Origin of the sequence: Undibacterium sp. TC9W (genome assembly GCF_049339865.1) — a bacterium.
Classification (GTDB): Bacteria; Pseudomonadota; Gammaproteobacteria; order Burkholderiales; family Burkholderiaceae_D; genus Undibacterium.
In genome coordinates this window covers 1-165,154 of the sequence record NZ_JBMPPJ010000015.1, presented here as the reverse complement: position 1 = coordinate 165,154, position 165,154 = coordinate 1, and the positions used below count along the sequence as shown (strand labels likewise).

The 165,154-nt window shown below is 51.6% G+C and carries 150 protein-coding genes, 2 tRNA genes and 1 riboswitch; of the genes, 107 read left to right on the top strand and 45 right to left on the bottom strand.

Annotated elements, in window-relative coordinates; all coding sequences use genetic code 11:
• The first annotated feature begins 277 nt into the window (after window positions 1-277).
• Window positions 278-353 (top strand) — tRNA-Val (locus tag ACO0LN_RS20690).
• Between the two features lie 32 nt (window positions 354-385).
• Window positions 386-462: transfer RNA gene (locus ACO0LN_RS20685), tRNA-Asp, on the top strand.
• Between the two features lie 602 nt (window positions 463-1,064).
• On the opposite strand, the gene ACO0LN_RS20680 is transcribed toward ACO0LN_RS20685, so the two are convergent.
• Window positions 1,065-1,973: a recombination-associated protein RdgC gene (locus tag ACO0LN_RS20680; protein ID WP_162061312.1), complete on the bottom strand. Its 909-nt coding sequence runs from the start codon at window positions 1,971-1,973 to the stop codon at window positions 1,065-1,067.
• A gap of 207 nt (window positions 1,974-2,180) precedes the next feature.
• Here ACO0LN_RS20680 and ACO0LN_RS20675 point away from each other — a divergent pair, with 207 nt between their 5' ends.
• The 7 genes from ACO0LN_RS20675 to ACO0LN_RS20645 all read left to right on the top strand — a co-directional run bounded on the left by ACO0LN_RS20675 (window position 2,181) and on the right by ACO0LN_RS20645 (window position 10,311).
• The gene (locus tag ACO0LN_RS20675) at window positions 2,181-2,711 is read left to right on the top strand and encodes a DUF6622 family protein (protein WP_422977012.1); all 531 of its coding nucleotides are present in this window, start codon (window positions 2,181-2,183) and stop codon (window positions 2,709-2,711) included.
• Between the two features lie 158 nt (window positions 2,712-2,869).
• The gene (gene argS, locus ACO0LN_RS20670; RefSeq protein WP_422977010.1) at window positions 2,870-4,582 is read left to right on the top strand and encodes an arginine--tRNA ligase; all 1,713 of its coding nucleotides are present in this window, start codon (window positions 2,870-2,872) and stop codon (window positions 4,580-4,582) included.
• 41 nt (window positions 4,583-4,623) lie between these two features.
• Window positions 4,624-5,262, top strand: a complete 639-nt coding sequence (locus tag ACO0LN_RS20665) for an SPOR domain-containing protein (protein ID WP_422952044.1) — start codon at window positions 4,624-4,626, stop codon at window positions 5,260-5,262.
• A gap of 72 nt (window positions 5,263-5,334) precedes the next feature.
• On the top strand, window positions 5,335-6,105 hold the full coding sequence (locus tag ACO0LN_RS20660) for a thiol:disulfide interchange protein DsbA/DsbL (protein ID WP_422977008.1): 771 nt from the start codon (window positions 5,335-5,337) through the stop codon (window positions 6,103-6,105).
• A 56-nt stretch (window positions 6,106-6,161) separates the two neighbouring features.
• The gene (locus ACO0LN_RS20655) at window positions 6,162-6,941 is read left to right on the top strand and encodes an SDR family oxidoreductase (RefSeq protein WP_422977006.1); all 780 of its coding nucleotides are present in this window, start codon (window positions 6,162-6,164) and stop codon (window positions 6,939-6,941) included.
• A 2-nt stretch (window positions 6,942-6,943) separates the two neighbouring features.
• Complete coding sequence (locus ACO0LN_RS20650) at window positions 6,944-7,744, top strand: helical backbone metal receptor (RefSeq protein ID WP_422977004.1); 801 nt, start codon at window positions 6,944-6,946, stop codon at window positions 7,742-7,744.
• A 164-nt stretch (window positions 7,745-7,908) separates the two neighbouring features.
• Complete coding sequence (locus ACO0LN_RS20645; RefSeq protein ID WP_422977002.1) at window positions 7,909-10,311, top strand: TonB-dependent receptor plug domain-containing protein; 2,403 nt, start codon at window positions 7,909-7,911, stop codon at window positions 10,309-10,311.
• A gap of 91 nt (window positions 10,312-10,402) precedes the next feature.
• Here ACO0LN_RS20645 and ACO0LN_RS20640 read toward each other — a convergent pair whose 3' ends face one another.
• From ACO0LN_RS20640 to ACO0LN_RS20630, 3 genes are all read right to left on the bottom strand, one after another.
• Window positions 10,403-11,296, bottom strand: coding sequence for a DMT family transporter (locus tag ACO0LN_RS20640; protein ID WP_422977000.1), 894 nt, complete (start codon window positions 11,294-11,296; stop codon window positions 10,403-10,405).
• 57 nt (window positions 11,297-11,353) lie between these two features.
• The gene (locus ACO0LN_RS20635) at window positions 11,354-12,487 is read right to left on the bottom strand and encodes an aspartate-semialdehyde dehydrogenase (RefSeq protein ID WP_422976998.1); all 1,134 of its coding nucleotides are present in this window, start codon (window positions 12,485-12,487) and stop codon (window positions 11,354-11,356) included.
• A 207-nt stretch (window positions 12,488-12,694) separates the two neighbouring features.
• Complete coding sequence (locus ACO0LN_RS20630; RefSeq protein ID WP_422976996.1) at window positions 12,695-14,551, bottom strand: glycoside hydrolase family 13 protein; 1,857 nt, start codon at window positions 14,549-14,551, stop codon at window positions 12,695-12,697.
• Window positions 14,552-14,858: 307 nt separating this feature from the next.
• On the opposite strand from ACO0LN_RS20630, the gene ACO0LN_RS20625 reads away from it, so the two are divergent.
• The 9 genes from ACO0LN_RS20625 to ACO0LN_RS20585 all read left to right on the top strand — a co-directional run bounded on the left by ACO0LN_RS20625 (window position 14,859) and on the right by ACO0LN_RS20585 (window position 20,599).
• Window positions 14,859-15,698, top strand: coding sequence for a hypothetical protein (locus tag ACO0LN_RS20625; RefSeq protein ID WP_422976994.1), 840 nt, complete (start codon window positions 14,859-14,861; stop codon window positions 15,696-15,698).
• A 215-nt stretch (window positions 15,699-15,913) separates the two neighbouring features.
• A complete protein-coding gene (locus ACO0LN_RS20620; RefSeq protein ID WP_422976992.1) occupies window positions 15,914-16,288 on the top strand; it encodes a hypothetical protein in 375 nt (124 codons plus the stop codon).
• Window positions 16,289-16,331: 43 nt separating this feature from the next.
• Complete coding sequence (locus tag ACO0LN_RS20615) at window positions 16,332-16,847, top strand: RNA polymerase sigma factor (RefSeq protein WP_422976990.1); 516 nt, start codon at window positions 16,332-16,334, stop codon at window positions 16,845-16,847.
• 13 nt (window positions 16,848-16,860) lie between these two features.
• Window positions 16,861-17,679, top strand: a complete 819-nt coding sequence (locus ACO0LN_RS20610; RefSeq protein ID WP_422976988.1) for an anti-sigma factor family protein — start codon at window positions 16,861-16,863, stop codon at window positions 17,677-17,679.
• A gap of 172 nt (window positions 17,680-17,851) precedes the next feature.
• Window positions 17,852-18,667 carry a glutaminyl-peptide cyclotransferase gene (locus tag ACO0LN_RS20605; protein ID WP_422976986.1) on the top strand — a complete coding sequence of 272 codons (816 nt, stop codon included), beginning with the start codon at window positions 17,852-17,854 and terminating at the stop codon, window positions 18,665-18,667.
• 8 nt (window positions 18,668-18,675) lie between these two features.
• On the top strand, window positions 18,676-19,185 hold the full coding sequence (locus tag ACO0LN_RS20600; protein ID WP_422976984.1) for a hypothetical protein: 510 nt from the start codon (window positions 18,676-18,678) through the stop codon (window positions 19,183-19,185).
• Window positions 19,186-19,295: 110 nt separating this feature from the next.
• On the top strand, window positions 19,296-19,727 hold the full coding sequence (locus ACO0LN_RS20595; RefSeq protein WP_422976982.1) for a VOC family protein: 432 nt from the start codon (window positions 19,296-19,298) through the stop codon (window positions 19,725-19,727).
• Window positions 19,728-19,768: 41 nt separating this feature from the next.
• Complete coding sequence (locus ACO0LN_RS20590; protein ID WP_162061295.1) at window positions 19,769-20,113, top strand: GFA family protein; 345 nt, start codon at window positions 19,769-19,771, stop codon at window positions 20,111-20,113.
• A 12-nt stretch (window positions 20,114-20,125) separates the two neighbouring features.
• Window positions 20,126-20,599, top strand: a complete 474-nt coding sequence (locus tag ACO0LN_RS20585) for a nuclear transport factor 2 family protein (RefSeq protein ID WP_422976980.1) — start codon at window positions 20,126-20,128, stop codon at window positions 20,597-20,599.
• A gap of 66 nt (window positions 20,600-20,665) precedes the next feature.
• Here the strand turns inward: ACO0LN_RS20585 and ACO0LN_RS20580 are convergent, their stop codons facing one another.
• Window positions 20,666-21,739: an MBL fold metallo-hydrolase gene (locus ACO0LN_RS20580; RefSeq protein WP_422976978.1), complete on the bottom strand. Its 1,074-nt coding sequence runs from the start codon at window positions 21,737-21,739 to the stop codon at window positions 20,666-20,668.
• Window positions 21,740-21,929: 190 nt separating this feature from the next.
• Between ACO0LN_RS20580 and ACO0LN_RS20575 the strand changes: the two genes are divergently transcribed.
• From ACO0LN_RS20575 to ACO0LN_RS20445, 27 genes are all read left to right on the top strand, one after another.
• Window positions 21,930-22,325, top strand: a complete 396-nt coding sequence (locus ACO0LN_RS20575; RefSeq protein WP_186955959.1) for a MerR family transcriptional regulator — start codon at window positions 21,930-21,932, stop codon at window positions 22,323-22,325.
• Between the two features lie 169 nt (window positions 22,326-22,494).
• Window positions 22,495-22,965, top strand: coding sequence for a PaaI family thioesterase (locus tag ACO0LN_RS20570; RefSeq protein WP_422976976.1), 471 nt, complete (start codon window positions 22,495-22,497; stop codon window positions 22,963-22,965).
• An 85-nt stretch (window positions 22,966-23,050) separates the two neighbouring features.
• Window positions 23,051-24,235 carry an isovaleryl-CoA dehydrogenase gene (locus ACO0LN_RS20565; RefSeq protein WP_110257510.1) on the top strand — a complete coding sequence of 395 codons (1,185 nt, stop codon included), beginning with the start codon at window positions 23,051-23,053 and terminating at the stop codon, window positions 24,233-24,235.
• A gap of 32 nt (window positions 24,236-24,267) precedes the next feature.
• The gene (locus ACO0LN_RS20560; RefSeq protein WP_422976974.1) at window positions 24,268-25,209 is read left to right on the top strand and encodes a pyridoxal-phosphate dependent enzyme; all 942 of its coding nucleotides are present in this window, start codon (window positions 24,268-24,270) and stop codon (window positions 25,207-25,209) included.
• Window positions 25,210-25,218: 9 nt separating this feature from the next.
• Entirely contained in the window at window positions 25,219-27,000 is a 1,782-nt protein-coding gene (gene aceK / locus ACO0LN_RS20555; RefSeq protein ID WP_422976972.1) for a bifunctional isocitrate dehydrogenase kinase/phosphatase, read from the top strand.
• A gap of 79 nt (window positions 27,001-27,079) precedes the next feature.
• A complete protein-coding gene (locus tag ACO0LN_RS20550) occupies window positions 27,080-28,261 on the top strand; it encodes an acetyl-CoA C-acetyltransferase (RefSeq protein WP_422976970.1) in 1,182 nt (393 codons plus the stop codon).
• A gap of 74 nt (window positions 28,262-28,335) precedes the next feature.
• A complete protein-coding gene (locus tag ACO0LN_RS20545) occupies window positions 28,336-29,004 on the top strand; it encodes an SDR family oxidoreductase (RefSeq protein WP_422976968.1) in 669 nt (222 codons plus the stop codon).
• Window positions 29,005-29,047: 43 nt separating this feature from the next.
• A complete protein-coding gene (locus ACO0LN_RS20540) occupies window positions 29,048-30,181 on the top strand; it encodes an acyl-CoA dehydrogenase family protein (RefSeq protein WP_422976966.1) in 1,134 nt (377 codons plus the stop codon).
• A gap of 291 nt (window positions 30,182-30,472) precedes the next feature.
• Window positions 30,473-30,868 (top strand): rhodanese-like domain-containing protein, encoded by a 396-nt coding sequence (locus ACO0LN_RS20535; protein ID WP_422976964.1) that lies wholly within the window; start codon window positions 30,473-30,475, stop codon window positions 30,866-30,868.
• 2 nt (window positions 30,869-30,870) lie between these two features.
• Window positions 30,871-31,254 carry a YchJ family protein gene (locus ACO0LN_RS20530; protein WP_422976962.1) on the top strand — a complete coding sequence of 128 codons (384 nt, stop codon included), beginning with the start codon at window positions 30,871-30,873 and terminating at the stop codon, window positions 31,252-31,254.
• An 8-nt stretch (window positions 31,255-31,262) separates the two neighbouring features.
• A complete protein-coding gene (locus ACO0LN_RS20525) occupies window positions 31,263-32,885 on the top strand; it encodes a carboxyl transferase domain-containing protein (RefSeq protein ID WP_422976960.1) in 1,623 nt (540 codons plus the stop codon).
• Window positions 32,886-32,894: 9 nt separating this feature from the next.
• Window positions 32,895-33,836, top strand: a complete 942-nt coding sequence (locus tag ACO0LN_RS20520) for an alpha/beta hydrolase family protein (protein WP_422976958.1) — start codon at window positions 32,895-32,897, stop codon at window positions 33,834-33,836.
• Between the two features lie 31 nt (window positions 33,837-33,867).
• Window positions 33,868-34,647: an enoyl-CoA hydratase/isomerase family protein gene (locus ACO0LN_RS20515; RefSeq protein WP_422976956.1), complete on the top strand. Its 780-nt coding sequence runs from the start codon at window positions 33,868-33,870 to the stop codon at window positions 34,645-34,647.
• Window positions 34,648-34,708: 61 nt separating this feature from the next.
• Entirely contained in the window at window positions 34,709-35,245 is a 537-nt protein-coding gene (locus ACO0LN_RS20510; RefSeq protein ID WP_422976954.1) for a DUF1569 domain-containing protein, read from the top strand.
• Window positions 35,246-35,288: 43 nt separating this feature from the next.
• Window positions 35,289-36,626, top strand: coding sequence for an adenosylmethionine--8-amino-7-oxononanoate transaminase (bioA, locus tag ACO0LN_RS20505; RefSeq protein ID WP_422976952.1), 1,338 nt, complete (start codon window positions 35,289-35,291; stop codon window positions 36,624-36,626).
• Window positions 36,623-37,888 (top strand): 8-amino-7-oxononanoate synthase, encoded by a 1,266-nt coding sequence (bioF, locus tag ACO0LN_RS20500; RefSeq protein WP_422976950.1) that lies wholly within the window; start codon window positions 36,623-36,625, stop codon window positions 37,886-37,888. The genes bioA and bioF overlap by 4 nt, the downstream gene beginning before the upstream one ends.
• Window positions 37,888-38,583 carry a dethiobiotin synthase gene (gene bioD / locus ACO0LN_RS20495; protein ID WP_422976948.1) on the top strand — a complete coding sequence of 232 codons (696 nt, stop codon included), beginning with the start codon at window positions 37,888-37,890 and terminating at the stop codon, window positions 38,581-38,583. The genes bioF and bioD overlap by 1 nt, the downstream gene beginning before the upstream one ends.
• A gap of 12 nt (window positions 38,584-38,595) precedes the next feature.
• Window positions 38,596-39,624 carry a biotin synthase BioB gene (bioB, locus tag ACO0LN_RS20490; protein ID WP_370529059.1) on the top strand — a complete coding sequence of 343 codons (1,029 nt, stop codon included), beginning with the start codon at window positions 38,596-38,598 and terminating at the stop codon, window positions 39,622-39,624.
• 130 nt (window positions 39,625-39,754) lie between these two features.
• Window positions 39,755-41,755: an acetyl/propionyl/methylcrotonyl-CoA carboxylase subunit alpha gene (locus tag ACO0LN_RS20485; RefSeq protein WP_422976946.1), complete on the top strand. Its 2,001-nt coding sequence runs from the start codon at window positions 39,755-39,757 to the stop codon at window positions 41,753-41,755.
• Window positions 41,756-41,949: 194 nt separating this feature from the next.
• Window positions 41,950-42,678, top strand: a complete 729-nt coding sequence (locus ACO0LN_RS20480) for a pyridoxine 5'-phosphate synthase (protein ID WP_422976944.1) — start codon at window positions 41,950-41,952, stop codon at window positions 42,676-42,678.
• A gap of 201 nt (window positions 42,679-42,879) precedes the next feature.
• A riboswitch (cyclic di-GMP riboswitch) is annotated at window positions 42,880-42,964 on the top strand.
• Between the two features lie 38 nt (window positions 42,965-43,002).
• Window positions 43,003-43,911, top strand: coding sequence for a response regulator (locus ACO0LN_RS20475; RefSeq protein ID WP_422976942.1), 909 nt, complete (start codon window positions 43,003-43,005; stop codon window positions 43,909-43,911).
• A 75-nt stretch (window positions 43,912-43,986) separates the two neighbouring features.
• The gene (locus ACO0LN_RS20470; protein ID WP_422952007.1) at window positions 43,987-44,352 is read left to right on the top strand and encodes a response regulator; all 366 of its coding nucleotides are present in this window, start codon (window positions 43,987-43,989) and stop codon (window positions 44,350-44,352) included.
• Window positions 44,353-44,393: 41 nt separating this feature from the next.
• Window positions 44,394-44,939, top strand: coding sequence for a chemotaxis protein CheW (locus tag ACO0LN_RS20465; RefSeq protein WP_422976940.1), 546 nt, complete (start codon window positions 44,394-44,396; stop codon window positions 44,937-44,939).
• 101 nt (window positions 44,940-45,040) lie between these two features.
• Window positions 45,041-46,846 (top strand): methyl-accepting chemotaxis protein, encoded by a 1,806-nt coding sequence (locus ACO0LN_RS20460; protein ID WP_422976938.1) that lies wholly within the window; start codon window positions 45,041-45,043, stop codon window positions 46,844-46,846.
• A gap of 70 nt (window positions 46,847-46,916) precedes the next feature.
• The gene (locus ACO0LN_RS20455) at window positions 46,917-50,897 is read left to right on the top strand and encodes a hybrid sensor histidine kinase/response regulator (protein WP_422976936.1); all 3,981 of its coding nucleotides are present in this window, start codon (window positions 46,917-46,919) and stop codon (window positions 50,895-50,897) included.
• Window positions 50,898-50,899: 2 nt separating this feature from the next.
• Window positions 50,900-51,370 (top strand): hypothetical protein, encoded by a 471-nt coding sequence (locus ACO0LN_RS20450; RefSeq protein WP_422976934.1) that lies wholly within the window; start codon window positions 50,900-50,902, stop codon window positions 51,368-51,370.
• A gap of 12 nt (window positions 51,371-51,382) precedes the next feature.
• The gene (locus ACO0LN_RS20445) at window positions 51,383-51,814 is read left to right on the top strand and encodes a chemotaxis protein CheW (RefSeq protein ID WP_422976932.1); all 432 of its coding nucleotides are present in this window, start codon (window positions 51,383-51,385) and stop codon (window positions 51,812-51,814) included.
• 148 nt (window positions 51,815-51,962) lie between these two features.
• Here the strand turns inward: ACO0LN_RS20445 and ACO0LN_RS20440 are convergent, their stop codons facing one another.
• Window positions 51,963-53,303: a sigma-54-dependent transcriptional regulator gene (locus tag ACO0LN_RS20440; protein ID WP_422976930.1), complete on the bottom strand. Its 1,341-nt coding sequence runs from the start codon at window positions 53,301-53,303 to the stop codon at window positions 51,963-51,965.
• Between the two features lie 10 nt (window positions 53,304-53,313).
• Window positions 53,314-55,194 (bottom strand): ATP-binding protein, encoded by a 1,881-nt coding sequence (locus ACO0LN_RS20435; RefSeq protein WP_422976928.1) that lies wholly within the window; start codon window positions 55,192-55,194, stop codon window positions 53,314-53,316.
• Window positions 55,195-55,404: 210 nt separating this feature from the next.
• Between ACO0LN_RS20435 and ACO0LN_RS20430 the strand changes: the two genes are divergently transcribed.
• The 3 genes from ACO0LN_RS20430 to ACO0LN_RS20420 all read left to right on the top strand — a co-directional run bounded on the left by ACO0LN_RS20430 (window position 55,405) and on the right by ACO0LN_RS20420 (window position 57,859).
• Window positions 55,405-55,935, top strand: a complete 531-nt coding sequence (locus tag ACO0LN_RS20430) for a hypothetical protein (protein ID WP_422976926.1) — start codon at window positions 55,405-55,407, stop codon at window positions 55,933-55,935.
• Window positions 55,936-55,949: 14 nt separating this feature from the next.
• The gene (locus ACO0LN_RS20425) at window positions 55,950-56,849 is read left to right on the top strand and encodes a fatty acid desaturase family protein (RefSeq protein ID WP_422976924.1); all 900 of its coding nucleotides are present in this window, start codon (window positions 55,950-55,952) and stop codon (window positions 56,847-56,849) included.
• Window positions 56,850-56,944: 95 nt separating this feature from the next.
• Window positions 56,945-57,859: a hydroxymethylglutaryl-CoA lyase gene (locus tag ACO0LN_RS20420; RefSeq protein WP_422976922.1), complete on the top strand. Its 915-nt coding sequence runs from the start codon at window positions 56,945-56,947 to the stop codon at window positions 57,857-57,859.
• A gap of 51 nt (window positions 57,860-57,910) precedes the next feature.
• Here ACO0LN_RS20420 and ACO0LN_RS20415 read toward each other — a convergent pair whose 3' ends face one another.
• From ACO0LN_RS20415 to gstA, 5 genes are all read right to left on the bottom strand, one after another.
• On the bottom strand, window positions 57,911-58,201 hold the full coding sequence (locus ACO0LN_RS20415) for a DUF427 domain-containing protein (protein WP_162061265.1): 291 nt from the start codon (window positions 58,199-58,201) through the stop codon (window positions 57,911-57,913).
• Window positions 58,202-58,205: 4 nt separating this feature from the next.
• Window positions 58,206-59,396: an ergothioneine biosynthesis protein EgtB gene (egtB, locus tag ACO0LN_RS20410; RefSeq protein WP_422977017.1), complete on the bottom strand. Its 1,191-nt coding sequence runs from the start codon at window positions 59,394-59,396 to the stop codon at window positions 58,206-58,208.
• Between the two features lie 40 nt (window positions 59,397-59,436).
• Window positions 59,437-60,414 carry an L-histidine N(alpha)-methyltransferase gene (gene egtD / locus ACO0LN_RS20405; protein ID WP_422976920.1) on the bottom strand — a complete coding sequence of 326 codons (978 nt, stop codon included), beginning with the start codon at window positions 60,412-60,414 and terminating at the stop codon, window positions 59,437-59,439.
• 839 nt (window positions 60,415-61,253) lie between these two features.
• Window positions 61,254-61,631, bottom strand: a complete 378-nt coding sequence (locus ACO0LN_RS20400) for a nuclear transport factor 2 family protein (protein ID WP_422976918.1) — start codon at window positions 61,629-61,631, stop codon at window positions 61,254-61,256.
• Between the two features lie 98 nt (window positions 61,632-61,729).
• Complete coding sequence (gstA, locus tag ACO0LN_RS20395) at window positions 61,730-62,335, bottom strand: glutathione transferase GstA (RefSeq protein ID WP_422976916.1); 606 nt, start codon at window positions 62,333-62,335, stop codon at window positions 61,730-61,732.
• 128 nt (window positions 62,336-62,463) lie between these two features.
• Here gstA and ACO0LN_RS20390 point away from each other — a divergent pair, with 128 nt between their 5' ends.
• Window positions 62,464-63,378, top strand: a complete 915-nt coding sequence (locus tag ACO0LN_RS20390) for a LysR family transcriptional regulator (RefSeq protein ID WP_422976914.1) — start codon at window positions 62,464-62,466, stop codon at window positions 63,376-63,378.
• Here the strand turns inward: ACO0LN_RS20390 and ACO0LN_RS20385 are convergent.
• The 3 genes from ACO0LN_RS20385 to ACO0LN_RS20375 all read right to left on the bottom strand — a co-directional run bounded on the left by ACO0LN_RS20385 (window position 63,341) and on the right by ACO0LN_RS20375 (window position 66,667).
• The gene (locus ACO0LN_RS20385; protein WP_422976912.1) at window positions 63,341-64,129 is read right to left on the bottom strand and encodes an alpha/beta fold hydrolase; all 789 of its coding nucleotides are present in this window, start codon (window positions 64,127-64,129) and stop codon (window positions 63,341-63,343) included. The two genes, ACO0LN_RS20390 and ACO0LN_RS20385, sit on opposite strands and share 38 nt — an antisense overlap.
• Window positions 64,126-65,136 (bottom strand): M14 family zinc carboxypeptidase, encoded by a 1,011-nt coding sequence (locus tag ACO0LN_RS20380; RefSeq protein ID WP_422976910.1) that lies wholly within the window; start codon window positions 65,134-65,136, stop codon window positions 64,126-64,128. Before ACO0LN_RS20380 ends, ACO0LN_RS20385 begins: the two co-directional genes overlap by 4 nt.
• Before the next feature lie 124 nt (window positions 65,137-65,260).
• Complete coding sequence (locus tag ACO0LN_RS20375) at window positions 65,261-66,667, bottom strand: ankyrin repeat domain-containing protein (protein WP_422976908.1); 1,407 nt, start codon at window positions 66,665-66,667, stop codon at window positions 65,261-65,263.
• A 170-nt stretch (window positions 66,668-66,837) separates the two neighbouring features.
• Between ACO0LN_RS20375 and ACO0LN_RS20370 the strand changes: the two genes are divergently transcribed.
• From ACO0LN_RS20370 to ACO0LN_RS20340, 7 genes are all read left to right on the top strand, one after another.
• On the top strand, window positions 66,838-68,013 hold the full coding sequence (locus tag ACO0LN_RS20370) for an aminotransferase class V-fold PLP-dependent enzyme (protein ID WP_422976906.1): 1,176 nt from the start codon (window positions 66,838-66,840) through the stop codon (window positions 68,011-68,013).
• 80 nt (window positions 68,014-68,093) lie between these two features.
• Window positions 68,094-68,651, top strand: coding sequence for a helix-turn-helix domain-containing protein (locus tag ACO0LN_RS20365; protein WP_422976904.1), 558 nt, complete (start codon window positions 68,094-68,096; stop codon window positions 68,649-68,651).
• A gap of 35 nt (window positions 68,652-68,686) precedes the next feature.
• Entirely contained in the window at window positions 68,687-69,214 is a 528-nt protein-coding gene (locus ACO0LN_RS20360) for a GNAT family N-acetyltransferase (protein ID WP_422976902.1), read from the top strand.
• Window positions 69,215-69,245: 31 nt separating this feature from the next.
• The gene (locus tag ACO0LN_RS20355) at window positions 69,246-69,974 is read left to right on the top strand and encodes a metallophosphoesterase family protein (RefSeq protein WP_422976900.1); all 729 of its coding nucleotides are present in this window, start codon (window positions 69,246-69,248) and stop codon (window positions 69,972-69,974) included.
• A gap of 2 nt (window positions 69,975-69,976) precedes the next feature.
• Window positions 69,977-70,525, top strand: a complete 549-nt coding sequence (locus ACO0LN_RS20350; protein ID WP_422976898.1) for a cysteine hydrolase family protein — start codon at window positions 69,977-69,979, stop codon at window positions 70,523-70,525.
• A 138-nt stretch (window positions 70,526-70,663) separates the two neighbouring features.
• Window positions 70,664-71,455, top strand: a complete 792-nt coding sequence (locus ACO0LN_RS20345) for a TIGR00266 family protein (protein WP_162061251.1) — start codon at window positions 70,664-70,666, stop codon at window positions 71,453-71,455.
• Between the two features lie 165 nt (window positions 71,456-71,620).
• Complete coding sequence (locus ACO0LN_RS20340; protein WP_422976896.1) at window positions 71,621-71,845, top strand: hypothetical protein; 225 nt, start codon at window positions 71,621-71,623, stop codon at window positions 71,843-71,845.
• A 76-nt stretch (window positions 71,846-71,921) separates the two neighbouring features.
• Here ACO0LN_RS20340 and gshA (ACO0LN_RS20335) read toward each other — a convergent pair whose 3' ends face one another.
• Window positions 71,922-73,568, bottom strand: a complete 1,647-nt coding sequence (gene gshA / locus ACO0LN_RS20335; protein WP_422976894.1) for a glutamate--cysteine ligase — start codon at window positions 73,566-73,568, stop codon at window positions 71,922-71,924.
• 264 nt (window positions 73,569-73,832) lie between these two features.
• Between gshA (ACO0LN_RS20335) and ACO0LN_RS20330 the strand changes: the two genes are divergently transcribed.
• Window positions 73,833-75,980: a S9 family peptidase gene (locus ACO0LN_RS20330; protein WP_422976892.1), complete on the top strand. Its 2,148-nt coding sequence runs from the start codon at window positions 73,833-73,835 to the stop codon at window positions 75,978-75,980.
• A gap of 76 nt (window positions 75,981-76,056) precedes the next feature.
• A complete protein-coding gene (locus ACO0LN_RS20325; RefSeq protein WP_422976890.1) occupies window positions 76,057-76,449 on the top strand; it encodes a VOC family protein in 393 nt (130 codons plus the stop codon).
• A 53-nt stretch (window positions 76,450-76,502) separates the two neighbouring features.
• Here ACO0LN_RS20325 and ACO0LN_RS20320 read toward each other — a convergent pair whose 3' ends face one another.
• On the bottom strand, window positions 76,503-77,267 hold the full coding sequence (locus ACO0LN_RS20320; RefSeq protein ID WP_422976888.1) for a substrate-binding periplasmic protein: 765 nt from the start codon (window positions 77,265-77,267) through the stop codon (window positions 76,503-76,505).
• 443 nt (window positions 77,268-77,710) lie between these two features.
• Here ACO0LN_RS20320 and ACO0LN_RS20315 point away from each other — a divergent pair, with 443 nt between their 5' ends.
• From ACO0LN_RS20315 to ACO0LN_RS20285, 7 genes are all read left to right on the top strand, one after another.
• Window positions 77,711-78,223, top strand: a complete 513-nt coding sequence (locus tag ACO0LN_RS20315) for a DUF1269 domain-containing protein (RefSeq protein WP_422976887.1) — start codon at window positions 77,711-77,713, stop codon at window positions 78,221-78,223.
• A 165-nt stretch (window positions 78,224-78,388) separates the two neighbouring features.
• Window positions 78,389-79,123 carry an ABC transporter ATP-binding protein gene (locus ACO0LN_RS20310; protein ID WP_422976885.1) on the top strand — a complete coding sequence of 245 codons (735 nt, stop codon included), beginning with the start codon at window positions 78,389-78,391 and terminating at the stop codon, window positions 79,121-79,123.
• Window positions 79,123-80,679 (top strand): putative ABC transporter permease subunit, encoded by a 1,557-nt coding sequence (locus ACO0LN_RS20305; protein WP_422976883.1) that lies wholly within the window; start codon window positions 79,123-79,125, stop codon window positions 80,677-80,679. The genes ACO0LN_RS20310 and ACO0LN_RS20305 overlap by 1 nt, the downstream gene beginning before the upstream one ends.
• Before the next feature lie 92 nt (window positions 80,680-80,771).
• Window positions 80,772-82,013, top strand: a complete 1,242-nt coding sequence (locus ACO0LN_RS20300; protein ID WP_422976881.1) for an efflux RND transporter periplasmic adaptor subunit — start codon at window positions 80,772-80,774, stop codon at window positions 82,011-82,013.
• Window positions 82,013-82,768 carry an ABC transporter ATP-binding protein gene (locus tag ACO0LN_RS20295; RefSeq protein WP_422976879.1) on the top strand — a complete coding sequence of 252 codons (756 nt, stop codon included), beginning with the start codon at window positions 82,013-82,015 and terminating at the stop codon, window positions 82,766-82,768. The genes ACO0LN_RS20300 and ACO0LN_RS20295 overlap by 1 nt, the downstream gene beginning before the upstream one ends.
• The gene (locus tag ACO0LN_RS20290; protein WP_232063136.1) at window positions 82,765-83,988 is read left to right on the top strand and encodes an ABC transporter permease; all 1,224 of its coding nucleotides are present in this window, start codon (window positions 82,765-82,767) and stop codon (window positions 83,986-83,988) included. Before ACO0LN_RS20295 ends, ACO0LN_RS20290 begins: the two co-directional genes overlap by 4 nt.
• A 47-nt stretch (window positions 83,989-84,035) precedes the next feature.
• Window positions 84,036-84,431 carry a YccF domain-containing protein gene (locus ACO0LN_RS20285; RefSeq protein WP_422976876.1) on the top strand — a complete coding sequence of 132 codons (396 nt, stop codon included), beginning with the start codon at window positions 84,036-84,038 and terminating at the stop codon, window positions 84,429-84,431.
• Between the two features lie 69 nt (window positions 84,432-84,500).
• Here the strand turns inward: ACO0LN_RS20285 and ACO0LN_RS20280 are convergent, their stop codons facing one another.
• Window positions 84,501-85,157, bottom strand: coding sequence for a thiol:disulfide interchange protein DsbA/DsbL (locus ACO0LN_RS20280; protein WP_422976874.1), 657 nt, complete (start codon window positions 85,155-85,157; stop codon window positions 84,501-84,503).
• 367 nt (window positions 85,158-85,524) lie between these two features.
• On the opposite strand from ACO0LN_RS20280, the gene ACO0LN_RS20275 reads away from it, so the two are divergent.
• From ACO0LN_RS20275 to ACO0LN_RS20250, 6 genes are all read left to right on the top strand, one after another.
• The gene (locus ACO0LN_RS20275) at window positions 85,525-86,028 is read left to right on the top strand and encodes a hypothetical protein (RefSeq protein ID WP_422951971.1); all 504 of its coding nucleotides are present in this window, start codon (window positions 85,525-85,527) and stop codon (window positions 86,026-86,028) included.
• Window positions 86,029-86,172: 144 nt separating this feature from the next.
• Window positions 86,173-87,306, top strand: coding sequence for an SMP-30/gluconolactonase/LRE family protein (locus ACO0LN_RS20270; RefSeq protein ID WP_422976872.1), 1,134 nt, complete (start codon window positions 86,173-86,175; stop codon window positions 87,304-87,306).
• The gene (gene glpD, locus ACO0LN_RS20265; protein ID WP_422976870.1) at window positions 87,303-88,865 is read left to right on the top strand and encodes a glycerol-3-phosphate dehydrogenase; all 1,563 of its coding nucleotides are present in this window, start codon (window positions 87,303-87,305) and stop codon (window positions 88,863-88,865) included. Before ACO0LN_RS20270 ends, glpD begins: the two co-directional genes overlap by 4 nt.
• Before the next feature lie 192 nt (window positions 88,866-89,057).
• On the top strand, window positions 89,058-89,912 hold the full coding sequence (locus ACO0LN_RS20260; RefSeq protein ID WP_422976868.1) for a DUF1700 domain-containing protein: 855 nt from the start codon (window positions 89,058-89,060) through the stop codon (window positions 89,910-89,912).
• 68 nt (window positions 89,913-89,980) lie between these two features.
• Window positions 89,981-90,784, top strand: coding sequence for a head GIN domain-containing protein (locus ACO0LN_RS20255; protein ID WP_422976866.1), 804 nt, complete (start codon window positions 89,981-89,983; stop codon window positions 90,782-90,784).
• A gap of 354 nt (window positions 90,785-91,138) precedes the next feature.
• Window positions 91,139-92,245 carry a substrate-binding domain-containing protein gene (locus ACO0LN_RS20250; RefSeq protein WP_422976864.1) on the top strand — a complete coding sequence of 369 codons (1,107 nt, stop codon included), beginning with the start codon at window positions 91,139-91,141 and terminating at the stop codon, window positions 92,243-92,245.
• A 183-nt stretch (window positions 92,246-92,428) separates the two neighbouring features.
• Here ACO0LN_RS20250 and ACO0LN_RS20245 read toward each other — a convergent pair whose 3' ends face one another.
• Window positions 92,429-93,595 (bottom strand): diguanylate cyclase domain-containing protein, encoded by a 1,167-nt coding sequence (locus ACO0LN_RS20245; RefSeq protein ID WP_422976862.1) that lies wholly within the window; start codon window positions 93,593-93,595, stop codon window positions 92,429-92,431.
• A gap of 124 nt (window positions 93,596-93,719) precedes the next feature.
• Between ACO0LN_RS20245 and ACO0LN_RS20240 the strand changes: the two genes are divergently transcribed.
• From ACO0LN_RS20240 to ACO0LN_RS20210, 7 genes are all read left to right on the top strand, one after another.
• The gene (locus tag ACO0LN_RS20240; protein ID WP_422976860.1) at window positions 93,720-94,967 is read left to right on the top strand and encodes a TIGR03862 family flavoprotein; all 1,248 of its coding nucleotides are present in this window, start codon (window positions 93,720-93,722) and stop codon (window positions 94,965-94,967) included.
• 615 nt (window positions 94,968-95,582) lie between these two features.
• On the top strand, window positions 95,583-96,074 hold the full coding sequence (locus ACO0LN_RS20235; protein ID WP_422976858.1) for a YbaK/EbsC family protein: 492 nt from the start codon (window positions 95,583-95,585) through the stop codon (window positions 96,072-96,074).
• Window positions 96,071-96,286, top strand: a complete 216-nt coding sequence (locus ACO0LN_RS20230) for a DUF1289 domain-containing protein (protein ID WP_422976856.1) — start codon at window positions 96,071-96,073, stop codon at window positions 96,284-96,286. The genes ACO0LN_RS20235 and ACO0LN_RS20230 overlap by 4 nt, the downstream gene beginning before the upstream one ends.
• A 55-nt stretch (window positions 96,287-96,341) precedes the next feature.
• Window positions 96,342-96,980, top strand: a complete 639-nt coding sequence (locus ACO0LN_RS20225) for a 2-hydroxychromene-2-carboxylate isomerase (RefSeq protein ID WP_422976854.1) — start codon at window positions 96,342-96,344, stop codon at window positions 96,978-96,980.
• A complete protein-coding gene (locus ACO0LN_RS20220; protein WP_422976852.1) occupies window positions 96,977-97,885 on the top strand; it encodes an MBL fold metallo-hydrolase in 909 nt (302 codons plus the stop codon). Before ACO0LN_RS20225 ends, ACO0LN_RS20220 begins: the two co-directional genes overlap by 4 nt.
• A gap of 31 nt (window positions 97,886-97,916) precedes the next feature.
• On the top strand, window positions 97,917-98,294 hold the full coding sequence (locus tag ACO0LN_RS20215) for a VOC family protein (RefSeq protein ID WP_422976850.1): 378 nt from the start codon (window positions 97,917-97,919) through the stop codon (window positions 98,292-98,294).
• A gap of 3 nt (window positions 98,295-98,297) precedes the next feature.
• On the top strand, window positions 98,298-98,510 hold the full coding sequence (locus tag ACO0LN_RS20210; protein WP_422976848.1) for a hypothetical protein: 213 nt from the start codon (window positions 98,298-98,300) through the stop codon (window positions 98,508-98,510).
• 132 nt (window positions 98,511-98,642) lie between these two features.
• Here the strand turns inward: ACO0LN_RS20210 and ACO0LN_RS20205 are convergent, their stop codons facing one another.
• Together ACO0LN_RS20205 and ACO0LN_RS20200 are read right to left on the bottom strand one after the other, a co-directional pair.
• Entirely contained in the window at window positions 98,643-99,029 is a 387-nt protein-coding gene (locus ACO0LN_RS20205) for a DUF488 domain-containing protein (RefSeq protein ID WP_422976846.1), read from the bottom strand.
• An 80-nt stretch (window positions 99,030-99,109) separates the two neighbouring features.
• Window positions 99,110-99,415, bottom strand: coding sequence for a putative quinol monooxygenase (locus ACO0LN_RS20200; protein ID WP_422976844.1), 306 nt, complete (start codon window positions 99,413-99,415; stop codon window positions 99,110-99,112).
• Window positions 99,416-99,535: 120 nt separating this feature from the next.
• Here ACO0LN_RS20200 and ACO0LN_RS20195 point away from each other — a divergent pair, with 120 nt between their 5' ends.
• Complete coding sequence (locus ACO0LN_RS20195) at window positions 99,536-100,495, top strand: GlxA family transcriptional regulator (RefSeq protein WP_422976841.1); 960 nt, start codon at window positions 99,536-99,538, stop codon at window positions 100,493-100,495.
• A 584-nt stretch (window positions 100,496-101,079) separates the two neighbouring features.
• Here the strand turns inward: ACO0LN_RS20195 and ACO0LN_RS20190 are convergent.
• On the bottom strand, window positions 101,080-101,934 hold the full coding sequence (locus ACO0LN_RS20190; RefSeq protein WP_422976839.1) for an enoyl-CoA hydratase-related protein: 855 nt from the start codon (window positions 101,932-101,934) through the stop codon (window positions 101,080-101,082).
• 94 nt (window positions 101,935-102,028) lie between these two features.
• Between ACO0LN_RS20190 and ACO0LN_RS20185 the strand changes: the two genes are divergently transcribed.
• From ACO0LN_RS20185 to ACO0LN_RS20175, 3 genes are all read left to right on the top strand, one after another.
• Window positions 102,029-103,027 carry an NAD(P)H-dependent flavin oxidoreductase gene (locus ACO0LN_RS20185; RefSeq protein ID WP_422976837.1) on the top strand — a complete coding sequence of 333 codons (999 nt, stop codon included), beginning with the start codon at window positions 102,029-102,031 and terminating at the stop codon, window positions 103,025-103,027.
• 22 nt (window positions 103,028-103,049) lie between these two features.
• Window positions 103,050-103,352, top strand: coding sequence for a DUF1330 domain-containing protein (locus ACO0LN_RS20180; RefSeq protein WP_162061220.1), 303 nt, complete (start codon window positions 103,050-103,052; stop codon window positions 103,350-103,352).
• A 123-nt stretch (window positions 103,353-103,475) separates the two neighbouring features.
• Window positions 103,476-104,576, top strand: coding sequence for a carbonic anhydrase (locus ACO0LN_RS20175; protein WP_422976834.1), 1,101 nt, complete (start codon window positions 103,476-103,478; stop codon window positions 104,574-104,576).
• Between the two features lie 25 nt (window positions 104,577-104,601).
• Here the strand turns inward: ACO0LN_RS20175 and ACO0LN_RS20170 are convergent, their stop codons facing one another.
• From ACO0LN_RS20170 to ACO0LN_RS20120, 11 genes are all read right to left on the bottom strand, one after another.
• Complete coding sequence (locus tag ACO0LN_RS20170; RefSeq protein ID WP_422976832.1) at window positions 104,602-105,036, bottom strand: DUF3052 family protein; 435 nt, start codon at window positions 105,034-105,036, stop codon at window positions 104,602-104,604.
• A 73-nt stretch (window positions 105,037-105,109) separates the two neighbouring features.
• Window positions 105,110-105,568: a cache domain-containing protein gene (locus tag ACO0LN_RS20165; RefSeq protein WP_422976830.1), complete on the bottom strand. Its 459-nt coding sequence runs from the start codon at window positions 105,566-105,568 to the stop codon at window positions 105,110-105,112.
• Between the two features lie 139 nt (window positions 105,569-105,707).
• A complete protein-coding gene (locus ACO0LN_RS20160) occupies window positions 105,708-107,954 on the bottom strand; it encodes a molybdopterin cofactor-binding domain-containing protein (protein ID WP_422976828.1) in 2,247 nt (748 codons plus the stop codon).
• An 11-nt stretch (window positions 107,955-107,965) separates the two neighbouring features.
• Window positions 107,966-108,424 (bottom strand): (2Fe-2S)-binding protein, encoded by a 459-nt coding sequence (locus ACO0LN_RS20155; protein WP_422976826.1) that lies wholly within the window; start codon window positions 108,422-108,424, stop codon window positions 107,966-107,968.
• Between the two features lie 215 nt (window positions 108,425-108,639).
• Window positions 108,640-109,896, bottom strand: a complete 1,257-nt coding sequence (locus ACO0LN_RS20150; protein ID WP_422976824.1) for a phenylacetate--CoA ligase family protein — start codon at window positions 109,894-109,896, stop codon at window positions 108,640-108,642.
• A gap of 65 nt (window positions 109,897-109,961) precedes the next feature.
• A complete protein-coding gene (locus ACO0LN_RS20145) occupies window positions 109,962-110,825 on the bottom strand; it encodes an ABC transporter ATP-binding protein (RefSeq protein ID WP_162061214.1) in 864 nt (287 codons plus the stop codon).
• A 71-nt stretch (window positions 110,826-110,896) separates the two neighbouring features.
• On the bottom strand, window positions 110,897-112,198 hold the full coding sequence (locus ACO0LN_RS20140; RefSeq protein WP_162043829.1) for an ABC transporter substrate-binding protein: 1,302 nt from the start codon (window positions 112,196-112,198) through the stop codon (window positions 110,897-110,899).
• 120 nt (window positions 112,199-112,318) lie between these two features.
• Window positions 112,319-113,377 carry a branched-chain amino acid ABC transporter permease gene (locus tag ACO0LN_RS20135; RefSeq protein ID WP_422976821.1) on the bottom strand — a complete coding sequence of 353 codons (1,059 nt, stop codon included), beginning with the start codon at window positions 113,375-113,377 and terminating at the stop codon, window positions 112,319-112,321.
• A gap of 47 nt (window positions 113,378-113,424) precedes the next feature.
• Window positions 113,425-114,321 (bottom strand): branched-chain amino acid ABC transporter permease, encoded by an 897-nt coding sequence (locus ACO0LN_RS20130; RefSeq protein ID WP_174247650.1) that lies wholly within the window; start codon window positions 114,319-114,321, stop codon window positions 113,425-113,427.
• A 231-nt stretch (window positions 114,322-114,552) separates the two neighbouring features.
• Window positions 114,553-115,341 carry an ABC transporter ATP-binding protein gene (locus ACO0LN_RS20125; protein ID WP_422976819.1) on the bottom strand — a complete coding sequence of 263 codons (789 nt, stop codon included), beginning with the start codon at window positions 115,339-115,341 and terminating at the stop codon, window positions 114,553-114,555.
• A gap of 11 nt (window positions 115,342-115,352) precedes the next feature.
• The gene (locus tag ACO0LN_RS20120; protein WP_422976817.1) at window positions 115,353-117,305 is read right to left on the bottom strand and encodes an AMP-dependent synthetase/ligase; all 1,953 of its coding nucleotides are present in this window, start codon (window positions 117,303-117,305) and stop codon (window positions 115,353-115,355) included.
• A gap of 304 nt (window positions 117,306-117,609) precedes the next feature.
• Between ACO0LN_RS20120 and ACO0LN_RS20115 the strand changes: the two genes are divergently transcribed.
• Window positions 117,610-118,311, top strand: coding sequence for a Crp/Fnr family transcriptional regulator (locus ACO0LN_RS20115; RefSeq protein ID WP_422976815.1), 702 nt, complete (start codon window positions 117,610-117,612; stop codon window positions 118,309-118,311).
• Between the two features lie 3 nt (window positions 118,312-118,314).
• Window positions 118,315-119,151 carry a Rossmann-like and DUF2520 domain-containing protein gene (locus ACO0LN_RS20110; RefSeq protein ID WP_422976813.1) on the top strand — a complete coding sequence of 279 codons (837 nt, stop codon included), beginning with the start codon at window positions 118,315-118,317 and terminating at the stop codon, window positions 119,149-119,151.
• Here the strand turns inward: ACO0LN_RS20110 and ACO0LN_RS20105 are convergent.
• Both ACO0LN_RS20105 and ACO0LN_RS20100 read right to left on the bottom strand, forming a co-directional pair.
• Window positions 119,136-120,596: a sensor domain-containing diguanylate cyclase gene (locus ACO0LN_RS20105; RefSeq protein ID WP_422976811.1), complete on the bottom strand. Its 1,461-nt coding sequence runs from the start codon at window positions 120,594-120,596 to the stop codon at window positions 119,136-119,138. The two genes, ACO0LN_RS20110 and ACO0LN_RS20105, sit on opposite strands and share 16 nt — an antisense overlap.
• Window positions 120,597-120,869: 273 nt before the next feature.
• Window positions 120,870-121,424 (bottom strand): glycine zipper 2TM domain-containing protein, encoded by a 555-nt coding sequence (locus ACO0LN_RS20100; RefSeq protein WP_232063604.1) that lies wholly within the window; start codon window positions 121,422-121,424, stop codon window positions 120,870-120,872.
• A gap of 282 nt (window positions 121,425-121,706) precedes the next feature.
• Between ACO0LN_RS20100 and ACO0LN_RS20095 the strand changes: the two genes are divergently transcribed.
• From ACO0LN_RS20095 to metW, 10 genes are all read left to right on the top strand, one after another.
• Window positions 121,707-122,096: an MAPEG family protein gene (locus tag ACO0LN_RS20095; protein ID WP_422976809.1), complete on the top strand. Its 390-nt coding sequence runs from the start codon at window positions 121,707-121,709 to the stop codon at window positions 122,094-122,096.
• On the top strand, window positions 122,093-123,154 hold the full coding sequence (locus ACO0LN_RS20090) for an AI-2E family transporter (protein WP_422976807.1): 1,062 nt from the start codon (window positions 122,093-122,095) through the stop codon (window positions 123,152-123,154). Before ACO0LN_RS20095 ends, ACO0LN_RS20090 begins: the two co-directional genes overlap by 4 nt.
• Before the next feature lie 49 nt (window positions 123,155-123,203).
• Window positions 123,204-123,506, top strand: a complete 303-nt coding sequence (locus ACO0LN_RS20085) for an antibiotic biosynthesis monooxygenase family protein (RefSeq protein ID WP_422951938.1) — start codon at window positions 123,204-123,206, stop codon at window positions 123,504-123,506.
• Between the two features lie 133 nt (window positions 123,507-123,639).
• Window positions 123,640-124,938: a glutamate--cysteine ligase gene (gene gshA, locus ACO0LN_RS20080; RefSeq protein ID WP_162043818.1), complete on the top strand. Its 1,299-nt coding sequence runs from the start codon at window positions 123,640-123,642 to the stop codon at window positions 124,936-124,938.
• Between the two features lie 52 nt (window positions 124,939-124,990).
• The gene (gene gshB / locus ACO0LN_RS20075) at window positions 124,991-125,935 is read left to right on the top strand and encodes a glutathione synthase (protein ID WP_422976804.1); all 945 of its coding nucleotides are present in this window, start codon (window positions 124,991-124,993) and stop codon (window positions 125,933-125,935) included.
• A 65-nt stretch (window positions 125,936-126,000) separates the two neighbouring features.
• Window positions 126,001-126,408 carry a PTS sugar transporter subunit IIA gene (locus ACO0LN_RS20070; protein ID WP_422976802.1) on the top strand — a complete coding sequence of 136 codons (408 nt, stop codon included), beginning with the start codon at window positions 126,001-126,003 and terminating at the stop codon, window positions 126,406-126,408.
• A gap of 19 nt (window positions 126,409-126,427) precedes the next feature.
• Window positions 126,428-126,697 (top strand): HPr family phosphocarrier protein, encoded by a 270-nt coding sequence (locus tag ACO0LN_RS20065; protein ID WP_110257606.1) that lies wholly within the window; start codon window positions 126,428-126,430, stop codon window positions 126,695-126,697.
• Between the two features lie 324 nt (window positions 126,698-127,021).
• Complete coding sequence (gene ptsP, locus ACO0LN_RS20060; protein ID WP_422976800.1) at window positions 127,022-128,788, top strand: phosphoenolpyruvate--protein phosphotransferase; 1,767 nt, start codon at window positions 127,022-127,024, stop codon at window positions 128,786-128,788.
• Window positions 128,789-129,028: 240 nt separating this feature from the next.
• Window positions 129,029-130,216 carry a homoserine O-succinyltransferase MetX gene (gene metX / locus ACO0LN_RS20055; RefSeq protein ID WP_422976798.1) on the top strand — a complete coding sequence of 396 codons (1,188 nt, stop codon included), beginning with the start codon at window positions 129,029-129,031 and terminating at the stop codon, window positions 130,214-130,216.
• A complete protein-coding gene (gene metW, locus ACO0LN_RS20050; RefSeq protein ID WP_422976796.1) occupies window positions 130,213-130,815 on the top strand; it encodes a methionine biosynthesis protein MetW in 603 nt (200 codons plus the stop codon). Before metX ends, metW begins: the two co-directional genes overlap by 4 nt.
• A gap of 29 nt (window positions 130,816-130,844) precedes the next feature.
• Here the strand turns inward: metW and ACO0LN_RS20045 are convergent, their stop codons facing one another.
• On the bottom strand, window positions 130,845-131,996 hold the full coding sequence (locus ACO0LN_RS20045; RefSeq protein ID WP_422976794.1) for an acyltransferase family protein: 1,152 nt from the start codon (window positions 131,994-131,996) through the stop codon (window positions 130,845-130,847).
• Between the two features lie 316 nt (window positions 131,997-132,312).
• On the opposite strand from ACO0LN_RS20045, the gene ACO0LN_RS20040 reads away from it, so the two are divergent.
• From ACO0LN_RS20040 to ACO0LN_RS20030, 3 genes are all read left to right on the top strand, one after another.
• A complete protein-coding gene (locus tag ACO0LN_RS20040; RefSeq protein ID WP_422976792.1) occupies window positions 132,313-133,215 on the top strand; it encodes a M48 family metallopeptidase in 903 nt (300 codons plus the stop codon).
• 529 nt (window positions 133,216-133,744) lie between these two features.
• Window positions 133,745-136,129, top strand: coding sequence for a TonB-dependent receptor (locus tag ACO0LN_RS20035; RefSeq protein WP_422976790.1), 2,385 nt, complete (start codon window positions 133,745-133,747; stop codon window positions 136,127-136,129).
• A 110-nt stretch (window positions 136,130-136,239) separates the two neighbouring features.
• Window positions 136,240-137,946, top strand: coding sequence for a bifunctional metallophosphatase/5'-nucleotidase (locus ACO0LN_RS20030; RefSeq protein ID WP_422976788.1), 1,707 nt, complete (start codon window positions 136,240-136,242; stop codon window positions 137,944-137,946).
• 84 nt (window positions 137,947-138,030) lie between these two features.
• Here ACO0LN_RS20030 and ACO0LN_RS20025 read toward each other — a convergent pair whose 3' ends face one another.
• Window positions 138,031-138,804, bottom strand: a complete 774-nt coding sequence (locus ACO0LN_RS20025; protein ID WP_422976786.1) for an exodeoxyribonuclease III — start codon at window positions 138,802-138,804, stop codon at window positions 138,031-138,033.
• 137 nt (window positions 138,805-138,941) lie between these two features.
• On the opposite strand from ACO0LN_RS20025, the gene ACO0LN_RS20020 reads away from it, so the two are divergent.
• The 7 genes from ACO0LN_RS20020 (at window position 138,942) to ACO0LN_RS19990 (ending at window position 147,508) form a co-directional block, all read left to right on the top strand.
• Window positions 138,942-139,226, top strand: a complete 285-nt coding sequence (locus tag ACO0LN_RS20020; protein ID WP_422976784.1) for a hypothetical protein — start codon at window positions 138,942-138,944, stop codon at window positions 139,224-139,226.
• 15 nt (window positions 139,227-139,241) lie between these two features.
• Complete coding sequence (locus ACO0LN_RS20015) at window positions 139,242-142,247, top strand: glycosyltransferase (protein ID WP_422976782.1); 3,006 nt, start codon at window positions 139,242-139,244, stop codon at window positions 142,245-142,247.
• 82 nt (window positions 142,248-142,329) lie between these two features.
• Window positions 142,330-143,001, top strand: coding sequence for an orotate phosphoribosyltransferase (gene pyrE, locus ACO0LN_RS20010; RefSeq protein WP_422976780.1), 672 nt, complete (start codon window positions 142,330-142,332; stop codon window positions 142,999-143,001).
• Window positions 143,002-143,237: 236 nt separating this feature from the next.
• Window positions 143,238-144,275 (top strand): GDP-mannose 4,6-dehydratase, encoded by a 1,038-nt coding sequence (gene gmd / locus ACO0LN_RS20005; RefSeq protein ID WP_422976778.1) that lies wholly within the window; start codon window positions 143,238-143,240, stop codon window positions 144,273-144,275.
• Window positions 144,276-144,283: 8 nt separating this feature from the next.
• Window positions 144,284-145,180 (top strand): GDP-mannose 4,6-dehydratase, encoded by an 897-nt coding sequence (locus tag ACO0LN_RS20000; RefSeq protein ID WP_422977014.1) that lies wholly within the window; start codon window positions 144,284-144,286, stop codon window positions 145,178-145,180.
• Window positions 145,177-146,373 carry a glycosyltransferase family 4 protein gene (locus ACO0LN_RS19995; protein WP_422976776.1) on the top strand — a complete coding sequence of 399 codons (1,197 nt, stop codon included), beginning with the start codon at window positions 145,177-145,179 and terminating at the stop codon, window positions 146,371-146,373. The genes ACO0LN_RS20000 and ACO0LN_RS19995 overlap by 4 nt, the downstream gene beginning before the upstream one ends.
• Before the next feature lie 10 nt (window positions 146,374-146,383).
• The gene (locus ACO0LN_RS19990) at window positions 146,384-147,508 is read left to right on the top strand and encodes a glycosyltransferase family 4 protein (protein WP_422976774.1); all 1,125 of its coding nucleotides are present in this window, start codon (window positions 146,384-146,386) and stop codon (window positions 147,506-147,508) included.
• Between the two features lie 28 nt (window positions 147,509-147,536).
• On the opposite strand, the gene ACO0LN_RS19985 is transcribed toward ACO0LN_RS19990, so the two are convergent.
• From ACO0LN_RS19985 to ACO0LN_RS19975, 3 genes are read right to left on the bottom strand one after another with little or no spacing between them, the layout of a single operon-like run.
• Window positions 147,537-148,781, bottom strand: coding sequence for an ABC transporter ATP-binding protein (locus ACO0LN_RS19985; RefSeq protein ID WP_422976772.1), 1,245 nt, complete (start codon window positions 148,779-148,781; stop codon window positions 147,537-147,539).
• Window positions 148,778-149,572: an ABC transporter permease gene (locus ACO0LN_RS19980; RefSeq protein ID WP_422976770.1), complete on the bottom strand. Its 795-nt coding sequence runs from the start codon at window positions 149,570-149,572 to the stop codon at window positions 148,778-148,780. Before ACO0LN_RS19980 ends, ACO0LN_RS19985 begins: the two co-directional genes overlap by 4 nt.
• 23 nt (window positions 149,573-149,595) lie before the next feature.
• Window positions 149,596-151,050 carry a mannose-1-phosphate guanylyltransferase/mannose-6-phosphate isomerase gene (locus ACO0LN_RS19975; RefSeq protein ID WP_422976767.1) on the bottom strand — a complete coding sequence of 485 codons (1,455 nt, stop codon included), beginning with the start codon at window positions 151,048-151,050 and terminating at the stop codon, window positions 149,596-149,598.
• 334 nt (window positions 151,051-151,384) lie between these two features.
• Here ACO0LN_RS19975 and ACO0LN_RS19970 point away from each other — a divergent pair, with 334 nt between their 5' ends.
• Together ACO0LN_RS19970 and ACO0LN_RS19965 are read left to right on the top strand one after the other, a co-directional pair.
• On the top strand, window positions 151,385-152,674 hold the full coding sequence (locus ACO0LN_RS19970; RefSeq protein ID WP_422976765.1) for a class I SAM-dependent methyltransferase: 1,290 nt from the start codon (window positions 151,385-151,387) through the stop codon (window positions 152,672-152,674).
• 1 nt (window position 152,675) lies between these two features.
• Entirely contained in the window at window positions 152,676-156,035 is a 3,360-nt protein-coding gene (locus ACO0LN_RS19965) for a glycosyltransferase (RefSeq protein ID WP_422976763.1), read from the top strand.
• A gap of 34 nt (window positions 156,036-156,069) precedes the next feature.
• Here the strand turns inward: ACO0LN_RS19965 and ACO0LN_RS19960 are convergent, their stop codons facing one another.
• The 5 genes from ACO0LN_RS19960 to ACO0LN_RS19940 form a co-directional block, all read right to left on the bottom strand.
• On the bottom strand, window positions 156,070-157,047 hold the full coding sequence (locus ACO0LN_RS19960) for a hypothetical protein (protein ID WP_422976761.1): 978 nt from the start codon (window positions 157,045-157,047) through the stop codon (window positions 156,070-156,072).
• A gap of 12 nt (window positions 157,048-157,059) precedes the next feature.
• On the bottom strand, window positions 157,060-158,583 hold the full coding sequence (locus tag ACO0LN_RS19955) for an MBOAT family O-acyltransferase (RefSeq protein WP_422976759.1): 1,524 nt from the start codon (window positions 158,581-158,583) through the stop codon (window positions 157,060-157,062).
• A 38-nt stretch (window positions 158,584-158,621) separates the two neighbouring features.
• Window positions 158,622-159,431, bottom strand: coding sequence for a Crp/Fnr family transcriptional regulator (locus ACO0LN_RS19950; protein WP_422951914.1), 810 nt, complete (start codon window positions 159,429-159,431; stop codon window positions 158,622-158,624).
• 116 nt (window positions 159,432-159,547) lie between these two features.
• On the bottom strand, window positions 159,548-160,789 hold the full coding sequence (locus ACO0LN_RS19945) for a tetratricopeptide repeat protein (protein WP_422976757.1): 1,242 nt from the start codon (window positions 160,787-160,789) through the stop codon (window positions 159,548-159,550).
• Window positions 160,786-162,675 (bottom strand): CHASE2 domain-containing protein, encoded by a 1,890-nt coding sequence (locus ACO0LN_RS19940; RefSeq protein WP_422976755.1) that lies wholly within the window; start codon window positions 162,673-162,675, stop codon window positions 160,786-160,788. The genes ACO0LN_RS19945 and ACO0LN_RS19940 overlap by 4 nt, the downstream gene beginning before the upstream one ends.
• 407 nt (window positions 162,676-163,082) lie before the next feature.
• Between ACO0LN_RS19940 and ACO0LN_RS19935 the strand changes: the two genes are divergently transcribed.
• Complete coding sequence (locus tag ACO0LN_RS19935) at window positions 163,083-164,450, top strand: FecR family protein (protein WP_422976753.1); 1,368 nt, start codon at window positions 163,083-163,085, stop codon at window positions 164,448-164,450.
• Window positions 164,451-165,154 lie beyond the last annotated feature (704 nt).

Sequence of the window (165,154 nt, the reverse complement as noted above, 5' to 3'; positions counted from 1 at the left end):
ATCCCGAACAGGACCGTGAAACGATTACGCGCCAATGATAGTGCTGCAACCAGTGTGAAAGTAGGTTATCGTCAGGCTTTTATTCCGCAGACCCCCGCTCATTTATTTGAGTGGGGGTTTTGCTTTTAAGTGAGAATAGTCGATTTTGTAAGCGGTTTCGCAGATTTTAGTGAAATAGCCAGGAAAAAGACTAGACAAGAAGCATAAAGATGAAGTATAATTTTGCTTCTGTTGATGTGGTGACACACATCAAGTTTATCTGACTAGGCAAGAATATGGGTGCTTAGCTCAGTTGGTAGAGCGGCGCCCTTACAAGGCGTAGGTCGGGAGTTCGAGCCTCTCAGCACCCACCACAGATAAACAGCAAGAACGGTTAAGTAGTTTCGGAGTGGTAGTTCAGTTGGTTAGAATACCGGCCTGTCACGCCGGGGGTCGCGGGTTCGAGCCCCGTCCGCTCCGCCAGTTATAAAGAAAAAAGACAAGCGATGCTTGTCTTTTTTTTCGTCCGCGTTTTCCTGTAATCCAGGCTAGCATCTACCTTGATCCACGAATGCCACTGTAAACACCAGCCCGCTAGCCTCCTGCCTGCGCAGGAGCGACGACATTAAATTTACGGTTGAAATACCTGCATGCGAATACAAGGGCTTGAATTTCCCCAACAATTCATCGATAGCCCTGAGAAGGCTGGCAGCCCGAGGCCCAGGTTATAAGAAAGCTAGCCTCAACCCCGTCGCTTCAGCGCAGGCTGTTGCCCACCGTCGTTGCTTGATATGCCGTGCGGTGAGTAAGCTAGTGGTTCAGCAATGAAGAAACGGTGTACCAGGCACACTTTACTATGGCAAGGAAGCACTGCGACCTGGAAATAAAATAGATCTAAACAACAGAGTAGAGGCTAGAGCATATATCGTTCAATTTCCGTTCACTTGTGTAACGAAGGCTGCTCGTCCTTCCTATCTGCCTCTGCGTTGAGAACTCTTAAAGTGCGTCATTAATGCTGCGCACAAAACAAAACCCCCGCCCAATTACCTGAGCGGGGGTTTTGTAGGGCAAGAAGCGTCAACTCATCAAGCAGCTTGCGCGCTATCCATCTCACCATCCAGCGCAAACACCACATCGCTGAGCAAACTGGCCAGCTCGGCAGTCATCAGCACAAAGTCTGCATCAAAGCGTTCTTCTTCATTACTACCCTTGTCCTTGCTTTCATCAAGCACATCGAGCGGTTTGATGCGCTTGATTGTCAATGTGTCGGTCAGGACAAAGCTGACTTTGTCATCCCAGGTCAGGGCCAGCTTGGTGCATTGTTTGCCAGCGGTAATATGTTTTTGGATATCATCCGGTTCCAGTGTGTAGCGTACATAGCGTACGGTGGCCTTGTCTTCGGTAGAAGACTTCAGTTCAGTATCCTGGTCTATGGTGAAGCCCTTCGGGGCTTCATTGCCGGCCAACCAGCCTGTCATGGCTGCCTGTGGAGAAGTCTTGGTACGCAAACCTTCCAGTGGCAGCTTGTCGCAGCACTTCAGCAAGAGCTTGATGACCTCGTCGGCCTTGGATGGGCTGGAAGCGTCGATGACTAGCCAGCGGTTCACAGGGTCTATCCACACATTGGTATTGCGCTTGACGCCAAAGGCGCGTGGCAGCAATTCTTCAGTGATGCGTTCTTTCAGGTCTTTCATGGCCTTGCGGCCAGGTGCAAAGCCTTGTTCTTCTTCTATTTCCAGCGCTCGGGCCTTGGTGACCTGGTTAATGACACTGGATGGCAGCAGTTTTTTTTCTGTTGCCAGCGAAATCAGGAATTGTTGATTGACGCTATGTACCAGTTGGTCATTATTGCGAGGCGATGCCCAGCCCTGGCTTTGCATCTCGTTCGAGGCGCATTGTGAAAACGCAATGCGTGACAATTGGGCATGCAACTCCTCGGCAGTGATCTTCCAGGGAGTTGTCAGACGAAAAACTTGCAGATTCTTGAACCACATAGCGTATCCAGACGAAGAAAACCTAGCATTCTACACGTCTGCGCTGGGCCACTCACGACCAAAAACACCTCTTTCGCGGCAAGAACCAACGCTTCGTCGCTTTCTGGCATACATAGCAGATCAGCTTTGCAATACTTCTTACATCGCAGCAAAACAAACCGGCGAAATAACGCTAAACCCTACTAAACAGTATTCAAGGAGATCATCATGTTGAACCAAATCATCAGCGGCACACCAATGTATGTATGGGCAATTCTGGGCTTTCTGGCATTTCGCGGCATCAAGGCAAGCGTCGATCGCGAACTGACAGTCAGGGCAGTGGTCATCATTCCCCTGGTCATGCTGGCCTTGTCTGTACAAGGCATACTGTCCGGTTTCGGCGCTGATCCTGTGGTGCTGGCAGCGTGGCTGGTAACCATGACAGCAGGTGCTGTAGTATCCTGGAATATGGTCAGCGACAAAAACGTCCGCATCCTGGCTGACAAGGGTACGGTGTTTTACCGTGGTAGCTGGGGCCCGCTGGTCATGATGATGTCCATCTTTGTCATGAAGTATGTTGTCAATGTGGCTTTGCACGTGAATCCTGCCCTGCACAGCAACATGTTGTTCGCCGTTATCAGCACTGCCTTGTTTGGCCTGTTCAACGGTTTGTTCCTTGGCAAAATGCTGCGTGTCCTGATCATGTACAAACAAGCAATGTCTTCCAGCACAGTATTTACCGGCTCTGCTACGGTTTAAAACGCAATCGGGTGGCAAAAGCAGGAGGATGAGTAGTAATTCGTAACAAGAAGATGCAAGATTCGCTTGCGGCATCTCAGACAGGGGCAGGGTGAGACAGTATAATGTCCCCTGTCCTTATTTTATTTATTGTCAAAATACAATAAAAATTGCGTGCCATGCTAGCTGAACAAAAACAAGAATTACTGAAACTATTCCAGAATGCGGTTGAACCTATCTTGGTCGGTTCCGAGCTCAAGCCCACGATAGCACTGGAGCGCCCGCGTGATCCTTCCCATGGTGATGCAGCTTGCAATATCGCCATGCAGATCGCCAAGCCGCTGCACAAGAATCCGCGCGAACTGGCACAGGCCATCGTTGCAGCAGTAGAAGCACAAGATAGTCCGCTGGTTGCCAGTGTGGAAATCGCTGGTCCTGGCTTTATCAATATCCGTCTTGCTGCTGCGGCCAAGCAGGCAGTGGTCACGACAGTTTTGCAAAAAGGCGCAGAATTCGGCAAAAGCCAGCGTGGTGCTGGCGAAAAAGTGGTGGTTGAATTTGTTTCTGCCAACCCTACTGGCCCTCTGCATGTAGGCCATGGCCGCCAGGGTGCTCTGGGCGATGCTCTGTCTGCCTTGATGGATGCGCAAGGCTACGATGTCAGCCGCGAGTTTTACTATAACGATGCTGGTGTGCAGATCAATAATCTGGCCCTGTCCGTACAGGCGCGTGCCAAGGGTTTTGCGCCCGGCGAAGCTGGCTGGCCAGAGTCTGCCTATAACGGCGACTACATCGCCGATATCGCCAGGGATTTCCTGGCGAAACAAACCGTTTCTGCCGGTGATTGTGCACCTGTCACAGCCAGTGGTGATGTCGATGATATTGAATCCATACGGCATTTCAGCGTGACCTATCTGCGCCGTGAGCAGGATGCAGACTTGCTGGCCTTTGGCGTCAAATTCAATAATTACTATCTTGAGTCTTCGCTGTACAAAGACAACAAGGTCGAGACAACGGTTGCCGCCCTGAAGGCAGCAGGCAAAACCTATGAGCAGGAGGGCGCGCTGTGGCTGCGTACGACTGACTATGGTGACGACAAAGACCGCGTCATGAAAAAGTCAGATGGTACTTACACCTATTTCGTGCCGGATGTGGCCTATCACGTCACCAAATGGGAACGTGGTTACCGCAAGGCCATCAATATCCAGGGCAGTGACCATCATGGCACCATAGCCCGGGTACGTGGCGGCCTGCAGGCTTTGAATGTAGGCATACCGCAAGGCTATCCCGACTACATCCTGCATAAGATGGTTACCGTCATGAAGGATGGTGCCGAGGTCAAGATCTCCAAACGTGCCGGTTCTTATGTGACCGTGCGCGACCTGATCGAATGGTCAGGTGGTGGCGATGAGCAGCGTGGCCGTGATGCCGTGCGCTTTTTCCTGATTTCGCGCAAGGCGGATACAGAATTCGTGTTCGATGTCGATGTCGCTCTGGCACGCTCTGAACAAAACCCGGTATTTTATGTGCAATATGCTCATGCACGGATTTGTCGCATGCTGGAACAATTCTCCACTGACGAAACAGCCTATGCAGCGTTGACTTCCGTTGATTTGTCACCGCTGACAGCACCAAGTGAAGCCAGTTTGCTGACGAAGCTGGCAGAGTACCCAGAGGTTCTGGAAAAAGCACTCGACGAACTGGGCCCGCATCAGGTGGCGTTTTACTTGCGCGAGCTGGCTGGCGAATTGCATAGTTATTATTTTGCCGAAAAAGTCCTGGTTGAAGATGAAGCCATCAAGCTGGCCAGACTGGCACTGGTACTGGCAACCCGTCAGGTCTTGCGCAATGGTCTGGCACTGATCGGTGTTTCAGCACCAACACAAATGTAAATTTATTGCCTCATCTAGCTAACAAAACACGTCGGAGACGCATGAAATCTCAACAGAACGCCCCAAAACAAAAAAATAGCCAGCGCGGCAGTACCCTGACTGGCATCATCATCGGCCTGGTAATCGGTCTGGCTATTGCAGTGGGCGTGGCCATGGTGATTACCAAGTCATCGACGCCATTCACCAATAAAAATGGTAAATCGGACAAGGCAGATATTCCCCTGACGCAGTTGCAGGACCCTAACAAGCCTCTGTATGGCAACAAGGATGCTGCCAAAGAAGCCAATAAGGAACTGACTGCCAGCAAACCGGCAGAAACAGTAGCGCCTCCAGTTAAACCCGTAGAAGTCAAACCGCCAGAAAAAACGGCAGCAGAAAAAGCTGCCGAAAAAGCAGAGAGGGCAGAAGCTGCCGCTGCAGCCAAGGCGGACAATGCTGACGAAAAATATATTTACTTTTTGCAGGTTGGTGCGTTTAAGGAACAGGTGGCAGCAGAAAACAGCCGAGCCAAACTGGCACTGATTGGTTTTGAAGCTCGTATCGTGGAAAAAAACTCAGACGCCGGCACCATGTACCATGTTCGTCTTGGCCCGTATGCGCAACTCGAAACAATGAACCGTACCCGTGCCCGCTTGTCAGAGAATAGTGTGGATGTTGCCGTGGTTCGCACAGTCAAGTAACAGACCAGTAAGTAATCAACGTGCAATGAGCGTGCAATAAGCGTACAAAAAGCGATTAATAAAGGAAACGTGATGCAATTCTTCAGTCAAATCAAACGCCGCATGTTCATGCTGGCTGGCCTGTCTCTCGTGGTTGGTGCCGTCAATGCCAGCCCGACTGCTCCGCAGCCTGGTGTTGAATATCAGGTCTTGAAACGCCCTCAACCTGTTGATAGTGGCAAGAAAATTGAAGTCATTGAATTCTTTGGCTATTTTTGCCCGCATTGCTATGCTCTGGAACCTTTGCTGGCAGAATGGGTGAAGAAGCAGGGCGACAATATCTCCTTCAAGCGCATCCACGTGAATTTCCATGATCTGGTGCCACAGCAAAAACTCTACTTCACCATGGAAGCCATGGGCAAGGCCGATGAATACCACATGAAAGCTTTCAACGCTTTCCATGTTGATCGCAACCGTTTGCAAACAGATGCCAACATCATGGAATTCGTTGCCAAGTCCGGCCTGGACAAGCAAAAATTTTCCGATATCTACAATTCTTTCTCTATCACCAGCAAGCTCAGCCGTGCCACCCAACTGGCAAATGCCTACCAGATTGACGGTGTACCGTCGATTGCCATTGATGGCCGCTTTGTGACTTCACCTGTGCTGGCCGTCTCGACCATGACCAGGGTGACAGAAGACATACAGAACCACGCAGTCATACAGGTGCTCGATAGTCTGATCGCCAAGATACAAAAAGAGAAGAGTGGCGCACCAGCCGCGGCACCTACTGCAGCCTCAGCCAGCTCTGCAACTTCGGCCAGTTCAGCGGCTTCAGCCAAGGCAGCAGCCAAAAAGAAATAAGTAGTAATAGAGTTATAGATAGTCCGCCATCCCGGCGGACTTTTTCATTGGATATCATGAAAACAGTCTTCATCACTGGTGCATCTTCTGGCATAGGTGCCGCGCTTGCCAGAGCGTATGCTGAGCAAGGCGTTACCCTGGGCTTGCTGGCACGCCGCCAGGAAGTGCTGGAAGAACTGCGGCAGAGCCTGCCTAATCCTGGCCAGCATCATATCTATGCGGTGGATGTCACCGATCATGAGGCCCTGGCAAAGGCTGCCAATGATTTCATGCAAGCCGTTGGGCAAGTCAATATCGTCATCGCCAATGCCGGTATTTCAGTTGGCACGCTCAGCGAATATGCAGGTGACATCAAGGTGTTTGACAGCGTACTGCAAACCAATTTGATGGCAACGGTGGCGACTTTTTCACCTTTCATCAATGCCATGAAAACTTATGCGCATAATGTTGATTGCCGTCTGGTCGGGATAGGCAGCGTCGCTGGCATACGTGGCTTGCCGGGGGCGGGTGCGTATTGCGCATCCAAGGCAGCGGTCATCAGTTATTGCGAATCGCTGCGGGTAGAATTACGCGATAGCGGCATACGCGTCGTGACGATTGCGCCGGGCTATATTGATACGCCCATGACCAAGGGTAACCCTTACCCCATGCCTTTCCTGATGCCGGTCAAGGCCTTTTGTGCCTCTGCCCTAAGGACCATTGATGCTGGCAATACTTACCGCGTGATCCCCTGGCAAATGGGCGTGGTCGCCAAGATAATGCGCATCTTGCCGAACTGGCTGTACGACGCAGTCTTTGCCCGGGCACGCCGCAAACCGCGTGCCGACCAGGTGTGAGCATGTTGATTGATGCGCTAGGTACCGTGCATCAGCCCTACGTAGTCAATGCCGGGGCTGCGGCTGAGCCGCGCATCGTCAGCCTGGTGCCTTCCATCACCGAACTGGTTTGCGAACTGGGGCTGTCGCCTTATCTGGTTGGGCGCACCGGTTTTTGCATACATCCGAAATCTGTAGTGCAAACTATCCCCAAGATAGGTGGCACCAAGGATGTGAATATAGAAAAAATCCGCAAGCTGGCGCCTACCCACCTCATCGTCAATATTGATGAAAATGAAAAGCCCACGTTAGAAGCGCTGGCAAAATTCATTCCCCATGTCATCGTCACCCATCCACTGGTGCCACGCGATAATCTGGCCTTATACCAATTGCTGGGCGGCATATTTGGTGCCCAGGAAAGAGCGCAGGAATTGTGTAGTCAGTTTGAAGATGCCTATGCTGCCCTGGACCATGCAACAGCCGACTCCCGGCAAGTTGTGTATTGCATCTGGCAAGACCCGTGGATGACAGTCAGCCGCGACACCTACATCGCCGCCATGCTGGCGTTGATAGGCTGGCAAACCTGGTCGCCACCAAACAGCATTTTGCGTTACCCGGGTTTTCAGTGGGCTAGTGCAATGCAACATTCCATCGACAGGGTTTTGCTTTCTACCGAACCCTACCGCTTTACTGAAAGCCATGTCGATGCGCTGGAGAAGCAACTGGGCCTGCCTGTGCAGCTGGTTGATGGTGAAATGCTGTCATGGTATGGCAGCAGGGCAATTGCTGGTTTGCAATACCTGAAGCAATTGTCTGCGCAATAAGGTTATGCAATTCTGCGTATCCGCCCCAAATTCGAAATACGTCTATACAATTTACACAAAAATGCCACACTGCACAGCACAATAATTGACACTCTAATATCTGGACAACCATACTTCTGGGCATACCAGTTAAGGTTTTCTATATATTCTTGGAGAAGTTTGTTATGAGTAAGATGCGCAAAGCGATTTTACTTGCCCTGTATGGTGCAAGTGCAGCAACTGTTTTCACTCCCGCCATGGTGAGTGCGCAAACTGCTCCCGCAGCGGAAAAAGCCACAGACCCAGCCATACAAACCATGACCATCGTTGGTTCGCGCCGTGCCAATACCAGCGCCACCAATACGCCGCTGCCTGTCGATTTTATTTCGGTATCCAAAGCAGCAGAGCAGGGTGGTCAGTTTGACCTGGCACAGACCTTGGCCAATATTTCGCCTTCCTTCAATTCCACCCGCCAGACCGGTGCTGATGGTGCCGATCTGGTAGATTCTGCCGCCTTGCGTGGACTGGGTTCAGACCAAACTTTGGTGCTGGTGAATGGCAAGCGTCGCCACACGGTATCGCTGGTTAACCTGTTCGGTGCCCGCAACCGTGGCAATACCGGTACGGATTTGAATGCGATACCCGTCATGGCGATCAGCAATGTACAAGTCTTGCGCGATGGTGCGGCCGCCCAGTATGGCTCTGATGCGATTGCCGGTGTCATGGACATCACCCTCAAGAAAAACCTTGGTTGCGAAGCCAGTTTTGGTTATAGCCAGTACTCTGTCGGCGATGGTAAAAACTACCTGCCATCTGCCTACTGCGGTATTGCCCTCGGTGAAAAAGGCGTACTGGGCATCACGGTGGAATATACCGACCGTGGCCGCTCGAATCGTGCTGACCCAGGTAACCCGCGTACTATTGGCGACACCAAGGTCACAGGTCCTACGGTTTATTTGAATGGTGAAGTACCCAACGGCGGCAATGACAAACTGTATTTCACCCTGGGTACACAACAACGCAAGGCTTCTTCTGCCGCGTTTGCCCGCGGTGGCATAGGTTCTGATGACATCCCTTCGCGCAATTCTGCTGCCATGTATCCAAATGGTTTCGTGCCTTACATCAACGGCGACATCAATGATATCTATGGCACCGTAGGTTATAAATGGGATATCGGCGAATGGCGTGCCGACCTGTCGCAGACCTATGGTTTCAATGAACTGAAGTACAACGTCAGCAATACCATCAATGCATCGATTGCCAACAAGGACTTGCTGGCCGGTGGCAAGGGTATCAGCCCTAGTCGTTTTGATGCCGGTGGTTTTTCTTTCTCCCAAGCGACCACCAATCTGGACTTCAGCCGCTTCTTTGATGGTTTCATGAATGGCGTCAACGTTGCCTTCGGTGCTGAATACCGTCGTGAAAACTACAAGATCACTCCCGGTGAGCCAGGTTCATACAATGATGTCGATGGCCTGGGTTTTGGCGGCAATGCCGGTAGCCAGGGTTTCCCCGGCTTCCAGCCTGGTGACCGTACTGACAAAAACAGGAACAGTGTCGCTGCTTATGTTGATGTAGAAACCGATATCACCAAACTCTTCAAGCTGCAGACAGCTGTCCGTGGTGAGCGTTATAGTGACTTTGGTTCAACCCTGACCGGCAAACTGGCAGGCAGTTACAAGGTGTCTGATGATGTCCTGATGCGCGGCTCTATCAGCACAGGCTTCCGCGCGCCATCACTGCAACAAGTGTATTTTTCTTCGACCTTTACCGACTTCATCAGCGGCAAGCCTATGGACGTCGTGCTGGCACCAAATGGCGGCACAGTCGCGAATGCTGCAGGCATCCCCAAACTGAAAGATGAAACGTCGAAAAACTACACATTCGGCCTGACTTTCAAACCGAATAGTGCATTTGCCATGACAGCCGACTTGTACCGCATTGACATCGCTGACCGCATCGTCTTGTCCGGTCGTTTTGATGCTGACAATTACCCAGCTCTGGGTACTACGCTGCAAGCGCTGGGTGTAGGTCAGGCACAGTTTTTTGTGAATTCCATCAATACCAAGACCCAGGGTCTGGATTTGACGGCATCCCATAAAACCAATCTGGGGGCAGGCAAATTATCGACTTATCTGGGTTTGAACTACAGCAAGACGGAAGTCACTAAGGTACAGGCGCCGGCATCCTTGAAAGGCTATGAAGATGTCTTGCTGTCTGAACGTGAGCGCCTGTTCATAGAGCAAGGTGGCCCAAGAATGAAAGCCACTCTGGCCTTCAATTATGAGCAGGGGCCATGGGCAGGCGAGTTCAAGGTCATCCATTACGGTTCACAAACCCTGGGTACTTTCTCAGGCACAGCCGCTGGTGTACCAAATGCCTATTACGAGCCTAAAACCTCGGCTGACGTGGCTTTGACTTATGCCTTCAATGACACCACCAAGCTGACCATAGGCGGCAACAATGTATTCAACGTCAAACCGACTCGTCAGGACCCGAATGAAACCGATAACGGCTTCCACTATGACAGCGTACAGTTTGGCCTGGGTGGTGCTTCTTACTTCCTGAAACTCTGGAAAAAGTTCTGATCCAGATCCCAGCCTGGGCGTAGTCTCGCCCATCAAAAAAACCGGCCTGCATGCAAATGCCAGGCCGGTTTTTTTATCAGGATAGTATGTATCAGGTTTTGTTGGTCAAAGTCACCCCGGCAATAACCAGCAAGCCACCGACTATCATCGAAGGTAAGATAGGTTCACCCAATATCAGCGCACCGAGACTGATACCGAATACCGGCACCAGATTATTGAACACCGCCGTGCGTGCCGGGCCTATGCTTTTCACGCCTTCGTAGTACCAGACAAAACCGATGACTGTGCCAAACGCCCCCAGATATACCAGCGAAGCCAGTACTTGCCAGCTCAGGCGGGCGGGTTCAAAGCGCGGTAATTCCAGTAACGCACCCAGACCCAGCAAGAGCAGGCCCCATAGCGACGCATAAGTGGTGGCTGCAATCGGTGACAGTCCCTTCAGGGCGTGACGCCCTATGATGGTGTAGGCGGCCCAGCCACAAATCGCCACCAGCATGAACAGCTCACCCTTGCCCAGCGATTGCGATAAATCATGCATGGCACTCATCAAGTCACCACGGGTAATCACCACTGCCGCACCGGCAAAGGCCACCATGATGCCCAGCCAGCGTAGTTTGCTGAGCCTTTCTCCAAATAGCAGCGCCAGTGCCAGCGCGGTGACTATCGGGTTCAATGCCACAAACAGGGCAGTGCGCCCGGCGGGCATGTTTTCCAGCGCTGCAAAAAAGCACAGGTTATACGAGAAGATGCCGGTCGCACCGAGTGCAAAGGTCGCATGCATTTGCTGCTTGCTGAGTTTGGGCAAGCCACCTTCGAGACGCCAGGCCAGCAATAACAATAAAACGCAGGCAACAGCAAAACGGATAAAGGCCGCAATCATGTGCGGTATCTCTTTGGCGACCAGGCGTCCGGCAATGAAAGTGCCACCCCAGAACAGGGCGACACAGACAAGTTTCAGATAGGTAGAGACAGGGGCTTTGTTCACGATAATCCAGGCAATGCAAAAGCCAGTTAGCCTACACCAAAATCAAGCCCCTGGTTTTCACTTGTGCATGCTGCGCAAACCTTGTTCATAGATCACTTCGGCTATCTGTATTGCATTCAGGGCGGCACCCTTGCGCAGATTGTCGCCACTGACGAATAGCGCCAGGCCATGTGCTACCGTAGGGTCAGGGCGCACCCGGCCAACGAATACAGGATCGCGGCCAGTCGCCATCAAGGGATTGGGCACTTCAGTAACGACCACACCGGCAGCACAGCTCAGTAACTCAAGCGCTGCATCTGCTGAGATGCTTTTTTCGAATTCTGCATTGATGGACAGTGAATGTCCTGTAAAGACTGGCACACGCACACAGGTGCAGGAGACGCTCAATTCCGGGATACCAAGTATCTTGCGGCTTTCATTACGCAACTTGATTTCTTCTTCGGTATAACCGTCTTCAACAACCTGATAGTTGTAGGGCACGACATTATAGGCAATCGGCACCTGCCATTTCTTCGGTGCGGGGAAGTCTATGCCTTCACCATCATTGACCAGCCTGGTGCAATCATCACCTGCTTTTTGCATCTGACTTGCCAGCTCTTCGACGCCCGCAACACCACCACCCGACACGGCCTGATAAGTGCTGACGACCAGACGCCGTAGCACAGCTTTGTCATGCAGGGGTTTCAGCACAGGCATGGCTGCCATGGTCGTACAGTTGGGGTTTGCGATGATGCCCTTGGGGATATTTGCCAGATCATGCGGATTGACTTCTGCCACCACCAGCGGCACGGCAGGGTCCATGCGCCATGCCGAGGAATTATCGATGACCAGCGCACCCGCAGCCGCGACCACCGGGGCCAGGCGCAAGGAGGTATCTCCACCTGCCGAAAAAAACACGACAGCGAGGCCAGAATAATCAGCCGTCGCTGCATCTTCAACGGCGATCCGGCTGCCTTTCCAGTTCAGTGATTTTCCGGCAGAACGCGCAGACGCAAACAGGCGCAATGAGCTGACCGGGAAGTTGCGCTCTTCCAGCAGCTTGAGCATGAATTCACCGACCAGGCCAGTTGCGCCGACGACACCTACATGCATGCCATGTGGGTAATGTTCGAGCGACAAGGCAGAGCGTGCCAGTCGCGGTGGACTGGCAACGGAAGCCTGATGATCTTGATGATTAAAACTTGATGCCATGTAAATCTCCTTAAAGTGGCCAGGAGACAGGTATCAAGCTATATGCACCCGCCTCGTAGGCGGGTTGCGAAAAAATGAAAAAGCGCTAACCCACCATTGCGATAATGGTGGTCTTAATGCTCAGCGTGGATGCAAAGTGGCTTTTCATAAATTGATGGTAACAGACTTGATAAAGACGATCAAGCCGTCGGTTTTGCCGGTTCAAGCCTACATAATTTCCAGCAGCAGGACGCCACGCGCAGGCACTTTGAGTTGTTGCGTCTGTTCAAATTCCTGTCCAGTGATCACATCTTTGGCCTTGGCGTTTGCAGGCAAAATTTCTGCAAAGCGTGTTGTCGCCAATTCTGTCTCAGCCGCATTCTTGTTCATCACCACCATGATTTTGTGCTTCTGGTCATAGCGGAAGTACACATAGATGCCATCTTGCGGTGCAAAGTGCATGAGCTTGCCTTGGTGGATAGTGCTCTGGGTCTTACGCCAGTTCAGCAGCTTTTTGAGAAAGGCTTGTGCTTCCAGTTGTCTGGCATTCAGACCTGCACCGGTGAACGCATTTACTGCATCACCTGTCCAGCCACCGGGAAAGTCTTTTCGGAATGCACCGTCATCCCTGTGTTTGGTGCTGGTCATTAAAATCTCGGTGCCATAATAAAACTGTGGCGTGCGCGGCATGGTGGCGATATAGGTGATCGCCATCTTGAATAAATCCAGGTCTTCATCAAGTGCGCTGTACAGGCGGCTGACATCATGATTGCCCTCAAACAGCACCATCGCTGATGGTTGTGGGTAGAGCTGGTCATTGATCAGGGCTTCATACAAAGTGGCAAAGCCGGAATGCAGGTTTTCTGGTGCAACCAGAGCCTTGCGCAAAGTGTCATGCAAGGGATAGTCCATCATGCTGGGCATGTGCGAGACATAGCCATTCGCATTCTTGTGCCCGCGCAACCAATGCGCTACCAGATTGGGATTATCTGACCATTCTTCGCCTACCAGTGTCAGTTGCGGGTATTCCTGCATGACGCGGCGCGACCACTCTGTTAAAAAGGCAGGGTCAGAATAGCCATAGGTATCTGCCCGTATGCCCGCCAGCCCCGCATATTCTATCCACCAGATGGTATTTTGTATCTGATAATTCGCCACCAGCGGGTTGCGCTGGTTCATGTCCGGCATATGCACTTCAAACCAGCCCTGGGTGTAATTCTTTTTATCGATGGCAGACGCATACGGGTCACTGACCGTGGTGCGCGCATGGTAGGTCGGTGTAAATTCACTGTTATAGCTGAGCCAGTCTTTGCCGGGCAAATCTTTCATCCACCAGTGGCCGTCTCCTATGTGATTCAGCACGATATCCTGGATCACACCTATGCCTTTCTTTTTTGCTTCGGCTACCAGCTGGAGATATTCTTTATTGCTGCCCAGGCGGGCATCGACTTTGTAATAATCGGTGGCGGCATAGCCATGGTAAGAATAAGCTTGCTGATTATTCTCTACGACTGGTGTAGGCCAGAGCATGGTGTAACCCATGCCGGCAATGTAATCCAGGTGGTCACGTATGCCTTTCAGGTCGCCACCATGGCGGCCAGCGCTGGCATCATTGCGGTCCAGCTTGTCGGCAAAGCCGGGCAGACTGTCATTGCTGGTGTCGCCATTGGCAAAGCGGTCTGGCATAAGATTCAGGATTGCATCTGCCGGGCCAAATCCCAGCCTTTGTGCGGATCCTGGCTCACGTGCCCTGAGTTCATAGGGGATGCTAAATTTTTGCTCCTCATGTTGCATGCTGATATTGAATTTACCTGAGTGGGTGCCTGGCGAAATTTGTAAATCCAGAAACAGATAATTGGGGTTGCTGAGCTTGCGCACGCCCTTGATGTGCACGCCTGGATAATTGATGCGCGCTGTGTAGGTGGCAATTTGTTTGCCATGCAGCATGATTTGCAGCTTGTCACTCTTCATCCCCACCCACCAAAAACCGGGTTCTACATGTTGCACGACAGGCTGAGCCTGTACAAATACAGGTAGCAAGGCTAGCAAGCTAATGCACAGACGTGCCAAGGCTTTGGTTTTCATGTTGTCTCCTGATGGGTAAAACTTATTTTTATGTATTTAAACTACATTTGTCTGGTTATTTTAATTTATTAAGCTTAAATAAAGCATTCTTATTCATCTTGGTTGTGTATTTTAATTACATTAGTCTTCCTGTGAAAATATCCGGTTTGCTCCAAAGCTGGAACTGGCGCTGGAAATTGCCTCTTTTTTGAGCTTCATCCAGTCACTTTGTTTGATATTTTCTAGCTTATCAAATCAGGCTGAGTCGTCTCAGCAAAAGCAAGGGCGTTAGCGCATATAAAGCGCAGCCCCAATCCCGGGAGGATGTATGCAGGATATTTCAAACTTAAATTCGATTTTTGGTGATGTGCAGGCTTTGCAAAGCAAGTTCAAATCCAGACTGGCTGATGCAGAACAGAGTGCCGACAAGTTCAAGGCGGCATTGCAAACAGCAGTCAAGCCAGAAACCAAAGCTGAACTGGTGAGTACTATCAAGGAGAAAGCCGCTGACCTTGGTGCAGATACCAAGACCACCGACCTGGCAGCGCAAATACAGGCGACACTGACAGCCTTGCGCGAGCAATTGCAGGCGCCGCCGCCTGCTGTGCCTCCTGCGGCGGCAAGCACTGTGGCAGCAGTCACTGGCGCGTCAGCGAGTTCAACAGCAGTAACCAGCGTCAGCGATACAACTGCCAGCAGCAAAACCACGGCTGCCGCAAGTAAACCTGCTGCCACGCCGCCAGCCGTACCCACCACGACCATTGCCGCAGTCAACCCTACCCATGCCGCTTACAGGGTGTATGACCCGGCCAATCCATCGGCTTTTGTCTCGCCATCCAATCCCGGCGGTGGCCCCAATCTGCTGGCGGCAGACCTGGTCTTTAATACTGACCCAAGGCCGGATTCTGTGAATTCGATCAAGCGCCCAACGGCAGAGCAAGGTTCGGCTGAGTGGGGTGATCAGCTGAAAAACTATGAAGTCGCTTATGAAAAATTAAGCAAAGAGAATAATGACTGGAACCAGAAAAACATAAAAATGCGTAACCAGACACTCGCAGCTTCACCTTATGCAGCATTTGTTACTACTACCGGTGCGGTTAATCTGGCAGCACAAACCGATCCTTTTTATCAGGCTATGCTGGCTGACCCTACCAGGGCACCCGCCTAGTTTTATTGAAGTTCTAAAGTCACTGGAACCCGTCAACTAATCTGGCGGGTTTTTGCTTTGTGCTTGCACAAAACCACCTGAAAAAATAATTTTCAAACTGCTGGAATAAAGGCTGCTCAGCTTACGTATATCCCTGTGTAAGCAGTTTGCGCGTCAAATGCTGCTGACATTCGTTTAGCCACCTATACTACATTTACATTTTCAGGAGCCTTTTGATGAAAACCAGACAAATTTGCCTTGCCCTGCTGACCAGTGCCACATTCATCGCCGGTTTTGCCCAAGCCCAGTCCGCACCCAAGGTCGCAGATGGCATACTCGTCAGTGATACCGGCATGACTTTGTATAGCTTTGACAAGGATGTCGCCGGTAGCGGCAAAAGCACTTGCAATGGGCCATGCGCAACAAACTGGCCGCCAGTTGCCGTACCCGCCAAGCTGCCATCCGGCAAATATTCTGTCGTCACCCGCGATGATGGCAGCACACAACTGGCGTATGACGGCAAGCCGCTGTACCTGTACGCGGCGGATAAAAAAGCCGGTGAGCGTACTGGTGACAACTTTAAAAATGTCTGGCATCTGGTCAAGGAATAAAGCGTGCCGTGCGATAAATTTCAAGCCACTTAATGTCTGACAAATGAGTCAGTCGGATAGCCGCAGCCAGTTACTGGCTTGCATCCCCCGCCTGCGTCGCTATGCGCGTGCGCTGGTGGGTGACAGGGCGGGCGCGGATGATCTGGTGCAAGACACCATGGAACGCGGCTGGCTGAAGCTGGGCTCATTCCTGCCGGATGGCGATATGCGGGCCTGGTTATTCAGCATCATGCATAATCTGCGGCTGGATCAATTGCGCAAGCCATCGCTGACTACGGTAGAGCTCGATGATGAAGACGCATCCTTGCCCGCCCTGGCCGCCAGCCAGAGTCATGGCCTGGAATTACGCGACCTGCAGGCAGCATTGCAGCAATTGCCACTGGAGCAGCGCGAAGTATTATTGCTGGTCGTGCTGGAAGAAATGCGTTACGAAGATATTGCCCTTACTTTGAATATCCCGCTGGGAACCGTGATGTCACGCTTGTCGCGTGGCCGTGAAAAACTGCGTGCCATTATGGAAATGCGCCCCACCAGCACAGTCTTGAAAGTCGTCAAGTGAACAAGGCCAGATCATGAAACACGAGCCCGTCAGCGAAGCAGACTTGCATGCCTATGTCGATGGCCAGCTGCCTGTTGCCCGCGTGGCGGAGGTGGAAAGCTATCTGCAGGCGAACCCGGCTGAGCAGGAAAAAGTGTCTGCCTGGCGCAAACAGAATGCCGGCCTGCATGCCTTGTTTGATCCTATTGTTGATGAACCTGTGCCTGCCCGGCTCAGTTCAATACTGAGACCAGCTACTCCCGCGGCCAACCAGCCTGTCTGGGGCTGGCGCCATCTGGCAGCCGGTATAGCGATTGCCTTCGTCAGCGCCAGTAGCGGCTGGTGGTTGCATGCACGTAGTGATACCAGCGCGGTGCTGGCACAGGCTGATGTGCAAAAAAATGGTGTTCATGGCGCTGCAGGCTTTGCCCATCAGGCTGCGGTGGCGCATCTCGTATATAGTCCTGACGTGCGCCGCCCGGTAGAAGTGGGGGCAGAGCAGGAAGAACAACTGGTTGCCTGGCTGTCCAAACGCATGGGCAGCCCCATGCGTGCACCCAAGCTCGGCAAACTATCGTATGAGCTGGTTGGTGGCCGCCTTTTGCCGGGCGGCACTGGCCCAGTGGCGCAATTCATGTACCAGGACGCGACCGGCCAGCGCCTGACCCTGTACGTCAGCAATGATCAGGTGCAAAACAAGGACACTGGTTTCAAATTCCTGCAAGATGGCAAGGTCAATGTGTTTTACTGGGTCGATGGCAAGTTTGGCTATGCCTTATCGGGCAGTATCAGCAAAGCAGAACTCGCACGCATTTCCAATGCCGTGTATGAGCAACTCGAAAAACCTTCCTGAGCCAGTTTTGCTGGCAAGAGATTTGTCACGCTAAGTAAATTCAGGTGACAGGCTCGCCGAAAATATCTATTCTTTCCTCCTTCTATGCCAAAGCGGTCTTTAATGACGGTGCTTGGTAAAATTTAGCAAGCCAGGCTGCAATGATGCAGCCTGCCAAGGATGGGATATTTGCATGCGTAAATGGACATTGACAGGATTATCGGCAAGCTTGTTTTCAGGCGTATTGTCCGGCTTGTTATTGAGTAGCGCCGTATTCTTGCCTGTGGCAAGTGCCCAGGCTGCATCGGCAATCCCAACTTATACCTACGAGGTGGTACATGCCTACCCGCATGACCCGAATGCCTTCACCCAGGGCTTGTTTATCAAGGATGGCTTCCTGTATGAAAGTACGGGTTTGCAAGGTCGCTCTACCGTACGCAAGGTCAGGCTGGAAACCGGTGAAGTCCTGCAAAAAATGGATTTGCCCAGACAGATTTTTGGCGAGGGCATCACCTGGTGGGACAAGCGCATTATAGGCATCACCTGGACTAACCAGGCGGGTTATGTGCTTGATCTCGACACTTTCGCCTTCCAAAAAGAATTCGCCTACAAAGGCGAGGGCTGGGGCATTGCCCGCAATGATAAAGAAATCATCATGAGCGACGGCACCTCAGAATTGCGTTTCCTCGACCCGCTCACTTTGCGTGAGACCCACCGTATCAAGGTCACGGCAGATGGCAAGGCAATAGATCAGTTAAATGAACTTGAATGGGTAAAGGGCGAGATTTTCGCTAACATCTGGCAAACCGATAACATCGCCCGTATTGACCCCAAGACCGGCAAGGTCATAGGCTGGATCAATCTGAACGGCTTGCTCTCCATGGGCGACCGCATCATGGGTAACCCTGATGTCCTCAACGGCATCGCCTATGATGCCGCCAAAGACAGGCTGTTTGTGACGGGTAAATTGTGGCCTAAATTGTTTGAAATCCGTTTGATCAAGCGCTAGACCTGATGATGAATAAAATTCTGTATTTCCTGCTGTCCGGTTTTTTGCTGAGCGCATTCTCATCGAATAGTCTGGCGTCTGATGCCAGGCTGGAAAACCAGCTCATACTTGCCCTCAAAATCAGAGCTGATGGACAAGACAGGCAGGCCGAATCCAGGCCTGTGATACGGGCTTACCAGCAAGCGGCGATCATCAGTAAAAAGCCGCAGCAGCGTGCCGACTACATTGATTTTTATCTCTTGCAAAAACCAGCCAGCTTCATGGGGCATACATTGATTTTGCTGGAAGAAGAATACATGGATAAGTATGTAGGCTGTTGTGTCAGCCCTGGCCTTGGCCTGGTGCGGCAAGTAGAAGCTGATACTCGTCCACTGCAGGATTTTGCCGAGAAAAATGCCTGTACCTTCAAACCGCATGCCGATGTGTTCGATACCCTGAAGACTTATGGTATCAGGCATAAACTGCCCAAAGCCGATTACGCCACACTCAGTTGCCGTGAGCGAGATGCGCAAAAATAAATGTAGTCGGCCATGCCTGCATAGACTTTAATGGCTTGTATATGCTTGCCTTTTTGTATATAAAGTAAGTCTTGCCGGCCCCGTCGTTTCCATCCTGAAAGGAACGCGTCATGTCTGAGTCTTACCGTACCCCGTCTGATATCCATCCCAGCCTGATTTATGATGATGCGCCTGCCGCCATAGACTGGCTGGTCAAGGCCTTTGGTTTTACCTCCCGTTTCGTGGTGCCTGGTGAGGGCAACCGGGTAGAACATTCAGAATTGAGTCTGGGTACAGGCGTCATCATGGTGGCTTCGCCCAAGGCCGAGACGCATCATGTCAGCCCCAGATCCTTGACCGGCATTTCACAGGCGCTCAGCGTCTATGTGGATGACCCGGACGCCCATCATGCACGGGCAATTGCCGCCGGTGCCAAGCTGGTGCGGCCACTGCAAACCGAGGATTATGGTGCCAGGGGTTATATGGTGCTCGACCCTGAAGGGCATCTCTGGTATTTCGGCAATTACCGGCCCGGTGAATACTGGCAGGATGTGCAAGACTGAACTGAACATCATCATTCATTAGACACTGAGGGAGTGTATTCATGCATAAAGGTAGCTGCCATTGCGGCAAAATCGCATTTGAAGTAGAGGGTGAAATAGACAGCGGGCTGGCCTGTAATTGTTCCATCTGCCAGCGCAAGGGTTCGCTGCTGTGGTTTGTGCCATTCACGAATTTGCACTTGCTGACGCCGGAAGAGGCCGCCAGTACCTACCTCTTCAACAAGCATGTGATACAGCATAAATTTTGTCCTACTTGCGGCATGCATCCTTATGCCGAGGGCGTCGATCCCAAAGGCAACAAGGTGGCAGCCATCAATCTGCGCTGCCTGGAAGATATAGACCTGGCAGCCATACCCGTGCATCACTATGATGGCCGTGCTTTATAAAAAAGGATGAGGATGTTCAAAAAATATTTGGGAGCAGCCAGTGTATTGCTGGCCATTGCCAGTCCGGGATTATTGCCTGCACATGCAGCCGACTCCACTGATGCAAAAAACGTCGCCCTGGTCGCGCAATTGACAAAGCTGTCTGACGACTGGGATGCCGCCATCGTCCGCAAGGACAAGGAAGCGATAGAAGCCAATATGGCAGAAGACTTTCGTCAGATAGACGGCGACGGCGATCTTGAAACCAAGACCAGTTTCGTCAATGGCCTGGTATCAGACAAGCTGGAAATTGATCCCTACAAGGTAGAGGATTTTGAAATACGCCTGTACGGGAATGTTGCCCTGCTCAGTGGCCGCACCAAGATGACTGGCCGCTATGAGGGCAAACCTTTCAAATCACATTACCGCTATATCGATATCTATGCACAGCGCGATGGCAAGTGGCAGATAGTCAGTGTGCAGATCAGTAGAATACCGCAGCAATAAAAATATCGCCTCAGAGTACGTGTGAGTACGTGTGAGAGCGTAGGCGTGGGCGATATTTCTTGACGCTTAATTGATGACGAAGCGCAAGACTCCATCATTCCCCGTTTCCCTGCGCAAGACACCGTCATACCAGAGCTTGTGCAAGTGGGCCAGCGCTTCGCCTATCGCGAAAGTCAGTTGATGAGAATCGAGTGTGCGACGGAACATGATGGGGACAATGTCCATCGCTGATTGTGGCGTGGCACAGGCCGTCTTTACCTCTTCCAGTCGCTCGGCATGGTGGTCTTGCAATTGCTGTACGCGGGTATGCAAGCCCTTGAAGGGTTTGCCATGAGAAGGCAGGATCAGCACGTCTTCTGGCAGTGGCAGGTATTTTTGCAGTGAATCCATGTACTGCTGTACGGGATTGGCTTCTGGCTCTATGGCAAACACCGATACATTGGTAGAGATGCGCGGCAACAGCATATCACCAGAAATCAGGATATTCAGTTCTGCGCAATATAGCGAAGCATGTTCGGGGGAATGGCCAAATCCAACGATAACCTGCCAGCGACGTTGCTTGATGACGACATCCAGACCTTCTTGCATGCGGTGGTAGGCGGTTGGTACAGTCGGCACCAGTCTGGTGTAATGGGTTTTTCTTTCCTGTATCTGTTCCTGCATGCCGCTATCAACCAGGCCATGCTTGCGAAAGTGCGGGAACATGGCCGTGCCGTCCGCACCCGGCAGGCTGGCCGACATCATGCGGGCAAAGGCGTATTCGCCTGCCGTCATCCATAGCTGTACATTCCAGCGGCTGCACAGCCAGTCAGCCAGGCCTATATGGTCGGGGTGACAGTGGGTGGCAATGACGCGGATGATGGGCAGGCCACGCAAATGGTTGTTGAGGTCGCCGAACAAAATCTCCCAGGCATCACGGGTGGCGTCGCTGGCGATGCCGCAATCGACTGCCGTCCAGCCACGGACCTTGCCCTGGCAGGTCTCCAGTTCATCTTCCAGCAGCCACAGGTTGATATGGTTCAGCGCAAAGGGCAGGCCCATGCGTATCCACAGCACGCCGGGGGCGATTTCCATGGTCTTGCCGGTGTCGGGCAAGGTTTCGCCAAAAGGGTAGTGGAGTTGTTGTTCCAGTAAGTTCATGCTCGTCTCTGTTGTTATTGTGGTGGCCAGGGCGTGTTGCCATCTGCTGCCTGTTTTCTCATTATGGATGACTCCAGAAGGACTGGAATAGCCTACAATGCGATTTAAAACTATTTGACGTTAACGTCAACTGCATCAAGTGCAGATTGTAATCAGAAAACTGTTTCTGTGTTTTTTCACCAGATTGACCATGGCCACCTATACCATTACCGAACTTGCCCGCGAATTTGATATTACCCCGAGGGCGATACGATTCTATGAAGACCAGGGTTTGCTGAGCCCCACACGTGAAGGGCCGGGCGGCCGCAACCGTGTTTATACAACGCGGGAGCGCACCCATCTGAAGCTGACACTGCGCGGCAAGCGACTGGGCCTGAGCCTGTCGGACATCAAAAGCCTGGTCGATATGTACCGTTCTCCCAAGGATACCGAAGTACAGTTACAGAGTTTCCTGGTGGTGCTGGCCAGGCACAGGGCGGCGCTGGAGCAACAGCGCGAAGACATAGAAATCATGCTGGCAGAAATCAGTGCGCATGAAGAAAAAAGCCGTAGTTTGCTGGGGCAACTGGACCATGCAGAAAAATAAGTCTGGTCTTATTTAACAGGACTGCCATGGACTGCATGAGTAATTCGATAAGATTTATATTGAGCTTGCAGTAGAAAAACATCAAACCAGTGAATTGACGTTTACGTAAACGTCAATTAGACGTATTATTTTTGCCTGAGATGGTTTTTCCTTGGTTATTGGGGGTTTTATGAGCAATCAGGCAACGCAGCAAAGTGCAGCGACACTGGATCACAAACTGGCCCTGAGCTTGCTGGAAAGCTTTAATGCCCAGGGTGCATTAATGGCCTGGAATGCCCGCCTGACCAGCATCACCCCCGGCGCATGTGAAATCAGCCTGCCTTTCAGTGAGGTAGTCAGCCAGCAGCATGGCTATTTCCATGGTGGTGTGATTGGTACTATAGCTGATGCGGCAGGTGGCTATGCCGCGAATACCCAATTGATGCCGGTGAGTGAGTGCTTAACTGCAGAATACAAGATCAATATCGTTGCACCTGGCAAGGGCGACACTTTGATTGCCCGTGGCAAAGTCTTGAAGGCAGGTAAAACCCTGGTGGTATCCAGTGCAGAAGTGTTTGTGGTGGACAAGGGCCAGGAAAAACTCTGTGCCATCATGCAACAGACTTTGTTTGTGATACCCAAGGCAGAATCAAAGATATAGGCTATAGGCTTAACAAGGCTGGCATGCTTGACCATAAGTTAGCATAAGCCAGTGAATTTTAATTTCATAAAAGTGTGAGGACGACATGCTGCATTTACCAGGTTTGACTTTTGATCACGGCGAAGACATCGCCGCTTTGCGCGAAGCCGTGCAGCAATTTGCCCAGGCAGAAATCGCCCCGCGTGCCGCCGAGATAGACCGTAGCGACCAGTTCCCCATGGATTTGTGGCGCAAGATGGGTGACCTGGGCATTCTGGGTGTGACCGTCAGCGAAGAATACGGTGGCGCCAACATGGGCTATCTCGCCCATATCATTGCCATGGAAGAAATTTCCCGTGCTTCTGCCTCAGTCGGCCTGTCGTATGGTGCCCACTCCAACCTGTGCGTGAACCAGATCAAGCGCAATGGTACAGAAGAACAAAAAGCCAAGTACCTGCCAAAACTGATCAGCGGCGAACACATAGGCGCGCTCGCCATGTCCGAGCCAAATGCTGGTTCCGACGTGGTCAGCATGAAGCTGCGCGCAGACTGGAAGGGTGACCGCTGGGTACTGAACGGCACCAAGATGTGGATCACCAATGGTCCTGATGCCGACACGCTGGTCGTGTATGCAAAGAACGACCTGGAAGCTGGCCCACGCGGCATGACAGCCTTCCTCATAGAAAAAGGTTTTAAAGGCTTCAGCATTGCGCAAAAGCTCGACAAACTCGGCATGCGCGGCTCCCACACGGGTGAACTGGTATTCGAGGATTGCGAAGTCCCGGCAGAAAACGTGCTCGGTGGCTTGGGCAAGGGCGTTAATGTTCTGATGTCTGGCCTGGATTTTGAGCGTACCGTCTTGTCGGGCGGCCCTCTGGGGATCATGCAAGCCTGTATGGATGCGGTAGTTCCTTATGTGCATGACCGCAAGCAATTCGGCCAGCCTATCGGTGAGTTCCAATTGATGCAGGGCAAGCTGGCAGATATGTATTCGACCATGATGGCGTGCAAGGCCTATGTGTATGCAGTCGGTCAGGCTTGCGACCGCGCCACGACGCCAGAAGCAGTGCGCGCCCTGCGCAAGGATGCTGCAGGTGCGATTTTGTACTCGGCAGAAAAAGCCACATGGATGGCTGGCGAAGCGATACAGACACTAGGTGGCAATGGCTATATCAATGAATACCCGGTCGGTCGCCTGTGGCGCGATGCCAAGCTGTATGAGATAGGCGCTGGTACCAGCGAGATACGCCGCATGTTGATAGGCCGTGAGTTGTTTGCAGAAACCAAGTAACAGGGATTGTTGTAAACTGAGTCTATTTGACCATGACACATTTGCATATCACTACACCGTTGCTGGAACACCGTTCTCTTTCAGCCAGCTTGGACAAACAAGTCTGGCTGAAAATGGAAAACAACCAGCCTTCCGGTTCTTTCAAGTTGCGTGGCATCGGCCTGATGTGCCAGCGTGCGGCAGAGCAGGGTGCTAAACACTTTGTCTGCCCCTCTGGCGGTAATGCCGGTTTTGCTGCCGCTGTTGCTGGCGTGGCCCTGGGTTTGCAAACCACCATCGTCGTGCCGCAAACCACGCATGAAAGTGTGCGAGCGGCAATACGGGCAATCGGCGCGACAGTCATTGTCGCGGGCAGCGTCTGGGATGAAGCCAATCAGGAAGCTTTGCGCCTGTGCGAGCAGCCGGGTGCCGTGTATATCCCGCCGTTTGACCATGCTGATATCTGGGACGGCAATGCCACAACGATAGATGAAGTGGCGGGCAAGCTCGACTTTGATGTCGTCATCTGTTCCGTCGGTGGTGGTGGCTTGCTCAGTGGCATCGCCCTCGGCCTGGAGCGCAATGGCCTCGGCCATATCCCCATCATCGCCTCAGAGACTGAAGGCGCAGCTTCTCTGCACGCAGCCGTGCAGGCCGGTGAACTGGTGACTTTGCCGGCGATTACCTCGATTGCCAGCACCCTCGGCGCGAGACGTGTTGCACAGCAGGCATTTGACTGGACGCGCAAGCGTACTATTCATACGGTCACCGTCAGCGATGCCCAGGCTGTGCTGGCGTGCCTGGCTTTTGCCGACGATATGCGCACTCTTGTGGAACCGGCCTGCGGAGCAGCTTTGGCAGTTGCTTATCAGAACTTGCCGGTATTGGCTGAGTATAAAAAACCACTGATCGTGGTTTGTGGTGGCATCGCCGTGGATTTGGATAAACTACAGGCTTGGAAAAACCAGTTCCAATCCGTAGTTAAGACTGAGTGAGCCCCAACCATGCCCCACACCCATTTCCCCAAATTGCTGTCTTCACAAATCGCCTTCGATATCGCCAGGACGATACTTGATGGCTTTGACAGGCATTACCATTTGTTCAGGGCCAGTAGTCAAAGAGCAAAGCAGCAATTTGAAACGGGTGACTGGAAAGCCGCACAAATCGCCGCACGCGAACGCATAGGTTATTACGACACCCGCGTGCGCGAATGCGTGCAGGCACTGGAAGATGAATACGCAGAAGAAGACCTCAGCGACGAAGTCTGGCGCGAAGTCAAACTGCATTACATGGGCATGCTGATCGATCATCTGCGCCCTGAGCTGGCTGAGACGTTTTTCAATACCGTTTGCACCAAGCTTTTGCACAGAAATTACTATCACAATGATTTTATTTTCGTGCGCCCGGCAACCTCGACCGAGTATCTGGAAAGTGAAGATACGCCACCAAGTTATCGTGTGTATTACCCGGCGACCGATGGCCTGAGTTTTACCATCAAGCGCATCGTCACGAATTTTCAGCTGAATGCCAAGTTTGAAGACCTGGACCGTGATGTGGCCTTGGTAGAAGCACGCCTGCGTGAAAATTTTGGCCCCGCCAAGCTGGAGCCAAATCACCAGATACAAGTACTGGCCAGTCTGTTCTATCGCAACAAGTCTGCCTACATCATAGGCAAGGGCATCAATGGCAATAAGGAATATCCCTTTGTCATTCCTGTCATGCACAAGCGCAAGGGTGAGTTAGTACTCGATACCGTGATTTTTGACACCATGCTCATCACGGTGCTGTTCTCATTTACACGCGCCTATTTCATGGTCGATATGGAAGTACCATCGGCCTATGTGCAATTCATACGCAGCATCCTGCCCAAGAAGCCGCGCAGTGAAATCTACACCATGATAGGTCTGCAAAAACATGGCAAGAATTTGTTTTATCGCGATTTTTTGCACCATCTAAAATATTCATCCGACCGCATAGAAGCCGCACCCGGCATACGCGGTCTGGTGATGCTGGTGTTTGCATTGCCATCTTTCCCGTATGTATTCAAACTGATCAAGGACAGTTTCCCGCCTCCCAAGGAAACCACCAAGGCCCTGATCAAGGAAAAATACCTGCTGGTGAAAAACCATGACCGCGTAGGCCGTATGGCCGATACTCTGGAATACTCGGATGTGGCATTCCCGCGCTCACGTTTTTCTGAAGAATTGCTGGCCGAGATCAAACAATATGCGCCTTCATTATTGGAAGTGAATGATGATGAAGTCGTCATCAAGCATCTGTATATAGAACGCCGTATGACACCGCTGAACATCTGGCTGACTGAAGCCGAGCGCGGTGGTGATATGGCTGCGATGGAGCATGGTCTGAAAGAATACGGCAGTGCCATCAAGGACCTGGTGGCAGCGAACATCTTCCCCGGTGACATGCTGTATAAAAACTTTGGTGTCACCCGTCATGGTCGCGTCGTGTTTTATGACTATGATGAAATCGAATACATCACCGACTGCAATTTCCGCAAGATACCTTTGCCACGCAATGAAGAAGACGAGATGTCCGCCGAGCCCTGGTACCCGATTGCCAAAAATGATGTCTTCCCCGAGCAGTTTGGCACTTTCTTGCTGGGGAATAAAAACGTCAAAGAATATTTTATGAAGCATCATGCTGACTTGCTGACCGCCGAATACTGGCAAGCCCGCAAGAAGCGCATAGTCGATGGCAAGGTAGATGATGTGTTTCCGTATCCGCAGGAAATCCGTTTTTGCAATCAGGCCAGCAGTACAACTTAGAAGCTTTGTGCTTGCCCGTTTCATGACGGACAAGCCCTCATTTTCAGGCAGTCAATCTGCTTTTTTTTTGGAGAACAAGATGAATGATCCTATCGTAATCGTTGGTGCCGCCCGTACCCCCATGGGTGCCTTCCAGGGCGATTTTTCTTCCCTGACAGCCAGCCAGCTCGGTGCAGTTGCCATCAAGGCTGCCGTTGAACGCGCCGGTGTCAAGCCAGAGCTGGTAGAAGAAGTCTTGTTCGGTAACTGCCTGATGGCAGGCCAGGGCCAGGCCCCGGCACGCCAGGCTTTGCTGGCTGCGGGTTTGCCAGTATCCACCGGCGCCGTGACCTTGTCCAAGATGTGCGGCTCAGCCATGAAGGCCACCATGATGGCTTTTGATTCCATCAATGCTGGCAGCAATGAAGTCATCGTTTCCGGCGGTATGGAATCCATGACCAATGCCCCTTACCTGATCCCCAAGGCACGTGGCGGTTACCGCATCGGCCACGGCATGATGTATGACCACATGATGCTTGATGGTCTCGAAGACGCCTATGACAAGGGCCGTTCCATGGGCACCTTTGCTGAAGACTGTTCTGCCAAATACAATTTCAGCCGCGAAGAGCAGGACGCATTTGCAATTGCCTCCGTCAAGCGTGCGCAAGCCGCAACTGCCGATGGTTCCTTCGCATGGGAAATCGCCCCAGTGACAGTATCAGGCCGTGGCGGTGATGTTGTCATCGACAAGGATGAAGGCCCGCTGAAAGCCAAGCTCGATAAAATCCCTGCCTTGAAACCAGCCTTCAAAAAAGACGGCACGATCACTGCTGCTTCTTCTTCGTCCATCAATGACGGCGCTGCAGCACTGGTCCTGATGCGTGAATCCAAAGCCAAAGAACTGGGCCTGACACCGATCGCAAAAATCCTTGGCCACGCCAGCAATGCGCAAGAACCAGGCTGGTTCACGACCGCGCCGGTTGGCGCTATCCAGAAGCTGTACAAAAAATTGGGCTGGACGACTGACGATGTCGATCTGTTTGAAATCAACGAAGCTTTCGCTACCGTGCCTATGGCTGCGATGAAAGAACTCGGTATTCCGCATGACAAGGTCAATGTGCATGGTGGTGCTTGTGCGCTGGGTCATCCTATTGGTGCTTCTGGTGCGCGTATCATCATTACGTTGATGGGTGCTTTGAAGAAGCAGGGTAAGAAACGTGGGGTGGCTTCGCTTTGTATTGGCGGTGGCGAGGGTACAGCTCTGGCGATTGAAATGATTTAAGCGAAATTAATTTCGCTCGAATTCCCTCCCCTTGAAGGGGAGGAGATTTAAAATTTTTCATTCATTGGGAAAATATGCCAGTCGCTTTAATCATCGGTGCATCACGCGGTATAGGCCACGAACTGGCCATGCAATACAAGGCTGCAGGCTGGCGTGTCATCGCCACTGCACGCAAGGAAGAAGACCTGGCAGTTTTGCGGTCAGCAGGCTGTGAAGCCTTGCCGCTGGATGTAACGAATCTGAATGACTGTGCTGGTCTCGGATGGCGTCTTGATGACGAAAAGATTGATGTGGCTATCCTCAATGCTGGCGTGTTCGGCCCAAGAACAGAAGGCCTGACTGCGCCGGACCAGCAACAGTTTGATACCGTCATGCATACCAACCTGTTGTCGGCGATGAGGATATTACCCATTGTGCTGCCGCTGGTAGAAAACGCCAGTGGCAAGCTGGCTGTGATTTCATCCAGCATGGCATCGATAGGCGAGCGCAGCAATCCGACGGGCTGGTTATACCGCGCCAGCAAGACGGCATTGAATTCAGTATTGAAAGACGTGTCGCTGAGTACCAGCAAAGCCATCTGTGTTGCGATGGACCCGGGCTGGGTAAAAACCGACATGGGTGGTGATGCCGCAGAAATCACTGTCGATGTCAGCGTGGCAGGCATACGTCAGACCCTGGCTGCCTTGAAGCCAGCTGACAATGGCAAATATTTGCAATACACAGGCGCAGAACACAGCTGGTAAATCTTCACAAGTACAGCACTCATAAATAGAAAACAGAACCATCATGCTACTCACACCAGAACACGAAATGATACGCGACGCTGTGCGCGCCTTTGCCCAGGACCGTCTGGTGCCCAATGCCGCCCGCTGGGATAAGGAACATCACTTCCCCGCAGAAGAATTGAAAGAGCTGGCACAAATGGGTGCCTATGGCGTGGCTGTGCCAGAAGAGTTTGGTGGCGCTGGCATGGATTATTTGTCGCTGGCCCTGGTGCTGGAAGAAATCGCTGCCGGTGATGGCGGTACCTCTACTGTAGTGTCCGTCAACAATTGCCCGGTCTGCAGCATCGCCATGATGTATGCCAATGACGCACAAAAAAAACAATGGCTGACACCGCTGGCACAAGGCGAGATGCTAGGTGCTTTTTGCCTGACTGAGCCGCACGCAGGCAGCGACGCCTCTGAACTGCGCACAACCGCAAAACGCGATGGCGATCATTTCGTCATCAATGGCGTCAAGCAATTCATCACCAGCGGCAAATATGCTGATGTTGCCATCGTCATGGCAGTTACTGATAAAGAAGCAGGCAAGAAGGGCATCAGCGCTTTCTGGGTACCAACCAGCACACCTGGCTATATCGTCGCCAGCCTGGAACAAAAGATGGGCCAGCATTCATCCGACACGGCACAAATCCTGTTCGAAAATTGCCGTATTCCGGCAGAGAACCTGATAGGTGAAGAAGGCATGGGCTACAAGATCGCCCTGTCTGGACTTGAAGGTGGCCGCATAGGCATAGCCTCGCAATCAGTAGGCATGGCAAGAGCTGCATTTGAAGCCGCCCTCGCTTATGCCAAGGACAGAACCAGTTTTGGCAAGCCCATTTTTGAGCACCAGTCCGTACAATTCAAACTGGCCGACATGGCGACCCAGATAGAAGCCGCCCGCCAATTGATCTGGCATGCCGCCAGCATGAAAGACGCAGGCAAGCCCTGTTTGAAAGAAGCGGCGATGGCAAAACTGTTTGCTTCTGAAATGGCAGAAAAAGTCTGCTCGGATGCAATACAAATCCACGGCGGCTACGGCTACGTCAGCGACTTCCCGGTAGAACGCATTTACCGCGATGTGCGGGTTTGCCAGATTTATGAAGGCACTTCCGATATACAAAAGATTTTGATTGGACGTGCGCTGGCGGGATAAATAGAACGAGTCAGAAACATTTCCAAATGTTGTTCTTGTAAGCACTTTTGCCTCGTAGCATAGCCTGTTTTTCTCCTTCCCCTTCAAGGGGATGTAGGTGGGAATTCGCAAAGTATACTTTGCGCCGACGTAATCTAAGCTGCTTGAAAGCAGCGCAGTGGACAGGTTGGGATGGGGATGGGTTTCTGACGTAATTTCGTTTGCCGTCAATTGACCGAACCCCATCCCCACCCTAACCCTCCCCTTGAAGGGGAGGGGATGTTCAAGAGATGTTGAAATAACGGAGACAGCATGAAAAAAGGTTACAAGCAACTGGTTGATGAAGCCAATGCCGAAATCAAAACCTATAGCGTGGCAGAAGCCCAGGTCAAACTCGCAGATGCCAATGTGCAGTTCATTGATGTCCGCGATATCCGCGAGCTGGAACGTGAAGGTATCGTCCCTGGTGCCTATCATGCGCCGCGCGGCATGATAGAGTTTTGGGTTGATCCTGATTCACCTTATTTCAAACCTGTCTTCGGCGAGAAAAAAGAATTCATTTTGTTTTGTGCCGCTGGCTGGCGCAGTGCACTGACGACCAAGACTGTGCAAGACATGGGCCTGGAAAATGTCGCGCATATCGACGGTGGTTTTACTGCCTGGAAAGCCGCCGGAGCACCAGTCACCATCAAGGAAAGCAAGAAGTAATAATGAGTAGCAAAGCATGCCCCTGTGGCTTGAATAAAAATATTGACCTGTGCTGCGGTCCTTACACCAGTGGCGCAGCAGTTGCACCTACGGCAGAAGCATTGATGCGTTCGCGCTATACCGCTTATACGCTGAACGATGAAGCCTATCTGCGTGCGACCTGGGATGAGCGGACTTGTCCCAAGGAACGCATCACGCATGATGAACCAACCAAATGGCTGGGGCTGGAAGTAAAGAAATTCAAAGCTGATGGTGACGCGGCGACAGTGGAATTTGTCGCCCGTTACAAGATAGCTGGCAAGGCGCACAGGCTGCATGAACTCAGCCGTTTTGTGCGTTATGAAGGCAAGTGGTTTTACGTGGATGGCAGTTTTCCAGAAAAGTGAAAAAGATAATGACAACTTTAGATTCCAAACTCAATCCCCGCTCTGAAGAATTCAAAGCCAATGCAGCGGCCATGCAAGCCGTGGTGGATGACCTCAAGGAAAAAATCGCCAAGATTGCACTTGGCGGTGGCGAAGAAGCACGCAAGAAACATCTGGCCCGTGGCAAACTCTTGCCGCGTGACCGTGTGCAAATGCTGCTCGATGCAGGCACGCCTTTCCTGGAGTTTTCGCAACTCGCTGCTTTCGACATGTACAAAGAAAAAAGCGGTGCCGATGCCGCTCCATCTGCCGGTGTCATCACTGGCATAGGCCGCGTGGCTGGGCAGGAATGCATCATCGTCTGTAATGATGCGACAGTCAAAGGCGGCACTTATTACCCGCTGACCGTCAAGAAGCATTTGCGTGCGCAAGAGATTGCCGAGCAAAACAATCTGCCCTGCATCTATCTCGTCGATAGTGGTGGCGCGAACTTGCCTAACCAGGATGATGTCTTCCCTGACCGCGATCACTTTGGCCGTATCTTCTACAACCAGGCCAATATGTCGGCCAAGGGCATACCGCAAATTGCGGTGGTCATGGGTTCCTGTACAGCCGGTGGTGCCTATGTGCCAGCAATGAGTGATGAATCCATCATCGTCAAGAACCAGGGTACGATTTTCCTCGGTGGCCCACCGCTGGTGAAAGCTGCAACCGGTGAAGTCGTCAGTGCCGAAGACCTCGGTGGCGGTGACGTACATACCCGTTTGTCTGGCGTGGTTGATCATCTGGCGCAAAATGATACGCATGCGCTGTCACTGGCGCGCACTATCGTCTCGCACCTGAACCGCCAGAAACCACAAACCGTGGTCATGAAAGAAGTCGAAGAGCCAAAGTTCCCTGCCTCTGAACTGTACGGCGTGATACCGGTCGATACCCGCAAGCCTTTTGATGTGCGTGAAGTCATTGCCCGTATCGTCGATGGCAGCCATTTCGATGAATTCAAGGCGCGTTATGGCACTACCCTGGTTTGCGGCTTTGCCTATATCCACGGCATGCCAGTCGGCATCATCGCCAACAACGGTATCCTGTTTTCGGAATCGGCATTGAAAGGCGCCCATTTCATAGAATTGTGCTGCCAGCGCAAGATACCTTTGGTCTTCCTGCAAAACATCACCGGCTTCATGGTAGGCCGTAAATATGAAAACGAAGGCATCGCCCGTAACGGTGCCAAGATGGTGACTGCTGTCGCTACCGCCAATGTGCCCAAGTTCACGGTCATCATAGGCGGCAGTTTTGGTGCGGGCAACTACGGCATGTGTGGCCGCGCTTACTCGCCACGCTTCATGTGGATGTGGCCAAATGCGCGTATCAGCGTCATGGGTGGTGAGCAGGCTGCCAGTGTATTGGCGACAGTAAAACGTGATGGCATTGAAGGCAAGGGCGGTAGCTGGTCAGCCGAAGAAGAAGCGGCTTTCAAGCAACCTATCAAGGAGCAGTACGAACACCAGGGTCATCCTTACTATGCATCCGCGCGCCTGTGGGATGACGGTGTGATTGATCCCGCAGATACCCGCATGGTGTTGGGCCTGGGTTTATCGGCTGCCTTGAATGCACCGATACCGGATGTGAAGTTTGGCGTGTTCAGGATGTAGGACACTATCATGGCAAATCCCGTTTCAACTATCCGCATGCCCGTGCTTGTTCTATTGGCATTGTTCAGTTTGCCTGTTCAGGCGCGTGCACTACAGGAAGAAAAGACTGCAGAAGAACAGGCAATAGCTGGCCCGGTCAAACTGGCTACCGACTTGCATGAATCGGTAACGACGATCAATGTCGTCGTCAAGGATATGTTTGGACGGGAGAGCCAGGGTGAAGTGGTCATTACGCAGTTCAAACCTGATGGTGATGGTCCTTTCCCCATCCTGGTCCTGAATCATGGTCGCAGCGCCACGAATCGTGCGACGACTCCCAGATTCAGGTACACCCCGCAGGCCAGGTATTTTGTGAAGCGCGGTTTTACCGTATTTGTGCCTACCCGCATAGGCTATGGTGAAAAGGGGACGACGCCTGACCCTGAAGAAAGCGGCAGCTGCAATAACAAAAATTACGCACCTATGGCAGAGGCCGCCAGCAAAGAAATCCTGGCAGTGCTCGAATATGCCAAAACACAAAAATATGTGGATGCCAGCCGGGTGCTGGTCGTGGGGCAGTCTGTCGGTGGTTATAGCACGGTGGCGGTAGCGGCAAAAAATCCATTTGGCCTGGTAGCTGCCATCAATTTCGCCGGTGGCTCTGGTGGCAACCCGGCTGACCGTCCCGGTGAGCCTTGCCAGCCCTATAAGATGGAAAAAATGTATGCGGAATTTGGCGCTGGCAGCAAAGTCCCCATGCTGTGGATATATACAGAAAACGATCAATACTTTGCTCCCAGATATTCTCAGGAGTGGCATGCGGCTTTTGTAAAAGCAGGTGGCAGGGCAGAATTCAAGTTGCTGCCAGCATTTGGCAAGGATGGTCATACCTTGTTTACGGGGGGCAGCAAGATCTGGGAGCCTTTGGTCAGCGAGTTTCTTGATGCGAATGGCTTCCCAAAAGCAAGGTAAGATCAATTACGAATCATGTGGAATTATTAAAATGGAAAATATCGAGCTGAGCTTTCAGGGTTTCGTGGCAACTGTTACATTAAACCGCCCCGATGTACGCAATGCATTTAATGAAACCACCATAGCCGAAATTACTGAGGTTTTCCGCGATTTGGATACGAATGACAGCATTCGTGCTATTGTGCTGGCCGCGAATGGTCCTGCTTTTTGTGCTGGTGCAGACCTGAACTGGATGAAAAAGATGGCCGATTACACCCATGAGGAAAACCTCGCGGACGCTGGCCAACTGGCAGAAATGCTGCATGCCATTTATAGCAGTAGCAAGCCGGTAGTTGCCAAAGTACAAGGTGATTGCTATGCCGGTGGCATGGGTCTGGTGGCTGCCTGCGATATTGCGGTTAGTGTAGATACGGCTAATTTTTGCCTCAGTGAAGTCAAGCTGGGCCTGATACCGGCGACGATTTCGCCGTATGTTATCAAGGCCATGGGTGAAAGCGCGGCGCGCCGTTATTTCATCACTGCCGAGCGTTTTACTGCGGCAGAGGCGCATCGCACGGGTTTTGCTCATGAAGTGGTGACGGCCGAGGCACTGGATGCCAAAGTGGCCGAGATTGTCAAAGCGCTGGTTAGCAACAGCCCGAATGCAGTGAAGCAGGCCAAGCGTCTGGTACAGGATGTCGCCAGCCGTGAAGTGACACCAGCGCTGATAGCAGCAACGGTAGAAGGTATAGCGCAGATACGCGCATCGGATGAAGGCCGTGAAGGTGTACGTTCTTTCCTGGAAAAACGTAAGCCAAACTGGTTAAGTTGAATCTGGCTTGAAGATCAAGCGGATCGCAAGAATAGAATAGAGTGGAAAGGAGCTGGTAAAGATGACAAAGCGTAGACTGGTATTGACTGGACTGGGCGTATCTTTGCTGGCCGCAGCGGGCGCGGTGACCTATCGCAAATCGACAGTAATCTTCACTTCAATACCAGAGATGCAGGCAAAACTTGCCAGTCTGAAATTGAATAAACTCGCCAACCTATCCGGTTGGCCGCCTTATAAAGTCTTTGTGCATCTGGCGCAGAGCATAGAGTATTCGATGACGGGTTATCCCGAAATGAAACCGGCAGCCTTTCAGAAAACGGCAGGTAGTGCAGCCTTTTATGCTTTTTCAGTCGCCGGTGCAATGACGCATAACCTGACTGAGCCCATACCAGGTGCGCCAGCAATTGCCGAGAGCGGCGATGTCAATGCTGGTATCGATATGCTGATTGCGGCATTGCAAAAATTTGAAAACCATGCGGGTGAGATCAAGCCGCATTTTGCTTATGGCAGTTTGAGCAAGGCAGAATTTGCCCAGGCTCATGTCATGCATATAGAGAATCATTTGAAGCTCATTCAAACTACGCAGTCCGTGGCTTGAACGTGGTATGAAATGTGAGCTTCAATCGTAAAATTTGTCTGGAATGAATTTGAATCAAGAAAATGACTGGGTAGCACGCAGCCTGCAACATGTATGGCACCCGTGTACCCAGATGCAGCATCATGAAACCGTGCCGCTGATACCCGTCAGCCATGGCCGCGGTGCATGGCTGTTTGATATGGAAGGCAAGCGTTATCTTGACGCAATCAGCTCCTGGTGGGTCAACCTGTTTGGCCATGCAAATCCACGTATCAATGCAGAATTGAAGGACCAGCTTGATAAGCTCGAGCATGCGATGCTGGCCGGCTTTACCCATGCGCCTGTGGTCGAATTATCAGAAAAACTGGCGGCGCTGACTAATCATGCACTCGGCCATTGCTTCTATGCGTCGGATGGTGCGTCAGCAGTCGAGATCGCCCTGAAGATGAGTTTTCATGCCTGGCGCAATGGTGGCCAGACTGAAAAACAAGAGTTTATTTGCATACAGGGCAGCTACCATGGTGAAACCGTGGGGGCGCTGGCAGTGACCGATGTCAGCCTGTTCCGTGAAGCCTATGGCCCCATGTTGCAGCGTGCGCATGTCGTTGCGTCACCGGATGCGCGTCTGGCTGAAGCGGGTGAAACTGCTGCCGATGTGGCCTTGCGTGCAGCCGCTGCACTGGAAGCAAAATTGCAGGAGCGCGCAGGCAAGATTGCTGCCGTCATCATAGAACCACTGGTGCAATGTGCCACTGGTATGGCCATGCATGATGCTGTGTATCTGAAGTGCTTGCGCGAATTATGCGACCAGTATCAGGTGCATCTGATTGCTGATGAAATCGCCGTAGGTTGTGGCCGCACCGGTACTTTCTTTGCCTGTGAATCAGCGAATATCTGGCCAGACTTTTTATGCCTGTCTAAAGGTATCAGTGGCGGTTATTTACCGCTGTCACTGGTGATGACGACAGATGCTGTCTATCAGGCATTTTATGATGCCGATGTAAGACGTGGCTTCTTGCATTCGCATTCTTATACAGGTAATCCGCTGGCATGTCGTGCAGCACTGGCGACATTGGCGATATTTGAAGATGACAAGGTTTTGCAAAAGAACCGCGTCAAGGCAGAATTCTTAAGCACGGCTTTTGCCGATTTGAAAAATGATGCGCGCGTGCGCCACTTCCGCCAGCAAGGCATGATCCTCGCGTTTGATGCGGTGGTCGATGATGCAGAACGCGCAGCAACATTTTCACGCCGCTTTTTTGCTGCGGCTCTGAAGCAGGAATTATTAATGCGGCCTATAGGTCGCACAGTCTATATGATGCCGCCCTACATCCTTGAGCAGGATGAAATGAGCTTGCTGGCACATAAAACCAGACTGGTATTTGAAGAGGTAATGGCATGACAGATGCTAGTAAAAACAATCCCGGCATAAGAATAGCCACGCAACGCAAATCCCTGATACAGGGTTTGCAGCAAGAGCTGGCTGTGCTGGATCAAAAACATTTATTGCGCCAGAGGCGCACTGTAGAAACGCCATCAGCACCAAACATGAAAGTCGATGGCCGTGACTTGCTGGCATTTTGCAGCAATGATTACCTCGGCCTGGCAGCACATCCCAAACTGGCAGAAGCCATGCAGGAAGGTGCTGCGCTGTACGGTGTAGGTAGTGGTGCATCACACCTCATCAGCGGCCATAGCCGCGCGCACGCTGTGCTGGAAGAACGACTGGCCGAGTTTGTCTCACCGCATATTGATAACGCCCGCGCCCTGTATTTCTGCACGGGCTATATGGCCAATCTGGCGGTCATCACGGCGCTGGCCATCAATAAAGACACAACCGTATTTTCTGAAGCCCTGAACCATGCTTCCCTCATCGATGGTGCGCGTCTCTCGCGTGCTACGGTGCAGGTATTCCCGCACCGCGATTACTCGGCGCTGGAACGCATACTGCAACAATGCAAGACCAAGCACAGGGTCGTTGTCACCGACAGTGTCTTCAGCATGGATGGCAATATCGCAGAACTGGGGGCTCTGCTGGCAATTTGCGAGCGCTATGATGCCTGGCTCATCGTCGATGATGCCCATGGCTTTGGTGTACTGGGCCAGCATGGACGTGGCGTGCTGGAGCACCTGAATATCAAGTCACCGAATCTGGTTTACATGGGTACGCTGGGCAAGGCTGCCGGTGTCGGTGGGGCCTTTGTTGCGGCTGATGCTACCGTGATTGAATGGCTGGTACAACGCGCTCGTGCTTATATCTATACGACTGCCGCAGCACCAGCACTGGCGCATGCACTGCTGACCAGCATCGATATTATTGCAGGTGAAGAAGGCCAGCAAAGACGTGCACATCTGCAAAAACTGATAGGCCTGTTTAGCGATGGCCTGCATCTGCAAGTCTGGCAAGGCATGCCATCGGACACTGCGATACAACCCGTACTCATTGGTGACAATGCCGCCATGCTGAGGGTGGCTGGCAACCTCATGGACCAGGGACTGTGGGTAGGGGCGATACGCCCGCCTACCGTGCCAGTTGGTACAGCTCGCTTGCGAGTGACCTTGTCTGCCGCGCATACAGAAATCCAGGTACTGCAACTGGTACAGGCGATTAACCGCCTCGACCAGATGAGTTATGTGGCCCAGTGTTTTGCCGAGGTGGCCTGATGCAAAAACGGCAGCATGACTTTTTCGTGACCGGTACTGATACAGAGATCGGCAAGACGCTGGTCAGTGCTGCGATGTTGCATGCAATGCAGGCACAAGGTTTACAGGCAGTGGGTATGAAACCGATAGCCGCCGGTGCAGAAATGCGTGATGGCATCCTGCATAATGAAGATGTCGATATTCTGATCGCCGCTTCCAGTGTCAAGGCAGAGCTGGCTCTAGTATGCCCTTACCTGATGCAGACACCGGCAGCGCCGCATATCGTGGCGGAACTGGAGCAAGTGGAGATAGCACTGCCGCATATCATCGACAGCTATCAGCAGTTGCGTGCACTGGCAGATGGAGTGGTAGTCGAAGGCGTAGGCGGTTTTTGTGTACCCCTGAATGCGCAAGTAACTACCGCAGACATGGCGCAAGCCCTGGATTTGCCCGTGATACTGGTAGTCGGCATGCGCCTGGGTTGCATCAATCATGCGTTGCTGACTGTTGAAGCCATCGCCGCTCGCGGTTTGAGGCTGGCAGGCTGGGTTGCCAATACCGTTGATACCAGCATGCTGTACCCCCAAGAAAATATTGCCGCCCTGCGTGAGCGCATAGCAGCACCCATGCTGGGGCATATTCCCCGTTTGAATGTTCCTGATCACGAGAAGGCAAAAGCCGCCGCCTCGTATCTGGATTTGAGTCAATTGAAGTAAAAGGAAACAAAGATGCAAGCTACTGATACGACTTTGCAAGCCATGCAATTCCAGCCACCGGTCAAGAAGATAGAAGCCGAGACCTGGCCCGTGGATGAAGTACTGGCCCTGTTTGATTTGCCCTTCAATGACTTGATGTTCCGGGCGCAAACTGCACATCGCGCCAACTTCCCTGATGGTGATGTAGAGCTGGCGACACTCTTGTCCATCAAGACCGGCGGCTGCGAAGAAGATTGCGGCTATTGCCCGCAAGCGGCACGTTATGACACCGGTGTCGAAGCCAAGAAAATGCTGGATGTGCGTGAGGTACTGGACGCTGCCAAGGCCGCCCGTGAAAATGGTGCAACCCGTTTTTGCATGGGTGCCGCCTGGCGCTCACCCAAAGACCGCGACATGGAAAAAGTCGAAACGATGGTGCGTGAAGTCAAAGCCATGGGCCTGGAAACCTGCGCGACGCTGGGTATGCTGAAAGAAGAGCAGGCACAGCGTTTGAAAGATGCAGGTCTGGATTATTACAACCATAATCTCGACACCGCCCCCGAGTTTTACAGCAACGTCATTTCCACCCGTGATTATCAGGACAGGCTTGATACCCTGGGTCATGTACGCAGTGCCGGCTTGAAAGTCTGTTGTGGCGGCATTGTCGGTATGGGTGAATCACGCCGCCAACGGGCTGGTCTGATCGCACAACTGGCAAATCTGAATCCCTATCCTGAATCGGTACCGGTTAATCATCTGGTGCAGGTGGAAGGCACACCTTTGCACGGACTTGATCCGCTCGATCCATTGGAATTTGTGCGCACTATAGCCGTCGCCCGCATCACCATGCCGAAGGCGCGTGTACGTTTGTCTGCCGGCCGTCGCCAGATGGGTGAGGCAGTGCAGGCAATGTGTTTCCTGGCTGGTGCGAATTCGATTTTCTACGGCGATAAATTGCTGACTACAGCTAATCCAGAAGCGCAGGATGACCGTGTCTTGTTGGACAAGCTTGGCCTGAAAACACGTGGCAAGGTAGAAGCGAAGGCTGGTAGTTGTTCTTGAAAAAGACCCTACTTCTTCAGCACAGAGGCCACAGAGAAAAGATGGAGACAAAGAGGAAGGCGAAGCCTTTTTCTGGTTAAGAAAATCGTAGTCAATTATCGTAGATACATCCACCCAAAAGGTTAGAGACATGTTTACCAAAATCCTTATCGCCAACCGTGGCGAAATTGCTTGCCGTGTTGCTGCTACCGCACGCCGCATGGGCATCAAGACTGTCGCTGTGTATTCCGAAGCCGATGCCAATGCCAAGCATGTCGCAGTTTGTGATGAGGCAGTGTTGATAGGCCCTGCTGCTGCCAAGGAAAGTTATCTGCGTGCCGACAAGATCATAGAAGTCGCATTGGCGACGGGTGCGCAGGCAATACATCCGGGCTATGGCTTTCTGTCAGAAAACAGTGAGTTCGCTGAAGCCTGTGCCAAAAATGGCATTGCCTTCATAGGCCCGCCAGCCTCGGCGATAGAAGCCATGGGCAGCAAGTCTGCGGCAAAATCCCTGATGGAAAAAGCCAATGTGCCGCTGGTACCTGGCTACCATGGCGATAACCAGGATGCAGATTTTTTGCATACCGAGGCTGACCGCATCGGTTACCCGGTCTTGCTCAAAGCCAGTGCTGGTGGCGGTGGCAAGGGCATGCGCGTTATTGAAAAATCTGCTGACTTCAAAGACGCGCTGGCATCCTGCAAACGCGAAGCCATCAACTCTTTTGGCGACGATAAAGTGCTGGCAGAAAAATACCTGCAAAGGCCACGTCATATAGAAATACAGGTGTTTGCTGATACCCATGGCAATTGCGTCTACCTGTTCGAACGCGATTGTTCGGTACAGCGCCGTCATCAAAAAGTACTCGAAGAAGCACCTGCACCCGGCATGACGGCAGAACGCCGCGCTGCCATGGGCGATGCTGCCGTGGCTGCGGCAAAAGCAGTGGGTTATGTCGGCGCTGGCACGGTGGAATTCATCGCCAACCAGGATGGTTCTTTCTATTTCATGGAAATGAATACCCGCTTGCAAGTAGAACATCCGGTGACAGAAATGATCACCGGTACTGACCTGGTGGAGTGGCAATTGCGTGTTGCTGCCGGTGAGAAACTGCCGCTGCAACAAAATGAATTACAGATACATGGTCATGCGATTGAAGCGCGCGTGTATGCAGAAAATCCTGAGAAAGGTTTCTTGCCATCAATAGGTACTTTGCGTCATGCACGCACCCCTGTTGCTGTGAATTTTGAACTAGGTGGCGCGACAGATCCGGCGGCTTTCCGTATCGATAGCGGCGTGCGTGAAGGCGATACGATTTCACCTTTCTATGACCCCATGATCGCCAAGATGATAGTCTGGGGCAAGGACAGGAAAGAAGCACTGGCCCGCATGGCGCAGGCGCTGGCGCAATACCAGATCGTCGGTTTGAACAGCAATATCGCCTTCCTGTCGCGCCTGGTGACCAGCAAGGCCTTTTCTGGCGCAGACCTGGATACTGGTCTGATAGAACGTAATCAGGCTGAACTATTCCCGGCACCAGTAGCAGCGAACCTGACGACGCTGGCGCTGGCGGTTGTGTCCCTGTTGAACTCAGAAAAATCCACAAACGGTAGCAGCGACCCATGGCAATCCAGCCATGGCTGGCGCATGAACAGCCTCATGCAACGTAGCCTGCAGTTCACGGAAGAAGAGCAGACGCATGACGTACAAGTGACTTACCTGGCAGATGGCTGGCAAGTACAGGCAGGCGAATCGAAAGTGCAAGTCAGACTGGCATTGGCACATGAAAATGATATCGTCATCAAGATTGCAGACCAGACCGTGGCTGCCACGGTAGTACGCGATGGTGAGCATTTCCATGTCTTCAGCCAGGGCAAGCATACTGACCTGCATTACATTGATGCACTGGCGCATGCTGGTGAAGCCGAGGCTGAAACTGGCCGTTTGACAGCACCCATGCCAGGCAAGATTGTTGCCGTGCTCGTCAACAAGGCGCAGGAAGTGAAGAAGGGTGATGCGTTGTTGATCATGGAAGCGATGAAGATGGAGCACACGATTTCTGCCCCGCATGATGGTGTCATTGATGAAGTCTTGTATGCGATTGGTGATCAGGTGACTGAGGGCGCGCAGTTGCTGGCTTTTCAGCAGTAAGCTTGCCTGGAGTTTGTACCGTAAAGCCAGCACTGTTGTGCTGGTTTTTTTATAGATTAGCAAAAAAACAGATGCACCAGTAAATCACCCCGCTGTGTTACTTGTACAAACTTGCGAGCAAGTTCATGATGAATACCTGAACAGAAAATTGTTCCAGCAATTTTTCATTACCTTGCCCAGACTTTGGAATCACCATGACCGCACTCTCCATCAACATCAACAAAATCGCCTTGCTGCGCAATTCACGTGGCCGTAATTATCCTGATGTGCAAGCCTTTGCTGCGCGTTGCCTGGACCTTGGTGCGCGGGGCATTACCCTGCATCCGCGTCAGGATCAAAGGCATGCGCGTTATTCTGATGTCGAAACTCTCGGCGTGCTGTGCCAGACGCGTGGTGTGGAATTGAATGTCGAAGGTTATCCGGCGCCAGACTTTCTGGAAGTCGTGAAGCGCAACAAGCCTGCGCAATGCACGCTGGTGCCGGATGCGCCAGATCAGCTGACTTCTGACCATGGTTGGGATTTGCGCAAGGATGCAGATTTTTTACGCCCCGTTCTGGCTGAACTGAAGGCGCTGGGCATACGCAGCAGTTTGTTTATTGATTACGACAGCCAGGATATGCACCTGGCGAAAGAACTCGGCGCTGACCGGGTTGAGTTATATACCGAGCCGTATGCTGAGCATTATGGAACAGCAAAAGGTGAAGAGATTTTCCAGGGCTTTGTGGCTGCTGCCAAGTGTGCCCAGGATGCTGGTCTGGGAGTGAACGCAGGGCATGATCTCAACCTGGATAACCTGGCCAAATTCCTGACCATACCCGGCTTACTCGAAGTCTCCATAGGCCATGCCGTCATCGTAGAATGCCTGGAGCAGGGTATTGCTGAAGTGCTCACAAAATATGCAAAAATTTGCCAGCAAGGCTAAATTTTATATTTTTTGCATGAAAAAATAAAAAGCAAAAAAATGTTAACTTTTTCCTTGTAGCCTTCAAATTCTTGAACTACATTGGGGTAACGGTGCTTCGCATGAAGCACTGTGGCTGATGTTCCTCTCTATCCACAAGAGATAATCAATAGAGAGAATATCAGTGTTGTTGTTGTTGTTGTTGTTGTTGTTGTTGTTGTTGTTGTTTAAAGGCAAACCACCCGAAAGCGTGGGACGCAAAACTAGAGGGCCCTCGCTAAACACGGCAGGGTAGCCAGGTACCGTATTCCGCATTGGCGGTTTTTCGTTAAGAGGCATGTGCTCATGAATAGCATTTCTACGGCGCTTCCCGGCGCTTCTAAAAAAATTCTGATTAGTGTATTCGGTTTGTCTGAGTATGAATTGCGTCTGGTGCGCAGCGTGCTTAGCTTGACCATGGCGAGCGGACGCAGGCATTCCTATGTCTTGTGCGATGCCAGTCAGTCTGCTGACCCTGACATCGTCATACTCGACCCGGATAATAGCCAGGCCAGAGCAGCTTTACAGGAGCTTATAGCAACACGCAATATTCCCGAACCTGCAACGGTATTCATTTCCAATGCAGGCAAGGCACAGCCAGGCAAATATCATTTACTGCATCCTCTGGTACCAACCAAGATGCTGGCTTTGCTGGATCAGGTAGCAGATGAACTGGAAAAAGTCTTACAAACAGCATTTCCACTCAGTGCAGCAGTTGCTCAGAAGGCAGAAATGGACAAAGCAGCTATTGTGCAGCCCCTGCTGCAAAAAAATCCGTCAAGCTCGGTCTTGCAGGGTGGTCACCGTGCCCTGATCGTGGATGACAGCCCTACTGCCAGAATCAAGATAGACCTGGAATTGCGCTCGATGAAGATCGCTTCTGACTGCGCTGAAACCGGTGAGCAAGCCTTGCAGATGCTGGAAAAGAAAAACTACGACATCATCTTCCTCGACATCGTCATGCCTGGTGCTGATGGCTATGAAATCTGCAAGATCATACGCCGCCATCCACAAACCAAGCGCACGCCCGTGGTCATGCTGACCAGCAAGTCCTCTCCGTTTGACCGTATCCGCGGCTCGCTGTCTGGATGCAGCAGTTATCTGACCAAGCCTGTAGAACATCTGAAGTTCCGTGCCGTCGTCGAAAAGAGCCTGAGTGCAACGGAGACAGCGCCTGACATGGAAAAGAATCATGGCCTGGCGATGGGGACCTGAAACCAGATCAGCCCAATATTTTTACCTTTGCTCTGGGGATCAGAGCGTTTCACTTACACATTTCGGGAGTACATCATGGGTATGAAAAAAGCACTCGTTGTTGACGATTCCACGACTGAACTGGCCAACATCAAAAGCATATTGACTGATGCCGGTTATGTGGTGGTCACTGCATCCAGCGGCAAGGACACGCTGGAAAAAGCCAAGGCCGAAAAACCCTCGATTATTTTCCTCGACATCGTCATGCCAGAAATGGATGGCTATGAAGCCTGTCGTAGCCTGACGCAAGATCCGGCAACCAAAGACATCCCTATTATTTTTGTCAGCAGCAAATCGCAAAAAGCCGACAAAATCTGGGGGCAGTTGCAAGGTGCCAAAGGCTATGTCGCCAAGCCCTATACAGCTGACCAGATCATTGATCAACTCAAAATCGCTGCCTGATTTTAAATTTTGTAACGCATCACCCATCTGCGGGGGCGGTCATGAGCTTAGTCACTTCCAGCAATGCCGGACAGTCCAAAGAATGGCTGCCACCCAGTGTTGCCCTTGAGCGCTTCACTCCACCTGGCGACTTGCTGTGGAGTGATGTGGCACCACTAGTCGAAAGAAAGCGTTATGGCTACCGCGTAGGCTCTTTGAATTTGCTGATCAGAGCCGAGGTAGGGAGTGAAGTGATAAGGCCACAGGCGCTTGCTCCCTTGCCAGGTGCCGCAGCCTTCTTGCTTGGCCTGATCAATCTGCGCGGCAACCTGGTACCCATTTTTGACCTGGGCCTGGTACTCAGTGGCCGCAGGTCAGAAGTCATCGCCTCGAAATTGTTTTTGATACTGGACAAGGCAGAAAATGCCGTTGGCATGCTGATAGACAGTTATCCGCAACCACTGACCGAATTGCGCACCATCACCCAGATGCCGCAATTGCCCGCCACGCTGGAAGCCCATGTACCAGCGGCTTTTGTCAAGGATGACAAAGTCTGGCTGGACTTCAATCATGAAAGTTTTTTTGAAAAACTCAGCCGCAGTGTATAGAGCACAGAACTACAGAGCATAGAACTAAAAACTGGAATCGGCTGATCCCCAGCTATTGATTTGACCAAGCAGTCTTCGATGTTTTTCTTGTGGAGAGCAAAATGAAATTACGTACTCCGAATATTGGTATCCGGCTCAGTCTGGGATTTACAGCGGTGTTGCTGCTGTTGGCGGTAACGGCCTGGCTGGCGATGTCCAACCTGAAGAGCATCAATGACGGTACTCACCGCATTGTGGATGGTAGCTACCCTAAAGTTGTGCTGGCCTACAAGATGCTTGGTAATGTTAATGCCAATGCGCGCTCCATGCGCAATATGCTGCTCCTGAACGACCAATCGGCAGTAGAAAAAGAACAGCAACTGATTTTGTCACGCAGGCAAAACCAGGATGAAAACATCGCCGGGTTTGAAAAACTGATTGCCAGTGAAGAAGAAAAAGGTATCTTCGAGACCGCTACCGAGGCACGTAATAAATACGGTGCTTCACAAAGGGAATTCCTGCGTCTGGCGACTGAAGGTAAAAAGACGGAAGCCACAACCTGGCTGCTGGGTAATTTGCAAGCCGATCAGGAAAAATGGTTTTCTTCGATGGATAATCTAATCGACTACCAAACAAAATTGGTGAATAAGGATGGTGCCGCAGCCGATAGCACTTACCTGAATGCGAAAAACATCCTGGCTCTGGTGGCAGCCTTATCCATCTTGCTGGCAGCAGGTGTTGCTTACTGGATGACGCGTAGTATCACCAAACCTGTTTCACATCTGATTGGCGTTATGCAGAAATTGACGCAGGGTGATGCCAGCGTTAGGGCACGCAGCACACAACCGGACGAAATCGGCAAACTCTCACGCCAGTTCGACAGGATGGTGGATGAGCGTGAAGCCAGCCGCAAATCCATCGAAGATGAAAATGAAAAACTCAATGAATCCGTACTGGTTCTGTTGCAGGCCGTGGCGCAACTCGCGAGCAGGGATTTGACCGTCAAAGTGCCGGTATCTGCCGACGTGACTGGTGCAGTATCCGATGCCTTGAACATGCTGACCAGTGAAACTGCAAAAGTGCTGCGTGATGTAAGTAATATTTCTGCCGACGTGACCGAGGCCACGCTGAAAGTGAAAGCCCAGTCCGATAACGTGATGGCCGCAGCAGCGGAAGAAAGGCTGGAAGTGGAACACACTACCGTTTCATTATCGACCGCTTCTGAAGAAATGCGCAATATTGCCGATCTGGCCCAAACCTGTAACCGCGCTGCTGATAATGCGATACGCTCAACCCAACTGGCGATGGATACGGTGAACAGCACGGTGGGCGGTATTAACAGTACCCGCGACATCATACGTGAAACAGAAAAACGGATTAAACGTCTCGGTGAACGTTCACAAGAAATTTCCGGCGTGGTCGGCCTGATTAATGCGATTGCAGAACGTACCCACATCCTGGCTTTGAATGCGAGTATGCATGCGGCATCTGCCGGTGAAGCTGGTCGCGGTTTTGCGGTGGTTGCGGATGAGGTGCAAAGGCTGGCAGAAAATGCGCGGCAAGCGACGCTGCAAATTTCTGGCCTGGTCAATAACATACAGCTGGAAACCTCAGATACGGTCAACACCATGAACTCGGCAATTGCCCAGGTGGTAGAAGGTAGCCGTCTGGCAGAACAGGCCGGTCTGCAAATGCAGGCTACGCAAAATGCGACCACTGAGCTGGTGGAATCAGTACAGCAGATTGCCATCAAATCCCATGGTCAGGCTAAGGCCAGCCAGGAATTGCTGGACAGAGCGATACAGATCAAGAAAACCAATCAGGAAACCAGCTTGCAACTCGATGAACAATCTGCGCAAACCACCAATCTGGTGGAATACGCAAGAATGTTGTTATCTACCGTACGCGTCTTCAAACTGGCAGCCTGATACCACCACTCAAACCTGCGCAAGGCATTGCGCAGGTTTCTTTCTTTCCAACTTACCCGTCTGAGGCAGTATGGAACAGCTAGAAAACCAGGCTACAGATTTCAGCCATGTCGTCCTCGGTGCCCTTGATGAGGTATTCAACGCGCTGGAAACAGATGCCACTCACTCAACGGATGTCGCGGTAGTCACCCGTGCGCTGGCTTGTTATATCGAGCAATTGCGCCGCATACGCGCGGCAGCCTGTGCTGCTGACATGCCCGGCCTGCACTGGGTATGTGCGCTGATAGAACGTAACCTCATCAGCCTGTATAACCAGAACCGCCGCCTTACGGATGAAGAATATCACCTGCTCAGCGAATGGCCAGATTTGCTGGCCAGCCATGCCCTGAATCATGGCGACAAGAATATAGAAACCCTGATAGATCATCTTTCGACAGCCAGCTGGCCTATTCCTTTGAGCGTTGGTGATTCCTGTGAGCTCAGGCAATTGCTGAATAGCGATCCGCTGACACCAGTAGCTGAAGTGGAAGAGCCTCCCCCTTTGTTCCTGGTGCCTGCACCAGCCACGGCAGAGATCGTCTTATTGACTCAAGCAGATGTACACAAAGCACAAGCTGCACAAGCTGGAACTGCAGAAATCACTGAGCCAGAAACATCCCCGGTATACGTAAATACAGTAGATACAGCAGATACACCAACTTCAGCATTACATGAAGCGCTGGATGCGCTCATCATGAGCCTGGCAGCGGATGAACACTTTGCCCAGGGTGGTGACAATGATGCGGCAACCTTGCAAGCTTATGCGGCGCAGTTGCTGGGTTTTTCAAGTTGTGCAAGTCAGTTGAACCTGCACGTAGTGGCAGATGCCTGCCAGGCTTTTGCTGACGTTGTCATCATGAGATCCGCAGATGCAGATGCCGTCAACGAAACCGAACTGGGCTTGCTGCAGCGCTTCCCGCTGATGCTCATGGATGCTATTGCTGATGCAGAAAACCCAGAAATCGCAGCCAGTCTGCTCGATGTTGTTTATGACCCGGCATGGAACAGGCAAGAAGCAGTAAGCGGTGCCACCTACACTGAGTTGCAACAGGGTGACAACAGTGCTGATGAAGGCATAGCTGAGCATACAGAGGCGGGAGCAGAAGAGACTATAGAAGGAAGTGAGTATGCGGGTATAGATGTGGGTGACGTGCAGACCAGTGCTGCCGCACAAGAAATCAGCAGCGATATGCTGACCCTGTTTGCCAGGGAATTCAGCTTGATGAGCGATATGCTGGCGGAAGACCTGGCGGCAGTGATCGCTGCTGGTGACGATGAAGAACAGCGCGGCCTGGCACTACAAAACTATGTCGAAGCCTTGTTGCGCATTGCCTCTACTTCAGAATCCATAGGCCTGACTGCGCTGCATCAATTTTTGTCCTTGCTTGCTGGTCTGGTGGCCGCACAGACCCAGGCGCTGGATGCGCAGCAATCCAGCCTGCTGGCAACACTGCCAGCCAGTTTGAATAACTACCTGCTGGCACCGAAAGAAGAAATCGCCGCACTGGAATTATTATCACTGTTGATGGACCCTTGCTGGTCGCAGGCCGCAGTCATGGTTGGCAATGAATCGCTGTTCGCCGAACTCATCAATATCAAGCTGATAGAAGACGATCACGATACTGGGGCTACTGCGATTGCCATCACTGAAAGCGATGTCTCCATACAACTGCCAGATGATCTGAATACAGAATTATTCGATGGTCTCTTGCAGGAACTTCCTGTGCAGGTAGGTAATTTTACCAGCGCCATAGAAAAATTTTCAAATGGTGCCGGTAATATGCAGGACATAGAGCAAGCCAAGCGTGCCGCGCATACTTTGAAGGGCGCTGCCAACACCGTGGGTATAGCGGGCATTGCCAACCTCACCCATCATCTGGAAGATTTGTTGATTGCCCTCACTGATAAACAAAGCCTGCCTGACAATGCACTGGCAGAATTGCTGACCGAGGCCGGTGATTGTCTCGAAGCAATGGGTGAGGCCGTGGTCGATGGCGGTGCAGCACCGGCACAGTCGCAACAGCTGCTGCAGCAGATTTGCGATTATGTCAGCTATATGCACAGTGGTGAATTTGTTGCACGCAACGAAGCTGTTGCAGTCACTGCGCCCGTTGCAAATACCCCGCTCCCGCAGTCTTCCGGCGCTGTACTGGACCTGGTCGAATCTGGTTCTCATGCGACTGAACCGATGTTGCGTGTACCCGCTAAAGTGGTGGATGAACTGCTGCGCCTCGCAGGTGAAAATGTTATCTCGAATGCGCAAATCCAGGAGCAATTGAAACAGACGCAAAAGCAATCGAAAGCCATACAAAAACACGATGTCCTGTTCCAGAAATTGATTGCTGACCTCGAAACCCTGGTCGATGTGCGCGGCATGAGCAGCCCGCAGAAAAAAGCCAGCATCAGCACTACTGATGGTGACTTTGATCCACTGGAATTTGAACGTTACAGCGAGCTGCATACCATCACCGCACAACTGGTGGAGGCCCGCACCGATGCTTTCGAAATGTCCAGCCATATCGACGAACAATTGCATGGCCTGGCTGAGCTGCTGGAAGTACAGCGCCGCCTGCAAATGGAAAACCAGCATGCTGTCATACGCACGCGGCTGGTACCAGTCACGACTATCGTTTCGCGCCTGCAACGCAGTGTGCGCCAGACTTGTCGCTTGCTTGATAAACAGGTCAACCTGAATATCCTGGGGGCGAATACCAATATCGACAGCAATATGCTCAATGACCTGACAGACCCGCTGATGCATATCCTGCGCAATGCGGTTGATCATGGCATAGAGACACTTGCCAGCAGGCTGGCTGCGAATAAACCGGCAGATGGCCTGATAGAACTGAGCTTTGCCCGCGAAGGTAATTCCATTGTCGTCCGTTGCAAGGATGATGGTGCCGGTCTGGATTATGCGGCGATACGCCGTACCGCCTTGAAGCGCAAGATGATCAGTGCCGAGCGTATCTTGTCCGAAGAAGAACTGGCCAGGCTGATTTTGGTGCCAGGTTTTTCTACCCGCGACAGCAGCACCCAGACTTCTGGCCGTGGCATAGGCATGGACATGGTGCATGCACGCATACTGGAAATGAAAGGATCGTTGAATTTGCGCTCAGTCGCTGGTCAGGGCCTGGTGGTGGAATTGCGTCTGCCAGCCAGTCTCTTGTCCGAACATACCCTGATGGCGCGCGTGGCTGGTCATATGATGGCGATTTCCAGCCGTCGTATTATTGATATCCATTACATCACTGATGCACAAATTGATACGCTGGCTGACCAGCCTGTCTATCGTGTTGGCGACGCAGTGCATAAACTGCTGAAGCTTGATAGCTTGCTGGGCATGCAAGACCATCGCAAGGAAGCGCGCAGCTATGGCTATCCGGTCTTGCTGGTCAGCACCGATACCGGCGCAACCTGCGCAATACAAGTGCAGGAACTGGTCGATGGCCGCGAAGTCGTGGTCAAGAAATTTGGCCGCTATGTACCAAGAATCCAGGGCACCATAGGTGCAGTCATTCTGGGTGATGGCAGTGTTGCACCCGTTATCGATCTGCCTGAGTTGTTGCGTGCATCGACCCAGCAATACATCAATATCGATGATGCCCATGCTGGTTTGCCGTCGCAGGCAGAATCACAAGCAACACATGTGCGCACCGCGCTTGTGGTCGATGATTCATTGTCAGCACGCCGAGCTACTGCGCAAATCATGCGCGATGCAGGTTATGAAGTGCGTACTGCCATTGATGGCCTGGATGCGGTTGCCATACTCGATGAAGTGCTGCCCGACGTGATCTTGGTCGATATGGAAATGCCACGCATGAATGGCCTGGAGCTGACCAGTCATGTACGCGCCCGCAAGCTCGACAAGCGCATTCCCATCATCATGATCACTTCACGCTCTACCCAAAAACACAGGCAGCAGGGCGATGCCGCCGGGGTCGATGCCTACCTCGTCAAACCCTTCAGTGAAGATGCCTTGCTGCAGCATATTAACCGCCTGACAGGAGCCTGATCATGGGAGCGATGATGCCGGGAATGAAAACAGAGGTGCGCAACCGCCTGTTACTGCGCATCGATGACATGCAACTTATGCTGCCGCAGGGTGATGTCTGTGCAGTGGAATCTGTTGTTGATCTTGTCAGCCAGGACGCAGTTGCGCCTGCCATAGGGCGCATCGCTTACCTGGGACAAAGCTGGCCGGTGCTGAGCCTGAATGGTGAATTGCAGACCCTGGACAAGATACCTGCAGCACGCCGCGCCTGTGTCATGCTGGCTACCGGCAAGGGTTTTCTGGGCTTGCTGTGTGATGATGTCAGGGTACTCAATCAGCAATCCGGCAGCGACTATGCCTTGCCTGTTGCCATGCGTGCCGGCTATACGCCAGTGCAGGCTGTCATGCCATTTGAAAACGGCCTGGCCTGTCTCAGCGATGCCCGGCATTTAATGCAGTATGGTGCCTTCGCACAAATCACTGCTACTCATTAATGGAGCCTGAACATGTCTAGCGCAAATGCCTGGTTACTGGACGTAGGCGATGGCAGGCAAGTCGCCATCGGCCAGCGCGAACTCATACAAATCATGGATGCGCAGGACAGCTTTGAGGTGCCTCTTGCACCCGCGCATATGCGGGAGATCATCTTCTGGCAAAAGCGTGCCGTACCCGTCATGCAACTCCCTGTGCGCTTGGGTGGTCGTGCCTGCACGGGCAATATCCTGGCTTTGGTGGCATTTCATGATGCTGTCAGCAATACTGCAGGCCTGGGTGCCATCCATCTGGCGGCCCCACCTGTGCGTGTGCTGGTTGATGATAAACAGGCAAGCAGTCTCGATGAGGCCGGCTGGGAAGATATGGCGATCTCCTGTTTTGAGCAAAATGGACAAAGCATACCTGTGCTGGATTTGAGTCGCCTTTTTTCTGCCGCACATTAATACTGAGTAAGCGCTGATAAAGTACTGGTGACCAGGCATCTGAATTTTGCAGGAGCGGCTTTAGCCGCGAACGACCTGCCATGGCTGCTATTTTTCAGGATCAGAGATTCGCGGCTGAAGCCGCTCCTACAGAGTAAGCTTGTGTTGCTTACTCACGCAAACCATACCTGCGCATTTTGTTCAGCAAGCCTACGCGTGAAATACCCAGTTGTTTTGCTGCATGCGTATGGTTGTGCTGGTTGTCATTCAGCGCGCCGACGATGAGGCGCTTTTCCAGAGCCGTTACCTGTTCCTCCAATAAACCGGTATCCACCGCAGGCGCATCGCTTGCAACTTCACCGCAAGCCAGTGCCAGATCATCTACTACGATCTCGTTCATCTCACCAGCCAGTGCCATTGCCGTTTGCAGGCAATGCTGCAATTCCCTGACATTGCCGGGCCAGGCATGAGATACCAGCCACTCTTGCGCTGCAGCCGTCAGGCGTTTTGGCGGTGTTGATCTGGCCGCAATTGCCTGAGCTATCAGGGCAATATCTTCTGCCCTGTCTGCCAGTGCCAGTGTGCGCATTTGTATGCCCTTGAGGCGGTAATACAAATCATCCCTGAAACTTTTTTCTTCGACCATGACTGCCAGATCACGGTTCGTCGCCGCGACTATGCGCACATCGACACGCAACTCCTCGCGTGCCCCTATGGGAAAGAAGCTGCCAGACTGCAAGAAGCGCAATAACTTGACTTGCATGGGCAGGGGCATTTCACCTACCTCATCGAGGAATAGCGTGCCGCCATCAGCTGCAGCGATCAAGCCCTTGCGGTCACGGTCGGCACCGGTGAAGCTGCCTTTGCAGTGACCAAATAATTCACTCTCGAATAATTCTGCAGGTATGGCGCCACAATGCACGGCAATAAATGCTTTGCCTGCCCGCTTGCCCTGGGCATGCAGGGCGCGTGCCACCAGTTCCTTGCCAGTGCCGCTGGGGCCGGTAATCATGACTGGTACATCGGTAGGTGCAATGCGGCGTATCAGCGAGCGCAATTCCGCCAGCTCGGCACTGATGCCTATCAGGCCCATGCTGTTATCGTCTGGCAGGGCGCGGGCGCGCCATACGGCGAGTTCTCGTTCCAGGCGGCTTTTGTTAAGCGCGCGATCTACCACGACGCGCAAGATATCCGGATCGAGTGGCTTGGGTAAAAAATCCCAGGCCCCCAGGCTGATGGCACGTAGTGCCAGTTCACGGTCTGCATGACCAGTCATGACGACTACAGGTACAGGTGCAAATGCTTGCAATAGTGCCAGGCCCTCATCGGGTGTGAAGCTTGGTGGCAAAGCCAGGTCCAGCAAGACAAGATCAAAGCTGTTCTCCGCCAGCAAGGCATGTACCTGTTCTGCCGTGGCCGCGACCTTGACGATATAACCGAGGCTGGCCAGCCAGTTGCCACACAGGCGTTGAAAGGCTGGCTCATCATCGACCAGTAAAATAGTTTGCATGCTCATGTTGTCATGGTGATGTGGGAAGATAAAATTCAAAACAGCAATTCCAGCCGGGATAAGGGATCAGTGCAACGCAGCCGCCATGGGCCTCCACCAGCCTGCGCACTATCGCCAGGCCCAGACCTGTGCCACCAGGGCGGCGGCTTTTGAAAGCCTGGAACAAATCGGCTTTCTGTTCTGCTGGTATGCCGGGACCGTTATCGCAGATGCGTAGCCTCAGCATCTGCTTGTCTGTCGTTGCTTCGATAAGGATGCGGGCATCTGGTCTGCCGCGCAACATTGCCAGTGCATTATTGAGCAGGTTGTTCAAAATTTGCTCAGTACGCATGCGGTCTATATTGCCGCGTACATTTTCTTCGATATCGCTGCTGATTTGTACGCCATTCGCCATTGCAGTAGGGCGTAGTTGTGCCATGATGTTATCAATCAGTTCTGCCATATCAACAGGCTGGCAATTCAGGCGCACCTCACCGGAATAACTGAGCAAATCCTGTATCAGATGATCGGCTCTTTCTATCTGCTCGCGTATGTCATTGCGCACTTCGGCTGGGCAAGAGATGGCAGCCATGCTGATGATGTTCAGAGGGTTGCGCAATTCGTGGGCAACGGTAGCAGCCAGCCCGCCCAGTTCCGTCAGATGCGCCTGTTGCAGGCGCTGTTTTTCCTGATCGGCATAACGCAGCAACTGGTCAAGTCGCCCGGCGGCAGCTGCCAGCAAGGCACCGAATACTGCGCCCACTCTTTGCACACTGGGGGTTGCTCCTTCCCAGTGTCGCAATTCGTAATGCCATTCTCCGTGGGCGGACTGTGCCTGCTGCCGGTAACAGATAACGCAGGTTTGCTCAGCAGTGCTGCTGTCAGGTGCTCCAGCGTGGAATAGCAAGACAGGCATGGATTGGCGCAAATGGGTTTCCAGTAACGCTGATGCGACCGCGCCCAGTTCCTCCCAGTTCGTCGCCGACTCTAACTGCATGCGCCAGTTGCTGAGCACGGCTGCTTCCAGATGTGCTCCGGGAAAGACCAGTTTTTCCATAAAGCTGCGCACCGGCCTTTCCAGTATCAGCATGATGAGCAGCATGGCAGTGCCCAATAACCATAGCTGCCACAGTGGCAAGGCCGCCAGCGGGCTGAAGCCGGTTTGCGCCACTAGGCTCAGTACCAGACCCGCAATGGCGACCGTCAGCACACTCAGGGCCAGCCAAGCCAGGAAACGGTTGGCCCACAGGTTCACCACCATCATGTCATAGCGCAGGATGCCGAGTACCAGCAAGACTGCATAAAACGGCAGCAGGATCACGCTATAAGGGAAGATGGCGATGCCGAACGAGGCATTCAAAAACATCAGGGTAGAGAGCGAACCCCAGACACCAGCCAGGCAAGCGGCCAGGATCTGCCCCCGTTTTTTGGGGGCAGCAGCAGGCCAGGCCATCAGCAAGAGCAGATAGGCCCAGGTACTCAGGCCGCTGACAAAAATGCCGGGTATCCAGCCCCAGACCGGGAAGATGTAGTAGCGCTTGAATTCCAGCCAGGGCAAGAGGCTACCCATATCGAATATGTTAATCCCCAGCACCACCAGCAGGGCTACTGCATACCAGGCGATGATGCTTGCTGGTCGCAAGCTTCCCAAAAAGCGCAGCACAAAATGCAGGAAAAACACGGCATTCACCGGGCCGGTATTGACCAGTATCTTGCCCAGTTCACTAGTCCTGGCATCACCGAGGTTGATGGCCAGTTGCCCTGTTGCCCACAGGCCTATACCCACGCAAAACAGTGCCAGCGCCTTCATGCCTGGTTGTTGACTTGCCTTTACCCAAAGCCAGATAGCCAGCAAGGGGCTAATGACGCTCTGCAAAGCAAGTGAGAAAAAATAAAGTCCGTAGGCGTTCATGGCCGGTAGCTGTTAAGCATCTTGATAGCAAATTTCAGTCAACTATATAGCAAGCTTACAGTTTTATTGAGGCATAAATTAAATTTCCTTAAGAAACAAGGGCTTATGAAAGATCTTTGTCTGGCACGCAGCTTGCGAATAAGGAGACAGGCAGTTTTCATACCAGCCACCCGAAAAAGTCGTAAGCGATCAAGCGCAGCAGGAAAAATCATGAACGCAACTACATCAAGCTTCTCCCATTTCAATTTGCTGTCCAAGGCCAACTGGCTCAGGTTCAACCGTCTCCTGGCCTGGGCCATGCTCGTCACACCTGTGCTGCAATTTTTTGTCAGGGCAAACCTTGCTTACGCCTTGTTGGTGGATTTTGGTCTCTTGCTAGCACATGGGATTTTGTCGCTGATCTTGTTTGGCTTACCCAAAGTCAAGCGGCAAAAATTTGCGTTTTCCATGCATGTGATGGGTTTTCGCTGGTATTTACTGAGCCCGCGCAATGAATTCCTGTTGACTGGTTACCGCATCGTCCTGGCTCTTTCGGTGTTTCCATTTCTGTTCATTCCTGGCGCCAGATGGCTGGCATTGCTCTTGTTTTATCCATTACTGAGAATGCCAGTTTCTTTCATACAACATTTGTACAGGGCGATGAACTTTGCTTTTCAGCGCTGGGGTATCAAGTATCTGGATGCTGGCTTGGTGGTGTGCATCTATTTGTTCTTTTTCATCACCAACTTGCTGCGTGCCTGATCAGGAGTATGAACATGAGCCATAGTGCTACCCTGACTGATACGGTCTTTCCTGTCGCCCGCCGTAGTGCAGTCGCACCGCTTGCACGAGCTGCCATAAGCCAGCTCAGCCGCCGCCAGGCTGGCTTGCCGAATCTGAGCAGCCTGGGTCTTGATTTGTTAAATGCCAGCAAATTACAAAGCCTGATCTGGCCAGTGCTGCCACTACTGACCCTGGCTGTCTATGCCATGGTTTTTTCCATGCAGTATTACCTCTTGCTGCCGCTGGTTTTCGTCTTGCATTTTCTGGTCTCGGTGACTTTCACCCATGATGTATTGCATGGCGCTGCCGGTTTCAAACCACGCAACACAGAATGGGTCCTGTTTGCCATGAGTATCCTGCTGCTGGAAAGTGGTCATGCCTTCCGCCAGGCGCATCTGCACCACCATAGTCATTGCCTGGAGCATGATGATTTTGAAGGCAGCCCCGCACACCTGAGTTTGCTGGGCGCGCTGAAAGCCGGACCTACCTATCTGGCACGTCATTGGCTGCATGCCTATCGGCTTGCCAGGAATCTTGTGCAAAGGCGCTGGATGCTGGCCGAATTGTGCGTTGCCATCCTCGGAATTGTGATTGCCATACTTGTCTTGCCCTGGACCGCTGCGCCACTGACTTATTGCGTATTCATGTACATAGGTTCTTGCCTGTATCCGGTCACCACGGCCTGGTTACCGCACTTCAAGCCTGACAATCGCATACTTGGGCAAGCCAGGAGCTTGCGTGGCAAGATCATTCCGGCCTTGCTGTTTAATCTTTCTTATCATCTTGAACACCATCTGTACCCGCAAGTGCCCAGCTATAACTTGCCGCAACTGGCGGACAGGCTGGACCCATATTTCGATAAGTTGGGTGTTGCGGTATTGCATGTGGTGTGAGTTGGACTTTTGGCACAAGTAGAAATACGGGGTGAGTTCAGGCTTTAGCCAGCTTGGGGGTAAAATGATGTTATTGCCTTCCAAGGAAAAACAACATGAATGCATCACTGCCCAAGCAAGTCAAAATTGTCGAAGTAGGCCCACGTGACGGCTTGCAAAATGAAAAAGAAAGCATACCCGCCGACGTCAAGATAGAACTGGTCAACCGTCTGACCGCGGCTGGTTTTGTGAATATAGAAGCAGCCTCTTTTGTCTCGCCCAAATGGGTGCCGCAAATGGCCACCTCGGCAGAGGTCATGGTAGGTATTACGCGCAAGCCTGGTGTCATCTATTCAGTATTGACGCCAAATATGAAAGGCTTTGAAGCCGCACTGGCAGCCGGTGCCGATGAAGTAGTGATTTTCAGTTCAGCCTCGGAAGCCTTTGCGCAAAAAAACATCAATTGCTCGATTGCAGAGTCGATAGAACGTTTCCGTGAAGTGGCCGAAGCCGCAAAAGCAAACAAGATACGCTTGCGAGGCAGTATCTCTTGCGCTTTTGGCTGCCCTTATCAGGGTGAAGTCGCTGTGGCCAGCGTAGCCGATGTGGTAGTGCGTTTGCGCGACCTTGGGTGTGACGAGATCGATATCGCCGACACCATAGGCGTGGGCACTGCCAGGCAGGTGCAGACCGTCATGCAGCGGGTGGCGCAGGACTTCCCCATCCATGCCTTGTCAGGTCACTTCCACGACACTTATGGTCAGGCGCTGGCGAATATCTATGCTAGTCTGGAAGTCGGCATGTCGATTTTCCATTCTTCCGTTGCTGGCCTTGGTGGTTGCCCGTATGCCAAAGGTGCGACCGGCAATGTATCGACAGAAGATGTACTCTTCCTTATGCAAGGCCTGGGCATACAAACTGGCATAGACCTGAATGCCGTGGTGGATGCAGGGCAATTCATTTCTGCGCATCTGGGCCGCAAGGCAGCCAGCCGTGCTGGTAATGCTTTGGCGGCGAAACGTCTGGGCTAAAACTAATATCACATTTCATGCAAGCGAGTTGATGCTTGCATGATGTCATGTTCAGGCAGAAACTTCTACCCCGCGCCAGAAGGCAATGAAACCGTTTATTTCTTTAGCCGCATCCTTGGGTTCAGGGTAATACCAGGCAGCATCTGAATTGACTTCACCATTGACGACAACATCGTAATAGCTGGCTGTACCTTTCCATGGACACACCGTGTGCTTGTTACTGTCGCGCAAATGCTCAGGGTTGACGCTATTTTTAGGGAAATAAATATTGCCTTCCAATTTCACAATTTCACTATCACTGGCTTGGGCAATGACGGTATCTTTCCATTTTGCGGTGGGCATAAAACTACTCCTCAATAAGTGATCGGGCCAGGCGCAAGCCTGTCAGTTGCCAGCGTGCTGTTGCCGGGAAAAAATTGCGGTAACTTGCGCGGCTGTGGCCTGCCGGGGTAAAGGCAGAAGAGCCGCGCAAGACATACTGGTTGACCATGAATTTACCATTGTATTCACCCACTGCACCTGCTGCCGGGACAAAGCCGGGGTAGGGGCTGTAGCTGCTGCTGGTCCATTGCCAGCCATGACCAAACAACTGGCTCAGTTGGCCTTCAAGTTCATGTTGTTGTGCGGCATATTCCCATTCTGCTTCTGTGGGCAGGCGCGCCCCTGCCCAAGTCGCAAAGGCGCTGGCTTCGAAATACGAGATATGTCCAAGCGCCTGCTGCGGATTCAGCGGCAGCAAACCATGCAGGCCAAATTCCTGCCAGCCTTGCTGGAAATCATAGCGCCAGTACAGTGGATGACGCAGGTCTTGCTGCTGCACCCAGTCCCAGCCTTCAGACAGCCACAGGGCAGAATTCTGGTAACCACCATCTTCTATGAATTCCAGGTATTCTGCATTACAGATCAGACGCGTCGCGAGCTGGAATGCTTCCAGAAACTGGCGGTGGCGCGGGCCCTCGTTATCAAAGGAAAAGCCCTTGCCCTGATGGCCAATTTCACACAGGCAGGCATCATAGTCTTGCCAGCTCAGAGTGTTGGAGGCTGGCATGGGTTTGCGCATGTCTGCTGCCGGATACAAAGCCGGGAATAAAGGATTGCATGAAAGCAGATGCTTGATGTCAGTCAGCATCAGTTCCTGATGTTGCTGTTCATGTTGCATGCCCAGTTCCAGCAGGGATGCAAAGCGGGCATCGCCGAGCTTGTCCTGGCATTGCATTATGCGTTCATCGACATTACGCCTGTAGGCAAGCACAGTGTCAAGCGATGGCCGTGTCAGCAAACCACGTTGCGCACGCGGGTGCTTGTCACCGACACCGTTGTAATAAGAATTGAAGAGTACCCGGAAGTCAGTGTGAAAAGCCTGGAAATCCGTTTCAAACTGCTCAAGAATAAAGGTTTCGAAAAACCATGTCGTATGCGCCAAATGCCATTTGATGGGGCTGGCATCGGGCATGGATTGCGCCGTGCAATCTTCGGCAGACAGAGGCGCAGCAATCGCGACTGAGCGCAGGCGGATTGCTTGCCAGCGTTCAATCATGCTTGCCTGATGCAGGTTTTGCCCCGGCTCTGTGAAGGGATCAAGCAGCTTTGGCATGGATAACGGCGAACCATTCATTTTTGTCCGTCCAGTGACAGCTATGGGAAAAACCAGCATCGGCCAGCAAGGCATTAAAACCCGATATGCTGTATTTATAGCTGTTTTCCGTGTGTATGTGTTCACCCTTGATAAAATTTCTTTGCCCGCCTGGCCAGGTGACCTGAATATTTTCCCTGGCGCGCAAATGCATTTCTATGCGGGATTTTTCTGTGTTGAAAAAAGCCTCATGCTGCCATTGACTGACATCAAAATCGGAATGCAGCAAATGATTGATGTGACGTAACAAATTCAGGTTAAAGGCCGAGGTAACACCCAGGCTGTCGGCATAGGCGGCATCCAGCAAGGCTTTGTCCTTGATCAGATCTACGCCGATGAGTATGCCCGCATCATTGTCACAGGCAGCGCGCAAATGGCACAGGAATGCCAGTGCTTCTTCCGGTTCAAAATTACCTATGGATGAACCGGGGTAAAAGAACAGGCGTTTGTCACGTCTTACTTCGGCAGGCAGCTTCCAGTCCTGTGCCAAGTCCAGCCCCAGCGCCGTCATCTCTATATGCGGGAAACGCTGCTGCAAGCGGCGTACCGCATCCTGCAAGTGATGAACAGAAATATCAATGGGCACATATTGGTCAGGGTGCAGTACCGGGAACAGCCGCGCTGCCTTGGCGCAATTACCCGCGCCCAGATCAATCAGGCTGCCACCCAGACCAATGACCCGTGCCATGTCGCCCATGTGCTGGGTAAAAATGTCTGCTTCAGTGCGGGTGGGATAATATTCCGGCAGCACGCAAATCGCTTCAAACAGGACCGAGCCTACCGCATCATAAAAATACTTGGGTGAGGTATGGGCGGCATCGGCGAGCAAGCCGTTTTCCAGCTCGCGGACAATATGGGGTGCGGTGGTGCGCGCAGTGGTGACGCTGTCGGCCGTGTTAGCCAGGCTATTGGATTCGGGCATGGTTTTGAGGCTAAGAAATTCAATCGGCAGACCAAAAGGTTTTGGTCTGTGCTTGATACTCAATACGGCCTTGCTTTCAGCCCGCCTTTATGCGGAGCTTGCCTGTGAGTCTGGTTGTTGACTCTGGTGTGGCACAGTGTACAACTTATTGTTTGAAAAATCTTGGGACGGTGTTTTCTCGGGTGGTTTTCCTACAAAGTGGGGTAATCTCAATAACGTAGTTTATGCGTATGACTTTCAGCAGTCTGCGAGACTAGCTTTAATGCAGATGGACCTAGAATCTGACCTGGCTGCGAGCCCTTGGATTAGTGAAACCTCAGTTAGCGTCATTCCAGCGTGTTTTTGGCTGGAATCCAGCGGCGTTCTTGCATACTGGTGCAGCTTTTAATATCAGATTCGTATTGCTCAAGTCTTCGCTTTCAAATACCTTCACAAGTTATTTGCGATTGCGGGCCGGTGGTAGACCGGCAGCTACACACCTTTTTGCTTCGCCAAAAAGGTGTGCCAAAAAGGCGACCCAGGCATAGCCGCCCCTAAAGGGGTTCCCGTTTGTGCAGTACAAAAAATGGGAAGATCCGAAACTCGCCTGCGGCGTTGCCCTTAGGAACATGCGCTTGCAAGCGCATGCCGTTACGCAGGCGGACAGCATGCTGTCCGAAACCCCTGCTACACCTCAGACAGCGGCTCTTCTTAATCCATTTTCTGTACAGCACAAACGGCGGCTACACATGGGAACTGCTAAAGTCAAAAAAACAACACCAAGGTCAAAAGCAACACCAAGGCCAAAAGCAACGTCAATACGACCTGAGTCCATATTTTTGAAAACCAATTGATTTTATTCAAACATCCATCAATTCAAAATGAAACACCTTACTCACAATCTGCCACCTGCCATCCAGTTTTACCAGCGTTAAAAAATCAGTAAAAAACTTGTTGGCAATCGCACATTCGACGCGGGCGAAGGCGGTGACCGGGCCCGCCATTTCCAGGGAGATGATGCGGTCGCGGCGGGTTTCGTTTTTGCTGGCGGGGGCGGGGCGTTTATCGACCACGGGGAAGTATTGCTGCATGTCCAGATGCAGTAAATTTCCTTCGGTGGCGCAGTAGTAATGGGCTTCGGGGTGGAATACCTGGGCGAGTATGCTGGTGTCACTGTGGTACAGACCATCGAAGTAGCGGTTCAGCATGGCGATGATGTCGGGGTATGCAGTTTCCATTTTTGCCTTTTTAAATGTGAATACGGTAGCGTCATCCATGAGCTACCGTATTGTCTGCCGTTTCGGGTTTTTTTGCCGAAGCGGTTTTCGTTTCAGATTCAGGCGGGCAAGCCTTCTGCCTTCAGTGCAGCTTGTACATGCGGCCTGGCCTTGACGCTGGCGAGGAATTTTTGCAGGTGGGCAAAGTCACTGATATCAAGGTTCACATGTTTGCTCCAGCCGCTGACGGTGAACAGATAAGCGTCGGCGACGGTGAAGGTGTCACCGGTCAGGTAGGTGTGGCCTTCGAGGCGGCTGTTGACCCAGGCGAATTTTTTACGCAAGAGTTCTGCGACACGCGCTTTACCTTCGGCAGGCATGTCAGCATCAAACAGTGGTGCGAAGGACTTGTGCAATTCTGAACTGATGTAGTTTTGCCACTCAAGCACGCGGTAACGTGCGAGGCCGGATGCTGGCAGCAGATCGCGATTTTCAGCGCGTTCGGCTATGTACTGGGCAATGATGGAGCCCTCGGTCAGTATCTCGCCATTATCGAGCTCTGCAGTAGGCACCTGGCCTTTGGGATTGATGCTGTAGAAATCCAGGCCGTCTGCAGTTTTGTGAACATAGGTATCGACTTTTTGCAAAGTGAAATCCAGGCCAGCTTCTCGCAGGATGATGTGTGGGGACAAAGAGCAGGCACCGGGGGAGAAATAGAGTTTCATGGGTTTGGCCTTTCGATAAAGGTTGACTGGCGGCACTGTCATGATGAGCAGGGCGTGACGGCATACTATGCCAAACGAAATAGTTGATAAACTAGGTGAAAGTTACTTTATAAATTACATGGTGTAATGTGAATCGACATTTTGCGGATGTATTGCTGGGCAGCATAGAATTGTTTTGCCTCGCAGCCGAACTGGAAAGCTTCAAGGATGCGGCCAATGCAGCAGGCTTGACGCCTGCAGCGGTCAGCCGTTCTATAGCCCGACTGGAAGAGCGCATAGGCGTACGCCTGTTTGTGCGCACCACGCGGCAATTGCGGCTGACCGAGGCTGGTCGTGCGTATTTTGTGCAATGCCGTCAGGCGCTGAACCAGTTGGTAGAGGCTGAGCGTGAAGTGTCCGGCCAGCAAATGCAACCGGCTGGTCTCGTGCGCATCAGCATGCCCACGCCTTATGGGCATTACCGGGTGCTGCCCCTGCTGGCAAAATTCCGCCAACTATATCCGCTGGTCAAACTCGATTTGCAACTCAGTAACCGCAATGTTGATCTGACAGCCGATGGTTTTGACCTGGTGATACGTGGCCGTAACCCGCCGGATTCAGGCATAATTGCGCGCCGTCTGGAAGATACCGAGATCGTGGTCTGTGCCACTCCAGAATACCTGCAGCGTTTTGGTGTGCCGATCAGGCTGGAAGACCTGGACAGGCATGAATGCCTGCAATTTGTCTTGCCCAGTGCGGGGCAAAATATAGTCTGGATATTCAGGCGCGATGGCCAGGACATCGATTGGCCGACCAAAGGTGGCCTGACCTGTTCAGAAGATTTGCTGGGCATCATCACCCTCGCAAAAAATGGCGCGGGCCTGTTGCAATCTTCCCGCTTCATGGTCGAAGATGATTTGCGTACGGGCCGCATGGTCGAAGTGCTGCAAGAATTCAAAGGGCGCACCCGGCCATTTTCCTTGCTCTACCCGCGTGACCGGCACCTGCCTTTGCGCGTCAGGGTGTTCATTGATTTTCTGGTGGCAGAGCTGGCGCAAAATTAATATCCACCTGCCAGTTCACAACTTGTTGTATGACCCAGCCCGCATCATCGAGTGGCAAGTCATGGCCTGCCGTGGGATGCAAGTGCAAGGAGCAATTCCATAAGCCTGCCAGTTTGCGTGAGCAAGCTGCATTGACGAGTTTGTCCTGTTCACCTGCGAGCAAGTGTAGCGGAACTTTACCCGAATATGGTGGTGCACGAAAACGCATCGCGGCCAGTAATTGCCGCAGGATATTGCCCACGCTAATGGGCTTTTCCTGCGCATATGCAGTCCAGCACCTGATGATTGCTTTGGACTGTTCTGCAGTTTGTAAATTGCTGGTGATGCGCAAGATCAGTCGCTCGCGCTGTTCGCTTGAGCCAAATAACATGGTCACAATCAATGCCGGATAATTTGCCGGTCTCAGCCTTTGGTAAAAGGGATTATGCGGTGCCACGCTGGTATTGATCAGCACCATGCGTTGCAAATCATCAGGATACCGGTCTGCCCAGGCCAGTGCCACCATGGCACCCAGTGACACGGCCAATACCTGCACAGGTTCTGCTACCCCTTGTACCTGTAGCTGCCTGTGGCAATGATCTGCCATCGCTGCTACCGTGGTAAGGCTATGCTCGGCATGTAATTGACCATTGCCAGGGAAGTCCAGGCACAGCACGCGCTCCGCCCCAACAGCTTGCTGGAAGTGTGCAGGAAAATCTCCCCAGTGCCGGCTCTCGCGCATGAGACCGCGCAATAATACCCAGGTCGTCATGGCCGGTACCAGCGTGCTACGGCACGCTCCTGCAAACGCAAGCGGGTAGGGCCCTGCGCCAGCCATTGCGCATGGCCGCAAGTTGCCCGCATCAGAAAATCCAGCCAGGAATTATGCCTGCGCAATACCCGACTCAGCCTGTGCTGCGCTACCGGGTTGAACATGCCATGCCGCGAAAATAACTGGCGCGGATTTTTCTTCACCCATAGCCAGGATCCCATTTCCAGCGTCAGCGGCAAGAAGGTCTTGCTGCTGTCCTGTTGCGCCTGCAGGTAGAGGTAATCCCAGATATCACCATGGGTGCGGTATTGCAGGCTTTGTGGCTCGAACAGATAAGAATGATTGGGGTGGGTCTGCTCGAATAATTCTTCCAGCGCCAGGATGTCAGCCAGATGGTCGATGGGATGCACACTGTGCGCATGCGGGAACCAGACGCGGTCACGCAAGCCAAAGCCCGAGTGGCAATCTATCGCCATGCTGAAGGGGCGGGCCAGCAATTCTTGTTGCACAGTGCGGCACAGCGCCAGGTTTTCTGCTTCCATCTCTGCACCGGCAGCACCACGATACCATGGCAGGCGCGGGCTATAGCGATGTCCACCGAGCAGGAAAGGCACCTTGTCCAGCGCTTCCACCGGCGCATTGCGCATCAGGTCAACGCCGCTGGGGTTGCAGCGCGTCGCCTGCCACATGCCGCCTGGATTGATCAATGGCATGAACACCAGACGCACATCCTGCAACATGTGTTGCAGGCTCTTGTCCCATGACAACCGCGTCAGCAAGCCGCGCAGGAAAGTCAGCAAGACTTGCGTACCTATACGCTCCAGTCCATGGATACCACCAAAAAAACCGATGGCAGGCAAACTGGTATCAGGGTTACCTAGCGCCAGTTTATACACAGGGAATTGCCTGCTCTTGACCGCGACCTCGCACAAGACATCGACCTCCAGCTGTCCACGGCCAAGGGCGATGATGCGTTCCAATTCATTCAGTTCAGGCAGTGCAGACATGGCGCGTGCTTAAAAGTTAACCACGCCATGCTAGAGGAGCTATAAGCAGAATGCAAGGAGCAAGCGGCTTTTGCAGCGAATTGATCAATTATGACCAACAGATGACAGATTTTTTAAAATAGGTTTATGCAACTGACCACACTGCAGTTTTCAGGCATAGCTGATAATTTTTGGTATTGGCTATATAGTCTTCTTTACCATCTATGATGACAATCTGCTTGCCGCCGGATACAAAAATCTTGTCATCTTTGAGTCGTGCCTTGTGACGGCTGATAAAACCTGGGCCATCGCCCTGGGTGTCAAACGGGCTGATTTTTAGTGACTTCGTATCCAGTTGATAGACGGCTGTGTGACCAGCAATTCTTGCATCCTGATAGCCTAATCTGCCGATGATGTAAATCGCATCATCAACCAGGGTCGCTGTATGGAAATCCGTGGGTGGAAAAATTTCTCTGGCATAGCTATAGATATTGATGTCACCGCTCTTTTCAAACACAGTGACATCGTTATAGATACAAAAATCAGGGTCATAAAAGTCTTCGTGCTCACCACCAATTTCTATGATGCGGCCATCTGGCAAAATGGTAGTTGTCCGACCAAATCGTTCATAACACCAGATGATGTTGCCATCGTGACTGCCATCATCATGAAACATTTCACTCGCACGCCATGCAGATGCGCCCGAGCGTATCATCGCCAACCAAAAGGGTTTATTGGTTTTTATGGCGTTAGCTGTACCGAATTCTCTATATCTTCCATTGAGATAATCATCTTTTGATACGACAGGTGAAGCATTGTGTTTTATTCCCAGCAAATTTGCATGCATTTGGGAGCTGATGTCGTTGATGTCTTCGCCATATTTGACCAACAGATCAACGATCTCCAAATTCTTCGCTACTTGAATTGCTCGATAAGGAATGTGATTGCCTTTAGAGATATCAGCACCTCGTTCAAGCAGAAATTTTACGCAGTCAGTCAGACCAAGTTCTGCCGCCAGGATTAAGGGTGTATTAAGATGATTGTCAGTGGCTTCAATACTGAATCCCTCATCAAGCAACCATGTCAACATAGGTATTTGATTTGTTTGGACCGCATATTGCGTCGCATTTCTGCCACCAAAACCCACCGCTTCTGTATTTGCGCCAAGTTTGAGCAATAGACGCGCTTTTTCAATGTCACCAAGAAGAGCCGCAATTAAAAATGGTGTGCGTGACAAAAAATCTGCCGTCTCCAGATCACCTGTTTCTTCGATTTTTTGCTTCAGGCTCGCAGTCGTTCCGAATGCGACTTCCTGCATGACATCTGTCCAGTTAAGCTCAGATTCTTTGGCGCCAGCATCCAGCAGCAATTTGACCACGTCAAAGCGACCATTGTAGGACGATACCCTTACTGCTGGTTTCTCACACTCGGCTATGTGATCAGGGCCCGTCTCTTGAGCTATTATCTGTTTTACTTCTTCGAGTAAGTTGGCACTATTGATATGTATGGTCCGTAACAGGACCGGAGTTTTTATTGGCTCAAATCTTCGCATGGGTAAGCACTGGTCCAAAAGACCGGCATTAACAAGATTGATGTGATCATTCGATCTGTTTTAGGGAACTTTTCATCTGAACGCACATCTCTTTATGAAAGCTGATGGTATGTCATTCGAAGTCAGATTATCACATGCTTTATCCGCGTGAATTAAAACAGGAGTTTGTTTTGTCTAATAATTTGCAACAAATCGCAGCAGATGATGAGGCCTATTGGTCGGGTATCCGTGAACAATATACTGTTTCACCCGATTTCATCAATCTCGAAAACGGCTATTTCGGCGTGCAGGCGCGGCCTGTGTTTGAAGCGTTCCAGCGTTATCAGGCGCAGGTGAATGCCGAGACTTCGTACTTCTTGCGGGTGCGTTATGCGTCCATGTTTGTGCAAGTCATGCAGGCGCTCAAGGATTTTTGTGGGGTGGATGAGGGCGAGCTGGTGCTGACCCGCAATCTGATCGAGGGCATGAATATTTTGCTGCAAGGTTATCCCTTGCAGGCGGGTGATGAAGTCATCCTGGCTACCCATGATTACGATCTCGTTATTGATACCCTGCTGATGCTGGAACAGCGCAAGCAGATACAACTGCGACATTTGCAATTGCCGTTCGATCCTGTCAGTGATGAAGAGATTGTGGCCCAGTATGAGCAAGCGATTACGAACAGGACCAAGCTGATACTGGTCACACATATCGTGCACAGGACAGGACAGATCATGCCAGTCGCCAAGATCACGGCCATGGCTAGACGTCATGGAGTAGATGTCATGGTTGATGCGGCGCATTCCTTTGCTCATCTGAACTATCGCATGACTGAGTTGGGCGCTGATTTTGTCGCCGTGAATTTGCACAAATGGCTGGGTGTGCCGCTGGGTGTGGGCATGCTGTATATACGCAAGAACCGGGTCGCGGATATTGCGCCGCTGTTTGGCAATGCCAAATTTGCCGACAATGAAATTTTCAAATTCACGCAAGTCGGTACGGTGCCGCCAGCAAATATCCTGACGGTCCTGGATGCGTTGCAATTTCATGCATCGATAGGTTCGGCCAACAAGGAGGCGCGCCTGCGTTACCTGACGCAATACTGGGTCAATCAGGTGCGTGGTTTGCCCGATGTGCGCATCATGACACCGACCGACCCGCAACGCTCTTGCGCGATTGCAGGTTTTGGTATCGCTGGCAATTCTGGACATGCGATTGTCGATTACCTCATGCGCGAGCATAAGATATTTACCGTTACGCGCGATCTGGATGGGCATGACATCGTCAGGGTGACACCGCATTTATATACCAGCCTGGAAGACCTCGATAAGCTGGTGGCAGCGATCAGGCAACTGACGCAAGCCTGATTACGGCTGGATGTAGTCACAAAGGGGTAAAGTAATAATTTCCAGTTTACAGGATTTATTTATCCTATATAATGGAAATTATGGATATCAATACGATTATTGCCCGCAGGGTGCGTGACTTGCGCGACCAACAAAAGCTGTCGCTTGATACGCTGGCCAAGCGCAGCGGCGTCAGCCGTTCGAATATTTCGCTCATAGAAAGAGGCGAGAGCAGCCCCACTGCAGCTGCGCTAGACAAGCTGGCCGTGGGACTGGGGGTGACGCTGGCGTCCCTGTTTGAGGACAGCACGCCTGCTGCTGTGGCTTTGCCGGTCTCGCGTCTGACCGAACAGGTATGTTGGACTGATCCCGCCTCAGGCTATATGCGCCGCAATCTTTCACCCGGCCTGCCTTCACACCTGCAACTGGTGGAAGTCGAATTCCCGGCGGGGCAAACCGTGCGCTATGACAGTTTCCATCGTGATGTCGATATACAGCAGCAAGTCTGGATAATGGCGGGCCAGATGCGTCTCTCCGTTGGGGACCAGGTCTGGGACTTGCAGACTGGCGATTGTCTTTCCATGGCGCTGGATAAACCTATCACCTTCCATAATCCTGGAAAAATCGCGGCACGTTATCTGGTGGCGCTGTGCAAGTAGCAGCCTCTTTCAGTTTTCAACTCATGGAGTAAATCATGTCTGAGCAAGTCCACATCCAGATTCTCGATGCCGCAGCAGCGCAGGCAAATGTAGCTGCATTGGCCGAGGTATTGACGGACTGTGTAGCCGGTGGTGCATCTGTCAGCTTTATGTGGCCTTTGCCGCGCGAACGTGCGCTGCAATTCTGGCAGGGCGTGGCTGAAGGCGTGGCGCGCAAGGAGCGCATCCTGCTGGTTGCCAGGGATGACAGCGGCGATATCCTGGGCACGGTACAATTGATCACAGCCATGCCAGACAACCAGCCGCACCGCGCCGATGTCGCCAAGATGCTGGTGCACAGGAAGGCACGTCGCAAAGGTATTGCACAAACCCTCATGGCAGCGGTTGAGCAAGCTGCCAAAACCGCAGGCAAGTCTGTGCTGGTGCTTGATACAGTTACTGGTGGTGATGCCGAGCGCCTGTATGAACGTGCAGGCTGGCAAAAGGTAGGCGTGGTACCCAATTATGCCCTGATGCCGGACGGTGAATTTTGCGGGACGACTTTTTTTCACAAACAGATATAGCAGATTAAGCAAATAGTGCGGAGTAAATCAAATGCGCATCGCAGTGATTTCAGATATACACGGTAATCTCGCTGCACTGGAGGCAGTAGCTGCCGATCTGCGTTTGCGTGCTGTTGATCAGGTCGTCAATCTGGGCGACAGCCTGTCTGGCCCCTTGCTGCCAAAAGAGACGGCAGATTTCTTGATGGCGCAAACTGGCTGGATACATCTGGCCGGTAATCATGAACGCCAGATACTGGAACTGAACGAGCGCTCAGGTACTGGAGATGTTTATGCACACCAGCAAACCACGGCGGAACAAAAAGCATGGATGGCGGGTTTGAAATCGGTGCTGCAACTGAATGCAGAAGTCTTGCTATGTCATGGCACGCCGGCCAGCGACTACACCACTTTGTTGCAGGTGGCCGACAGGAACGCCACTGCGCAAGAAGTACAGGACAGACTGGGGCCGCAAACTGCAGCCGTTATCGCCTGTGGCCACAGCCATGTCGCCCGCAGTGTACGTACGGCGGCAGGGCAACTCATCGTCAACCCAGGCAGCGTTGGTCACCCGGCCTACGAATATGATTACCCTTACCCGCACAAGATAGAGTCAGGTTCACCCGACGCACGTTATGCCATCCTGGAAAAGAGGCAGCATGGCTGGACAGCCAGCCTGATCAATGTCCCCTATGCCTGGCAACATATGGCAGAACTTGCGGCCTTGCGTGGGCGTGAAGACTGGGTCAGTGCCTTGCAAAGTGGTTACATGAACGGATAAATATGAAAAAACAAGATACAGCCCTGATCATCATCGACATGCAACGTGGCATGGCCGACCCCAAATCCGGGCGCAGGAATAACCCGGATGCAGAAGAAAATATACGCCAGTTGCTGGCAGCATGGCGTGCGGCAGGCAGGCCTGTTGTGCATGTCAGGCACATGTCGCGCTCACCCGCTTCAGTATTCTGGCCAGGCCAGCCAGGCAATGAATTTCAAGAGAAACTACTGCCTTTGGCCAGTGAACATGTAGTCGAGAAAAATGTGACGGATGCCTTCGTCAATACGGGTCTGGAGCGCTGGCTGCATGTGCGTGGTATCAAGGAGCTCGTGATCGTCGGTGTCAGTACCAATATGTCTGTCGAGGCGACGGTCCGCAGTGCTGGTAACCTCGGTTTTAACACCACGGTAGTGGCTGATGCCTGCTTCAGTTTTGACAGACTGGATTTTCTTGGCAAACCTCAGACGGCGGAAGAAGTGCACATCAATGCGCTCAGCAATCTGCAGGGTGAGTATGCGACTGTGCTCAATACGGCAGTCTTGCTAGACTAAAGACACAGTCTGACATGCGCTGCGGTAATTTGCGCTGAATATTACCGCTGCCACCACCTACCCCAAAACCCAAAAATTTCATAAAATGCCCGCACTGCCGCATGGGTCTGCGGATTAATTTACTGTATGGGAACTACCATGGCGATGGATGTCATAGATTATGAAATTTTTGGCGACGATATGCAATTCGTCGAAGTCGAACTCGATCCAGGCGAAGCTGCCATAGGTGAAGCCGGTACCATGTTCTACATGGAAGACGACATACAGATGGAAACCATCTTTGGCGATGGTTCTGCCGGTCAGACTGGCATCTTTGGTAAATTGCTGGGTGCCGGCAAGCGCCTGGTCACAGGTGAATCCCTGTTCACCACGGTCTTCATGAACGGTGGCGTGGGCAAGCGAAAAGTCGCCTTTGGTGCGGCTTATCCTGGCAAGATCATCCCCATGCATCTGGATCAACTCGGTGGTACGCTGCTGTGCCAGAAAGATGCCTTCCTTTGTGCTGCCAAAGGCGTGTCACTTGGCATCGCCTTTCAAAAACGCCTGGGTGCCGGTTTCTTTGGTGGCGAAGGCTTTATCCTGCAAAAACTCGAAGGTGACGGCCTGGCATTTGTCCACGCCGGTGGCGCCATCATAGAAAAGACCCTGCATCCCGGCCAGACCCTGCGTGTTGATAGCGGCTGTGTCGTGGCCTTTACCCAGGAAGTGGATTTCGACATCAAGTTTGTCGGCGGCGTTAAAACAGCCTTGTTCGGCGGTGAAGGCATATTCTTTGCCCACCTGCGCGGCCCTGGCAAAGTCTGGCTGCAATCCCTGCCGTTAGCACGTCTGGCTAACCGCATCGTCGGCGCATCAAAAATTGGTGGCAGCCAGGGCGGTGAGCAAGGCTCGGTACTTGGTGGTCTTGGCAATTTGTTTGAAAAAGATTAAACCAATTTTTATGAGACCAGCCCGCTTGTGCCCTGCATAAGCGGGCTTTTATTTTTCCGGCTGAATAAAATAGTCTTTTGCAGGAACTAAATTCGGCTTACTCCTGTCTATCTTCATGCTTATAGCCGATTACTACTTTTATTCAACAAATTCACCCAAGTTGCCATGTTTAAAAAATTACTCGTCCTGTCCTTAATACTTTCCAGCCAGCTGGCTATGACAGGCTGCGCCGTTGTCTATGACCTGGGGCAAGACTCTAACCAGCGTCAATGTGAAAAACTGCAGGACTGGAACGAACGCAAGACTTGCCTGCAGCAAAACAAGACTAGCTACGAGCAATATGAAAAACAGCGCGAAGACTTGCGCACCAAGGGTACAGAGAAGAAATAAGACAGGAGCTTATGGCGGTAGCGAGGCAAACATCAGCCGCACAACAGCTCCTGACAAAGTAGAAATCAAGCAGAGATTAATTTGTTGTTGTCGCCTGTGCTTCCATATTTTGCATCAAGGCCGCCTCGTTAAAGGATTCGCAGCATATTTCGCTGGAAGTACGCGAGCCATAATGCGAAATAAACTCATCAAAGCTACCGCTTTGCGTGTTTTCCATCTCTGCCTGTTCCACCAATGATTTTTCTGCCATTTTGGTGTACAAGGCCAGTTGCTCAGGTGCAGGTGGGCGGGCGCGGAATTCATTTGCGAGGCGCATGCTTTGCTGCAGGGCGAACTCGGTGAAAGAATTATTTGCGGCACGTATGGCGTCAAGTACCTTGGCTGATGGCGTCAGTTCAGGGTGCTGCAGTTTTTCAGTTTGTACCTGCATTGCCTGCGCGTGACAGTTGTCGCCACGCTGGGCATCGAGCAGGGCTGCTACTGGTGCGATGCGCTCCAGTAATTCCTTACCCCAGTCCAGCAATGAAATTGACTCGCCATGGCGCGACAACATCAGGCCAGGACGGCGGCCTTGTTTCACGGTCAGGGCAAAATTCTCGACATTTTCATCACCTTCAACCTGGTTCGTCAAAGGACTTTCTTCCAGTGCGCAAAACAGCAGGAAGGCATCAAGGAAACGTGAAGTTTCAAGGCTGATGCCAAGCGGGTCGAAGGGATTGACATCCATGCAGCGTACTTCTATGTATTGCACGCCACGTGCGCACAGGGCCTCTACCGGGCGCTCACCGGTTTTGATGACGCGTTTCGGCCTTATCGTGGCATAAAACTCGTTTTCTATCTGCAGCACATTGGTATTGATCTGTACCCATTCACCGTTTTGTTGCGTGCCTATCTTTTCATACTCAGGGTAGGGCTGGCGCACTGCCAGCGACAGGCTGCGCATATATTCAAGCAGGGTGTTATACGGCGGTACCAGGCCAGACTGGGCATTGTTCTGGTAACCAAGATCACTCATGCGCAGGCTGGTGGCATACGGCAGGTACAAGGTATCGTCAGACAGGGTTTCCAGTTGATGCGGGCGGCCACGCAGGAAAGGTGTCGATAGCGCAGGCGAGGCACCGAACAGGTACATCAGCAGCCAGCTATAGCGATGGAAATTGCGTATCAGGGCGATATAACTTTCAGACTGCACATGCATGGCACTGCCGCTGCTATGTTCGGCCTGCTGCAAAACTTTCCATAAATCTTCAGACAGCGAATAGTTGTAGTGTATGCCAGCGATGCATTGCATGCTTTTGCCATAACGCAGGGCCAGTCCGCGACGATAGACATGCTTGATCATGCCTATATGTGAATTGCCATACCAGGCGATAGGGATGTCTTTTTCTTCCGGCAGGCTGCAAGGCATGGATTGATGCCACAGCATTTCATTACCCATGACGGTATAGGCAAAACGATGGATATTGTCGAGTTCGTCCAGCGCGGTGGCGATGTCTGGTTCGGCCGGGGTGATGAACTCCAGCAGGGATTCAGAATAATCGGTCGTGATCTGAGGATTGGTCAAGGCCGAACCCAGGGCCGGCGAGTGTGGCGTCAAAGCCAGCTTGCCATCGGCGTGCACGCGCAGGGTTTCTCTTTCTATGCCACGCAGGCCACCAGCAAGCAAAGGACGGTTTGCATCACTATCGAGTAGCGCCAGGCGTCGGTTTAACAGAGTGCTCACGGTGTCTTCCTTCAAGATTTTGTTGTCTTTGCAATCAGATTTGCAAAAAATATCGAGCAAGCATAGCCGAAAAATGAAAATGGCATACGACAGCGCTCAAATTTCAAATATGAAAACTTTTTTAGTTTATAACAGTCTCATGACCAGTCGGTTTCAAGGTCAATGAAGTCCAATCAATCCCGCATTGCAGCAATGAAAGAAAAGTTTCCTTGTTTTGTTGGCATCGCTTTAGAATGCCCTAATTAATTTCATACAGGAGTTGAAGTGTCTATCAAAAAGATGTCTGTACTCATGTCAGCCAGTGTACTTGGTCTGGCAACTTCCGGTCTGGTGCTGGCCGCTGAGCCCACACCAGGCTCTTCTCCCGTGCCGCCCGTGGCAGCAAAGGTCAAATGGCAGGAAACCCGGCATGGCGAAGTTGTCACTGACGATTATCGCTGGCTGCAGAAAAAAGAAAATCCTGAGGTCATTGCTTACCTGAATGCAGAAAATGCCTATACCGAAGCACTGACTGCAGACATCAAGCCTCTGTCGGAAAAACTGTATGCAGAAATCAAGGGCAGGATGAAAGAGGTGGATTTGTCCGTGCCTGTACGCCGTGGCAATTACTATTATTACTCGCGTACTGAGGCGGGCAAGCAATATCAGCTGTATTGCCGCCGTCGTGCAGGCTCTGACATGGCCTATGACGACAAGGCCGCAGAAGAAATCCTGCTGGACCAAAATGAAATGGCCAAGGGACAAAAGTTCTTTGCCGTTGGTGGCAGCTTTATCAGCCCGGATGAGCAATTGCTGGCTTATACGACGGACACGGTGGGTTATCGCCAGTACCAGTTGCACATCAAGAATCTGCGCACCGGCGAAATACTCAGCGACAGCCAACCACGTGTGACGTCAATGGCCTGGGCTGCAGATAACAAGACCCTGTTCTATGTGCAGGAAGATGCCACCACCAAACGCTCCGACCGCCTGTTCCGCATGGAGATAGGCAAGCCGCCAGTAGAAGTCCTGCATGAGGCCGTCGAGCAGTTTGACCTGCAAGTCGGTACCACCCGCGACAGGAAGTTCATCGTTGTCAATATCCATGCCACTGATACCAGTGAAGTCATGCTGTTGGCGGCAGATAAACCGCAAGAAAAATTCCACAGCGTACTGGGTCGTGAGAAAGGCCACCGCTATCTTCTGGAACACCGCAATGGCGATTTGTATATCGTCACCAATAAAGACGCCAAGAACTTCCGCGTCGTACGGGCACCACTGGCAACGCCAGACAGCAAGCACTGGCAGGAAGTGGTCAAGCACGATCCTGAGGTACTGGTCTTTGGTGCCGATCTGTTCAAGGATTATATGGTTGTCACTGAAAAGACCCAGGCTCTGAATCGCGTCCGTATCTATGACTTCAACAACAAGCAATGGAAGACAGTAAAGTTTGATGACCCTGTGTATCTTGCCACCGGTGCGGGTACCCCTGAGTTTTCTGCCACCCGCTTCCGCATGTCGTATCAGTCACCGGTAACGCCAGTGACCACACTGGATGTGGATATGGCGACAGGTCAGCGCTATGTACTCAAGCAGCAGGAAGTCGTCGGCGGTTATGATGCCAGCAAATATGAGAGCCGCCGCCTGTGGATGACGGCCAGGGATGGTGTCAAGGTACCCTTGTGGGCGGTGTATAAAAAGGGTGTGAAACTTGATGGTTCTGCACCTTTGCTGTTGTACTCCTATGGCAGCTATGGCTATTCCACCGAAGCGACCTTTACCTCCAGCCGCCTTAGCCTGCTGGACCGTGGCGTCATCTATGTGCAGGCACATATACGCGGTGGCCGTGACATGGGTGAGCACTGGCATGAAGATGGCATGCTGATGAAAAAGAAAAACACTTTCTATGATTTCATCGACAGTGCTGACTACCTCATCAAACAAAAATGGACCAGCGCAGACAGGCTCATCATCCAGGGTGGCAGTGCCGGTGGTTTGCTGATGGGGGCAGTCGTGAACATGCGTCCTGACTTGTTCCATGCCGTGCATGCTGCCGTGCCTTTTGTCGATGTCATGAATACCATGATGGATGCGAGTTTGCCCTTGACCACGGGTGAATACCTGGAGTGGGGTAACCCGAATGAAAAACCGGCCTACGACTATATGCGCAGCTATTCACCCTACGACAATATTGCACGCAAGGCTTATCCTGCCATGCTGGTGACTACAGGTTTGAATGACAGCCAGGTCATGTATTGGGAGCCCGCCAAATACGTGGCCAAACTGCGTGATTTCAAAACCGATAAAAATCCTCTGCTGTTGAAAACCAATATGGCAGCGGGGCATGGTGGCGCATCAGGCCGTTATGATGCCCTGCGTGAAAATGCATTCAATATGGCCTGGATGCTGTCGCAATGGGGTATTAAAGAGTAATTGGTTAGTCATTAAGCTGGTCTTGTCCTGCATGATGAGACCAGCTTCAGTCTGTTGAAAAAATAAGGAATGAGACATGAACTTCGCTTACACCATTATCTATGTCCCTGACGTTGCCGCATCGCTGGCTTTCTTTGAGAAAGCCTTTGGATTTGCTACCCGTTTCCTGCATGAATCAGGCATGTACGGCGAGCTCGATACCGGTGCCACGACGCTGGCATTTGCCGCGCATGCCATGGGTGATATGAATTATTCCTGTGGTCATGTGGCTGCACACAGTTCAGAAAAACCGCTGGGCATGGAAGTCGCATTTACCACCGCTGATGTAGCTGCCGCTCATGCGCAGGCGATTGCTGCGGGTGCCCAGGAATTGTCTGCCCCGGCTGAAAAACCCTGGGGCCAGGTGGTATCTTATTTGCGTTGCCCTGATGGCAGCCTGGTGGAATTGTGCACGCCCATGGGCGGGTAGTACAATTCAAAACGATGATGAGAAAATCCCGCTTGATAATGAACCGAAGCTCATCAGCGGGATTTTTGTTCCCATGAAAAATATTTCTTTTGCAGTTTTTGTACCGTGCCATCTTTTTGCAAGTTTTCATAAGCCCTGCGCCAGGCACGTTCTTCTTCTTCGCTGACACCTAAAGAACTTGCCATATACAGCTCGGCACCACCCATGGTCAGCCCGGTGGTAAAGTCCTCAAGGCGATACCCAAATTCTTCTATCGCAGAGACCATCACCGGATAGCCTGAATAAATCGCATCGAGCCCACCCAGTTGCAATAACTTCAGCAGGCTTTGATAGTCTTTTTCAAAGCGAATATTCCGAAAATTTTGCGCATGTAATTCTTGTTCCAGCGAAGAGCCGCGCACTATGCCCACGCGCAAACCGCGCAATTGCTTCAGTGAGGCAATTTCAATATTGATACTGCCAGTGGCCATCGTACGTTTGCCAAAAAACCGGTTGGGTGTCGAGGTCAAATGGATCAGCCACTTGAAGCTGGTTTCCCGCTCTGCCGTTCTGTCCAGAGGGAAAACGCCATAAGTCTCGCCGTCTTTGGTCATCTTGACTGCTCTCGCCCAGGGGTAAATACTGAGATTGGGTTTGCGCCCTAGTTGGGCTGACATAGCCGTAATCAATTCATGCACATAACCTTGCGGAGCATTTTGCTGCAACCATAGATAAGGGGGGAGTTCGGCAGAGACCCATTTGATTTGCCCGTCGGCAGCGGGCTGCGCCTGACCGGGCAGGTTGAATAGCAAAGCAAGCAGGAAAATGAATTTTCTCATCTCAGTCTCATACTGCAAATGTAGCCCAATATAGCTTGATGTAGCAATTTTTTGGTCGTTTTACCAAGCTTGCAAATCTGGGTAAAAATCATGTTCCCAGAGAAATTCCAGTATTCAGGCTATGGCCGGGCAGGTCAAGCGAATTTTTATCACGTAGGCTGATTTTTTGTGCCAAATAAGTGTCCAGGCCGAGAGTAATTTGCCATTTGTATTTTCCTGGAATTGTCTATAACAATGATTAAGGCAGTTGCACATCCTGTCGTTTTTTCTGCTGGAGATTGTTGTAAAACCAAGATGGCCAGGCAAGCTTCAACAACAGGCCAGCTTATCTTGCAAGCAACCCGGCAGAGCATACGATGCTTGCTGTCTTGTTCCCTGACCATGGTGGTCACCGCGATATTCTCGCAAAGCCTCAGTGCTTTCTTACCTTGATGGAGATAGTCATGAGACGCAGACTGTATTTCATGTTGCCTGATCTGGCCAGCGCCAGGGCCATGTTCGATGAACTTTTACTTGCACGCATAGATGAGCGACACATGCATTTTTGCGCCAGGGAAGGCATGCTGCCAGCCGATATGCCGGAAGCCAATTCTTTCCAGAAAACGGACCTCATACATGGTGCCGAAGTTGGCATGCTCATCGGCGGTATCGCAGGCTTGCTGGCGGGTGGACTGTGGCTGATCTTTCCGCCTGAAGGCATGGAAATGCGCATACTCGCGGTACTGGTCTCTGCGATAGGTGGTTCGCTATTTGGCTCCTGGGCATCTGGCAAGGCGGCCAGGTCCATACCCAGTTCCAGTCTCCAGCCTTTCATGGATGACATAGAAAGCGGCAAAGTCTTGCTGATGGTGGATGTACCCTTCAAGCGGATAGCAGAAATCCAGCAGCTCGTCAGTAATCGCCACCCTGAAATCCGCTTTGGTGGTGTTGATCCACATGTGCCGGTATTCAGCTAAAGGACTGGTAAAGGGCTAGTAAAGGGCTAGTAAAGGTCTATTCTTTTCATGCACGCACCTTGTCTTTGCGGCCAGGGTGCAGCATCTTTCTTGCTCCAAAACGCCTCGCTTGCATAAGCGCCAATTCGGCATACAATGGCTGGTTTTTAGACAACATTGCCGAACATGACAGCCACTGCCCTGGAGTTGCACGCGCTTTGCAAGAATTTTGGTCGCCCCGCCGTTGAGAACCTGAACCTCACGGTGCGCCGTGGTGAGTTATATGCCTTGCTGGGGCCCAACGGGGCAGGCAAGACCACGACATTGCGCATGGTGGCAGGGCTGATTTCTGCAGACAGTGGCAGCATACGCATACTGGGGCAGGAGTTGGCTGCCGACCCTGCGCTGGCCAAGAGCAAGCTGGCTTACCTGCCTGACGACCCGATGTTGTATAACAAACTCAAACCTTTTGAGTATCTGGAATTTGTCGCTGGCCTGTGGGGTATAGCAGCAGAAGTGGCCGAACCCAAGGCGCGTGAATTGCTGGAATGGCTGGATTTACTGAAGCATGCAGACGAGCTGACCGAAGGTTTCTCGCGTGGCATGAAGCAAAAGCTCGCGCTGGCGGGAGCATTGATACACCAGCCTGAACTGATCATCCTTGATGAACCTCTGACGGGTCTGGACGCAGCCGCTGCCAGGCAAGTCAAGGATGTTTTGCTGAACCATGTCAAACAGGGGGGCACAGTGATCCTGACCACCCATATTCTAGACGTGGCAGAGCGCCTGGCAGAACGCATAGGCATCATACAAAACGGCAAACTGATTGCTGAAGGCACGCTGGAAGAATTGCGCAGCCAGACCAGCCAGACAGCGGGGACACTGGAAGAAATCTTCTTGCAATTGACGGAGCCCGCATAATGGCAGCCTGGCTGAAATTGAAACCGGGCAGCGCCGCCTGGTTGCTGGTGCATGAATGCCGTCTGGCATTTTACGATATGGGCGAGAGTAAGCCCGGTCGTGCTGCAGCGCGTGGTATGTCGGTGTTTGGCATGTGGCTGATAGGCCTGATGTATGTCTCTGCCCATGTCGGTGTCTGGCTGCTGATGCGCAAGATGCCGCCCTTGCAAGAAGCCGTGCCAGCGCCCTTGCTGATGGGCGCTGGCATCGCGATGCTGGCGGTGTTCAGCTTCATGCTGTCGCTGGGTTTGACGCGCAGTGTGCGCGCCTTGTTTGAGCGTGGTGACCTGGATTTGCTGTTGTCTTCACCCTTGTCATCAAAAACCATTTTCCAGGTCAGGCTGACGGGTATTATTTTTTCCGTCGGCATCTGGTTTTTTGCCTTGCTGACACCGGTGGCAAATATAGGTTTGATACTGGGCCAATGGCGCTGGCTGGGGATTTATCCTGCCTTGCTCGCCATGACTGTGCTGGCTGCAGCGCTGGCCATGTTGCTGACACTGGCTTTGGTAAAAAGTCTGGGAGTACGCAAGACCAAGACTGTAGCGCAAATCCTTGGTGCACTTACCGGTGCCGGCATGTTCATCATCAGCCAGTTATTTGGTAACCTGGGCAAGGAAATGCGAGACGGCGTACTGCAACATATCATGCCCTGGTTCCAGCCTGGCGGTGCACTGGATGCTGAGAGTCTGGCGTGGATACCGGCAAAAGCGCTGTTTGGCTCACCAGCGGCGATAACGGGTTTCCTGCTTTTCAGCGGCTTGGTTTATTGGTTGACAGCGCAATCCACCCATCGTTTTTTTGTCACTGGGGTGCAGCAAGCAGTGGGGCAGCAACGCAAGGCAATACCAGCAGGCGGACAGAATGCCGCACAACATGCCACCCACTTTGGCCGTAGCTTGCGGGCCACCATCATCGTCAAAGAATGGCGCTTGATTGCACGCGACCCGAATCTGATTTCCCAGGTCTTGCTGCAATTACTGTACATCGCCCCTTTGTTCTTTTTGATTTTCAAATCCAAGGCATTATTGCCTGGCGTGGCGTCTGGACTGGTGTTCCTGGCGGCTTCATTGGCTGGTTCACTGATCTGGATCATCATCGCTGCTGAAGATGCGCCTGATTTGTTGCAGGCAGCGCCAGTCAAGGCTAATCTCATTCTGACCAGCAAACTGCTGGCGGCGGTCTTGCCGATATTGATGCTGATCTTGCCTGCGTTGTTGTGGCTGTTGATACAACAATTTTTGCTGGGCCTGGCCGTCATCGCCTGTACCCTGGCGGCAATGCTGAGTTCGGCGGTGATTCATTTATGGCAATCCAGGCCTGCCAACCGTGCCCAGTTCAATAAACGCGGGCAGACGCAATTAATGGCGGGTTTGCTGGAGGCTGCCACCAGTTTTTCCTGGGCGGCCTGCATTGTGGTCGGCATGTTATATGGTGTCTGGCTTGCTGTGCCCTTGTCGACTGCTGCACTGGCTCTGGGAATAGCCTGGTTTTCCCGTATTGAACGAAATCTTTAATCATTAGTCTATAAATCTTTCATTATTGGTCTATATTTACTCAATTTTTTAGTCTATCGCTGCCTACCTAACAATCTGGGATATCTCTTACCATGCCTGTGTTCACGAAGAAACGCGTTTTTGTAGCCATTGCTCTTTTACTCGTTGCTGGTGCAGTTGCCACGTATTATCAGAGAGAAAACAACAAGGCCAAGGAAGAAGAACCCAAATACAAAACCGCCGTGGTGGACAAAGGCAATATCACACAGACAGTGACTGCCAGTGGCACGCTCAATCCGGTGGCACTGATCAATGTCGGCTCCCAGGTGTCGGGTACGGTGGTGGAATTGAAGGCCGACTTCAATGACCGCGTCAAGCAAGGCCAGGTCTTGCTGAAACTCGACCCGACCATCTTCAATGCCCAGATCAAGCAAAGTGAAGCCAGCCTGGCATCTGCCGAGGCATCAAAACGCCTGGCCCAAGCCACGCTGGAACGTAACCAGAAGCTGGTCACACAAAACTATATCTCTGGTACCGCCATGGACCAGGCTAAACGCGAAGTCGAAGTGGCAGATGCGAATATCAAGCTGGCACGTGCCCAGCTTGACCGTGTCAAGGCTGACCTCAATAACAGCGTCATACGCTCACCTATAGACGGTGTCATCATCAAGCGCACTATTGATATGGGGCAGACCGTGGCGGCATCTTTCCAGACGCCTAACCTGTTCCAGATTGCGCGTGACCTGACCAAAATGCAGATCGATACCAGCGTATCGGAAGCCGATGTTGGCTTGCTCAAGGATGGTCTGCCAGCGCGTTTTGTCGTCGATGCCTACCCTGACCGTGAATTTGAAGCCAAGCTGCGCCAGTTCCGCCTCGCGGCGAATGTGCAGCAGAATGTGGTGACCTATAACGTTGTGCTGGATGTCGATAACAAGGATGAATTGCTGAAACCCGGCATGACAGCGCAAGTACGCCTGGTCGTTGGCAGCCGTGAAAACGTCGTGCGTATCCCTACCGCAGCGCTACGTTATAAACCTAGCGAAGAAGAACAGGCCAAAGAGGCAAAGGCGCTCAAGGACAAGGAAAAAAATGCCGGTGGATCAGCTACTGCCTCAACTGCCGCCAGTGCCAATTTGCCAGCGCCTGAGGTTGATGATGACGTAGCCTTCCGTACCAAAAAAGACCTGACCCGCACCTTCAAACTCTACAAACTCGATGACAAGAACCAGGCCAAGACCGTCGATGTCAAAATCGGCTTGTCGAATTTCAAATATACCGAAGTCATCTCCGGTGATTTGAAACCTGGTGACAAAGTCATTACCCGCGCACTGGATAAAGCCGGGGCACGCTGATGAGCGATACCCTGATAGCGATACGCCAGGTGAGCAAGAGTTATTTCTCTGGCAGTGTAGAAACCAAGGTCTTGCATGGCATAGATGTGCAGGTGCCGCGTGGCGATTTTCTGGCCGTCATGGGCCAGTCCGGCTCTGGCAAATCCACGCTCATGAATATACTCGGTTGCCTGGACCAGGCAAGTAGCGGATCATATTTGCTCAATGGTGTTGATACCCTGAGCCTGTCACGTGCAGAACTGGCAACCATACGCAACCGTACTATCGGTTTTGTATTCCAGAGCTTCAACCTCATCAAGCGCATGAGCGTGGCAGAAAATGTCGCCCTGCCTTTGATCTACGCTGGTGTCGGGCGTGACAAGGCACACAAGAAAGCATTGGTGGAACTCGAAAGAGTGGGGCTCAAGGAGTATGCCAAACGCCTGCCAAATCAATTGTCTGGCGGCCAGCAACAGCGTGTTGCTATCGCCCGTGCCCTGGTGGCTGATCCGCCCCTGATTTTGGCGGATGAACCCACTGGCAACCTGGATACCCAGACCAGTGAAGACATCATGCGCTCACTACAGCAATTGAATGCAGACCGTGGCATCACCATTTTGCTGGTCACGCATGAGCCGGATATTGCAGCCTATAGCAAACGCCTGGTACGGCTCAAGGATGGTCATGTTTTATATGATGGCCCGGCGGCAGAAGGCTTGCGCCAACTGGCAGCCTCGCATGCCGAATACTCAGAAGCACAGGGAGGTAGCAAATGAATTTCCTCCAGGTTTTTATAGAGGCATTCCGTTCCATGAATGCCAACCGCTTGCGCACGGCCTTGACCATGCTGGGCATTATCATCGGCATTACCTCGGTCGTCATGATGCTGGCCGTTGGTGAAAGCGCGAAAAAATTCATTGCCAAGGAGCTGGAAGTATTGGGCAGCAATCTGATGATTATCTCGCCTGGTGCCAACCGTACCCAGGGCGTGCGCGCGCGTACTGGTACTGCGCCTTCATTGTCGGTAGAAGATGCATTGGCCCTGAATGATTTAAGCAGCCTGAATGGCGCTGCGCCTGCCTTGCAGGGTTTTTTCCAGCTGACGGTGGGTAATGATAATTCCAATAATGCCGTGCTCGGCGTCACGCCAGAAATGTTCAAGGTGCGTAACTGGAAAGTCGATCAGGGTAATGAATTCAGCGATTCCGACATCCGTGGTGCGGCACGCATGGTCATCATAGGCAAGAAGCTGGCAGACCAGTTCTTTTACAAGGACAACCCCATAGGCCAGTTCGTACGCATCGACAATGTGCCCTTCCAGGTGGTTGGCGTCTTGCAGGGGGAGGGCCGCATGTTTGATGGTGGTGACCTCGGTGAGATGGTGCTGATCCCGATTACTTCTGCCCGAGCGACTCTGATGCGCAGTCCTTTCCCACGCAATGTGCATTATGTCGTGGTGCAGGGCAAGAGCGACAAGCAGTTGAAGGAGGCAGAAGAAGACATCAAGGACATGTTGCGCGACCGCCACCATATCAAGGCTGGGCAGGAAGATGATTTCCGCATCGATAACCTGGCCTCGATAGCCGAGACTGGTGCCAAGATCAGTGCCGGGCTGGCAGCCATGCTGGGTGCCATCGGTGCTATCTCTTTGATTGTGGGTGGTATAGGCATCATGAATATCATGCTGGTGTCAGTCACTGAACGTACCCGCGAAATAGGCATACGCATGGCGATTGGTGCCAAGCCGCGTGATGTGTTGTTGCAGTTCCTGACCGAGGCCGTAGTGATTTGCCTGGTTGGCGGTATCATAGGCATTTTGCTGGCGATGGCGGGGGCGGCGGCGATTACTTCTACTGGCAAGCTCGAAGTCGTCATCGGTTTGCAAGCGATGGTGGTGGCCTGCGGCTTTGCCAGCTTTGTTGGCATCTTCTTTGGTTTTTATCCGGCACGCCGCGCTTCACGTTTATTACCTGTTGATTGTCTGCGCTATGAGTAATACAGGTTTACGACTAACAAATGAGAAAAAATAAGGAGTGACGAGCGATGAGTTTACTGGGTAATATTTTGTGGCTGATACTGGGCGGATTTGTTACTGGCCTGGCCTGGTGGTTTGCGGGTCTGCTCGCCTTTATCAGCATCATCGGCATACCCTGGGGTAAAGCTTGCTTTGTTATCGGGCAATTGAGTTTCATGCCTTTTGGTAAAGAAGTCGTCAACCGCGCCCATGTCAGCGGGCAGGAAGACATAGGTACCGGGGCACTGGGCATGATAGGCAATATCATCTGGTTCATCTTTGCCGGTATCTGGCTGGCCCTGGCTCATTTGATGTCTGCCCTGTTTTGCTTTGTCACCATCATCGGCATACCTTTTGGCATACAACATCTGAAGCTGGCAGCAATTGCTGTCGCGCCTATCGGTAAGACGGTCGTGGATAAATAAAGCCAGAACAAAAAAACAAAAAAGCTCAGGATTTTTAGTCCTGAGCTTTTTTTGTTTTGGTGCAGCGGTTTATTTCTTGCTCTTCGCCATCAGGCCTTCAAGTACCTGCATGGTCGCTGCGCCCAACTGGTCGCGTGAAATATTGCTATTCGCGCCACCTACCATTGAGGGATTGGTCAGGAAACGGCCATCGACGACAAAGGTTGGGGTGCTATCAACCTGGTAGCTGGAAACCAACTTGCCCAGACTTTGCAGTTTGCCAAGGACAGAGAAAGAATTATAAAAACTCACGAACTTGGCTTTGTCTATGCCATTCTTGACTGCCCATGCAATATTGTCATCGTCGCTGGACAGGCGGTTTCTTTCCACATGCCAGCTTGCCAGTACCTTGGCATGCAGGCTGGCTTCCAGATTCATGGCTTCCAGTGTCAGGAACAGATGTGCTTCCGGGTCTTTGGCACCAGTCAGCGGCAAATGGATGCGGCGGAAAACGATATTATCGCCCTGTTTTTTCACCCACTCATTGATGGTTGGTTCCAGCGCATTACAGGCCGGGCAGTGGTACATGAAAAATTCTATGATTTCAATTTTCTTGCCCGTGGCCTGGGTGGCTTGCGGGTTTTTGAGGGTAATGAAATCGCTACCTTCTTTTGGGGCGGCTGGAGAGGCGAGCGCTGTTGCAGAAACAAAGCCCAGGGTGACAAGTAATAAGCGTAAGAAGCGCATGGGTTCCTTTAATCAGGTAGCAAAAATTGGGTAGCAAAACAAGCGCCTGAGCTTACCAGTATTTTGGCAATTTGGCAGAGACTCAGCACATTAGCGGTTGAAGACTGCTGTTGGACACGCAATTGGCGGAATTGTTCACGGATATGAAGTCTTAATACAAACAGACTATAAATTGCGACATATTCATGAAATATCTTTAAATAGCAGTGCAAACGACCAAAATCTTGCGCAAAAACTTGCATGACGCCGGTATTCGTAGAAAAATGAACTCGTACTCCCCGTCCCTGACCGGAGTGACGGGGGAGATGTCAGCCCAGCAGCAATCACCGCTTTAGCCCAGATTAGCCCAGACTATGGAGCATCTGCAATGATGACCGTGCCCATCGTGATTGACTTCGAAGCCTCAGGCTTTGGCAAAGGTAGCTACCCTATTGAGGTAGGTTACTCGCGCCGTCATGGCGAAGGCTGGTGTACCCTCATCAGGCCAGAATCTGACTGGCAGCACTGGGACGTCCATGCTGCCCGCATACACTGCATTCCGCGCGAAATTCTGGTGGAGAGAGGCAAATCAGCCAGCCTCGTGACCGAGCAATTGAATACCGAACTGGCCGGCATGACGGTGTATACCGATGGCTGGACCCAGGACTACGTCTGGATGGCGCTCTTATATGATGCAGCCGACAGGGTGCCGAATTTTCGTCTGGCCGATTTGCGCGAGATCATTAGTCCACAGCAAGAGGGCCTGTGGCATGCAACCAAGGACCAGGTGCAGGAAGACTTGAACATTTCACGCCACCGTGCCAGCAATGATGCACGGATTTTACAGATGACCTGGTTACGCACCTATGACGCAGTGCACTGTCACGGCTAAGAAACTGCATATACCTTTGTTTGTCTTCCCGCAACATCCTTTAAAATAAATATCAAAATTATATTCAGGCAGTGCAAAATACAGGCTTGCCTGAATTTCCCTGCGGGAAATTCGTTTGCAGGGTCTGGAAATGCGAGGAGATGAGTGTTGAAAAAATGGATCATACGCCTGTTATTGCTGTTCATAGCCCTGATAGCGATCCTGGCAGCCTATCTCTTGCTGGCACCTGTGCCTATCAACCCGGTTGCCTGGCAGGCTACTCCGTTTGCCGGTTATTCACCACCGCATGCACGTAATGAAAAACTGGCGGCGCTAAATACCATCGATATAGGCGAAGAAACCGGTCCCGAGCATATCGCCATGGGGCCGGATGGCAAGCTGTATGCCGCTGTCACGTCCGGAGCGATGTTACGCATGCAGCCAGATGGCAGCCAGCGTGAAGTCTGGGTCAATACTGAGGGCAGGGTGTTGGGCTTCATGTTTGATGCGGCAGGCAATATGATTGCGGCAGATGCGTTTCGCGGCATACTCTCGATTTCACCTGACAAGCAAATCACTGTCCTCACTGACAAGATAGGCGACAGCCCCATCCTGTATGCCGATGCCGTTGTCGTTGCCAAATCCGGCAAGATTTATTTCACGGATGCCAGCCAGCGCTTTGGTGCCAAGGAATCTGGCGGCACCTTCCAGGCCAGCGTACTCGACATCCTCGAACATTCAGCTACCGGGCGGGTGTTGGAATATGACCCCGCCACGAAACAGACGCGCCTGATTGCCGATGGGCTGTGCTTTGCCAATGGTCTGGCACTCAGTGCTGATGAACAAAGTCTCATCGTTGCTGAAACCGGTGAATACCGTATCTGGAAAATAGCGATCACTGCCGACTCCCTGCATATCAAAAACAAGCCGGATAAAAAATTGGCCACTATCCTGCTGCGTGATTTGCCCGGCTACCCCGACAATCTCATGCGTGGCCGTGATGGCCGTATCTGGCTGGGCCTGGCCAAGCCACGCGGTGCGGCGATTGATAACATGGCAGAGAAACCCTGGCTGCGCAGCATTACCCTGCGTCTGCCACGCGTATTGTGGCCCGTGCCACCAGCTTATGGTCATGTGCTGGCATTCAATGAGGCTGGCAAAATCGTCGCTGACTTGCAAGACCCGACCGGGCATTATCCAGAGACCACAGGCGTCACCGAGACCGAAGACCGCCTGTATATCCAGAGCCTGCATGCGCATGGCATAGGCTGGTTACCGAATCATCTGGTCAAGAAATGAAAAGCATGCCCGCCATCCCTGAGGTCGATGTACTCGTCATCGGTGGCGGTATCAATGGCGCTGGCATCGCCCGCGATGCTGCAGGGCGTGGCCTGAGTGTGCTGTTATGCGAAAAAGATGATCTGGCCTCGCATACTTCATCAGCATCGACCAAGCTCATTCATGGTGGTTTGCGCTATCTTGAATATTATGAATTTGGCCTGGTGCGCAAGGCCTTGCAGGAACGTGAAGTGCTCATGCGCTCTGCTCCGCATATTATCAGCCCTTTACGCTTTGTCATGCCACACGACAAAGGGCAGCGTCCGGCCTGGATGATACGGGCTGGCTTGTTCCTGTACGACCACCTGGCGAAACGTGAATTGCTGCCCGGTGCAGAATCCATCAATTTACAGAAACATATAGCTGGGCAACCTCTGCTGGCAGACTTTCGCCGTGGTTTTGCCTATTCCGATGGCTGGGTCAATGATGCCCGTCTGGTTGTCTTGAACGCCATGCACGCGGCAGAAAAAGGGGCAACCATCATGACGCGCACCCGCTGCGTGTCGGCCAGGCGGCAGGCTGAACACTGGCTGGTGCAATTACAAAAGGCAGATGGCAGCATGATGATGGTGCAAAGCCGCAGCCTGGTGAATGCCAGTGGCCCCTGGGCCATCAACACCTTGCAGCAGGTCCTGCATCAGGGTGCAGTCCAGCATTTGCGTCTCATCAAGGGTAGCCATATCGTCGTGCAGCGCCTGTTTCATCACCCTTATGCGTATATCTTCCAGCATCCTGATGGCCGTATCGTATTTGCCATACCTTATGAGCAGGACTTTACCCTGATCGGCACGACCGACCTGGATTACCAGGGTTCGCTTGACGAAGTAGCGATCAGTGAAGCGGAAGTCGCCTACCTGTGTGAGCTGGCCAGTCATTACTTTACTCAGGCCATCAGCCCTGCCGATGTGTTGTGGTCATATTCAGGCGTACGCCCGCTGGTGGAAGAAACCGTGGGAACAGGCAAGGAAAAAGCCGCCGCCCTGACCCGCGATTACCGGCTGGAACTTGATACTGCCGGTGCACCGGTGCTGAACGTATTTGGTGGCAAGATCACCACTTACCGCAAACTGGCCGAAGAGGCCTTGTCCATGCTGGCACCCTTGCTGAATAATGCCAACTCTGCCTGGACAGAACATGCCTGCCTGCCAGGCGGTGATATTTATGGCGAAGTGCCAGAAAACCGCGCCGTCAGTGAATTTCCCTTATTCATACAACAATGCCAGCAACAATATGCCTGGCTGCCGCCGCATCTGGCAGAACGCTATGCCCACGCCTATGGCAGCCGGATCCACGTCTTACTTAAAGATAAATATTCACTGGCCGACATGGGCGAGATGCTGGTGCCGGGTCTGTATGTGGCTGAAGCGGCCTATCTGGTCAGGCATGAATGGGCGCGCACGGTTGATGACATACTCTGGCGCCGTAGCCGCCTGGGCCTGCATTTGCTTGGAGAAGACAGCAGTCATTTGCAGGAATGGCTGGACCGGCATATTGCGCAAATCCTGCCAGCTATTCTCTAGCCGGTATCCGCCTGACATGCAGATGTCATAGCAAACTACTATCATCCTCGTTTCCTGGTGCAGCATACGGCTGCTGACTATCCCCAAGTTTCGCAGTTTATCCCCAGAAATTTGCGCACTGTCGCAAGTCTGTGGCTAGCTTTCCCGGCTTTGCTTATTCTGATCATACCAAATCAAAAACGGGAGATGGCCATGAACAAAACTGCATATATGAATGCACTGCGCGAAGCCCTGGATGGCTTGCCCGCAAACGTCATTGAAGACACCATGTGGGAATATGAGCGCAAGTTCATTGATGCCATGGTGGCTGGCAAGTCTGAAGAAGAAATCGCTGCGGGTTTGCCCAAGCCTGAACTGCTGGCGGCACAAAAGAAAGCCAGCACACGTTATCAGGCATTAAAAACGAATTTCAGCATAGGCAATGTGGCAGGTTTGCTGGTCGCACTGATAGGCCTGATGATTTTCAACCTGTTCATGCTGATCCCGGCAGTGGCCTACTTCAGCCTGCTGTGCTCAGCCTATATAGTGGCCATGGTGATGTATGTGGCTGGCATAGGCATTACTGCAGCCAGCATCTCTGGTGTTGAGCAGTTCAGCTTTGATATCCCCGTTGGCAGGCACCATGTACATAATCATAACGATAGTCATCGCATCCGTAATCACAATGTCAGGGTGGATGTGACAGAAACAGGTATCCTCATTGATGGTGAAAAACAGGATGAACATGGCCAGGCGGCAGCTTCGGTATCCGCCGCACTGGTAGCGGCATCTGCGGCTTCGGCTACATCAGCTACATCAGCAACAGCCTCAGCCGCGTCTGCAACTGTGGTCACACGCACGGTCAGCACAGAAAGCCAGACAGAAAAGCTGCATGTAGAGCTTGGTAATCACTTTTCCGGCACCAAGTTATTCTCAGGTTTGGGTTTGCTGCTGGCTTCGATAGCCCTGATGATGTTGAGCATGTTCATGACCAAATACACCTTCATCGGCTTCAAGCATTATTTACGCTGGAACTTGTCGCAATTACAGCTGGGTCATGCAGCCTGATGAGTCCGCAGTTTTCGATTTTTAGTTTTACTTGGTTTTGTAGTTTCATTTAGCTTCAGGAGGAAAAAATGAAAAATATCATACGCACAGGCATAGGCATGTTGGGTCTGGCCGTCGTGTTGACGGCATCCAGCGTGGTCTTCATGAGGGCGCATGCCAGCAATGTTGTCAGTAGCGGCTCGGCAGCCAGTGAAGTACGCCCGGTGACGGCATCCATTGTCAATATTGTACTCAGCGGCCCTATAGACCTGGCACTGAAACAGGCGGCAACGCCAGAGCTGCTGGTCAAGGGCGATGCCAAGCTGGTGTCGCGGGTAACCACCAGGCTGGAGGGCAATACCTTGTTTGTCGGTACCCGCGGGATCTATATCTCCGTCGGCAAGACTGAGCAAACCAGGATAGAACTGAGTTTGCCTGGCCTGGAAAAACTGCAAACTTCTGGCAGCGGTGACGCCGTCATCAAAGGATTCAAGGGCAATAAACTTGAAGTAAGCCTGCAAGGTTCAGGCAATATCAACCTTGATGGCGATTATCAGCAAGTATTTGCCAGCCTGAATGGCAGCGGTGACCTGAACCTGGGGCTGGGTAATAGTGAGTTGCTGGAGCTTACTTCCAACGGCTCTGGTGACAGCATCCTCAAAGGCCAGGTTAAAAGCTTCACTGCCAGATTGTCGGGTTCCGGCGATTTGAAAGCAACTGCACTCAAGAGTGCCGTGGTCAACCTGAATTCCATGGGTTCATCCAGCAGCAAGGTATTTGCTGGCCAGGAAATCAAGCTCAAAGTCACTGGCAGTGGCGATGTGCATGTGTCTGGCAACCCGGCGAAACGCAATGTAGAGCGCCATGGTTCTGCAGATGTGCATTGGGAGTAAGCAGCTTATCGCATGACAATCACATGATAATCAGGTGTTTTAATACAGGATAAACCCAAATTGGTGCAGCTTGAACTGTTGTTAATTGGTTCGTCTTAGTAGGTGTTGTTAAAAAGAATGAAATTTTCTACAGGGAATTTTTACTTGTAGAAAATTTTATTCTTTATATCATTCATTTTTATGCTTAATATTCGACGCTGAGTCCCTGGTACTGAAACTCTATTTACTTGACGCTTTTTTCTGCAATAATCATTGCGCAGTTGTAAGTATTTGTTTCAATCGAAAAAATTAAAATTTGTGTGTGCGTTGTGTGTGCATGCAGATGTTTCTGACCAACCTGACCTGCCAAGAATCATGACTGCTACCAAAAGTAAGTGCCTTACCGCGTTATTTGTTGTGTTCAGCTTTATCAGTGCTGCTGCCGCGCAAGAAAATCCCATGCAGTTTCTAAGCCGTGCCAATGCCAAAGTGGCCAGGGCCGCGTCTTTGAAAAACCGCTGGGAAGGCCCAGATGATGGTCCTGCATTACACAAGAAAAAGAAAATCGTTTTCATCGCAGCAGACCTGGGTGATGCGGGCGTCAGCAGTGTATTTAACGGCGTGCGCGAAGCCAGCACCGCCGCAGGTTGGGAAGTGTTGCCTATCAACTGTCGTGGCCGTTGCAACCAGGGCGCATCCATCATCAGCCAGGCGCTGGACATGAAAGCCGATGGCATCATCCTGGCAGGGGTAGATGTCACCAGCCAGAGCAAGGGTATGGCAGCAGCAGTCAAGGCCAAGATCCCCGTGGTTGGCTGGCATGCCTCGGTCAAAAGCGGCCCGACTGACGGCTTGTTCACGAATATCGCCACCAATCCCAAAGAGGTTGGACAATTGGCTGCCCTGTATACGGTGGTCGATTCGAACAACAAGGCTGGCATCGTGGTCTTCACAGACTCAAGCAATCCTTTCCTGCTGGCCAAATCCACGGCCATCGTAGAAACCATACGCCAATGCGAGGGTTGCAAATTACTGAGCCTCGAAGACGTGCCTCTGGCAGAGTCTCATATCAAGATGAAGGGTGTCGTCGAAAGCCTGGTCAAACGCTTTGGCGCGAAGTGGACGCATGTTATCGGCGTCAATGATTTCTATTTTGATTTGCTGGAAGTGCCAACGACAGCCAGCCTGGTTGCCAGCAATAAACTGGTCGCTGTCGCTGCCGGTGATGGTTCACCCACAGCCTACAAGCGCATACGTGCCAACAGCCTGCAAACTGCAACCGTGCCTGAACCCTTAAGCATGCATGCCTGGCAAATCGTTGATGAACTGAACCGTGCTTTCTCGAATGCCGAGCATAGTAACTATGTGAGCGCCCTGCATCTGGTGACGGCGCAGAATATTGCGTATGACGGCGGACAAAAGAATATGTTTGAGCCGGCAAATGACTTCCGGAGTCACTATCAAAAGTTCTGGTCAAAATAGAAATGCTGATTAAGCTACTGCGCGGCCTTATTTTTAGCCTGCGGGTTGGTAAATTCGTCACCGTACTAAAGTACGATTGCGCTTCTTAACTCAAACTAAGGCCGCTCGCTACGCTTACTCAGCATTTCTGCTGTAGTTGTTTTTGAAGATGAAAAAGCCGGTTTGATTTCCGGCTTTTGTTTTTTATGCGCGCTGGGTTACAGCTGCCAGGATGTTTTCTGGGACTGACTTGTCGATGTACATGCGTTGGTCGGCGGTTTGCATGAGTTTGTCGGCGCTGCGGCCATCTGTCGGGAACAGGGCGCTGCCGAGGGCGGCTTCGATTTCTATGGTGTGTCCTTGTATGGTGCAGGGGCCTTCGAGTATTTTCTTCAGGCGCAGCAGGGTGCTGTCCAGTTGGGATTCCTGGTTGACACCAAAGGTCAGGGCGACGAATTCATCGCCGCCTATGCGGCCGACAAAATCGGCGTGGCGGCAAAAACTTTTGAGGCGTTTGGCCACTTCCTTGAGCAGCAGGTCACCGGCCTGATGGCCAAAGCGGTCATTGACTGACTTGAAATGGTTCAGGTCTATCAGGATAAAGCCAAAGCCCTGCTGGTTGCGCCCGCTCTGGGCAATCGCCTTGTCCAGCACTTCATCGACATGACGGCGGTTAGGCAAGCCGGTGAGCACATCTTCCCTGGCCATTTCCAGTATGCTTTTCTGGGCCCGCAGATTACAGCAGACGCTGACACCATAAGTCCAGCCCAGCAGGCACAGCACCACGATAAGATAGATAAAATTCAATAAGGGATGCTTGGCCAGTTCAGCATTGTTGTTGGAAATGAAAGCCAGATGCCAGCGCATGATAAAACCTATCGCCATGATGCTCAGGGAAATCGCGCCTATGCAGGCTGCCAGCAAGTCGAGGTCGCGGGTTTTCCAGATCAGGATAAATGCCGTACTCAGCATCAGGCTGGCAGCAATAACGTCATGGAACAGATAACGGCGTATCATATCGTCCCGGTTGATGAAGGCCAGCAGGATGAACGCCGGGATCAGTATCAGACCCCAGCGCCAGCGTATCTGGGATGGATAGCCGCGAAAACGCAGTGTGCCTTCCAGCATCAGCAGGGTAGTGGTCAGGGTCAGGGAATTGTTAAAGGCGACGATCAGGGACATGGGGATGTCGATGAGGGGGATCAGGCGTATCAGCAAAAAAGCCGGTGCCACCATCGATGCCGCCGCCGCCCAGACACCTGTACCGGGTATGTCGCGGTTGATATGCCAAACCGCCAGCATGACCAGCATGGAAATCACGCTGATGCAGGCAACTACTAAATCTAGCGTAGCACGATCCAGATTGACCATAGGGGTACCTGGTTGTAACTTCTGGTGAATTCAGGCAGATACACATCAGCTTTGCTTGCAGGGACTGGTGCCGGGAAGCAGTACCTGCAAAACCATATTATGACGCAAACTTATGCAAACAAAAGTGAGTAATTATCATCCTCCACAAGCCAGCAGCGTTGCCGTTATCGGTGCCGGGCCAGCGGGACTGATGGCTGCCGAAACCCTGGCCCTGCGGGGCATCGCTGTCGATGTCTATGATGCCATGCCTTCGGCAGGACGCAAGTTTTTAATGGCAGGCAAAGGGGGCATGAACCTCACACATTCTGAAAATTCTGTCTCTTTCATGACACGGTATGCCGAGCGTGAAACCCAGCTTACCCCCATGATCAGTCAGTTTGATGCAACAGCCTTGCGTGCCTGGGTCAAAGATCTGGGCATAGAAACCTATGTAGGTAGTTCTGGCCGGGTGTTCCCGGTTGATATGAAGGCCGCCCCCCTGTTGCGTGCCTGGCTGCACCGTCTGCGTCAGCAAGGTGTGCGTTTTCATATGCGGCATCGCTGGCTGGGCTGGGATGAGCAAGGCCAATTACGCTTTGCCACCCCGGATGGGGAAACCTGCCTGCCTGCCAGGGCACAGGTATTTGCACTTGGTGGTGGCAGCTGGGCCAGGCTGGGATCGGACGGTGCCTGGGTAAGCCTGCTCAGGCAGCGTGGCATGGATGTCGCAGATTTGCAGCCCGCCAACTGTGGCTTTGATCTGGACTGGAGCACATTTTTCAAGGACAAGTTCGCCGGGCAGCCTTTGCTCACAGTGGCAGCCAGGGTAAAACACAGTACTCAGCCCATGCGCAAGGGGCAGTTTGTCATCACCTCTACAGGCTTAGAAGGCAGCCTGATTTATGCGCTCTCTGCTGCGCTGCGTCAGCAATTGCATAGCCGGGGCAAGGCAGTGCTGGAGCTGGATTTATTGCCAGACACGCCGCTGGAAAAAGTGCTGACAGAGCTTGAGCATCCGCGTGGTTCACGTTCGCTTTCCAGTCATTTGAAAAGCCGTCTGGGTCTTGATGCATTAAAAATGTCCTTGCTGCATGAATGCCTGGATAAAACAGAGTTCAGCCAGCCACAGTTATTGGCACAGGCCATCAAGGCCTTGCCAGTTGTGCTCAAGGCTACCCGCCCCATCGATGAAGCGATCAGCAGCGCCGGTGGCCTGCGCTTTGAAGCCCTCGATGAAAATCTCATGGCGGTACAGCATCCCGGCCTGTTTTTTGCTGGTGAAATGCTGGACTGGGAAGCGCCCACTGGTGGTTACTTGCTGACCGCCTGCTTTGCAACTGCAAGAGTTGCAGCATGCGGAGTGATTGACTGGCTTACAAACAATGTTAATTAAGGCATCTTGGTTCTGCTCATACAGGGAGAAGACTGTACAATACAGTTTCCGTAACGCATTATTTCCTCTATTTTAAGTTAGTTATACATGTATTTTTCAGTATGAGTGAGTCCCGAGCATCAGTGCGCACCAACGTTACCTGGCGCGGAGCAATTCAGGTAATACCTGGCAAAATTGTTCCTGCCAAGATCATCAACTTTTCTGGAACTGGCATTCAACTACAATGCAGTGTCGCTCTCAAAGAAAAGACAACTTACCAAATGATGATGGAGGTACCGAGCCTTGGCGATGCGTCACGTCGTACACAGGTCGTTTGCAAGGCAACTTGTATTTACTCCATACTTAGTGGGAACGAATATCGCGCTGGCATGAAATATTTTGAAGTGCATGAACAACACAGGGAATTGTTGGCAGCATGGCACGGCTAGTGCCTTAGTGCATTGATACTCGGTTGCAAATGTCCCTTATGTTGCCTCTCAAGTTTGCCGCTCCAAACGTAGTATCTTCGTTAGCGGCGCCTGGTTTTTTAGTTTTGAAACATCGACTAAGTGCCTCTTCGAGCATGCATTGATTGCTTGTGATATAAACAGTTTTTGTCACAAATTTTTGTTTGCCATGTCACCAAACTCTGCATTACCCGAAACCGCCCAGCGCGTTGCCCAATTACTGCACAGCCTGGGGCATGACCAGACTGTGGTGATGTTGCCAGAAACTGGCAAGACTTCTGCCGAGGCCGCTGCAGGCCTGGGTTGCCAGGTTGCCGAAATCGCCAAATCCATCGTCTTCCGCCGTCTGGCCGATGACGTTGCCGTCATGGTCGTTGCCAGCGGCATCAACCGCGTCGATGAACACAAGGTTGCGGCCATCGTTGGCCCGCTGGGCAAGGCTGATGCCCGCTTCGTCAAGGAAAAAATCGGCTATGCCATAGGCGGCGTCTGCCCTATCGGCCACGTAGAAAAAACCGTCATGCTCATCGATGAAGACTTGCTGCAATACCCGCATGTGTGGGCGGCTGCCGGTCATCCACATGCCGTCTTCAGACTGACACCTGAGCAATTGAAAAACATGACAGGTGCACCTGTCGCTGATGTGGCCTTACGCGCATGAATATCCTGTATGAATTTGACCCGGCCCAGTTTGTCCTGAAGCCTGGTGCGACCGTGCCTTCACCCTGCGTGAATATCTGTCGCATGGATGAGAAAACAGGCTTATGCAGTGGTTGTTACCGCAATATCGATGAAATTATTTGCTGGAGCAAGGCAGACAATCACAAGAAGCTGGAAATCTGGGATCTGGTGCAGCAAAGAATGCTGCCCTGAATATTGCTCAAGTTATTGCTCAAGTAGCGCACATGCCATCACGAAAGGATAGTGAGTGAAACAACTGGACTGGTATTTCGATTTTATTTCTCCTTTCGCTTATTTGCAGAGTGAAATGCTGCATCAATTGCAAGGCGTGTCGCAGATCAATTACCGCCCGGTTTTATTTGCTGGACTGCTCAATCACTGGGATAACAAGGGCCCGGCAGAAATTGCGCCCAAGCGTCAGTGGACCTTTGAGCATTGCGTCTGGCTGGCACACAAGCATGGTATCCCTTTGCGCATGCTGCCTGAACATCCCTTTAACCCCCTGCCTTTGTTGCGCCTATGCCTGGCTCTGGGCAGCACGCAAGGTGTGGTGCAAAGGCTATTTCGCTTTGTCTGGCGCGATGGACATATACCGGCGCAGACAGAACACTGGCAAGTCCTGCTGGATGAATTGCAAGTAACACCCGCCATGCTCGATGATACCGCCGTCAAGGAGGCATTAAAACGTAATGGGGAACTTGCGATCGCTGCCCGCGTATTTGGCGTGCCGACTGCCGTTGTTGATGGCCGCTGCTTCTGGGGGCTCGATAGTACAGACATGTTGCAGGCTTATCTGCAAGGTGATGCCTTCTTCGCATCGGCAGAACTGGCAGCCGCGCAAAGCATGCCCTATGGCCAGCAGCGCAAAATAGCAGGTAAGACATGATGCAACTGCCTGACTGCATGCAGGTTTTTGAAAGAGGCTGGTTGTCCTCGAATAATATCCTGTTCATTGATGAGCAGCAGACCGCCCTGGTTGATAGTGGCTACTTCAGCCATGCTGCACAGACCATGGCGCTGATACAACATGCCCTGAATGGCCGCAAGCTGGATTTGCTGGTCAATACCCATCTGCATTCCGACCATTGCGGTGGTAATGCCAGCTTGCAGCGCCACTATGGTTGCCGCACCCTGATCCCGGTTGCCGATACGCCTGCAGTGGCAGCCTGGGATGAAGCGGCACTGACTTATGTTGCGACGGGCCAGCGCTGCGAGCGCTTCAGTTTTGATGCAGCGATACAGCATGGCGATGAATTGCAACTCGGCGGCATGGATTGGCAGGTCATGGCTGCGCCTGGCCATGATCCCCATTCCATGATCCTGTACTGCGCACAGGAAGGCATATTGATTTCTGCCGACGCCCTGTGGGAAAACGGCTTTGGCGTGATCTTCCCTGAGCTTGAAGGTGAATCCGGTTTTGCCGAACAGGCGGCGATATTGCAAGTCATACGTGAGCTCAATCCGCGCATTGTCATACCCGGCCATGGCCCGGTCTTTGACAATGTGACGGCAGCCTTGCAAAGGGCAGAATCACGGCTCGACTATCTGCGTACCGACCCGCGCCGCAATGCCCGCAATGCAGTCAAGGTCATGCTGGCTTTCATCTTGCTGGAGTCACAGCAAATGAGTCTCGCTACCGCCATCACACAACTCGGCGGCACACGTACCATCACTTCTTCTGCCAGCCTGTTGGGTATAGAGCCGCATGCGCTGATACCGCAAATGGCTGATGAACTGGTCAGGGCAGGGGCCGCAAGGCTGGAAGGCGACATGTTGATCAGCGCGCGATAGCCCACTCAATTAAATCTACACTGGAAATACCATGCTGCATCACATCTCTCTGGGTGTCCGCGATCTGGCGCTGGCTGGCGCATTTTATGACGCCGCCCTTGCTGCCCTCGGTTACCGCCGCGTGTTTGAAGACGACACTGCAATAGGCTATGGCCTGTACGATGATAAAGATATCCTGTGCCTTAAATTGAGGCCAGACGCGAGCCCGCCGGGCCCGGGTTTTCACCTGGCGTTTACTGCCAGCACGCGCAAGGCAGTTGATCATTTTCATGCGGCGGCACTGACCATCGCTGGCAGTGATCATGGCGCACCGGGTTTGCGCCCTGATTATGGCGAGTATTATTACGCTGCGTTTTTGATTGACCCGGATGGTCATCACATAGAGGCAGTGACCAAGGTCACGGAATAAAGCATGACGCCTACGGTATACATTCGGCCTGCCACACAAGATGATGCGCTTTGTCTGTCCGTGCTGGCGACCCAGGTTTTTCTTGATACCTATGCGACTACCGGCATACGGCCAGCAATAGCAAGAGAGGTACTGCAATCATTCTCGATAGCTGCCATCGCCAGCCTGCTGCTGAAACCATCGCTGCCAGTCATGGCGCTGATCTCATGTGGCTGACTCCCTGGGTACACAATGCCAGAGCCTTACAGTTTTATGCGAAGCAGAATTATGTAGATATAGGCAGCGCCAGTTTTTTGATGGATGGCGAGGCACATGAAAATCGTGTGCTGTGCAAGCAGTTAAAAACGCTCAAATAATATCTGCACCACGCTCATCCAATAACTGCCTGAGTATGGACCTGTGACAGTGGCTCTCATCTTCACAATAGCAACCCACAGAAAAATTCGTGGTCTTCGACATCGCCGCCAGCAAATCCAGTACTTTGCTGGCATCGGCTTCCTGCATCTCTGCCCTGAAGCTGCGCTCAAATTTTTTCCATTCAACTGATGTACTGGCAGCTTTTCCCTGTGCCAACAGGTCTGCACTCGGTGACAGATTAGGAAACCAGACATCATAGTAATCGCGGCTGGCAAATTCAGCCTTGGGCACGCCACGTGGTGGTCGTCTCACCGTGCCTATGCGCAAACCTTCACCGGCAGCGCGTGCAGTTCCCAACTGGACTATGCGTATGCTCATTTCTCTCTCCTCAACTGGAGCCGGACAGGGTGGCAAAGAATAAAAATGCGGCCTGCCCGGTCATGCCTGGTGCTGATTGACTATATTGCCTGATTTTTCAATCCCAATACTTCGATTTTTTCTATACTGGGCGGGCTGCTAAATAATTCTTCAGCCTTTGCCATCAAGGCTTGTGCAATCGGCCCTTGCAGATGTGCCTGGCGACCAGCTTCGGTCTCAAACGCATCAAAGACACCGAAAACATTGTCAGACAATTGCAGGGCAAACCAGATGGGGGTCGTGCTTTCCTGGTTGGCCAGGGCCAGGGCCAATTCCAGAAAGGCGGCGACATCGGCGGCTTTGCCGGGTTTTGCTTCAAAACGGGCGAACAGGGCGTGCTTGATCATGATTTTCTCCTTGTACCTGTATCCATATTTGCATCGCAGGATTGCGATGAAGTGAGACTTTACAGATCAAAGGACTTGCGTGATACTGGCGCGATTGACATCTTTGGTATGGATATTGCCATGATTATTAACATCCTTGCCCTTGATGACGTTTTCGATACCGGCCTGTCCATTGTCCTTGATGCACTGACGACAGCGAATGAATTATCGTCTTTGCAGGCCAACCCGGCGCCACCCTTCAAGGTATCTTTGGTCGGCACGCGGCGGCGTGTACAAACTGCACAAGGCATGAGTGTGACGGTAGCGCGAGCGGATGAGGTGCCCGCACCTGATCTGGTCATCGTCCCTGCGCTGGGTTACAAAATGCCGGATACCCTGATGCAGGCGCTGGCACGCCCTGATGTGAAAGACGCGAGTGCGGCCTTGCGCGACTGGGCCGATGATGGCGTGCGTATCGCCGCCGCCTGCATAGGCACCTTCGTACTGGCAGAAAGTGGTGTGCTTGATGAGAGGGATGCGACGACTACCTGGTGGCTCAATCCCTTGTTCCGCCAGCGTTATCCGTCTGTACGCCTGAACACCAGTCACATGATAGTCCAGTCTGGCCAGTTCCTGACTGCAGGTGCAGCCTTCAGCCATATGGACATGATGCTGTGGCTGATACGCCAGAGCAATCCTGAACTGGCAAATCTGGTCGCCAGTTATCTGGTCGTCGATAGCCGTCCTTCACAAACGGCCTACATCATTTCTGACCATTTGGCGCATGCTGATCCGATGGTGGAACGCTTCGACCGCTGGGCGCGCGGTCATCTTGACCAGGGCTTTAACCTGGACGAGGCAGCCGATGCACTGGCGACAAGCAAGCGCACGCTGGCGCGGCGTATTCATGAAGTATTAGGCAAGACGCCGGTGTCGTATGTACAGGATTTGCGTATAGAAAAAGCGGTGCATTTGTTGAAGACATCCAATCACAGTGTGGAGCAGATTGCGGGGCTGGTGGGGTATGCGGATGGGGTGACTTTGCGGACTTTGTTGAGGCGGAAATTGGGGAGGGGGATACGGGAGATCAGGGTAGGGTGAGGGACTCGCTTTCTTGTCGGCGACACGCAGCCGAGCCAACGATTCTTTGATTTACGGACTATCCTCGCTACGTCATTCCAGCATGCTTTTAGCTGGAATCCACCGGGCTGGCGCTCCAGTGGCGTTCTTGGCATACCATATCGCTTTTTTATGTCGTACTTTGAATAAAACGATTGCCCTTCGTGGATGCAAGCCGGGTTTCGGCCCGGCAGCCGAAATTCTTTCTTTGCGTCGCCAAAGAAAGAATTCAAAGAAAGGCGACCCAGGCGTAGCCGCCCCTAAAGGGGTTCCCATTTGTGCGGTACAAAAAATGGGAAGGCCCGAAACTCGCCTGCGGCTCAAACAGCGGTCCTTCTTAATCCATTTTCTGTACCGCACAAATGGCGGCTAGACATGGGAACTGCGAACGTCAAAAGCAACACCAATTCGGCCTTTCTCGTAGGTTGGGCCGGGCCTCGCTAGGCTGCGGTTCATCAGCCCAACATTGTGCCTAAAAATAACGTAAATATTGAGCAAAATTTATACTAACATTTTGGGATATCTTTGCTTCGTGATTGCGAGTCAATTCTGATGAAACTACCCCCTTACTTCAAATGATAATCCGCCTCAGAAAACGAACTCACCGGCGCCAGATCCGCATATTCGGTAGCCCGGCCTTGCTGCTTCGCCATGAAAGCCTCCATCAAATTACTGCTTTGCCAGATACCTGATTGCAACCAGCCCATTTGTTGCAGGGCGTCGTGGGTGCTGTGGTCGCGGGCGTAGTGGATGGCTTGTTTGCTGCCCCAGATTGCGACCGGAGGTTTTTCGGCAATTTCTGTGGCCATTTGCAGTGCCGCTGCCAGCATGGCTTCCTGGGTATCAAATACCTCATTGAGCAGGCCAACTGCCAGCGCGCGTTGTGCGGGCAGGCGGCGGCCAGTGTAGGCCATTTCGTGGACTATGCCTTCGGGGATGAGCTTGGGCAGGCGTTGTAAAGTACCCAGGTCAGCGGTCATGCCTATGTTGATTTCCTGTATGCAGAAAAAAGCATCAGTGCTGGCCAGGCGTATGTCGCTGGCGCAGATCATATCGACGCCGCCGCCTATGCAGCCACCGTGGATGGCGGTGATGACAGGCATGCGCAGGGATTCGATGAGGTTGAAGGCATGATGCATGTCTTTCAGCGCCAGGGCGATATTGGCGCGGCCAACGGCGTTGGCATCATCAAGTGTGATGCCGCCGCCGGCGAAGACATCGAGTGCCATGCCAGCGGTAAAGTGTTTGCCAGTAGAAGAGATGATGAGCACGCGGGCATTTGCCTGGTTTTGCAGGTTTTGCAAAATCTCTGTCAGCTCGCGAAAAAATACCGGTTGCATGGTGTTCAGCGTAGCCGGGCGGTTCAGGCGCAGGTGGGCGATTTTATTGCTGATACTGAAGTCAAAGCATTGATATGTCATGGTGTCTCCACAGGATTTTTATTTGCACGGTAAAATCATACTGGATATATACGTCCATCAAGCATTCTATGCTCACCGTTAGAGGATACCGACTATGGCTCTCGATTCACCCGCATCAAGTTCAGTTTCACGCCTGCCATCCGCTTTGCAACATCTTAGCCTGCCCGTCATAGGCTCTCCCCTGTTCATTGCCAGTGGCCCCAAACTGGTGGCGGCGCAATGCAAGGCGGGCATCGTCGGGTCTTTCCCGGCCCTGAATGCCAGGCCAGCGGAGTTGCTGGATGTCTGGCTGACAGAATTGCAGGCCGAGCTGGCAGCACACCAGGAAGCGCATCCAGATGCATTGATAGGCCCGATCGCGGTCAACCAGATCGTCCATCAGTCGAATGACCGGCTCGCGCATGATGTTGAAGTCTGCGTCAAGCATCAGATACCCATCATCATTTCGTCCTTGCGTGCACCCCCGCCAGAAATGCTGGATGCGATACACAGTTATGGCGGCATCGTCATGCATGATGTGATTTCGATACGCCATGCGCAAAAAGCGCTGGAAGCCGGGGTTGATGGTTTGATACTGGTAGCAGCCGGTGCGGGTGGTCATGCGGGTGGGCTGTCGCCATTTGCCCTGGTCGGTGAAGTAAGGCGTTTCTTTGACGGCCCGATTGCCCTGTCAGGTTCTATTGCAACGGGTGATGCCGTATTGGCGGCACAGGCCATGGGGGCTGACTTTGCCTATATAGGCTCGCGCTGGCTGGCTACTGTTGAATCGAACGTCGATGAAGCTTATCGCCAGGCCATTCTCGATTCGGCGGCGGCGGATATCGTCTATACCAATCTGTTCACTGGCGTGCATGGCAATTACCTCAAGAAATCCATTATCGCTGCCGGGCTGGACCCAGACAATCTGCCAGTGGCCGACAAGAGCCAGATGAACTTTGGTTCTGGTGGCGGCAGCAAGGCCAAGGCCTGGCGTGACATCTGGGGTGCCGGCCAGGGTGTGGGTTTGATGGATGATGTGCTGACCGTAGCAGAAGTCGTGGCACGTTTGAAATTGGAATATGCGGCGGCGAAAGCGCGCGTATTATCTTTATGATCAATTAATTATCAGGAATATCATGAGTAAAGCTTATGTCGTTGCAGAAATCCAGGTCACCAATGCCGATGCTTATGCCGAATACCGGCCTCTGGCAACTGCCAGCGTAGCCCAGTATGGCGGGCAATTCCTGGTGCGCGGTGGTACGCGGGTGCAAAAAGAAGGCAGGGACGATGCCCATAATGAAGGCTGGCGCTCGGTGCTGGTTGAATTTCCTAGTTTGCAACAGGCGCAGCTCTGGTATGACTCTGTTGAATATGCGAAAGCCATGGAAATCCGCCATGCCAATTCCATAGGTCGTCTGTTCATCGTTGAAGGGGTGTAAGCTGAGATAGTGGCAACCTGAGGCCCAAAAAACCACACATCGCTCTCAGGATTCAAGTTTGCAAAGAGACTTGCCGTAACTAAGGTATCTCTCTGCAAACTGAATCTCAAATTCTATCCAATTATGCGCCGCTCCCTCGCTCTGCTACTCCCCATGTTGTTGGCCTTGTCCGCTCAGGCGAATGATCCGCCACCGTCCAAACCTATCAAGCCTGCATCAGCGAAGGAAGAAGCCTCTGCATCAGCTTCGGCGTCCGCACCAGCCAAAGAAGAGCGCAAGCCCGCTTCCAAGGAGAGCAAGGAATCTGCCAAGGAAGCCGCTATCCGTGCCAAAGAAGCATTGGCTGCAGATGAACTGGCTGCACGCATAGCAGAGCGCCTCAGTGTCATTCGCAAGGACAAGGATGAAGCCGCTGCGCGTAGCGCGCCCAAGCCTGTCATGCGGCCATCTTATGCGCCGCCAATACGCAGACCAGAAACAGTTAAAGCAAAGAGTGAGCATGGTACCAATAGCGCTGCAGCAGCAGGAGCGCTTGCCGCCAGCCATGCCGATATACACTGGAGTTACCAGGGCGAGGGCGGCCCCTTGAACTGGGGCAAGCTCAATGCTGCCAATGCCAAATGCGACATAGGCGAAAGACAATCGCCCATCGACATACGTGATGGCATCAAGGTCAACCTCGACCCTGTTGCCTTTGACTACAAGCCCAGCCGTTTTTCCGTGATTGATAACGGCCACACCATACAGGTGAATATCGGGGCGGGTAACTATATCAATGTGCTGGGCCATAATTATGAGCTGGTGCAATTCCATTTTCATAAACCGTCTGAAGAGCGGGTGAATGGCAAGAGTTTTGAAATGGTTGCGCATCTGGTGCACAAGGATGCTGATGGCAAACTGGCCGTGGTCGCCGTGCTGATAGAGCGGGGCAAATCACATAGCCTGGTGCAGCAGGTATGGAATAATCTGCCGCTGGAAAAAAATGATCCCGTGCAGGCGTTGACGACCATGGACATGAACGACATCCTGCCCGTCAAGCGTGACTACTATACCTATATGGGCTCGCTGACGACACCACCCTGCAGCGAGGGCGTGTTATGGCTGGTCATGAAAGAGCCTGTAGAAATTTCACCTGACCAGTTGATCATATTCAGCCGCTTGTACCCCATGAATGCACGGCCCATACAAAAGAACTCTGGTCGTTTGATCAAGGAATCGAATTAAGCAGCAAGTATTGCCTGCGGTGTTTCTATGAGGTTGGCCAGTCCGGCCTCAATTCTTTGCGCACCACCAGCTTCAAACCTGACCATATTTCGCTGACAGCACAGACTTTGATATCGACATAGCCCATAGGTAGCGCCACTTCTCTTATCGTGTCTTCCGTGATATCGGTAGGCACTTTCGAGGCTTTCTTGGGCCAGGACACCCATATCGCGGCATCGCTTCTTAAACTGCTTTTGTATGCCAGTAACTCTTTGACGAGGATAGCTTTTTTGTCGGTGAACAGATGGACGATATCAGTCGCTGACGCAGGCTTTTTGTCAAACACCACGCCATCAGGCAAGGCTGTCAGCAGATCAGGGTAGTTATCCGGTGCATGTCTGGCGCAGACATGGCTGCCAGCCTGTATGCCCAGTTTCTTCGCCAGTGGTGTACCTGAATAGCCAGTGGATGTCGGGTTCATCGCAAACAAAAAATTAAAAAGCAGTACCTTTTCAGATACTGCTTTACATCAATCAAGTGAGCTTGAACAGCATTTATTTGTAGATACCACATGCAACAACTACATCGCCAGCTTTTTCAAAATAGGTCGATTTCATTTCGATTTCCTTGGTGCTGGGGTTTGGCCATTTGTAATCTACCCAGCCTTTTCCCTTGCTTTTTGCAACACTCAAGATGTCGTCGATGAAGGCCTTATTGTCAACGTCTCGTAGAGTGCGAAAATCTTTCCCTATCAGTTTGGGATTGGCACCGTGCGCCAGATCCTTGCCATTGATGTCAATAACAAATATATACAGATCGCGATCAGTGAAGCTGCCTTTGGTGTTATTAAATTCTGCATAAGCAGCATCTGGACCTTTGCTTTTGATATAAGCAATCGCCTTTTTAACCATGGCCTCAGCTTCTTGTGCTGTACCGTGTTCCGCGGCAAATATACTTTGACTTACAAGCAGGCTGAATAAGCCCAGTGTCAGGATTTTTAAAAATTTTTGCAAGATAGGTCTCCTTTGATGTTGGGTATCAAATTCCAGCATTTCATAGAAATAAATATTGGAAATTGATACCCATCAAAATACAGTTAACCGCACCTAAAAACTAGCTCACTTTCAGGCAAGTAACAAAAGTTAGCTTTGCTTATGCGGGTTTATAAGGCAGCTCACGCCAGCGCTTGCCACTGACCCTGGCGATAGCATTCGCAAAAGCTGGTGCCAATGCAGGCAAGCCAGGTTCGCCCATGCCGGTAGGTGCATCTGCACTAGGGACGATGTGCACGGCAAGCTGTGGCATATCGGTAATGCGTGGCACCACAAAATCACTGAAATTGCTTTGCTCAACCACACCATCCTTGAGCGTGATCGCCGCACCTGGCAGGCACATCGACAAGCCCATCAGTGCCGCACCCTGTACCTGAGCTTCTACACTTTTTGGATTGACAGCAAGATTGCAGTGCACACCGGCAGTCACCTTATGCAACTTGGGCTGGCCATTTTTCATGGATGCTTCAACCACGTAAGCAACGACAGACGAGAATGACTCATGCACAGCCACACCATAGGCACGGCCAGCGGGCAATTTCTTTTTGCCATAGCCAGATTTTTCTACCGCCAGTTGTAGTGCCGCTTTATGCCGTGGATGTTTGTCACCCATTAGCTTCAGTCTATAGGCCACCGGGTCTTGCTTGGTAGTCTGGGCGATTTCATCGATCAGGGTTTCCATGACAAAGGCGGTATGAGTAGAGCCCACGCTGCGCCACCACAAAACCGGGACATTGATCTTGGGATGATGTACAGACAGGCGCATCGGCATTTCATACGGCTCTTTCATGCCTTCGACTGCTGTGATATCCACGCCGTCCTTGACCATCATGGATTCAAACGGTGTGCCACCGACGATGGACTGGCCGACGATCACATGGTCCCAACCAAGGATATTGCCCTGCGCATCAAAACCTATCTCTGCCTTGTGCAAATGCATGGGGCGATAATAGCCGCCCTTGACATCATCCTCACGGCTCCACAGCGTGCGTATGGGTGCATCCAGCCTTGCTGTTTGCGCCACCTTGGCGACATTGCAAGCTTCCACCACATAGTCACTGGTGGCGATCGCACGACGGCCAAAGCCGCCGCCCGCATACTGGGTATGCACGGCGATATTTTCCGGCTTCAAGCCCAGGGTCTTGGCGGCTGCAAAACCATCGAGGCCTGGCATTTGCGTACCCATCCACAATTCTGCCTTGTCGCCTTTGATGGCGACCGTGCAGTTCAGCGGTTCCATCGGCGTGTGCGCAAGGTAGGGGAAGACGAATTCGGCATTCAGCTTATGTGGTGCTGCCGCTATCTTGGAAACATCATCGTTGAACTTTAGGGCACCCGGCTTTTTGGCCAGTTCCTTATAGGTCGCCAGCATTTTGGTGGAATCGACTTTTTCAACGCCGTCAGTATCCCATTCCAGCTTCAGTACGTCGCGGGCCTGCTTGGCTGGCCAGTAACCGGTCGCAATAATCGCCACGCCTTCGCCACCACGGTCGGTCGGCACGCGCAGCACAGCCTTGACGCCCTTGATGGCTTTTGCTGCCGTGTCATCAATAGTCTTGACCTTGGCACCAAATACCGGTGGTCGTGCGACTACCGCAGTCAGCATGCCGGGCAGGTGAGTATCAATACCAAAATCCTGAGCGCCTGTTGATTTGGCTTTGGCATCAAGACGACCTGTGGGTTTGCCTATGAGGCGGAAGTTTTTCGGGTCTTTCAGTGTGACTTTTTCTGGTACTGGCAATTTCATCGCAGCATCGGCCAGTTCACCATAGCCCAGCTTCTTGCCACCGGGGCCAATGACATTGCCATTTTCGGTGCGCAAGCTACCAGGATCAACTTGCCACTGGTTGGCTGCAGCCTGTACCAGCATGGCGCGGGTGCGGGCACCGAGTTCGCGGTATTGCGTATACGAATGAGCTATGGAGTTGGAGCCGCCAGTCAAATGCATGCCAAATGCGGGATCGACATAGGCTGGGTGATTATTGCCATTCGCGCTTTGGACCTTGGACCAGTCGGCGTCGAGTTCTTCTGCCAGTATCAGTGGCAGGCTGGTTTGCACACCCTGGCCAAATTCCAGGCGGTTGAACGTGACGGTCACTGTGCCATCTTTGGCTATTTGTACGAACGCACCTGGTTGTTCAGTAGGCTTCAGGCCTGCCGGTGCTTTGGCGGCAGCATCCTGCGCTGTTGCCAGCATGGGATAACAACCCAGGGCAAAGCCACTGGCTGTTGCCATCTTCAAAAAACTGCGGCGACTCAGGCCGGTAGATGGTGTTTCTGGTGCGGTGGATTGCAAGAGGTTTTGCAAATGGCGTGGCAGCTCATCGAGGCGGGCTTCAAAATGCATGGCTATTCTCCTCAGGCCAGAGTGGATGCAGCATCATGGATGGCAGCGCGGATGCGCACATAGGTACCACATCGACAGATATTGCCTGCCATGGCACCATCGATATCGGCATCGCTGGGCTTCTTGTTGGTTTTTAACAATGCCGTGGCACTCATGATCTGGCCGCTTTGACAGTAACCACATTGGGCAACGTCATGCTTGATCCAGGCCGCTTGCACAGCTTTGCCGACCTTGTCCTGGCTCATGGCTTCGATAGTAGTGATTTTTTGGCCAGCGACCGAAGAGATGGGCGTGATGCAAGAGCGTATCGCCTGGCCATTCAGGTGCACGGTGCAGGCACCACACAATGCTGCACCGCAGCCAAATTTGGTGCCAGTCAGGCCCAGCGAATCACGCAGCGCCCAGAGTACGGGCGTGGAAGGATCGGCATCTATCTGGTGTTCTTTGCTATTGATATTCAGTGCAGTCATGGAATAGTTCTCCATCCGGTGAAGTGGTTGCAGGGGCGGAACAGGAAAAAACGGGGAAAACAGAATGGATAAGTCTGGCAAACAGACGCATCCATATTTGGTTTACTTAACTACTATAGAATATTTTTAGCGTTTGGGTGTGAGAGACGAAAAAACCACGAAAAAGCTTTATTTTCCGTGGTTTTTTGTTGCTCCAGCGTCAGAGACGCCTGGCTTTATTCGTATTTGCGGGCGTCGTCTATTACCTTGCCATCATTCGCCAGGCTGCCGGGCGCAACAAACTGCACATCACCGCGCAATTTGGTGACATCGCGTAAACTGTCGACAATAGCGGCCTGCAAGGCCGCGTTGCTAGCACCAGCAGCCACAGTTTCACAATGCAGGCTCATGACATCATTTGCCATTTCGCCAGTCACCACCAACCTGGCCTTGATAATTTCCGGGTGGCGTTTGACTACTTCAGCAACTTGCGAAGGGTGGACAAACATGCCCTTGACCTTGGTCGTCTGATCCGCCCGTCCCATCCAGCCCTTGATGCGCTGATTCGTACGGCCACAGGGCGAGATGCCCGGCAAGATCGCCGACATGTCACCCGTACCAAAACGTATCAGCGGGTAATCAGGGTTGAATGAAGTGATGAGCACTTCGCCGACTTCACCCTCAGCCACCAGGTCGCCTGTGCCGGGACGGACGATTTCGAGTATCAAGTCTTCATCCAGTATCATGCCGGGATTGACCTGGCCATCGGTCACACTTTCATAGGCAATATTGCCTATGTCGGCAGAGGCATAGATTTGCAATACCTGGGCCACACCATGTTCCTGCAACCATTTGCGCAGCGAAGGTGGCAAGGCTTCTGCACCGACAATGGCGCGCTGTACGCTGGAAATATCCGAGCCCATCTCCAGGGCTTTTTCCAGGATGATTTTCAGGAAACTTGGTGTGCCTATATACGCATCAGGCCGCAATTCAGCCATGGCCTGTACCTGCATTTCCGTCTGGCCTATACCGGCCGGGATGACGGCGCAACCTATGCGGGCAGCGGCACTCTCGACCATGAAGGCAGCAGGTGTGAAATGATAGGAAAAACAGTTTTGCAAGAGATGACCGGCCCGCAAACCTATCGCATGCATGGGTCGGGCAAAGCGCCACCAGTCTTGTCCGCGGCCTTCAGGATCAAAGATAGGGCCGGGTGACATGAAGATATGCCCCATCTGCCGCGCCGGCGTGGTATTCAAGCCACCAAATGGCGGCAAGGCTTTTTGCAAATCCTTGAGATCGGATTTGCGTGTCACCGGCAATTGCGCCAGCGCGCTGCGGCTCTTGATGTCATGCGCATCCACTCCCTGCAATATCCTGCCCCAGCCTTCTGCAGTTTGGGCGTGGGCAATCAATTGCGGCAGCTTGTTCATCAGCGCTTGTTCGCGGCTTTGTGGATTGCGGGTTTCCAGGGCGTCCAGATAGTCACTCATGAGCATGCTCTATAGTGGGTTGATTTGTGTGCATCTCAAAATGATGGATAGCGATGAGTGATGGCTCAAGCCAGCCAGCGTTTGCGCCTTCTATAAAACTTCATATCCTTGAAACTCTTGCGGCCTGCGCCTGAGACACCAAGATAAAATTCCTTGACGTCTTCATTGCTGCTGAGGTCTTTGGCTTCACCTTCCATGACCACCCTGCCGTTTTCCAGGATGTAGCCAAAGTCGGCATAACGCAGGGCGACATTGGTGTTTTGTTCGGCCAGCAGGAAAGATACTTTTTCTTGCACATTGAGGCTTTTGACGATTTCAAAAATCTCTTCCACCAGTTGTGGTGCTATACCCATCGATGGTTCATCGAGCAAGATCATCGATGGTTTGGCCATCAGGGCACGGCCTATCGCGCACATCTGTTGCTCACCACCCGAGGTATAACCAGCCTGCGAATTGCGGCGTTCACGCAGGCGTGGAAAGTAGTGGTATACCTTTTCCAGTTCGGCCTTGAGTTCGCTGCGCGACAGGCTGCGTGTGTAGGCACCGGTAAGCAGGTTTTCTTCTACCGTCAGATGCCCAAAGCAATGGCGGCCTTCCATGACTTGTGACAGGCCACGCTTGACCAGTTCATTCGGTGTCAGGTGATCAACCCGTTGCCCGCGGAAAGTAATGTCTCCCTTGGTGATATCGCCACGCTCGTTACGCAGCAGTGTAGATATCGCCTTCAGCGTGGTTGATTTACCTGCGCCATTGGCACCCAGCAAGGCGACAATTTTCCCTTGTGGCACTTGCAGGGAAATACCCTTCAACACCAGGATCACGTGATCGTAGATGACTTCGATATTGTTGACGCTGAGATAGGCGATGTCGGTAGTTGCAGCTGTATTTGCTGCCGTTGCCGCTTCTGCCGTGATGCTATGAACGCTCATGATCTTGATCTGCAATGATTTGTACAAAGGGGCGGAGGCACAGTCTGGCCTCCGCTATTACTGCTTACCGCTTACTTCAAACAGGCAGGTGTGATTTTTTTCTCAGCCGCATATTTGTTGGAAGACTCTTCCAGCATGGCGCGTGTCAAAGCCTTGTCACCAGTGACCCAGTTAGGCGTGATGGCTTTCCATTTATCGCCTGTCCATTGCTGCACCTTGACAGCACCTGAGCCCTCATGATCTTCGCAAGAAGTTTTCACGGGCGGGAACATGCCCATTGCACCCAGCGCTTTTTGACGTGCTTCATCGACGTTCAGGTTTTCAAAGCCCCAGCGGATTTGCTCGGACGTCATGAGCTTGCCCTTGCCGAATTTTTCCTGCGCTTTCAGGATGGCTTCTGTCCACAGGATGGCGGCCGTTACACCACGCATGTGATAAACAGAACCGACACGGGTCTTGTCACCGAGGTTACCTTTGCCAGCTGCGTAGACCTTGCTGCGGATTTCATCCAGCACAGGATAATTACCCGGTGTATTGAAAGTCATTGCGGTATAGCCTTTTGCTGCATCACCAGCTGGAATCGCATCTTCTTCTGAACCTGCCCACCAGACGCCCAGCATTTTTTCGCGTGAATAACCATTGCGTTGTGCAGTCTTGATCGCCACTGCATTCATGACGCCCCAGCCCCACAAGATCACATAATCAGGATTGGCCTGGCGGATTTGCAGCCATTGCGATTGTTGTTCATTGCCGGGATGGGCAACCGGGATCTTGATAAGCTCGAAACCATATTGCTTGGCCTGTGCATCCAGTACCGGGATAGGCTCTTTACCAAAGGCGGAGTCGTGATACAGATGGACGATTTTCTTGCCCTTGAGTTTGTCCATGCCACCAGATTTATCACCCAGGTATTTGGTCATCGCCGCAGCCTGGTTCCAGTAACTGGTGATGAGCGGGAAAACATAAGGGAAGACCTTGCCATTGGCCGCATCAGAACGGCCATAGCCCAGTGTCGTCAAAGGAATTTTATCTTCTGCAACGCGGTCCAGGATACCGTAGGCGATACCGGTAGAAAGCGGTTCTACCAGTGAGGCACCACCCTGGGTTTTTTTCAGGCGTTCATAGCATTCGACACCGCGCGAAGCATTGTATTCAGTCTCGCATTCTTCCCAGGAAATCTTGACGCCATTCAAGCCACCCTTGGCGTTGACAAGATTGAAGTAATCAATGGCACCGCCGTAAAAGCCCGAACCGCCAGCCGCATACGGGCCTACGCGATATGACAGGATGGGAATGAATTGATCATTCGCCTGGGCCGCATTGACAGCACCCAGGATTGCCGAGGCCATCAGCAGGGATTTAAGCAGTTTCATATTGTCTCCTTGTGGTTTTGGATGGATATTGCCTGATGCTTTTCTACCTCTTATTGCAAAGGCGAAGCATCTTTATTATGAACTCTCTTTTACTGTTGGTGCTAATCTTGTTACTGCCACTCAATGTGGGAAAGGCCAGAGGCGCAGCTTCTCTTTCGTTATTTGCCACAACCTCGCCAGACCATGTGGTTCTACAATAAGGAAGAAAATAATCAGTGCGCCGAATACCATCAGTTCCAGGTTCGATGCCACATTGGTCGGCAAAGACAGACCGTGCGCAATCAAGTTCAGCACGATGGGCAGCAGGATGATAAAAGCCGAACCCAGGAAAGAACCGAGTATGGAACCAACACCGCCTATGATGATCATGAACAGGATGCGGAAAGACAGGTCCAGGTTATAGGCTTCGGGCTCTACCGTACCCAGATAAGCATAGGCATACAGAGCACCGGCAATGCCACAGTAAAACGAGGATACTGCAAAGGCCAGCAACTTGGTGCGCATGAGGCGAAAGCCTATGACTTCTGCCGCCACGTCCATGTCACGCACCGCCATCCATGAGCGGCCCACGTTGGATCTCACCATATTCTTGGCCAGCATGGCCATGACACAGACAACGGTCAGTGTCAGCAAGTACTTTTTAACCGGTGTGTTGATCGCCATGCCGAGTATCACCATCTCTTGCGCTGTGATGACGCCGGAAGAACTGTAGTTGGTAAACCACTGTATCTTGGTCAGACACCAGACCACGAAGAATTGCGTCGCCAGTGTTGCTGCTGCCAGGTAAAAACCGCGTATGCGCAATGAGGGCAAACCAAAGGCAATACCCACCATGGCTGCCGACAAACCACCGAGTACAAAAGCCAGCAAGACCGGGATGCCGGGTATGCGCAAGACAAAGTTATAGGATGCAAAAGCGCCTACGGCCATGAATGCTGCTGAACCCAGCGACAATTGACCTGCATAACCAGTCAGGATATTCAGGCCTAGCGCCGCCAGCGAAAATATCAGGAAAGGGATAAAGATCGCTGAAAATGCATAATCGGTTGCCAGCCCGGGTACCGCAATAAATGCCGCGATGAGGACAATGGCAATACCGATACGGTCTTGCCGAATAGGGAATATCTGGTTATCTGCCTGATAGCTTGTTTTAAACTGACCTGCTTCACGGTAGAACATTGTTCTTCCTCTGCTAATGATGCTGGATTATGTTGAACTGCAAGACATTAAATCCTGCGTATGATTTTTTCACCAAACAAACCTTCGGGTCTGACCAGCAGGAACAGCAGTGCCAGCACATAGGGGAACCAACCCTCTATGCCACCACCCACCAGTGGACCTATATACACTTCTGCGAGTTTTTCAGATGCACCAATGATGAGGCCACCGACTATCGCGCCAGGCACAGAAGTGAAGCCACCCAAAATCAATACCGGCAAGGCTTTCAAGGCAACAAAGGTCAATGCAAATTGCACACCATTACGCGCACCCCACAGCAAACCAGCAACCAGGGCGACAAAACCAGCGACGGCCCAGACTATGCCCCAGATCTGTTGCAGTGGAATACCCACTGCCAATGCGGCCTGGTGATCATCGGCAACCGCACGCAGGGCGCGGCCTATCTTGGTTTTGGAAAACAACAGCGCCAGACCAGTTACCAGCAAGGCACAGATCAAAGCAGCAATCACATCAAATTGCGACACCAGGATATTGAACTTCTCGATAAAATATTCTATGGGTACATCGTCGATAGGCAATGTCAGTTTGTGCGGTTGGGAACCCCACAACAACTGCGCCAGACCTTCGATGAAAAAGGTCAGGCCTATGGTGGCCATGAACAAGGTAATCTCAGGCTGGTTGACCAGCGGGCGCAACACTACCCGTTCGATAGCCAGACCCAGCGCCACCATCACCAGCATGGTCAGCGGTATCGCCAGCCATAATGACATTTCAAATTTCTCGGTCAGGCCTACGCAGGTCAGGGCGGCAAAAAACACCATCGCCCCCTGCGCAAAATTGAAGACGCCTGAGGCCTTGTAAATCAACACAAAACCCAGCGCCACCAGTGCATACATCACACCGGACAACAAGCCACCGATAAACACTTCAAAGAAAAAACTGATATTCATTTCTAGCTCTCAGCTTACATTAAGCAAACATGAATGTTGAACAAAAAGACCTCTCAACACAGAGACACCGAGACACAGAGAAGAGCAAGAGGAAGCCTATTTTTCCTCTGTGGTGTAGCAGGGAATTCGAGTGGCATGCCACTCGCCTGCGAAACGAAGACTTCTTGCAAGAAGTCTTTCCTTCCTCCGTGCCTCTGTGGTTAATGGTTTTAAAGATTTCGATCTTCAATGCGCCACACCAAGGTAAGCGTTAATTACCTCCTGATTAGCCAACACTTCCGCAGGCGTGCCGTCACCGATTTTCTTGCCGTAGTCGAGTACGACCACGCGGTCAGAAATATCCATGACCACGCCCATATCATGTTCAATCAAAACGATGGTGGTGCCGAGCTGGTCATTGACATCGAGGATGAAGCGGCTCATGTCCTGTTTCTCTTCCACATTCATGCCAGCCATGGGTTCATCCAGCAATAAAATTTCAGGCTCGGCTGCCAGTGCCCGACCCAGCTCCACGCGTTTTTGCAAGCCGTAGGAAAGCCTGCCAACCGGTATCTTGCGTATGTGCTGGATTTCCAGGAAGTCGATAATTCCTTCTACCTTTTCGCGGTGAGCGATTTCTTCTTTTTGGGCAGGCCCCCAGTACAAGGCCTGCATGAAGAAATTGCTTTTCATTTTCAGGTTGCGGCCCGTCATGATGTTGTCGAGCACGCTCATGCCTTTGAACAGGGCAATATTCTGGAAAGTCCTGGCGATGCCGCTCTTGGCCGCCGCATAGGTATTCATGTCCTTGCGGTGCTGACCACGGTAAGTGATGTCGCCTTGCTGTGGACGATACACACCATTGATGACATTCAGCATGGAGCTTTTGCCTGCACCATTCGGGCCTATGATTGCGCGTATTTCATGTTCCCTGACGTTGAAGGAAATATTCGTCAAAGCCTTGACGCCACCAAAGGCCAAAGAGATGTTTTGCAAGTCCAGGATGACTTCACCGATTTTTCTGTTGTCTGCCATTTATATATTCCTTACGCAGCCAGTTTTTGGGCAGAAAATGTTTTGACATCGCTGATATGCAAATCGGCACTGACCTTGCCCTGGCGACCATCCTCAAACTTGACCAGGGTTTCTATGAATTGCGAACGTTTGTCTGAATACAGGGCGTCTATCAATACCGCATATTTTTCCGCAATGAATTTGCGCCTGACCTTGCGGGTGCGTGTCAGTTCATCATCGTCGGGATCGAGTTCCTTGTGCAGCACCAGGAAACGGTGTATCTGTGTACCCGCCATCAAATCTTCACTGGCGAGATCAGCATTCACTTTTTCTATGCACGACAGTATCAGTTGATAAGTCTCAGCCTTGGCTGCCAGGTCGGTATAGCCAGAATAGGCAATGCCACGTCTTTCTGACCAGTTGCCGACTGCCTCCATATCGATATTGATGAAGGCACAGACGGTATCACGTTCATGGCCAAAGGCTACGGCTTCCTTGATGAAGGGGAAGAACTTGAGTTTGTTTTCTATGTAGTTGGGCGCAAAGATATCACCCCGGTTCATCTTGCCGACATCGGCTGCGCGGTCGATGATTTTCAGATGACCATCTTGGTCAAAGATACCCGCATCACCGGTGTGGAAATAGCCCTGCTCATCCATGACTTCTGCGGTTGCATCGGGGCGTTTGTAGTAACCAGTCAGCATCGCATCTGACCTGACCAGCACTTCACCATTCGGTGCGAGCTTGACTTCGACACCGGGCGCTGCTGCACCTACGCTATCAAACTTGATTTTGCCGTCGGGTTGCAGGCAGACATAGGCGCAGGTTTCAGTGGAACCATATAGCTGCTTGAGATTGACACCGATAGAACGATAAAAACGGAACAGGTCAGGGCCAATAGCCGCACCGGCAGTGTAGGCCACACGCACGCGTGACAGACCGAGTACGTTTTTCAGCGGACCATAAATCAACAGATTACCGAGTGCATATTGCAAGCGCTCCATGCCGCTGACAGCTTTGCCATCGAGGATGTCAGAACCAACGCGGCGTGCCAGGTCCATGAAATGGGCAAACAGCTTGCGCTTGATTGTGCCTGCATCTTCCATGCGTATCATGACCGTGGTCAGCATGTTTTCAAACACGCGTGGCGGGGCGAAATAATAAGTGGGGCCGACTTCACGCAAATCCGTCAGGACAGTTTCGCTGGACTCAGGGCAGTTCACGGTAAAGCCAGCGGCCATGGCCTGGGCGAAAGAAAACAGATGATCACCTACCCAGGCCATAGGCAGGTAGGACAGGATATCTTCGTCTGCTGTGAGTTTGTCAAATTCCATGCCTCCCATTGCCGCAGTCATGAAAGAACGGTGTGACTGACAGACACCCTTGGGTTTACCTGTCGTGCCCGAGGTATACAGCATGACAGCTGTATCGTCAGGCTGGCCAAGTTCCACTTCCTTCATGAAAAAGTCTGGATGGGCGATATCGTAAGCACGTCCCAGTTCCTGCAAGGCAGCATAGGATGTCAGTTCAGGCTGGTGATAATGACGCATGCCGCGGTCATCATCAAAGGCGATATGTTGTATGCCTGCATACTGCTGTTTGATTTCAAGCAGCTTATCAACCTGCTCCTGGTCTTCGACAATCGCAAAGACGATTTCTGCATTTTCGAGTACATAGGCCATATCGGCAGCCGGTGCGTCCTGATATAAGGGCACGGGTATGCCACCCAGGCATTGCGCAGCAGCCATGGCCCAGTACAGGCGCGGGCGGTTGTCGCCGATGATGGCGAGGTTCATGCCGCGTTTGAAACCCTGTGCAGCCAGGCCGCAGGCGAGGGCGCGCACCTCTGCATTGACTTGCTGCCAGTTCCAGGTTTGCCAGATACCCAAGTCTTTTTCGCGGAAGGCCGGATGCTGTGGCCGTGTTTCCCCATGCTGCAATAACAGCCGCGGGAAAGTCGAATTCGCTGCTTCTTTTTGTTTCATGTCTCCACCAGCCTGTTGTTTTAGGGCCTACTACTTGTGAGTGTCCTGATGCGCCCTTACTGCTTGCTTACTATTTATTGATTGCTTATGTGCAGAGGGGCTTTTACGGTAGGTATTGTAGTGGCAAGATGTAGTGATTTGCCCTGGCGATTGCTTACAGTCTTCGCTGTAATGGGCAAGTCGCTTACAATGTCTCCGTAATTCTTTTTGTTGATGGGATAGTAGACCCTTCATGCGTTGGCGGTTGTCATTCGACCGACAATCTGAAAATTTGACCCAATTATCTGTGGTGCGTTGCACAAATATGACAAAAAAAATCAGCGACCCGAAAGAACGGTTTGCCAAGTCCTTGTGGGCAAGCATGCTCTCGCCAGAACACATGCAAAAGGTGGAAGACGAAGTCGTAGAGCGCTTCATCCCTGCCGGCGGCTATGTCTGCCGCAAGGGCGATCCGGTAGAGCACTGGATGGGTGTGATTGAAGGTTTCCTGAAGATGAGCAGTATCTCACCTGACGGCAAGACCGTGACGTTCAGTTGCATGCTGGCAGGCGGCTGGTTTGGTGAAGGCTCGCTACTGAAGACTGAACTGCGCCGTTATGATGTAGTGGCATTGCGCGACACCCGCGTGGCCTACATGCCGCGTACTACTTTTACGCACCTGCTGGATAACAGCATTCCGTTTAACCGTTTTCTCCTGCATCAGTTGAACGAGCGTCTGGGCTTGTTTATATCGCTGGTTGAATATGACCGCATGCTTGATCCTGACACCCGTGTCGCCCGTTGCCTGGCCGCGATGTTCCACCCCTATCTGAACCCCGGTTTGAGGGATGGCAGCAGCATGCAAATCCAGATATCACAGGAAGAAATAGGTTATATCTCCAGCGTCTCGCGCCAGCGTGCCAACCAGGCGCTGCAACTGCTGGAAAAGAAAAATCTGCTGAGTGTGGATTATGGTGGCATCACCATCCTCAATCTTGAAGGCTTGCGCCGTTTCCCGGAAGAATAAGGCATGAAGTCTCTGAATATCATAGGTGCCGGTAAGGTCGGCAAGGTACTGGCCAAAAATTTCCAGCGCCAGCAGGTGTTTGCCATACAACAAGTCTTGAACCGCAGCCTGGGAAGTGCCAGCGATGCTGTGGTCTGGCTCGGAGCAGGGCAGGCTGTCGATGCCATCCCACAATTGCAGCCTGCCGATGTGACCATGCTGAGCGTCAGCGACGATCAGATTGCCAGTGTCTGCCAGCAACTGGTGGATGCCGGTTTGTTGAAGGCTGGTAGCGTTATCTTCCATTGCAGCGGTGCCAAGGCATCGACAGAATTGCAGCCTGCCAGACTGGCAGGCGCGGCTGTTGCCAGCGTGCATCCTGTACGCAGTTTTGCCAATGTCGATCTGCTGGCAGAACAATTTGCCGGCACGATATGCAGTCTGGAGGGTGATGAGGCTGCACTGGCTGTATTGGTGCCTGTCTTGCAAGCCACAGGTGCAGAGACTGTCATCATCAAGGCCGACAATAAATTGCTGTATCACGCCGGTTCTGTATTTGCCAGCAACTATCTGGTGACCCTGATGGAGGTCGCCTTGCGCACGTATCAGGCCGCAGGGATACCGGCAGATATCGCGCAAAAGATGGCGGCACCGCTGGCGAGGCAGACACTGGAAAATGTCTTTACTCTTGGCACCAGAGCTGCACTGACTGGCCCTATTGCGCGGGGTGATATGCAGACTGTCGCTTTGCAGCAAAGCAGGCTCAGTAATTGGGATCAGCAAGCTGGGGATTTATACCTGGCATTTACGCAGCCGACCATAGACTTGGCGGCTGCACGCAATCCTTATTCAGAAAAATAAACGCTGTTACGGCCATTTTCCTTGGCCTGGTACAGCGCCAGGTCAGCGCGTTCAAACACGCTGGCTTCGCTTTCCTTGTCCTTGCACTCTGCTACGCCCATGCTGACGGTAATCGACAGGCGGGTGCGTGTCAGGTCAGTGGTGCGTGAGAAATCATTATTGGCGATGGTATTACGCAGGTTCTCGGCAATGGATGTGGCTTTTTCCAGCGTGCAGTTTTTCAGCAAGATCAAAAATTCTTCACCACCCCAACGACAGATGATGTCGCTTTCGCGTAGCGAGCGCTTGGAGATCAGCGCGATTTCCTTGAGCACATGGTCACCTACCAGATGGCCCTGCTTGTCATTCACTTTCTTGAAGAAATCAATATCCAGCAAGACCACGCACATGGGCTGGCGCGAGCGTTCGCTATCGAGCAAGGCTTGCTGGAAGACGAAATCAAAGGCCTGGCGGTTCAGCAAATTGGTCAGGGTGTCGGTCGATGCAGATTTTTCCAGACGCTTTTGATAACGCCTGACTGTCAGTAACAGGATCATCAATATCACCAGAGTGATGCCAGCGCTGATGGCGATATTGATGAGGAAGATATTTTGCAAGGGTTTGATTTCTGAACCCATTTCCTGTTCTACCAGCAAATGCCAGCCCAGCTCAGGGATGAAGCGTGCGTTGACGAGTATGGTTTCATTCTCGCTCTTGTATTCCAGGTGCTGGGATTCACTCTTGCGGTTAGCCAGGATTTGCGGTGCCAAACTGCCCAGGCCAGGCATATTACTAAGATTGTTGCGCACCTTTTTCATATTATTGCCAGCCAGGGCGATATTGCCTTTCTGATCGACAAAGAAAATATTCCTGCGGAAACGGGTCTGATAGCTGTCTATCAGGGTTTTCATCGTGTCCAGTGTCAAACCTATGCCAGTGACGCCGATGAATTTGCCTGAATAATCGAGGATGCGGTAATTGATGAAAATGGTTATGGTGTCGCGATTGGCCATGTCGGCATCAACATTGGTTTCATAATCGCTTTTCAAGCCACGGACGCGGAAAAACCATTGGTCACGTGGTTCGGCATCACTGATGGTCTTCAATACACCATCGGCATGGTAATAATTGTGGCTCTGATCTGACACCAGAAAGCTGGAAATCGCATGATTCTTTTGCTTGATTTCTTTCAGGTATTTGACGATCTGGTCTTTGTCTTCTTCACCATTGATGATCCAGTCACGCAAAAAAGTATCATGCGCCATCTGTGACGAGACAAAAACAGGGCGCAAAATGTCTTTCTGGATTTCAGAATAGACATTGTCACCGGTGATGGGCAGGGTTTGCTCGGAGATGCCTTGTTGGATGGCATCGCGGGAGACTACAAAAGATGCCACCGTCGTGGAGACAAACCCTGCAATGAGGATCAGGGATAGCCAGACCAGCAGACCGTATTTTTTTAACATTTTTTGCATGAATGATAGACGGAGCATGAGCGTGAGGTTTGCCGCAAGATAATACTATAAACCCATGCAAATTCCGCCCAATTAGGCAGCAAATCACAGACTTGAGCTGGTTTAAGCCGCCTGAAGATGCAAATGACCTGTGTAGCCGCAGGGTTTCATACAGAGTGGCAGGATTTTGGCAGAAATGCAGGCTTTTTTTGGACGCAGAAATAAAAAATGCCGCTGTCAGCGGCATTTTGTGAGTTTTGTGAGGCTAGAGGTTCGTAAGCAGGATCAAGGACGTGGCGTCAAAGACACATGGATACGCAGGCGTGAACCTGGATCATAGGGCATGACAGAAGTATAAGTACGGTTATGATACTCATAGGTCACTGCATAGCCATTGGTACGGGTTTCCCAGCTATCAATATTGCGGCACTGACGTACAGGGCGGCTTTCATAGACAGGCTGGTTATTGTAATTGTTGCCGTTATTGCCATTGTTATCGACACGATCACCAACGATGGCACCGGTTACAGCACCGACGGCAGCTGCAGCAATACGACCATTGCCCCCACCGACCTGGCTACCCAGCAAACCACCAGCCAGACCGCCTATGATGGCACCGCCATTGCTGCGCTCCGCCTGTTGCTGGCGTGGATAATTGCGCTGGCTGGTTTCATACTCGGTACGGCATTCCTGACGCGGCACATTGACTTGCTCAACTTGTGGGGTGACGCTGACAACGCGGGCATAATCATCAAAGTCAGCAGCCTGGGCAGCAGGAACCAGGGCACTGGCAGAAAATGCCAGTACGGATGCAGCCATGGAAAATTTTGTGAATGTCATTTTTTTTACCTCTTTCGATTTGGATCATGTGATCAACATTGCCTTGGCCTCTGAATTTGTCAAACTGGCAAAAACGGGCAGCTGGGTTCTGGTAATTCTGTATATGTCCTGTGATAGTCTCTTGCTAGTGTGTATATAACGCCCTGACGATGAAAATAGAAGACATGAAAATGTAAGTGTCTGTTTCAATGTACTTTTGGTATTGTATTATTGTACTTTACACCATTGGCCTCATCTATGTTGCTCGCATTAGCCTCATCTATACCCTCTACTGGAGAATTTATGCACTTGCAATGGACATCCTGGTTAACGCTTGCAGTACTCTGCATGTATGTCTGGAATGTGATGACAGTAGGGCGCTTGCGCATGAAACTGGGGGTCAAGGCACCGGCCATGGATGGCCCGCCAGAATTCTTGCGGGCGATAAGGGTGCAAACCAATACAGTAGAGCAAATGGTTTTTTTCTTCCCGGCACTGTGGTTATGCGCGATATGGGCTAGCGACATACTGGCAGCGTCCCTGGGAGTGGTGTGGCTGGTTGGGCGCATCATGTATGCACTGGCTTATCTGGACGAGGCTGGCAAGCGTTCCACGGGTTTCCTGATTTCGAGCCTGGCTGCGGTTGCCTTGTCTCTGGGCACGGTGGCTGGTTTGACTGGAGTGATGAAATGAAAGATAAAATCCTTTCCAGTTCGGCCCGTGCTGCCAATGGGCCCGCTCAGACTAATCAGCCGCTAACGTCATCCGTGTATGCCTCATATATCCTGATGGGTATCGCCTTACTGCTGGTATTAAAGGCAGGTTTGCTGGTCGCCCTGTTTTCTGGCTTGCTGGTGTTTTCCATCATCCATGTGCTGGCACCTGCCATTGCCCTGCGTTTCAGGCACAAGCAGCCGCGCATGATTGCTGTGGTATTTTTATCCTTCATCCTGATTACTGGCCTGATACTCGCAGGTTGGGCCATCCATGCTTTTTTACGCAGTGATGCCGGTAACCTGCAGAACCTGTTGCAAAGGCTGGCAGATATTATCGAGACTTCACGCCATCAATTGCCAGAGTGGGTGAGCACTAACCTGCCGGAAGATGTTGAATCTTTAAGGGAGATGATGACGCACTGGCTGCGCGAACATGCCGGTGAAGCCAAGCAAATAGTGCCTGAAGCCGGGCACCTGATCGTGCACCTGTTGCTGGGCATGATCATAGGCAGCATGGTTGCCCTGCGTGATGTCACAGGCGACAGCAACCACAAACCTTTCGCCGCTGCCATGCTGAGCAGAATCAGCAATCTCGGCCAGATTTTCCACAAAATCGTGTTTGCTCAGGTGCAGATTTCCCTGATCAACACCGTATTTACCGCAATTTACCTGGCTGCCATCCTGCCTATGGCAGGTGTACACCTGCCATTGACCAAGACCATGATCGCCATTACCTTCCTGGCGGGGCTGATTCCTGTTGCGGGTAATATTATTTCCAATACCGTTATTGTCATTGTCGGTTTGTCACAATCCCTGAATGTGGCGATAGCATCGCTGGTATTCATGATCGTCATTCATAAGGCAGAATACTTTTTGAATGCACGCATCATCGGCGCACAGGTGAATGCCCGGGCCTGGGAATTGCTGACCGCTATTCTGGTCATGGAAACCCTGTTTGGTGTTCCCGGTGTGGTTGCGGCCCCGGTGTTTTATGCTTATATCAAGAAAGAGCTGAGTGACCGGGGTTTGGTTTAAATTTAATACACAAGCAAAGTAGCTATTTTTCTATTTCAAAGAGGTAAATATGATTTTGGAGTTAGCCGACCTGCGCATACAAGCTGGCAAGCAAGCCGAGTTTGATGTCGCCATACAACGCGGTCTTGATGAAGTGATACGTCATGCCCAAGGTTTTCTCGGTTTCAAGGTGCAAAAAGGGATAGAGTCGCCAGAACGTTACTTGCTCATGATTTATTGGGCAACGCTGGAAAACCATACTGTTGATTTTCGTGAGTCTGCAGCATTTGCAGAATGGCGTGCCATCGTCGGTCCGTATTTTGCCAGCGCCCCTGTGGTCGAACATTTTGATCTTTTAGCCAAGTCCGAGTGATTTTTTTGCGTAGCCTGGGATAATTCCGACTTGATTACCGGGATTTCATCCCAAGCTTATCAAGTCATGATTTGCCTGTGGCGCTGAGGTCGGCGTTCATTTTTGGCAACAGCTTGCTCTCCAAAAGGTCATTATGGTTCCGCATCTCGTCACCGCTCTCAACGGCCCCCTGCTCGATCTTGAAAAAAAGATATTAGAAGCGACACCTGCGATAGAACGCTGGTTCCGTCTTGAATGGCAGGAACATACCCCGCCATTTTATTGTTCCGTCGATCTGCGCAATGCTGGTTTCAAGCTGGCCCCTGTCGATACCAATTTGTTCCCCGGTGGTTTTAATAACCTGGCATCAGAAATGTTGCCACTGGCCGTGCAGGCGGCGATGGCAGCGATAGAAAAATATTGCCCGGATGCCAAGAACCTGTTGGTGATCCCAGAAAGCCATACCCGCAATGTGTTTTATTTACAAAACATTGCACGCATGATGCAGATTTTCCGTCAGACGGGTTTGAATGTGCGTCTGGGTTCCTTGTCTGCCGATATCACCGAACCAACACCCATAGACTTGCCAGATGGCAGCCAGTTGATACTGGAGCCGCTGGAGCGCTCCGCCAATGGCCGCCGCCTGGGCCTGAAGAATTTCGACCCCTGCACCATCCTGCTGAACAATGATTTGTCGGCAGGCATACCGGCGATACTCGAAGAACTCAATGAACAGACCCTGCTGCCGCCACTGCATGCAGGCTGGGCCTTGCGCCGCAAGAGCAATCACTTCCATGCCTATGATGAAGTGGTCAAGAAATTTGCCAAGATGGTGGATATCGACCCGTGGATGCTGAACCCGTTTTTTATCAAATGCAAGGATGTGAATTTCCACGACCGTAGCGGTGAAGATACGCTGGTGGCTGCAGTCGATACCATACTCGCCAAGATACGCAAGAAATACAAGGAATACGGTATCAAGGAAAAACCCTTCGTCATCGTCAAGGCCGATGCCGGTACCTATGGCATGGGCATCATGACCGTGCATGATTCCAGCGAAGTGCGCGACCTGAACCGCAAACAGCGTAACAAGATGTCGGTCGTCAAGGACGGCATGGAAGTGCGCGATGTCATCGTCCAGGAAGGCGTGTATACCTTCGAGCAAATCAATGAATCCGTGGCTGAGCCCGTGGTGTATATGATAGACCGCTACGTGGTCGGCGGTTTTTACCGCGTGCATGAAGACCGTGGCGTTGATGAAAACCTCAATGCGCCCGGCATGCACTTTGTGCCGCTGGCCTTTGCCCAGCAACACGCAGTACCCGACATGAAGGCAAAGCCGGGCACGGCAGCACCAAATCGATTTTACATGTATGGTGTCGTAGCGCGCCTGGCTTTGCTGGCGGCGTCACTGGAGCTGGAAAAGACTGATCCAAATCCTGAGGTTTATTGATTATTAAATCACCAATCTGATTATTATCCAGCCAAGAATATTGAGCACATTCATGAAAATCGCTTTCCTGACCGACCCGCTGTCTCACTTCAAGACGTATAAGGATTCCACCTACGCCATGATGGTAGAGGCGGACAAACGTGGTTATGCCATCTATGCCTTTGGCCCGGAAGACATGGCGCTGGAAAGTGGCAAGGTCATCGCGAATATCAGCCGTATCACCCTGACTGGCGATAGCCAGGACTGGTTCCGCCTGTCTGAGCCTGAGTCACTACCCCTGAGTGCTTTTGATGCCGTCCTGCAGCGCAAAGACCCGCCATTTGATATGGAATATATCTATGCGACTTATTTGCTGGAGCTGGCAGAGCAACAGGGCGCGCGGGTATTCAATAAGCCGGCAGCGATCCGCAATCATAATGAAAAGCTTAGCATTGCCCAGTTCAGCCAGTTCACGGCACCGACACTGGTGACGCGCGATGAGCAACGTATCCGCGCTTTCCACAAAGAGCATCAGGACATCATCCTCAAACCACTCGATGGCATGGGTGGCACCGGTATTTTCCGTATCCGTGACGATGGCATGAACCTCGGTTCTGTCATCGAGACGCTGACGGTGAATGGTAGCTCTACCATCATGGTGCAGCGCTATATTCCAGAGATTGTCCATGGTGACAAAAGAATATTGCTGATAGGTGGCAAGGTCGTGCCGTTTGCCCTGGCGCGTATTCCGCAAAATGGTGAAGTCAGGGGTAACCTGGCGGCAGGCGGCCTGGGTGTGGCACAGGAATTGTCTGCCCGTGATCTTGAGATTGCGCAGACTTTGGCACCTGAACTTTATCAAAGAGGCCTGTTGCTGGTAGGATTAGATGTTATCGGTGCTAATTTGACGGAAGTCAATGTCACCAGCCCTACCTGTTTCCAGGAAATTACCCAGCAAAAAGGCTTTAATGTTGCTGGCATGTTCATTGATGCCCTTGAAACGGCAGTTGCAGCTTGAATTTGTAGTTTACATAAATGGAAGACGCTGGCCCAAGCCGGTTGTCACAAGAGAGTTAAAGAACGATGGTTGGCATACTTTTAATGACGCATGCGCCCCTGGGCACGGCCTTCATGCAGGCTGCGGCCCATGTATTCCGTGGCATGCCAGAACGCTTTGAAGCGATAGATGTGATTGCCGACCAGAATATCGATGAAGTCAACCGTCTCGCGCGCGAAGCCGTGCTGCGTCTGGATGATGGTTCTGGCGTGCTGGTGATCACGGATGTCATGGGCGGGACACCTTCGAATTGCTGCAGGCAACTAGGTGATCCTGACCGGGTCGCGATCATCGCTGGCATCAGCCTGCCCATGTTGTTGCGGGCGATAACTTATCGTAGTGATGTACTCGATGTCGTAGTGGAAATGGCGCTGGCTGGTGGCCAGAATGGCGCGATCAGACTGGACAATCGTGTACGTTTATCACCCAACTAATTGAGAAAGAAAGTAAAGCATGATTCAACAGGAAATCGAAATCATCAACAAGCTGGGTTTGCACGCACGTGCATCGGCAAAATTTACCCAGACTGCCAGCAAATTCAAGGCTGAAGTATGGCTGACCCGCAATAGCCGTCGCGTCAATGGCAAGTCCATCATGGGTGTCATGATGCTGGCAGCGGGCAAGGGTAGTAAAGTTCTATTAGAAACCGATGGTGCGGATGAACAAGCCTGTTTTGATGCCATACAAGCGCTGATCAATGACAAGTTTGGTGAAGGCGAATAAAGAAAAAACAAACACGGATCAATGAGAATTATCCGGCATGAGCAATCATTTTTTTGCGATGATCAAAGGTGAATTTGTAAGCAGAATTTCTGTGTAAAACAACTGATAATACAATTGGCAACATATCGCAACATCTTTCTCATTGTTGTTTTGACTCTATTCGTTTACCTTGTCTTTCTTTGATTGAATCAGCAAAAACAGGCATCAGGTTTGCTGATGGTCTTAGGTTTAACGATGCATCGGTACACTGGATTGTTACGCTAGAAATAAGACAGGGCGGCAAGATCACAAGGCCCGGAGATTAAGTATTTTGGGGGACACAGCATGGCATCTTTTACACTGCAAGGCATCCCCGTTTCACGCGGTATAGCAATCGGGCGCGCTCATCTGCTGCGTCCGGCAGCACTGGATGTACAACATTATCTGGTAGGACAGGAGCAGGTCGAAGCCGAAGTGCAAAGACTGCAATTGGCTATTGCTCAGGTACACAAGGAATTGCAGGCCATCTGGTCAGATTTGCCTGCAGATGCACCCACAGAGCTCGGTGCTTTCATCGACGTGCATGTACTTATTTTGTCCGACCCAATGATCTCGGAAGCACCGCTCGATATCATCCGCACCCGCCACTACAATGCCGAATGGGCATTGGTCAGCCAGATCGACGAACTGACAGCACAGTTTGATGAAATCGAAGATGAATATCTGCGCGAGCGCAAGGCTGATATACAGCAAGTCGCAGAGCGCGTACTCAAGGTATTGACCGGTACTGCTGGCAGTGCGATACGCTCTGACGGTATCGATGAGCGCAATGCCAATATGATCGTGGTTGCCAGGGATATTTCTCCGGCAGACATGATGCAGTTCCGCGATGTTGCTTTCACCGGTTTTGTCACCGACGAAGGCGGGCACAATTCTCATACCGCCATCGTCTCGCGCAGCCTCGGTATACCCGCTGTGGTCGGCATGGGCAATGCATCACGCCTGATAGAACAGGACGACTGGCTCATCATCGACAGTGATGCCGGTGTCGTCATCGTTGCCCCAAGTTCTCTGGTGCTCGAACAATATCGCGACCGTCAGACCATACTGGCCAAAGCCAGGAAAAAACTCCACAAACTTAAAAAGACACCGGCCATTACTCAGGACGGCGTCGAGATCACCTTGCTGGCGAATATAGAATTGCCGCAGGATGCCGCTCACGCGCTGGAGGCAGGTGCCAGTGGGGTAGGCCTGTTCCGTTCAGAGTTCCTGTTTATGGAAAGCAGCGGCCAGCAACACAAGCTGCCGACAGAAGAAGAACAGTTCGATGCCTACCGTACGGCAGTGCAAGCCATGAAAGGCAGGCCGGTAACGATACGCACACTTGATGTCGGTGCCGACAAACCACTGGATACGACCGAACATAATATCCTCAACCCGGCCCTGGGTTTGCGGGCCATACGCTATTGCCTGGCCGAGCCACAATTATTCCTGACGCAATTGCGCGCCATCCTGCGCGCCTCGGCCTTTGGCAAGGTCAAGATACTGATACCGATGATGGCCCATGGTTTTGAGATAGACCAGAGCCTGGCCATGATAGAACAAGCCAAGAATGAACTGCGCAAGGAGGGCAAGGACTTTGATGCAGAGATCGCCATCGGCGCCATGATAGAAATCCCGGCGGCAGCCTTGTCGCTACCGATGTTTGTCAAGAAACTGGATTTCCTGTCTGTCGGTACCAATGACCTGATCCAATACACGCTGGCAATTGACAGGGCAGATCATGAGGTTGCCCACTTGTATGATGATTTGCACCCGGCTATTTTGCAACTCTTGCAAATGATTATTACAGCAGGTGAGAGGGCTGGCATACCAGTCTCCATCTGTGGCGGTATGGCGGGCGATATACGCCTGACACGCTTGCTGGCAGGTATGGGTTTCCGTGAATTGTCTATGCCTGCGGCATTGCTGCCAGAGATCAAGCAAGAGATTTTGAACACCCGGCTAGATGCGCTGCAAGGACATGTCAAAAAAATCTTGCGCAGCTACGATTCGGCAACAATCAGGGAAACCCTGGCTGCGATGGGGGCGCAATCGCCTACTTTGCATTAACAAGTTTATATTAAAATTGTGACAGTTACGGTGCCGGAGTTTGACCCCGGTGCCAGATTTGGTTTATCCTTCACAGTGCGCCGATTTGAAAATCAGCTTGCGGGCGCGGTTCGGAAAACATCCCGAATGATAAATACGGCTAAAGCGAGCTTGAATGCAGCTTTCCCCTTCTCACATTCAGCCCACCTTTTAGCCTTCCTGAGTTTTTTGATAACGGGTTCAATCCCGATGGAAGAGTGTATGTCATCCTCACCTGGATCAGTTGGAATCGTCACGCCACAAGCGTTTCAGTTCGACCAGCCTTTAGCCTTACAAAACGGTACTTCGATTGCGGGCTATACCCTGATGGTGGAAACCTATGGTCAGCTCAATGCCGACAAATCCAATGCAGTCCTGATCTGCCATGCCCTGAATGCCTCGCACCATGTGGCTGGCGTGTATGCAGACCAGCCCAAGAATGTAGGCTGGTGGGACAATATGGTTGGGCCCGGCAAACCAGTCGATACCGACAAGTTTTTTGTCATCGGTGTCAATAATCTCGGTTCTTGTTTTGGTTCTACTGGCCCCATGCATACCAATCCTGCCACGGGCAAGCCGTATGGTGCAGATTTCCCGGTGGTGACCGTCGAAGACTGGGTCAATGCGCAAGCCAGGTTGGCGGAGCGCATGGGTATCGCGCAATTCGCTGCCGTCATGGGTGGTTCCCTCGGTGGCATGCAGGCGCTGGCCTGGAGTATTCTGTACCCTGACCGTCTGCGTCATTGTGTAGTTGTGGCTTCTACTCCAAAACTCTCGGCCCAGAATATTGCCTTCAATGATGTGGCGCGCCAGGCGATTTTGACTGACCCGGATTTCCATGGTGGTGATTTCTATGCCCACAATGTTGTGCCGCGCCGTGGCTTGCGGGTGGCGCGCATGATAGGTCATATAACCTATCTGTCAGATGATGACATGGCCGAGAAATTTGGCCGTGACCTCAAAGGCGGTGACTACCAGTTTGGCTATGGCGTGGATTTTGAAATTGAATCTTATCTGCGCTATCAGGGCGATAAATTTTCGGATTATTTCGATGCGAATACTTATCTGCTGATCACCAAGGCACTCGATTATTTTGATCCCGCCCGTCATACCGGTGGTGATCTCGCCAAGGCACTGGCGCAGACCAGGGCCAAGTTCCTGCTTGCTTCGTTTACCACTGACTGGCGGTTTTCACCTGAGCGCAGCCGCGAAATCGTCAAAGCCCTGGTCAGCAACAAGCGCACCGTCAGTTATGCAGAAATCGATGCACCGCATGGGCATGACGCCTTCCTGCTCGACGATCCGCGTTACCTGAACCTGATTGCTGCGTATTACCAGCGTATAGATGCAGAATTGCGAGCTGAATTACAAGCTGAACCAAAAGCTGACCTGTTGGGAGTAGCGGCATGAATTTTTCAGAATTGAATGTCTTGCGACCTGACCTTGCTTTTATTGCTCACTGGATCAAGCCGCAGGCACAAGTACTGGATGTCGGTTGCGGCGATGGCGTCATGCTCGATTATCTGCAAAGCGACAAGCGATGCAATGGCTATGGCATAGAAATCGCTGACGACAAGGTACTTGCCTGTGCGACGCGTGGCGTAAATGTCATACAACAGGATATGGAAAATGGCCTGGGCATGTTTGAAGACAATGCCTTTGATACCGTCATGTGCCTGTCTTCACTGCAGATGATGAAACATGTAGAACCATTGTTGCGTGACATTGCCAGGGTAGGGCGCGAGGCCATCGTCTCTTTCCCCAATTTTGGTTACTGGCCACACCGTACCGCCTTATTGCGCGGCAAGATGCCGGTATCAAAATCCCTGCCGTATGAATGGTATGACACTCCCAATGTGCGTTGCGCTACGATACTCGATTTTTCTGACCTGGCAGCAGAAGTTGGCCTGGAGGTGATGGAATGTGTCGCCCTGCATGAGGGGCAGCCCGTGACCTGGCTGCCCAATTTGCGTGGCAGCCTGGCGGTTTTCCGTTTACGGAAAAAATAGGCTGCCTTTCCATCAGGTTGTCTTAAACATCACACGTGAACCTTCATATTGCTCATAGGTGGTAGCAAACTTGCCTGTCGTTGCCGGGTGAGCTTTTTACCCAGGGCGATGGCAGGTTCCTCCAGCCAGCGGTAGGTGCAATAAGAAAAGGCAATCGTCAACAAGGCAGACATCACAAAGAACAGGTTAGGGTGCGATTGCCAGTCAGCAGGCAAGCTCCTCCATACGTAGGTATACAAGGGATAAAAAATCACCGGATGGAACAGGTACATGGAATAACTGATTTTTCCTAAAAAACTACCCAGCTTTCCCTGTACCTTGAATACCGTCGTCGTCAGAATGAAAATAGTGATGGCAATCAGTTGCGCAGCCGGGGATCTTAATTGAGCGGTATCCAGATTCCAGAAGTGCAGTATGTCCCGGCCGGTAAAGATTAAAAAAGTCCATACGAGCACAAACAAGGCTTTCCTTCCAGACGCGTTATTCTTGTTCAGCAACCAGTCGCGGTATAAAAGGCCGAAGAACATATAGCCTATGTAACGCAGATAAAACAGAACATTCGCGGAATAAGCAGATACGGTCATCAGGCGATGGAACAATTTAGGTAACAGCAAGACTGCCAGCATCAAGAGCACTATGCTCTTTAAAGAAGTCATTTTTCCGCGTGAAAACAGATAGATACAGAAAAAATAAAACAAGAGTTCCAGTGCCAGGGTCCAGTAAGAACCGATGATGTTGTCGATACCGACAAAAGCCTGGAACATGGTCAGGTTGGCGACAAACATGAGCCAGTCTATGTTGTTACCACCCTGGCTGACACCACAACGCCACCATACAAACACCAGACCAAGGACTGCTGATAGCCAATAGGCAGGATACAGTCGGAAAAAACGGTGTATTACAAAAGTCTTGACCGGTTCTACAGGATAAGTCGATAAGCTGAAAGGCACGACAAAGCCGCTGACCATGAGAAAAATGCAGACACCTATCTCACCTATGCCTATCTGTTTGGAAAAAAAATGAGCGATGGCGACTTCTACGGCATTCAACTGCACATCTGCTTGTGCCATCGACGCAAAATCAATCGTATGCTGGTAAATCACGAGCAGGGCTGCAAAGCCGCGCAGGAAATCAATATATTGATAGCGCCCGCTAGAGCGCTGAGTGGAAAGGGTATTCATAGAGCTTATTATCTTATTTGTAATATTTTCCCTGCGCCCTGAAAATAGTTTAGAGTACAGGCAGATAAGGAATAGACATATTTGAAACTATTTTGTTCCGGAAATATTTATTTTTTTATCAGAAAAATGTAATTGAGCTATTTGCGTGAGTGATCTGGAGAGGTTTGACAATGCCGCGTGAGCTTCTGGAGTCAAGATGAGCAGGCGGTCCTATGTAGCAAGTATTTAATTTTTAAAGAGGCAGGGTCTTTAAAAAAAGCCAGACGGCTCCCATTTGCGCTTATCATTCTGCGTATCTTCTTGCCACATATTCGCCATGAAACTGAACCACGCTGCACTCCTATTTTCCAGTCTGTTTGCCTTGGGCGCTGCGGCTCATGCGCAAAATAGCGGGCAGCAAGACGGTGTCAAGGTCGGTGAAATGTCGGTCCTGCGAAAACTGGCTCCGACCGGTGCGCTGGAAAGCCAGGCCGCGGCGCAGTATGCACAGACCATGCAGGTAGCTGAACAAAAGCGTGCTTTGGGGCCGGCCAACCATCCCCAGGTTATCCGTCTGCGGGCAATTGCCGATAAATTGATACCGCATGCGCTGAAATGGAATGAAAGGGCGAAGCAATGGAAATGGGAAGTCAATCTGATCGGCTCCAAACAGGTTAATGCGTACTGCATGCCAGGCGGCAAGATCGCGTTTTACTCCGGCATCCTCGATACCCTGAAACTGACTGATGATGAAGTCGCGATAGTCATGGGCCATGAAATTGCCCATGCATTGCGCGAACATGGTGCTGAACGTGCAGGCAAGGCAACCGTTGCGAATGTGGGTATCAAACTGGCTGAACTGTGGGCTGGTGCCAAGGGTTACGACCCCAATATCGCGGGTGGCGTAGCTGGTGGTGTGGCCAAGTTCAGCATGCTGGCATTTTCGCGTGGTGACGAGACTGAAGCCGACATCGTTGGTCTCGATATTGCCGCCAGGGCGGGTTATGACCCGCGCGCTGGTGTCGCACTCTGGCAAAAAATGGGTATGGTCAGCAAGGGTGCACCACCACAATGGTTATCTACCCACCCCGCAGGTACTACCCGTATTGCAGAAATCCGCAATCACTTCCCAGAAGTCATGCCTTTATATGCGCATGCCAAAGGCGTCAGTATAAGTGCCTTGCCACCTTATCAAACCAATGTCAAAGGCATTGCTCCCGTTGTATATTCGGGGAATTAAGTGCTTTTCAAATAAAAAATAGTGTCAAAATAGTAATTTGTCGCGCAATTGTGACAAAAACTTGCCCCTAAGACCACTTTGTCATCATCCTTTCATAATTGGATGGGACACTCTGCAAGTTCAAAATTTTATGTGATAGACTATTTTTACATATCAAAATATCTGATCGACAGACATTTGCCCCGGCAAATCGCTCAAGTTTAAAGATGTCACTAGGAGATAGACGCACTGTAAAAAGGTCCGTCTGTTTTTTGTTTAGAAATAGCAATCGTTTGCGCAGTTGAAAATTTTCAATTTTCAAAAAAAGCAATCGTTTGCGCGGCATGAATAGCCAGAAGTATTTCTAATGTGACATGTCATCGCAGGTGTTTGTTGTGGAATTACAACCAGTTACAAAAAAAGCCAACATATTTGGCAAAAAAACGAGCGGTGAAGGGGATGTCATCAGGCAGTTGCGGTGGCTTGAGATGATAAACGGGGTTTTGCACTAATTTTTTATTTCCATTTGTAAAATGATTCGGGAGCTTCAATGAAACAATCAAACAAATCGTCCGCATTTCCATCGCGTTTGTCGATGGTTGCAGTCGCATGCCAACTGGTATGCCTGAGCATGTCCTCTGCCTATGCGCAGCAGACAGAATCCAATGAACAGCCTGATGCAAACCGCGTCACCATCACCGGCAAAAAAGTTGGTATGGGCTTGATGGTACAAGAGAATGCACCAAAAGCACGTAGTACTATTACTGCGGAAGAACTGGCCAAACAGCGTCCTACAGGCAATGCCTATGAAGCGCTGGAATTGATGCCTGCGGTTAATAGTTTCAACTATGACGCAACCGGTTTGTTTGGTGGCGGTTTGACATTGCGTGGCTTTAACAGTGACCAGATCGGTGCGACCATCAATGGCGTACCAGTCAATGACTCTGGTAGCTTCTCTGTGTTCCCGCAAGAATTCGTGGATCAGGAAAATACCTGTACACAGTTTGTGACTCAAGGTTCGACAGACGTCGATTCCCCACAAATCGGTGCAACTGGTGGTAACTTTGGTATCGTTACATGTGATCCAACCAAAGAAAAACGTTTCCGCGTCATGCAAACTCTGGGTGGTTTGAAACTGTCCAAGACTTTCCTGCGTTACGACACAGGCCTGTGGGCTGATGGCCGTTCCCGTTTCTTTATTTCTGCTTCCCATGCGCAAGCTGACAAGTGGAAAGGCGAAGGCGGCGCAGACCGTAACCACGTAGATGCTGGTTACCGCATCGATTTCGACAAATTCAATTCCATCAATGCAATTTTGTTGTATAACCGCGCAATCAACCAGAACATCAGCACATTCAATTTGGCTGACCTGGCAAAAAATGGTTACTACTATGATTATTCGACCAAGTTCATTGGTCACGTCACGCCAACCAAGGGCAAGGCAGACAACGATCCTAGCCAGGCAAATGCTGACACTTTCTACCAATTGACAAAAAATCCATTTGAAAATGCGATTTTCTCTGTCACTGGCAAATTCCGTATCAATGAAAATACTGATGTCAAAGTTGTCCCTTACTACTGGTATGGGTACGGTACAGGCGGCGTACAACAACGTCTGCAAACTGAATCCGCATTCCTGAATCCAACAACTGGCAAACTGACTGCCGCTGTTGATCTGAACGGTGACGGCGATACGCTGGACAAAGTGATTGTTGCCAACAGTAGCGTGACACGCACTAACCGCCCTGGTGTAACAGCTTCCGTTGTTCACACTATCGACAATCACCAAATCCTGGCTGGTGTCTGGTATGAACGTGCAACGCATGAACAGTTCGGCCCTATGGTTGCTGTTGATGCCAACGGCAATGCAGCTGATATCTGGTTGAAAGAAGGCCGTATCACCCGTCCTGATGGCACACCTTTCCAAAGCCGTGACTGGAAAACTATCAGTACTGCTTATCAGTTCTCCTTGCAAGACACGATCAGTCTGCTGAATGACAAGCTGACCATCAATGTTGGTGTACGCGTTCCTACCATGAAACGTAACTTCACTAACTATGCAAATGAAGGCACCAACTCAGGCGTTACTTACAATATTGAACGTACGTACACCAAAGCTTTGCCGCAATTGGGTGCACGCTACCAGATCGATAACAACAACCAGATATTCGCCAGCCTGGCGCGTAACATGAAGGTACCGCCAAACTTTGTCTATTCAACGACAAATAACGCGAAAATCAATCCGGATGGCAGCGTAGGTTTCGCAGAAGTTCCACCAGAAACTTCCTACAACTTCGATTTGGGTTATCGCCTGCAAAGTGACAAGTTGACAGCTCAGGCTACTGTATATACAGTAGATTTTACTGACCGTCAGGCAACTGCTTTTGATCCTGTCTCTGCGCAAAGCTCCGTTACCAATGTTGGTAAAGTAAAAACCAAAGGCTTTGAAGTTGAATTGGGTAATACCCCGGTCAATGGCTGGTCTTTCTATGGTTCCGTTGGTTATGCGAAGAGCGAAATCAAAGACGACCTGCAAGTGGCAAAAGGTGTTTACATTCCAACAGCTGGAAAGCAAATGACCTTGACACCAGAATGGAAAGCCGGTCTGAGCGCGCAGTATGAAACAGCAGTCTGGTACACACGTCTGAAAATGAAATACACAGGCGGTCAGTTTGCCACCATGACGAATGATGAATTTGTACCTGGTTACACTTTGCTGGGCTTTGATGCTGGTTATCAATTCCCGAACACCAGCTGGTTCAAAAAACCAACAATTCGTCTGAGCGTCAGTAATTTGACTAACGAAAAATATCGTAACCCATCCAGCTTTAACATCACCAATGCAGTTGCCTATCCAGGCGCTTCTGCCAAAGGTGTGTTCTACTACCTGGGTGCACCACGCTTTAGCTCGGTCACTTTCCAGGCAGATTTCTAATCTGGAGGGATGAGGTGGTGAAGCAAAATCTCACCACACAGACTTGATACAGGCCTGCAACAAGAACACTTGTTGCAGGCCTTATTCTTTTTAATTTAAGAATATTTTCTATGCAAAAATTAAAATTAATCAGCATATCCATCGCTGCAGTAATGTTGGCCGCCTGTGCCAGCACTGACAAAATGCTTACGGCGAACCTGGCAGCAACGACGGATATCACGATCTTCAGTATCAATGATTTCCATGGCAATTTACAGGCCGACCAGCCTGTGCCCTATGTCGCCACCAAATCTGACCCGGCACGCCCTGGTGAAAAAATCTCTGTACCTGCAGGTGGTTATGCCTACCTGACTACCAAGCTCAAAGAACGCCGCCAGGCCGTTGGCAGCAGTATCTTTGTTGGTGCAGGTGATCTGATCGGTGCCTCACCCATGGGTTCAGCACTGATGAAAGATGAACCCGTCATCGAAGCCCTGAACCGTCTGGATTTGTCAGTGACGGCTGTTGGTAATCATGAATTTGATAATGGCACCGCTGACCTGATGCGCAAAATCAAGGGCGAATGTCCGGCAACCGGTTGCGCTTATGCAGATTTCAAGGGTGCCCGTTTTTCCTACCTGGGTGCCAATATTCATGAACTTGGTAGTAACAAGCCGTGGCTGACACCGTATGTGATACGCCAGGTTGGTGACTTCAAGGTAGGCTTCATCGGTGCGGTAACAGCGGATGTACCCAATCTGGTGGCTGGTGATGCGGTGAAACATTTGAGTTTTGAAGATGAAGCAACGGCGATTAACCGTTATGTGCCAGAACTGCAAAAGCAGGGTGTGGCTGCTATCGTGGTGCTGATACATGAAGGTGCAACTTACAAGGGTTCAGAGAATGACCCCAGCTATCGCTGCGAAGGTTTGCAAGGCCCGATTATCGAGATCAGTAAAAAACTCGACAAGGCCATCAGCCTTATCGTTTCTGGCCATTCACACCAGGGCTATACCTGCAAGATAGATGGCAGACTGGTGGTGCAGGGGCGCAGTTATGGTTCCTTTCTGACAGAGTCAACCCTGACGATAGACCGCAAGACCAACCAGGTCATCAAGGCCGTGGCTGTCAATCATCTGATTGACCAGCAAGCCTTGCAGGCAGACCCGGCAGCGAAGCAACTGGTCGATCAGGTAGCATCACAAACGGCGAGTTTGCGCCAGCGCCCTATTGTCAATCTGAGTGCACCCTTATCACGTAATAGTGAAGCTGGTGTGTTTGACAGCAGCCTGGGCAATATCATCGCGGACTCACAGCTCCATCATGGGCAGCATGCGGGTGGTGCTGATGTCGCCTTCATGAATGCCGGTGGCATACGCAGTGACCTGCCTTCCGGCAAGGCGAGTGGCCCGGTAGCAGTGTCATATGGTGATTTGTATGCGGTGCAGCCATTCGGCAATAACCTGGTACGCATGAAACTGACAGGCGCACAAATCCTGACGCTGTTACAGCAACAATGGTCGGGCCGTGAAGTCAATGATCCAAAAAAACTGTTTGTATCACACACCTTGAATTACAGCTATGACCCGCGTGCCGGCACCAATGAGCGCGTCAAAGATGTCAGGATCAAGGGCAAGCCCTTAGATCTGAACCAGCAATACAGTGTGGTAGTCAACAGCTTTATGGCTGATGGCGGTGATGGTTTTGCCGTTCTCAAGCAAGCCAAAGACAAAGAGTTGATAGGCCGTGACCTGGAAGCGTTTGAGTCTTATGTGCGCGAGCAGGGCAGTAAATTGAATGAGGTTAAGCGCGACCGCGTGAAACGTTTGCCTGGCTAAACCAGCATAAACCAGCAAGGCTCCAGAAGTAAAAAATGCCCGTCTATTTCATAGACGGGCATTTTTCATTGAAAGGTCAGGAGCTTATTTGTATTCTATGATCAACGGTGCATGATCAGAGAAGCGGGCTTCCTTGTAAATCGATGCCTTGTGCGCTTTTTTACCTATGCCGCTGGTGGCGACATGGTAGTCAATACGCCACCCCACATTGTTTGCCCAGGCCTGGCCGCGGTTACTCCACCAGGTGTAAGCATCGCCTGTTGTTTCAGGATGCAGATGGCGATACACGTCAAGCCAACCCTGCTCATCAAAAAGGCGCGTCATCCAGGCGCGTTCTTCTGGCAAGAAACCGGAATTTTTCTGATTGCTCTTCCAGTTTTTCAAATCGATCTCTTTGTGGGCGATATTCCAGTCACCACAGATGATGATTTCCCTGCCTTCGGCAATCAGTTGTTGCAGATGGGGATAAAACAATTCCATGAACCGGAACTTGGCTTCCTGCCGTTCAGGTGAAGATGAGCCGGACGGGCAATACAGGGAAATGACTGATAATTTGCCAAAATCACAGCGCACATAACGGCCTTCGGCATCAAATTCTGGGCTGCCAAAGCCTATATAGACCGCATCTGGTTCTTTCTTGCTATACACGCCAACACCGGAATAGCCTTTTTTCTCGGCATAGTGAAAATGCCCGTGATATTTGTGCGGATTCAGAAAGTCCGGCGTCATGTCCGCTTCCTGGGCTTTCAGCTCCTGCACGCAGACGACGTCAGGGTTTTCCTTTTGCATCCACTCAAAAAAGCCTTTTTTGGAGGCTGAGCGTATGCCATTCAGATTGGCAGAGATGATTTTAGTCATGCTGGTAAGTAGTGACTTAAAGTGAGATAGAAAGCATACCAGATAGTGTAGCAGTACGTGTATTTGAAAGGGAAAAGCCAGCAGATAGTTTATACTTGCCTACTTTTCCCTCAGGGTAGCTATCCCTCTGCGCCATCATGAATGAAGAACAATTGCGTGCTGAACTGAAGGCAGTCTATGCCAGTTCCTCCTGGAAACTGACCGCGCCCATGCGCTATTCGGTGGAATTGTTGAAGAACGGTGGCTTGCCCAAGTTGCTGCGCGATATCAAGCTCGTGCTCAAAAAACTCATGCCAGCTAAAGTAGATAAGACCGAGGTGGCTGAAGTCATGCCAGACCGGCTCAACGATGAAGGCCAGCGAATTTTGAATGAACTCCAGAGCCGCATGCAACGCAGCCGCAGCATCAGCCGACAAAAGTAAAACAGACCGCCCACCATGCGCATCATTATCGATCTACAAGCTTGTCAATCCACCGGTAGCCGCCATCGTGGCATAGGCCGCTATTCACTGGCATTGGCCAAGGCCATGGTGCGTAATGCGGGAGAGCATGACATCTGGCTGCTACTGAGCAGCTTGTTTCCTGACACCATACAGCCCTTGCGTGACGCCTTCGCCGGCATGCTGCCACAAGAGCGCATTGTCACCTGGGGCGCGCCCGACCCGGTAGCAGAACTGGTGCCGCAAAACTATTGGCGCAGCCGTGCGGCAGAATTATTGAGGGAGCAGGCCCTGGCTGCCTTGCGGCCCGATTTTATCCATGTCACCAGCCTGTTTGAAGGCTCGGGTGATGATGCAGTATCCAGTGTTGCGATATCGGGTGAGCACTTGCCAACAGCGGTAACGCTGTATGACCTGATTCCCCTGATGTATGACAAACAGTATCTGAACGACCCGGCACAAAGAGCCTGGTATTACCGCAAACTGGCCAGTTTGAAACGCGCGGATCTATTGCTGGCGATCTCTGATTCGTCGCGGCAGGAAGGCATGGATTTGCTGCAGTTGTCGCCAGAGCGTGTGGTCAGTATTTCTTCTGCCGTGGATGAACATTTCCAGGTGCGTAGTTGTAGCGATGAGGTCATGCATGCTCTGCGTGCGCGCTATGGCATTACACGCGATATGGCGATGTACACCGGCGGTATCGATATACGCAAGAATATCGATGGCTTGATCCAGGCATATGCTGGTCTGCCGCTGGCAGTGCGCCAGCAACACCAACTGGCCATCGTCTGCAGCGTGCAAAAAGCAGACCGTGAACGCATCGCAGCGCTGGTCACGCAACTGCAACTGGCAGAAGATGAAATCATCCTGACTGGTTTTGTACCGGATGAAGACTTGCCGTTGCTATATCAGGATTGCAAATTATTCGTCTTCCCCTCCTGGCATGAGGGCTTTGGCTTGCCTGCGCTGGAGGCCATGTCTTGTGGCGCGCCGGTGATTGCTGCCAACACAAGCAGCTTGCCTGAAGTACTGGAATATCCCGATGCCTTGTTTGACCCCAGAGACATAACGGCGATCACCGCCAAAATGCTGCAGGTAATTGAGCAGCCAGAATTTGCTGCCCGTTTGCGCGAACACGGTTTGCAGCAATGCCAGAAATTTTCCTGGGATGCCTCAGCCAAAAAAGCGCTGCATGCGATTGAAGTCAGCCACGCTCACTTGCAGCAAGTGGCCGCCGCCAAAGTTCATGTGTGCCTGCCGCCTGTCAAACCAAGGCTGGCGTACATTTCTCCTTTGCCGCCAGTGGCGTCCGGCATCGCCAACTACAGCGCAGACCTGTTGCCTGAGCTGGCCGATTATTACGACATCACCCTGATTGCAGAACAAAGCCAGCTAGATGCACCATGGCTGACAGCCAATTTCGCCATACATGACAGCCAGTGGTTTGTTAAGCATGCTGCCAGCTTTGACCGTGTTCTCTATCATTTTGGCAATTCTGCCGTGCATGCTTATATGTACCCGCTGTTTGCCAGCTACCCTGGCATCGTGGTTTTGCATGATTACTTTTTGAGTGATTCGCTCGCCAATCTGGAGATGAGTTCATCCAGGCCAGGTATATGGGCGCAGCATCTGTATCTCTCACATGGTTATGCAGCGCTGCTGGAAAGGCGCAATGCGGCTGATTACACCACGGTGATGGCGAAATACCCTTGCAGCAGTGCTGTACTTGAGCGTGCCGAGGGTGTGATTGTGCATTCTGCCTATGCACAAGAACTGGCGAACACCTGGATCAAAGGTTGGCCCGCCTGTCAGTGGCAGCAAGTACCTTTGTTAAGACGCATCCCCGCCGTATCTGACAAACACCTCGCGCGTAGCAAGCTGGGGCTCGGTGAACAGGATTTTGTCTTGTGCAGCTTTGGCATGCTGGGGCCGACCAAGCTCAATCATGTCTTGCTCGATGCATGGCAGGAATCCGCTCTCAGCAAGGATGCACACTGTCACCTGATTTTTGTTGGCAAGAATGATCCTGGTGAATATGGGGCGCAATTGCAAGAGCGCATCGCCAATGGCGAGCGCGTGCGCATCACCGGGTTTACTACTGCAGAAGAATTTGCCTTGTACATGCAGGCTGCCGATGGTGCTGTGCAGTTACGTACACTCTCGCGTGGCGAAACTTCAGCCGCTGTTCTTGAATGCATGGCCTATGGCCTGCCTGTGATCTTGAACCGCAACGGTGCCATGGCAGAGTTGCCAGCAGATGCCGTGCTGGGTATGCCTGACCAGTTTACGCAGAAAGAACTATTGCAAGCCATCAGCAAATTGCATGATGAAAGCAAGAGTAGCCAGCTTACAGGCCAGACGGCAAGGCAGTTTGTGCAAGCCCATCATGCACCTGCATTGATTGCACGCAGCTATGCAGAAGCGATAGAAGAATTTGCGCTGACCGAGCCGGCGGCCCGCATGCACCGCAGTCTGGCGGCGATTGCTGATATCTCGCCTGCGTCGCCACAGCATCCACACTTGCAGGCAGAAGTCGCAAATGATGATTTACGCGAACTGGCGCGCCATCTAGCCCATTGCACGCCGCGTCCAGGCAAACGCATGGTCATGCTAGATGTCAGTACATGGTGTGAGTCGCAAGAGGCGTTGTCGGCAGGATGGAAAGCGGCTTTGGAGGCAGTGATACTTGCCCGCCAGGATTTGCGCTTTGAACCTGTCTGCTATGCAGGCCCGGATTTCCGCTATGCCAGAAGCTGGACTTTTGAGCAATTCTCTCTGGCCGGACCCGCGCCGGCGGATGATTTCGTCGCGCTGCGCGCAGGAGATTTGTATCTGGATTTATCGGGATGTAAAGATTTGCAAATACAGACCATGCAATTACAGCAACTTGGTGTTACTTGTCACGCCTTTGCCACCCAAATACAGGCAAATATGGTGGATTTGTCAGCGTCTGAGGCCCTGATTGCCAAATTTTTAGCAATTTTGCCACTTCAAACAGACTAAATTCAATTATGCACGCATGTTATGCTCTAGGTTTGACGCAAAACAGCAGTAAACCGCATAAATTATAGGAATTGAGCTTATCGTGAGTACTTTGAGACAAGATTTTATACAGTTTTCAGTCGAGGCTGGCGTGATACGCTTTGGCGAATTCGTCACCAAAGCCGGGCGTACCTCCCCCTATTTTTTTAACGCAGGTCTGTTCAATGATGGTGCCAATCTGGGCCGCATTGCTGATTTTTATGCCCGCACGCTGCTCGATTCCGGACTGGAATTTGACATGCTGTTTGGCCCCGCTTACAAGGGTATTACGCTTGCCTCGGCTACAGCGGTGGCACTGGCGCGCATGGGCAGGAATGTGCCTTTTGCGTATAACCGCAAGGAAGCCAAGGACCACGGCGAAGGTGGCAACATCGTTGGTGCAAAACTGGCAGGCAAGGTCGTGATTATTGATGACGTTATTTCTGCCGGCACTTCAGTGCGTGAATCAGTAGATTTGATCCGCAATGCCGGCGCCACCCCGAGTGCCGTACTGATCGCGCTGGACCGCATGGAGCGTTCTGGCAAGGATGATGCCCTGTCTGCGAATTCAGCAGCGCAAGAAGTTGGCAAGGCGTATGACATGCCTGTCGTTTCTATCGCCAGCCTGAATGATTTATTCGATTATTTGTCAGTTGCTGGCGGTGACGCACAGTTGTCGCAATATAAAGAAGCAGTCGCTGCTTACCGCAAGCGCTATGGCGCTTTGGCAGATTGAATAAATGATATTGCAATAATTGCCAGATAACTAAGGCTGATACCGTGTTTTGCCGATTCTTGCGTAGTACCACTTACATGCGCTTGCATTAAATTTCCGCAGTGCGGCGAACAGTCATTGTATACTGTGCAACTGTGGATAAATTGTGATCACGGTCACAGATGGATTCAAATTAGCAGTCCATTATCTGGTTAGAAGAATTTTGAATGTTCGCTGCGGCGAAGAGGTTTTCTTGAATGAGTAAAAAAGCGTTAATCACTGGTATTACTGGTCAGGACGGAGCCTATCTGGCTCAGTTGCTGTTGGAAAAAGGCTATACCGTTTATGGCACATATCGTCGTACCAGTTCAGTCAATTTTTGGCGCATAGAAGAGCTGGGTATCGCAACTCACCCTGCCTTGCATCTGGTTGAGTATGATCTTACCGATTTGTCGGCCAGCATACGTCTGCTGCAAACGACCGGCGTTACCGAGGTCTATAACCTGGCAGCGCAAAGTTTTGTTGGCGTGTCGTTTGAACAGCCACTGACCACGACAGAAATTACCGGCATCGGCGCGTTGAACTTGCTTGAAGCGATTCGCATCGTCAATACCGAAATCCGTTTCTATCAGGCTTCAACTTCCGAAATGTTTGGCAAGGTGCAAGCCGTGCCACAAATCGAATCGACCCCATTTTATCCGCGCAGCCCTTACGGCGTGGCCAAATTGTATGCGCACTGGATGACGATCAATTATCGTGAATCCTACGGCATCTTTGGCTGCAGCGGCATCTTGTTCAATCATGAATCCCCGCTGCGTGGCCGCGAATTCGTGACGCGCAAGATTACTGATTCTGTCGCCAAGATCAAACTGGGCAAACTCGACGTGCTGGAACTCGGCAATATGGATGCCAAGCGCGACTGGGGCTTTGCCAAGGAATATGTAGAAGGCATGTGGCGCATGCTGCAAGCCGACAAGCCCGACACTTTTGTGCTGGCGACCAACCGCACAGAAACTGTACGTGATTTTGTCACCATGGCTTTCAAGGCAGCAGACATACAGTTGCAATGGTCAGGCGAAGGCGAGCACGAAACCGCTACGTGCGCAAAAACCGGCAAATTGCTGGTCCGTGTGAATCCAAAATTCTATCGTCCTGCAGAAGTGGAATTGCTCATCGGTGATCCTGCCAAAGCCAAAAAAGTGCTGGGCTGGGAACCTAAGACTACGCTGGAAGAGCTGTGCCAGATGATGGTAGAAGCAGATTTGCGCCGTAACCAGAACGGCGCGTCGTTCTGATGTCTGCGATGCCACGCGCCCTGATAACAGGTATTAAGGGATTCACAGGTCGTTATCTGGCGCAAGAACTGAAAGAGGCTGGTTACCGGGTTTTTGGTACTACCCATGGTGCAGAAGCACCCGGGCAAGATAATTTTGCCGTTGATCTGGGTGACAAGCAGCGCCTGACTGAACTGGTGGCAGAAATCCAGCCAGATGTGGTTGCCCATCTTGCCGCCATTTCTTTTGTGGCCCATGGCGACGCTGCAGAAATTTACCGTGTCAATGTAGTCGGTACCCGTAATCTGCTGGAAGCACTGGCTAGCCTGGATAAAAAGCCGCGGGCCGTGCTGGTGGCCAGCAGCGCCAATATTTATGGCAATACCCGCACAGAAGTGATTGCCGAAACCGAGCCAGCTCAACCCGCCAATGATTACGGTGTCAGCAAGCTGGCGATGGAGCATGTAGCGCGCCTCTGGATGGACAAGCTGCCCATCATCGTAACCCGCCCCTTCAATTACACAGGTGTAGGTCAGACAGAAAATTTCCTGCTGCCCAAGATCATCAATCATTACCGTCGCAAAGCCAGCGATATAGAACTTGGCAATCTGGATGTCGCCAGGGATTTTTCTGACGTACGTACTGTCGCCAGGGCCTATGCCCGTTTGCTGGAGCAAGCACCTGCAGGCCAGACTTTCAATATCTGTTCTGGCACTGCGCATACCCTGCGCTCGGTATTGCAAATGGCCAGTGAGCTGGCTGGTTATGAAATCAAGGTACATGTGAATCCGGCCTTTGTGCGCGCCAATGAAGTGCATAAACTCATGGGTGATGGTCAACGCTTGCAAGCATGCATAGGTGAGTTGCCTGCTATCACCTTGCGTGACACGCTGGCATGGATGCTGCAACACAAGGATGCAGCATGAACGTTGTTCTCTCCATAGAAGCCATACACCCGCCGCTGGCTGGTATAGGCAGGTATGCGTGGGAGCTGGCTACCCGTTTGCCCATGCAGGCAGAGATAGAGTCAATACGCTATCTGTCGGATGGTTTCTGGCGCGAATTACCGCGCATAGACCAGCCAGCAAATACAGATGCGACGGTAGCCGGGTCAATGCCAATAGTTACGGCACCAGCAAGTTCCAGCTACAAAAGCCGCATACGTCGTCAATTGGGGCAGTTGCCCATGGTGGCACGCCTGTATGGCAAATTACTCCCCATCCTTGCTGGCCGCCAGTTGAACAGTGTGCCAGACGGGATCTTTCACGGCCCCAATTACTTTGTACCCAGGACCCGGTTACCCAGTGTGGTGACAGTGCATGACCTGTCGATATACCGTTATCCGCAATGGCATCCCAAGGCCAGGATAGACCGCATGCGAAAAGCTATTCCAGAGGCGATAGACCGCGCCAGCCTGGTGTTAACCGATTCCCTGGCAACGCGCGATGAAGTGATGCAGGAATTCAATCTGGGTTCTGAGCAGGTGCGCGCCGTCTTGCTGGGTGTCGATGAAGTGTTTCATCCCTATTCCTCAGAAGAGACTGCACCAGTCCTGCATGAATTTGGCTTGCAGCCAGATGGCTATAGTTTCTTTGTCTCTACCATAGAACCGCGCAAGAACCTGACACATTTGCTGGCAGCTTACCGTGCCTTGCCAGATGCCTTGCGCCAGCGTTGGCCGCTGGTGCTGGTCGGTGGTGAAGGATGGCAGAGTGAAGCCATTCATGACGACATAGAAAAAGGTCAGCGTGAAGGCTGGATCAAATACCTGGGTTTTGTCGATCAGCAATTGCTGCCGGTTTTATATGCCGGTTGCCGCTTGTTCACTTATCCATCCTGGTATGAAGGTTTCGGTTTGCCGATTGCTGAAGCCATGGCCAGTGGTGTACCTGTGCTGACTTCAAATTGCTCTTCCATGCCGGAAGTCGCCGCCGGTGCCGCCATGCTGGTAGATCCTGCTGATGTGAATTCCATCCGCGACGGTTTGCGCCAGGCGCTGGAAGACGAAGAATGGCGCAGCGTGGCCAAAGCACGTGGCTTGCAACGTGCTGCCGAACTGACCTGGGATGCCTGCGTTCGCAATACTGTCGCAGCCTATCAGACGGTCAAGGCCAGTTAAGGACAGCGCCATGAAAGTCCTGCACTTCTACCGCACCTATTACCCCGACACCTTCGGTGGCGTTGAGCAAGTCATACGCCAGATGGCTGTGGGTACGACACGTCTGGGTGTGGAAAATGAAGTACTGACTTTGACACGCGATGCAGACCGTCCCTTGATAGAATTTGAAGGGCACAAGGTACACCGCGCTCATTTGAATTTTGAAATCGCCTCTACCGGTTTCTCCTGGTCGGCCTTGTCGCGCTTTGTTGAACTGGCAAAGCAGGCAGATGTGATTCACTATCACTTCCCTTGGCCTTTCATGGATATCGCTCATTTCCTGGGGCGTATCAAAAAACCCAGCGTCGTCACTTATCACTCGGATATCGTCAGGCAAAAATATTTGCTGAAGCTGTATTCGCCGCTCAAGCATCAGTTCCTGCGTGATGTAGACCGCATCGTGGCAACATCGCCCAATTATCTGGCGACCAGTCCGACACTGGAACTGTATAAAGACAAGACCGAGGTGATTACCTATGGACTGGATAACAGTATTTATCCAGTTCCCTCTGCAGAATTGCTGGCGAAATGGCGTGCCATCGTCGGGGAAAACTTTTTCCTGTTCGTTGGCATGCTGCGCTATTACAAGGGCCTGCATATCTTGCTGGAAGCAGCAGCAGGGACGGATATCCCTATCGTCATTGTTGGTGACGGCCCGGAAGAAATCGAACTCAAGCGCCAGGCAGAAAGCCTGCAACTGAAGAATGTGCATTTCCTTGGTGCCTTGCCTGAACCGGACAAGGTCGCCTTGCTGACCCTGTGCTATGCATTGGCATTTCCTTCGCATCTGCGCTCAGAAGCTTTCGGCATTTCATTGCTGGAAGGTGCGATGTATGGCAAGCCCATGATATCGAGTGAAATTGGCACTGGCACGACGTATATCAATGTCGCGGGCCAGACTGGCATGGTAGTACCGCCGAGTGATCCGGCAGCTTTCAGGCAGGCTATGGAGTATCTGCTGGCACATCCGCAAGAGGCAGCACAAATGGGTATCAATGCGCGCCAGCGTTATCTGGATTTATTTACTGCCGACAAGATGGCGAGCAATTATACCCGCCTTTATCAGCAAGTCATAGATGAGCATAAGCGCAAGTAAGAAACAAATAAGACACAAGTAGGTTCGCCTAGCTTGCTGTCAATTTCCTGACCTCAAATTCCCCACGCAGCCAGTTGCTGCCGATGAACTCAGTGTGATCCACATTGATGACATCAAACACCAGCAGATTGTCTGACCACTCATAGTTTTCATCGAGATGGGTTTTTGCCTTGGTCAGTGCGGTGGTGACAGAATAAGAACCTGGCCCCAAGGGACATTCAAAGGGAAGTACAAATTCCAGGGTGTCACCTTGGCGCAAATCGTTTTGTACCTGTTGCGAATACCAGGTATTGCTGCCCCAGATGACGCTGCCCTGCTTGTCGCGCAACATCAGGCCCAGCACCAGTTCCGGGATGTCGGCACGCAATTGCACTTCAGCCACCAGCTTGACCTTTTGCCCTACATGCGCCGCAGCCAGTACCTGATCGCTCTCCTGGTCACGCAGGCTGAGTTTGCTGACTGTCGCCATGCCTGTGCCTGAACGTGTTTGCAGCCAGCCTTGTTCATTGCGGTTTTGCTCGACGGAGAAGTTTTCGTTTTCCTTGCGGGCGATCATGGCATTGTAGTAATCCACCACTTCATCTGCCGCACCTTGCTTGAGCACGCAACCCTTGTCGATCAGGATGACGTGGTCGCACAGGCTGCGCACATCACCCATGCCATGGGTGACCAGGATGATGGACGTACCCTGTTCCTTGAACTGGCGTATTCGGTCAAAACTACGGTGCTGGAAATAGCTGTCACCCACCGACAGGATTTCATCGACGATGAGTACATCCGGGCGCACTGCCGTGGCAACAGCAAAAGCCAGGCGCGCCTGCATGCCGCTGGAATACACACGCAAGGGCTGGTCAAAGAAGGCTCCAATTTCAGCAAAGCTTTCTATGCCTGGCATGAGTTGGTCCAGTTGTTCGCCACTCAGACCCATCAGACCACCTGCCATATAGGCATTTTGCCTGCCAGAAAATTCGGGATTAAAACCCAGGCCTAGCTCCAGCATCGCGCTGATGCGGCCACTGACAGCGATGCTGCCGGTCGTTGGTCGCACTGTACCGGTAATCATTTTCAGGAGCGTACTTTTACCGGCACCATTCTGGCCTATGATGGCTACCGCCTGGCCCGCAGGCACATTGAAACTGATATCGCGGTTGGCCCAGTATTCATAGGCAGGTTTTACTGGCAGGCCAGCCCAGTACATCAGGCGTGACAACAGGCCGCTGAATTTTGAATAGCATTTTCCAACGCCAGAGACACTTAATACAATTTGACTCATAATGCATCCACCAGATCTGCGCTGGCACGGCGGAAAATCCAGAATGAAAATATAAACATGCCCGCTGAAATCAGCACAGGAACCAGTAAATCCGCGATATTTGGCACTGCGCCGTATAGCAGCGCATTCTGGTAGATCTTGACCAGCGGTGTCATCGGGTTCAGATTCAATACTGCGATAAAGCGCTTGGGCATATTATCCATCAGATAGACCACAGGCGTGAACCAGAACCACAGTTGCAGGACGATGCCCATGACCTGTCCAACATCACGTGAAAATACATTCAATAACCCGAGTATGATGCCCAGGCCAAAGGCAAACAGGATGATCAGCAGCATGCCCAGCGGCAGTACCAGCCAAGCTGCAGTTGGCATATGGCCAAAGAATAAAAACACCACGGCTATCGCTGCCAGCAATAACAAATGATTGATGAGGGCGCTGCCGCCGACGATCAGGGGCAGGCACAGTCTGGGGAAGGCGATTTTTTTCAGAGTGTTGGAATAATCAATAAACACTGTCGTACAGCGTGTCATGATTTCAGCGAACAAACCCCAGGCTGACATACCCGCCATCAGGTAAATTGCATAGGCCGATTTGTTTTCGATATTTGGTATCTTGGTAACAAGCACTTCAGACAAGACGATAGCGAAGATGGTAGCTTGTGCCAGAGGATTCAAAATCATCCACAGCGCACCCAGCTTGCTGCGCGCAAAGCGCCCGGCAAACTCGGCCTTGATGGACGACAGGATAAAGTGGCGGTAGTGCCACAATGAGATAAGTACAGCTTTCAAAGCTTGGTTTTCCTTAGCAGGGATCAGCCTGCAACACGTCCATAGATATCATCGAATCTGACAATATCATCTTCACCCAGGTAAGTACCGGATTGCACTTCTATCAGCTCAAGATCAGTTTCACCCGGATTTTCCAGCCTGTGCTTGACGCCCAGCGGGATGTAGGTGGATTGATTGGCAACCAGGGTCATGACTTCTTCGCCACGAGTGACCAATGCCGTGCCACTGACCACGATCCAGTGTTCGGCACGGTGATGATGCATTTGCATCGACAGACGGCCACCCGGTTTGACGACGATGCGCTTTACCTGGAAGTGTTCGCCACTATCGACAGAATCATAATGTCCCCATGGACGATAGACCTTGCGGTGGTTATCTGTCTGGGTATAGCTTTCATCTTTCAGACGGGTCACGACACGCTTGATGTTCTGGGTATTGGCCTTATTGGTGACCAGTACCGCATCTGGTGTTTCAACCACGATGACATCTTCCAGACCCAGGCAGGCCACCAGGCGGCTGTCAGAAATCACCAGGCAATTACGGGAATCTTCCAGCAGCACGTCGCCATGGGCAGTGTTGCCGTTTTCATCCTTATCTGACACTTGCCAGACAGCATCCCAGGCACCTACGTCAGACCAGCCTGCATTGAAAGGCACGACATAGCCAGGGATATGCAAGTCCTGGTCTTTGGCCAGTTTTTCCATGACGGCATAGTCGATGGAGTCAGAAGGGCAAGACAGGAAGGCTTCTTTATCAACGCGGACAAAGTCGCTATCGATGCTGGCCTTGTCCATCGCCAGTTTGCAGGCCTCATGCATGGCGGGATGGAAGTGCTGTATGGCTTTGAGCCAGGTGGTCGCGCGCATCATGAAAATACCGCTATTCCATAAATGACGGCCACCATCCAGATATTGCTGGGCTACTTCCAATACTGGCTTTTCAACAAAGGCCTGCAGCTCGCGTACGGCCTGGCCTGGTAACACATCGCCCGTCTGGATGTAGCCATAACCGGTTTCAGGTCGGTCAGGTACGATGCCAAAGGTCACCATGGCACCGTCTATGGCCTGTTGCAGCCCATCTTGTATGGCCTGATGAAAACCCTGTTTATCGTTGATGACATGGTCAGCTGGCATTACCAGCAAGACCGCATCAGTGTCTGATGCCACGGCTGCCAGGGCTGCCAGTGTTAATGCCGGGGCCGTATTGCGGCCGGTGGGTTCCAGTAACAGGCTGCAGTTGTTGAAACCTGCGACGCGCAATTGTTCTGCCGTGATGAAGCGGTATTCTTCATTGCAGACCACGATCATTCTTTCGGCTACGCCCACGGCACCGGAAAAGTCCCTGACGCGTGTTGCGGTTGCCTGTAGCATGGTTTCTTCGCCTATCAGGGCGAGCAATTGCTTGGGATGCTTTTCACGCGATAGCGGCCATAGCCGGGTTCCAGATCCCCCGGAGAGAATGACAGGCTGTAATAACATGGATAACTTTCGTAATCTTTATGCCTTTGGTTTATGTCCTGAGGCAAATCATTATAAAATATTTAATATATTGCAATCAGCTGCAATTTGCTCCGGCTATGCTGGTCAGATGTGATCAATTGCTGGATAGGCTAAACTTGCAAGACCTGAAGGGTAAGCCAGAGCCAGGCAAAAGTCTTAAGCTGAAATAATCTGGAAATTTGCAGACGCTGATAATTTCGTCGCAGTTTACATCATCATTTATACTTCTACCCCTTTTTCTAGCCTTTTAGCGGTCTAAACACGAATCATTTGCCGCCAATTGTGAATAAAACATCCGGATTATATGGCGAATATGGCAACACAGAACAAATCTGAATGCGAAGCACAGCTACTGGCTGACAAGACCAGTTTGATATTGAAAAGCAGGAAGCATTCAACACCCATCGACATTCCTTCAAATGAGATGGGGGCAGGGCAGGATGATGCAAGGGAAATCATGTTGAATAAGCAAGATAATGCAGAACGAAATGCTGAAGTATCAGCACCGCCACAAGGATTGCGCCAGAAATTGCGCGCCATACCAGGCCTGGGTTACGCGCTGGCCTGGTGCCAGGCATTGCTGCGCTTGCCGCGCACCCGTTTCCAGACCGAAGTTGCGCTGACAAATTTGCAAAAGCAGATTGATGGTTTGCAACTGCAGTTGCGTAGCCAGGAACAAAAAATCTTGAAAATGGAAGAGCAAAAACTCGCCATAAGGCTGGAAAAATATGACGCGCTTGATATTGGCCGCAGGTTGATGGAACTGGATCGTCTGCATATAGGCCGCCAGTTGCGCTCCATGAATTTGATGATGCGTGCTGGTTTGCAAAATGAAACGAAGCCTGCCGATCAACTTGTAGTTGTAACGACTGAGCAGGCAAGTCAGGCTGCCACTGTCAGTATTAGCCAGCCTGTAGTCAAAGTTGCCAGCGATTTTGACCAAGATCAGTTCTATCTGGAATTTGAAGCCTTGTTCCGTGGTTCACGCGCCGATATCAAGGAGCGCTTGAAAGTGTATCTGCCCTATCTGGCGCATATCAGTGAACAGGCAAAAGACGAACGCAAGCTGGTCATTGACGTTGGCTGTGGCCGTGGTGAATGGCTGGAGTTGCTGGACGAGCAAGGTATACCTGCCATGGGTGTAGATATGAATATCTCCATGGTCAACGCCTGTCTGGATCAGGGCTTTTTGTGTCGTCATGCTGACGCGATTGCTTATTTGCGCGAACAGCCTGCAGGCAGCATAGGTGCGGTGACGGGGTTCCAGATCATAGAGCATTTACCGTTCGAGCAATTGATTGCGTTGTTTGATGCAGCACGCCATGCACTGTGCCCAGGTGGTGTCATTATTTTTGAAACGCCGAACCCTGAAAACCTCAAGGTAGGTGCCTGCAATTTCTATTTCGATCCTACTCATTTACATCCTATCGTGCCGCAGGTGGCGGAATTCATGGCGCGTCAGCGTGGCTTTACTCATGCAGAAATTCTGCGCTTACATCCTTACCCTGATGATCACTTGCTGCATGGCGGCACTGAGGTTGAAGCACTGCTCAATAAGGAATTATTTGGCGCTCAGGATTACGCAGTCATAGGTCGTAAATAAGATGCAGATACATCAATTCAGCCCTTCCTGCGGAAGAGGTGACGGCGTCAGCAATGGCATGTTCTTTACCCGCAAGCTGCTGCGCGAGATGGGTTTTACTTCCGCCATTTATTGCGATCTGGTGCAGGATGAAGTCCGTGATGAAGTGCAGCACTATAGTGAATTGCAGCTTGCTGATGATGACGTTTTGCTGGTGCATCACAGTCTGGGTTATGAGAATTGCGCCTGGCTCAAGGATATCAAGGCACGCAAGGTACTGGTGTATCACAACATCACGCCACCGCAGTTTTTACCCGATAATGGCTTGCCTGAATTAAGCATGCTGGGCAGGCAGCAACTGGCCTCGTGGGCGCAGGATTTTCAGGCTGCGATTGGTGATTCTGATTTGAACAGTGCAGAGTTGCGTGCCGCTGGTCATACAGATGTAACGACGATTCCCTTACTGGTCGATGTGACCCGCTGGCAGCATCATGGCTATAACACGGCGCTGATCAACAGCTTGCGTGATGCCCACAATATCCTGTTTGTTGGCCGCCTGTGCGAGCACAAGCACCAGTTGCAATTACTGGACATGCTCGATGAATTGCGCCACTTCTCGCGCCAGCCCGTACGCCTGATATTGGCCGGTGGTGTCACCAGCATGCCGTATGAACAGGAAGTACATGCCCGCATCGCTGAATTGAAACTCGATGCCCAGGTGCTGATGACAGGCAAAATTTCTGATGAAGATTTGCTGGCCCTGTACCGCAATGCTGATGCCTATGTCAGCCTTAGCGAGCATGAAGGTTTTGGCATGCCTTTGATAGAAGCCATGCTGCATGATGTACCTGTGATTGCGCGTGCTACTGAAGGCGTTACTTCCACCATGGGCGGTGCAGGTATCTTGCTGGATGCTGACGTGACTCCGGCCACATGTGCCGCGCATGTGCATATGCTCTTGACTGAACCCGCTTTGCGCCGTCGCATCATTGCCGGTCAGCGACAAAATATTCAGCGCTTCTCGCGTCAAAAGATTCAGGCAGATTTGCAGCAATTCCTGCAAAAGCTGGGCGCACAAATTCCTCAAGAGACACTGGCTATCAGTGAGCAGCAAAAACCCTTGTGGCAGATAGAGGGGCCTTTCGATTCCACCTATAGCCTGGCTATCGTCAACCGTGAACTGGCGCGTGCTTTGGCGTCCCAAAAGGACGACGCTGTGCAACTGGGTTTGCGCAGCCGTGAAGGTTATGGTGATTTCGTCGCCTCGGCAGATTTTCTGACAGCCAATCCCGATATCGCTGAATTGCAAACTGTATCGCAACAGGCAGTAAATATGCCTGACCTGGCCCTGCGCAATTGCTATCCGCCTACGCTAGATGATATGCAGGCGCGCGTCAGGGTAGTGAATTCTTATGGCTGGGAAGAAACCGGTTTCCCGCAAGAGTTTGTCAATGAATTCAATCGTAAGCTGGATTTGATTTTGGTAGTGTCGCGCTTTGTCGGCACAGTTTTGCGTGACAATGGCGTGCGCGTGCCGATTGCTGCTGTTGGCAATGGGGTTGATCATGTCATGCGGGTTGCTGCGTTGCCGGTACCGCAGGCTATTTTGGATAGTCTCAAGACTTATCGTTTCCTGCATGTCTCGTCCTGCTTTCCGCGCAAGGGGCCGGACGCTTTGTTGCTAGCCTATGGTCAGGCTTACCGGTCCAGTGATGATGTCAGCCTGGTCATCAAGACTTTTCCGAATCCGCATAATGATGTGGCTGAACAATTGGCAGCGCTGCAGTCTGCTGACCCGGATTTCCCGCATGTATTGATCATCATGGATGATTATAGCCAGGCGCAAATGCGTGGCTTGTATGAAGCATGTGATGCGCTGGTTGCTCCCAGCCGTGGCGAAGGTTATGGCTTGCCGATTGCAGAAGCCATGTGGCTGAAACTGCCGGTGATCGCTACCGCATGGAGCGGGCAGATGGATTTCTGCGACGACAGCAGGGTCTGGTTATGCGACTACCAATATGCGAAATCAACTTCGCATTTCAGTTCCACACATTCAGCCTGGGCTGACCCCGATGTCAGTCATCTGACTGCGTTGATGCGGGAGGTACATGCCAGCACGGCAGATGTCATCGCCAGCAAAACTGCGGCAGCGCATGCTTTCATATCGACGCACTACGCCTGGTCAGATGTCGCCAGCAGAACCCGTCAGGCGATTGCTGCGCTGGAACAGCAGCCGCTGTTACGCAAGGAGCCGCGCATAGGCTGGATCAGTAGCTGGAATGCGCGTTGTGGCATCGCTTCTTATTCATCTTTCCTGACCGCTGGCATGCCGCAGGACAGGGTGGTTTATTTGAGCAGCCATATCCCTGAAAGAACGGCACGTGATGCTGAGAATGTCATCCGCAGCTGGGATGCCAACATGCAGGAAGATCTGGAACATACCTGGCTGATGATTCAGGAGCAGAAACTGGATGTGATTGTTATTCAATACAATTTCGGTTTCTTTTCACTGGCTGCCATGGCGCGCCTGATCAGGCGAGCCAAGGAAGATGGTAAAACCATCCATATATTCTTCCATTCGACCGCAGATGTGCAAAGAGAAGATGGACTGATCAGCTTGTCTACAATCGCTGCAGAATTGAAGCTGGCTGATCGCATCTTCGTGCATGGCCTGGATGACATGAACCGGCTCAAGGGACTGGGTGTTGCCGATAATCTGGTGTTTTTCCCACAAGGCCTGATGCCGACGCTGGAACATGCTGCAGCCAGGGTAGATACCACGCGTCTGGCAGGCAAGACTGTGATTGCTGCTTATGGTTTCCTGTTGCCGCATAAAGGCGTGCAGGCCTTGATCAAGGCATTCATAAAATTGCGCGGGCAGGGTGGGAATTATCATTTGTTGCTGGTCAATTCACTCTATCCATCTGGCTTGTCCGACAATGAATACCATCAATGTCGTCATTTGATTTTTGAATCCGGCCTGGATGCGCATGTGACTTTCCTGTCTGATTATCTGACGGATGAAATCAGCCAGTCATGGCTGCAACAGGCAGACCTGATTGTTTATCCGTATCAGCAAACGCAGGAATCTTCGAGTGCTGCTGTGCGCATGGGGCTGGCTTCTGGCCGTCCGGTGGCAGTGACGCCTTTGTCGATTTTTGATGATGTCAAAGATGCAGTGCATGTATTGCCTGGTACTGAACCTGCAGACATTGCTGAAGGGATCACTGCCATTTTGCATGATGGACAAAGGCTGAAAGAGAAAGCAATACAGGCGAAAGTCTGGACTGCCACCAGGCAATGGCCAGCTTTATCGCAACGCTTGTTGAATACGATTGATGGTATTGCGAATGCTTTAGATATTGATATCGGTCGCATCTGAACGCAAAAAAACGGCGGATATATTCCGCCGTTTTTTATGGTTGGCCGCAAGCTGCCTGAGAACGTGTTTGCAGTAAAGCGATCAGGTTGGCTGTATGCTTTTGCCTGGCCCAGTCTTGCAGATGATGGTCGGTGTCAAAGAACCAGCTCTCTGGATACATGAAGTCTTTTGGCTTGCCCAGATATTCTATGCCCAGCTTATTCATACGGTCCGGCAGTCCGGCGTAAAAAGCCAGGTCTTCAGCATCGGTATCGTATTTGGCATGGTGTAGTAGCACTGTGGGCATGGCGATCAGGCAGATGTTATTTGTCTTTGCCCATTGCGCATAATTTTCCATGAGTTTCCAGCCGCCAGTTTCTGTGGCTGCTCTATGTGCATAATCCCAGGCCTTGGTCGCCTTGACTGTGGCGATATCACCGGCGCTGCGTTCTGCCGCACTGGTATGAGTCTGATCGCCCCGTGCATCGAGATGATGAGCACCGTAAGTACCGCTGGTGACCGGGCCGTCTGGCAAATGTCGCAGACCATGCAGCCAGCGATCTGCTCCCAAACCTGCTGCATACTGCAGTTGAGTACTGCGCGACAGGCTGCGCCAGTAATCCAGATCCCTTGCCATGACATAGTCGATAATCTGTGAGTTGGCTTTGCCTTCGTCAAGGTAAAGCGCATATTCCATGGGCATGAGTATGGTGTCGCCGGGACGAGCAACACGACGCGATACGTCCAGTATATAAGGCAGGCCGAGCCCGGCATTCACCGCAAGATTGATGACAGGTTTTTGCCAGTAATTTTCGAGCATGCCTGAATCTATGCCAAACATGGCGTTTGAACCTGCCACGATCAATACACGTGGCGTTTTGACTTCTTGTGCTGCGTGGATTTTATGTTGATAAGCATCATAGACCCAGCGTGAACTGGCAGTCGGCGAGCCAAGCTGGTATTTGATACCGACTACCCATAAGAGGCTGAGAGCCAGGAAACTGCCAGTCAAAGCGAGCAAGAATTTTTTCATGTCCTCGCCCGCTTAAAAATTGAAATACAAAAATTCTGTGGCTGGCCGGACGGCCATCCATTTCAGTGCAAACCACAGGCAAGTACCTGCAATGATGCCCAAAGCGATTTGTCTTTTTTCGCTGAGTGGTGTGATGGCGATATTCGGGCTGGGGTCGTAATTCAGTAATTCCGTGGTGTTTGGCAAAAACCAGACAACAGCCATGCCTATGCCTATCCACAACCAGCCGACATCCGGTGAAGTGCTCAATAATCCTTCAACTACCTGGGCAAGATTTTGCCAGGGCAAGGCAGGCAGATATGTACCTGAATCAGGTTGCAACAGGGCGGCATACATGTGTGCCGCACTTGTCATGTCAGTTGAGCGGAACAGTACCCAGGCAAAAGCGACCAGAATGAAAGTCACAGCAACCGCAATTGTCTTCGGCAGCTTGCCCCAGAGTTTAGTGAGCGTGGGACTGCTTTCCAATACATGGTGCCAGAAATGATTGATGAGCAGCGCGCTGCCATGCAAAGCACCCCATAAGAAGAAATTCCAGCCTGCACCATGCCACACACCCGCCAGCAACATCGTCAGCCACAGATTGCGGTAACGCATGAATTGGCCGTGACGGTTTCCACCCAGGGGAATGTACAGATAGTCGCGCAAGAAACTCGACAGTGTCATATGCCAGCGCCGCCAGAAATCGATGATGGAAGTGGCTTTGTAAGGCGAGAAAAAATTGACAGGCAGCTTGAAGCCAAACATCAGCGCCAGGCCAATTGCCATGTCGGAATACGCAGAAAAATCGAAATACAATTGCAGGGTATACGCCAGCATGGCTTGCCATGCCGCTTCGCCACCCGGTATTGCCTGTCTGGCCAATTCAAATACCGGGCTGGCATAGCGCGCCATGCTGTCAGCAAGTATGGTTTTTTTGAACAGGCCCAGGGCCAGAAAACAGGCACCAGTGATCAGTGCTTCTTTTTGTCTGAACAGAGGATTGTCATCTGCTCTGGTTTGCGCAATCAGAGGCTTGTGATGGACGATAGGCCCGGCGATCAGTTGCGGGAAAAAAGAAACAAAAAACAGATAGTCGAGCGCATTATGTCTTTGCACGTCACCGCGCCGGCAATCAACCAGATAGGCGATTTTCTGGAAGGTGACAAACGAGATGGCCAGTGGCAAGACGATGGGGTCTATTGGCGGTGCTGCATGAAATGCCGCAAACAGATTGGCGAGCAAGAAATAGGTGTATTTGAAACCACCCAGTACCAGCAGGTTAAAGCCTATGCCTGCCTTCATCCATCTTGCTGCATGCAGATCCAGCGCTTGCTGCCTGGCCTTCAAAATGCGGCCACCAAGCCAGAAATTGATGCTGATTGAGCTCAGGAGTACTGCCAGATACCGCACATCCCAGACGGCATAAAATACCAGTGAGGCCAGCACCAGCCAGCCCAAGGCTGGCCTTAATCCCCATTGACGTTTGCACAGCATCCATATTGCCAGTGTGAGGGGCAGGAAGAGGAACAGAAATGCAAAGGAATTAAATAACATGGCGTGCAGTCAGGCCTGGGGTGATGCCGGTGAAGCGTTCACGCAGTAGCGCCCAGCGCCAGTTTCTGCAATTCGTCGGGTTTGCGTATGATCAGGCGATGCAAGTCTTTTTCTACTATGCCTTGCTGAGCCAGATGCAGGAGCGCGCGGGTGACAGTCTCGCGGCTGGTGTTGATCATCATGGCGATGTCCTGATGGGTGGGCAGGTTTTCTATGACTTCGAGATTGCCGGGCATGATTTTCTTGAACAGGGCGATGAAGGCATAGATGCGGCGTGAGGTATTGCCTATGCTGAGCAAAGCACGGAATTCGGAATCGCGTTGTATTTTTTCGGCCAGATGGCGCAACATCATGTTTGCCATGGCTGGTGAATGCGAAAACAAATGCAGTGCCGTGGCACTAGGCAAAAAGCCGACCAGTACATTGCTCAAAGCGACTACCGAGGCAGAACGTGGCGTGCCATTAATGATCGCGATCTCACCAAAAAAATCACCTTCCTTGAGCATGCGCAGACCGATGGCGCGGCCATCTTCAGTCACATCGACAACTTGCAATTGCCCTGATAGCAAAAATAACAGGCTGTCACCGATGCCACCTTTTTGCAATACCACATCCCGTTTATTGAAGTGACGCACGCGCATGTCACCCTTGACCTTGTTCATGTCTTCATCGCTCAAGCCCATCAGCAAGGGGATGTTGCGCAAGTTGACAGTGATCTGGTTGACCTTGACCTGCACTTTGGTCTGTATGGGAATATTTAATTGCAGTTGCCCAGGCAGGGGCGCTTGCGACTCCCCGGCCGGTGCCTTGTTGTGAATAACAGCGACTTCGTTATTTGATACCGTCATTGGTCAATCCGATTGTAAAGAACCCATGACTTGCAATGGTGATGGCCCTTCATTCGTTTTCAATATTTCCTGATTCATAGATGACAAATGGTGATGCTGGCATGAAAATTCAAATTTTAAAAATTCTGCCATTGCCAGCTCAATTGTACCGACTTGCTATTGTATTGAAGGATGGAGATATTTTCCTTGTTATTTATCGCACGGAATTCCAGTTGCAGCGACTGTTTGTCCGTGAAATACCAATTCAACCCCGCTTTTACAAGCTGTAGATCTTGTCGCCTTGCTACATCTATCAGGTTGGGCGAGTAAATTTCAGCGCTTTGCCATATTTGTTTGCTCCAGCCTAATTCCAGCTCGCTTTGCTGGGATAACTGCCGCCTCAGATTTAAATTTCCATAGTAGCCAGTCCTGTGGCCACCCTGTCTGTCTGCATGAGCCCGGTCGGCCATTGCTGCCAAACCAGCTTGCAGCTGGTATTTCTGGGTTTCATAGGATAACAGGCCGCGTAATTCCCAGGTGTGGGCATCGAAATTCCCCAGAGTCGGGTACTGTACATTGGTAAACCCTGCCATGGTACTGAAACGCCAGGAGCTACCCTGGCTGACTGCCGGTGACAGGCGTAATTGTACAATTTCCTGTTTTTGATACAGCGTACCACCGAGGCTCAGTGCGCTGACCAGGGCAGTACCCCGGATGCCGTAATCCCGCCATTTCCATGGTTTTTCCACGCCAAGGGCAAGTGCCAGTGTGTTGTAGGCGCTCAGACTGTCATAACTGCGCAGGCGCGCCTGGGCAAAACCTATGGTGCCGTTATTGTTGATTTCCTGGGATATATTGCCAGACAAACTGGCAAAGCGGTCCGCTTTGGGCTGATACTCTGGTAAAAGCTGCAAGGTAATTTGCTCAGTGCCGCTGCCTAAAGTGAAAAAAGGATTGCTGGCACCCTGATTCACATTGGTGTCATATCCGGCCTCTATAGCAATCGCGATGCGCCTTTCTGGCGCAGCAGGAATGCAGTTCTTGGGTTGCCATAATTCCAGTTTATATAATTGTTCTTCAGATAAAGGCAGGTTTTGCCGCATTTTAAGCAATACTTTATCGGCTTCTTCTTTGTTGCCCAATTTGCATTGCAGCATAGCCAGATCCAGCCATGCACCGGCATGCAGGGGTTTTTTCTCTATCAGGGTGCTGAGCATGGCTTTGGCATCATCATTGCGTTTTTCGCTGATGGCCTTTAATGCTTCCAGATACAGTGTTTCGCTTTCAGCTTCATTGTCGGCTTTTGCGACTGTATTGCCAAAGATGAGCAATAGCACCAGCAAAGGCAATTGAAGCGCTATTCTTTGCATCATTTTCATGCAGTAACCTCTACCGTATAGATGGTAGTTGGTTTTTCCTTGCCTTTCAGCAGGCGCTCGCCCAGTGCCTGGAATTGATGTCTGGTCGATCCCTCAACCGTACCTTTGCCGATGATGATGTCGTGCGGGTAGTGACGTGCCGCGTCCTCCAGACGTGAGGCCGTATTGACGCTGTCGCCAACGGCAGTGTAGATGCTGCGGAAAGAACTGCCAAAATCTCCTGCAATTGCAATGCCACTTTCTATTCCGATTCTGACTCTAATCTTTTTTCTCCCTTGTTGTTCGTATTGGGCACTCAATTTCCTGACATTTCTGACAATTTCTATCGCTGCATCCAGGGCCAGGTCAGCATGGTTTTCCACCGGCAATGGCGCCCCCCAAAAAGCTACCAGGCCGTCACCGGTATATTTATCCAGAGTGCCACCTTTGGCCAGCACAGGGCCGGTCAGGCATTCCAGAAATTCCCTTGTCAGATTGGCCGCCCCTTCCATAGGCAGGTTTTCTACCTGGCTGGTATATCCCTCCATGTCAGCAATCAGGGTAGTCACATGTAACTGCCTTGGTGCCAGCGGGTCTTTCAAATCACTGCGTAATAATTCTTGCACCACTGCTTTGGCGACATATTGTTGCAGGGTTCCTAATAGTCTTCTCGACTTGCGCTGCGCAGTCTGCCAGCCAAAAGGCACCGCAACCGCCAATAAAAAAAAGTTTGCTGCCAGAGGGCCTACCGGGGAAAACCACATGTCGTGATCAACCACCAGATAAGCCAGTGCTACCCAGGCCACTGAAGCCAGACCCAGCATCAGGGTATTTGACCAGGCAGAAAAGCGCGGAAACATGAACATCGCCATTCCTGCCGTCAGCACTGTAAACAATAAAGCGATCAAACGTCCTGGCCACTTCACGTACGCCCTGCCTTCGTGCTCATCAAGCATGGTGCTCAGGGCCTGGGCATGTACCAGGAAACCACTGGTCGAATACCATAAAGGAGTCGGTACCCGGTCTGCCAGTGCCAGGGAGGACGAGCCAATGATGATGTATTTGCCACGCAAAGCTTCAAGTGGAGCCATATCTTGCAATACGCTCAAGGCGGGTACGACTTCATACGAAGACAATGTCCGGCTATATTCAACGCGCGAAAATCCATTTTCATCCACATCTGAAAAGCGGCTTTTATGGGCAAACAATTGATTCGCGTTCAATTTGGAGCAACATTCCAGTAAAGCACGTGACAATTCTGAATAAACTTTTCCGTCGAAGCGAGTCTGAACCGGAATCCGTCTTAAAGTTCCGTCAAGATCAGGCACAAATCCAATATTGCTGACATAACGCGCATTGCTAAGACCAGAGTGATTGGCAATATAGCCGGTAGCTTGCGCCATACGGGCAAGCTCGGCCTGGTTAAAAGCCGCAACTGGTTTGCCACCTGTCAGTTGGCCATTGCGTGCCGGTGTCTGCTTGTTTTTGTCAAAATCGAAGGCTTGTGCCAGCACCACTGGGCCATGCTCCGCCAATGCCGCCAGTCTTTGGTCTCCTACCGTATCTTTATGTTCTTCAAAGTAAATATCCAGCGCAACGCCACGTACATCAAACTCGGTGATGAGTTTTTCTATCAGATCGGCAATGCGTTCTCTGGGCCAGGGGGCTGCCCCCAGGACGGAAATACTGTGATCGTCAATATCGATCAAAGCCAGTCGTTCTTCTGCCCGGTCTTTGGCGCGCAATTGCACGAACTGATCCCTGAGCCACTCATCACCAGGTAGTGGTCTGCCATTTTCTGGCAAATATTCATTCAGCGCACACAAGCCCACGGCCATGATGGCTATCAGCAGCCACAAGTAGGATTTGGCAGAAATACGCAAAAAAAAATCAGACAGAGGCCTCATGATTGCGTAAGAAGGTCCGTTGAATTATTCACTGGGCGATGAGGTGATCTGGATGTTCATGTCAATCAAAAATTATTTTGGCAGCATCATAAGCCGGATTAAACGAAGTGTGTTGAAACTTGAACATCTTTTTGCGGAGCGGCAATACAGTAAGCGATGGTCGTGGCAAGAATACTTGTCTATCCGGTATAGCTTTGCCCATCCATAATAAACCTTCTGATTTCAATGGCTTAGCAAAAAACTGTTATAGTAGCCTGAATTTGTAAATTGTGACCGTCATCACAATATTTTTTGTATATCAGAGGATAATGCTAAAAATATGTGCAGGTGTAAATCTGTACGAGCCGGTGCAATGTGCGCCTGGTGTGAAAGACTTTGCCGGTAGTTATGGCAAGCGAGGATGAAATATGAAGAATAAAACACAGAATGTTCTAAGCCAGCTGGTCCGGTGGACGCTGGCATTCGGACTGGCGATTCCTGCGATGGCATTTGCAGAGGACGCGGTCAAGGTGTCCCAGGTTTGGGGTAAGGTTGAGATAAATGGCAAACCGGCAATGATTGATAGTGCCGTTGCAGAAGGCGCCAGTATTAAAACCGGGGCTGATGGCTACGTTTATTTTAAAACCGTGGATGATGGTTTGTTGATTGTGCGTCCGAATAGTGAAGCGCGCATCGTCAGTTATCATATTGATCAACAAAATCCTGCAAATACTCGCGTTAAGCTGGAATTGATTTCTGGCGTGGCTCGTAGTGTGTCGGGTAATGCCGTGAAGCAGGCAAGACAAAATTTCCGTTTTAATACACCAGTTGCCGCTATTGGTGTGCGTGGTACGGATTTCACGGTTTTCACTGACAAGGATACAACACGAGTAGTCGTAGTCGATGGCGGTATTGTCGTCAGCGGCTTTGGAGGCGCGTGCTCTCCACAAGGTGCAGGCCCATGTGAAGGCGCAGCGGCTGCCGAGTTGTTTGCCCGTCAACAAGGTGTTTTGTTGCAGATCAATAAAGGCCAGAACAAGCCGCAATTATTGCAATCGGCTCCCGGTTTGACACCAGATGCCATCGCCCCACCAAGGGCCGATGAGCCTGCAAGCAAGACTGCAGCTAATAATAGTAGCGCTGCTTTGATCGCTCCTGCTGCAACTGATCCTAATCTCGATCCTAACAAGGTTGGTAATGTGAAGCAAACATTGGCTTCGAATACCAATAAGACGCCTAACAATACCGGTGCGGGTAATAGTAATAATGCAACATTGACGAATACCATTATCTGGGGCCGCTGGTTTGAGCTTTTTGGCAAGAAAGCTGATTTTGATATTACCAAGCAAGATCAGAATGGGGCTTCGCCACGCGGTACTAATGCATATTTTGCTATTTTCCAGGCCAAAAATACGGAATGGCAAGTACCAACCACTGGCACCATGGGCTTTGCATTGAAAGATAGTCAAGCCGTTCTCGTCGATAATATCAAGAGTCTGGAATCGGCGGCAAAGCTGGAAAATGCCAAATTGCAACTGGATTTTGCCAAGGCGACCTTCACTACAGGATTTGATGTTGTTTCTGGTAGTGAGAGATTCGCCTTGAAAGGTGAGGGCTCTGTGACGAGTACGGGTATCTTGTATGGTGCTAATCAATATGTGCCTGCTGCCAACATGTCGGTACAAGGTGTTGTGACCAATGAAAAAGGTGGTACGGCTGCTTATATATTCCAGTCCAAATTAAATGAAGATGGCACCCGCATGGTGTACGGGGTGACAAACTGGGGTAAACAATAGGTGGTCGTGTCAGCTTGTGCTAAGTAATTAGCTCAAGCCAGTCTTAAACAGTCTTAAATAAATAAGGGCTTCTGCGGAAGCCCTTATTTATTTTTATGACATGATTAAGTGCATAAATAATATTGTCTGTATTTGCCTGCATGTATATGCCTATATAGGCCTTGAACTTAAAAGTGTCGTTCAGGTCAGTGTATTGCCAGGCTTTTCTGGGGCCATATTTAATACTGAAGTATGTAAATGGTTTTGTAATTTGATGTAACGAAATATTCATTTTGGTTTACTTCAAGTCAGGCCTTATAATTGTAGGTTGGCAAAGTCATATCTAGGCTTTTCATTTGAAAGCTGTTTCTGCAGAGCAAATGAAAAATTTCGGAATACCAGCCAAATGTTGTCAAGTGTTACTTTTTTTTGAAAATGTGATACCAGTCACATCTTCGATTGGGTGCTTCTGCGATTATCGGCTTGCCGTAACGCGAGTAAGTGCCTAAAAAGCAAGCTTCGCATCTTTTAAATTAATTAAATTAGGAGTTCTTAAATGGCTAATACAGCTGCTGATATCCAAAAGCTTTACATCGCATACTTCAACCGTCCTGCAGACCCAAATGGTCTGGCTTACTGGATGGCACAAGGTTTCACACTGAACCAAATCGCCGACAGCTTCTCCAAACAAGCAGAATACGCCACCGTATTCGCTGGTAAAACAA

Excerpts from the sequence above, each read along its gene's own strand:
- ACO0LN_RS20680 (WP_162061312.1), bottom strand. The coding sequence starts at position 1,973 with ATGTGGTTCAAGAATCTGCAAGTTTTTCGTCTGACAACTCCCTGGAAG.
- ACO0LN_RS20675 (WP_422977012.1), top strand. The coding sequence starts at position 2,181 with ATGTTGAACCAAATCATCAGCGGCACACCAATGTATGTATGGGCAATT.
- argS (WP_422977010.1), top strand. The coding sequence starts at position 2,870 with ATGCTAGCTGAACAAAAACAAGAATTACTGAAACTATTCCAGAATGCG.
- ACO0LN_RS20665 (WP_422952044.1), top strand. The coding sequence starts at position 4,624 with ATGAAATCTCAACAGAACGCCCCAAAACAAAAAAATAGCCAGCGCGGC.
- ACO0LN_RS20660 (WP_422977008.1), top strand. The coding sequence starts at position 5,335 with ATGCAATTCTTCAGTCAAATCAAACGCCGCATGTTCATGCTGGCTGGC.
- ACO0LN_RS20655 (WP_422977006.1), top strand. The coding sequence starts at position 6,162 with ATGAAAACAGTCTTCATCACTGGTGCATCTTCTGGCATAGGTGCCGCG.
- ACO0LN_RS20650 (WP_422977004.1), top strand. The coding sequence starts at position 6,944 with ATGTTGATTGATGCGCTAGGTACCGTGCATCAGCCCTACGTAGTCAAT.
- ACO0LN_RS20645 (WP_422977002.1), top strand. The coding sequence starts at position 7,909 with ATGAGTAAGATGCGCAAAGCGATTTTACTTGCCCTGTATGGTGCAAGT.
- ACO0LN_RS20635 (WP_422976998.1), bottom strand. The coding sequence starts at position 12,487 with ATGGCATCAAGTTTTAATCATCAAGATCATCAGGCTTCCGTTGCCAGT.
- ACO0LN_RS20630 (WP_422976996.1), bottom strand. The coding sequence starts at position 14,551 with ATGAAAACCAAAGCCTTGGCACGTCTGTGCATTAGCTTGCTAGCCTTG.
- ACO0LN_RS20625 (WP_422976994.1), top strand. The coding sequence starts at position 14,859 with ATGCAGGATATTTCAAACTTAAATTCGATTTTTGGTGATGTGCAGGCT.
- ACO0LN_RS20620 (WP_422976992.1), top strand. The coding sequence starts at position 15,914 with ATGAAAACCAGACAAATTTGCCTTGCCCTGCTGACCAGTGCCACATTC.
- ACO0LN_RS20615 (WP_422976990.1), top strand. The coding sequence starts at position 16,332 with ATGAGTCAGTCGGATAGCCGCAGCCAGTTACTGGCTTGCATCCCCCGC.
- ACO0LN_RS20610 (WP_422976988.1), top strand. The coding sequence starts at position 16,861 with ATGAAACACGAGCCCGTCAGCGAAGCAGACTTGCATGCCTATGTCGAT.
- ACO0LN_RS20605 (WP_422976986.1), top strand. The coding sequence starts at position 17,852 with ATGCGTAAATGGACATTGACAGGATTATCGGCAAGCTTGTTTTCAGGC.
- ACO0LN_RS20600 (WP_422976984.1), top strand. The coding sequence starts at position 18,676 with ATGAATAAAATTCTGTATTTCCTGCTGTCCGGTTTTTTGCTGAGCGCA.
- ACO0LN_RS20595 (WP_422976982.1), top strand. The coding sequence starts at position 19,296 with ATGTCTGAGTCTTACCGTACCCCGTCTGATATCCATCCCAGCCTGATT.
- ACO0LN_RS20590 (WP_162061295.1), top strand. The coding sequence starts at position 19,769 with ATGCATAAAGGTAGCTGCCATTGCGGCAAAATCGCATTTGAAGTAGAG.
- ACO0LN_RS20585 (WP_422976980.1), top strand. The coding sequence starts at position 20,126 with ATGTTCAAAAAATATTTGGGAGCAGCCAGTGTATTGCTGGCCATTGCC.
- ACO0LN_RS20580 (WP_422976978.1), bottom strand. The coding sequence starts at position 21,739 with ATGAACTTACTGGAACAACAACTCCACTACCCTTTTGGCGAAACCTTG.
- ACO0LN_RS20575 (WP_186955959.1), top strand. The coding sequence starts at position 21,930 with ATGGCCACCTATACCATTACCGAACTTGCCCGCGAATTTGATATTACC.
- ACO0LN_RS20570 (WP_422976976.1), top strand. The coding sequence starts at position 22,495 with ATGAGCAATCAGGCAACGCAGCAAAGTGCAGCGACACTGGATCACAAA.
- ACO0LN_RS20565 (WP_110257510.1), top strand. The coding sequence starts at position 23,051 with ATGCTGCATTTACCAGGTTTGACTTTTGATCACGGCGAAGACATCGCC.
- ACO0LN_RS20560 (WP_422976974.1), top strand. The coding sequence starts at position 24,268 with ATGACACATTTGCATATCACTACACCGTTGCTGGAACACCGTTCTCTT.
- aceK (WP_422976972.1), top strand. The coding sequence starts at position 25,219 with ATGCCCCACACCCATTTCCCCAAATTGCTGTCTTCACAAATCGCCTTC.
- ACO0LN_RS20550 (WP_422976970.1), top strand. The coding sequence starts at position 27,080 with ATGAATGATCCTATCGTAATCGTTGGTGCCGCCCGTACCCCCATGGGT.
- ACO0LN_RS20545 (WP_422976968.1), top strand. The coding sequence starts at position 28,336 with ATGCCAGTCGCTTTAATCATCGGTGCATCACGCGGTATAGGCCACGAA.
- ACO0LN_RS20540 (WP_422976966.1), top strand. The coding sequence starts at position 29,048 with ATGCTACTCACACCAGAACACGAAATGATACGCGACGCTGTGCGCGCC.
- ACO0LN_RS20535 (WP_422976964.1), top strand. The coding sequence starts at position 30,473 with ATGAAAAAAGGTTACAAGCAACTGGTTGATGAAGCCAATGCCGAAATC.
- ACO0LN_RS20530 (WP_422976962.1), top strand. The coding sequence starts at position 30,871 with ATGAGTAGCAAAGCATGCCCCTGTGGCTTGAATAAAAATATTGACCTG.
- ACO0LN_RS20525 (WP_422976960.1), top strand. The coding sequence starts at position 31,263 with ATGACAACTTTAGATTCCAAACTCAATCCCCGCTCTGAAGAATTCAAA.
- ACO0LN_RS20520 (WP_422976958.1), top strand. The coding sequence starts at position 32,895 with ATGGCAAATCCCGTTTCAACTATCCGCATGCCCGTGCTTGTTCTATTG.
- ACO0LN_RS20515 (WP_422976956.1), top strand. The coding sequence starts at position 33,868 with ATGGAAAATATCGAGCTGAGCTTTCAGGGTTTCGTGGCAACTGTTACA.
- ACO0LN_RS20510 (WP_422976954.1), top strand. The coding sequence starts at position 34,709 with ATGACAAAGCGTAGACTGGTATTGACTGGACTGGGCGTATCTTTGCTG.
- bioA (WP_422976952.1), top strand. The coding sequence starts at position 35,289 with ATGAATTTGAATCAAGAAAATGACTGGGTAGCACGCAGCCTGCAACAT.
- bioF (WP_422976950.1), top strand. The coding sequence starts at position 36,623 with ATGACAGATGCTAGTAAAAACAATCCCGGCATAAGAATAGCCACGCAA.
- bioD (WP_422976948.1), top strand. The coding sequence starts at position 37,888 with ATGCAAAAACGGCAGCATGACTTTTTCGTGACCGGTACTGATACAGAG.
- bioB (WP_370529059.1), top strand. The coding sequence starts at position 38,596 with ATGCAAGCTACTGATACGACTTTGCAAGCCATGCAATTCCAGCCACCG.
- ACO0LN_RS20485 (WP_422976946.1), top strand. The coding sequence starts at position 39,755 with ATGTTTACCAAAATCCTTATCGCCAACCGTGGCGAAATTGCTTGCCGT.
- ACO0LN_RS20480 (WP_422976944.1), top strand. The coding sequence starts at position 41,950 with ATGACCGCACTCTCCATCAACATCAACAAAATCGCCTTGCTGCGCAAT.
- ACO0LN_RS20475 (WP_422976942.1), top strand. The coding sequence starts at position 43,003 with ATGAATAGCATTTCTACGGCGCTTCCCGGCGCTTCTAAAAAAATTCTG.
- ACO0LN_RS20470 (WP_422952007.1), top strand. The coding sequence starts at position 43,987 with ATGGGTATGAAAAAAGCACTCGTTGTTGACGATTCCACGACTGAACTG.
- ACO0LN_RS20465 (WP_422976940.1), top strand. The coding sequence starts at position 44,394 with ATGAGCTTAGTCACTTCCAGCAATGCCGGACAGTCCAAAGAATGGCTG.
- ACO0LN_RS20460 (WP_422976938.1), top strand. The coding sequence starts at position 45,041 with ATGAAATTACGTACTCCGAATATTGGTATCCGGCTCAGTCTGGGATTT.
- ACO0LN_RS20455 (WP_422976936.1), top strand. The coding sequence starts at position 46,917 with ATGGAACAGCTAGAAAACCAGGCTACAGATTTCAGCCATGTCGTCCTC.
- ACO0LN_RS20450 (WP_422976934.1), top strand. The coding sequence starts at position 50,900 with ATGGGAGCGATGATGCCGGGAATGAAAACAGAGGTGCGCAACCGCCTG.
- ACO0LN_RS20445 (WP_422976932.1), top strand. The coding sequence starts at position 51,383 with ATGTCTAGCGCAAATGCCTGGTTACTGGACGTAGGCGATGGCAGGCAA.
- ACO0LN_RS20440 (WP_422976930.1), bottom strand. The coding sequence starts at position 53,303 with ATGCAAACTATTTTACTGGTCGATGATGAGCCAGCCTTTCAACGCCTG.
- ACO0LN_RS20435 (WP_422976928.1), bottom strand. The coding sequence starts at position 55,194 with ATGAACGCCTACGGACTTTATTTTTTCTCACTTGCTTTGCAGAGCGTC.
- ACO0LN_RS20430 (WP_422976926.1), top strand. The coding sequence starts at position 55,405 with ATGAACGCAACTACATCAAGCTTCTCCCATTTCAATTTGCTGTCCAAG.
- ACO0LN_RS20425 (WP_422976924.1), top strand. The coding sequence starts at position 55,950 with ATGAGCCATAGTGCTACCCTGACTGATACGGTCTTTCCTGTCGCCCGC.
- ACO0LN_RS20420 (WP_422976922.1), top strand. The coding sequence starts at position 56,945 with ATGAATGCATCACTGCCCAAGCAAGTCAAAATTGTCGAAGTAGGCCCA.
- ACO0LN_RS20415 (WP_162061265.1), bottom strand. The coding sequence starts at position 58,201 with ATGCCCACCGCAAAATGGAAAGATACCGTCATTGCCCAAGCCAGTGAT.
- egtB (WP_422977017.1), bottom strand. The coding sequence starts at position 59,396 with ATGATTGAACGCTGGCAAGCAATCCGCCTGCGCTCAGTCGCGATTGCT.
- egtD (WP_422976920.1), bottom strand. The coding sequence starts at position 60,414 with ATGCCCGAATCCAATAGCCTGGCTAACACGGCCGACAGCGTCACCACT.
- ACO0LN_RS20400 (WP_422976918.1), bottom strand. The coding sequence starts at position 61,631 with ATGGAAACTGCATACCCCGACATCATCGCCATGCTGAACCGCTACTTC.
- gstA (WP_422976916.1), bottom strand. The coding sequence starts at position 62,335 with ATGAAACTCTATTTCTCCCCCGGTGCCTGCTCTTTGTCCCCACACATC.
- ACO0LN_RS20385 (WP_422976912.1), bottom strand. The coding sequence starts at position 64,129 with ATGACGACCTGGGTATTATTGCGCGGTCTCATGCGCGAGAGCCGGCAC.
- ACO0LN_RS20380 (WP_422976910.1), bottom strand. The coding sequence starts at position 65,136 with ATGTCTGCACTGCCTGAACTGAATGAATTGGAACGCATCATCGCCCTT.
- ACO0LN_RS20375 (WP_422976908.1), bottom strand. The coding sequence starts at position 66,667 with ATGCGAAGATTTGAGCCAATAAAAACTCCGGTCCTGTTACGGACCATA.
- ACO0LN_RS20365 (WP_422976904.1), top strand. The coding sequence starts at position 68,094 with ATGGATATCAATACGATTATTGCCCGCAGGGTGCGTGACTTGCGCGAC.
- ACO0LN_RS20360 (WP_422976902.1), top strand. The coding sequence starts at position 68,687 with ATGTCTGAGCAAGTCCACATCCAGATTCTCGATGCCGCAGCAGCGCAG.
- ACO0LN_RS20355 (WP_422976900.1), top strand. The coding sequence starts at position 69,246 with ATGCGCATCGCAGTGATTTCAGATATACACGGTAATCTCGCTGCACTG.
- ACO0LN_RS20350 (WP_422976898.1), top strand. The coding sequence starts at position 69,977 with ATGAAAAAACAAGATACAGCCCTGATCATCATCGACATGCAACGTGGC.
- ACO0LN_RS20345 (WP_162061251.1), top strand. The coding sequence starts at position 70,664 with ATGGCGATGGATGTCATAGATTATGAAATTTTTGGCGACGATATGCAA.
- ACO0LN_RS20340 (WP_422976896.1), top strand. The coding sequence starts at position 71,621 with ATGTTTAAAAAATTACTCGTCCTGTCCTTAATACTTTCCAGCCAGCTG.
- ACO0LN_RS20325 (WP_422976890.1), top strand. The coding sequence starts at position 76,057 with ATGAACTTCGCTTACACCATTATCTATGTCCCTGACGTTGCCGCATCG.
- ACO0LN_RS20320 (WP_422976888.1), bottom strand. The coding sequence starts at position 77,267 with ATGAGAAAATTCATTTTCCTGCTTGCTTTGCTATTCAACCTGCCCGGT.
- ACO0LN_RS20315 (WP_422976887.1), top strand. The coding sequence starts at position 77,711 with ATGAGACGCAGACTGTATTTCATGTTGCCTGATCTGGCCAGCGCCAGG.
- ACO0LN_RS20310 (WP_422976885.1), top strand. The coding sequence starts at position 78,389 with ATGACAGCCACTGCCCTGGAGTTGCACGCGCTTTGCAAGAATTTTGGT.
- ACO0LN_RS20305 (WP_422976883.1), top strand. The coding sequence starts at position 79,123 with ATGGCAGCCTGGCTGAAATTGAAACCGGGCAGCGCCGCCTGGTTGCTG.
- ACO0LN_RS20300 (WP_422976881.1), top strand. The coding sequence starts at position 80,772 with ATGCCTGTGTTCACGAAGAAACGCGTTTTTGTAGCCATTGCTCTTTTA.
- ACO0LN_RS20295 (WP_422976879.1), top strand. The coding sequence starts at position 82,013 with ATGAGCGATACCCTGATAGCGATACGCCAGGTGAGCAAGAGTTATTTC.
- ACO0LN_RS20290 (WP_232063136.1), top strand. The coding sequence starts at position 82,765 with ATGAATTTCCTCCAGGTTTTTATAGAGGCATTCCGTTCCATGAATGCC.
- ACO0LN_RS20285 (WP_422976876.1), top strand. The coding sequence starts at position 84,036 with ATGAGTTTACTGGGTAATATTTTGTGGCTGATACTGGGCGGATTTGTT.
- ACO0LN_RS20280 (WP_422976874.1), bottom strand. The coding sequence starts at position 85,157 with ATGCGCTTCTTACGCTTATTACTTGTCACCCTGGGCTTTGTTTCTGCA.
- ACO0LN_RS20275 (WP_422951971.1), top strand. The coding sequence starts at position 85,525 with ATGATGACCGTGCCCATCGTGATTGACTTCGAAGCCTCAGGCTTTGGC.
- glpD (WP_422976870.1), top strand. The coding sequence starts at position 87,303 with ATGAAAAGCATGCCCGCCATCCCTGAGGTCGATGTACTCGTCATCGGT.
- ACO0LN_RS20260 (WP_422976868.1), top strand. The coding sequence starts at position 89,058 with ATGAACAAAACTGCATATATGAATGCACTGCGCGAAGCCCTGGATGGC.
- ACO0LN_RS20255 (WP_422976866.1), top strand. The coding sequence starts at position 89,981 with ATGAAAAATATCATACGCACAGGCATAGGCATGTTGGGTCTGGCCGTC.
- ACO0LN_RS20250 (WP_422976864.1), top strand. The coding sequence starts at position 91,139 with ATGACTGCTACCAAAAGTAAGTGCCTTACCGCGTTATTTGTTGTGTTC.
- ACO0LN_RS20245 (WP_422976862.1), bottom strand. The coding sequence starts at position 93,595 with ATGGTCAATCTGGATCGTGCTACGCTAGATTTAGTAGTTGCCTGCATC.
- ACO0LN_RS20235 (WP_422976858.1), top strand. The coding sequence starts at position 95,583 with ATGTCACCAAACTCTGCATTACCCGAAACCGCCCAGCGCGTTGCCCAA.
- ACO0LN_RS20230 (WP_422976856.1), top strand. The coding sequence starts at position 96,071 with ATGAATATCCTGTATGAATTTGACCCGGCCCAGTTTGTCCTGAAGCCT.
- ACO0LN_RS20220 (WP_422976852.1), top strand. The coding sequence starts at position 96,977 with ATGATGCAACTGCCTGACTGCATGCAGGTTTTTGAAAGAGGCTGGTTG.
- ACO0LN_RS20215 (WP_422976850.1), top strand. The coding sequence starts at position 97,917 with ATGCTGCATCACATCTCTCTGGGTGTCCGCGATCTGGCGCTGGCTGGC.
- ACO0LN_RS20210 (WP_422976848.1), top strand. The coding sequence starts at position 98,298 with ATGACGCCTACGGTATACATTCGGCCTGCCACACAAGATGATGCGCTT.
- ACO0LN_RS20205 (WP_422976846.1), bottom strand. The coding sequence starts at position 99,029 with ATGAGCATACGCATAGTCCAGTTGGGAACTGCACGCGCTGCCGGTGAA.
- ACO0LN_RS20200 (WP_422976844.1), bottom strand. The coding sequence starts at position 99,415 with ATGATCAAGCACGCCCTGTTCGCCCGTTTTGAAGCAAAACCCGGCAAA.
- ACO0LN_RS20195 (WP_422976841.1), top strand. The coding sequence starts at position 99,536 with ATGATTATTAACATCCTTGCCCTTGATGACGTTTTCGATACCGGCCTG.
- ACO0LN_RS20190 (WP_422976839.1), bottom strand. The coding sequence starts at position 101,934 with ATGACATATCAATGCTTTGACTTCAGTATCAGCAATAAAATCGCCCAC.
- ACO0LN_RS20185 (WP_422976837.1), top strand. The coding sequence starts at position 102,029 with ATGGCTCTCGATTCACCCGCATCAAGTTCAGTTTCACGCCTGCCATCC.
- ACO0LN_RS20180 (WP_162061220.1), top strand. The coding sequence starts at position 103,050 with ATGAGTAAAGCTTATGTCGTTGCAGAAATCCAGGTCACCAATGCCGAT.
- ACO0LN_RS20175 (WP_422976834.1), top strand. The coding sequence starts at position 103,476 with ATGCGCCGCTCCCTCGCTCTGCTACTCCCCATGTTGTTGGCCTTGTCC.
- ACO0LN_RS20170 (WP_422976832.1), bottom strand. The coding sequence starts at position 105,036 with ATGAACCCGACATCCACTGGCTATTCAGGTACACCACTGGCGAAGAAA.
- ACO0LN_RS20160 (WP_422976828.1), bottom strand. The coding sequence starts at position 107,954 with ATGCATTTTGAAGCCCGCCTCGATGAGCTGCCACGCCATTTGCAAAAC.
- ACO0LN_RS20155 (WP_422976826.1), bottom strand. The coding sequence starts at position 108,424 with ATGACTGCACTGAATATCAATAGCAAAGAACACCAGATAGATGCCGAT.
- ACO0LN_RS20150 (WP_422976824.1), bottom strand. The coding sequence starts at position 109,896 with ATGAGTGACTATCTGGACGCCCTGGAAACCCGCAATCCACAAAGCCGC.
- ACO0LN_RS20145 (WP_162061214.1), bottom strand. The coding sequence starts at position 110,825 with ATGAGCGTTCATAGCATCACGGCAGAAGCGGCAACGGCAGCAAATACA.
- ACO0LN_RS20140 (WP_162043829.1), bottom strand. The coding sequence starts at position 112,198 with ATGAAACTGCTTAAATCCCTGCTGATGGCCTCGGCAATCCTGGGTGCT.
- ACO0LN_RS20135 (WP_422976821.1), bottom strand. The coding sequence starts at position 113,377 with ATGTTCTACCGTGAAGCAGGTCAGTTTAAAACAAGCTATCAGGCAGAT.
- ACO0LN_RS20125 (WP_422976819.1), bottom strand. The coding sequence starts at position 115,341 with ATGGCAGACAACAGAAAAATCGGTGAAGTCATCCTGGACTTGCAAAAC.
- ACO0LN_RS20120 (WP_422976817.1), bottom strand. The coding sequence starts at position 117,305 with ATGAAACAAAAAGAAGCAGCGAATTCGACTTTCCCGCGGCTGTTATTG.
- ACO0LN_RS20115 (WP_422976815.1), top strand. The coding sequence starts at position 117,610 with ATGACAAAAAAAATCAGCGACCCGAAAGAACGGTTTGCCAAGTCCTTG.
- ACO0LN_RS20110 (WP_422976813.1), top strand. The coding sequence starts at position 118,315 with ATGAAGTCTCTGAATATCATAGGTGCCGGTAAGGTCGGCAAGGTACTG.
- ACO0LN_RS20105 (WP_422976811.1), bottom strand. The coding sequence starts at position 120,596 with ATGTTAAAAAAATACGGTCTGCTGGTCTGGCTATCCCTGATCCTCATT.
- ACO0LN_RS20100 (WP_232063604.1), bottom strand. The coding sequence starts at position 121,424 with ATGACATTCACAAAATTTTCCATGGCTGCATCCGTACTGGCATTTTCT.
- ACO0LN_RS20095 (WP_422976809.1), top strand. The coding sequence starts at position 121,707 with ATGCACTTGCAATGGACATCCTGGTTAACGCTTGCAGTACTCTGCATG.
- ACO0LN_RS20090 (WP_422976807.1), top strand. The coding sequence starts at position 122,093 with ATGAAAGATAAAATCCTTTCCAGTTCGGCCCGTGCTGCCAATGGGCCC.
- ACO0LN_RS20085 (WP_422951938.1), top strand. The coding sequence starts at position 123,204 with ATGATTTTGGAGTTAGCCGACCTGCGCATACAAGCTGGCAAGCAAGCC.
- gshA (WP_162043818.1), top strand. The coding sequence starts at position 123,640 with ATGGTTCCGCATCTCGTCACCGCTCTCAACGGCCCCCTGCTCGATCTT.
- gshB (WP_422976804.1), top strand. The coding sequence starts at position 124,991 with ATGAAAATCGCTTTCCTGACCGACCCGCTGTCTCACTTCAAGACGTAT.
- ACO0LN_RS20070 (WP_422976802.1), top strand. The coding sequence starts at position 126,001 with ATGGTTGGCATACTTTTAATGACGCATGCGCCCCTGGGCACGGCCTTC.
- ACO0LN_RS20065 (WP_110257606.1), top strand. The coding sequence starts at position 126,428 with ATGATTCAACAGGAAATCGAAATCATCAACAAGCTGGGTTTGCACGCA.
- ptsP (WP_422976800.1), top strand. The coding sequence starts at position 127,022 with ATGGCATCTTTTACACTGCAAGGCATCCCCGTTTCACGCGGTATAGCA.
- metX (WP_422976798.1), top strand. The coding sequence starts at position 129,029 with ATGTCATCCTCACCTGGATCAGTTGGAATCGTCACGCCACAAGCGTTT.
- metW (WP_422976796.1), top strand. The coding sequence starts at position 130,213 with ATGAATTTTTCAGAATTGAATGTCTTGCGACCTGACCTTGCTTTTATT.
- ACO0LN_RS20045 (WP_422976794.1), bottom strand. The coding sequence starts at position 131,996 with ATGAATACCCTTTCCACTCAGCGCTCTAGCGGGCGCTATCAATATATT.
- ACO0LN_RS20040 (WP_422976792.1), top strand. The coding sequence starts at position 132,313 with ATGAAACTGAACCACGCTGCACTCCTATTTTCCAGTCTGTTTGCCTTG.
- ACO0LN_RS20035 (WP_422976790.1), top strand. The coding sequence starts at position 133,745 with ATGAAACAATCAAACAAATCGTCCGCATTTCCATCGCGTTTGTCGATG.
- ACO0LN_RS20030 (WP_422976788.1), top strand. The coding sequence starts at position 136,240 with ATGCAAAAATTAAAATTAATCAGCATATCCATCGCTGCAGTAATGTTG.
- ACO0LN_RS20025 (WP_422976786.1), bottom strand. The coding sequence starts at position 138,804 with ATGACTAAAATCATCTCTGCCAATCTGAATGGCATACGCTCAGCCTCC.
- ACO0LN_RS20020 (WP_422976784.1), top strand. The coding sequence starts at position 138,942 with ATGAATGAAGAACAATTGCGTGCTGAACTGAAGGCAGTCTATGCCAGT.
- ACO0LN_RS20015 (WP_422976782.1), top strand. The coding sequence starts at position 139,242 with ATGCGCATCATTATCGATCTACAAGCTTGTCAATCCACCGGTAGCCGC.
- gmd (WP_422976778.1), top strand. The coding sequence starts at position 143,238 with ATGAGTAAAAAAGCGTTAATCACTGGTATTACTGGTCAGGACGGAGCC.
- ACO0LN_RS20000 (WP_422977014.1), top strand. The coding sequence starts at position 144,284 with ATGCCACGCGCCCTGATAACAGGTATTAAGGGATTCACAGGTCGTTAT.
- ACO0LN_RS19995 (WP_422976776.1), top strand. The coding sequence starts at position 145,177 with ATGAACGTTGTTCTCTCCATAGAAGCCATACACCCGCCGCTGGCTGGT.
- ACO0LN_RS19990 (WP_422976774.1), top strand. The coding sequence starts at position 146,384 with ATGAAAGTCCTGCACTTCTACCGCACCTATTACCCCGACACCTTCGGT.
- ACO0LN_RS19985 (WP_422976772.1), bottom strand. The coding sequence starts at position 148,781 with ATGAGTCAAATTGTATTAAGTGTCTCTGGCGTTGGAAAATGCTATTCA.
- ACO0LN_RS19975 (WP_422976767.1), bottom strand. The coding sequence starts at position 151,050 with ATGTTATTACAGCCTGTCATTCTCTCCGGGGGATCTGGAACCCGGCTA.
- ACO0LN_RS19970 (WP_422976765.1), top strand. The coding sequence starts at position 151,385 with ATGGCAACACAGAACAAATCTGAATGCGAAGCACAGCTACTGGCTGAC.
- ACO0LN_RS19965 (WP_422976763.1), top strand. The coding sequence starts at position 152,676 with ATGCAGATACATCAATTCAGCCCTTCCTGCGGAAGAGGTGACGGCGTC.
- ACO0LN_RS19960 (WP_422976761.1), bottom strand. The coding sequence starts at position 157,047 with ATGAAAAAATTCTTGCTCGCTTTGACTGGCAGTTTCCTGGCTCTCAGC.
- ACO0LN_RS19955 (WP_422976759.1), bottom strand. The coding sequence starts at position 158,583 with ATGTTATTTAATTCCTTTGCATTTCTGTTCCTCTTCCTGCCCCTCACA.
- ACO0LN_RS19950 (WP_422951914.1), bottom strand. The coding sequence starts at position 159,431 with ATGACGGTATCAAATAACGAAGTCGCTGTTATTCACAACAAGGCACCG.
- ACO0LN_RS19945 (WP_422976757.1), bottom strand. The coding sequence starts at position 160,789 with ATGAAAATGATGCAAAGAATAGCGCTTCAATTGCCTTTGCTGGTGCTA.
- ACO0LN_RS19940 (WP_422976755.1), bottom strand. The coding sequence starts at position 162,675 with ATGAGGCCTCTGTCTGATTTTTTTTTGCGTATTTCTGCCAAATCCTAC.
- ACO0LN_RS19935 (WP_422976753.1), top strand. The coding sequence starts at position 163,083 with ATGAAGAATAAAACACAGAATGTTCTAAGCCAGCTGGTCCGGTGGACG.